General features: G+C 50.4%; 189 protein-coding genes, 2 pseudogenes and 1 riboswitch. Of the genes and pseudogenes, 104 read left to right on the forward strand and 87 right to left on the reverse strand.

All coding sequences use genetic code 11. The features are described from left to right. Positions 1-81: 81 nt before the first annotated feature. The 4 genes from Q397_RS0101375 to Q397_RS0101390 form a co-directional block, all read right to left on the reverse strand. Positions 82-969 carry an NAD-dependent epimerase/dehydratase family protein gene (locus Q397_RS0101375; RefSeq protein ID WP_028877891.1) on the reverse strand — a complete coding sequence of 296 codons (888 nt, stop codon included), beginning with the start codon at positions 967-969 and terminating at the stop codon, positions 82-84. Further along, positions 966-1,340, reverse strand: a complete 375-nt coding sequence (locus tag Q397_RS0101380) for a hypothetical protein (RefSeq protein ID WP_028877892.1) — start codon at positions 1,338-1,340, stop codon at positions 966-968. The genes Q397_RS0101375 and Q397_RS0101380 overlap by 4 nt, the downstream gene beginning before the upstream one ends. An 89-nt stretch (positions 1,341-1,429) precedes the next feature. Continuing rightward, positions 1,430-1,957 (reverse strand): GbsR/MarR family transcriptional regulator, encoded by a 528-nt coding sequence (locus Q397_RS0101385; RefSeq protein ID WP_028877893.1) that lies wholly within the window; start codon positions 1,955-1,957, stop codon positions 1,430-1,432. 189 nt (positions 1,958-2,146) lie between these two features. Continuing rightward, on the reverse strand, positions 2,147-3,691 hold the full coding sequence (locus Q397_RS0101390; RefSeq protein ID WP_205618781.1) for an MFS transporter: 1,545 nt from the start codon (positions 3,689-3,691) through the stop codon (positions 2,147-2,149). A gap of 302 nt (positions 3,692-3,993) precedes the next feature. Here Q397_RS0101390 and gmk point away from each other — a divergent pair, with 302 nt between their 5' ends. Further along, positions 3,994-4,626, forward strand: coding sequence for a guanylate kinase (gmk, locus tag Q397_RS0101395; RefSeq protein ID WP_028877895.1), 633 nt, complete (start codon positions 3,994-3,996; stop codon positions 4,624-4,626). Between the two features lie 64 nt (positions 4,627-4,690). On the opposite strand, the gene Q397_RS0101400 is transcribed toward gmk, so the two are convergent. From Q397_RS0101400 to Q397_RS0101415, 4 genes are all read right to left on the reverse strand, one after another. Next, positions 4,691-5,191, reverse strand: coding sequence for a copper chaperone PCu(A)C (locus Q397_RS0101400; RefSeq protein ID WP_028877896.1), 501 nt, complete (start codon positions 5,189-5,191; stop codon positions 4,691-4,693). Between the two features lie 71 nt (positions 5,192-5,262). Further along, positions 5,263-7,074 carry a M1 family metallopeptidase gene (locus Q397_RS20500; protein WP_051609594.1) on the reverse strand — a complete coding sequence of 604 codons (1,812 nt, stop codon included), beginning with the start codon at positions 7,072-7,074 and terminating at the stop codon, positions 5,263-5,265. 3 nt (positions 7,075-7,077) lie between these two features. After that, positions 7,078-8,274, reverse strand: a complete 1,197-nt coding sequence (locus tag Q397_RS0101410; RefSeq protein WP_038012592.1) for a ChaN family lipoprotein — start codon at positions 8,272-8,274, stop codon at positions 7,078-7,080. Between the two features lie 68 nt (positions 8,275-8,342). Continuing rightward, entirely contained in the window at positions 8,343-9,149 is an 807-nt protein-coding gene (locus tag Q397_RS0101415; protein ID WP_156950606.1) for an SH3 domain-containing protein, read from the reverse strand. A 126-nt stretch (positions 9,150-9,275) separates the two neighbouring features. On the opposite strand from Q397_RS0101415, the gene ruvX reads away from it, so the two are divergent. The 13 genes from ruvX (at position 9,276) to rpmG (ending at position 25,872) form a co-directional block, all read left to right on the forward strand. Further along, positions 9,276-9,749 (forward strand): Holliday junction resolvase RuvX, encoded by a 474-nt coding sequence (ruvX, locus tag Q397_RS0101420; RefSeq protein WP_028877899.1) that lies wholly within the window; start codon positions 9,276-9,278, stop codon positions 9,747-9,749. Then, positions 9,742-10,407: a class I SAM-dependent methyltransferase gene (locus tag Q397_RS0101425; protein ID WP_028877900.1), complete on the forward strand. Its 666-nt coding sequence runs from the start codon at positions 9,742-9,744 to the stop codon at positions 10,405-10,407. Before ruvX ends, Q397_RS0101425 begins: the two co-directional genes overlap by 8 nt. A 78-nt stretch (positions 10,408-10,485) precedes the next feature. Then, complete coding sequence (locus Q397_RS0101430; RefSeq protein ID WP_028877901.1) at positions 10,486-11,421, forward strand: AEC family transporter; 936 nt, start codon at positions 10,486-10,488, stop codon at positions 11,419-11,421. Positions 11,422-11,492: 71 nt separating this feature from the next. After that, on the forward strand, positions 11,493-12,464 hold the full coding sequence (locus Q397_RS0101435) for an aspartate carbamoyltransferase catalytic subunit (RefSeq protein ID WP_028877902.1): 972 nt from the start codon (positions 11,493-11,495) through the stop codon (positions 12,462-12,464). Beyond that, complete coding sequence (gene pyrC, locus Q397_RS0101440; RefSeq protein ID WP_028877903.1) at positions 12,461-13,765, forward strand: dihydroorotase; 1,305 nt, start codon at positions 12,461-12,463, stop codon at positions 13,763-13,765. The genes Q397_RS0101435 and pyrC overlap by 4 nt, the downstream gene beginning before the upstream one ends. Before the next feature lie 63 nt (positions 13,766-13,828). After that, positions 13,829-14,398, forward strand: coding sequence for a glycerol-3-phosphate 1-O-acyltransferase PlsY (gene plsY, locus Q397_RS0101445; protein WP_038012595.1), 570 nt, complete (start codon positions 13,829-13,831; stop codon positions 14,396-14,398). Beyond that, positions 14,398-15,339 carry a GGDEF domain-containing protein gene (locus tag Q397_RS0101450; RefSeq protein WP_028877905.1) on the forward strand — a complete coding sequence of 314 codons (942 nt, stop codon included), beginning with the start codon at positions 14,398-14,400 and terminating at the stop codon, positions 15,337-15,339. Before plsY ends, Q397_RS0101450 begins: the two co-directional genes overlap by 1 nt. A gap of 55 nt (positions 15,340-15,394) precedes the next feature. After that, positions 15,395-16,513, forward strand: coding sequence for a DNA-processing protein DprA (gene dprA / locus Q397_RS0101455; RefSeq protein WP_028877906.1), 1,119 nt, complete (start codon positions 15,395-15,397; stop codon positions 16,511-16,513). Between the two features lie 53 nt (positions 16,514-16,566). Beyond that, positions 16,567-19,200 (forward strand): type I DNA topoisomerase, encoded by a 2,634-nt coding sequence (gene topA, locus Q397_RS0101460; protein WP_028877907.1) that lies wholly within the window; start codon positions 16,567-16,569, stop codon positions 19,198-19,200. A 90-nt stretch (positions 19,201-19,290) separates the two neighbouring features. Beyond that, the gene (locus tag Q397_RS20505; RefSeq protein ID WP_028877908.1) at positions 19,291-21,624 is read left to right on the forward strand and encodes a methyl-accepting chemotaxis protein; all 2,334 of its coding nucleotides are present in this window, start codon (positions 19,291-19,293) and stop codon (positions 21,622-21,624) included. 76 nt (positions 21,625-21,700) lie between these two features. Beyond that, the gene (rnr, locus tag Q397_RS20510; RefSeq protein ID WP_051609595.1) at positions 21,701-23,959 is read left to right on the forward strand and encodes a ribonuclease R; all 2,259 of its coding nucleotides are present in this window, start codon (positions 21,701-21,703) and stop codon (positions 23,957-23,959) included. 55 nt (positions 23,960-24,014) lie between these two features. Next, on the forward strand, positions 24,015-25,592 hold the full coding sequence (locus Q397_RS20515) for a S41 family peptidase (protein WP_051609596.1): 1,578 nt from the start codon (positions 24,015-24,017) through the stop codon (positions 25,590-25,592). A gap of 112 nt (positions 25,593-25,704) precedes the next feature. Further along, positions 25,705-25,872, forward strand: a complete 168-nt coding sequence (gene rpmG / locus Q397_RS0101480; RefSeq protein ID WP_028877909.1) for a 50S ribosomal protein L33 — start codon at positions 25,705-25,707, stop codon at positions 25,870-25,872. 83 nt (positions 25,873-25,955) lie between these two features. Here the strand turns inward: rpmG and Q397_RS0101485 are convergent, their stop codons facing one another. From Q397_RS0101485 to Q397_RS20520, 5 genes are all read right to left on the reverse strand, one after another. Further along, positions 25,956-26,324, reverse strand: a complete 369-nt coding sequence (locus Q397_RS0101485; RefSeq protein ID WP_028877910.1) for a response regulator — start codon at positions 26,322-26,324, stop codon at positions 25,956-25,958. Between the two features lie 161 nt (positions 26,325-26,485). Next, positions 26,486-27,844 (reverse strand): hypothetical protein, encoded by a 1,359-nt coding sequence (locus tag Q397_RS0101490; protein ID WP_028877911.1) that lies wholly within the window; start codon positions 27,842-27,844, stop codon positions 26,486-26,488. A 41-nt stretch (positions 27,845-27,885) separates the two neighbouring features. Continuing rightward, entirely contained in the window at positions 27,886-28,872 is a 987-nt protein-coding gene (locus tag Q397_RS0101495) for a response regulator (RefSeq protein ID WP_028877912.1), read from the reverse strand. Further along, positions 28,869-30,005 carry an ABC transporter substrate-binding protein gene (locus Q397_RS0101500; RefSeq protein WP_028877913.1) on the reverse strand — a complete coding sequence of 379 codons (1,137 nt, stop codon included), beginning with the start codon at positions 30,003-30,005 and terminating at the stop codon, positions 28,869-28,871. Before Q397_RS0101500 ends, Q397_RS0101495 begins: the two co-directional genes overlap by 4 nt. Next, positions 29,995-33,006 carry an MHYT domain-containing protein gene (locus Q397_RS20520; protein ID WP_051609597.1) on the reverse strand — a complete coding sequence of 1,004 codons (3,012 nt, stop codon included), beginning with the start codon at positions 33,004-33,006 and terminating at the stop codon, positions 29,995-29,997. Before Q397_RS20520 ends, Q397_RS0101500 begins: the two co-directional genes overlap by 11 nt. Positions 33,007-33,330: 324 nt before the next feature. Here Q397_RS20520 and Q397_RS0101510 point away from each other — a divergent pair, with 324 nt between their 5' ends. Beyond that, positions 33,331-34,593: a hypothetical protein gene (locus tag Q397_RS0101510; RefSeq protein ID WP_028877914.1), complete on the forward strand. Its 1,263-nt coding sequence runs from the start codon at positions 33,331-33,333 to the stop codon at positions 34,591-34,593. Between the two features lie 161 nt (positions 34,594-34,754). On the opposite strand, the gene Q397_RS0101515 is transcribed toward Q397_RS0101510, so the two are convergent. Beyond that, a complete protein-coding gene (locus tag Q397_RS0101515; protein ID WP_051609598.1) occupies positions 34,755-36,548 on the reverse strand; it encodes a TRAP transporter permease in 1,794 nt (597 codons plus the stop codon). A gap of 44 nt (positions 36,549-36,592) precedes the next feature. Beyond that, positions 36,593-37,549, reverse strand: a complete 957-nt coding sequence (locus Q397_RS0101520) for a TAXI family TRAP transporter solute-binding subunit (RefSeq protein WP_028877916.1) — start codon at positions 37,547-37,549, stop codon at positions 36,593-36,595. A gap of 359 nt (positions 37,550-37,908) precedes the next feature. Between Q397_RS0101520 and Q397_RS0101525 the strand changes: the two genes are divergently transcribed. The 20 genes from Q397_RS0101525 (at position 37,909) to hypF (ending at position 57,298) form a co-directional block, all read left to right on the forward strand. After that, entirely contained in the window at positions 37,909-38,985 is a 1,077-nt protein-coding gene (locus tag Q397_RS0101525; protein ID WP_028877917.1) for a hydrogenase small subunit, read from the forward strand. Then, positions 38,985-40,775 carry a nickel-dependent hydrogenase large subunit gene (locus tag Q397_RS0101530; protein WP_028877918.1) on the forward strand — a complete coding sequence of 597 codons (1,791 nt, stop codon included), beginning with the start codon at positions 38,985-38,987 and terminating at the stop codon, positions 40,773-40,775. Before Q397_RS0101525 ends, Q397_RS0101530 begins: the two co-directional genes overlap by 1 nt. An 11-nt stretch (positions 40,776-40,786) precedes the next feature. Then, positions 40,787-41,488, forward strand: coding sequence for a Ni/Fe-hydrogenase, b-type cytochrome subunit (gene cybH, locus Q397_RS0101535; protein ID WP_028877919.1), 702 nt, complete (start codon positions 40,787-40,789; stop codon positions 41,486-41,488). 210 nt (positions 41,489-41,698) lie between these two features. Next, positions 41,699-42,415, forward strand: a complete 717-nt coding sequence (locus tag Q397_RS0101540; RefSeq protein WP_028877920.1) for a HyaD/HybD family hydrogenase maturation endopeptidase — start codon at positions 41,699-41,701, stop codon at positions 42,413-42,415. Continuing rightward, positions 42,415-42,681 (forward strand): HypC/HybG/HupF family hydrogenase formation chaperone, encoded by a 267-nt coding sequence (hypC, locus tag Q397_RS0101545; RefSeq protein ID WP_028877921.1) that lies wholly within the window; start codon positions 42,415-42,417, stop codon positions 42,679-42,681. The genes Q397_RS0101540 and hypC overlap by 1 nt, the downstream gene beginning before the upstream one ends. Positions 42,682-42,698: 17 nt before the next feature. Then, positions 42,699-43,088: a thioredoxin domain-containing protein gene (locus Q397_RS20525; protein ID WP_051609599.1), complete on the forward strand. Its 390-nt coding sequence runs from the start codon at positions 42,699-42,701 to the stop codon at positions 43,086-43,088. 30 nt (positions 43,089-43,118) lie between these two features. Beyond that, positions 43,119-43,964 (forward strand): hydrogenase expression/formation protein, encoded by an 846-nt coding sequence (locus Q397_RS0101555; protein ID WP_028877922.1) that lies wholly within the window; start codon positions 43,119-43,121, stop codon positions 43,962-43,964. Beyond that, on the forward strand, positions 43,961-44,182 hold the full coding sequence (locus Q397_RS0101560) for a rubredoxin (RefSeq protein WP_028877923.1): 222 nt from the start codon (positions 43,961-43,963) through the stop codon (positions 44,180-44,182). The genes Q397_RS0101555 and Q397_RS0101560 overlap by 4 nt, the downstream gene beginning before the upstream one ends. Continuing rightward, on the forward strand, positions 44,179-44,793 hold the full coding sequence (gene hybE / locus Q397_RS23735) for a [NiFe]-hydrogenase assembly chaperone HybE (protein WP_051609600.1): 615 nt from the start codon (positions 44,179-44,181) through the stop codon (positions 44,791-44,793). The genes Q397_RS0101560 and hybE overlap by 4 nt, the downstream gene beginning before the upstream one ends. Next, positions 44,793-45,953, forward strand: a complete 1,161-nt coding sequence (locus Q397_RS0101570; RefSeq protein ID WP_028877924.1) for a nickel-dependent hydrogenase large subunit — start codon at positions 44,793-44,795, stop codon at positions 45,951-45,953. The genes hybE and Q397_RS0101570 overlap by 1 nt, the downstream gene beginning before the upstream one ends. Then, positions 45,953-46,294 carry a hydrogenase maturation nickel metallochaperone HypA gene (gene hypA, locus Q397_RS0101575; protein ID WP_028877925.1) on the forward strand — a complete coding sequence of 114 codons (342 nt, stop codon included), beginning with the start codon at positions 45,953-45,955 and terminating at the stop codon, positions 46,292-46,294. The genes Q397_RS0101570 and hypA overlap by 1 nt, the downstream gene beginning before the upstream one ends. After that, positions 46,294-47,190, forward strand: coding sequence for a hydrogenase nickel incorporation protein HypB (gene hypB, locus Q397_RS20535; RefSeq protein ID WP_051609601.1), 897 nt, complete (start codon positions 46,294-46,296; stop codon positions 47,188-47,190). Before hypA ends, hypB begins: the two co-directional genes overlap by 1 nt. Positions 47,191-47,193: 3 nt before the next feature. Then, positions 47,194-47,442 carry a HypC/HybG/HupF family hydrogenase formation chaperone gene (locus Q397_RS0101585; RefSeq protein WP_028877926.1) on the forward strand — a complete coding sequence of 83 codons (249 nt, stop codon included), beginning with the start codon at positions 47,194-47,196 and terminating at the stop codon, positions 47,440-47,442. After that, positions 47,439-48,587 carry a hydrogenase formation protein HypD gene (hypD, locus tag Q397_RS0101590; RefSeq protein WP_028877927.1) on the forward strand — a complete coding sequence of 383 codons (1,149 nt, stop codon included), beginning with the start codon at positions 47,439-47,441 and terminating at the stop codon, positions 48,585-48,587. Before Q397_RS0101585 ends, hypD begins: the two co-directional genes overlap by 4 nt. Beyond that, a complete protein-coding gene (hypE, locus tag Q397_RS0101595; RefSeq protein WP_038012600.1) occupies positions 48,584-49,639 on the forward strand; it encodes a hydrogenase expression/formation protein HypE in 1,056 nt (351 codons plus the stop codon). Before hypD ends, hypE begins: the two co-directional genes overlap by 4 nt. A gap of 15 nt (positions 49,640-49,654) precedes the next feature. After that, positions 49,655-51,139: a sigma-54-dependent transcriptional regulator gene (locus tag Q397_RS0101600; protein WP_028877929.1), complete on the forward strand. Its 1,485-nt coding sequence runs from the start codon at positions 49,655-49,657 to the stop codon at positions 51,137-51,139. A gap of 20 nt (positions 51,140-51,159) precedes the next feature. Next, positions 51,160-52,530: a PAS domain-containing sensor histidine kinase gene (locus Q397_RS20540; RefSeq protein WP_051609602.1), complete on the forward strand. Its 1,371-nt coding sequence runs from the start codon at positions 51,160-51,162 to the stop codon at positions 52,528-52,530. Next, positions 52,531-53,553, forward strand: coding sequence for an NADH-quinone oxidoreductase subunit B family protein (locus Q397_RS0101610; protein ID WP_028877930.1), 1,023 nt, complete (start codon positions 52,531-52,533; stop codon positions 53,551-53,553). Then, positions 53,553-54,998 carry a nickel-dependent hydrogenase large subunit gene (locus Q397_RS0101615; protein WP_028877931.1) on the forward strand — a complete coding sequence of 482 codons (1,446 nt, stop codon included), beginning with the start codon at positions 53,553-53,555 and terminating at the stop codon, positions 54,996-54,998. Before Q397_RS0101610 ends, Q397_RS0101615 begins: the two co-directional genes overlap by 1 nt. Positions 54,999-55,000: 2 nt before the next feature. Further along, positions 55,001-57,298 carry a carbamoyltransferase HypF gene (hypF, locus tag Q397_RS0101620; RefSeq protein WP_028877932.1) on the forward strand — a complete coding sequence of 766 codons (2,298 nt, stop codon included), beginning with the start codon at positions 55,001-55,003 and terminating at the stop codon, positions 57,296-57,298. Between the two features lie 191 nt (positions 57,299-57,489). Here the strand turns inward: hypF and Q397_RS0101625 are convergent, their stop codons facing one another. From Q397_RS0101625 to dctP, 3 genes are read right to left on the reverse strand one after another with little or no spacing between them, the layout of a single operon-like run. Next, entirely contained in the window at positions 57,490-58,812 is a 1,323-nt protein-coding gene (locus Q397_RS0101625) for a TRAP transporter large permease (protein WP_028877933.1), read from the reverse strand. Between the two features lie 14 nt (positions 58,813-58,826). Continuing rightward, positions 58,827-59,357, reverse strand: a complete 531-nt coding sequence (locus Q397_RS20545) for a TRAP transporter small permease subunit (protein WP_038012603.1) — start codon at positions 59,355-59,357, stop codon at positions 58,827-58,829. Positions 59,358-59,359: 2 nt separating this feature from the next. Continuing rightward, entirely contained in the window at positions 59,360-60,397 is a 1,038-nt protein-coding gene (dctP, locus tag Q397_RS0101635; protein WP_205618782.1) for a TRAP transporter substrate-binding protein DctP, read from the reverse strand. Positions 60,398-60,581: 184 nt separating this feature from the next. Between dctP and Q397_RS0101640 the strand changes: the two genes are divergently transcribed. The 3 genes from Q397_RS0101640 to Q397_RS0101650 all read left to right on the forward strand — a co-directional run bounded on the left by Q397_RS0101640 (position 60,582) and on the right by Q397_RS0101650 (position 63,835). After that, the gene (locus Q397_RS0101640) at positions 60,582-61,268 is read left to right on the forward strand and encodes a helix-turn-helix domain-containing protein (RefSeq protein WP_156950608.1); all 687 of its coding nucleotides are present in this window, start codon (positions 60,582-60,584) and stop codon (positions 61,266-61,268) included. A 201-nt stretch (positions 61,269-61,469) separates the two neighbouring features. Continuing rightward, positions 61,470-61,877, forward strand: a complete 408-nt coding sequence (locus Q397_RS20550) for a cupin domain-containing protein (protein WP_051609605.1) — start codon at positions 61,470-61,472, stop codon at positions 61,875-61,877. After that, on the forward strand, positions 61,874-63,835 hold the full coding sequence (locus Q397_RS0101650) for an oxidoreductase (RefSeq protein WP_028877936.1): 1,962 nt from the start codon (positions 61,874-61,876) through the stop codon (positions 63,833-63,835). The genes Q397_RS20550 and Q397_RS0101650 overlap by 4 nt, the downstream gene beginning before the upstream one ends. 136 nt (positions 63,836-63,971) lie before the next feature. On the opposite strand, the gene Q397_RS0101655 is transcribed toward Q397_RS0101650, so the two are convergent. Further along, positions 63,972-64,994 (reverse strand): LacI family DNA-binding transcriptional regulator, encoded by a 1,023-nt coding sequence (locus tag Q397_RS0101655; protein WP_028877937.1) that lies wholly within the window; start codon positions 64,992-64,994, stop codon positions 63,972-63,974. A 220-nt stretch (positions 64,995-65,214) separates the two neighbouring features. Between Q397_RS0101655 and Q397_RS0101660 the strand changes: the two genes are divergently transcribed. The 10 genes from Q397_RS0101660 to Q397_RS0101705 all read left to right on the forward strand — a co-directional run bounded on the left by Q397_RS0101660 (position 65,215) and on the right by Q397_RS0101705 (position 76,122). Then, positions 65,215-66,420, forward strand: coding sequence for an ABC transporter substrate-binding protein (locus Q397_RS0101660; RefSeq protein WP_240475006.1), 1,206 nt, complete (start codon positions 65,215-65,217; stop codon positions 66,418-66,420). 74 nt (positions 66,421-66,494) lie between these two features. Then, entirely contained in the window at positions 66,495-67,376 is an 882-nt protein-coding gene (locus Q397_RS0101665) for a branched-chain amino acid ABC transporter permease (protein WP_028877939.1), read from the forward strand. A 10-nt stretch (positions 67,377-67,386) separates the two neighbouring features. Next, positions 67,387-69,162, forward strand: a complete 1,776-nt coding sequence (locus tag Q397_RS0101670) for a branched-chain amino acid ABC transporter ATP-binding protein/permease (RefSeq protein WP_028877940.1) — start codon at positions 67,387-67,389, stop codon at positions 69,160-69,162. Continuing rightward, the gene (locus Q397_RS0101675) at positions 69,155-69,859 is read left to right on the forward strand and encodes an ABC transporter ATP-binding protein (RefSeq protein ID WP_028877941.1); all 705 of its coding nucleotides are present in this window, start codon (positions 69,155-69,157) and stop codon (positions 69,857-69,859) included. The genes Q397_RS0101670 and Q397_RS0101675 overlap by 8 nt, the downstream gene beginning before the upstream one ends. Positions 69,860-69,874: 15 nt before the next feature. After that, positions 69,875-70,858 carry an NAD(P)H-quinone oxidoreductase gene (locus Q397_RS0101680; protein WP_028877942.1) on the forward strand — a complete coding sequence of 328 codons (984 nt, stop codon included), beginning with the start codon at positions 69,875-69,877 and terminating at the stop codon, positions 70,856-70,858. Beyond that, a complete protein-coding gene (locus Q397_RS0101685) occupies positions 70,855-71,625 on the forward strand; it encodes an SDR family oxidoreductase (protein ID WP_028877943.1) in 771 nt (256 codons plus the stop codon). The genes Q397_RS0101680 and Q397_RS0101685 overlap by 4 nt, the downstream gene beginning before the upstream one ends. Positions 71,626-71,678: 53 nt before the next feature. Next, complete coding sequence (locus tag Q397_RS0101690; RefSeq protein ID WP_028877944.1) at positions 71,679-72,467, forward strand: shikimate dehydrogenase family protein; 789 nt, start codon at positions 71,679-71,681, stop codon at positions 72,465-72,467. A gap of 21 nt (positions 72,468-72,488) precedes the next feature. Further along, complete coding sequence (locus Q397_RS0101695; protein WP_028877945.1) at positions 72,489-73,928, forward strand: NAD-dependent succinate-semialdehyde dehydrogenase; 1,440 nt, start codon at positions 72,489-72,491, stop codon at positions 73,926-73,928. A gap of 98 nt (positions 73,929-74,026) precedes the next feature. Further along, entirely contained in the window at positions 74,027-75,613 is a 1,587-nt protein-coding gene (locus tag Q397_RS0101700; RefSeq protein WP_028877946.1) for a GMC family oxidoreductase, read from the forward strand. A 26-nt stretch (positions 75,614-75,639) separates the two neighbouring features. Beyond that, on the forward strand, positions 75,640-76,122 hold the full coding sequence (locus tag Q397_RS0101705; protein ID WP_028877947.1) for an FAD-binding oxidoreductase: 483 nt from the start codon (positions 75,640-75,642) through the stop codon (positions 76,120-76,122). A gap of 160 nt (positions 76,123-76,282) precedes the next feature. On the opposite strand, the gene Q397_RS20555 is transcribed toward Q397_RS0101705, so the two are convergent. Then, complete coding sequence (locus Q397_RS20555; RefSeq protein WP_169737950.1) at positions 76,283-77,038, reverse strand: substrate-binding periplasmic protein; 756 nt, start codon at positions 77,036-77,038, stop codon at positions 76,283-76,285. A gap of 224 nt (positions 77,039-77,262) precedes the next feature. Beyond that, on the reverse strand, positions 77,263-77,808 hold the full coding sequence (locus Q397_RS0101715) for a hypothetical protein (RefSeq protein WP_028877948.1): 546 nt from the start codon (positions 77,806-77,808) through the stop codon (positions 77,263-77,265). A gap of 276 nt (positions 77,809-78,084) precedes the next feature. On the opposite strand from Q397_RS0101715, the pseudogene Q397_RS25540 reads away from it, so the two are divergent. The 6 genes and pseudogenes from Q397_RS25540 to galE all read left to right on the forward strand — a co-directional run. After that, a pseudogene (locus Q397_RS25540) lies at positions 78,085-78,171 on the forward strand (IS5/IS1182 family transposase); the annotation flags it as partial. A gap of 457 nt (positions 78,172-78,628) precedes the next feature. Beyond that, positions 78,629-79,372, forward strand: coding sequence for an SGNH/GDSL hydrolase family protein (locus tag Q397_RS0101720; RefSeq protein ID WP_169737951.1), 744 nt, complete (start codon positions 78,629-78,631; stop codon positions 79,370-79,372). A gap of 303 nt (positions 79,373-79,675) precedes the next feature. Then, positions 79,676-80,077, forward strand: coding sequence for a phosphoribosyl-AMP cyclohydrolase (gene hisI / locus Q397_RS0101730; RefSeq protein WP_028877951.1), 402 nt, complete (start codon positions 79,676-79,678; stop codon positions 80,075-80,077). Between the two features lie 20 nt (positions 80,078-80,097). After that, positions 80,098-80,728 (forward strand): annotated as a pseudogene (locus Q397_RS25340) (DUF1826 domain-containing protein). 90 nt (positions 80,729-80,818) lie between these two features. After that, positions 80,819-81,415: a class I SAM-dependent methyltransferase gene (locus Q397_RS20565; protein WP_051609607.1), complete on the forward strand. Its 597-nt coding sequence runs from the start codon at positions 80,819-80,821 to the stop codon at positions 81,413-81,415. Between the two features lie 5 nt (positions 81,416-81,420). Next, positions 81,421-82,404 (forward strand): UDP-glucose 4-epimerase GalE, encoded by a 984-nt coding sequence (gene galE, locus Q397_RS0101745; protein ID WP_038012609.1) that lies wholly within the window; start codon positions 81,421-81,423, stop codon positions 82,402-82,404. Positions 82,405-82,419: 15 nt separating this feature from the next. Here the strand turns inward: galE and Q397_RS0101750 are convergent, their stop codons facing one another. Together Q397_RS0101750 and Q397_RS0101755 are read right to left on the reverse strand one after the other, a co-directional pair. Then, positions 82,420-83,604, reverse strand: a complete 1,185-nt coding sequence (locus Q397_RS0101750; RefSeq protein ID WP_038012610.1) for a class I SAM-dependent methyltransferase — start codon at positions 83,602-83,604, stop codon at positions 82,420-82,422. Continuing rightward, complete coding sequence (locus Q397_RS0101755; RefSeq protein ID WP_028877954.1) at positions 83,601-84,461, reverse strand: fatty acid desaturase family protein; 861 nt, start codon at positions 84,459-84,461, stop codon at positions 83,601-83,603. Before Q397_RS0101755 ends, Q397_RS0101750 begins: the two co-directional genes overlap by 4 nt. 276 nt (positions 84,462-84,737) lie before the next feature. Between Q397_RS0101755 and Q397_RS0101760 the strand changes: the two genes are divergently transcribed. Then, entirely contained in the window at positions 84,738-85,901 is a 1,164-nt protein-coding gene (locus tag Q397_RS0101760; protein ID WP_169737952.1) for a glycosyltransferase, read from the forward strand. Between the two features lie 34 nt (positions 85,902-85,935). Then, a complete protein-coding gene (locus Q397_RS0101765; RefSeq protein WP_028877956.1) occupies positions 85,936-87,102 on the forward strand; it encodes a glycosyltransferase in 1,167 nt (388 codons plus the stop codon). Here Q397_RS0101765 and Q397_RS0101770 read toward each other — a convergent pair. The 10 genes from Q397_RS0101770 to Q397_RS0101815 all read right to left on the reverse strand — a co-directional run bounded on the left by Q397_RS0101770 (position 87,099) and on the right by Q397_RS0101815 (position 96,558). Next, complete coding sequence (locus tag Q397_RS0101770) at positions 87,099-88,229, reverse strand: CPBP family glutamic-type intramembrane protease (RefSeq protein ID WP_028877957.1); 1,131 nt, start codon at positions 88,227-88,229, stop codon at positions 87,099-87,101. The two genes, Q397_RS0101765 and Q397_RS0101770, sit on opposite strands and share 4 nt — an antisense overlap. Positions 88,230-88,253: 24 nt before the next feature. Further along, on the reverse strand, positions 88,254-88,895 hold the full coding sequence (locus Q397_RS0101775) for a DUF6962 family protein (protein ID WP_038012612.1): 642 nt from the start codon (positions 88,893-88,895) through the stop codon (positions 88,254-88,256). Between the two features lie 110 nt (positions 88,896-89,005). Continuing rightward, positions 89,006-89,881 carry a diacylglycerol/lipid kinase family protein gene (locus tag Q397_RS23745; RefSeq protein WP_028877959.1) on the reverse strand — a complete coding sequence of 292 codons (876 nt, stop codon included), beginning with the start codon at positions 89,879-89,881 and terminating at the stop codon, positions 89,006-89,008. A 151-nt stretch (positions 89,882-90,032) separates the two neighbouring features. Beyond that, a complete protein-coding gene (locus Q397_RS0101785; protein ID WP_028877960.1) occupies positions 90,033-90,719 on the reverse strand; it encodes an adenosylcobinamide amidohydrolase in 687 nt (228 codons plus the stop codon). Between the two features lie 8 nt (positions 90,720-90,727). Next, positions 90,728-91,540 (reverse strand): energy transducer TonB, encoded by an 813-nt coding sequence (locus Q397_RS23750; RefSeq protein WP_156950611.1) that lies wholly within the window; start codon positions 91,538-91,540, stop codon positions 90,728-90,730. Next, positions 91,540-92,316, reverse strand: coding sequence for an ABC transporter ATP-binding protein (locus Q397_RS0101795; RefSeq protein WP_028877962.1), 777 nt, complete (start codon positions 92,314-92,316; stop codon positions 91,540-91,542). Before Q397_RS0101795 ends, Q397_RS23750 begins: the two co-directional genes overlap by 1 nt. Continuing rightward, complete coding sequence (locus Q397_RS0101800) at positions 92,316-93,299, reverse strand: FecCD family ABC transporter permease (RefSeq protein ID WP_028877963.1); 984 nt, start codon at positions 93,297-93,299, stop codon at positions 92,316-92,318. Before Q397_RS0101800 ends, Q397_RS0101795 begins: the two co-directional genes overlap by 1 nt. Continuing rightward, positions 93,296-94,120, reverse strand: a complete 825-nt coding sequence (locus Q397_RS20580; RefSeq protein WP_051609608.1) for an ABC transporter substrate-binding protein — start codon at positions 94,118-94,120, stop codon at positions 93,296-93,298. Before Q397_RS20580 ends, Q397_RS0101800 begins: the two co-directional genes overlap by 4 nt. Continuing rightward, on the reverse strand, positions 94,121-94,693 hold the full coding sequence (locus tag Q397_RS0101810; RefSeq protein ID WP_028877964.1) for a DUF7676 family protein: 573 nt from the start codon (positions 94,691-94,693) through the stop codon (positions 94,121-94,123). Between the two features lie 8 nt (positions 94,694-94,701). Continuing rightward, a complete protein-coding gene (locus Q397_RS0101815; protein ID WP_028877965.1) occupies positions 94,702-96,558 on the reverse strand; it encodes a TonB-dependent receptor plug domain-containing protein in 1,857 nt (618 codons plus the stop codon). Positions 96,559-96,862: 304 nt separating this feature from the next. Beyond that, positions 96,863-97,062: riboswitch (cobalamin riboswitch) on the reverse strand. Between the two features lie 35 nt (positions 97,063-97,097). Between Q397_RS0101815 and Q397_RS24925 the strand changes: the two genes are divergently transcribed. After that, positions 97,098-97,271: a hypothetical protein gene (locus Q397_RS24925; protein ID WP_156950612.1), complete on the forward strand. Its 174-nt coding sequence runs from the start codon at positions 97,098-97,100 to the stop codon at positions 97,269-97,271. A gap of 164 nt (positions 97,272-97,435) precedes the next feature. On the opposite strand, the gene Q397_RS0101825 is transcribed toward Q397_RS24925, so the two are convergent. From Q397_RS0101825 to Q397_RS0101835, 3 genes are read right to left on the reverse strand one after another with little or no spacing between them, the layout of a single operon-like run. Then, positions 97,436-98,764 carry a sensor histidine kinase gene (locus tag Q397_RS0101825; RefSeq protein WP_028877966.1) on the reverse strand — a complete coding sequence of 443 codons (1,329 nt, stop codon included), beginning with the start codon at positions 98,762-98,764 and terminating at the stop codon, positions 97,436-97,438. Beyond that, positions 98,764-99,426, reverse strand: coding sequence for a response regulator transcription factor (locus Q397_RS0101830; protein WP_028877967.1), 663 nt, complete (start codon positions 99,424-99,426; stop codon positions 98,764-98,766). Before Q397_RS0101830 ends, Q397_RS0101825 begins: the two co-directional genes overlap by 1 nt. A gap of 18 nt (positions 99,427-99,444) precedes the next feature. Further along, positions 99,445-99,780, reverse strand: a complete 336-nt coding sequence (locus Q397_RS0101835) for a PepSY domain-containing protein (RefSeq protein WP_028877968.1) — start codon at positions 99,778-99,780, stop codon at positions 99,445-99,447. A 188-nt stretch (positions 99,781-99,968) separates the two neighbouring features. Between Q397_RS0101835 and Q397_RS20585 the strand changes: the two genes are divergently transcribed. Further along, entirely contained in the window at positions 99,969-100,472 is a 504-nt protein-coding gene (locus tag Q397_RS20585) for a PepSY domain-containing protein (protein WP_038012622.1), read from the forward strand. Positions 100,473-100,538: 66 nt separating this feature from the next. After that, positions 100,539-101,117 carry a cytochrome b/b6 domain-containing protein gene (locus Q397_RS0101845; protein WP_028877969.1) on the forward strand — a complete coding sequence of 193 codons (579 nt, stop codon included), beginning with the start codon at positions 100,539-100,541 and terminating at the stop codon, positions 101,115-101,117. A 25-nt stretch (positions 101,118-101,142) separates the two neighbouring features. On the opposite strand, the gene Q397_RS0101850 is transcribed toward Q397_RS0101845, so the two are convergent. Beyond that, positions 101,143-102,111, reverse strand: coding sequence for a hypothetical protein (locus Q397_RS0101850; protein ID WP_028877970.1), 969 nt, complete (start codon positions 102,109-102,111; stop codon positions 101,143-101,145). 173 nt (positions 102,112-102,284) lie between these two features. Here Q397_RS0101850 and Q397_RS0101855 point away from each other — a divergent pair, with 173 nt between their 5' ends. The 11 genes from Q397_RS0101855 (at position 102,285) to Q397_RS20610 (ending at position 119,490) form a co-directional block, all read left to right on the forward strand. Next, positions 102,285-104,090, forward strand: a complete 1,806-nt coding sequence (locus Q397_RS0101855) for a VWA domain-containing protein (protein WP_028877971.1) — start codon at positions 102,285-102,287, stop codon at positions 104,088-104,090. Positions 104,091-104,275: 185 nt separating this feature from the next. Beyond that, on the forward strand, positions 104,276-105,595 hold the full coding sequence (locus Q397_RS0101860) for an SrfA family protein (protein ID WP_028877972.1): 1,320 nt from the start codon (positions 104,276-104,278) through the stop codon (positions 105,593-105,595). Between the two features lie 42 nt (positions 105,596-105,637). Continuing rightward, positions 105,638-108,715: a virulence factor SrfB gene (locus tag Q397_RS20590; RefSeq protein ID WP_051609609.1), complete on the forward strand. Its 3,078-nt coding sequence runs from the start codon at positions 105,638-105,640 to the stop codon at positions 108,713-108,715. Then, the gene (locus tag Q397_RS20595; RefSeq protein ID WP_051609610.1) at positions 108,712-111,444 is read left to right on the forward strand and encodes a virulence factor SrfC family protein; all 2,733 of its coding nucleotides are present in this window, start codon (positions 108,712-108,714) and stop codon (positions 111,442-111,444) included. The genes Q397_RS20590 and Q397_RS20595 overlap by 4 nt, the downstream gene beginning before the upstream one ends. Before the next feature lie 2 nt (positions 111,445-111,446). After that, complete coding sequence (locus tag Q397_RS0101875; protein WP_028877973.1) at positions 111,447-112,583, forward strand: tetratricopeptide repeat protein; 1,137 nt, start codon at positions 111,447-111,449, stop codon at positions 112,581-112,583. 22 nt (positions 112,584-112,605) lie between these two features. Beyond that, a complete protein-coding gene (locus Q397_RS0101880) occupies positions 112,606-114,621 on the forward strand; it encodes a vWA domain-containing protein (protein ID WP_240475008.1) in 2,016 nt (671 codons plus the stop codon). Next, positions 114,618-115,373 (forward strand): ABC transporter ATP-binding protein, encoded by a 756-nt coding sequence (locus tag Q397_RS0101885; RefSeq protein ID WP_038012625.1) that lies wholly within the window; start codon positions 114,618-114,620, stop codon positions 115,371-115,373. Before Q397_RS0101880 ends, Q397_RS0101885 begins: the two co-directional genes overlap by 4 nt. Beyond that, positions 115,366-116,601, forward strand: coding sequence for an ABC transporter permease (locus Q397_RS0101890; RefSeq protein ID WP_038012628.1), 1,236 nt, complete (start codon positions 115,366-115,368; stop codon positions 116,599-116,601). Before Q397_RS0101885 ends, Q397_RS0101890 begins: the two co-directional genes overlap by 8 nt. A gap of 26 nt (positions 116,602-116,627) precedes the next feature. Beyond that, the gene (locus Q397_RS20600; protein WP_051609611.1) at positions 116,628-118,235 is read left to right on the forward strand and encodes a formylglycine-generating enzyme family protein; all 1,608 of its coding nucleotides are present in this window, start codon (positions 116,628-116,630) and stop codon (positions 118,233-118,235) included. A 29-nt stretch (positions 118,236-118,264) separates the two neighbouring features. Then, positions 118,265-118,990, forward strand: a complete 726-nt coding sequence (locus Q397_RS23755) for a coiled-coil domain-containing protein (protein WP_028877977.1) — start codon at positions 118,265-118,267, stop codon at positions 118,988-118,990. A 5-nt stretch (positions 118,991-118,995) separates the two neighbouring features. Next, positions 118,996-119,490, forward strand: a complete 495-nt coding sequence (locus Q397_RS20610) for a hypothetical protein (RefSeq protein ID WP_038012630.1) — start codon at positions 118,996-118,998, stop codon at positions 119,488-119,490. Between the two features lie 62 nt (positions 119,491-119,552). Here Q397_RS20610 and Q397_RS0101910 read toward each other — a convergent pair whose 3' ends face one another. Next, positions 119,553-120,614, reverse strand: a complete 1,062-nt coding sequence (locus tag Q397_RS0101910) for a S1 family peptidase (protein ID WP_205618784.1) — start codon at positions 120,612-120,614, stop codon at positions 119,553-119,555. 208 nt (positions 120,615-120,822) lie between these two features. Further along, complete coding sequence (locus Q397_RS0101915; protein WP_028877979.1) at positions 120,823-121,455, reverse strand: hypothetical protein; 633 nt, start codon at positions 121,453-121,455, stop codon at positions 120,823-120,825. 217 nt (positions 121,456-121,672) lie between these two features. On the opposite strand from Q397_RS0101915, the gene Q397_RS0101920 reads away from it, so the two are divergent. From Q397_RS0101920 to Q397_RS0101945, 6 genes are all read left to right on the forward strand, one after another. After that, on the forward strand, positions 121,673-122,125 hold the full coding sequence (locus Q397_RS0101920; RefSeq protein ID WP_028877980.1) for a c-type cytochrome: 453 nt from the start codon (positions 121,673-121,675) through the stop codon (positions 122,123-122,125). A 26-nt stretch (positions 122,126-122,151) separates the two neighbouring features. Then, entirely contained in the window at positions 122,152-123,492 is a 1,341-nt protein-coding gene (locus Q397_RS0101925) for a cbb3-type cytochrome c oxidase subunit I (protein ID WP_028877981.1), read from the forward strand. A 97-nt stretch (positions 123,493-123,589) separates the two neighbouring features. After that, positions 123,590-124,372 carry a CbbQ/NirQ/NorQ/GpvN family protein gene (locus tag Q397_RS0101930; protein ID WP_038012636.1) on the forward strand — a complete coding sequence of 261 codons (783 nt, stop codon included), beginning with the start codon at positions 123,590-123,592 and terminating at the stop codon, positions 124,370-124,372. Positions 124,373-124,375: 3 nt separating this feature from the next. Continuing rightward, positions 124,376-126,316, forward strand: a complete 1,941-nt coding sequence (locus tag Q397_RS0101935) for a nitric oxide reductase activation protein NorD (protein WP_028877983.1) — start codon at positions 124,376-124,378, stop codon at positions 126,314-126,316. Then, positions 126,313-126,885 (forward strand): cytochrome c oxidase subunit 3 family protein, encoded by a 573-nt coding sequence (locus Q397_RS0101940; RefSeq protein ID WP_028877984.1) that lies wholly within the window; start codon positions 126,313-126,315, stop codon positions 126,883-126,885. The genes Q397_RS0101935 and Q397_RS0101940 overlap by 4 nt, the downstream gene beginning before the upstream one ends. A gap of 2 nt (positions 126,886-126,887) precedes the next feature. Continuing rightward, positions 126,888-127,169 carry a cytochrome C oxidase subunit IV family protein gene (locus tag Q397_RS0101945; RefSeq protein WP_028877985.1) on the forward strand — a complete coding sequence of 94 codons (282 nt, stop codon included), beginning with the start codon at positions 126,888-126,890 and terminating at the stop codon, positions 127,167-127,169. A 9-nt stretch (positions 127,170-127,178) separates the two neighbouring features. Here Q397_RS0101945 and Q397_RS0101950 read toward each other — a convergent pair whose 3' ends face one another. After that, on the reverse strand, positions 127,179-127,619 hold the full coding sequence (locus Q397_RS0101950; protein WP_028877986.1) for an Rrf2 family transcriptional regulator: 441 nt from the start codon (positions 127,617-127,619) through the stop codon (positions 127,179-127,181). A gap of 59 nt (positions 127,620-127,678) precedes the next feature. Beyond that, positions 127,679-128,587: a ferritin-like domain-containing protein gene (locus tag Q397_RS23760; protein WP_051609612.1), complete on the reverse strand. Its 909-nt coding sequence runs from the start codon at positions 128,585-128,587 to the stop codon at positions 127,679-127,681. Positions 128,588-128,960: 373 nt separating this feature from the next. Here Q397_RS23760 and Q397_RS20620 point away from each other — a divergent pair, with 373 nt between their 5' ends. The 13 genes from Q397_RS20620 (at position 128,961) to Q397_RS0102025 (ending at position 144,647) form a co-directional block, all read left to right on the forward strand. After that, positions 128,961-131,075, forward strand: coding sequence for a NosR/NirI family protein (locus Q397_RS20620; RefSeq protein WP_240475009.1), 2,115 nt, complete (start codon positions 128,961-128,963; stop codon positions 131,073-131,075). Between the two features lie 76 nt (positions 131,076-131,151). Beyond that, positions 131,152-133,080 (forward strand): TAT-dependent nitrous-oxide reductase, encoded by a 1,929-nt coding sequence (gene nosZ / locus Q397_RS0101965; protein ID WP_028877987.1) that lies wholly within the window; start codon positions 131,152-131,154, stop codon positions 133,078-133,080. 65 nt (positions 133,081-133,145) lie between these two features. Then, positions 133,146-134,441, forward strand: a complete 1,296-nt coding sequence (locus Q397_RS20625; protein ID WP_084148897.1) for a nitrous oxide reductase family maturation protein NosD — start codon at positions 133,146-133,148, stop codon at positions 134,439-134,441. Further along, complete coding sequence (locus Q397_RS20630) at positions 134,438-135,367, forward strand: ABC transporter ATP-binding protein (RefSeq protein WP_038012638.1); 930 nt, start codon at positions 134,438-134,440, stop codon at positions 135,365-135,367. The genes Q397_RS20625 and Q397_RS20630 overlap by 4 nt, the downstream gene beginning before the upstream one ends. Further along, positions 135,364-136,194, forward strand: a complete 831-nt coding sequence (locus Q397_RS0101980) for an ABC transporter permease subunit (RefSeq protein ID WP_028877988.1) — start codon at positions 135,364-135,366, stop codon at positions 136,192-136,194. Before Q397_RS20630 ends, Q397_RS0101980 begins: the two co-directional genes overlap by 4 nt. After that, a complete protein-coding gene (locus tag Q397_RS0101985; protein WP_028877989.1) occupies positions 136,191-136,736 on the forward strand; it encodes a nitrous oxide reductase accessory protein NosL in 546 nt (181 codons plus the stop codon). Before Q397_RS0101980 ends, Q397_RS0101985 begins: the two co-directional genes overlap by 4 nt. 196 nt (positions 136,737-136,932) lie before the next feature. Further along, a complete protein-coding gene (locus Q397_RS0101990; RefSeq protein ID WP_028877990.1) occupies positions 136,933-137,448 on the forward strand; it encodes an RNA polymerase sigma factor in 516 nt (171 codons plus the stop codon). A gap of 83 nt (positions 137,449-137,531) precedes the next feature. Then, the gene (locus Q397_RS23765; RefSeq protein ID WP_051609614.1) at positions 137,532-138,530 is read left to right on the forward strand and encodes a FecR family protein; all 999 of its coding nucleotides are present in this window, start codon (positions 137,532-137,534) and stop codon (positions 138,528-138,530) included. Between the two features lie 87 nt (positions 138,531-138,617). Then, a complete protein-coding gene (locus Q397_RS20640; protein WP_051609615.1) occupies positions 138,618-141,032 on the forward strand; it encodes a TonB-dependent receptor in 2,415 nt (804 codons plus the stop codon). Next, a complete protein-coding gene (locus Q397_RS0102005; protein ID WP_028877991.1) occupies positions 141,033-141,425 on the forward strand; it encodes a hypothetical protein in 393 nt (130 codons plus the stop codon). Next, positions 141,422-142,690, forward strand: coding sequence for an MFS transporter (locus tag Q397_RS0102010; protein ID WP_051609616.1), 1,269 nt, complete (start codon positions 141,422-141,424; stop codon positions 142,688-142,690). Before Q397_RS0102005 ends, Q397_RS0102010 begins: the two co-directional genes overlap by 4 nt. Beyond that, entirely contained in the window at positions 142,683-143,843 is a 1,161-nt protein-coding gene (locus Q397_RS0102015) for an MFS transporter (protein ID WP_028877993.1), read from the forward strand. The genes Q397_RS0102010 and Q397_RS0102015 overlap by 8 nt, the downstream gene beginning before the upstream one ends. A gap of 189 nt (positions 143,844-144,032) precedes the next feature. Continuing rightward, complete coding sequence (locus Q397_RS0102025) at positions 144,033-144,647, forward strand: LysE family translocator (protein WP_028877994.1); 615 nt, start codon at positions 144,033-144,035, stop codon at positions 144,645-144,647. A gap of 13 nt (positions 144,648-144,660) precedes the next feature. On the opposite strand, the gene Q397_RS0102030 is transcribed toward Q397_RS0102025, so the two are convergent. The 8 genes from Q397_RS0102030 to Q397_RS0102065 form a co-directional block, all read right to left on the reverse strand. After that, a complete protein-coding gene (locus tag Q397_RS0102030) occupies positions 144,661-145,590 on the reverse strand; it encodes a helix-turn-helix domain-containing protein (RefSeq protein WP_028877995.1) in 930 nt (309 codons plus the stop codon). A gap of 92 nt (positions 145,591-145,682) precedes the next feature. Then, the gene (locus tag Q397_RS20645) at positions 145,683-146,666 is read right to left on the reverse strand and encodes an XdhC family protein (protein ID WP_051609617.1); all 984 of its coding nucleotides are present in this window, start codon (positions 146,664-146,666) and stop codon (positions 145,683-145,685) included. A 57-nt stretch (positions 146,667-146,723) separates the two neighbouring features. Further along, on the reverse strand, positions 146,724-148,886 hold the full coding sequence (locus tag Q397_RS0102040; protein WP_028877996.1) for a xanthine dehydrogenase family protein molybdopterin-binding subunit: 2,163 nt from the start codon (positions 148,884-148,886) through the stop codon (positions 146,724-146,726). Between the two features lie 3 nt (positions 148,887-148,889). After that, positions 148,890-149,351: a (2Fe-2S)-binding protein gene (locus Q397_RS0102045; RefSeq protein ID WP_028877997.1), complete on the reverse strand. Its 462-nt coding sequence runs from the start codon at positions 149,349-149,351 to the stop codon at positions 148,890-148,892. 219 nt (positions 149,352-149,570) lie between these two features. Continuing rightward, entirely contained in the window at positions 149,571-150,785 is a 1,215-nt protein-coding gene (locus tag Q397_RS20650) for a PepSY-associated TM helix domain-containing protein (protein ID WP_051609618.1), read from the reverse strand. Position 150,786: 1 nt separating this feature from the next. Further along, entirely contained in the window at positions 150,787-153,150 is a 2,364-nt protein-coding gene (locus Q397_RS0102055) for a TonB-dependent siderophore receptor (RefSeq protein ID WP_084148890.1), read from the reverse strand. A gap of 91 nt (positions 153,151-153,241) precedes the next feature. Then, the gene (locus Q397_RS0102060; RefSeq protein ID WP_051609619.1) at positions 153,242-154,219 is read right to left on the reverse strand and encodes a FecR domain-containing protein; all 978 of its coding nucleotides are present in this window, start codon (positions 154,217-154,219) and stop codon (positions 153,242-153,244) included. Further along, positions 154,198-154,698 carry a sigma-70 family RNA polymerase sigma factor gene (locus Q397_RS0102065; protein WP_038012640.1) on the reverse strand — a complete coding sequence of 167 codons (501 nt, stop codon included), beginning with the start codon at positions 154,696-154,698 and terminating at the stop codon, positions 154,198-154,200. The genes Q397_RS0102060 and Q397_RS0102065 overlap by 22 nt, the downstream gene beginning before the upstream one ends. Positions 154,699-155,128: 430 nt before the next feature. Here Q397_RS0102065 and Q397_RS20655 point away from each other — a divergent pair, with 430 nt between their 5' ends. Beyond that, entirely contained in the window at positions 155,129-155,437 is a 309-nt protein-coding gene (locus Q397_RS20655; RefSeq protein WP_038012643.1) for a hypothetical protein, read from the forward strand. A gap of 14 nt (positions 155,438-155,451) precedes the next feature. Then, positions 155,452-156,942 carry a methyl-accepting chemotaxis protein gene (locus tag Q397_RS0102075; RefSeq protein ID WP_028878001.1) on the forward strand — a complete coding sequence of 497 codons (1,491 nt, stop codon included), beginning with the start codon at positions 155,452-155,454 and terminating at the stop codon, positions 156,940-156,942. Between the two features lie 42 nt (positions 156,943-156,984). Here Q397_RS0102075 and Q397_RS0102080 read toward each other — a convergent pair whose 3' ends face one another. The 26 genes from Q397_RS0102080 to Q397_RS0102205 form a co-directional block, all read right to left on the reverse strand. Further along, complete coding sequence (locus tag Q397_RS0102080) at positions 156,985-157,947, reverse strand: alpha/beta hydrolase family protein (RefSeq protein WP_205618785.1); 963 nt, start codon at positions 157,945-157,947, stop codon at positions 156,985-156,987. 38 nt (positions 157,948-157,985) lie between these two features. Next, complete coding sequence (locus Q397_RS0102085; protein ID WP_028878003.1) at positions 157,986-158,774, reverse strand: alpha/beta fold hydrolase; 789 nt, start codon at positions 158,772-158,774, stop codon at positions 157,986-157,988. 107 nt (positions 158,775-158,881) lie between these two features. After that, entirely contained in the window at positions 158,882-158,998 is a 117-nt protein-coding gene (locus Q397_RS24595) for a hypothetical protein (protein WP_084148891.1), read from the reverse strand. A 197-nt stretch (positions 158,999-159,195) separates the two neighbouring features. After that, entirely contained in the window at positions 159,196-159,969 is a 774-nt protein-coding gene (gene fdhD / locus Q397_RS20660; RefSeq protein WP_169737954.1) for a formate dehydrogenase accessory sulfurtransferase FdhD, read from the reverse strand. A 7-nt stretch (positions 159,970-159,976) separates the two neighbouring features. Next, on the reverse strand, positions 159,977-162,793 hold the full coding sequence (fdhF, locus tag Q397_RS0102100) for a formate dehydrogenase subunit alpha (protein WP_028878004.1): 2,817 nt from the start codon (positions 162,791-162,793) through the stop codon (positions 159,977-159,979). A 9-nt stretch (positions 162,794-162,802) separates the two neighbouring features. Then, positions 162,803-164,356, reverse strand: coding sequence for a formate dehydrogenase beta subunit (locus Q397_RS0102105; RefSeq protein WP_028878005.1), 1,554 nt, complete (start codon positions 164,354-164,356; stop codon positions 162,803-162,805). Further along, positions 164,353-164,823, reverse strand: a complete 471-nt coding sequence (locus Q397_RS0102110) for an NAD(P)H-dependent oxidoreductase subunit E (protein WP_028878006.1) — start codon at positions 164,821-164,823, stop codon at positions 164,353-164,355. The genes Q397_RS0102105 and Q397_RS0102110 overlap by 4 nt, the downstream gene beginning before the upstream one ends. Before the next feature lie 115 nt (positions 164,824-164,938). Then, positions 164,939-165,832, reverse strand: a complete 894-nt coding sequence (locus Q397_RS20665) for a LysR family transcriptional regulator (RefSeq protein WP_038012649.1) — start codon at positions 165,830-165,832, stop codon at positions 164,939-164,941. A 21-nt stretch (positions 165,833-165,853) separates the two neighbouring features. Beyond that, a complete protein-coding gene (locus Q397_RS20670) occupies positions 165,854-166,765 on the reverse strand; it encodes a helix-turn-helix transcriptional regulator (RefSeq protein WP_169737955.1) in 912 nt (303 codons plus the stop codon). Between the two features lie 95 nt (positions 166,766-166,860). After that, on the reverse strand, positions 166,861-167,433 hold the full coding sequence (locus tag Q397_RS0102125) for a hemerythrin domain-containing protein (protein ID WP_028878007.1): 573 nt from the start codon (positions 167,431-167,433) through the stop codon (positions 166,861-166,863). A 12-nt stretch (positions 167,434-167,445) separates the two neighbouring features. Next, positions 167,446-168,162: an ABC transporter ATP-binding protein gene (locus Q397_RS0102130; protein WP_038012651.1), complete on the reverse strand. Its 717-nt coding sequence runs from the start codon at positions 168,160-168,162 to the stop codon at positions 167,446-167,448. 1 nt (position 168,163) lies between these two features. Further along, a complete protein-coding gene (locus Q397_RS0102135) occupies positions 168,164-168,919 on the reverse strand; it encodes an ABC transporter ATP-binding protein (RefSeq protein WP_028878009.1) in 756 nt (251 codons plus the stop codon). Continuing rightward, complete coding sequence (locus Q397_RS0102140; RefSeq protein WP_240475010.1) at positions 168,912-169,778, reverse strand: branched-chain amino acid ABC transporter permease; 867 nt, start codon at positions 169,776-169,778, stop codon at positions 168,912-168,914. The genes Q397_RS0102135 and Q397_RS0102140 overlap by 8 nt, the downstream gene beginning before the upstream one ends. A 169-nt stretch (positions 169,779-169,947) precedes the next feature. Beyond that, on the reverse strand, positions 169,948-170,808 hold the full coding sequence (locus Q397_RS0102145; protein ID WP_028878011.1) for a branched-chain amino acid ABC transporter permease: 861 nt from the start codon (positions 170,806-170,808) through the stop codon (positions 169,948-169,950). A gap of 67 nt (positions 170,809-170,875) precedes the next feature. Then, complete coding sequence (locus Q397_RS0102150) at positions 170,876-172,072, reverse strand: ABC transporter substrate-binding protein (protein ID WP_028878012.1); 1,197 nt, start codon at positions 172,070-172,072, stop codon at positions 170,876-170,878. A 48-nt stretch (positions 172,073-172,120) separates the two neighbouring features. Next, a complete protein-coding gene (locus Q397_RS20675) occupies positions 172,121-172,570 on the reverse strand; it encodes an acyl-CoA thioesterase (protein ID WP_051609622.1) in 450 nt (149 codons plus the stop codon). 12 nt (positions 172,571-172,582) lie between these two features. Beyond that, positions 172,583-173,809, reverse strand: coding sequence for a benzoyl-CoA 2,3-epoxidase subunit BoxA (gene boxA, locus Q397_RS0102160; protein WP_028878013.1), 1,227 nt, complete (start codon positions 173,807-173,809; stop codon positions 172,583-172,585). An 89-nt stretch (positions 173,810-173,898) separates the two neighbouring features. Beyond that, positions 173,899-175,371 carry a benzoyl-CoA 2,3-epoxidase subunit BoxB gene (gene boxB, locus Q397_RS0102165; protein ID WP_028878014.1) on the reverse strand — a complete coding sequence of 491 codons (1,473 nt, stop codon included), beginning with the start codon at positions 175,369-175,371 and terminating at the stop codon, positions 173,899-173,901. Between the two features lie 36 nt (positions 175,372-175,407). Continuing rightward, on the reverse strand, positions 175,408-177,057 hold the full coding sequence (gene boxC, locus Q397_RS0102170) for a 2,3-epoxybenzoyl-CoA dihydrolase (RefSeq protein WP_028878015.1): 1,650 nt from the start codon (positions 177,055-177,057) through the stop codon (positions 175,408-175,410). A 322-nt stretch (positions 177,058-177,379) separates the two neighbouring features. Further along, on the reverse strand, positions 177,380-178,585 hold the full coding sequence (gene pcaF, locus Q397_RS0102175) for a 3-oxoadipyl-CoA thiolase (protein WP_028878016.1): 1,206 nt from the start codon (positions 178,583-178,585) through the stop codon (positions 177,380-177,382). Between the two features lie 4 nt (positions 178,586-178,589). Beyond that, positions 178,590-180,137 (reverse strand): 3-hydroxyacyl-CoA dehydrogenase PaaH, encoded by a 1,548-nt coding sequence (gene paaH, locus Q397_RS0102180; RefSeq protein ID WP_028878017.1) that lies wholly within the window; start codon positions 180,135-180,137, stop codon positions 178,590-178,592. A 4-nt stretch (positions 180,138-180,141) separates the two neighbouring features. Beyond that, positions 180,142-180,918, reverse strand: coding sequence for an enoyl-CoA hydratase-related protein (locus Q397_RS0102185; protein WP_028878018.1), 777 nt, complete (start codon positions 180,916-180,918; stop codon positions 180,142-180,144). Between the two features lie 10 nt (positions 180,919-180,928). Beyond that, positions 180,929-182,488 (reverse strand): 3,4-dehydroadipyl-CoA semialdehyde dehydrogenase, encoded by a 1,560-nt coding sequence (locus Q397_RS0102190; RefSeq protein WP_028878019.1) that lies wholly within the window; start codon positions 182,486-182,488, stop codon positions 180,929-180,931. Between the two features lie 96 nt (positions 182,489-182,584). Beyond that, positions 182,585-183,076 carry a hemerythrin domain-containing protein gene (locus tag Q397_RS20680; protein WP_051609623.1) on the reverse strand — a complete coding sequence of 164 codons (492 nt, stop codon included), beginning with the start codon at positions 183,074-183,076 and terminating at the stop codon, positions 182,585-182,587. A 28-nt stretch (positions 183,077-183,104) separates the two neighbouring features. Further along, on the reverse strand, positions 183,105-184,682 hold the full coding sequence (locus Q397_RS0102200) for a benzoate-CoA ligase family protein (RefSeq protein WP_028878020.1): 1,578 nt from the start codon (positions 184,680-184,682) through the stop codon (positions 183,105-183,107). 102 nt (positions 184,683-184,784) lie between these two features. After that, the gene (locus tag Q397_RS0102205; RefSeq protein WP_028878021.1) at positions 184,785-185,261 is read right to left on the reverse strand and encodes a 4-hydroxylaminobenzoate lyase; all 477 of its coding nucleotides are present in this window, start codon (positions 185,259-185,261) and stop codon (positions 184,785-184,787) included. 170 nt (positions 185,262-185,431) lie between these two features. Here Q397_RS0102205 and Q397_RS0102210 point away from each other — a divergent pair, with 170 nt between their 5' ends. Further along, positions 185,432-186,220, forward strand: a complete 789-nt coding sequence (locus Q397_RS0102210) for an enoyl-CoA hydratase/isomerase family protein (RefSeq protein ID WP_028878022.1) — start codon at positions 185,432-185,434, stop codon at positions 186,218-186,220. Positions 186,221-186,235: 15 nt separating this feature from the next. Beyond that, the gene (locus tag Q397_RS0102215) at positions 186,236-187,267 is read left to right on the forward strand and encodes a zinc-binding dehydrogenase (protein WP_028878023.1); all 1,032 of its coding nucleotides are present in this window, start codon (positions 186,236-186,238) and stop codon (positions 187,265-187,267) included. A 44-nt stretch (positions 187,268-187,311) separates the two neighbouring features. On the opposite strand, the gene Q397_RS0102220 is transcribed toward Q397_RS0102215, so the two are convergent. Both Q397_RS0102220 and Q397_RS0102225 read right to left on the reverse strand, forming a co-directional pair. Continuing rightward, entirely contained in the window at positions 187,312-188,103 is a 792-nt protein-coding gene (locus tag Q397_RS0102220; RefSeq protein ID WP_051609624.1) for an enoyl-CoA hydratase-related protein, read from the reverse strand. 90 nt (positions 188,104-188,193) lie between these two features. Continuing rightward, positions 188,194-189,123 carry a LysR family transcriptional regulator gene (locus Q397_RS0102225; RefSeq protein WP_028878025.1) on the reverse strand — a complete coding sequence of 310 codons (930 nt, stop codon included), beginning with the start codon at positions 189,121-189,123 and terminating at the stop codon, positions 188,194-188,196. Positions 189,124-189,240: 117 nt separating this feature from the next. Here Q397_RS0102225 and Q397_RS0102230 point away from each other — a divergent pair, with 117 nt between their 5' ends. From Q397_RS0102230 to Q397_RS0102260, 7 genes are all read left to right on the forward strand, one after another. Beyond that, positions 189,241-190,194: a TAXI family TRAP transporter solute-binding subunit gene (locus Q397_RS0102230; RefSeq protein ID WP_028878026.1), complete on the forward strand. Its 954-nt coding sequence runs from the start codon at positions 189,241-189,243 to the stop codon at positions 190,192-190,194. A gap of 2 nt (positions 190,195-190,196) precedes the next feature. Beyond that, positions 190,197-192,074, forward strand: a complete 1,878-nt coding sequence (locus Q397_RS20685; RefSeq protein WP_038012658.1) for a TRAP transporter permease — start codon at positions 190,197-190,199, stop codon at positions 192,072-192,074. Continuing rightward, positions 192,071-193,408, forward strand: a complete 1,338-nt coding sequence (locus Q397_RS0102240) for an acyclic terpene utilization AtuA family protein (protein ID WP_028878027.1) — start codon at positions 192,071-192,073, stop codon at positions 193,406-193,408. Before Q397_RS20685 ends, Q397_RS0102240 begins: the two co-directional genes overlap by 4 nt. A 2-nt stretch (positions 193,409-193,410) precedes the next feature. Next, on the forward strand, positions 193,411-193,710 hold the full coding sequence (locus Q397_RS0102245; RefSeq protein ID WP_028878028.1) for an AtuA-related protein: 300 nt from the start codon (positions 193,411-193,413) through the stop codon (positions 193,708-193,710). A 126-nt stretch (positions 193,711-193,836) separates the two neighbouring features. Beyond that, positions 193,837-194,211 (forward strand): hypothetical protein, encoded by a 375-nt coding sequence (locus Q397_RS0102250; RefSeq protein WP_156950614.1) that lies wholly within the window; start codon positions 193,837-193,839, stop codon positions 194,209-194,211. Further along, a complete protein-coding gene (locus Q397_RS0102255; protein ID WP_028878030.1) occupies positions 194,175-194,903 on the forward strand; it encodes a helix-turn-helix domain-containing protein in 729 nt (242 codons plus the stop codon). The genes Q397_RS0102250 and Q397_RS0102255 overlap by 37 nt, the downstream gene beginning before the upstream one ends. Before the next feature lie 120 nt (positions 194,904-195,023). Further along, the gene (locus Q397_RS0102260) at positions 195,024-195,308 is read left to right on the forward strand and encodes a hypothetical protein (protein ID WP_028878031.1); all 285 of its coding nucleotides are present in this window, start codon (positions 195,024-195,026) and stop codon (positions 195,306-195,308) included. A gap of 112 nt (positions 195,309-195,420) precedes the next feature. Here Q397_RS0102260 and Q397_RS0102265 read toward each other — a convergent pair whose 3' ends face one another. Next, positions 195,421-197,307, reverse strand: a complete 1,887-nt coding sequence (locus Q397_RS0102265; protein ID WP_169737956.1) for an autotransporter outer membrane beta-barrel domain-containing protein — start codon at positions 197,305-197,307, stop codon at positions 195,421-195,423. A 531-nt stretch (positions 197,308-197,838) separates the two neighbouring features. On the opposite strand from Q397_RS0102265, the gene Q397_RS0102270 reads away from it, so the two are divergent. The 4 genes from Q397_RS0102270 (at position 197,839) to Q397_RS0102285 (ending at position 204,090) form a co-directional block, all read left to right on the forward strand. Beyond that, positions 197,839-198,117: a Nif11-like leader peptide family RiPP precursor gene (locus Q397_RS0102270; RefSeq protein WP_028878033.1), complete on the forward strand. Its 279-nt coding sequence runs from the start codon at positions 197,839-197,841 to the stop codon at positions 198,115-198,117. A gap of 221 nt (positions 198,118-198,338) precedes the next feature. Further along, positions 198,339-201,665 carry an AMP-binding protein gene (locus Q397_RS23770; protein ID WP_051609626.1) on the forward strand — a complete coding sequence of 1,109 codons (3,327 nt, stop codon included), beginning with the start codon at positions 198,339-198,341 and terminating at the stop codon, positions 201,663-201,665. Between the two features lie 187 nt (positions 201,666-201,852). Further along, the gene (locus Q397_RS0102280) at positions 201,853-203,448 is read left to right on the forward strand and encodes a tetrathionate reductase family octaheme c-type cytochrome (protein ID WP_028878034.1); all 1,596 of its coding nucleotides are present in this window, start codon (positions 201,853-201,855) and stop codon (positions 203,446-203,448) included. A gap of 3 nt (positions 203,449-203,451) precedes the next feature. Next, a complete protein-coding gene (locus tag Q397_RS0102285) occupies positions 203,452-204,090 on the forward strand; it encodes a cytochrome b/b6 domain-containing protein (RefSeq protein ID WP_028878035.1) in 639 nt (212 codons plus the stop codon). Positions 204,091-204,165: 75 nt separating this feature from the next. On the opposite strand, the gene Q397_RS0102290 is transcribed toward Q397_RS0102285, so the two are convergent. From Q397_RS0102290 to Q397_RS24605, 9 genes are all read right to left on the reverse strand, one after another. Beyond that, a complete protein-coding gene (locus tag Q397_RS0102290) occupies positions 204,166-204,792 on the reverse strand; it encodes a class I SAM-dependent DNA methyltransferase (RefSeq protein WP_028878036.1) in 627 nt (208 codons plus the stop codon). Positions 204,793-204,806: 14 nt separating this feature from the next. Next, positions 204,807-206,438, reverse strand: coding sequence for a thiol reductant ABC exporter subunit CydC (cydC, locus tag Q397_RS0102295; protein WP_028878037.1), 1,632 nt, complete (start codon positions 206,436-206,438; stop codon positions 204,807-204,809). After that, positions 206,435-208,108, reverse strand: coding sequence for a thiol reductant ABC exporter subunit CydD (cydD, locus tag Q397_RS20695; protein WP_051609627.1), 1,674 nt, complete (start codon positions 208,106-208,108; stop codon positions 206,435-206,437). Before cydD ends, cydC begins: the two co-directional genes overlap by 4 nt. Before the next feature lie 80 nt (positions 208,109-208,188). Continuing rightward, positions 208,189-208,299 (reverse strand): cytochrome bd-I oxidase subunit CydX, encoded by a 111-nt coding sequence (cydX, locus tag Q397_RS24600; protein ID WP_084148895.1) that lies wholly within the window; start codon positions 208,297-208,299, stop codon positions 208,189-208,191. Positions 208,300-208,316: 17 nt separating this feature from the next. Further along, entirely contained in the window at positions 208,317-209,471 is a 1,155-nt protein-coding gene (gene cydB, locus Q397_RS0102310) for a cytochrome d ubiquinol oxidase subunit II (RefSeq protein WP_028878038.1), read from the reverse strand. 14 nt (positions 209,472-209,485) lie between these two features. Further along, a complete protein-coding gene (locus Q397_RS20700) occupies positions 209,486-211,051 on the reverse strand; it encodes a cytochrome ubiquinol oxidase subunit I (protein ID WP_038012660.1) in 1,566 nt (521 codons plus the stop codon). Positions 211,052-211,099: 48 nt separating this feature from the next. Beyond that, the gene (locus Q397_RS0102320) at positions 211,100-211,513 is read right to left on the reverse strand and encodes a hypothetical protein (protein WP_028878039.1); all 414 of its coding nucleotides are present in this window, start codon (positions 211,511-211,513) and stop codon (positions 211,100-211,102) included. A 15-nt stretch (positions 211,514-211,528) separates the two neighbouring features. Further along, positions 211,529-211,852, reverse strand: coding sequence for a NifB/NifX family molybdenum-iron cluster-binding protein (locus Q397_RS20705; RefSeq protein ID WP_038012663.1), 324 nt, complete (start codon positions 211,850-211,852; stop codon positions 211,529-211,531). Positions 211,853-212,156: 304 nt separating this feature from the next. Beyond that, positions 212,157-212,394, reverse strand: a 238-nt coding sequence (locus Q397_RS24605) for an integrase core domain-containing protein (protein WP_156950615.1), incomplete at its 5' end; no start/stop codon positions are given.

Raw genomic sequence — 212,394 nt, forward strand, 5'->3', positions numbered from 1 at the left:
GCAAACATGCTAGGAACAAAATGCTGTCACCGAATGACTTCGAACGACAGCAGAAAGTGAGAGAACAAGGCGTCTAGGAAACTAGGGGCTATTCAGATGGAGGGTTGAAAGATCGCTCAAGTTATGTGGCGTGTGACCTAAATGATGAGAGAAGGCTTTCGGGTCAGCGGTATTTCCCTCGTGCATCATGCGGACCGTATCACGATTTAAAATATCGTTGGTGAGACTGCCGCTAAAGTAACTGGAAATCTCCAGAATTTTAGCGGGCATCTTCAGCGTTAACCATGATTTTGCCTGCAAATGTTGACGCAAAATATTCATCATCTCGTCAATTTGCATGGCTTTAGGGCCAACAACATCCAGATGTTTAGGAAGAGGTTCTTTCCTTTGAACCAATCGAACCACGAGATCGCATATGTCATCGATCAAGACAGGTTGCACTTTACCGAGCTTATCCCCAAAGCCAACAGCAACAGGTAAAGACGCAAGGGCTCCAAACAGGGGGCTGCTCCCACCACCGGGGCCAACGACCAGTGAAGGTTTTAGAATGCAGAAGTCAAAATGACCTTGTGCAAACTTGGCTAACTGTTCTTCCGCTTGCCCTTTCGTGCGCTGGTATTCGGTCGGTTTATCTGTGCTGGCACCGAGTGCAGAAAAGTGAATAACCCGTTTTACAGAACTGTTTTGACAGGCTTTGAATAATCGCGTTGCCCCCTCAAGGTGAACGGAGTGCAAGCTGTTTCCTGAACGGCTTTTGATGGCACCTGTGCAGTTGATCACTGTATCTATGCCTTTGACGGCTTGGTCCCAAACGCTTTGATCCGTTTCCTGACTGTTGAGAGTGATATAAGATGTATCCAAGTGAGGCTTCTGGCGTCCTGCTTTGACAACAGATATGCCGGCTTTTGTAAGGGCAACGGATAAGTTGCGCCCAATGAAACCATCTGCACCAAAAATCAATACACTCATGATTTTCCTCCATTTTGGAGGTGTTCTCGCATTTCCGTGCGGTAATCTTGTTGGGAGATGTGGGATTGTATTGTGTATCCAATAAAGATTAACGCGGCGATTAGGGACGCAAAAATTACAAAAAAGGTGCGTTGAACCACATTCAGCATGGCAAGCTCATTAGGGTTAAAGATGGAAATGCCGCTTACTGCAGTGAGAGGCACGGCAAAGATCAACACAATGACGTAGAGCATCCAAAAATTCGCACGCTCATCCGTACCGCACACATCGCCCAGTAATCGACGTAGCGGCTTTGCCATCACGGCACTGATCGCAGCGCTAATTAAAAGGCTATACAAAACAGGGATGATAAAAGGCAAAAATGCAGTCATGTTATTTTCTCCATAACTGTAATTTCAGGAATTTCTGAAATTAAATGTTAAAAAAAAGGGAGGCACCCGTTTTGAGCCTCCCTGCTTGATTAAGCTTTGCCCAAAAGTTTGGCAACTTTTCCGCCCAGTTTGAGGATTTTGAGTTGTAGAGGGCGTGGCACCCTGCGCACATCTTCATACCAAGACGTCAAGAGCTCTAGAAACTCCAAAGTTTCTTCAATTCGTTTAGCGGACTCTTTTGAGAGGCCTTTGTCATCGGGCGACGCTTCAACACATTGTCGTAGAGTTGTCAGCGTCGGATCAATCTCGCGCTGTTTACGTCCTTCAACAATCAGCATGAAAGCTTCCCAAGGATCCGAGATGGCAGAGAAATGATCTCTGCGGTCCCCCATAACGTGGTGGGTTTGAATCAGGTTCCAACTTTGAAGTTCTTTGATACTAGCGCTCACGTTAGAGCGAGCGATAGAGAGTGTTGAAACGATTTCATCTGCAGTCAGAGGTTTGGGGGAGAGATACAGCAGGCCATGAACTTGCGCGACAGACCGACTGACGCCCCAACGCGTCCCCATTTCGCCCCAGTGAAGAACAAAGCGTTCCATTGTTGGTGACAATTCCATACGTCTGACCTTTATGTAATTTCAGAAATTTCTGAAATTAAAGCATTGGAAAGTGCTTATGTCAAGGATCGATTATAATTTGTCGTATGCTGTTAAACTGGCATACGCTGATTATACAGCAAAGAAAATGACCTTTGTTTTGTGATTTTTGTTCCCGTTTTTGCGTTCGCAAATCTGTATTCTAGGCAGTTAGGGGTTTGCTACCTTGCGTACGCCTGCCAATAGGAAGAACACCAGAACGGCCAATCCTGCGATCAAGGCGGCTGCCGTTAGAAGCAGCACTGAATGTGTTGTCGAAAAAGCTGCCTTGCCCGCTGTGATTAAAGCGGCGGCCTTTTCATCGGAAAGCTGTTGTGCGACCAGATAGGTATCGCCCATAGAGACGGCAGCCTGATCTGCGAGGTGAAGGGGCAGGTCAACAGGTGCACTGAGGTTATGCCCGAAAATTACGGACATGAACACACCGAAGAGGGTGATCCCGAGGGCCGTGCCCAGTTCATAGCCTGTCGCTTCCAGCGAACCTGCGGCACCGCCCTTGCTGGCATCGACCGCGCCCATGATCGCGATGGAGGATGCGGTCAAGCCAATGCTGAGAGCTAAACCAAGCAGGGCCAGCAACACCGGCACGATCAGTCCGGGGGTATGGAAATCCTGCACGGCAAGCCAGCCTAGCGACAGTGCTGCGATGATCATTGACAGGCTGGCCACGGGGCGCAGCCCATACCGGGCAGAGAGCCAACCCGCAACCGGACCGCCCGCTGCCGCCGCTGCCATGATGGGGATCATGAATATGCCGGCCTGAAGCGGTGTTTTGTCCAGGACGTATTGCAGTTCTTGGGCAAGAGTGAGTTCGACCCCGGCCAATGCGCCGCTTGCGACCACCGCCATGATGATGCCTGCGAGAATGGCGGGATGTGCAAATAAGGACAGATCCAACATGGGCGTAGCTGCGTTTAACTGCTTACGTGCAAACAGCACCAGCATTGCCAACCCGAAGGTCAACGTTAGTAACACCACGGCAAGGGGGTGTTTGCCTGCAAAACCGGTCTTGGCGGAATAGACCACCGCAATCATGCCCAGTATCAGCAGAAAGGCCTGACCAATGGGCCAAGGACCAGATGTGGTCTGCTCCTGACGGGGCAGCAGCAGCCAGCAGGCCGGGGCTACGATGAGCATCACCGGTACGTTAATCAGGAAAACCGATCCCCACCAGAAATGCCCCAGTAGCGCACCTCCTATCAGGGGGCCAACCGCAGCACCGGCAGCACCGACTGTCCCCCATAGCCCCAGCGCGAGTCCTCGCTCTGATTCATCCTCGAAAGTACGGCGGATAATGCCCAGCACGCACGGCATGATCATTGATCCTCCCAACGCCAGCAGAACGCGCGTGCCAATCAGTATTTCTGCCGTCGGCGCAAAGGCAGCCGCGGCTGAGGCAACCCCAAAGATTACCAAGCCGGTCAGCAAGATGCGTCGGTTTCCAATCTTATCGGCTAAAGTTCCCATGGGCACCAGCAAACCTGCCATCAACAGCGGATATATGTCGATGACCCACAGTACGTGGTTGTTGGACGCGCCCAACGCCTGGGTCAACGTGGGGACCGCGACATGCAGGATGGTCATGTCGAGAACGACGGGTAGGAATGCCAGCATGACTGCCAGCAGAATCAGCCAGCGCCTGGGGTTCTGGGAGCCGTAAGACACAAGTTCACCTGTGATTTGCCCATTCTTCAATATTTAAATACTGTTGTATTTAAATAAGATGACTGTGGGGTTAAAAAAGAAAGACAACGGGCGGAAAACTAACCGCTTCCGTCAGGTCCGGGGTCAGCCCAGACATTGTCTTTTTAAGCTTTTCATGGCACACTGTAAACGCTCATTTGAAGGTTTTATCACTCGTGCATCCAACTTTATGCCCTTCATTTTCGCGAGAGGATAAATTGAAAAAATTGATTTCACGCGGGGTTGAATTTATGTCTGTGAATGAGTATTGATCACCTAGCTCTCAGGGCTATTCACAGATGAGGTGCAGAACAGTGAAGAATATAGACGAAACGATCAAACGCCGTGGCCTTTTGCTGGTGCTGACCGCACCTAGTGGATGTGGCAAAAGTACGATTACCCGCAAGATTATGGGGGATGACCCGTCTATCGTGGTTTCTGTGTCGGCGACAACCCGTGATCCACGCCCCGGTGAAACCGATGGGGAAGATTATTTCTTCATGAAAACTGAGGAATTTCGCCAAAAGGTGAATGCCGGTGAGTTTCTGGAATGGGCGGAAGTTTTTGGTCGCCATTACGGGACGCCTAAATCTGCTGTGGAAGCGGCCCTTGTGTCGGGTAAGGACGTGTTTTTTGATATCGATTGGCAGGGCGCAGAACAATTGCGCAAAAACGCCCCGGACGATCTGGTGTGGATTTGCATTTTGCCCCCGACTATTGAATCCCTTGAAAACCGCTTACGTGCCCGTGGGCAGGATAGTGATGAAGTGATTGCCCGACGTATGCTGGAAGCTGAAAGTGAAGCCAGCCATTGGGCGGATGCGGATTATGTGGTCGTCAATGATGATCTGGATAAAGCAACCCGACAGGTGCGCGCGATTCTGGATGCAGAGCGCATCAAAAGGGTTCGACGGACGGGCTTGGCGGAGTTTGTGAAGAAGATGTGAGCCATTCACAAAAAAAGGCACCCTGTTGGATCAAGGTGCCTTTTTGATTGGGATTGAGGGCCGGTTATTCGGACTTCATGTTGCCTTTGCCGTGACCCATTTTATTCATGTTATGTTGCATGCCTTTTTGCATGTTGCCCATAGCACCAGCGCTTTTAATCTGAACATCGACGTTGATTTCGCCGGCCTTTTCAAAGATCAGTGTTAAAGGGAAGCTTTCGCCTTCCTTAAATGGGGCGTCAAGACCCATAAACATCACGTGGTCGCCGCCCGGTTTCAGCATGGTCATGCCTTTGTTGACGGCAACGCTTTCAACTTGGCGCATTTTCATGACGCCGTCCTGATGCAGGTGAGTATGCAATTCGACGCGTTTGGACACACCGGCTTTAGCTGCGATCAATTTATCGGCATCCCCGGTGTTTTTGATGATCATAAAAGCCGCACCTGCACGGGCCATACCCGCAGACGCGCGCGCCCAAGCCCCTTCGACACTGATGTCAGCCGCAAAGGATTGTGTGGACATCGCCAACACCATGGCAGAAGTGATTGCAAAACGTTTGAACATGGAAAGCTCCAATAAAATAGATAAGAAGGCCACCTCTTATGAGCGTATTAGCGCACAGGAGAGGCAGGCTGTCAATTGATTGAGACCGAGAGTGGGCGGCTTTGCCCAATGGATTTAAAGATCGCTTTGGCCCCCTGGAAGAGAACCATATTCTGTCGCCCGTAATGGGGGAGCGGTCGTTGCAAGGCCCGCAGGCTTTCTGCATCCTGATAGGTGATGACCAGATAAGGGACCTGATCGCGGGTTTTACCTGCCCAGACTTGGGCGGTGGTGGCAATGCGTGGCATCCTGACAGGCGCAAGGTTCAGGGATCGTAAGTGTGGATAGAGGGGGGCTGACGACCCCATCAGGATAAAGGGAGCTGACGGATCAAGGTTTGATACCTCGCGCACGTCATGTTCCATCATGCGCTGGACAAGGGTTATGGCCTCATCGCGCATGTCTGTGTCCGTTAGGTAAAGAGCAACATCTTTCGCCAGCATTATATCACGTAAAGTCGCAGGTGCTTCGTTTATGCCCAGTTGTCTGAAAAGGTGAAAATCAGGATCAAGGCTGACCCGCGTAGGGCGTACATGAAGCTGAGTCGTGGTCCTGTTTTCGCTCGCCGTAAGGGTGAATGTCTCGCCTTCGGTTGTGATCTCAAGCGGGACGGGAACTCGAAAAGCAGAATTCGTTTGCGTCAGTTGTGTTGTGAGCAACCAACGAGCGTTTGCCTGCGGGCTGGATTCTGCGCGCAGGTCCGTGAAGGCAGGTGCCCCTTTCCCATAGACCCATTGTTGGAAAAAGTCCGCGAGGTCCTGCCCTGATGTTTGCCCGAAGGTGGCTTCAAGGTCGCGCCAGCTTGCGGTTTTAAAGGCGTAGTTCTGCCAAAACTGTTGGAGAGAGGCAAAGAACAGGTCATCACCTATTTCACGGCGCAACATATGAAAAATGAAAGCAACCTTGTTGTATCCGATAACTTGTGAGGATTGTCCGTGCTTGCTGACAAAGGTGGTGACAGGTTTATCCATGTCTACAGGCAGGGCGGCATAGTCTCGCAGCCACGATAGACGCATGTTGCGCGCTTTGTCCTCTGAAGCGGCTTCGGCGCTCATATAATCCGCCATATAGGTGGTCAGCCCTTCCGCCCAGTTGCCGGTTTTATAGTCGGGGAAAACGCCATTGCCCCAATAATTATGCAGTATTTCATGTCCGAGCGAGCTGTCTTTGATAAACGGCAGGGCAAGGACGCGCGCGCCCATGTAGGTTAGGCCCGCAAAACCATATCCGGCAGATACAGGGGCGGCGACTATATGAAAATTGTCAAAAGGGTAGGGGCCAATCTGGTCGGTAAACCGCGTAATATAGTCGGCTGTGCGATCAAGGTAGTCGTCACTGAGGGGATCCATCCCCGCATAAAAATAGGTGCGCAGCCGTACCTTGCCCAGCTGTTTTTCTTTGATGTGATAAGGGCCGGAAAAAATCGGGATGGCATCTGTCGGGCGATCCATGGTGAAGGTGGCCTGATACTGCCCGTCGTGCTGAACTTCGTCACTGATGGTGCCGGTGCTGAGGATTGGTTGTGGCGCTTGCAGTGTCAGGGTGAAGGTGACAGGTTCATCGGTTTGCGGGTGCCAGCCGCTTGGCAGGTACAGATTTTTGTCATCAGTAAAGCCACCGCCTTGCCAGCTTTGCGAGGCCTGCGGGGCTGGCAGCGCGATTTGATAGGCAAAGCTGGTGGCTTTTTCTGCCTTAAGGGGATGGGTGGTTGGCTTATCGGATGTGGCGCTGACATGCAGGATGCGTTTGTTGAGATCCAGTTTAACGTTCAGGTCCATATGCACATCGGCCATCGCCCAAGTGGGAAACAGAAGGGCGATCGCAGCCGTTGCGAGAGCTTTCATGGGTTATTGTCCGAGTTGAGGAAACTTGGCAACGACCGTAAGCGGGCGTCCATTGCGCTGAATTTCAAGGGGAAGCCACGTGCCGTGGGCTTGCTGTTGAATAATACGGATCAGGTCTTTCGGCTCATTGGTGGCAAGATCAGCGGCCGTGAGGATCAGATCACCCTTTTTCAGGCCGGCTCTTTCGGCGACGCTATCTTCCACGATTTCTTCGATCAGGACGCCTTTTTTGTCTGCGCTGGCTTCAATGCGCACTCCGAGTATAGGCTTTTTATCCTGACCTTTGGGTTCCATTTCTTCAAGGCCAAAGACGGCATCTGCGTAGCCATCGACCAGTTCCGTGCAATCCCAGCCCAAGGTCCAGGGCAAAAGGACGGTTGCGTTCAGGCCCAGCCCTTTCAGTTGATGAGGGACGCCGTAGCCGTTGGTCAAATGTCCGCTGCCCATGATACCAACAACCAGCGGATTACCCCCTGCTTTTTGGGTTTTGGCGATCATTTGGGCCATGGCGCCGTCCCAGGTCAGTTGGGATTGGACAAAGTTGTTAAAGCGATCTTCCGACTCTTTTTCTTCCTCATCCATATGGGAATGTTGGGAGAAAACTTCTTTTAAAGATTTGATGTAGTCGGGATGGGCGGCACGTGGTGTCTCGATGCCTTCGCGTTGATAGTCAGGAATCACGTCCCAGCCGTCTTGGGCAACTTTACGGATCAGGTCGCGATGGACGTTCAAGGCGATCATGGGCAGACGGTTGGTGCGCGCAAAATGGAACAGCGGCAGGTACATATCCGCGTCATACTTCCAGCTTGTGTCCCAATTGGTTTGTTTGAGAAACTCTTTTTCGCTGAGTTCCCCCCGCACCCACCGATCCAGAATTGGCTGGGTCCAGCGGGGGAACATCTCAAAGCCAAGGACCATGTTGGAGTTATGGGCATAAAGCTGGGTCAGGGTTTGCAACTGCCATCTGTGATGCACTTCATCGGGATGGAATTCCCCCAGCAATACCACCTTTTGGGCGGCCGCTTTTTTAAGCAGGGCTGTCGGGGAAAGGAGGCTTAAATCTTTGGGGGAAACCCACTGCGCGCGCTGGATGCAGCTTGTCTTGGTCGTCTCTTCCTCTGGTGAGGAAGCGTTGGCAGTTTGTGCCAGAAGCAGAAGGCCGAGGGCGGCTGTGCAAAGTAGGCGCGATTTAAGAAGCATGGACTTAACTTTCTAACCAATGGAGGGTGCAACCTGTATAGAAGGGGAAGATGCCCAAAATATGGCGCTTATTGGGGCGATTTATCCCCCGGATTGGGCAACTTACCGGCGATGATTTTCCATGCTTTTTTGCTAAAAGCATTGAGTTGGAGTTCAAGGGCGTTATGGAGGGCCTGTTTGACGTTTTTCGCAGGTTTTTTCTTTTTGAAGTCTTTTGCCTGTAGTGTTTCAAGCGAAACAGAATCCATGGCGACTTCTTTTCTGGTGACGTTATAGAGAGCGGTTGCGGAGAGAAACTCTTCATATCCGGTGGCAATTTCCGGCAGGTTTAAGGTGATCTGATAGATCGGCTTGTTGCCCAGATCAACCGGTACTTCCGACATGAACATCATGGCGTTGAAGGTGAAGACATCAAATCCTTGTTGGCACTTAAATTCTACGAGGTAATCCGCGGAGATAAAGACGATTTCATCTTCTTCTGCCCGTCCGGCGAAATTGATTTCGTAAGAGCAGTCGGGTTTGTCGTTTTCGCTCAGACTGATTTTGCCCGTCAGGGGCGCGCTGAGGGACGCATCAATCATCGGGGTAAGGGAGGGGGCGTAAACAAAGCCTAGATCCTTGCCATCTTTGCGCACGGCATACCATTGCGTGCCCTTGACGAGACCAAGAACTTCCACACGATCGCGTTTGTCAAGCTGGCCGACTTTTGTGCCTGAATTATCAGGGGTTTGGCGGACGTTGATCGTGGTGTTGGTGACCAGATGCGGACCTTTTAGCCCGTCCAGATCAACATCCTTGAAAAGGTCTTTGGCCTGCACGGGCAGTGCCATCAACGCCCCGCATATCGTCAGGGTGAAAAGAGAACGCAAATTCACCTAAACCTCCGAATTGAAAACAATTTTCTGCATCATAGCCTAATGGTCACGGCCTGACAATGCGATCTAGCCTCGACATTTCTTTGGGTTTGCGTCATAAGCAGGAAAATTTTTATTGAGGATGATATGGCTGTTCTTGAACTGGCAGACTTTGCAAAGATGATTAAGCAGCATGATCGCTTACTGGGGATTGATCTGGGCACGAAAACCATCGGGCTTGCGATCTCAGATGTGATGCGCATGGTTGCCAGTCCGGTAGAAACCTTGGCGAAGGGTAAATTTTCCAAGGATGTCGTCAAGATCAAGGCGTTGATTGAGAAAGAAGAAGTCGGTGGCATTGTTCTTGGCCTGCCGGTGGAAATGGACGGCACGCAAGGCAAGCGCGCGCAGGCGACCAAGGCTTTTGCTTCTAATCTATTGCGTGAAATTGACCTGCCCATCCTGTTATGGGATGAACGTTTGTCCACTGTGGCGGTTGAACGCATGCTGATCGGTGAAGCTGATATGACCCGCAAACGCCGGGCCGAGGTTGTGGATCGGGCGGCAGCCGCTTTCATTCTGCAAGGTGTATTGGAGGCATTGGAACATCAAAATGGCTGACCACGCAATCAGATTAAATGACGGGCTTGATGCCTATATCCGCACGGTTGGTATGCGCGAAAGCGAGCATTTACGGGCCTTGCGCGAAAAGTCAAAAGCGACACTGGTGAATGCCCAGTTGGCGATCATGCCGGAAGAAGCTTGCTTTCTAGACCTGCTGGTGCGTCTGAGCGGGGCAAAACGGATCGTCGAAATCGGGGTCTATGCCGGATATTCCACACTGGCTTTGGCCCAAGCCTTGCCGGAGGATGGCTATATTGTTGCGCTGGAACGTGATGAGCGTTTCCCGCCTGTGGGACAACCTTTCTGGAAAGAGGCGGGCGTGGATCATAAAGTGGATCTGCGTTATTGCGATGCCAATGAAGGGATCGAGGTCGTCTTGCAGGAAAACGGGCCGGAAAGCTTTGATTTTGCCTTCATTGATGCCGATAAAGCCAGCTACATGAATTATTATGAAAAATGTCTGGAACTGGTCAAACCCGGCGGGTTGATCTGTGTGGACAATGTTTTATGGTACGGACGGGTGATCGACGACGCCGACACCACTCATCAGACCGAAGCTATTCGTCGTATCAATGAACATATCGTAGCAGATGACCGTGTGGATATGTCCATGCTGACCATCGGTGATGGGCTGACGGTCGTGCGTAAACGCTAAATATCTGATTTTACGGCCTGACTTTACGGGATAAAGGCGCTAATCTAACGGACCTTGTTAACCTGAGGGTATGTGGACATGATCAGTATACTTTATGCATTGGGACCGATTTTTCTCCTGATTATTATTGGATTCGCTGTTAAACGCAAAGAACTGATCGCCCCGACTTTTTGGGAACCTGCGGAAGCACTGACCTATTACATCTTCTTTCCGGCCCTGTTGTTGCAAACAACGGCGAATGCCGATATCGGGGAGCTGGAAGTCGGCCCCATGGCCTTTGCGATTGTATCGTCCATGTTGCTTGTCTGTGCCCTAGTGGTTAAAGCCAAGTCCGCACTGGGGGTCGATGGGCCAAGCTTTACATCTGTTTTTCAAGGCTCGGTGCGTTTTAATACCTATGTGGGGATTGCGGCGATTTCGTCCCTCTGGGGGGAGCCGGGTCTGACTTTGATTGCCATTGCGATCTCCTTTGCCGTGCCGTTGGTGAATGTCTTGTGCGTGATTGTTATGGAAACGTATGGGGACAGCCCTCACCGTAAAGACGGGCCACCGGAACTCGTTAAACTGTCAAAGGCCGTCTTTAAGAATCCGTTGATTTTGGCCTGTCTTTTGGGACTGTTACTCAATGGGCTGGATCTGACCTTGCCGCCCATCCTCAAGCCGTTGATCGAGATTTTGGCGCGCGCTTCCTTACCTGTTGGTTTGTTGTGTGTGGGCGCTGGCCTTCATTTGCGCGCGATTAAACAGGCGGGGCAAGTGGTGGTAATGACCAATATGGTCAAGCTTGTGGGCTTACCGCTGATCTGCCTCGCTGTTTGTTATGGTGTCGGTGTGGAAGGTCTGACGCGGGATATGGCGGTGTTTTTCTGTGGATTGCCAACGGCAACTTCATCTTACATCCTTGCGCGCAAGATGGGGGGCAACGCCGAAGTCATGTCCGGTATCATCACCATGACGACTCTAGGGGCAATGGTGACGCTGCCGCTGATTTTGTTGCTCTTGAACTTGCTTTGAAAGGCGCAGAAAAGCTTATCTTCCAACAGGGGCTTGCTTGGGGGCGCAGCATATGCTTATAGTCCGCGCTTATGAGCACCAAAGATAGAGAATTACGCTTTACGCACCGGCACCTGCTTGGGATCGAAGGACTATATCCCTTTGAAATCACCGACATTTTGGACCGGGCGGAAAGATACGCCGCGCTAAACCGTCAACGGACTGCTGTTGAGCCTTTGCTAAAGGGGCGCACTGTCATTAATCTCTTCTTTGAGAATTCCACACGAACGAGGACATCGTTTGAGCGCGCGGCAAAACGCCTTGGCGCCGATGTTATTAATATGAGTGTGGCGACTTCTTCCATCAAAAAGGGGGAAACGCTGATCGATACGGCTGTGACCCTAAATGCCATGCACCCTGATGTGCTGGTCGTGCGCCACGGGGATTCCGGCGCGGTGGAACTCTTGTCTCAAAAAGTAAACTGTGCGGTCCTGAACGCAGGCGATGGAACCCACGAACATCCGACGCAGGCACTGTTGGACGCACTGACCATTCGTCGCCGTAAAGGCAGTATCACAGGACTGGTTGTCGCGATTTGTGGGGACGTCCTGCATTCCCGCGTGGCCCGATCCAACATTCATTTGCTGAGTGCCATGGGGGCGCAAGTGCGCTTGGTTGCGCCAAATACGTTATTGCCGTCCAGCATGTCGGTTTTAGGCGCCGAAGTGTATCATGATATGCGCGAAGGGCTAAAAGATGTGGATGTGGTCATGATGCTGCGTTTGCAGAAAGAACGAATGGAAGGCGCCTATGTGCCGTCCCAGCGAGAATATTTCCATTTCTACGGGCTGGATTACGACAAATTGTCCCACGCTAAATCCGATGCGCTGATCATGCATCCGGGGCCGATGAACCGCGGCGTGGAAATTGACTCGGATGTTGCGGATGATTTTGAACGGTCTGCCATTCAGGAACAGGTCGAGATGGGCGTTGCTGCGCGCATGGCCTGCCTTGAAGTGGTGACGGCAAATCTGGAAGACTGGCGCAAGGAGAACGGGCTATGAGTTTGAAACCGCAAGGGCGTGTTGTCTATGCCAACGCCCGTCTGCTTGATCCGGCAACCGGTCTGGATGTGATTGGCGGCGTGCTGACCGATGGCGAGAAAATTGCTGACTTTGGTGTGGAATTTGCCAGCCCGTCTGGTGCGTATGGGGACGCAACGATTGTGGATTGCGACGGGGCTTGTTTGTGTCCCGGTCTGGTCGATATCCGCGTGCAACTGCGTGAACCGGGTGATGAACATAAAAGTACCCTGAAAACAGCAGGGGAGTCCGCCACGTCTGGTGGCGTGACGTCTATGGTATGCCTGCCGAACACCAACCCTGTGATTGACGATATGAGTGTGGTTGAGTTTGTGGCTCGGCGCGCCCGTCTCTTGGGGCTGAGCAAAGTTTACCCTTACGGTGCTGTCACCCGTGGACTGGAAGGCCGCGACATGGCGGAAATGGGCATGTTGGCAGAGTCCGGTGCGGTGGCTTTTACGGATGGGACACGGGCGGTTGCCTCGGCCAAAGTAATGCGCAAAGCCCTGACCTACGCGCGCAATTTTGATCTGTTGATCGTCCAACATCCGGAAGAACCGAGCCTTGCCGATGGCGGGGCCATGAACTCCGGTGATCTGGCGATCCGCATGGGCTTGCCCGGCATTCCGGCTGTGGCGGAAACCATCATGGTTGCACGTGACGTACGTCTGGCAGAAGATACCGGCGGACGTTTGCATTTTGGTCATATCTCAACAGCAGAAAGTATTGATATTATCCGTCGCGCAAAAGAACGTGGGGTGAAAGTCACCTGTGATACGGCCCCGCCTTATTTTTCTTTGAATGAACTGGCGGTTGGGGAATATCGGACCTTTGCCAAGCTGTCGCCGCCGTTGCGCAGTGAAGAAGACCGGCAGGCGATCATCGAAGGGATCAAGGACGGGGTAATTGATGTTGTCGCATCCGACCACGCGCCGGAAGATGAAGATTCAAAACGACTGCCGTTTGCGCAAGCTGCCTTTGGCGGGGTTGGTCTGGAAACCCTGTTGGCGATTACGCTGGAACTTTATCATAATGGGCACATGAGCCTGCTGGACTGTTTAAAGACCATTACCTGTAATCCGGCAGACCTGATCGGGTTGCCTGCGGGGAAACTGGAAAAGGGCGCGGCTGCGGATTTGTGTCTTTTTGATCCGGTCCGTGGCTGGAAAATTGATGCGGACCAATTGTCCTCAAAATCTAAAAACTCTCCATTTGATGGACGTTTGGCACAGGGGCGCTGCTTGCGCACCGTTGTCGATGGGCGTACTGTCTTTGAACTATAAAAATAATTTGTAAGGAGCAATCCCTTGGGAACTTTACCCGTAATCGTTACACATGAATGGCAAATGGCAGCTTTGATGGGCTATTTGCTGGGATCGATCCCCTTCGGGTTGCTTCTGACAAAACTCTTTCAGGCCGGGGACCTGCGTTCCATCGGGTCGGGTAACATTGGCGCGACCAATGTGTTGCGCACGGGCCGTAAAGGTCTGGCCTTGGCCACTTTGTTGCTGGACGGTGGCAAAGGGGCTGTGGCGGTTTTGCTGGCAGGGTACTGGTTTGCACCGGATGCAGCGATTGTCGCAGGCTTGATGGTGGTGATCGGGCATAATTTCCCCATGTGGCTGCGCTTTCAGGGCGGTAAAGGGGTAGCAACGACTCTGGGGGTCTTGTTGGCGATGTCTTGGCAGGCCGGCTTGGCAACGGCAGGGGTGTGGTTGCTGGTTGCTGTTGCCTTTAGGTATTCTTCTTTGGCGGCTATAATCGCATTTATTGCATCGCCGGTGCTTATATTCTATTTTGGTGATGAAAATAAGACTGTTTTGGCAGTTCTACTTGCAGTTTTGGGTATTGTACGCCACCATGAAAACATCTCACGTCTGTTAAAGGGTGAAGAATCCAAGATAGGCCAAAAATAATGAACCGGGAGGCTACAGTGGTCTCAAACGCCAAGATATCAGAAACAGTCCAGGGCATCGAGGAAGCTAGCCTTCTTCAAGCGGTTATAAATGCCGTGCCGACGCCGATTTTTTATAAAGATGATAACGGGTGTTATCTGGGCTGCAATCAAGCCTTTGAGGAATTTATTGGCCTGACAAAACACCAACTTGTCGGCAAAAATGTTTTCGAACTTTTTGATTGTGAATTGGCCGAGATTTACCAAAAAGCGGATTTGGCCTTGATCGAGGCAGGCGGCAAGCAAATTTATGAAGCGCAGGTAAAGTATGCAGATGGCAGTCTGCATGACGTGATGTTTCATAAGGCCTGTTTTCATGCCATAAATGAAGAGATTACAGGGGTGGTCGGTGCTATCCTTGATATTACGGATCGTAAAAAAATGGAACGCGAGCTGCAACGCCGCGCCATGACAGACAGTCTCACCGGGTTAAACAACCGCGCTGCCCTCATGCATGAACTGGATCAGGCGATCCGTGTGTCCAAACGTCATAAAAAACGGGTGGTTTTTCTTATGCTTGATCTGGATGACTTCAAGCAGGTGAATGATACCTATGGGCACCAAGCGGGGGATGCTTTGTTGATTGAAGCCTGTCAGCGCCTAAAAGGTTGTGTGCGTGAAAGTGATATCCTTGCGCGCTTTGGCGGGGATGAATTTGGCATTGTATTAGAACGCACCCAAGGCAAAGAAGGCGCGATTGTTGTTGCTGAAAAGATCATTGCCGCGTTGACGAAGCCGTTCATTGTTGAAGGTCAAGAGGCCCGCGTGGGGGTGAGTATCGGTATTGCACGTTCGCCCGCCGACGGGATCACCTCGCAAGATTTGATGAAGATGGCGGATATTGCCATGTATGCGGCAAAGGCCAAGGGGAAAGGCCAGTATATATTCTATTCCGACGAATAGAAAAAACAGCCCAAAAGCTTTCATAGCGGCTTCATATATAGATGAGGCGACAGGTATGACAGAAGTGACACTTCCCTTAAAAGAACGTTTGGCGTGGCTGCGTTTGATCCGCAGTGAAAATGTCGGGCCGATTACGTTTTATCGACTGTTGGATCAGTTTGGCACAGCGCAAAAAGCGTTGGAAGCTTTGCCCGAGCTTGCAAAAAAAGGCGGGCGGAGCAAAAAAATCCGCATTTGCCCGAAAAATGAGGCCGAGCGGGAGTTAGAAGCGCTTGACGGTTTGGGGGCGCAGATGATCCTGCGCGACGAAGCGGCCTATCCCCCCTTGCTTGCGCAAACCGAAGATGCACCGCCCGTGTTGAGCGTGCGTGGCCATTCCCATCTCTTACGTAAAAAAAGCATCGCCATTGTCGGGGCGCGCAATGCATCGATCAATGGCTGCAAATTTGCAGGTCAGTTGGCGCGGGATTTGGGCGAAGGCGGTTTGTTGGTGGTGTCCGGTCTGGCACGCGGTGTCGATGGGGCAGCCCATGCGGCTTCACTTGCGAGCGGCACTGTCGGGGTGCAAGGCGGTGGCGTGGATGTGATTTATCCCAAAGAAAATGAGTCTTTATATAATGAGATGATCGCACGAGGGTGTGTGGTGGCGGAACCCCGTGTCGGCACTCAGCCTCAGGCGCGGCATTTTCCGCGTAGAAACCGGATTATCTCGGGGATGGCGCGTGCGATTGTGGTGGTTGAAGCCTCTCCCCGTTCCGGCTCTTTGATCACAGCCCGGCTTGCGCTGGAGCAGGGGCGCGAAGTTTTTGCTGTGCCGGGATCACCACTTGATGCGCGATCGAAAGGGACAAATGGCCTGATTCGTGAAGGGGCAACCTTAATTGAAAATGCCGAGGATATTTTATCTCAGCTCAATTCTACCCGAAATATGACCTTGGAAGAACGGAAAACCCCTTATGATAAAAGGGGTTATTCAATGCCGCCGTGTGAGGACCAGTTGCGTGATGCGCGGGGAATAATTTTAAAAAGTTTGTCTCCAACACCAGTTTCGGTTGACGAAATCATTCGTCAATGCCAAATCTCTGCTTCGATTGTACAGACTGTTCTACTTGAACTGGAGCTTGCAGGGAAGCTGGAGCGCTCTCCTGGGAATGCGGTTTCTTTAATAATTTGAACAGGTTATGTGCAATTCGTGATATTGAAAACAGATTTTAAGAAGTTTTACTGATGCACGTTGTTGTCGTCGAATCGCCCGCAAAAGCCAAAACGATCAATAAATATTTGGGGAAGGACTATAAGGTTCTGGCCTCCTATGGTCATATTCGTGACCTGCCGGCAAAAGACGGATCGGTGCGCCCGGATGATAATTTCTCCATGGATTGGGAGATGGACGCGCGTTCAAAGAAGCAGTTTAAAGAAATCACGGACGCCATGAAGGGCGCGGATAAACTGTATCTCGCGACTGACCCGGATCGTGAAGGGGAAGCCATTTCGTGGCACGTGCAAGAAGTTTTGGAAAAACGCAAACTTCTTAAAGGTGTGGATGTCAAGCGCGTGGTCTTCCACGAAATTACCAAGCAAGCGGTCTTGGATGCGGTTGCCAGCCCGCGCGAAATTAATCAGGAATTGGTCGAAGCCTATCTGGCGCGTCGGGCGCTGGATTATCTGGTGGGCTTTAACCTGTCTCCGGTCTTGTGGCGTAAATTGCCGGGCTCGCGTTCGGCAGGGCGTGTGCAGTCTGTGGCTCTGCGCCTGATCTGTGAGCGTGAAGCCGAGATCGAAGCGTTTAAACCGATTGAATATTGGTCGGTTGCTGCAAACTTTACGACACCCAAGCGCAAAGTCGTTGCGGCCAATCTGACCCATTTGAAAGGCGAAAAGCTCGCCAAGCATGATATTGGGAATGAAGCACTAGCCAACGATGCGGTTGCGCAAGTCGAAGCGGGGCGCTTTACGGTCGCAGATGTGGAACGCAAAAAGACCAAGCGTCATCCCGCGCCGCCCTTTACGACGTCGACACTGCAGCAGGAAGCCTCGCGTAAGTTGGGCTTTGGCGCCAAACGCACCATGCAGGTCGCCCAGAAGCTTTATGAAGGGATTAATCTGGGCGGGGAAACTGTCGGTTTGATCTCATACATGCGTACCGATGCGGTGAACCTGTCTAATGAAGCGATCTTTGCTGCGCGCGACCTGATTGGTCAGCAGTATGGCGAGCGTTACGTGCCGGAAAGCCCGCGCACCTATAAGACAAAAGCCAAAAACGCACAGGAAGCCCACGAGGCCATCCGACCCACAGGTATTTCGCGCCGTCCGGAAGATATGGCGAAGTATCTGGATGCGGACCAGCTGAAACTCTACACCCTGATCTGGAAACGGACTGTCGCCTGTCAAATGGCAAGTGCCGAGCTGGATCAAGTTGGCGTTGTGATCCAAAGTGAAGATAAGCAGACATGGTTACGTGCCAGTGGTTCCGTTGTCACGTTTGACGGCTTCCTGACGCTGTATCAGGAAGGCACGGACGATGCGTCGGATGATGAAAATGCCGATAAGCTGTTGCCGGATGTGCAAACGGGTGATGTCCTGAATCTTGGCCCTGTGACAGCGGATCAACACTTTACACAACCGCCACCGCGTTATTCGGAAGCATCCTTGGTCAAGCGTATGGAAGAATTGGGCATTGGTCGCCCATCTACCTACGCAAGCATTATTTCTGTATTGCAGGACCGTGATTATGTGCGTTTGGATAAACGCCGCTTCGTGCCGGAAGATCGCGGTCGTCTGGTCACGGCCTTCCTTGCGAACTTCTTTAAGCGCTATGTGGAATATGATTTCACCGCCAACCTTGAAGACCAGTTGGACGAAATTTCCAATGGGGATGAAGATTGGCAGAAAGTCCTGCGTGAATTCTGGCAGGCCTTTAGCGGTGCAATCGACGAAACCAAAGAATTGCGCGTTCGTGATGTGCTGGATGCGCTGAATGAAGATTTGGCCGATCACTTCTTCCACGAAACGGAAGAAGGAAAGGACCCTCGCAGTTGCCCGACCTGTGACGATGGTAAACTGAGCCTGAAGCTGGGTAAGTTTGGTGCCTTTATCGGCTGTTCCAACTATCCGGATTGCCGCTATACCCGTCCGTTGATCAAGGCAGAAGATGGCGACGAAAACCTGCCGGATCTGGAAACTGGCCCGAAAGAACTGGGCATTGACCCGGAAAGTGGCGAGATGGTGACGTTGCGTCGTGGACCGTATGGTCTGTACGTGCAGATCGGTGACCTTGATCCGGAAGATAAAAAGAAAAAGCCGAAACGGGCGTCTTTGACATCCGACATGAAGGCGGCTGAAATGGATTTGCAAGCGGCATTGAAGCTGCTGTCCTTGCCGCGTAATGTCGGTATCTTCCCCGAAACAGGGGAGATCATCAAGGCGGGTATTGGTCGCTTTGGCCCCTATGTCAGTGTCGGCAAGATTTTTGTGTCTATTAAGGAAGACAGCCCCTACACCATCGGTGAAAACCGCGCGATCGATCTGATCCATGAAAAAATGGAAAAGACACAGATGGTGGTCTTGGGCCAGCACCCGGATGAGAAAAAAGATATCATCCTGCAAAACGGGCGTTGGGGTCCGTTTGTGAAAGTCGGTCGTATCAATGCCCGATTGCCAAAAGATATGGAACGTGAAGACGTGACTTTGGAAATCGCTATTGAGATGCTGAACAAAAAAGGCGCTGGCGCAAAGAAGAAAGCACCCGCCAAAAAAGCGGCAGCCAAGAAAACCACAGCAGCAAAAAAGACGACAACCGCGAAAAAGAAAGCACCGGCAAAGAAGAAGACGCCTGCGAAAAAAGCAGCTGATACGGAATAAACGCACAAAGAAAATGTAAAGTTTGAGATTTCGCAATCACAATTTTAGTTTTTTCTGATACAGTTCCTCCTAATATAAATGGAGGGTGGAATGAGTTTCTTTCACAATATCAGGCTGGCCTATAAGATCGGTTTTGGTGTGGTCTTTGTGGCGTTGGCGTCAATTTTGATTATCGTGTTTTCTATGACGCGATCCTTTGAAGGAATGATCGAAGAGTCGGAAAACCGCGAGCTTGGCAATCACTATCTATCGATCTTGAGTGCGATTGAGGCTGAGGCCTATCGTGCAGAATCGTTAGCCCAAATGTCGGCACATATCCCGCAAGCGGCAGAAGCGTTCGCCAATCAGGACCGCGAGGCTTTGTTTGGCCTGTTTTTACCTGTGTTTGCGGAACTCAAGCAGAATTACGCAGTGCGCCAATTCCAGTATCATTTGCCACCGGCGACATCGTTTGCCCGTATCCATAAGCCGGAAAAGTTTGGCGATGACCTGTCAGGGTTTCGCAAAACGGTGATCGAAACCAATGCGACGAAGAAAACCATTGTTGGTATTGAAAAAGGCGTTGCAGGTTTAGGGGTGCGCGGCGTGGTCCCGGTCTTTAAAGGGCAGACACATCTGGGGTCGGTTGAGTTTGGCATGTCTTTTGGTCCGGCTTTCTTTGAACGGTATAAAGAAAATTACGGCATTGATCTCGCCCTCCATATCGAAGGGGAGAAAGGCTTTAAGACGTTTGCTTCCACCATTGGGGACAGCGCAATGGCAGCGGATGTTGATCTTGCGTCGGTCCTTGGCGGGGAACGGGTGATCACACAGATCGATCACGCGGGCGGGCATTATGCGGTCTTGTACGATGTGGTGCGCGATTTCTCCAACAAACCCATCGGGGTGCTGGAAGTGGCGATGGACACCACCGGCTATTTTACGATGCTGAACGGGGCGCGTAACAATGCACTGATTTTTGGCGCAGGTGCGCTTGCATTGTCCGTTTTGCTGTCGATCTTTTTGTCGAAATCCATTTCAAATCCGATTATCCGTATGACCAAAGCTTTGAATCTATTGGCAAACAAACAGTTTGACGTGGACATTCCTGCGCGGGAACGTAGCGATGAAGTCGGCACCATGGCCCAAGCGGTGCGGGATCTGCGGGAACGTGCCATGAAGATGGATGAATTTGAAAAACAACGCGAAGCCCATGTCGCGCGTCTGGAAACGTGGGAAGGGGAAGTGAAAGCCCAATCCAAAAACCAGCTGCATGGGGTGGTGGAAGCCGCGATCCAGAGCAATGAAGCCATCGTGGTGATGGCAGCGATGCGCAACGATATCGCCAATGTTAACCAAGCCAGTGAAACCATGGCTTCGGCTGTGGAAGAACTCGTGGCCTCCGTCAACGAGATTGCCCAGAACGGGGAAGCCATCGCCGTTGATGCCCGCAGTGCGGAAGAAGCGTCGGGACAAGGGATGTTGGAAGCTGAAAATGCGACCAAAGCCATGACGGATATTTTCGATGCGGTTAATCAGGCGGTTGAGAAGACGTCGATGTTGGCAAAATCATCCGAACAAATTGGCGATATCGTCAGCCAAATTGAAGCGATTGCGGAACAGACCAACCTGCTGGCCCTGAACGCCACCATTGAAGCTGCGCGCGCAGGCGAGGCGGGTAAAGGGTTTGCCGTGGTGGCAAGCGAGGTGAAAAATCTTGCCAACCAGACTTCCCGTGCGACCGAAGATATCAATGCCCGTATCAACACCTTGTTGAACGAGATGGACGAAATCACCAGCTCCATGAGTGCGGGGAACGAAGCGGTCCATACGGGGCAAAAGGTGATCGGTGATCTTTATAGCCGTTTGGGGCAGATGAATTCGCAGGTCAATAACGTAACAGGCAAAGTCGAGGAAATTGCTGGTATCCTGTCGCAGCAGACCGCTGCGGCCAATGAGGTTGCGGATGGCACGACCAACATTGCGCGTCTTGCTAAACAGAATAATGTTGAGATCGACAAGGTGTTAACCGCGATTGATAACAGTAACCTTGAACTGGACAAACGGGTGGATGAATTCGCCAAAGGTGGCGATGCCTACAGCATCGTTCATGTGGCGAAAAACGATCACATGAGTTTCAAACGCCGTGTGGTGAATACGGTTATGGGGCGTCGTGATCATAAATCGTCGGAGATGCCGGATCATCATACGTGCCGCTTGGGCCGTTGGTATGATCATGTGGAGGATGAGCGTCTGCTGTCCCATCCGGCTTTCCAGAAACTTGTGCAACCGCATGAGCAGGTTCACAGCCATGGGGTCGCTGCTTTGAAAGCGCATGAAGCACATGATTTTGAACGCGCAATCGAGGAACTTAATTTGCTGGATCGATATTCCAAAGAGGTTCTGGACATTCTGGATGAATTGTCTCAGGCCGTGGAAGATTAAAATTCGGGGTAGCCTTTGTGAGTGCCAGCCTATACAACAGTAGGATTATAGGATTTTCTCACAAAGGCACACCAGCTTGAACGATACCCCCAAAAAACCGGTTCCGTTTCCAACGAAAGAACAAATTCTCGAATTTATCAACGAGTCCCCCTCAACGGTGGGAAAGCGGGAAATTGCGCGTGCTTTTGGCCTGCGCGGACCGGATAAAATCCAGCTTAAAAAAATCCTCAAGCAGATGGAAAATGACGGCAAGGTCGGACGGGGGCGTCAACGCCGTTTCGCCACACCCGGTTCCATGCCCGATGTGGCTGTGCTGGAAGTCAGCGGTATTGATGAAGATGGCGAACTGTTGGCAAAACCAGTGTCGTGGCAGGGTGATGACCGTCCGCCAAAAATCTATGTCTCACAATCCAGCGGGCGCACTGCTTATGGCATGCGTGATCGCTTGTTGTGCCGGATGCGTAAAGTCTCTGCCAAGGAATATGAGGCGCAGGTCATTCGCCAAATCTCCGAAGCGCCGTCGCGTATTTTGGGAATTTATCAGGGGGATGGCAGTCAAGGCCGCTTGATCCCGACGGATCGTCGTGCCAAAAGCGAATTTGTCATCGCCAAAGAAAATACGATGGATGCGGAAAACGGCGAACTGGTCCTGTGTGAACCTTTGCCTGGTCGTATTTATGGTTTGAAACCCGCGCGCGTTGTTGAGCGTCTGGGCGATAGCAACCAGCCCAAGGCCGTGTCCCTTGTGTGTATTCATGCCCACGATATCCCGAACGAATTCCCCGCCGCAGCGGTAGAACAGGCGGAGAATGCCAAGGCTGTCCCACTGGGGAAAAGGGTTGATTTGCGCGAAATCCCGTTGGTGACCATCGACGGGGCTGATGCGCGTGACTATGATGACGCGGTCTTTGCAGAACCGGATACGGACCCTAAAAACGAGGGGGGCTGGCATATCATCGTCGCGATCGCAGATGTTGCCCATTATGTCCGCACCAACGACGAATTGGACCGCAGCGCTTATGAACGGGGCAATTCGGTCTATTTCCCCGATCGGGTGGTGCCCATGTTACCGGAGGCGTTATCAAACGGCTGGTGTTCCTTGGTGCCGAATGAAGATCGCGGCTGTCTGGCAGCGCATATGTGGATTGATGCGGATGGGCATTTGTTGCGCCATAAATTTGTGCGTGGCCTGATGCGATCTCATGCGCGCTTGACTTATGAGCAAGCACAGGCCGCCCGCGATGGACAGACCGATGAGATCACCGCACCTTTGATGGAACAGGTGATCAATCCGCTGTATGGCGCTTACGAAAGCTTTTTGAAATACCGCGAAGAACGTAATGTTCTGGAACTGGATGTACCGGAACGCAAAATGGCGTTTGATGACGAAGGCAAGGTGGCGTCCATTGATAAACGCCAACGTCTGGATAGCCATAAGCTGATCGAAGAATTTATGATCACCGCAAACGTTGCCGCAGCCGAAGCGTTGGAGCAAAAGTCTCAACCTTGCATGTATCGTATCCACGATGCGCCGGGGCTGGAAAAGATGGAAGCCCTGCGTCAGTTCTTGGGCTCGCTGGATATTAAGATTGCAAAGGGTCAAACGCCGAACCCGAAAATCTTTAACCGGATTTTGGCACAGGCTGCGGAAACAGATCAAAGCCATATGATCAATACCATCGTGTTGCGCTCACAGGCACAGGCAGAATATAACCCCGAAAATATCGGGCATTTTGGTCTGGCACTGCATCGTTATGCCCACTTTACGTCCCCGATCCGTCGATATTCCGATCTGCTGGTCCATCGTGCCTTGATCAAAGGCTATGGTCTGGGGGAAGGCGGTCTGGAAGATGGCGGCAAAGACTTTAGCGATATGGGGGAACACCTGTCGAAAACGGAACGTCGCGCTGCCGCAGCGGAACGGGACGCGATGGATCGCTATACGACCCTATTTATGGCGGATCGTGTCGGGGCCAGCTTTGGCGCACGCATCAATGGGGTGACACGTTTTGGCCTGTTTATCACGCTGGATGAAACCGGCGCTGATGGCCTGATCCCGATCCGAAGCCTGCCCGGTGATTTTTATGATCATGATGAAGATTTGCATTTGTTGCGTGGGAAACGCACAGGACTTGTCTTCCGTCTGGGAGAACGGGTGGAAGCAAAATTGATCGAAGCCGATGTGATTACAGGCGGGATGGTCTTTAATCTTGTTTTAAAGCCGGAAGACGTGGCGAAGGCTGCAAAATCGGGAAGTGGTGAGCGCAGGACAAAGAAAGGCCACCGTAAGGGCTTTAAAAAGGGACCTAAAAGCAGACCGCGACAGCGATCCTGATCGACTGTCGTTTAGTCTGCGTGACAAAAGCGGACTTATTTGTCATGATCATCACATGAAACAGATGAATAACGCATTTTGCTCTTCAATCATGGCGATTTTGCTGCTGTCGGCCTGTGGGACGGCACCGTCGGACGACGCCCATCTGTCGGGACAATCGACGTTTGTGGATATGGGCGAAAAATTGCCCCGCGACGAGATTTCATCTGTTTTGGCCTCTGGTTTTTACAGTATCTCCGAACGCGCCTTGACGCCGGTTGATGTGCGCTCCTTGGGGTTGGAAGGCTTGCGTGGGCTCGCCACCATTGATCCTGCAATCGGAATACAGGAAGTCAACGGCACGGTGGAAATCTGGTATGGCGACCAACGGGTCAGCACATTGGTGGAGCCGATGGCCCACGACAGCGAAAGCTGGTCGGATGTGGTCTATGATACGTTAAGTGTACTCTGGTCCCATTCTTCCGACCTTGCACAGACAAATGCCGAACGGATCTATGAGGCGGTCTTTGATGCGGCGCTGGCTAATCTGGATATTTTTTCCAGATATGCAGGCAAGCGTGAAGCTGAAGAACATCGCGATAATCGCGAAGGTCATGGCGGGGTCAATCTGACGTTAGACAAGATAGATCAGCGCTTCTTTATCAAGCAGGTGGATCGGGAAAGCCCGGCCTATGAAGCGGGTGTGCGCAAAGGCGATATGTTGATCAGCGTCGATGGACAAGCCGTGGTCGGCAAAAGTTTGCACGACGTAGACACGATGTTGCGCGGTAAAATCCAGACCGAACTGGTGTTGGAAATTGAACGCATTTCAACCGGCGTGTCGCAAAAACTGTTTGTCTGGCGCGAGTTGGTGATCCCGCAAACGATGTGGACGACGTTTGAGGACGGGGTGTTGGATGTGCGTATCACCAGCTTTAATGAACGCACGGCCCGTCGTCTGTCCCAACAGGTGCAGGATATTGCCTTGATGCATGGCAACCGCTTTAAAGGTGTTATACTGGATTTGCGCGGCAATCCCGGTGGTTTATTGCGAAAAGCGGTGCAGGTCGCCGATTTGTTTTTGGCAGGCGGGCGAATTATCTCCACCAAGGGACGACACCCCGATAGTTTGGAAGTATATGAGGCAGATCCTGTGGATGTGGCCCAAGGCCGTCCCATCGTGATCTTAATGGATGGCAAAAGCGCCTCAGCATCGGAAATCGTCGCGGCTTCCTTACAGGATCGTAAGCGCGCGGTTGTGGTTGGTAGTTCGTCTTATGGCAAAGGGACTGTGCAGTCTGTCCAGCGTCTGCCCAATAACGGTGAAATCACAGTTACCTGGTCGCGTTTGATCGCACCTAGCGGATATGCCTTCCACGGGCTTGGTGTGCGCCCTTCGGTCTGTACAAGCGGTGTCGAGGGGCAGGGGCGCTTTGGTGCCGCCCTGTGGGAAGATGACGGACGTGCGTTGATGAAAAACTGGCGTAGCGTTGCTATTGAGGACCGGACGGGACGTAAAAAACTGCGCCTGACCTGTCCGCCGGATCGTCAGGAGAAAGGAATCGATATGGTGGTTGCCCGCAATATTATCCTTGATCCGGACATCTATCGACGTTTCAAGGGGTTTACGACCATCGCAACCATCGCACAATAGCTGGGAATTTAACAGATTGTCATAAAAACGCATAAAGCGGGTTGACATAGATTGTTTTGCCTGTATTGTCCGGGCCTCGAAGCGCAATATTTTTGCAACAGGATTTGATAAGATGGCTAAGCCAACCACCATTCAGGTCAGACTGGTAAGCACCGCTGACACGGGTTATTTTTACGTAACTAAGAAAAACCCGCGCAACATCACCGAGAAGCTGGAATTCCGCAAATACGACCCGGTGGTACGCAAGCACGTGCTGTTTAAAGAAGCGAAGATTAAATAATCTTGTTTCTTACCAGACGTATACCTTATTAAAAAAGGCTTTCGTGTTATACGAAAGCCTTTTTTATTGCCTGAACGCTCGGGTCATTTACCGATAAAACCTTGAACCTCGCCGATAAAGTCCGCTATGGAAATGGGCTTGGACATATAAGCATCGCAGCCGGATTGCATAATTCTTTCCTCATCGCCCTTCATGGCGAAGGCGGTAACGGCGATGATCGGGATCTCGCTGAGGTCGTCATGGGCTTTGATGTCTTTTGTTGCCTCTGCCCCTGAAATATCGGGCAGTTGTATATCCATGATAATCAGGTTGGGAGAGTGCTGGAGGGCCAGTTCTTTCGCCTGTGTCCCTGTGGCGGTCTGTATGGTGTTATAGCCGTGGGCCTGTAAAAGATCGTTGAACAGTTTCATGTTCATTTCGTTATCTTCAACGATCAGAATCGTTTTTGTCATTATAAAGCCTGTAGTTTCTCAAGAGTGCTGTTGAGTATTTTTTTTAGTGGCATTTACAATGAATTTTCATAAAAAACCTGTCAATCTAAACCAGCCCCAGGGTGTAGATTAAATCAATGAATTACACTTAAGGTGTGATTTATCACGTTCGTTGCCACTCTTTAGTTCAGGAGGGCGAGAAGCAGGTTCAGAACCACTATCAGGATCACCGTGGCATAGAGGGAAAAACCGCTGTGCCAATCCCACGCAATTTTAAAGTTGGATTTGCCCGTGACGCTGGACAGATAGATCACGGTCGCCGATAGGGGCGACACGTTGGTGCCCTGTCCCCACATGGTAATCAAGGCCAGTGCAAAGACAAGCGGAGGAATGCCGGTATTTTCCGGCGTTAAGATGGACGAGAGCACGATTACAAAGATTACCGGATGCAAACCGATGGCGCTGATCAGTAAAAACGCCAGCATGATCAGGCTGAGGATCAGATGGGGAGACAAGCCCGCAAGCAGGGACTGCACATCAAGGGGTGTTTGTTGGATGAAATCTGAAAAGCAGGCGCCAAAGATATTGGCGCTGGTAAACAGAAAGGTCTCGCCGCGCAAGGATCGGAAGCTCTTGAAAATATCGTTATAGAGAATGGAAGGCAGGTTGCTTTCCTGTTTGCGGGTGATGGTGTACAGCCAGATGATGGAAAAGAGGGGCGCAACCACCGCCAGTGAAATCGAGATGGTCCAGACAAACAGTTCAGAAACCGCGATGACACAGGCAAACAGGCTGATCAGCACCAGTAAGGTGCGGATGAACTTGGCGGCATCAAAGACAGGGGCCGGGGCGGTTGAGGGTGTTTCAGCTTGTCCGCGTTTGAAATAGAGCCGATCAAGCGCCCAGCCGAGCAGCAGAAGCCCTAAGGCCATGGAAAAGCCATAGGGGGCCACATCAATCCAGTCTGCCCCGTCCGTGAGGCTTAAAACGATCATGGTGCCGACAAAAAACGGGGACCAACAGGTCGCGGTGCCAAATCCAAAGGAAATGGCGCGGACAAGGCGTGATTGCAGCAGAGTGTCCGACACATTGCGGACCATGGGGCTGAGCAGGGAAAAGCTGGCAAGGTTAAAGGCCGCCCCCAACAGGTGGGAGGCAAAGGATAGAAAGAAAAACCGTCGTCCCGCTGGTTGCTGAACCACATATTGACGCACGGACAACAGGGCGGGGCTATAATTGGACGGCGCTTGCAACCATGTGACGGAGGCAAAGAGCAACAAAAACGGCAGGGTCTTGCGCACCCCCGTGTACAGCAGGTGGCCCAGATTGTCGTCAATGATCGCAAAGACAACCCCGATGAGAAACAGAATACCCCCGATGATCTTTGCCAGCTGTTTGATATGCCTGAACTCAATTGCGAGATAGAGGACTGCACAGGCAACTGCGATATTTGCGAGATCTTCCTTGCCCAGAACTTCCGCAAGGACAGTCAGGACGGAGATGATAAAAAACAGACTACAGGAAAGACGTTCAAGGGACATGGGGTTCACAAAGTAACGGGGGGAAAGGGGAGGAAAGGTGATTATTCCTCTTTCCAGCGTTCACGTACATCTAGAATTTCGGGCAAGCAGTGAAGGAACAGGTTGACCAGAGCGGGATCAAAATGGCTACCGGCATTTTCTTCGATTAGCGCGATTGCTTTTTCTACGGGCCAAGCTTCTTTGTACGGGCGCTGGGTGGTCAGGGCATCAAAGACGTCTGCAATGGCGACGATACGTCCTGCCAGCGGGATTTCTTCACCCTTTAGTCCTTTTGGATAGCCGGAACCATCCCATTTTTCATGATGGGTCAGGGCAATTTGGGACGCGAGCTTGAGCAGCGGGGATTTATGCTCTCCGATAATGCGGGCGCCAAACTCAGGGTGCTTTTGCATGGTTTCCCATTCGTCTTTATCCAGTTTGCCGGGTTTGAGCAGGATATGGTCAGGGATACCGATTTTACCGATGTCGTGCATGGGGGCGGCGTTTAACAGGCGTTCGGCTTCTTCATCGTCCATCCCTGCAGCACGACCAAGGATCATGGAATAATGGCTCATGCGGATAACATGCAAGCCGGTTTCATTATCTTTAAATTCGGCCGCATGGCCCAGACGGCGGATAATTTCCAGCCGGGTGTCGTGCAGTTCTTCCACGCGTACAAGGGAGAGATGGGTGCGCACACGCGCCTGTACGATCGGGGCACTGACAGGTTTGGAGATATAATCTACAGCCCCCACATCAAAGCCCAGTTTTTCATCTTCCACATCGACCATCGCGGTGACGAAAATGACCGGAATACCTTTTGTCGCCTCATCTTGCTTGAGCCGTCGCACGGTTTCATAACCGTTCATATCCGGCATCATGATATCCATCAGGATCAGGTCAGGGGACTGTTTTTGCGCAAACTCAATAGCTTTCTGGCCGTTTTTTGCAAAGACCAACTGATAGCTGTCTTGCAGGATCTGCTTGAGAACCTGCAAGTTGACCGGTTCGTCATCAACGATAAGGATTTTCTTTTGCGGGGATGTCATTCGTATTTTTCTCCCATATTGATGACAAGTAAAAAGACGGTAAAGAGGAACAGGCCGCTTATCAGGACGCAAAGGCTCAGTAAAAGGGATTTATGACGCTCAAAAAAACTGGGGATGGGCTCGGTAATTTTGGCTTGTCCCTTGAGGGTGGGCGGAATGTCGAGCCCGATTGCTTGCATGGCCGTTTCGTTAAAGAGGTATTCGTTCGGGCTTTTTTGTAAAGGCGGGACCAAATCCAACGAGCCGAATTGCACCCATTGAATGAGCAACTGAGCAGCAGCCCGTCCCTGCCGTAAGCCACTTGTGACATAGCCAGCCTGCACGCCTTCGATATGGGCAGCATCACTTAAGGTCAGGATTAACCCCTTTGTGGTTTCTCTGAGGGCGCGAATGCTGGTCTTTAGTTGCAGCAGGCGGCTGTCTTTATCATGTAAAGCGCCTAAGGATGTCAGTAGAATTGGTGTATCCGGGTACTTTTTAAGAAAGTTGAGAAGGTCATTCAGATAAGCCGTTTGTTTGAAAATCAAGGTAATGCCGGTCGCTTTGTCGGCAAGTTGGCGTTTGACCTCTTTTTCAATCAAGCCAGCCGTGCGGGTGGTATCCCCGATCACCAGCAATTGGCGGGCGTTGGGTTGCAAGGTTTGAAGGAGCATCAGGTTTTCGACAACATCGATCTGCTGGATCACGCCGGTGATGTTTGATCCGGGGTCTTGCTTTAGTGCTGATGTATCATTCACCCCTGAAAAGAAGATGGGGACGTCTGCTAAATGGGGGTGCAGATAGGTCTTGGCAAAAACATAGGCATTGTCGTCGGTGACATACAGGGCATCCGGCGTGCGGTTGCCATATTTACGCAGAATGAAATCGGCGTAATCCTGTGCATATTCGTCATCGAGTATCTGGAATTTTGTATCCAGATACTCGCTTGAGATATGAGTGGTCAGGGGGAGGTGCTCCTGCAAATGGGCAATAAACCCATCATGCTGGTTGCGTGTCCAAGGATATTCCGAACTATAGGAATGGATGCTGAGGATATGAAGGGGCCATGTGTCTTCTTGTGCTTTTAAAGGTGTGCTGCCAACACAAAACCACGTGAATAAAAGCGCCAGGGACAAGAGGGTTTTATGCATCATGATTAAAGACCCCTTCTTCAAATTCTTGCGGGCAGACCGATTGGGCAAGCGCCATCAGATGTTCAATCGCCGGGTCGAAGTCAAAGTTATTGATGGCTTCTTCCAGATCGATGAACGGTTTTTCTTTGGCATCGGACCCAATGCCCTCTCGTAACTGTTTGAGCAGGCCTTCCTCAAACGAGCCTTGAAGCAGGTTGTCTTGAAGCGCCTTGATTAAGTGCGCGAGGGTATCGCTGGCTAATCGTTCAGATTGAGGGCTTGCTTGGCAAATCGGTTTCTGGGTTTCCAGATGCTCGTTCAGCAGGCCAATATCTGCAAGGGCTGTTCTAAGACCTGTGGTGAGGGCTTTTAACAGGTCATCCAGATCGGTTTCACCCTGATGCAGGGAGGTTTCAATCTCCATCGCACATTGGGTCAGATTGGTGATGGCCAAATTGCCTGCCGCCCCTTTGAGGCGATGGGCAAGGTGTTGGGCATCTTCTGTCTGACCGGCGCAGAGTGCTTCTGCGATCTGTTGGTCAAAATCGCGGAACTGTTGGGCGAAGCTCAGCAGGTTGTCACGATACGCTTTGGCATTCCCCCAACGTGCCAGACCTTCCGTCACATTGATATCGCTCAGGTTCTGGAGGCCCGAGAGTAAATCTTCAACAGGTGTTGCGGCTGGAATGGAGGTCACTTCTTCATTGAGGACACGTGCGATTTCGGCAAACAGCATATCAAACTGAATGGGTTTGGTGACGAAGCCGTCCATCCCGGCATCATCGGCCGCCTTGCGGTCTTCCTGAAACGCACCGGCGGTCAGGGCGATGATAGGTAGGTGGCCTGCGTTGTTTTTTTGTTCCCATTTACGGATCAAGCGGGTGGCGGTCAAGCCGTCCGTTCCCGGCATTTGCACATCCATCAGCACCAGATCAAAATGGCCGTTCTGGACCGCGTCAAAGGCGAGTTGACCATTTTGGACCCAAACGACGGAATGACCGTTTTCTTTGAGGCGGAGGGTTAAAAGCTCGGCATTGGCGCTGACATCTTCTGCAATGAGGATTTTACGCGGGGTGATTTGATAGCGTGTGCTGTCGTCCCCCGTGTAGGTAAAGCTGACCGGACATTCCGAGATTTCTAAAGGCAGTTTGACTCGGAAAAGGCTGCCAAGGTTCTCAACACTTTCCACTTCGATCTTTCCGCCCATCAGTTCGGTCAATTGACGCGCGATCGAGGTCCCAAGGCCGGTTCCGCCAAAACGTCGGGTAATGGAGGCATCGGTTTGGGCGAAAGGGGTGAAAATTTCTTCGATCTTATCTTGCGGGATACCGATACCGGTGTCGCTGACTTCAAAGATCACATGGTCGTCCACACGTTTTGCCGTGAGTTTGACCTGACCTTTTTCGGTGAATTTGATGGCGTTGCCGATCAGATTGATCAAAATTTGACGGATACGGGTCAAGTCCCCAAGGTAACAAGGGGGCATGTTTTCGTCCCATTCAACATGCCAGTTCAGGCCTTTGTTGCGGGCGTTATTGTTAAAGACAGACAGCATCTCATCTAGAAACAGCGGCAGGTCAAACGGTTGCAGTTCCAGTTCCACGGCATGTTGGTTAAGCTTGGCCGTATCTAAAATGTCATTCAGCAGACGCAGCAGGGAGCGCGCGGAATGATGCACGATATCAAGCTGGCGACGTTGTTCGTCATCCAGTTTTTTAGACAGCACAACTTCGACAAAGCCGATGATGGCGTTCATGGGGGTGCGGATTTCGTGGCTCATGTTGGTCAAGAAAGCGGTTTTGGATTCAACGGCCTGCTGGGCTTCGTTGATGGCGCTGAGGAGCTGTTCTTCCATTTGTTTGCGCTCTGTAATATCGCGCAAGATACCGATATACATGCTGCCGCTGGGGTCTGCGGCTTCCCCGACGGAGAGTTCCAACGGGAACTGGCTGCCATCTTTGCGCAGGCCCATGACCTCACGACCGATGCCGATGATCTTCTTCTCACCGGTTTCTTGATAATGGTTCAGGTAACCGTCATGATTGCGGCTGTGATTTTCCGGCATCAACATCTTGACGTTTTTGCCCAGTACTTCTTCGCGCTTGTAGCCGAACATCTTTTCACAAGCCGGGTTATATTCCAGCATATTGCCGCGGTGATCGATCTGGATAATACCGTCCACAGCCGTATTGTAGATGGCGGCTTGGCGGTTTTGTTCGCGTTGCAGGTTCTGATTAAAGTTGCGATGGCGCACAAACAGGTTCAGGCCCAAGGTTGTAAAGGCAATGAAGATGGTGACGGTGGCAATGGCAACCGCAAGGAAGGTCCAATATTCAACGCTGTAGGTTTCACATTCTGCCGCATCACCGATAAAGACAGCGGCTTTCATGCCCGTATAATGCATCCCGGAGACGGCGAGGCCGAGCACAAATCCACCGGCAAGGGCGATTTTGGAATGGGAGAGATTGGGGAAATAGTGTTTCAGGCCAAAGCGCACCCAGACACCGAGGACGGAAAGGGCAATCACGACGATGATGGATAGCCCAAAGATGACAGGGTCGTAATAGAGGCTGGAGGAAATCTCCATTGCTGCCATACCGCTATAATGCATGGTCCCGATCCCGGCCCCCATCAGCGTGCCGCCGCCGAGCATCCGTTTGAAGGACAGGCTGTCTGCACTCAACATCACAAGGGCAAGGGCGCTGGCAAGGACACTCGGGATCATGGATAAGAGGGTGATTGGCACGTTGTAGCCCGTGTTGCCACAAATCTGAAAAGCGAGCATGCCAATAAAATGCATGGCCCAAACCCCGCCGCCCATGGCAAAGGAGCCGACCAGCAGCAACAGGCTTTGCATTTGTTTGGAGCCAGCGTGCTTGATCTGTGTTGCAGTTTCTAAGGCGACGCTAGAAGTGAAGACAGCAACCAGCAGGGACAAAATGACAAGCCAAGGTTCATATTGGCCTAAAAGAACGACGCCGTTTTCTGGTTTTTCTAGTAAAAATTGTAGTTGAGCATTCATTTGCTACGTGCAACCTTAGTGTGATTTCTCAGAGTAAATTATGTTTTTTGAATGAATATCAAAAGATACATAAATTTGTGTAACATTTTTAATTTTAACGCAATTCCGGTCAAGAAAACGTAAAATGGTGTGACAAGTGTGGCTTAGAAATCACGTTCAGTTGCTAAACGCGTTATATAGTAAGGGGGGCTTTCAATTTCTAGGTTTGAAGGGGGCGACTCCGGCAAAAAATATCCAAAGAACTGTGTTTTTTTTATCTTAATGTAGAGAATGGCGTGTGGTAGACAATTCTTGGATGGATTTTGCCTTAAGGGATTGTTTTACATGAAATTTAAAGTTTCAATTTTAAATGCTGTTTTTATGTGGTCTGTCTTGACTGCATTGGCAGTTTTAACGGTTAGTTTGATTAAAACGGGAACAAATCAGTCATTTTTTGATCATCTGATCGAATTTGGTGCCTATTCTGCGATTGTCGTCGTTTTATTCTATCTTTCTGTTGCCCCATTTGCATTTTGGTCGATTCGAAAGAAGGGGCACATTGTTTTACCTGTATATGTGCCGAGCCTTTTGCTTGTTGGTCTGGTCGTGGTTATAAGCTTAATTCTGGGCTTTACGGTGTCCAGGGTTTTCGTTCTTATTGTTTGTTTCGGTTTTCTTGAGGTTCTGAGCCTCGGATTTATGCATTATTCCGCACATAAAGCCGGATGTATTCAGCCTGTTAAGGTGCTGAAAATTGTCATTCCGGTTTGGCTGGTTGTGATGCTGGCGGCTTGGGGGTTTAGCACTGCTATCCTCTATTTTGCAGCAGCTGAGGAGCGCGTGATTGCAGAGTCTGTCGTGAAGCCTGACACTCAAGCTACAGTGCAAAATTCTGCAAAAAACGATGTGCAAATGGCATCTAACACTGTTGTGGCAAAAGCCAACGTAGGGTTGGTGGCATGGGATGCTTATGTTGTGGACGTCAATAATGGATTGCTTTGGATGCGGTGTCCGGTGGGAATGCGTTATGAAAAAGGGACATGCACAGGTCAGCCGCGTCGCTTGGATTTTGCGACTTTTCGAAAGGAAGCAAATGAAATCACCCGAGAGCTTACTTATTCACCGATGAGTTATTGGCACTTACCTACATTAGCGGAGCAAAAATCCGTCTCAGCTTGCCTAGAGGCAAAGCCATTTCGCCCAGCAGAGCCTACTGCAGACATTGGACTGTTTGGGGTGGGAAAGTCTGCGTCTGATCTGGCAAAGCAGCACAGTTTAAATTGCCAGAAAATACCAAAGCTGAATGCTAAAGAGCCTTTTTTCCCCAATGCACCGCAAGGGCGTTTTATGGTTCATAACAGTGATAGGCTTGGGAAGAACGAAGGATATGGCACCGTTGTAACGGTAGGTTTGAAGCCGGGGAATTTGTTGTCAAGCGATCAGGTCGGCGCAGAAAAGAAGGGTTACATACGTTTGGTGCGCAAGGCGACCTTTCAGGAGCTAAAACGTGTTAAGCAGGTTGCGCAACAGGGGGGAACAAGTCGTTCTCCCCAAAAGGTCACGTCGGTGATTGCAGACAGGAGTACGCGCCGGCCCTATACAATGTAGGGGATGTTGTAATTGATGGAGATAGGTTTTCCGGCCTTGAGTTCTATAACTCCCTCGATAAAGAGCATGTCCTGCTTCAGGTACTTTAACTGTGTGGGAAAGTACTAAGTCGGCAAGTTATCTTCTGGTTAGAGATGTCCCCTAACCAGAAGAAGGGCATTTTATAAAAGCGGGAGGCCGAAGAGGATAAGGCCCCCTGCAAGAATGAGAAAGAGCCTGAGAAGAGCGGCTTTTTTAGAGATGACACCGTAGGAAATGGCAAAGAGACCAAGGCCGACTTGTGCGAAGCTGAGAAGGGCATCGCCTGGGGTATCTTCCAGGCCGACAAGGGCAGGGTTGGCAATCATGGCAAGCGGGACAAGGTAAAGTCCGATCCCCAGCGACATGGCGTACAGTGCCACCTTCAGCCAATTTTCCTGCACCAGTCCGGCAGCGATAAAGACTGCGCCACAAACAGGCGGGGTGATGGTGCTGAGGAGCGCAAACCAGAAAACAAATAAATGGGCTTGTAACAGCGGCACGCCCAGTTGGTTAAGCGCTGGACCCGCAACCGAAATACAAATCACATAAGCCGCGGTTGTCGGGACTTCCATCCCCAAGATCAGGCAGGCAATGGCGGTCAGCAACAAGGCCGGCCATAACATACCGTTTGATCCGGCAAGGATGAAGGAGGTTAGCTTGATGCCCAGACCCGTCATCCCCAACACCCCGATAATGAGGGAGGCACAGAGGATGATGGCGGCAATCATCGCGATTTGCTTGCCTGCGGTTACACAGACGGTTTCAAAACGCAGGAGCGTGCGTTTCCAGTCAAAACTGAGTTTGCCGTCAATAAACAACAAGACAGCCCCTGCGAGGATAGACAGGCTCGCGGCATATTGCGGTGTATATCCCGCCCAAAACATGCCGACCAGCAACACTGTAAAGGGGATGAGGAAGAAGGCAGAGGTAATGGCGACGGTGTGCAGGGTAGGGGTGTCGGCGCTATTTAAACCGGACAGATTGTGACGTCCGGCAAAGGCATTGATCCCGCACCAGACAGTTGCGAAATAAAGGATGGCGGGTAAAAGTGCTGCTAGGATAATGGAGGTATAAGGCACGCCCGTCAGTTCCACCATTACAAAAGCACCGGCCCCCATCAGTGGGGGCATAATCTGTCCACCAGATGAGGCCACGGCCTCAACGGCACCCGCAAAGGCACGCGGGTAGCCCAGCCGGGTCATGGCGGGTAAGGTAATTGCCCCTGTGGACGCGACGTTGGCAGAAGCTGAGCCAGAGATCGAGCCAAACAGCGCCGACGACAGGACAGAGACTTTCGCTGCCCCACCTTTAAGCCGTCCGGCGGCGGCGGTTGCGACGTTCATGAAGCCTTGGCCTGCTTCCCCGGAATTGAGGACCGCGCCAAAGATGACGAAAATCGCGACAATATTGACAGAAACACCGGTCAGTTTGCCCCAAAGCCCGCCTTCGGTGATGGTCAGGGTGCCGAGGAAACTTTCCAGCGGCATGCCCGGATGACCAAACTCGCCGGGCAGGTGACTCCCCCAGAGCCCGTAGGCCAAGGCAATCAGCGCCACCAGTGGCATGGGCCAGCCGATGGCGCGCCGTGTCATTTCAAGCACAATCAGAATGAGGACGACCGAGACAATAATTTGCAGGTTCCCTTCCAGATACCCGTACTGGTCCCCCAAAACGTCTTGATAGACGACGATATAAAGGGTTGCCGCCAGCCCCAGCAGACTAAGGATGATCCCGATCAACCGTTCTGTTGGGTTTTTGGCGACCATGACCAAGGCCCAAGGCAGGGCAAGGGCCAGATGCAACGGGCGGCTGACAAGATTGGGGATCAGGCCCGAAAAGATCAGACCGAGATGGAAGAGAATTGAAACGGCCCCCAAGCCTGTCCAGATCAGACGACTGGCAAGCTTGGGTGTGTCATTTTGTGCTGACAACATAATGTCCTGCTGTAACTGTGCTTATAAGGCGTGATTATGGGAACTTATTTTTGGGCGTCAGACAGTGTGACACCTTGTTCCGCATAATATTTAGCCGCACCCGGGTGGATTTTACCTGTGATATTTTGCAGGAAATCCTGAGAAACACCGTTCCACCAAGCCGCATTTGCGCCCATTTTTTCTTTCTGCTGCCAGTATGTTTTGGTCAACAGGTAAGCGGTTTCATCATCCATCGCTGTTGTTGTATAGGCAACAACCGGCAGGGATGTTGTGGCAACGTCTGCATCCTGACCTGTGTAGGTATGGGCAGGGATCATCAGTTTGGTGCGTTTGGTTTGTGCGATTTGTTCGTCGCTGAGGGACAGAAGTTTAACGTCTGCACTTGCTGCTGCTTCAATGACGTTTGGTGCCGGGAAGGACCCTGAGGTAACAAAGCCATCGATCTGTTTGTTTTTAAGGGCGGCAACGGCGTTGGACAGTTCAACGTTTGCCAACTCGACTTTGCCTTCAAGGCCAAACAGTTGCAGGTATTTTGCGCCTTCACGGGCACCAAAAGACCCTTTACCGATCAGAATGTTTTTGCCTTCCATATCTGCAAAGCTGTTGATGCCGCTATCGGCGCGGACAACAAAGTGCATGGTCAAAGACGGGATCGGGAACAGGGCGCGGATGTCTGCAAATTTCGGGTTAGCGCGTTTTTCAAACATCGCCTTGCCTTGTTGCGCAAGGTTGACAAGCGCGGGCGGTGTGGTGAAGACATAGTTGTTGTCACGGCGCACGGCCTCCATCACGTTTTGAACGGAACCTTGACTTTCTTCTACAGTGACAATGATCTCACCGTTTGAGCCTTCTTTGAGGGCTTCGGCAATCTGAACACCCATTTGGAAGTAGGATGAAGAGGTTTTTGCTGATTTATAGGTGATGCGGGTTTCAGCTTGTGCAGATGTAGAAAAAGCCGCCGCGACCATCAGGCCGGCCCCAAGAATTGATTTGAACTTCATGTAAGACTCCCAAAGGTTTTAATAAACTTATGTTTTTTCAATAACATAAGTAATTTCATCAATGATTTCTGCCGGAGTTTAGAATATTTTTCTGTTGAAGGGAAAGTGATAAATCTAAACACCTCCAAGGGTTGATATGACGGGGTATGTCACTACCGTTTTATTGTTTCAATGTGACGGGGTCGGGACTGGAAAGAAAGTTTTCAATCTGCTGTCCACCTTGGTAGGTGGGTTGGGGTGTTGAGCTGTTGCATCTTAAATTATATTTTTAATATCAATGCCTTATTAAATGGCATTATAATTGCTAATTGCTTCCTTATCGCCCAAGCAGGCGCATAGATTTTTAGGGAGGCATGAAGATGCATGAAACGTTTTACGAGGTGATGCGTAGGCAAGGTATTACGCGTCGCAGTTTTTTAAAATATTGCAGTCTGGCGGCTGCGGCTTTGGGCTTAGGTCCAAGCTTTGCGCCGAAAATTGCACATGCGATGGAGACCAAGCCGCGTATCCCCGTCTTATGGTTGCATGGTCTGGAATGTACCTGTTGTTCTGAATCTTTTATCCGTTCTGCACACCCGTTGGCAAAAGATGTGATCCTGTCCATGATCTCGTTGGATTATGACGATACCATCATGGCAGCGGCGGGCGATCAGGCTGAAGCCATCATTCAGGAAACCATCGAGAAATATGACGGCAACTTCATTCTGGCCGTGGAAGGCAACCCGCCGCTGAACGAAGATGGCATGTACTGTATCATCAACGGCAAACCGTTTGTTGAGCAACTCAAGCATACTGCCGAACATGCCAAGGCGATTATTTCGTGGGGATCTTGTGCGTCATGGGGCTGTGTACAGGCGGCCCGTCCTAACCCGACACGGGCAACACCGGTTCATAAAGTACCGGGTCTGGCAAACAAGCCGATCATCAAGGTGCCGGGCTGTCCGCCGATTTCCGAAGTGATGACGGCGGTGATTACGTACATTCTGACCTTTGAAAAGCTACCCGCGCTGGACTCGCAGGGGCGTCCGAAAATGTTCTATTCCCAGCGTATCCATGACAAATGTTATCGCCGTCCGCACTTTGATGCGGGTCAGTTTGTGGAAGAATTTGACGATGAAGGCGCGCGCAAAGGCTACTGTCTTTATAAAGTCGGCTGTAAAGGCCCGACCACATATAACGCCTGTGCCAGCACCCGCTGGAACGGTGGTTTGTCCTTCCCGATCCAAGCAGGTCACCCTTGTATCGGCTGTTCTGAAGACGGTTTCTGGGATAAGGGCAGCTTTTATGAGCGCCTGTCCAACGTACATGGTTTTGGCATTGAAGCGGATGCGGACGAAATCGGCGGGACAGCGGCTGCTGTCGTCGGCGGGGCGGCAGCGATCCATGCTGCTGCAAGTACAGTTAAACGCATAGCGCAAAAAGGAGATGACGCGTAATGTCTACCGTAACAACACCAAATGGTTTTTCGCTGGACACGTCAGGTCAACGCGTTGTTATCGATCCGGTGACACGGATTGAAGGTCACATGCGTTGTGAAGTGAACATCGATTCCGACAATATTATCCGCAACGCGGTGTCTACAGGCACCATGTGGCGCGGTCTGGAAGTGATCCTGAAAGGGCGCGACCCGCGTGATGCGTGGGCCTTTACCCAGCGGATCTGTGGGGTGTGCACAGGGACGCACGCCTTGACTTCTGTGCGTGCGGTGGAAGATGCGTTGAAGATTGAAATCCCGGATAACGCCAACTCCATCCGTAACATCATGCAGCTTTCCCTGCAAATTCATGATCACTTGGTGCACTTCTATCACCTGCATGCGCTGGATTGGGTGAACCCGGTCAATGCGCTGAAGGCGGACCCGAAGGCAACCTCTGAGTTGCAGATGAAAGTGTCGCCCAGCCACGCAAAATCCTCACCGGGTTATTTCCGCGATGTGCAGACACGTATCCGCAAGTTTGTGGAAAGTGGTCAGTTGGGACCATTTAAAAACGGCTATTGGACAAATCCGGCTTACCTGTTGCCGCCAGAAGCGGATTTGATGGCGGTCACGCACTATCTGGAAGCCTTGGACTTCCAGAAAGAGATTATGACCGTTCGTACCATCTTCGGCGGGAAAGACACGCACCCGAACTGGTTGGTCGGCGGTGTGCCGTGTGCCATCAATATGGACGGTGCGGGCGCCCCGATTAATATGGAGCGTCTGAACTATGTCCGTTCCATTTGCGAGCGCACGAAAAAGTTCATCAAAGACGTTTACATCCCTGACCTGATCGCGATTGGCGGCTTTTATAAACATTGGCTGTACGGCGGCGGTATCTCTAACCAAAGCGTGCTGTCTTACGGGGATATCCCGGATCGTGCCAATGATTATTCCCCAGCCAACCTGATGATGCCGCGCGGTGCAATCATCAACGGCAAGCTGGAAGAAGTCCATGAGGTTGATCTGCGTGACCCGAACGAAATTCAGGAATTCGTGCCGCATTCTTGGTATTCCTACCCTGATGAAGCCAAAGGCTTGCACCCTTGGGATGGATTGACGGAACCGAACTTTGAACTGGGGGCTAACTTTAAAGGGACCAAAACCAATATTAAGGAGCTGGATGAAAGCGCGAAATATTCGTGGATCAAAGCACCGCGTTGGAAAGGTCATGCGATGGAAGTCGGGCCGCTTGCACGTTACATCATCGGTTATTCCCAAGGTCATGAGGTCATCACGGAACAGGTCAATGGTCTGCTTAAGACACTGGATGTGCCGGTGGATGCCTTGTTCTCCACATTGGGTCGAACAGCAGCCCGTGCGCTTGAGTCTGAATGGTGCGCGGATATGCAGCTGTACTTCCTGGATAAGTTGATCAACAACATCAAAAACGGTGATACGGCGACAGCAAATACACAAAGCTTCGATCCCAGCACATGGCCGAGCGAAGTGAAGGGTGTGGGCTTTACCGAAGCGCCGCGCGGGGCGTTGGGTCACTGGATCCGCATTAAAGATACAAAGATTGAAAACTATCAATGTATCGTCCCGACCACATGGAACGGCTCGCCGCGTGATAACCAAGGCAATATCGGCGCGTTTGAAGCGGCGTTGTTGAACACAAAGGTTGAACGTGCGGAAGAACCTGTGGAAATTCTGCGTAACCTGCATAGCTTTGATCCGTGCCTTGCGTGTTCCACACACGTTATGTCCGAAGATGGTGACGAGCTGGCAGTGGTCAAAGTCCGCTAGGGAGGTGCGATATGAGTACCAAAATAACGGCACATAAAGAAGAAGCGCATTATATTTACGAAGCGCCCGTGCGTCTTTGGCACTGGGTCAATGCGTTTGCGATTGTGGCTTTGTGCATCACAGGCTATCTGATCGGCAAGCCGTTCCCGTCTGTGCAGGGGGAAGCGAGCGATCATTACATCATGGGCTATGTGCGCTGGATACATTTTGCCTCGGCCTACATCTTGATGGTCGGTTTTGCCGGCCGTGTGTATTGGGCGTTTGTGGGCAATAAGCATGCGCGCCAAATCTTCCTGCCGCCGATCCATAAGCTCGGTTTTTGGCAAGGGGTGGTGCATGAATTGCTCTGGTATGCCTTTATTGTACCGGAACCTAAAAAGTATGAAGGCCACAACCCGCTTGCAGCGTTGATCATGTATTTTGTCTTCCTGTGGGGGATGGTGTTTATGATCCTGACCGGCCTTGCACTTTATGGCGAAGGCACGGGCATGGATTCATGGCAGTTTGACTATTTCTCAAGCTGGATTATTCCGCTGTTTGGGCAAAGTCAGGATGTCCATACATGGCATAGGCTGGTGATGTGGATTTTGATCTGTTTTGCGATCACCCACATTTATGCGGCTTTGCGTGAAGATATCATGTCCCGCCAATCCTTGATCGGCACCATGATTTCCGGCTGGCGCACCTTTAAGGACTCTCGCAAGGACGACTGATCCACTGTTCGGCACTCCTTTACAATCTAAGTGAAAAGAAACCTTCCAGTTTTTAAGTTTAACTGGAAGGTTTCTTTTATTTTGGCGTCTTTTTTAGGGCGCCTTTTTTATAAATATTTTAAATAACAAAGGGTTAGGTAAATTGGCCTGCTCTTTGCTTTACGGTGGATAGAAAAATCGTAAAGTTAATTTACAGGGAGACGGCGTGCGATGACAGAAGACAGCGCCCAAAAAAATGTCCTGATCTTGGGGATTGGCAATTTGCTGTGGGCGGATGAAGGGTTTGGCGTACGTGCCGTGGAAGAACTGCACCGCCGCTATGAATTTGATGACACTGTCAAGCTGATGGATGGCGGCACTCAAGGGATTTACCTTGTGCAGCATGTGCGCGACAGTGACGTGCTGGTGGTGTTTGATGCGGTGGATTACGGGCTGGCACCGGGCACGCTAAAATTGGTGGAAGGCGCGGAAGTGCCGCGCTTTTTGGGGGCAAAAAAAGTCAGCCTGCACCAGACCGGCTTTCAGGAAGTGCTGGCGATGGCAGAAATGTTTGATGAAGCGCCGGAGCATCTTTACCTGATCGGTGTCCAGCCGGAAGAGTTGGAAGATTATGGCGGCAGTCTGCGCGACGTGGTCAAACAACAGATCGACCCGTCGATTGAGGCTGCTTTGTCCTATCTGGAAAAGCTGGGCATCACGGCGCGCAAACGTCCGGTCCCGTTAAGTGAACAGCACACCCTTGGCTGTCAGGTCATGCAGATTGAACGGTATGAAAATGAACGTCCTGCCGAAGAAGCGGCCTGTCGTGTGGGCGATGAACGCCTGATCGTGGATGAGCGCTGGAAAGCCCCTGAAAATTTTGATCGTGAACTGGAAGCTGTCCTTGCAGAGACGCCGGACGGACGCATCTTTGGGGTGAAAGTCTGATGTGCATCGGTGTCCCTATGAAGGTCGTTGAAAGCGGCCTGTTTCAATCCATCTGCGAAGATGCGAAAGGCGCGCGTCACACCATTGACACCATGTTGACGGGGGAACAACCCGAAGGCACGTGGGTGCTGACCTTTTTAGGGGCTGCGCGCGAGGTGCTGGACGAAACCACCGCCAAACAAATTAGTGATGCGCTGGCAGCCTTAGAAGAAGCCATGACAGGAAATGTGCAGGTCGAAAAATACTTTCCCGACCTTGTGAAATAAATAGAGGTAGTAAAAATATGTTTTCCCCCCTTCTTGAATCCGTGATTGAACGCGAAAAAATGCCCGTCGTTGACGAGGCTGCATTGGAAGCGTTCTGCGCAGAAAACGATATGGTCGCCCTGTTGGTTGCGGGTGACTACAAACGGGTCAGCACGGTCAATGACCTTGCCGTGATCCTGCCGGAACTGGTGAAAGAATTTAAAGGCGCGTTTGCCCCTTGCGTTGCATCGCGCGACCAAGAAGCCTTGTTTCAGGGGAAGTATGGCTTTGTCCTGCTGCCGACCCTTGTGTTTTTAAAAGGTAATGAGGTGCTGGGCACTTTGTCCGGTGTCCACGATTGGACCGATTTTATCAACCAGATTAAAGAGATCATCACGCCTGCGCAAAAAACAGATGCCGCTGAATAAGCGCTCCCCCAGATAGAAGGTTTTAAGAATATGACAAACGCAATTCCCGGCTTGGTCGGTCCTGGCACTCAAGCAGATAGCATAGACGGCACCACCCTTGATTATATGGAAATGCCGCGCGATATGGCGACCTTTGCCTTACCCATGGCCCCGGAACCGGAAGATACGATCGGCATGGACGAAGGCAAAGCGGTCTTGAACAAACTCGCAGACGACCTGGATGACTATAAAGTCGGCACACCTTCGTTGACGTATGCCCTCAACGCCTTGGCCCCGTTGGACCTTGGTTTGGTCAATCAGATTTTGGGTGAAGGCGAAGTCTCCATCGTGTGCGGCACTAAGTTTCAAGCCCAAGAGTCTGTGCTGGCGGGCGTCTGGCGGGTGATTGAGGCGCAGGAAGACAGCACCCAGATCAAAGATAAAATCGAAGTCGCGGCCTATCCCGACACCATCATGGCAGAGACGTTCAAGCAGGCAAAAGACACGCTGACACTGGATGACGACTGTCCGGCAGGGGTGATGAACGCGCGCCCTGTCTTAGCCGAGATCAAAGACCGCATGGCAAACTATAAAGTCGGTGATCCGGCCCATGCCATCAACCTGACGCTCCTGCCACAAACTGATGAAGATGTGGCCTATCTGGCTGATAAGCTGGGGGTGGGCAATACCATCATCCTGTCGCGCGGCTATGGCAACTGTCGTGTGTCGTCCACGCAGACGAAAAATGTCTGGTGGGTGCAGTATTTTAACTCCCAAGACGCAACGATCCTCAACTCCATCGAAATTGTGGATTTGCCTGACGTGGTCCGTGCCGCCCAAGAAGATATCGAAGACAGCGCAGAACGCCTGCACGAGATTATGGAGGTTTATACATGAACCTGTCCTTTTCCGGCGGATCCTATGGCGGCGATAATTCCAAAATCGAAGATGATGCGGTTTTGGAATGTAAAATCTGCTGGCATGTCTATGACCCGAAAGAAGGGGATGACTATTGGCAAATCCCGGCAGGCACACCGTTTTCAAAACTGCCGGACCATTGGAGCTGCCCAAACTGTGATGGGCGGCGCGAAGACTTTATGGTGGTGGCCGAATGATCACACCGGCATCAAAAATCGAACTGAAACTTGAAACAGCTTATCGCCTGATTGAGCGCGAACGCATGGACGGCGTGCCGATCCTGAACGCGTGCCTTGAGGTGCAGGCGGTGGATTTTCGATTGTATCAGGGCATGTGGCTGGGCGTGGTCATTACGCCCTGGTTCATGAACCTGATGTTGGTGCCGGATCAGGTGGAAGATCCAAGTGTGTGGGACAAAGAGATCGGCGATAAACGCTCCTTTGATTTTCCCGCCGGACAGTTTGAGTTCATTTTCGGTGAAGACAGTCTGATCGGGAAATATTATAGCTGTTCGCTCTATTCCCCCATGTTTGATTTTGGTGATCAGGAAACCGCTGTGTTGACCGCGCGCGGCGTTTTGGAAATTGCCATGAAACCTGCCGAGATTGACGAGCTGGATGTGGAGCGCGAAAACAGCAAACGCATGGAAGAGATTTGGTCACGCGATGAAGACGTTGAAGAAGCGCAGCAGCCACCTGTCGAGGGATCGTTAGCCAAAGGCGAAGAACCCGACCTGTCACGCCGATCTTTCTTAGGGATGAAGAAGACACAACCCGTGCCTGCTGTGGATGAAGGGACGCAAGCGTGATGGAACAGCGCCTGAGTTTTGATATCACCCGCACGACAGGGGAGGTGCAGTTAAAAGCCCAACTGCCCGGTGACTTGGCGAGTAACTTTGTCGGGCAGGATATTACCGATGTCGTGCAAAAAATTCCGTTGCTGTTTAGTGTCTGTGGGGCGGCGCAAGGGTACGTGGCGACCCAGACGGCGGAAACGATTTTACGAGCTGATGCGGCGTTTGATCGACAGCGCGCATCGGCGCGGGCGTTGCTGGTATTGGCGGAAAAAGGTCGGGAATATGTCCTGCGTTTGTTGATGGAAGCCGCAACCTTGTGCGGTGACAAACCCGGCTTGTCCCGGTTTGCCGCAACTCAGGACTGGCGAGCACGGTTGAGTGAGGCCGGATTTGGGGAGGGCAACCCCTTTGATCTGTTTGTCTCCGTCGATTTGGATCAGGATAGGCTCAATGAACTTATCAACGAAATTGAGGGCTATCTGGTGCACACCGTGTTTGATCGCTTGCTCATGGATTGGCAAAACATCAGCGATGTTGCGACTTTACAGAATTGGACGCAGACATCCGTAAGTGGGGTGGCACGTTTGCTGACCCATTTGTGGTCCCTTGAAAAAGGTGCACCAGACGATAACCAGATTGTCGCTTTAGGTGCTCTGTCCGGTGCGTTGATGTTTGAAAGGGTGAATAAAGCTTCCTTTCGGGCCTCGCCTTTGATTGATGGGCAAGCGGTGGAGACAGGCGCGTTGGCGCGCCAGAAAGACCATCCGTTGATTAAAGCCTTGTTCGCCCATTATGGGCGCGGTGTCTTGGTGCGCTATGTGGCGCGATTGATCGAACTTGCGATGCTCCCCCAACAAATGCGTGCGCTTTTGGACGGGCAGGGGAGAACGCATGAGGGTTTGTGTCAGACGACATGCATGGGCGAGGGGCAGGCGATTTCAAGTCTGGAAACGGCGCGCGGGCGGCTTTATCATGTGATCACGCTGGCAGGACAAAAGGTTTGCGATTATAAAATCCTGTCACCGACACATTGGAATTTCCACGCAAGCTCCATCGCCGTGGAAAAGTTGAAAGAGATAACAGCGCAAAATGCTGACGAGATGAAAGAAAAAGCAGGTATCCTCATTCGCGCGATTGATCCCTGCGTCCAGTATGATGTGAGGGTCCACTGATGCACGAAATGTCCATTTGCGAAAGTATCCTGCAGATCATGGAAGATCAGGCACAGGCACAAAACTTTACCAAGATCGAAAAAGTGCGCCTTGAAATCGGCCCCTTTAGTGGTGTGGAACTGGAAGCCTTGCGCTTTGGTTTTGAGGTCGTCACCCGCAACACACTGGCCGAGAACTGCGTGCTGGAAATTATCGAAACCAAAGGGCAGGCATGGTGCATGGAATGTGCCGACACCGTCCAGATTAATGAACGATATGAAGCGTGCCCCAAATGTGGCGGGCACCAATTACAAGTCAGCTCTGGGGATGAACTCAGGATCAAAGACATGGAGGTCAACTAATGTGTACAGTTTGCGGGTGTGCCCCCGGTGAGGCAAAGATCGACGGTCAGGACCTCATCCATGACCATGACCATCATGACCACGATCATCACCACCATGATCATGCGCACGATCATCATCACGGCGATGACCATTCCCATGTGCATGTGGACGGGCATACCCATCATTATGGTCATGGGCCTGCTCACGCCCACGCCCCCGGCTTGTCCCAAAGCCGCATGGTGGAGATTGAACAAAACATTCTGTCTAAAAACGACAGGTACGCCGATAAAAACCGTGCGCAGTTTGCGGCTCAGTCGATCTTTACACTCAACCTCGTCTCCTCACCCGGGTCCGGCAAAACCACCTTGCTGACCCGCACCTTGACGGATATGAAAAACGATCACAGTCTGTATGTCATCGAAGGCGATCAACAAACCGCCAATGATGCGGAACGTATCCGCGCAACCGAAGTCCCCGCCTTGCAAATCAATACGGGCAAAGGCTGTCATCTGGATGCCCATATGGTCGGGCATGGGCTGGAAAGTCTAGGCGTTGCTGACAATTCCATCCTGTTTATCGAAAATGTTGGCAATTTGGTGTGCCCTGCCGGGTTTGATCTGGGGGAAGCCCATAAGGTCGTGATCCTGTCGGTGACGGAAGGGGAGGATAAGCCCCTTAAATATCCCGATATGTTCCATGCCGCCGATATCATGATCCTGACCAAGACGGATCTGTTACCTTATCTGGATTTTGATGTGGAGGCCTGTCTTGAAAATGCGCGCAAGATCAATCCGAAGATCAAGGTCTTCCAGCTTTCCTCCAAAACGGGGGAAGGGATGAAGGATTGGTATGACTGGATCGAAGCTCAAAAAAATCAGACGGCTGCCACAACTGCCAACGTTTTGGGGGAATAAATCATGTGCCTTGCCATACCTGTTGAAATTGTCAGCATCAAAGCCGACGATGAAACTGCGCTGGTGTCCCTAAATGGGATTAAAAAAGAAATCTCCATTGCTTTGGTTGATGATGTGGAAGTCGGTGATTTTGTGCTTTTGCATGTGGGCTACGCGCTCAACAAAATCAGCCCGGAAGAGGCCGAACGCACCCTTGCCATCATGGCGGAAAGTGGCGTGATTGAACAAACCGTGCGGGAGAACCTGTCATGAAATATGTAAACGAATTTCGCCAGAAAGACCTCGCCCGCACCATCGCGCAAAATATCGCCGCCGAAGTGCGCCCGGGTCGGGACTATCACATCATGGAATTTTGCGGCGGCCACACCCATGCGATCTTTCGCTATGGGGTGCAGGATTTGATGCCGGATAATGTGCATTTTGTCCATGGGCCGGGCTGTCCTGTCTGTGTGCTGCCCATCCCGCGCATTGATAATGCGATCGAGCTTTGCGAAAAACATAATGTGATCCTCTGTACCTATGGGGATATGATGCGGGTGCCGGCGAGCAAGAAAAAAAGCCTGATTAAAGCGAAGGCCGAAGGCGCGGATGTGCGCATGGTTTATTCCACGCAGGATGCTTTAGAGATCGCGCGCAAAAACCCGGACCGCGAAGTCGTCTTTTTCGCCATTGGGTTTGAAACCACAACCCCGCCGACCGCCCTTGCCTTGCGCCAAGCAAAAAAGGAAGGGTTGATGAACTTTTCCGTCTTTTGCAACCATGTGCTGACCCCGTCTGCCATCGGGCATATTCTGGACAGTGAGGATGCGGTGGCTGATCCGGCGGTCAAACTTGATGGCTTCCTCGGCCCGTCCCATGTGAGTTCGGTGATCGGCAGCCAGCCTTATGAGGCGGCGGTTGCCAAATACAAAAAGCCCGTTGTGATCGCTGGCTTTGAACCGTTGGACGTGATGCAAGCAAGTCTGATGCTGATCCGCCAGATCAATGACGGGCGTTGCGAGGTGGAGAATGAATATAACCGCGTTGTCACCCGTGAAGGCAACTTGAAAGCCCAAAAGCTGGTCGCAGAAACGTTCGAGCTGCGCGACGGCTTTGAATGGCGTGGTCTGGGGTGGATGGAAAAAAGTGCGCTCAAGATCAAGCCCGCCTTTGCCGATTGGGATGCTGAAAGGCGTTTTGAGTTAAGTGAAAGTAAGGGCAAAGACGTCAAAGGCTGTGCGTGTCCTGAAATTCTGCGTGGCCTAAAAAAACCGCTGGACTGTAAACTGTTTGGCACCATCTGCACGCCGGAAAATCCGCAAGGGTCTTGTATGGTATCCTCAGAAGGATCTTGCGCGGCCTATTGGTCCTACGGGCGTTTTCGGGGCGGCGATGAAGGTAAGGAGACAGCGGCATGAACCAGATCACAAAGCGTTTTCAAAACAAGCTGAACATTGCTTCTGGTCGTGTGGATATGACCCACGGCGCAGGCGGTCGCGCCATGAACGATCTGATCGAACAGTTGTTCCATAAACATTTGCACAATGACTATCTGGATCAAAAAAACGATCAGGCGATCTTGCCGGCCCCGGCTGCCCATGAACGTCTGGTCATCAGCACCGACAGCCATGTTGTCTCGCCGGTCTTTTTCCCCGGTGGGGATATCGGATCGTTGTCGGTTCATGGCACGGTAAACGATGTCGCCATGTCTGGGGCGCGCCCGCTTTATCTGTCTGCCGGATTTATTTTGGAAGAAGGCTTTCCCTTAGCCGACCTTGAAAAGATCGTGATCTCTATGGCAAAGGCCGCCCGCGATGCAGGTGTTGCGATTGTCACAGGCGATACAAAGGTGGTTGAAAAAGGTAAAGGCGATGGCGTCTTTATCAGCACAACAGGGGTGGGCGTGGTGCCCAATGACCTTGATATCTCAGGGGCAAACGCAAAGGCTGGGGATGCAGTATTGGTAAATGGGACCATTGGGGATCACGGTGTTGCCATCATGTCCCACCGCGAAAATCTGGCCTTTGAAACCGAGATTGTATCTGATAGCGCGGCCCTAAACGGGCTGATTGCCGATATGGTCGCGGCTGTGCCGGATATCCATGTGTTGCGTGACCCGACCCGGGGCGGGCTGGCGTCCACGTTAAATGAAATTGCCCAACAGTCCCAAGTCGGTATAAAACTGCGCGAAGATGATATCCCCGTGCGCGCGGATGTGCAGGCGGCCTGTGAATTTTTGGGGCTGGATGCACTGTATGTCGCCAATGAAGGCAAGGTGATTGTGATTTGCCCGCAAGAACAGGCCGACGCAGCCTTAAAGGTGATGCGCGCGCACCCGTTGGGGAAAGAGGCCGCGCAGATCGGGGTGGTCCATGACGATAAAGACCATTTTGTCACCATGGAAACCGTCTTTGGCGGCGGGCGCATTGTAGATTGGCTCAACGGTGAACAACTGCCGCGGATTTGCTGAGGATTTGGAAGAAAGATGACAGAGACAGTCGCAAACATCCTGATTATTGATGATGAAGTTCGCTCGCTTGAAACGTTGGAGCGAACCCTGTCATTTGATTTCAACATCTATACCGCGTCTAGCATTGATCAGGCCCGACAAATTCTGGCGGATGAATGGGTGCAAATTATCCTGTGTGACCAGTTGATGCCGGAAATGACAGGCGTGGAATTTTTGCAGGAAGTGCGCGAAAAATGGCCCGAAACCATTCGGATTATCATATCGGGCTATACCGAAGCTGAAGATATCATCACCGGGATCAACCAAGCGGGCATCTATCAATATATCACCAAGCCGTGGCAGCCGGACAATCTGATCCTGACCTTGCAAAATGCGGTCAACCTGTTTGAACTGCAACGCCAGAACGAACTGTTGGCGATTGAGCTGAAAATGACCGCTGATAGTGCTCAGCGGATCATCAACGCCAGACGCAACCGCCTGAAAGATGCCTATAAAGATGACAACGGGATCATACGGGCGGAAAACAGTCCGATGGATCATGTGTGTGATCAGATCAGACAAATCGCTGGCTATGATGTATCCGTCTTGTTGTGTGGTGAATCTGGGACGGGCAAAGAGCTGGCGGCACGTGCGCTCCATTATAATTCGCTGCGGTGGGACAAAGCTTTTGTGGTGGAAAATTGCGGCGCCTTGCCCGATGAACTGCTGGAAAGTGAGCTGTTCGGTCATAAAAAAGGCGCCTTTACAGGGGCGGTGAACGACCATACGGGGTTGTTTGAACGTGCAGACGGCGGGACCGTCTTTTTGGATGAAATCGGCGAGGTGTCCCAAGCCTTTCAGGTGAAGTTGCTGCGCGTCTTGCAGGAAGGGGAGATCCGACCCGTGGGCGCGACACGCACGCGCAAAATCGATGTGCGGGTGATTGCAGCGACTAATCGGGACTTGGAACAGGAAGTGCGCGAGGGGCGTTTTCGAAAAGATTTGTATTTCCGCCTTGCTGCGATGACCATCCAGTTGCCGCCGTTGGGGGAACGGCGCGACGATATCCCTGTGCTGGCAACTTACCTGCTGGAACAGGCCATGAAAAACCTGAATAAAAAAGTCACCGGGATCAGCAGCGAAGCGATGGAATGCCTGAAGACCTATCACTGGTCCGGTAATGTGCGTGAACTGCAAAATGAAGTGCAGCGCATGTTGGTGATGGGTAAGGAAAATGAGGTCTTGGGCGCGGATTTACTGTCGCCGCGCGTTCTGATGTCCGTCACACCGGATGAGCAGCAGGGAATGTCGCTGCTGAGTTCCTTTGACGGGACGTTGAAAGAACGTATCGAAAATATCGAAGTTAAAATTCTATATGAGACATTGGTGCGCCATCGCTGGAACAAAACCAAGGCGGCGGAAGAATTGGGGCTGTCGCGGGTCGGTTTGCGTGGTAAGCTGGAACGCTATGGACTTGAAAAGGTTGAGCAACTGCCCGCCGCTGAGGCAGGCAATCGCTAACGTCGAACGAAGGGCAAATCATGGAACCGGCAGATAAATTTGCAGCGTCCCTGTCTCTTCTCGCTCCACATGCCGACGGGGGGCTTGACGGGGGTGATGACAATTCAGATGAAGTCTGGATTGACGTCATCCAGAAGATGGACGGGATTTATGCCGACCTGTTGACGTCCCAAGTTCAGCTGGAAGATAAAAACGAGGAACTGGAGGAAGCCCACCAGTTTATCGACAGTATCTTAAGTTCCATGACTGACGTGCTGGTGGTGTGTGATCTGGATTGCAATATCAAACAGGTCAATGCCGCACTGGTCAGCCTAACCGGGCGCGACAAGGATGATTTGCTGAAAAGACAGTTTGGTGATCTGGTCCATGAAAGTGATGTGGCGGGCTATCACCGTTTTTGTGACAGTATCCTTGATCACCGCGAATTAGCCGATTTTGAACTGTCCCTGACGGATGCAAACGCGCGGGCGGTGCCCTTGTCCTTTAACTGTTCGTGGATGCGCGATCGGCGCAATCGGGTGGTGGGGCTGGTCATCATCGGGCGGTCCGTTGGGGAATTGAAGGCAGCGTACAGCAAACTGGATAAAGCCCACCAGAGCTTGCGTGAAACCCAGCAGCAGTTGATTTTTACCGAAAAGATGGCGGCCCTTGGTCGCTTGGTCGCTGGTGTTGCCCATGAACTGAATAACCCGATCAGCTTTATATCGGGCAATGCCTATGTGCTGAAACGCTACGGGCAAGTGCTGACCCAATATATTGATGCGCTGGAAAGCCGCGCTGATTTGTCCGATTTGCAGGACACCCGCGAGCGCTTGAAGGTGGATAAGGTGCTGCATGACCTTGGCTCCCTCATCGAAGGCACGGTGGAAGGGGTGGAACGGGTCAGCGATATCGTCCATGACCTGAAACGTTTTTCCTCCAAACAGTCAGAACCCAAAAGTGAGTTTGATCTGGTGCCTGTGGTTAATACCGCCAGCAATTGGGTGATCCGATCTGCCAAGGTAAAGCCTAAACTGTTTCATAATGTTGAAGGGCCGGTGCTTGCCATTGCCTTGAAAGGCTATGTCCATCAGATCGTGGTGAACCTGATCCAAAACTCGGTCGACATCTTGGATACGGTGGAAGACGGGGAAATCCATATCGGGTATCGCCGCGAAAACGGCTTTATCTGCGTAGAGGTACGCGATAACGGCCCCGGCATTGATGAAGATATTTTACCCCATATTTTTGAGCCGTTTTTTACCACCAAACCCATTGGCAAAGGCACGGGGCTTGGCCTGTCTGTCAGTTTCAATATGGCGGAAGAATTGGGTGGCAAGTTACTCTGTGCCAATCGTGCTGAGCGCGGGGCGCTTTTTACCCTGATGATCCCGATGAAGGAAGAAGGCTAGATGGCAAAAGCGATGATGCAAAAAAATATGCTCTGGCTACAGTCGGGCGGATGTGGCGGGTGCACCCTATCTTTGATGTGCGCGGAATCACCGGATTTATTAACCGCGCTGGAACTTGCCAATATCCGTCTGGTGTCGCATCCCTCGCTTAATCAAGCCAGCGGGACGGAGACGATCAAGATCCTGCAAGATGTGCTGGATGGCAAGTTGCGCATTGATATCTTTTGCGTGGAAGGATCGATCCTGTTTGGCCCCAATGGGACAGGGCGCTTTCATATGGCAAGCGGATTTGACAATAAATCCATGAAGACCCTGATCGCGGAGATCTCTCAAGTCAGTGAATATGTGGTCGCGGTGGGCAGCTGTGCCGCCTTTGGCGGGATCACCGCAGGTGGGGCGAATGAGGTGGAAGCCCGCGGCATGGCCTTTGATGACGATATCGCAGGCGGCCTGTTGGGGAAAAAGTTTTTAAGCCGCGCAGGATTGCCGGTCATCAATATTTCCGGCTGTCCCATCCATCCCGATTGGGTGATGGAAACGCTCTATCAAATCGCCGCAGACAGTCTAACCCCTGCCGATCTGGATCATTTGGGGCGCCCGCGTTTTATCAGCAATAAGCTGGTGCATCACGGCTGTTCACGCAACGAATATTACGAGTTTAAAGCCAGTGCGGAAAAGCTCTGTGATCTGGGCTGTATGATGGAAAACCTTGGCTGCAAGGGCACGCAAGCGGCAGGTGACTGTAACATTCGCCCATGGAATGGCAGCGGGTCATGTATTTCTGGCGGCTATCCCTGCATTGCCTGTACGGAACCGGGCTTTGAAGAACCGGGCCATTCCTTTGTGGAGACGCCCAAGATTGCGGGCATTCCGGTGGGGTTGCCGACAGATATGCCCAAAGCGTGGTTTGTCGCGCTGGCCTCCCTTGCCAAGGCGGCGACCCCTAAACGCCTGAGTGTAAATGCCACATCAGATAAAATCGCGATTGCGCCGATCAGTAAAAAACATAAAGGGAAGAGCTGATGAGTAAGCTGGTTGTCGGCCCGTTTAACCGCGTTGAAGGGGATTTAAAAGTCAATCTGGATATTGCCGATGGGGTGGTGACGTCTGCGCAAGTGGTGTCCCCGTTGTATCGTGGGTTTGAACAAATCTTACAAGGGCGTGACCCACGCGATGCGCTTGTGTATGTGCCGCGCATCTGCGGGATATGTTCTGTCAGTCAGTCCGTGGCTTCGGCGCGTGCTTTGGCTGCGGTACTGGGGGTGCAGCCGCCGCACAATGGATTGTTGACGCAAAACCTGATCTTGGGCGCGGAAAATGCCGCAGATCATCTGACCCATTTTTACCTGTTTTTCATGCCCGACTTCGCCCGCGAGGTCTATGCGAACGAGCCTTGGCATCCGGAAACCCTAAAACGTTTTCGCGCCATCAGTGGGGAAGCATCCAAAGATTTTTTAAAGGCCCGTGCGGAATTTTTGCATCTGGTTGGGATCATCGGTGGCAAATGGCCCCATACCCTTGCCCTGCAACCGGGTGGCATCACCAAGACCATAGAAAAGCAGGAACAGTTTAAATTGCGCGCGATCTTAAATGCCAAGCGCCGTTTTTTAGAACGCACCTTGTTTGGTTGCCCCCTAGAAGAATTTGCGGCGCTGAAAAGTGAAAGTGATCTGCAAGCCTTAGTGCAGGCCCAAGACACTGATTTCGCGCGGTTTTATCGCATTTCTCAGACCTTGAACCTACAAGACCTCGGCAAAGCCTATGATCGCTTTATGAGCTATGGCGTGGAAAATGGCTGTCAGGCGCAGTTTTTTAAAGCGGGACTGTATCAAGGCGGGCATATTGAACAGCTCAACACCGCGCTGATCACCGAAGATGTGTCCCACAGTTGGATGCGCCACACCACAAAACCATTGCATCCGTTTGATGGACAGACCTTGCCCGCCACCGATGACAATGGCGGTTATAGCTGGTGTAAAGCCCCGCGCATGGATGGACAACCCGTAGAGGTCGGGGCGCTATCCAGACAATTGATCAACCGTCATCCGTTGATTGAAGATTTGGTCAAAAAATATGGGGGCAATGTGCAAAACCGCGTGATCGCGCGCTTGTTGGAAGTTGCCTTGCTGATCCGCCAGATGGAAGACTGGGTGGAAAAACTGATGCCGAGTGAGACGTTTTGCCATCACCATGACGGTAATTTCCCCGATGGCGAAGGCTTTGGTCTTGTGGAAGCCGCGCGCGGGTCCTTGGGCCATTGGCTCAAGGTTAAAGGCGGTAAGATTGAAAACTATCAGATCGTCGCCCCGACCACCTGGAACTTTTCACCGCGCGATCGCGACAATGTTATGGGACCGTTGGAAAAAGCCTTGGTCAACGCGCCGGTGCGCGCAGGCGAAACGGAACCTGTGGCGGTCCAGCATATCGTGCGCTCGTTTGATCCCTGTATGGTCTGTACTGTGCATTAATCATGGGGCAGGGCTGGGCAATACGGGTGACGGGCTTTGTGCAAGGGGTCGGCTTTCGCCCCCACGTCTGGCGCGTGGCCCATGACTTGGGTGTCCGCGGTCAAGTGTTGAACGATGGGCAAGGTGTGCTGATCCGGCTGTGGTGTGACGCGGCGATGCGTGATCGGCTGATGGCAGAACTGCGTGCCAAAGCCCCGCCCTTGGCCCGTATTGAGACGATGACAGTTGCCGCGTTGGCCTTGGATGAAAAGGACTTGGCGGACGGGTTTGAGATCATTACCTCTGCATCAACAGAGATCAAGACGGGCATTGTGCCGGATGCGGCGACGTGCCCCTTGTGTGTGGCAGAGACACTGGATGAACATAATCGACGTTATCTCTATCCCTTTACCAACTGCACCCATTGCGGGCCACGTTTTACCATCATTAAAAAACTACCCTATGATCGCAGCGCAACGACCATGGCGCTTTTTACCATGTGCCCCGATTGTCAATCCGAATATGATGATCCCGCAGATCGACGCTTCCATGCCCAGCCGAATGCGTGTCCCACTTGCGGCCCAACTGTCTGGCTGGAAGGGCAAGACGGGGAACGCTTGGCAGGGGACGGCACGGTCTTAGCGCAAGCGGCAGAGTTGTTAACACAGGGCCATATCCTTGCGATCAAGGGGGTTGGGGGCTTTCATCTGGCCTGTGATGCGACCAACCAACAGGCGGTTGCCACCTTGCGCCATCGCAAAAGACGCCCGACAAAGCCGCTGGCGGTTATGGTTAAAGACATGGCAATGGCCCGCACATTTGCAGAGGTAAATGAGCAAGAAGCAGCGGCCTTGTCACAGGTCGCAGCACCCATTGTTTTATTGGATAAAAAAGCCAGTGCGCTTGCTCCGAACATCGCACAAGGGAACCAAAAAGTCGGCTTGATGCTGGCTTATAGCCCGTTGCATCATGTGTTGTTTCATCATCTGGATATCCCTTTGGTGATGACCTCAGCAAACCGTAGTCATGAACCCCAAGTGATCGACAATCAGGTGGCGCGTGAGACTTTGGGCGACATCGTTGAGTATTATGTGATGCATGATCGGGCCATTGAAAACCGTATTGATGACAGTGTGGTGCGGGTGAATAAAGGGCGTCAGCAGGTGATGCGCCGTGCGCGTGGATTTGCACCTTTGTCCGTGGCGGTGCCCGATGGGTTTAAGACGGATGTATCCGTTTTGGCGGCGGGGCCGGATTTAAAAAATACCTTTAGTCTGTGCACGGGCGAGCAGGTGATCGTGTCGCAGCATATGGGGGATCAGGATAATCTGTTGGCCCATGAGGACTATCGCAAAAACATCACGCTTTATACTAGTTTATATGACTGCCAACCCGATGTGATCGCCCATGATGCCCACCCCGATTATCAACCAACTAAATGGGCGCAGACCAAAAGTGTTGAGACGGGCGCTGAGTTGGTCGCGGTCCAGCATCACCATGCCCATGTGGCAGCGGTGATGGGGGAACATGGCATGGCGCTGGATCACCCCAAGGTCTTGGGCATCGTGCTGGATGGCATGGGCCTGTCCTTAGAAGGCGAAATTTGGGGCGGTGAGTTTCTATATGCCGATTATCACGGCTTTGAACGGCTCGCCCATATCCCCGCGATCCCTTTAATCGGGGGGGATCAGGCCATGAAGCAGCCGTGGCGCAATCTGTATGCTCATCTGGTCCATGCCCTTGGCTGGGATCAGGTGACTGGGAGATTTGGGGGGCTGGAGGTCATACCGCAGTTGGCGGCAAAACAGCTTCGTTTGTGTGATCAGATGATGGAAAAAGACTTAAACAGCCCGTTTGCCAGCAGTGCGGGGCGGTTGTTTGATAGTGTGGCGGCGGCGTTGGGGATTTGTTTTGATCAGATCACCTTTGAGGGGGAAGCCGCGATCGTGCTGGAACAATTGGCGATGCAATCCCCGACAGATGCGATCCTTTATGACATTGCGGGACTCGAAAACTGGTCGGGCCTGTGGTCCGGTATCTTAGCTGATTTGGCTGCGGGGGTGGCGGCAAGCCGGATTGCCGGGCGCTTCCATCGATCCTTGGCGGCGGTTTTATGTGCTGAAGTTGCTGCCTTAGCCTTTGATCATCCCTTTCAGCATGTGGTGTTGACGGGCGGGGTCTTTCAAAACAGCTTGTTGTTGAACGAGGTCAGGGCGGCGTTGAGTGTACGTGGTTTCGAGGTTTGTGTGCCACATGATTTCCCTGCCAATGATGGTGGTCTTTCCCTTGGGCAGACGTTGGTTGCGCTGGCAGGCCGATAGGGTGTCTATTTCAGAATTTTTAAGACCAATTATTCTCTTTAATAGATTAAAAGGATCAATCAAATGTATCAGCCAACCGCAGAAAGGAAGTCAGTTTGTGATTTCGTTTAAGGCAGATGTGGGCTAGCGGTTCAGCCGAAAAAAAACGGTACGCTGTTTAAACGTACCGTCAAGTTAGGCAATTGTGGAGGTTAGTTAAAGATGACGTTGGGGAGCCAGAGCGCGATTTGCGGGAAGGCGACGATCAAGGCCAGACCAATGATTTGTAAAATGACAAATGGAATGGTCGCTTTGTAGAGGTCATAGATCGTGATCTCTGGCGGTGCCACCGAGCGCATATAAAACAGGTTATAGCCAAAGGGCGGGGTCAGATAGGCCGTTTGCATGCTGAGGATAAACAGGACCGCAAACCAGACTGTATCGAACCCAAGGTCGCGCACGATCGGGACAAACAGCGGGATGGTGATAAACACAATCGCAAAATCATCCAGAAACATACCAAGGACAAAATAGCACGCCAGCATGGAGATAATGATCCAGTAAGGCGACAGGTTTGAATCCTCGATCAATTCTCCGATCAAGGCGCCCGCACCCAGCCCGATGTAGATTTTGCTGAAGAACACAGCCGCCAGTGCAATCCACAACAACATCCCCATAATCTGCGTGGTGGAGACCAGCACATCTTTCAGCATGGACATATTAAAGGTGCGATAAACGATGGCGAGTGCGATGGAGCCCGCCGCCCCGATGGCAGAGGCTTCAGACGGGGTCGTCACGCCAAAGACGATACAGCCAAGGACCAGCATAATCAGGATCGCGGGCAGGATCATCGCTTTCATGGAAGCAAGTTTGTCGCGCCAGCCGAGGCGTTCTTCTTCAGCGACGGGGGGGCCGAGTTTGGGGTTGATGCCACAGCGAATGGAGATGTAGAGGACGTAAATCCCTGCCAGCATCAAGCCCGGCATCAGGCCTGCGGCAAAGAGTTTACCGATAGATTCCCGCGCTAAAAAGGCATAGACAATCATCAAGACACTGGGTGGAATAAGGAACCCAAGCGCCCCGCCTGCCATGATGGTGCCACTGACCAGCTTTTTGTCATAGCCGCGTTTGAGCATGGACGGCAGGGCAATGACGCCCAGACTGACGGTTGCTGCACCGGACACGCCGGCCATGGCTGCAAGGATGGCACAGATGAAGACCGTGCCGATGCCCAATCCACCGGGGATGCCGCCCATGAGTTTATGAACCATGCTAAACAGATCATCGGTGATACCGCTTCGTTGTAGCATTAAGCCCATAAAGATAAACATGGGCAGGGCGACGAGGATAAAGTTATCCATGGAGGAAAAAGTACTGGTTGCCAGCATATGCAACCCGTCGGTGCCCCACAAAAGATAGGCGGAACCCGTACCGACGATAAGAAGGCACCATGTTAACGGCGCGCCCATAACGAGCAGCACCAACATGGAGATAAACATGCCCAGAGTGACGAGCAAGGGATCAAGGTCAAGCACAACAGGCTCCTGATTTAAATGAGTTTCTCTTCGTCGCTAGATTTGACGGAGATATCAAGTAACGTGCAGACGTCACGCACAAGCTGCGCTGTTGCCTGTAAAATCATCAGGGCAACGGCAAGCGGCATCATGGCTTTGAAGGGGTATAAGGGCGGTGCCCAAGCACTTTTGGAAGAAAGCTCCCGTATGGCCCAGAATTCTTTTGCAAAATCAAAAACAACGGTAAAGAAAATACAGAACACAACCAGCCCCAACAGGCCGGTCACCACATCAAGGAAAGCGCGCCCGCGTTTGGGGAACAGCCCGTAAATGGCTTCGCTGCGCACATGACCTTGGTGCTTATGTGTATAGACACCCGCTAAAATACAAAAGGTTCCATATAGCATTGTGCTGAGTTCGTGCGCCCAGTTCGTTGGCGCGTCGAAAAAGTATCTGGAGGTGACCTCAAAAACAAGAACACCGATGAGGGCAAGGCACATCCAGCTGACGGCCTTGCCCACAAATTCAGATACCCCATCTTGAAAAGAAAGATATCTTTGTAACATGATTACAGACGTCCGGTGGCAACAGCGACATTCTTGATGATATCAATGGCTTTTTTGTTGCGTTCGGATTTGTCTGCTTCTTCTTTCCACGCATTTTGCGCCGCAGCCGTCAGGGCTTTGGAGTCCGCTTCCGGCAGGCTTGCGATCTCGAAGATGCCTTCACTGATCACGTCCAGCGTGCCGCCCAGGCTCCAGTGATGCTGGTCGTGGGCGAGTTTACGACAGGCTAGTTCCAGCCCCAGTTGCTGTGCTTCACTCAGGGCCTTCCATTTGTCCATATTGATCATCAGACCGTCAACGGAACCCGGATCAACAAGGTTCAGGCGGGTGTAGTATTTTGCAACTTCGTTGAGTTTTAACGTCTTATATTCAAGTGGACCGCCGTAGACGACACCATCAATTACACCACTGGACAAGCTGACATAAAGTTCTTCTGCGGGGACATAAGTCGTTGGAATATCAAATTGCTTGAAAATAGACGCCATTGTGGAAGTCGCGCGGATTTTCATGGATTTGAGGTCTTCAAGGGACTTGACCGGCTTTGTGGTCAGCAATTCGTACGGGCCGTTGAAGATTGGCATCAGGTAATGGACGTTATGTTCGGCGTAGGCTTCACGGACCAGTTCCAGAAGGCCTTTGCGTTCCCAGATGTAGACGGCTTCGTCAAAGTTGGTCCAAGCACCGGGGAAGGCGCTTTCGATTTTGCCGATATCGATCTGACCCGGCCAATAGCCGCCGTACCCCTGCGCCATATCCAATGTGCCTTTTTTAACAGCGGCAAACATTTGATCGTTCGGCACCAGTTCCCCGCCACGGAAATGGGTGATGCGCACGGACCCGTCGGTCATGGTTTTCACCTCATCGGCAAACCCTTTGTGCAGAAAGTCGGTTTCTGTACCCCAGTAGCGTTGCATCCGAAAACGAACCTTCTCGGAAGCGTCGGCGGAGGTGGAAGACAGGATAAACGGGGCAGCTACCGCGCCGCCAACCGATGCCTTAAGAAAATTTCTGCGTTGCATGTCTGTCTGTTTTTTAGACATTTGGGTCTCCTTGTTAAAACTTTTTTTAGGTCTGGCGCATGGCTCAGACAACTTTTGATTGGCATAAATCATGCGCTTGTTTTTATCTGTCAGTAAAAAAATCAACATAAATTTTTACTACAGTCAACACTAAACTAAAACTATTTCACTTTTGCGCTTTTATATCGGGGGGTGTCTATGTATATTGGGGATAGAAAAACAAGGACTTAAATATTGGAAAGAAAGTATCCGACGGGTGAAAATGCGTCTGTTGGATGCGTGGCTCTACAAAATGACAACAAAAAAATCAAATAAGAAAGATCAGGCGGCAAGTGATCTTGAAAATGGATTCTATGGCGACCGTGTCCGTTTGTTACGTAAAACCAAGGGAAAGACCCTGACCCAGCTGGCGAATGAGACAAATCTGTCTTCGGGCTATATCAGCCAAATCGAACGGGGGCTGGCTTTTCCATCCGTTGCGGCGCTGGTCTCCATTGCAAAAGTTCTCGGGGTAAATGCCCAGCACTTTTTTGCCGATGCACCGGAGGTCGACGAAACCGAGATTGACTATGTGGTGCGCAGTGATAAGCGGTTGGAGATCAAATATGAAAATGGGGTTCTGGATCAGCTTTTAACTCCCAAATCCAATAAAAATCTGCAACTGATCCGCTGTAAATTCCCACCGGGAGGGGGCAGCGATACCTACACACATAAAGGGCACGAAGTGTTGTTGGTGGAGCAGGGCTCGATGGAGTTTTGGGTGGATGGCCGCCATTTTGTATTGAACGCGGGGGACACCCTGAGCTTTGAAAGCAACAAGCCTCATCGCTATATCAACAATGGTGACAGCGTTGCCATTGTGTATTGGTTTATCACGCCAGCATCTTTCTAAAACATCGTCCTTGTCTGGTTAAATCCCTCGTTTTCGGGGGATTTTTTTTGTCTTCTGTTTGGCTTGCCTTGCATAAAAGTAAATTAATTTGATTATTTTTATTGCTTAAATAAAATTTTTATATATTTTTTTTACTCATAGAAAATTATAAGCCAACATTCTTCCGTTAAACAATGGAAGCTCTTTCTTACAGGAGGCCATATGAGCACACAGACCCCCAATGCCCCGACGCGTCTTTATAAAAAAAGTGATTTGACCTTTGACCCTTATGGCAGCGAGCCGGGCAAAGCGTCGCTTGCCCGTATCATCGGGCCGGAAACCAGCCAGACCATCGGCGCGGGTATCGCGACCTTTGATGATACATCGGTTGAATGGACGGTGCTTTATGACGAGATCATCATTTGCTTGTCCGGCGTTTTTCACCTGACTGTGGATGGCGAAACTTTTGAGGCCCATCCGGGGGATGTGTTGTGGGTGCCGGAATATACGCCGGTTGTTTATTCAGGGCAAAAGGCAGAGGTGTTCTACACGCTCTATCCCGTAAACTGGACGGAGACCCGCTATCAGGCTGAATCTTTCAACCGTAACATGACAGGTGAAAACCTATGAGCAGCGCGTTGTTTCCAAATTTGTTTGAACCGATTCAGGTCGGGTTCAAGACGATTAAAAACCGGATTATGTCTACAGGCCATGATACGTCACTGTCTGTTGATGGCAGCATCAACAAAGAATATGTCGCCTATCAGGAATCCCGTGCCAGAGGTGGGGCGGGTCTTGTGGTACTGCAGGTGTCTGCGGTTCATGAATCGGCGCGTTATTCTTCCCATGTCTTGATGGCAACTGATGACAAATTCCTTCCCGGCTATCAAGAGATGGCGGAGACTTGTCATAAATACGGATGTACCGTCTTTGCCCAAATTTTCCATCCGGGCCGTGAAATTATGGAGACGGCGGATGGGTTGGAGCCTGTCGCTTATTCCGCATCGGCAATCCCACAGGAACGTTTTCATGTGATGCCGCGTCCGCTGACGAAAGACATTATCGAGGAGATCGTCGAAGGCTATGCCCAATCAGCTTTGCGCTTGAAAAAAGCAGGAATCGACGGGGCTGAAATCGTGGCAAGTCATGGCTATCTGCCCGCCCAGTTCCTGAACCCGAACATCAATAAACGCGATGACGAGTATGGCGGGAGTGCGGAAAATCGACTGCGTTTCCTAAGGGACGTGATAGCCCGTACCCGTGAGGTTGTCGGCGACGACTTTGTCGTGGGCTTACGTATTTCCAGTCGGGAAATGGACGATCAGGGCCTGGATATGCAGGAAACGATTGCGGCTTGTAAAGAAGTCTCGTCCCAGTTGGACTATGTCAACGTGATTGCAGGGACGTCCGCCTCGTTGGGGGGATCGGTCCATATTGTTCCGCCCATGACAGTGGAAAATGCCTATGTGGCCCCGGATTCCAAACTGTTTAAAGAAGCCTTGGATATCCCGGTCTTTGTCGGTGGGCGGATCAACCAACCCCAAGAAGCCGAAACCGTTTTGGCGAAAGGCGAAGCCGATGTGGTCGGGATGACGCGGGCCTTGATTTGCGATCCGTTGATGCCGACTAAGGCGATGGAAGGGCGCTTTGATGATATCCGTGCCTGTATCGCATGTAATCAGGCCTGTATCGGTCACTTCCATCGCGGGCTGCCGATCTCTTGCATTCAACATCCGGAAACCGGTCGTGAGTTACAGTTTGGCTTTGATGAAGTACCAAAGACGCAAAACCCTAAAAAGGTGATGATCGTCGGGGCCGGACCTGGTGGTCTAAAGGCTGCGAGTATCGCGGCGTTAGCCGGCCATGATGTGACCTTGCATGAAGCCACAAGCCAAATCGGCGGACAGGTCTTGCTTGCGCAAAAACTCCCGCAGCGAGAAGAGTTTGGCGGTCTTGCGACAAACCTGTTGCGCGAAGTGGAACTGGCGGGTGCTAAAGTCATCAAAAACAGCCGTGTCACCCGCGAGATGGTGGCAGAGGAAAAACCTGATGCGGTTATTATTGCAACCGGTGCCCGCCCTTATGTGCCTGAGTTTGAAAATATGGGCGACATGCAGGTGGTGACGGCATGGGATGTCTTGAACGATACGGTCAAAATTGGCGGCAATGTCGTGGTTGCGGACTGGAAGTGTGACTGGATCGGCATGGGCGTTTCCGAGCTACTTGCCAGCAAAGGCCATACGGTGAAGCTGTGTGCCAACGGTCTGTTTATGGGCGAAAAGCTGCAATCCTATGTGCGCACTGAAATGGTGGCGGCGTTGCACAGGCTGGGGGTGGAAACTCATCCGTATATGCGCCTGTTTGGCTGTGATGATGATACGGTCTATATGCAGCACACGGCCAGTAATGAAGCGGTTCTGTTTGAAGGGATCGACACGTTGGTCCTTTCTCAAGGGCATTTACCCAATGATGACCTGAAAGACCAGATTGCTGATTTGTGCGAGGTGCATCTGATTGGCGATGCGCTTGTTGCCCGTACCGCAGAAGAGGCCGTCTTTGAAGGCTTGAAGACGGCGTGGGCGCTATAAAAGAGGTTAGATAGAGAAGAAGACCCTAGCTTCTGTGTCTAACACCTGAGGCTATAACGATCATTCTCTGATCCGTTAGAGATAGAACTGGTCCCCGTGAAGTTACTTTTGCGGGGATTTTTTTATGGGGTGAGGATTAATCTTTCGGGGCGGGGCCGCTGCTGTCGCGGATGAGGAGTTGCAGGGACACTTCTTCGAGGCGGGGCGGTTTTTTGCCTTCTATGAGGGCGATGATATGTTGGGCGCTTTTTCTGCCGATGTCGTTTGCGGGGGTTTCAAGGGTGGTAATCGCGGGGATTGCGACGGAGGAGTAGGTGTTGTTATCAATGCTGGCGATGGAAATTTCTTTGGGGATAAGGACGTTTTGTTCCTTGGCTTCGGCATTGACCCCCATGGCGAGGATATCGCTGAGGGTGATCAGGGCGGTCGGTCGGGTCTTCAGTTCCAAGGCGTTGATCAGGCCTGCGCGTCCACCTTCCAATGTTAAGGGATGTTCAATGACCTGATCGTCAGGAAGGTCGATGCCCTGCTTGGCGAGTGTGTCGCGAATCCCTTTTATACGCAGGCGCATCCGGTCATTTTTAAAGATCGGGCCACTGATGACGGCAAATTTTTCATGACCCAGCCCCAAAAGATGTTCTGTAATCATCTGTCCGGCCTGCTGGTTGTAAAAGCCGACTCCGTAGTTGGTATCACATTCATCCAGCGACCACATGAGGATGTAAGGACGATTACCGCTTTTCAAGGTCTCAAAAATCTCTGGTTCATGGTCGGTGCCGACAAAGAGCATGCCTTCCACACCGCGTTCCAGCAGGTTTTTGACACTGGCAAGTTCGCTTGCAACACTATATTCCGTGGAGGCAATGAAAAGCTGGTATCCCAGCTTGCTGGCCTCAATCTGGATGGCCTGCATGGTGTCTGCAAAAATCGGGTTTGTGATACTGGGAAAGACCGCACCGATACTGTAACTGCGGTTTGAGGCAAGGGCGCGCGCGGCGGCATTTCGGACATATCCCAATTTGCGCACGGCCTCTTCGACCTTTCTGAGAGTAGCTGGTTTAACCGACTGGGGAGATGATAGGGCGTTGGAAGCGCTACCTAAAGATACACCGGCAAGCTTTGCGACATCTTCTAATCTTGGTTTGGTCGATTTGCTCATAAAATTTCCAGAAAGGACATTGACATGTAATTTTTGCGATGATAGAAGCGAAAAATGCATATTTCAATATTTATGTGCAGAAAAAATGAAGCGCTTCAAGTTTAGGTGGTTTTAAAAGCTGGGGCGGTTCAGGTAGTTCACCGGTAACGGTGTTTTTTTATAGCGCAAAAATGAAGCGCTTCAAATTTAACAGGCTAGAGGCTTTTTTATGAAAAAATATGTGAGCAAGATTAAGGGTGGTGCCGTTGCGGCGGTTGCCCTGACGATGTCGTTCTCTGCAATGGCTGACATTAATGTCGGTGCGTTATATCCGTTCAGTGGTGGGCTGGCGCTGTTGGGGAATGAAAGTTTCCGTGGTCTTGAAATCGCAATCGAAGAACGCAACGCCAACGGTGGCTTGCGTGGTGAACAGATCAAGCTGGTCAAATCTGACGCGGTTGATGCTGGTCAGGCTGTAGGCGCGGCGCGTAAATTGACATCCATCGAAGGTGTGGACGTGATTTTCGGCAGCTTCTCTTCCTCCATCTCCTTTGCAGCGACACAAGTTGCAGAACTGGCGGCTGTCCCTTACTTCGAGCTGGGCGCGATCTCTGACAACATCACAGATCGTAACATGAAGTACGTTTTCCGTAGCAACCCGACAGCGAAGAACTTTGCTGAAGGTACGATCGATGCGATCTTCAAGGTTGTTGCCCCGACATACGGTGTGGATGCGAAAGACCTGAAAGTAGCGATCATTCACGAAGATGCGTTGTATGGGACAACTGTGTCTCAGTTCCAGAAAGATATCGCCAAAGAAAAAGGCCTGAACGTGGTTCAGACATTGCCTTATTCTGCCAAAGCGGTTGACCTGTCTTCACTGGTACTGCGTTTGAAAGGTGCAGGCGCTGATGTAGTTCTGCAAACGTCTTATCAGAACGACACAACCCTGTTCTTCCGCCAAATGCGCGAAGCTGGCTTTAAGCCGAAAGCCCTGATCGGTGCCGGTGGTGGTTATTCCATGAAAGACACGGTTAAAGTTGTTGGCGAGAAAAACATGGAAGGCGTTCTGGACGTTGACTTTGCACAGTACCTGATGAACGAAGCCGGCGCGCCGGGCATCAAAGAATTTCAGGCGACATACAAAGAACGTTACGGTGAAGAGCCGCGTTCCGGTCACAGCCTGATCAACTATTCCGGTGCGAAAATCTTCCTTGATGCGTTGGAAAAAGCAGCTTCCTTGAAAGCGGACGACGTTCGTGAAGCGGTTATGGCGATTGATCTTCCGATTGGTTCGACTGCGGCAGGTATTGGCGCAAAAATGAACGAAAACGGTCAGAATATCCGTGCGAACGCTGCGATCATGCAATGGCAAGACGGTGAGTTGAAAACTGTCTACCCAGAAGCAGCTGCTGTTGCAGCACCTAAATTCCCGCAGCATCCTTAATCGATGCCTGAAGTTCACGGAACCTTTGTCACGAAGGTTCCGTGATCCCCTCCAATCTATCAGGTGACAGACTTATGGAAATCTTTCTCCAGTTACTTATAAACGGGCTTATGCTTGGTGGTACGTTTGCCATCATCAGTATCGGCTTGACGTTAATTTTCGGTATTGTCCGCGTTGTCAACTTTGCCCACGGTGAATTTTTGATGATTGCGATGTACGGCGTCTATTTGATGAACCTGCAATTCGGGTTGCATCCTTATGTCGCGATGCTGCCGATGTTCTTTCTCATGTTCGCGCTTGGTGCTGTGATGCAGCGCTACATTATCCAGCCTTTGTTGAGCGCGTCTGATGAAATTCAAATTTTCGCAACGGTTGGCGTTTCAACGGCTTTGATGAATGCAGGCCTGATGGTCTTTGGTGCAGACGTGTATTCGGTTGATATGTCCTCGGCCGTCGTTGGTACCGGAATGACTTCTATCGGGTCCCTGACGATCAATAACGGGCAGTTGATGACCTTTATCGTTTCCATTCTGTTGATCGGTGCGCTGGATTGGTTCTTGAAATACACCTTCCTTGGGCGTGCGATCCGCGCAACGGCGCAGCATCGTGATGCAGCTTTGCTGATGGGGGTGGATGTAAAGAAAATTTATATCATCGCCTTTGGTCTGGGTGCTGGGTGTCTTGGTCTTGCCGGTGGTTTGATGGCGCCGCAATATCCGGTCTTTCCGACCGTTGGGACTTTCTTTGTATTGACGGCCTTTATCATCGTTGTTCTGGGTGGTCTGGGTAGCTTGCACGGGGCTTTTCTTGGTGCGCTGATTATCGGTGTTGTCGATAGTCTGGCTGGCTACTACATCGCGCCTGACCTCAAAGAGGTCGTTTACTTCTCGATATTTATTGCGATTTTGATTTTCCGCCCAACAGGTTTGTTTGGTGCCGGTCGCGGTTCAGAGTAAGGGATAAGTCATGAACATTACACAACCGCAAAACTATGTAAGTCTTCTCTTACTTCTTTTAATGCTGGTTTTCCCGGTCGTCGCCGGATCACCCTTCGTCTATCACATCTTTATCCTTGTCTTTAGTTACGCTGCCTTGGCAAGTGCGTGGAACGTGGTCGGTGGTTTTGCCGGTCAGCTTTCCCTTGGTCACGCCGTTTATTATGGGGTGGGGTCTTACACAGCGACCCTGTTGATGATCAACTTCGGGATCTCCCCGTGGATCGGCATGGTTGCCGGTGCGTTGCTGGCGTCTGTTATCTCTGTGTTTGTCAGCTGGCCTTGCTTCCGTCTGCGTGGTCCGTTCTTTGCGCTGGCCTCCATCGCTGTTTTGGAAGTTGTGCGTCTGTTGGTCATCAACCAGCATGGCCTGACAGGCGGGTCTGCGGGCTTGGCTGTTCCGTTGCAGCAAGGTGTTGAATGGATGGTCTTCCGGGAGCGTTGGCCGTACCTTGTGATCTCCTTCGGTTTGTTGTCGGCGGCGCTGTTCGTGTCGTGGAAGATCAAAAACTCCCGCCTTGGCTACTATTTGATTGCGGTACGTGAACGTGAAGATGCAGCCTTGGCTGTGGGCGTAAATGCCGTGCGTGTGAAGTTGGCTGCGGTGATTATCTCCGCTTTCCTGACCAGTACGGTCGGTAGCTTCCATGCCATGTACTTTACCTTCATTGAACCGGGTGCCGTTTTCTCGCTGGAACTGTCTATTCAGATCGCCATGTTTGCTTTGATCGGTGGTCTGGGGACAATCTCCGGTCCGGTGATCGGGACGGTTCTTGTCCTGCCGTTGGCTGAATTGGCCCGTGGCTGGTTGGGTGACTTTGCAGATGGGTTCCACGGTTTTGTTTATGGTGTGGTTCTGGTCATCGTGGTTCTGACGATCCCGCGTGGTCTGGTCGGTCAGTTTGGCGCCCGTGTAGGGGCTTTGATCAACCGCCTGCCGGGATATAAAGAGCCGGAAACGGTCCAGCCCAGTACTTCGACTCTGACGCATGTTCAAAGTGAAACCTTGGGTCAACCGATCCTGGTTGCAGAACATCTGCACAAATATTTTGGCGGTGTTCATGCGACAAACGATGTCTCCCTGACCTTGAAAGAAGGCGAGATCATCGGGGTTATCGGCCCGAACGGTGCAGGTAAAACAACGGTCTTCAACCAACTGTCCGGTTTCTTGAAGCCGACCAGCGGGTCCGTACGTATCCGTACATCCTACGGGGAATGGGTAACGCCCAAGTCACCAGCGGAATTTGCCAAAGCAGGCATTGGTCGCACGTTCCAGATTGTTCAGCCGTTTGCGGATTTGTCCGTGCGTGAAAACATCATGATCGGTGCCTTTATGAACACCGATGATCATGTGGAAGCCCGCGCCATCGCTGCCGAAGTGGCCCAATTGACCGATTTGACGGACCAATTGGACAAGGTTGCACGTGATCTGACCGTTGGCGGCATGAAGCGTCTGGAAATGGCGCGTGCCTTGGCAACCCGCCCGCGTATCTTGTTGCTGGATGAAGTGTTGGCTGGTCTTAACCCGTCTGACATTACCAAAGCGATTGAGATTATCCGTCGTATCCGTGACACAGGCGTCAGCATCTTGATGATTGAACATATCATGCAAGCAACCATGAGCCTGTCTGACCATGTGGCTGTGATCAACTCCGGCTCTTTGTTGATCGAAGGTGAACCGGAAAAAGTCGTCAAGGACCCTCAGGTGATCGAGGCTTATCTTGGGAAGGAGTACAGCCATGCTTAAGTTTAACAATGTGTCAGCCGGCTATGGTGGTGCAGAAATCCTGCGCAATGTCTCCCTTGAAGTCAAAGAAGGTGAAGTGGTCACCATCGTTGGGGCAAACGGGGCCGGTAAAACGACCTCTTTGCGCAGCCTGTGTGGGTTGATCCCGTTGACAAGTGGGTCCATCGAGTTTCAGGGGCAGCAGATCAACGGTCTGCAACCCCATGAAATCGTAGACCGTGGCATTACCTTGGTGCCGGAAGGGCGTCAGCTTTTCCCGTTCATCACGGTGCGCGATAACCTGTTGATGGGCGCCTATAAAAAGACGGCCCGTAAAGATGCGGAAAAACGACTGGAAGAAGTTCTGGAACTGTTCCCGCGGGTGCGCGAACGTCTGGGGCAATATGCCAGCCAGCTTTCCGGTGGGGAGCAACAGATGGTTGCCATCGGTCGTGGCCTGATGTCCCAGCCGAAACTGTTGATGTTTGATGAGCCGTCTTTGGGCTTGTCCCCGCTGTTGGTGTCGCAAGTCTTCGACATCATCCGCAGCATCGTGCAATCCGGCACAACCGTCTTGATCGTGGAACAAAACATCGGTCACACCCTGCGCTTGGCGGACCGTGGCTATGTGTTGGAAAACGGCGAAGTCGTGGTTGATGGCACGGGCGAGCAATTGCTGGATGATCCGCATGTCAAGCGCGCTTATCTGGGCCTTTAAAGGAAGGAAAGTTTTATGCGTTATATTGATTATGGGACTGGGGGCGGTGCAGACTGCCTCCGGATCAAAGAGACCGACAAGCCGGTCTTGCGTGCTGGTGAAGTTCTGATCGAAGTGGCTTATGCTGGCGTGAACCGCCCCGACATTTTACAACGCAGCGGCAGTTATCCGCCGCCGCCAAACGCCAGCCCCTATCTGGGACTGGAAGTATCGGGCACCGTGGTTGCTGTTGAAGGTCCGGTTACAAATGTGAAGGTCGGCGATCAGGTCTGTGCCTTGACGCCGGGGGGTGGCTATGCGGAATTTGTCGCTGTGCCTGCGGGGCATTGCTTGCCCATTCCCGCTGGCCTGTCCTTGCTGGAAGCCGCAGCCGTGCCGGAAAACTATTTCACCGTATGGACCAACGTTTTTGAAAGAGGGCGTCTGCAAAAAGGCGAAACCATCCTGATCCATGGCGGGTCCAGCGGCATTGGTTTGACAGCGATCCAGCTTGCCAAACAGTTTGGCGCAACCGTCTATACAACAGTCGGCAACGACGAAAAGGCGGCGGCTTGTAAAAAGTATGGCGCTGATTTGGCCATCAATTACAAGACGCAGGATTTCCAAGAGGTTATTGCCCAAGAAACCGATGGCAAAGGCGTCAACCTGATCCTTGATATGGTCGGGGCGCTGTATCTGCAAAAGAACATTGCTTCCCTTGCCCTTGAAGGTCGCCTTGTGCAAATTGCCTTCCTGCATGGCAGTGTCACGGAAATTGATGCCACACCGATTATGTTGAAGCGGTTGACCTTTACGGGCTCCACGCTGCGGGCACGACCGGATGGGGAAAAGCAGCAGATTGCAGAAACCTTGCAAGAACAGGTCTTCCCGTTATTGCAGGCAGGGAAAGCAAAGCCGGTCATTTATAAATCCTTTGAGTTTGATGACGTGATTGCCGCCCATGAATTGATGGAAAGCAGCACCCATATCGGCAAAATTATGCTGAAGGTAAAGCCATGAGCCAATTGACACATAAGGGCCGTGTGGTCCTTGTCAGTGGCGCAGGTAACGGCATCGGCGCGGCAATTACCGAAAGGTTTTGCCAAGCCGGTGCCACCGTCGCCCTGCTGGATATCAACGAAGCCCAAGTCAAAAGCAAAGCCGAAGAGCTGCGCGCCAAAGGCTATAGCGTTGCCTGGGCAACGGCAAATGTCGCGGATTTTGACCAATGTGAACAAGCCTATAACGCCTTGGTCGCTGAAGTCGGGCCGATTGATACCTTGATCAACAATGCGGGCATTTCGCCCAAAACGGACGGTCTGCCCATGCCGATCTGGAAGATGGACCCGAAAGAATGGACGGGTGTGGTGGATGTCAACTTAAACGGTGCATTTAACCTCGCGCGTTTGGCAAGTCCGTCCATGGTTGAAAACAAGTTTGGCCGCATCATCAATATGTCTTCCGTTGCCGCCAAAGCCTATCTGCCGCTTGTTGCTGCCCATTATAGTGCAACCAAGGCCGCCTTGATCGGCTTTACCCGCCATTTGGCAGGGGAGCTGGGCCAGTACGGCATCACGGTCAATGCCTTGGCACCGGGACGTATTGAAACCCCGATGCTGAAAATGGTTGCCCCGGAAGTTAATCAGCAAGCCGTGGATAACACCGCCCTTGGCAGACTGGGTGCCCCGGAAGAAGTGGCCCACATGGCGTGCTATCTGACCAGTGATGAAAGTGCCTTTATTACGGGTCAGGTCGTGGATGTGGCTGGCGGTTGGTTGATGACCTAACGGCACCAGCCCGACATCGCCAAGCTTTAGACATTTAAATTTGTGAGTCTTTTATGATTACAGGAAATACAAAGATCGCCGCCATTATTGCGGACCCGATCAAACAGGTGAAGACCCCGCAAATGGTCAATCCTATTTTTGAAGAATTGGGCAGCGACACCTTGATGGTCCCCGTCCATGTCAGCGCGGACGATCTGTCCGGTGTCTGGTCCAGCCTGAAAGCGATTAAAAACTTTGAAGGCATGGTGGTGACGGTCCCGCACAAAACGACGGTCGCCGGATTGTGTGACGAGATCAGCGAAGCCGCCCAGATCGTCGGTGCGGTCAATGTGGTGACCAAGACAGCCAACGGTACCTTTAAGGGCGATATCCTTGATGGTGAAGGGTTTCTGGCTGGATTGCTCAGCCAAGGCATTGATCCCAAAGACATGTCTGTGTTGTTGGTCGGGGCAGGCGGGGCAGGATCTGCCATTGCTTATGCTTTTGCAAAATATGGCATCAAGCATCTGACCATCGCCAACCGCACCATCAGCAAACCGCAGGATTTGATCAACCGCCTGCAAGCCAGCTTCCCGGATTTGAAGGCAGAGGCTGTGTCTAGGCCAGAAGGGCAGTTTGATCTGCTGGTGAACGCGACATCTTTGGGGATGGATGAAAATGATCCACTACCCGTTGAAGAAAGCGTGATTGCAAACTGTGACACAGTGGCGGAGATCATCATGAAACCGCAAATGACCCGCCTGTTGCAAACCGCACAGGATCAGGGCCGCAAAATCCATTTCGGGGAACATATGTTGAAGTGCCAGTGCAAGCAAATGGCTGACTTCATTCTCTCAAATTAAATAAAAAACAGGACAAAATTCATGTATAAAAATTATGGCTTACTTATCGATGGTGTCTGGGCGCAAAGTGCAAGTGGTGAAACACTGGATGTGATCAGCCCGGCAACCGAACAAGTCATCGGCCAATTGCCAAAAGCCAATCAGGCAGAAGTTGATGCCGCCCTTAATAGTGCCCAAGCGGCCTTTAAAATCTGGCGTCATGAAAACCCGTGGGTGCGGTCCCAGAAACTGCGCAAAGCAGGTGATCTGTTGCGCGAACGTGCTCAAGAAATCGGTTTGATGATGTCTCACGAAACAGGCAAGCCGCTGGCTGAGTCTGTTGCAGAAATGAACGCGGCGGCTGATCAGTTTGAATGGTATAGCGGCGAAACCATGCGCATCTATGGTCAGACGATCGAAGGACGTGACCAAAACACCCGCATGAAAGTCATCTATCAGCCGGTTGGTGTGGTTGCGGCCTTTTCTGCATGGAACTTCCCGGCTTTGTTGCCTGCGCGTAAAATTGCGGCAGCCTTGGCAGCAGGTTGTTCCATCGTCATTAAACCAGCCAGTGAAGCGCCGGGGTCTTGCCTTGCGATTGCGCAAGCTTGTTTGGATGCGGGCGTGGATAAGGGCGCGGTCAATGTTTTGACAGGTCAATCCAGCTTCCTGTCCGAAGCCTTGGTGAAGTCCGATATTACCAAAAAAGTGTCCCTGACCGGTTCAACCAACGTTGGTAAACTCTTGTTGCATATGGCAGCAGACGGCATCAAAAAAGTGTCCATGGAACTGGGTGGTCATGCCCCCGTGGTGGTCTTTGCGGATGCTGATGGTGCTGAAGCAGCCAAGACGGTTGCGGCGTCCAAGTTTAGAAACTGCGGTCAGGTCTGCGTGTCCCCGACACGTTTTTATGTCCATGAAAGCCAGTATGATGCCTTTACCAAAGCCTTTGCCGACTATGCAAACAGCCTTGTGCTGGGCAATGGGGCCGAAGGGGTCGCAAACATTGGCCCGATGGTGAATAAACGCGGTCTGGAAAGTGCGTTGTCTTTGATCGAAGATGCGGTATCGAAAGGCGCACGTGTCTTGGCAGGCGGCAAGCGCCCAGCAGATAAAGACACAGGTTTTTATCTGGAACCAACAGTGTTGGCAGATGTACCGGATGACGCGCGCATTATGACGGAAGAACCGTTCGCCCCGATCGCACCGATCACTAAGTTTAGTGACTATGACGAGGTGATGGAACGTGCCAATGGCCTGCCTTATGGCTTGGCGGCGTATCTGTTCTCCGACGATCTCAGCACCTCCACACGTGCGGCAGAAGATCTTGAAGCCGGTATGGTCGGCGTCAACGAAGTCTTGTTGGCCTCAGCGGAAATGCCGTTTGGCGGCGTGAAGGAAAGTGGTTTTGGTCGTGAAGGCGGTAGTCTGGGTATCCTTGAATATCTGGAAGCCAAGTTTATTAAGACCAAGTTGAAATAGTCTGACATGTCCCCCCTTTACCTCATGATTGGGGAGGTGAAGGGGGGATCAGGGACTGTTTTTATAAGAAATACAACCTTTAAGGTTTTGAGTTTAAAATGAACACTTATGATTATGTTATTGTCGGGGGCGGGACGGCGGGATGTATCCTCGCAAACCGACTAACAGCCTGTGGTAAATATAAGGTCCTGTTGCTGGAAGCGGGTGGGGAACCGCGCAGCATGTGGATTTCCATTCCGGCTGGATTTAGCAAGCTATTGACCAATAAAAAGTACAATTGGAACTTTAAGGTCGCACCGGAAGAAAACACCAAAAACCGTGAAATTGCGGTCCCCAGAGGTAAAGGTCTGGGCGGCTCTACACTGATCAACGGCATGATTTACGCGTGGGGGCAACGCGAAGATTATGACGCTTGGCAGGATATGGGCGCAGTGGGCTGGGGGTTTAAAGACGTTGAACCATATTTCCAAAAGCTGGAAACTTTCAGCGATGGCGCGCAGGGTCGTGGCAAAAAAGGCCCGATGAACATTGATCTGGTCCATGAACGCTTCCCGGTATCTTCTGCCTTTTTAGAGGCTGCGAAAGAACGCGGGCATCCGATTAATCCTGATTACAATAACGGCGATCAAAGCGGTTTCGGCTATTATCAAACCGCCATGAAAGGCGGCAAGCGTTGGAGCGTGGTTGATGGTTACCTGAAACCTGCGCGTAAACGGACAAACCTGCGTGTGGAAACCCATGCACTTGTGCAAGACCTTGATATTGAAGGTAAAAAATGCGTCGGCGTGACCTATCTGCAAAATGGTCAGCGTAAATCGGTTAAAGCCAACAAAGAAGTGATCATGGCCGCGGGCGCTATCCAGACCCCGCAGTTGTTGGAACTGTCAGGCATCGGTTCGCCTGACTTGCTAAAATCCCACGGGATTGAGGTCAAACATGATCTGGCCCGCGTTGGTGAAAACTATATCGACCATTTTGCCACCCGTATGAACTGGCGTGTCAAAAATACGGTGACGTTAAACGAAATGGCGCGTGGCTGGCGTCTGGGCCTTGAAGTTGCCAAATACTATACCCAGAAGAAAGGGATTTTGACACTGGGCACAGGATTGGTGCATGGGTTTGTGAAAACCAAGCCCGTATTTAAGACACCGGATGTGCAGTACTTTTTTGTCCATGCAAGTTACGCCAATGCCGCAGAGCGCAAATTGGATAAAGCACCGGGCATGACCATTGGGGTGACCCAATTGCGCCCTGAATCGCAAGGCAGTATCCACATTCAATCCCCACGCCCTGACATGATGCCGGCGATTAAGCCGAACTTTTTGTCTGTGGAAGAAGATCGTCGCTCCATAGTGGAGGGTATGAAAATGGCGCGTGACATCGTCCGGGCGTCCAAAATGTCGCATTTTGTGGACTATGAACTTTGCCCCGGTAAAAACGTGCAAAGTGATGACGAATGGTTGGACTTTGCCCGCGGCAATGGTCAGACGATTTATCACCCGATTGCCACCTGTCGTATGGGCACGGATGATCAAGCGGTTGTAGATACTAAGCTGAAGGTCAAAGGGTTGGACGGCTTGCGCATCGTTGATGCCTCCGTCATGCCAAAGATGGTATCGGGTAACACGCAAGCAGCGGTGATGATGGTGGCGGAAAAAGCCTCTGACCTGATCCTCAACGACTAACCAACATCCAAGGATGGGGAAAGACAATGATCCCAAGGATTGCTGAGGCACCAAGTCTGGAACAGGCTTATGTGGACTTTCTCAAGGGGCTGAAACACAGCGGGTTTGAAGGACAGATCCACACAGACTATGCAGATCGGGTGGTGTTAAGTACGGACAATAGTATTTATCAGCGCCAACCGCAGGCCGTTGTCTATCCCCGTCATCGTGATGATGTGGTCAAGCTCTGTACCCTGTTGGGAGACCCGCGCTTTCGTCGCGTGGTCGTGGCCCCGCGTGGGGGCGGCACGGGGACAAACGGGCAATCCTTAAGTGACGGGATCATTGTTGACCTGTCACGCCACATGAACCAAATCCTGGAATTCAACCCCGATGAACGCTGGGTTCGGGTGCAAAGCGGGGTGGTGAAAGATCAGCTCAACGCGTTTGTGAAATCCCATGGGTTATTTTTCGCACCGGAACTATCCACCAGCAACCGCGCGACCATCGGCGGCATGATGACCACTTGAATTGTTTCGGTGCGAAAAAGTTTTCTCCGATGATTTATAAAGAGCTTTTGACGTTGAAGGCTCGATAAGAATAAGGAGGGAGTGTAGCTCCCGCATTGTGCGGCGTGGACCGTCTTCACCTATCTATTTCAGACATGAACTCCCGTTGCCTCAAAGACTGTCAGGGTATCGCCTGCTGCCCCAGTATTTCTTGCAGACGCCCGCTTTCTTTGAGGGTTTTTAGCCCCTGATCCAGCTTTTCGCAAAAATAAGGCGCGTCCTTATGCCGTTTGCTAAAGGCGACATAAATATCGCTATGTTCCCCGTCAAAAGCGCGCTTGATTTTATGGCTGCCGGGAATGGTGGGAAGTGTGTATTGGGCAATGGCGTCAAACATGATGATGGTATCTAGCCGCCCGACCAGCAACATTCTGATCAAGGCGGTTTGGTTGGAGACGGCGTATTTTTCAACACCAAGGTTTGACAGGATATAGGGGCCATATTCATAGCCAATAATAAGGCCAACCCTTTCACCAGAATTTAGGTTTTTGAAGTTTTGTGCCGTTAAGGGCTTATCTTCATGGATGTAATAGGCCGTGGTGGCTTTGAACAGGCGTTCTTTACAAAAGAGAAAATTGCGTTCTGTCGAAGGTTGTTTGGTTACGTTAAAGACACCAACGTAGGTACCGTTTTGCGTGGCAATTAATTGACGGGCGTAAGGGGCAACAACGTATTTTACCTCGATCCCTTGGCTTTTATATGCCTCCCGCACGATTTGGTTGGACAGGCCGGTTCCGTCTGCTTTTGAAAAAGGCGGCCAGCTGTTTTCAGCAGCGAGTGTCACTTCTGTCAGATCATTAGCGGCAGTCGCAGGCAAAGAGACGGCGCACAGGACCAAAGCCAAAGCGTAGGTGGTGGCTACGCAAGCCTTGTTCAAAAAACACTTCAGGCTGATATGTTTTCGTAGAGGTGCGAAAAGTAAAGGCATGTTTCAGTACAAACAAATAAAATGCTGCGCGTGCGAAGAAGATACCACATGCAAGCGCTTATCGGAATAACTGAAAAACATAATATGCATTTTTTCGCAGTGTTTTACCCCAGATGTCACCGATTTCAGGGCAATGAGGGCGGGTTCTCAGGAGAGGTCCGCCCTGCGTGACTTTAATATGTCGGTTGTGCGACGTTGATCCCTTGCTTTTTCAAGTTCTCAGTGAGGACAGCGTTGTAAGCGGCCAAACGATCCAGTGTGCCTTGCTCCTGCAGCTTTTTTGTTTCGCGTTTTACAACAGCCATGACGTTGGCGGGTGATGCCATGTTGCTATCATAATACGCCTGAATGGCATTGCCCACGGCAAAGTAAAATGTGGAGATCTGCGACAGTAAAGTGGGGTCGATCTCAAAAACCGAGTCCGTATATTTGGAAGCTTGAAAGACATAGTCATTCAACTTAATGCCTGCCAAATGTTCCTTGTAAACGTAAGGCTTCCCCTCGACTTTATCGATGTATTTTTGCATGTTTGCGGCGTTGAATTCCAGCTCCTGATGCATCGATTCAGCGAGGTAGTATGTCCCGCGATCAGATTCCACCAACGTCAGTTTGACAGCTACATCAAAACCGACCACAGCCGCCAGATAGACCCCAACAACAGTGGAGGCAACCGCCAAAAAATGCCCGACCCAATAGGGAAGCGAACGAATATCACTCATATATTTTATCTCCTGCAGGGGATTTAGAAAGAACAGGCCATAAGAGGAGGGGGGAGGGGTGTTTTTGACCAACTAGATGCACTACTTTAGAGGAGGCGGTAGGGTGTTATCAAGTAAAAAGACTAGCCTCAGGGCCCTTTAATTTTTTGGCATACATAGCCTTAGTTGTTATTCATTTCTCTCAGGAGGACCTGTTGATGAATGATCATTTTTGACTGAGTGACGCGTAACTCAAACGTATTCAGTCCTATCTTTCTTTAATCCCACAGTGTTCCTCGTTTGGCTGATCAACGTGTGATCTCTGGAATTATTCATGTATTGAAACGTGGCCTTCAATGTCGGGATGCTCCTAAAGAATATGGTTTGGGAAGCTCAAGGATGTCGATGTGTAACGACCCGATATGACCGTTGTACTCAGACGTTCTTTGCAACAATCTGCATAGCTGTATCTATGATCTTTTAACTTGATCAATATGCTTTAATTATCAATTAAAGATTGCAAATGGAAGGGCGCAATCAATGCTTTGTTTAAGCTTTGTAAAGTGTTATAGCGGTTACTCAAATTGTATCTTTTTTGATTAAAAAATAAATGTGGTCCGTTCTATGAATTGGGTTAATCTCAAAAACGCTATTTTATATGTAATATGCAGCATTATAGTTGCTCTTGTTATTGTTGAAATTATTTTACGTTTGATCCCCCCCCTTTTCAACGAGTAACGGGGCAGGGATAGGGACAGCCTGGCATGCTGAATATTGGCATCCTGTTAATCAGCAAGGTTACCGCGACGACAATGTAGCTATTGATCCCAGTAAAAAACTTTTGGTTTCGTTAGGGGATTCATTTACTGCAGGACACGGAGTCCATTTCGAGGAAACTTATACATACCGCCTCAGAAAAACTTTAGGGGATAGGTATAATGTGATTAATTTGGGGCAGAACGGTGCGTCCACCTCTCGCGAGAAGCAAAATTATATGCGATTTATTGATAGCTTCGGGCAACAGCCTGACGTCCTCATTTTTCAATATTTTGGCAATGACATAGAAGATTTCTTAGATACAAGCCATTGTCGTTTCAGTCGAACGTCCGTGAGTAATTTTATTATCAAGTTTAGTTATATCTATAGCTTGGTGGATACGATATTTTTGCAGAAAGAGTTTGGCTCTTGTTACAGAGAGGCGTTGAGGAACGCTTATATGGATGATGGTCTATTTGAGAAACATAAACGTCAGATCAAAGACCTTATGAGGGTCATTCAGTCGCACAATAGTAAAGTGATCTTTGTTGTTTTTCCTTTCCTCCACAATGAAACAGAGATTTTGAATTCGGCCAAGTTGTATGTAGAGAAATTAGATGGGCTTTATCAAACGTTTTGTCAAAAAGGAGATTGGTTCTACGATGTATCTCATGCCGCGCTGTCTCTAAAGACAAGTGAACGTGTCGCTAATTTTATGGATGCGCATCCGTCCTCTAAACTTCATAGGCTTGTAGCTAATGAACTAGAGAAAATGGTGGCTTCTGCTGAGGCGGGCGGTGACGTAGATGGTGCTTACACTTGTAAATAAGTTCATGTGTTCTTCTTAAAACCGACTTGCACCAAGCTGGCTGATGTCGATCCGGTTTTCTTCACCGCACAAGATGTTTGCCACGACTTCCCCACGAAGCCTTGATGGTTGAAATCATCATTACGGCAGCTTGTGACTAAGGTTTCAAAACCTTTTTCAAGTTTCAGAAAAGGTCTTGCTTTGGCGAGGCTTTTTTTGTGCGCAGGGACCAAATTTCTAAGGTTCATTCTTGCATTTTATTGATATGTTATAATATAACAATGCTTAGCGAGCTAATCTTTAAAGTAGGATTTTAGTATGAATATGTCGTCTGAAGGATCGCCGGACTTTCTTTCATCCCTTCGTTTTAACAGTGAGGGATTGATCCCTGCGATTGCGCAGCAACATGATACGGGAGAAGTTTTGATGGTCGCCTGGATGAATGAGGAGGCGGTGGCAGAGACGATCGAGACGGGGCGGGTGTGCTATTTCTCGCGTTCGCGGCAGAAACTGTGGCGCAAGGGAGAAAGTTCCGGTCAACAGCAGCAAGTGATTGATCTGCGCACGGACTGTGATGCTGATGTGATCCTTGTGAAAGTCGATCAAACGGGTGTGGCCTGTCACACAGGGCGGCGCAGTTGTTTTTCCTGGGCGGAACGTGAGGGGAAGATGGACGTGGTTGAAGACGTCGTGATCTCCCCAGAAAAACTCTACAGCAACGTATAAGAAGGTTGATCATGGTCTATATGGGAAAAGAGAGGGCCTGTTCTGTCCCTTGCGTTCATATCACCGATCGTTTGGACGGGTTTGCTGAGATTAAGGCGCCGGACTGTCCCGCAGTCATCTGGCAACGTGCACTGGACCCAGCGGTGCAAAACTGGCTTGATCAGTTAAGCACAGCGCACTTGCCAAAAGCGCGCGTGATTATCCGGCCCGACGATATCCGGCCAACCGTGGAAGAGGTTTGCGACGCGTCCGGCACACCAGGGCTGCCCGCAAAGACAGAGGTGGATAGAGGATGTGGTTGGCCTTGCGGGCACCTTTGTTGCGCTGACATCTGCGCCATACCTGCGTCTCCGCTTGGATGTGGTGACAACAAATGCCTGTAAAAAATTCCATATTGATTATCTGACAGCGCGGATGATCTGTACTTATCGCGGGCGGGGAACCCAGTATGGATATGCCCATGAGGGCGCGGCACCTGAGGAGACATTTCATGTGCCGACCGGGGCCCCTTTGCTGATGCGGGGGAGACATTGGCCCAATACGCCAACCTCCACCTTAAAGCACCGATCCCCACCCATCGAAGGGACGGGAGAGACGCGGCTTGTCTTGGTGTTTGACCCGGTTGATCAACTGCCACAAGAAAAACCTTGAGGGGCATCTTTCTAAGAAGTCCCTAGAAATCAAAACACAATTTAGTATAGTATCCGGCAAAGATGTTTTTCGTTGAAAAGTTGAGGCCGCATGCTGAGATACTTGATTTCCAAAACAGACGCTTTGCGGCAAAATGGGATCGTCGAGGCGATTAAAGGTGTCTTGGACGATCCCGCTTTATCCATTTTAGATGTGGGCTGTGGTCATGGGCTGTTGGCCGAGCGTCTGATGGCGGATAATCCCTTGTGGAAGATCCAAGGCGTCGATGTGGTTGTTCAGCCGGAATGTCCGATCTCTGTGACCCCGTATGATGGAGAGCAATTACCTTTTCCCGATAAGTCGTTTGATGCGGTCTTTTGTGTGGATATGTTGCACCATACGGACGATCCGAGATGTCTTTTGATGGAAGCCTGTCGGGTGGCAAAAAAATGGGTGATTGTGAAAGATCATATCGCCGATAGCCGATGGGATCATGGGGTTCTCACCTTTTTGGATTGGACCGGGAACGCGGGGACCGGGGTTCCTATGCCCTATAATTTTCTATCGTCGCAGCAATGGAAATCTTTGTATGACGAGGTCGGGTTGATTGAGGTTGAAAAACGCCACCCCATCCGATATTGGCCGGGGATCATAGGCCATGCGCTTGATCGTCAGTTTCATTTTACATCAAAGCTCAAAGTAAGTTGAAAAATATGGGTTTATCAAAAAAAGTTCTCGTAACAGGTGGTGCCGGTTATATCGGTAGTCATGTTTGTAAGGCCTTGGATCAAGCCGGGCATATCCCCGTTACGTTTGACAATCTGAGTACAGGGCATCGCGACTTCGTCAAATGGGGACCGTTGTGTGAAGGCGATATTACCAATCCCGATGATCTTGATCGCGCGTTTGCGACCTATGAGCCTGACTGTGTCATGCATTTTGCAGCAAGTTCGTATGTGCGGGAATCTGTTGTGGATCCGATGAAATATTATACCAATAACTGCATTGGGTCTTTGCGTCTTTTAGAAGCCATGCAGCGTCATGGGGTGACGCAGATCGTCTTTTCATCGACTTGTGCGGTTTATGGCGACTGTCCGACCCTCCCCATTGATGAGAGCGCACCACAATTGCCTGCTTCTCCTTATGGGCGATCCAAACAGTTTGTGGAAACAGCGATTAAAGATTTAGCGGCGGTTACGGGGTTGAAGTGGGTTGCGCTGCGTTATTTTAATGCAGCAGGTGCTGATCCTGAAGGGGAGGTGGGGGAAAGCCATGATCCGGAAACCCATATTATTCCCCGCACTATTCAAGCTGCCCTCGGCCTTGGTCCGGCCTTAGAAGTTTATGGCTCTGATTTTGAGACAGCGGATGGCACAGCGATTAGAGATTATATCCATGTAAAAGATTTGGCCGCAGCCCATATCGCCGCGATGACCTACCTTGACCAGGAGGGGGCGTCCGGCGTTTATAATCTGGGGACCGGGAAGGGGACGTCTGTTCTTGAGATCCTTCGGGCCGTGGAAAAATATACCGGCACAGCTGTCCCCCATGCGTTTGTGGCAAAAAGCGACGGTGACGTGCCTGCGCTTTTTGCATCACCGGTACGGGCGCAAACCGACCTGAAATGGGAGGCGCGTTATAGTTCGGTTGACCAAATTATCGAGACGGCGCTCGCTTGGCATAAAAAATCCCTATAACGCGTCAGCCTGTGGTTAGTCGTACATATATTCTCGTGTCAGCGGCATATCGTTGTTGAGTCCGTTTGAAAACAGAATGTGGAACAGTCTGTTGTCGCCATATCGGAAAGAGGCGGCACTGACGTGGAAGTATAGATAATAGCTGCGCGCCAGTTCTTCCCCATAATGTTCGGTGATCCAGTCGATATTGGCGGTGAAGTTATCCAGCCAATGGAAAATGGTCTGTTCGTAGTTGAGGCGCAGGTTGTCAACGTCGATGACATTCATTTTCTCGTTACAAATTCCGGCAATCATGTTGGTGAGATCAAGGATTTGACCGCCGGGGAACATGTATTTCTCGGTCCAGGGGTCGGCGTCATGAAGTTCGTCATTGCCCATCATATGGATCATGGCAAGTGATCCGGGTTTGAGAATTTGCTTCACCTTTTTAAAGAAGACGGGCAGGAACTTTAAGCCTACATGCTCCAACATGCCGACAGAGACAACTTTGTCAAATTGCTCTTCCACATCGCGGTAGTCTTTAAGCTCGACGCGAATACGGTCCTGCAGGCCCAAACGTTCGATTTTACTTTTGCCATATTCATATTGTTCTTTGGATAAGGTGACCCCGACACCGTGGATGCCGTAGTTTTGCGCGGCATAAATCAACAGGCTGGCCCAGCCGCAGCCGATATCAATCAGGCTTTCACCTTCTTGCAGTCTGAGTTTACGGCAGATGAGATCGAACTTGTTATTTTGCGCTTCTTCCAGTGTGTTGTCGTCTTTTTTGTAATAGGCGCAGGTATAGGCCATGGTCGGGCCGAGGATCCGTTCGTAAAAATCGTTGCCCACATCATAGTGGTGGCTGATGTTTTTGCGTGACCCTGTCAGGGTATTCTGGTTCAGGAAATAGTTGATCAGAATACGTGCTTTGGCCCCAAGGGACATTTTATGTTTTGTATACCCAACCAGAAAACCGAGCTTGAAGAGCAATTGTAAATCGCCTTCAACTTCAATGCCTTTGGTGGTGTAGCCTTCGCCAAAGCCGAGAAAACCATCGGCTAGTGTACGTGAAGCGGCCTCTTTTTCCTTAAACCATAAGGTAAAGGCAGGGGTGTCACCGATCTGATAGAGGGCATCATCCCAAAAACGAACGGCAAAGCTGCTTTCGGGGTCGGCCTTATGCATGGCCTGTGCGATTTCCTTAATGGCATTTTTCATTGAGTTTCCTCTTGTGTCTCTTCTGTTTGTTTTTGGGTGAGGTCATTTGGTTTTTGATAGCCGGGGCCTTTAATCAGGTCCCAATAGCTGACAATTGAATTGCTATAGGCGGGGATGGTTGCTTTTAAATGCTGATGCAGACCGGGCAGATTATGGTAGGGCACACCCGGATACATGTGATGGGCGGTATGATAGCGAAAGCCGATGGGTTGGATGATTGCGGCAAAGGGTGTTTCCACACTAAAGCTGTCATACATTTGATCGGCTTGGTTGGAGCTTTCGGCATGTCTTTCCAACTCATGTTCTAACGGGATGCGCAACACGATCAAAAACCAAGCCCCGACAAGCACGGCATAGTAAAACACGACGAATTGCGGCAGAAAGATCACCAGTGCGCAAAAGTAGAGAAAGGATAAGCGTGATAGCCAAACGACCTCTTCGCGCATTTTTTCGGGGATCGGTGTTCCTGTGGAAAAATTGAGCTTCTCGCGTGAGAATTTATCGACAGCGTCTTCCAGTTTCATGCCGCCAATACTGGCGACAATGGTTTGGAACAATCCAAACAAGGGGGTGATGAAGGGCAGGACGATCTGGACAAAAAAGGCGACCTTACCATCACTACGCACCAGCAGATATTGCGGGTCATCTTTCGTTCTGAAGGTGCCGTTTTTATGGTGGATTTTGTGCGGTTGAAAAAAACGGGCGGACGGCACCATGATCATACAGCCAATGGTCATGTTCCAGAACCAATAAAAAGGGCGCATGGTTTTATCATTGGGTCTGTGGGTCAACTCATGCCCAAAGACACCGGCGCGATGAAGTCCGATCACGCAGACAAAATAGCAGGCAATAGACAATCCCCCTGTGGTGTGTGCAGCACCGACAAAACCTGTAAGAAAGAGGAGGAGGGAGATGAATAAATCACGGAAATACGTGTATGGGTCAGCTCTAAAAAAGCTCTTATCTATCATAATGGCCTATGGTTATAAAAGTTATCAACTTTTAGTGTGTTCGGCGTAGTTTTAAATTATTCAATAGATTTAAATTATTGCAGAGGAAGATAAAATAGATTTAAGGTCGAGTACAACCGTTTGTTTAAATTTTTTATGGTCAGTGGAAAATGGGGTTCTTGTATGACAGGGTCTGAGGTATCGAGCCAGTCTCAGGCGTATGACTATGACATTACGGTTTTATCGACGGCGGCCTTGCCATGGCGTACGGGGCCGTCGATGTTTTGTGTGTGGCATGCCGGTGGTTTTGCACGCCTAGGTCATAAGACAGCGTTGGGGCTACCATGGCTGGATCGTACCTCGCAGATCCGGTTGTGGGGGGAGGAACGCTTTAAAACCCCACAAGAACAGGAAGACTGGATCAGGCAGGAGGCCCTACATATGGGGGTGCCGCCTCTGCCGGATATTTTCTTTTTCCGCGGCGTGTTTTCAAAGACGACCTTTAGCATTTTTGTGACAAGTGATCCGTATAAGGCCGCCCCAAAATCGCGCTATTATGTGGTGGAAGAGCCAGAACATATGGCGTGGATTCCGTGCATAACCCCTAGGCGCAAGCTTGAAACGGAAAAGATTTTGGGCATTGTGATGACCAATTTCGGCTTTTATATTCGCAAACCCAAACGACCGGATCGCGCGGCGTTCGCGGCGATTGTCGAATGGCGGCATAAAAAATTGATGCGTAAATATAGTGATGTGATTGCCCCCCTTTCACCGGCCATTGATCTGGAGGGGCTGAACCATCCGGTCATTCGCCAACAGGTCACGGGCGTGCTGGATAGTTTCAAATCGGTTCCGGCAGTCCTGCCAACCCAGCATGGGGTATATTTTATGGGGCGTCTGGTCTGGGATAAAGCGGTTGATGTGGTGATTGATTGCGCGCATCAATTAGACGTACCCATTGATATTTTTGGGGAAGGTCCGGACCAGAAGGCGATGGAAGACAGAGCGCATGCCCTGAAGGCGCCCGTTACCTTTAAAGGGCCGTCTTATAGCCCATGGCTGGATATTGAGCCTTATCGGGTGTTCTTTAACCCCTCGCTTTCGGAAGTGTTATGTACTACAACAGCCGAAGCGTTGGTTGCGGGGCGTCATGTGGTGATCCCCGATTGTCCGGCGAACACGCCTTTTTATGATTTGCCAAACGTGCATGTCTATCAGAATGACAGCGGCATTGAACATGCCCTGAAGACAGCACTGGCAACTTTGCCTGAAGACCCGCATAAAGCCCGTCAGCGTTTTGACTGGGCAAATGTGTGTAAATCTATTGTCGACGTGTTACAGGCTTAACCCTCCCCCAAAAAAAGCAAAACAAGGTATCTTGATGACAAAGCGCAAGCATATTACCGTAATCTACACGATGGCAGGCGGAGGCCACCTTAAGGCCGCGGAGTCTTTGAAAGAGGTCTTGGAAGAAACGGGACGTTATCGCGTGACCATGGTCAATCCGTATATCGAACTGATGCCGCATTTAGATTTATGGCAACGCCTGACCAAGATGACGTCAGAAGATATCTATAATAAAAAGGTCATTGGCGAGGGAAAAACAGGCTTGTATTGCCTGACCTATTACGCGGGTATTTTGCTCAACTTTAAACTGGCTTATCGACAAGGGCGCAAGCTCTTGGGGGACTATTTTAAAGATCAGAAACCGGATTTGGTGATCAGTGTCCTCCCCATGCTCAATCGCGTGATCTTTGATGCCGTAAAAGATTATCAGCAGGCGGTGAAAGATGAAAAATCCGTTGAAAAAGCCGTTTTGATCACCGATTGGACCGAATATGGTCGCCATATCTGGTTCCCAAAGGGGGATGACTATTATGCGATTTGTGGGACAGAGGATGCGTTTAAGCGGGCTTCGTCCTATAAAAACCTGAAAGGGCGGGTTGTTTCCACGGAGGGTCTTTTGCTGGTGCCATCGTTTCAGGAGGCCGGAAAGCAAGATAAACGAGCCGTTAAGGAAGGGTTGGGGCTGAACCCCGATCTGCCCGTGGTGTGCGTGTTGTACGGTGGGCAAGGGAGCTGGCGTATGAAGGCGCTTGCGGAGGCTATGGTGCAGCAGTCACCTGATGTGCAGGTGTTATTTTTATGTGGTCGCAACGAAGCCCTTGCGCGTGACCTGCAAGAAATGGACATGCCGTTTCCTCATAAGGTCGTGGGTTTTACAAGTGAGGTGCCGCGTTATTTGGCGGCGACGGATATTTTCGTCGGTAAACCTGGGCCGGGCAGTGTGAGTGAGGCATTGCATTTTGGGCAGCATCTGCTGCTGGATAAAACAATGGCCTTGCCTCAGGAAGTCCCCGTGTTGAAATGGGTTGTGCGCAGTGGGGCAGGGGCCGCTTTTAAAAACGAGCGTGATTTTATGGCAGGGTTATTAGGATTGCTGGATAAAATCGCTGATGGGGGGCAATCCCCGCAAGCGCGCCCGAATATCGCCTCACGGCAAATCCCTGCGATTATAGATAAGATTGTTGAGGGTGGCACTGCTTAAAGCAGGCCACTCCAAAACGCGGCCCCGCCCGCAAAAAAGTGAACGAGGGTCGGACCCACCAGATTGCGGTGGCGTAAGTACAGCATGCCAAACAGGATGCCGGAGATCGCTGTCATCACAACCGCCATCACGCCGAAGTGCAAATGGAAGACCCCAAACAGAACCGAGGCGAGGACAACGGAGCGCATGCCGCCCTTGTCGTCGAGAAAGCGCTGGAAGGACGTTTGCAAAAAGCCCCGCGCAATCATTTCCTGCAAGAGGCTATGGAAAAAGTACGAGAAGGTGGGGCCGAGGAGAAACGGCGCTGGATTGGTCTCTTTGATCCCTAGTTTTTCCATAGCCCAGGCAAGGGCGAAAACAATCGCCATCGCAAGGACCGAAAACGCAAGCCCTTCCCACAGGGACTTTCTAAAGCCTTTCCGGGTGAATCCGAGTTCTGAAAACGGAATTTTCATTTTACGGATAACGAAAAAGCTCGGCACCAAAATGATGAGAAGATATTGCCAGGCAAATGTCTGTGTATAGATATTCACCTTTAAAATATGCTTGGATAAAATATCGTTAGCGATCATGCCAATGGCCATGACCGCCATGGTGTAGAGGAAGAATTGCCCAAACTGTTGGCGTTCTTTAATCGCGATCATTTCGCGTTCCATCGCCGCGATATATTTATCGTTTTGGTCGCGCATTCTGCTTGTGACAGCGGCTGCCAGACTACCCCGGAGGTCGGCAAGGAGTTCGTGTCCTTTCGGCAGGTTCAGAATATCTTGTGGGTTGAATTCAATAAGTTCGGTTTCTTCCACAACCTTGGCCGACGCGGATCGGGGTTTGCCATCCAGTAAAGAAATTTCACCAAGGACCAACCCGCTGTTTAAACCAGCAAGTTGACGTTCTTCCAGCCCGTCGTGGGCTTCGCGATAGACAACCACATGGCCGTCGCGGATGTAAAAGAGCGACGCGGTCATATCCCCTTCGGTAATAAGCTGTGTCCCGCTTGGGCATTTGTACACACGGATAATGGAATAGAGCTGGGCGAGGGTTTCAGGTCGAACGTCGGGGAGAATTCGTCTGACTTCCTCTAGGCTGACACCGTGATCTTTGGGTGTTGGTATATTATTCTGTGTCATGTTTTCCCTTAGCGATGACGCGTGTTATTTTACGAGTGTGGGGCCTTGGCGGTCCAGTTTTAACCCTCCAAGGTAGAAGCAGAGAACTGCCGGCATCAGGACAACGTGATAGGTTGCGTAAATACCGAAGCCGGAAAAGAGTTCAAACCCGACAATGGGGAGAGAGGACGCAACGAACGTGATGACAATCCCCCCGGCCAGTGCAAGCGATCCTGTGCCTTTTTTTAGACCTAAAATGCTTAAGGTCAATAAAAACAGCATTGCAGCGCTATAAGTCCCCATGACGATAAAGAAATTGTCGGTGAGAAAGAGCGAGAGAATGACAGCAGCATTTACAGCGGCGCTGACGATGTAGACGAGCTTTCTGTGATGCGCTTGCAAAAATTGTAAAGCAGCGGTGACGCAAATGAAAAATGAGGTCACGGCCGCTAAGGCACGCGTCGTAATTTTTAAGGGCTCATGTAACCAATGGGCGACGGGCTCGAAGAAGCCATGATCAATTGCGCCTAACATGAAAGTGAAGGCGATGAGGGACATGGAGAGCGCCCAAACCCCGGCGGCTGAGGTTTTAACGACATCAGGACGAATGAGGCAACCGGCGGCAAAGGCTTGTAAGCAGGCCAGAATGACATCGGTCAGGGCAGAATAGGAAAGTTCACTTAGCATTTTTGTGTCCGGGTGAAAGTTGCCCACCTTAAATAGATCAAAGGAAATAGGACGATCAAAACCTTAGCAACATGAATATGTATGTCAAATGCTTACTCAATTTATGATGTTTATGGAATGAGAAGCTGATAGGGGTGGTCATGTGTCCTGATTTGGATGGGGAGCCTTAATGCAACGTCCCCATCGGCCTGAACGGGAGAGTTAGCCTCTTGTGATTTTACAACGACACTGGAAGTCTGAAGGACTTTAATATCGGCGCATTTGTGCAAGCGTTGGAATGCCATGTTCAGGCAAAAGCGTAAGACGGAGAAAAAGTCATTTTTGCCGAAAAGGTACACTTGAAAGTTCGGTTGATCTATTCCCGTTTCATACCCTAAACAATAGGAACCTGCATAATATTTTCCGTTCATGATAATGACGGATTTTGCCTGATGGTTTTGTCGGTCACAGGTGACATCGTAACAATCTGTGCGGCAGGATTTAAGCGTTTTGAGTAAAGCGGCAACATAGGCGAGGGCGCCAATTTTCCGTTTTAAAGAGACATCTAGCGCCGCGACGGATTTTGCGTCAAAGCCTACGCTCGCCGTCATGATGAAGCGTATGTCATTTAGGGTGGCAAGATATATTCGTTTTGTTTTGAGTTGCTTAAAGGGGTGATCAAAATTCTGTTGGGTGACGCCAATTTCGCGGGACAGTAAATTTACCGTTCCAAAGGGGATAATGCCAAAGGGGATGGTTAGATGGTTACCCAACCCGTTGACAACATTGCTGATTGTGCCATCACCCCCTGCAATTAAAACCGCCTCTTGTCCGTGCAGGCATTTGACATAGTCTTGGCAGATCCCTTCTTTGCGACTTCTTGGTTGAGTCGGCTGTAAGGATACTTCAAAGCCATTTGAGCGCAGTCGTTCAATTGCATGATCAACCTTTTCTGCAGTGATCTTCCCCGCTCCGGGATTCCAGAAAACCAATATTTTTTTTATCATTCTAACTCTTTAGTGTGGCAAGACATCCAGAACGTTTTGTCCTTATAAAAACAAGCACGTACACTGGCAAGAGTATGAATATGTCTGGTCGGTTGTCAAATGTCTTTAAACATCTCTTACAAATTGAAGAGAAGAGGGCGTTTTATATGGCTTAGTTGTTTTTGTCCGATGTGTTCCAGCTTCTTTTGGTTTTGTGCCAGACGGTGCAGGTTTCCCGTGAAGCGGTATAGACTGCTTCGCCCAATGCTTTGCCCACGTTCGTGTGCAGGCCGGCAAACATGGTGTTGCTGGCTTCTTTTGGGCACGCAATGACAATGCAATCGGTGCCTGTTCCGGTAATCGCCTGCACCTGCGGTAAATGGGTTTGGTAATAGTCCATTAGGGCGGCGGTGCGCGCTTGCGTGGCGATGGAGGACGCTTCGATCATCGCGCCATCGCTTAACGGTACATTCACCGCACAGAGGGAATTGATGGTGCCGACTTTTTCAAATGACTTCTCATGATCCGGAAAGCCGATATGCGCCCCATTACTCAGCCCCAAAGTAATCAGGCATTGGGCCTTTACAAAACCTTGCGTGCGTTCAGCAAAATGATGATGTTCGATATGGCGCGATGTCATCAGGCCCAAGGCGCCGCGCAATTTGTTTTTATCCAAGAGGGATTGCATATATTCCTGCGCATCAATATTGGGGCTTAAGTCCGAATTGCGGACTTCAAGCCAAGCCACCCGTTTATTTTCACAAAACCCCGGATGGGTAATGGACCAACTGAGCATGCGTTGTTCTGTCTCAAATTCTGCCACAAGCCATGGCGCAGCATATGAAAAGGAAAAACTCATTTTAACACCTAACTGTTCATGAGGTCGAAACGAATGGGGATATTAAGACGGCTGGCAATCCGCATGCCGGCTTTTCGGGCGGGTTGAAATGTCCATTTTTGCAAAGCTTTCAATGCAGCACGATCCAAAATTTTATGACCGCTGGATTGTTTGATCTGGATATCGACGGGCTGACCTTCCGAATTAATATGGACACTTAAAATGACGCGCCCTTGCCAACCGCGTTTACGCGCAAGCTTGGGGTATTTGGGTTTTGGATTGCTGGCGCTTCCCATGACATAGCGCGCCGATTTAATCTCACCAGCCAGGCCAATCTGCTGAACCCCTGCCATTTGTGTGCTTCCACGGGTCGTTTGGCCTTGATCCTGCCCCTTGATGTTCTCCAACGCGGGTTGAAGCTGTTGTTTCGTGTGCGTCAAGACTGCAGGTGAGGTCGATGCGTCTTTTACAGGCTGTTTTGCCCGTACCGGCGGTTTGGGTTTTTGTTGCAGGACAAATTCAGCCTGTTTTGAAACAGGGGCATCATGAATAATCTCTGCCTCGTTGATGATCTCTTCTTTGTGGTCTTCAATGGGGGCTTGGGCGGGAACTCTTTCTTCTTCAGGGGTCGGTTGCACAGGTTCTTCCTGCTTTATCAACTGTTGCTGCATCCCGTCTGCACCGCCGGGCGACGGGCTTTCCATAATGATTTCCACAGCCATCAGGTCTGCGCCGACAACGGGCGGCGTTACCTTGTCCCAAACAAGCAAACACCCGATAACCACCCCTGCATGCAACAGGAGGGAACATGCCAGACCTGCGGAAAGAGGGACGCGACGCATCAGGAAATCAACCTCCACGGCACAATATAGTTTTCATCCTGATGCAGACCCAACAGCGCTTCGATCCCATAGGCCTGTTTCAGATGTGTCGGTTTCAACACATCCGCGACGGGGCCAGCTGCTTTCAGTCGCCCGTTTTGTAATAAGTACAATCGATCACAAAAACGACTGGCAAGGTTCAGGTCATGCAAGACAACCACACAAGCCATCCCCGCACGGGCTTGCGCTTGAAGGACGTTCATGACCTGCAACTGATGGCCCGGATCAAGGTCTGCCGTGGGTTCATCGGCAAACAGGATGTGCGGGGTGCCTGCATGGGCACGCGCCAGCATGACCCGCGCACGTTCTCCACCGGATAGGGTAGAGACCAGACGATCTTTGAGATGGGTAATGTCGAAAGTCTCAAGCGCTGCATTTATCGCGGCGATATCCGCAGCCTTTTTTTGACGAAACAGGCGCTGATAGGGGAGGCGTCCCATCTCCACCACTTTCTGCACGTTCATGGGCCAATGGCAGATACTGCCTTGGGCAACATAGCCGATTTGCCGCCCGCGCGCCGCCATGGGTAAGTCGGCTAGGGGGTGTCCTTTAAATATGACGCGCCCCGATGTTGGTTCTGTGAGCCCGATGAGTGTTTTCAATAATGTGGATTTGCCAGCCCCATTGGGGCCGATCAAGCCAATCAGCTCGCCTTGTTCAACATGAAAAGAAACATCTTCCAATAATTGTTTATCATCAATGGTTACAGATAGTTGCTCCGCAGAGATCAGTGACATTATCTCATCTCCCGTCTTGTTTTTAGAATGAGGTACAGAAAAAATGGGGCGCCGATCAGTGCTGTTAAAACGCCGAGGTTAATTTCCGGCTTGGACGGGATCAGGCGCACAGCGATATCCGCCAAGATTAACAAAACAGAGCCACCCAACCCGCTGACGATCAACAGCTTACTCGGTTGATAGGACACCAGTGGACGTAACAGATGTGGCACCACCAGTCCGATAAAACCGATACTGCCCGCTGCGGACACAGAGGCACCGACGCACATCGCGGTTCCAACAATCAAGCGCAAATTGACGCTTTTAAGGTTTACCCCCATGGAACGCGCCGTTTCCTCCCCCAAGGTCAGCGCATCAAGGGCGCGTGCTGAAGACAGGATCAACGCCCATCCCATCACCATAAACGGAAAGGTCAGGGTCACATCCGTCATACTGCGATCCTTAAGCGAGCCCATCACCCAAAACAGCATCTCCGTCACTGCCCACGGGGTCGGTGCAAGGCTCATGGTTAGGGAGGTCAAGGCGACGGCAAGACTGCTGATGGCAACGCCTGCAAGGATAATCGTCAGGACCGACGCATCGCGTCCCGTCAGCATAAAGATCAACCCAACAGCCACTCCCGCCCCCGTCATGCTGGCAATCGGCAAGGACCAGGCAAAACTGCTGGCAAGTCCGAAATAAATTGTGATGACACCGCCTAATCCAGCCGTTGCCGAAACACCGACAACGCCCGGTTCAGCCAATGGGTTTCTGAGTAAGCCTTGCATGGCGGCCCCACTTAAGCCGAGCGAAAAGCCGATCACAGCACCGAGTAAAACACGCGGCAAGCGGATTTCCTGCATGACGATTTGATATCCGCGCTCAGCTTCCCCCACAAGGCCGCCCCATAGGATATCTATGGGCAAGGGGGTGTAGCCGATGTAAAGGCCCAGCCCCATTGCTAAAAGCAGGGCTAACGTCAAACTGCTGGAAAGCCTGATCATGAGGTTCTCTTTCCTTTGAGGTAGTTAATCGCTTCAAATAAAAACCAGCCGCCACAGGCCCAGTATTTATCCGGTACATCGATGACGGGGGTTGTCTTCATCATTTCCCGCAGCGCACTGTGTTTACGCAATCGGGTGGACAAGCTGAATTTTCCCCCTTTAAAAAAGCTCATAATCAAGATGTCCGGCTTTTGTAAAACCAGTTCTTCCAAAGCTAGGGAGGACCAGCCGCGCAAGCCCATCTCGCTGGCGAGATTGCGATAGCCGGCTGAATGTAAAACGGTTTCAACAAACGTATTTTGGCCCGCGCTGTACCCGCCCGGCATAAAATAGGCCGCGCGTGGTCCCTCTGGTTGAGCTGATGAGGACATGGCGGCTTTCAACTCCCCCAACAGGGCTTCGCCTTTTTCTGCTTCGCCAAGGGCTCTTGCTACTTTATGGGTTTCTGCCTCAATTTCTTCCAAAGTGACAGGCAGAGAGAGCATAAGGACAGGAATGCCTGATTGCTTCAGGATTTCTACGGTCTTGGCCCCACGCCAGCGGTTGGCAATGACCAGATCGGGTTTGAGCAGCAGAATTTCTTCTGCATTGCCGCGTGTTATGGGCAGGTCTTGCGCCTTTTCATGTTGCAAAGATATACGCGGATCTCTTGCATCTTCAGACAGGGCGGCAATACGGGATCGTTCCGCCAATCCCATAACGTACTGGTCGCCACAAACGCTCAGGCTGACAATACGCTGGGGCTTGTCCGCCTGTGCCTGTACGGTGAAAAGGGAAACTGCGACGGATAAAAACCCGCCGCAGATAACGCTGCGCACCACTTAGTGCCCCCCGCACCTGAACCGGGTGCCGGCCTGATCCAGTGGTTCTGGCTCCATGCTCAGATATTTTCGGCGGAATTCGTCCCACATGGCCAGACGTGTCCAGTCCGGGTTTTTCAAAATCCGTTCTTCATCGCTGATAAACGGGTTGGGGAAAAAGACCGTCATCATCTGTTCATTCTTGCCGTTATAAAAACGCATCCCCCAGCTCCGCGGGCTGCCGTCACTGTTGAGAATGCGATACATTTCTGCCCGCTGACAACGGCGGTGATGGGCCAGTTCCGGTGATGTCGGGTTGGTGCGGTTGCCTTTATGGTGACCGATGCACATGTGAAAATGCCAACTGCCAAAATTAACCGTCAGATATCCATCCAGCATATTGATGCGGGTGGGCGCATTGGGCGCGTGAATTTCAAAAACCGCCCCTTGAACAAGGGGGCCGAAGACCACCTTGTCCCAATAGTTTTCAAACACATTCGTCAGGATATCCAGTAAGGTTTCTTCACTGGTATCAAGGGGGAAGATTTCAAGTTTCCCCATGCCTTCTTCTTCAACAATTTGAGAATTTGTCATAAATCACCTTAAAAACTGGCCCGCACACCGACGTAGGCAGCGCGCCCGCCCGTGCCGTAGCTGGAGGCTTCGTGGTAGTCTTTGTCAAAGATATTTTCGACGCGGCCAAAGACCGTTGCCACGTCATTGATTTTGTAAGATGTCTTGAAGTCATAAACCGCAAAACCACCCATATAGCTGGACGTCGCGCTATCAAAGGTGCGCCCTTTTGCCCGTACGGACAGATCGGTTGTCAGATCGTCCATGGGTTCGTAAGCAAGGCTCAACGTCCCTTCATGTTTCGGACGACGCGCAAGGGTGCCGCCTGTGCTTTTATTTTCTGCTAATGTGTAGGTATAGGTCCCGGCCAGGGATAGGTTGTCCAATAGGTCAACAGAGAGGCCGGTTTCAACGCCGCGTGCTTCTGCTTCGTTGATATTTACGTAACCTGAGCCAACCCAATTGATCAGGTTTTTGGTCGTGTTTTCAAAGTAGGTCACATCAAGGACAATTCGGTCCTCCCACAACGGTTGTTCAACACCGAAGTCCCAGCCGCGGCTTTCTTCCGGCTTCAGGTTCGGGTTGCCGCCCCCCCAAACACTTTCATAGAGTTCGTAAAGGCTTGGGGCGCGAAAACCCGTACCAAGACTGCTGTGAAAGCGGGTTTGTGTGCTGTCCAGCGTATAAGAACCCGTCAAACGATAGGTGTCGTGATTGCCATATTTTTCATGGTCATCCAGACGAGCCCCGGCAGATAGGACCAAGTTTTCGACCGCTTCAATCTGATAGGTCGCAAAATACCCGTTGTTGCGGACCTTCTGATCAATACCGGCCTGTTCTGTATGTTCCTGTTCAGTTTCAGCGCCAAAAACGATATTCTGCGCGTCCGTGATTTTAAAATTTCCCTGATATTCAAACTTGTTTTTGTCGCCATCAAAATATGAATTTCGGGCATCCCCCAGATAGGTGTCACGCTCGCTACTGATGTAACTGACGCCAAACTTATTGGTCAGACGGTTGTCAAACAGGGCCAGGTTTGCGCCCAGATAGGCGGTGCTTTCGCGCTTTCGCATATTGTCGTTGCGATCGACGGCACGACCGCCGGACCAGTTGTCATATTCGATCTCAGAGCGCATATGGCGCAGCTTGGTTTCAACCGAGAAATTGTCTGTAAACTGGACACCAAAATTGGCATTAATCGTCAGGTTCTCTGCCCCATCGTCCTCATCATTGCCGTTGCGTTCATCCGCAGATGAGAAGCCTTGCGTGTCCAGATAGCTGGCGCTGACGGCATAGGACAGTTTCTGATGGGCACCGGATAGGGACGCTTTCAGGTTTTTGGTATTGTAACTGCCATATTCCGCCGATACGGATGAGCGTGGCGCGCCTTTGCCTTTTTTTGTAATGATATTGATGACCCCGCCCATGGCATCACCGCCATAAAGCGTACTTTGCGGACCACGTACGATCTCGATCCGTTCGATATCGGTGACCATAAGATGCCCAAAGTCATAAGAAGGTTGGGCGGCACTGGGGTCTGCCATTTCGACGCCATCAATCAACAATTGAGTGTGATAGGCGCTCATGCCCCGCATGAAAATAGAGGTGCTTGCGCCAAAGCTTCCTGTCTGTGTAATGGACAGACCGGGAACTTTACGTAAGACATCAATGACTTCGCGGGCTTGGTCGCGCTCAATTTCTTCAGCGGTGATAACGGTTGTCGAGCTACCGACTTTAGAAATCGGTGTTTCCATCCGAGTGGCTGTCACCACCACTTCTTCGGTTTCCGCGTCCTGTGCTTGGGCCGTGGAAATCGACAGTGCTACTATACCTGCACAAATGCCGAGGCATTTGACAGGGCGAACGAGTTCGTTCAGAGTGCGCATTGCAGACTCCGTCTGTGTGAATTTATCCAAGTTCACGAAGCCTCCGAGTGATCCGCCAAGATTTTCGGGGGCTTCATGCGTTTAAGCTACTGCGGATTGAACAACCCAACCCGTCAGTAACCATGCCCCATAAAGGACACGGCAAAAGGCAGCGATTTTCTACAAAAGACACAAAGATCCTTTGAGCAAATCGAAGATATGTTCTGGATGGAAACAATTTGGAAAAATGAGATTCCCACCACAGCGACACTTTATGCGTCACCACAATGGGTAGCCATGCCTTCAAACCTTCCCGTATGAAGGACGGGTAACGCTAACGTGGGCAGGTCTCCTGACTCACGGGTCTATGCTAATCGGTTCGACCTTCCCGGCTGTGTGCACTTGCCAGTGATCCTTCTTAGAACCGACGCTTACCGTTTACAGTTGCGGGGGCAGTGCTGGATTTACACCAGCTTCCCATTTTCACCCCAAAATGTTCGGGGCACCAACGTCTGCGATTTTTATATTCGATTTAAATATAAGAGTCAAATAATCGAAACATGCATAACGGCTATATTCTTTTCCTCAAAGAAATGGGGGCATGGGGATTACATCGGCAAGGGGGCAAAGCTCAAGCGCTGATCAGTTACTCAATAGGGGCTACTCGCCTTGAGGATGAGGAACGCAAGCTGGTTCTCAACTTCCTGATGGAAAATGCCAAAGATGCGCCTTAATATTGGTTGAATATGAGGATATGGGTATGAATTGCTGTCACAACTTCACCTATATTTATTTTTTGGGGCTTCGGGTGGTTTCAACGACACACTGACCGTCGAAGATTAATCAGTTTACCCTCCGGTTCAAATGGTATGTGGATCGGAGGGTAAACAGTTTTTTCCTACAAGACTTGCGGCAGTGTGAGTTTAATCCCCAAGCCGCCCAGTGGGGAGGTGAAGAAATCAAGCTGGCCACCGTAAAGCTCTGCGATTTCTGAGGCGATATGTAACCCAAGCCCTGTGCCGGGTTTTGTTTCATCTAGCCGCAGGCCTCTTTTTACAAGGTCATTCATATGTTCAAGAGGCACACCGGGGCCGTCGTCCTCAATTTGTATAAGGACCTGACCAGCCTGAGAGCTGCCGGAAATGGCAATCTGATTTTTCGCCCATTTGCAGGCATTTTCCATAAGGTTGCCAAACAGTTCTTCCATATCCTGCGGGTCGGCACGCACCATCAGCCCCTCCATACCGGATAGGCTAATCTCCAGCCTTGACTGGTCAAACAATTTGTCCAGTGAGAACTTAATGTCCGCCGCAACATCTCCAAGGTCGGTTTTTGTACCTAACAGACGGGAGGAACCTGCAATGCGCGCCTTATTCAGGTAACGTGTGATGCTATCCGTTGCATTGTTGAGGTGCTGGCGGATGAGGATGCCTTTCTCGCCGGGAACATCTTTGGCCTCGTTCATTAAAACGGCGATTGGACTTTTCAAGGAATGGGCAAGATTGCCAACTTGGGTTCGGGCACGTTCCAGCAAAGTAAAATTATATTCTAGCAACGTGTTCAGCTCTGTAGCGAGCGGTTGCACTTCCAAAGGAAAGTCAGTGGGCATTTTTTCCAAATCACCCGAACGGATTTGAGATAATGATTGAGTAAGACGTTTTAACGGCAATAGCCCATACTTAATTTGTAATACAATCATGCTCAGCAAGACACAGCTTAAAACTGATAGAACGAGGATAATATTCCCGGAGAAAGTATGGATATCGTCTTCCATGTCGCTGACCGGTCCGGCCACAATAAAAACAAATCTGTCCGCACTTCTTGGAAAGGCGATTTGACGGCTATAAAGTCGAATTTCCTCGCCGGATGGCCCGTTCGTCTGAAAAAAACGATCGGTTTGTTGCCCCATGGGGAAAACAGTTGCCATTAATAATGAATTTGACTGGTGAATCACTGATCCATTTTCTAGGATTTCCCAGTACCATCCAGAATGTGGCCTGTTAAAGCGGGGATCTGACGGCGACCATGTTAAATCCAGTTGTCCGTTGGGAGAAATTTCACTCGCGGCGACAAGTTCTTCAAGGTGATCATTCAATTGGCCATCAAAGCGCTTTTCAATATGCCCCTGAAAAAGAGACACGATCAGCACCCCGGTCAGAACCAGACTGGCGATCATCCAGATCAGGGAAGAAAGAATGAGACGTAGCTGTAAGGACGATTTAAACATCACACATTCGCCGTCAATTGATAGCCTCTGCCACGGTATGTCCGAATACAGCTGGCCCCCAGCTTGTTTCGAAGTTTGTTGATCAAAACCTCAATGGTGTTTGAATCCTTGTCCGCATCGTATTCATACAAATGCTCGCTCAATTCTGTTTTAGAAATCACGGCTTCAGGGTGATGCATGAAATAGGAGAGCAGTCGGTATTCCATAGATGTCAGGGATAAGGTTTCATTCTTAAGGTAGGCTTTCTGCGTTGTCGTATCCAGCTTGATATCCCCGCAGACTAAAACCGGATTGCTTTGTCCAGCACCTCGGCGCACGAGGGCTTCAACCCGCGCCAGCATCTCTTCCATTTCAAATGGTTTGGCGAGATAATCGTCTGCTCCTGTCCTCAGGCCGGTTACTTTTTCCCGCCAGGTATCCCGGGCGGATAAAATAAGGACAGGCATTATTCGACCATCTTTGCGCCAGCTTTCAAGAACGCTAAGGCCGCTTCTCACGGGTAAGCCCAGATCAAGAATGATGGCGTCATAAGATTCCGTATCGCCCAGAAAATGTCCTTCTTCCCCATCATAGGCGGTGTCGACGGCATAGCCGACATCGCGCAGGGCCGAACTGACCTGTCGCGCGATTTCCTGATCATCTTCGATCACAAGAATTTTCATCATTTCCCCCTTGGTGACTTACTTATGATGATCTTTTTTTCGTTTTCCCTTTTCGACTTTTACAATGTCGAGGGACTTCGCATCATATTCTATTTCCATGACCACGCCATCTTCACGCAAAATCTTGGTTTCATACACCCATCCCGATTGCGCATCGTCTTCATCATCCAGTTTTATTTTAAGAATATGACCGGGAAATTCAGTTTGCACTTTTTTAAGGAGGGCATCGATGGAAACGATTTGTCCAGATTGCAACAATTCTCTTGCCGTTTGTCGGTCATTGTCTGCTTGCGCAACAGATAAGGCGGCAAAAAAAACTAAGATACCAAGTGGATAAAGTAAAACTTTCATCATCTTCTCAACTTTGCAATTCAGACTAAAAAGTTTCTTACCATACAGTTTTGAACCTTAACGCCAGCTTAAAATGTGCTTCAGTCTAGCACAAGCTAAGATCAGGTAGAGTGCCTTCATCGACATTGATCACTTCAAACATGGCCACGACAAGACTGGCCCTGTTTACAAGAAACTGAAGGAAACACACTATGAAACCGATGATCCGCAATTCCATGATCGCTGCTCTTGCTGTGGCAGCTCTGAGCACTCAGGCATATTCGTCCGACACAGTCATGACAGATAGAAAAGAGAGCCTGACATCTTTCAAGACTGTCATCGAGCTTGTTCAGAAAGAAGGATATGGCGACATTTATGAAATTGAAAACGAGTATGGCTTCTTTAAAGCCAAGGTTCGTGATGCGAACGGGGACCGCCTTAAGCTTGCCATTATCCCGGAAACCCAAGCCGTGAAAGTTCTTGAAAAGAAAAGCAAGAAATATAACACCGACGATGCAAGCGCGGCCCCGAAGGTCACTTTGGATCAGGCGTTAAATATTTTGGCGGCACAAGGGTATACCTCCATCGAGGAAATCGAATTGGAGAAAGGCTATTACGAGGCCGACATCAGAGATCAGGACGGCCACAAAAAAGAAATGATGATTGACGCACAAACCGGCGAAGTCCTGTCGCAATGGAAAGCCTTCTTTCGCTAATCATTCATCGATCAGGCCGTAAAGGGCTTGCGGCCTGATCCTGACTTTCTGACCGGAGATTTAAAAATGCAATACGATCGATTGACGCGCCTCTTCCATATGTTGATTGCCTTTGGCATCACGACACAAATGCTGTTAACGCTGGTTATGGTTCATCCCAAACCCGGCAGGGATGCCAACATTTTTTATAATGCGCATGAATATTTGGGCGCTTTTCTGTTAGGCATCTTAATTTTAAACTGGGCTTGGACCTTTATTCGCAAAGGACCCGTCTCACCGGGACATCTGTTTCCGTGGTTTTCGAAAGCGCGCCTGTTGGCGTTGAAGGCTGATATCGCCAAATATATTTCCCATCTGTTTCGCTTTAAACTGCCGACGACGGAGGAACCGTCACCACTTGCAGGTTCGATACAGGGATTGGGGATGAGTGCAGGCACGCTCCTCGCTCTGTCAGGTACGTTGATCCTTCTCTATGCCGACCCAAGCCAAAAAATGACCGGCTGGCTTCACGACGTAAAAGAAATTCATGAAGCTCTTGGTCCTGTGATGTGGGGGTACTTGGCAGTGCATGCCGGGGCAGGCATGTTGCACCAACTGGCAGGGCACCACATTATTCAGTCAATGTTTAGGCTCAGGGCCCAGTGAGCCGCTCAGGATAAACTGTGAGGTTTTATATGGAGAATGAGACGACATGTTGGGTTTCATTCTCCTTAAGTTGCCCGTTGTGGAAAGTCGTCTTTCCTGCCTTTTGAAGGCGCACATCAAAGGTGGAGGGGGCGGACTTTCCGTCAAACCTTCTATAGTAGTGGACATAGACCTCGTAGGTTCCTTTGACGGTGGGGGAGCGTGTCCAGACGATATTTTCCACAGGATCAGCAACGAGGGAGTTTGCTTGCGCGTTTCTATCGATATCTAGCATCCCCCCGCAGGCAAACTTATTTGTGAAATTGATGGTTTCACCGTTTGGGCAGGCAATATGGAGATCAAGATCGTTGATGTCATTCCATACCAGGCTGACGGTGATATTCCCGATTTTTGCACCAGCTCTGGTTAAGCGGCCCATAAATGTTTCTGCGCGTTTGGCATTTTCAGCCGCTTCTTGCGCCATTCTTCGTTTATGGTTTAACCGTTCTTGCCAGCTTTCCAGAAACGGGCCTAATGTGTCTTGAGAGCTTGTTGCAATTGACTTATTGGCCCCCCAATGGGTGCAGGTCGGCTGGTTGTTTTTGAGGAAAAGATGGTACTCAACAGGTTCCGGGAAATTGAGCAGCAGGGGCAGCATGCGGGCGTAAGCCATGACGTTTGGGTCGGATGACGCTTTTATATGTTCCTCTATCGCTTTGATGGATTGATAGGTGCTTTTTAACTTTAAGAGAACATCTTGTTGAATGTCGTCCGGTTGTTCCCAAAAGGGCTGGTGGGCACCCGTGTGATGAGAAAACCAGGAAATATGGCGCCGGTTATCATCAAAGCGGGGGATTGCGAACAGGCTTGCGACATCGGGGCCCCCCAATTCGTGTCGTAAAATCATATTGAGTAACTTATCCGCATGATCAATGACGCGTTGGCCGCTGTGACCGACGAACGTGTATTCGTCTAAATTGTTGGTTTCAATTTTTTCCCCAAGTCGGAAGGCCATCTTTCATTCCCCAGTGTCGTGTGATTAAGACAATATTTCAATTGATCGCAATGTTATAGTCTGAATTTTAATGCTCACTAAAGTCGATTAAAAATTGAATTTTACTATTTTTGTGGTTGATTTCATACCGCAAGGCTTTCAATAATGCGACTTAAGATAAGGGGGTGGGAAGTATGTCTCGTCGATATTTTGTCGCGCAACAAATTAATTCAGATGTTATTGGCGAAAATGAGATTTGGGCTGATGCTCCTTTATCTTCGCGGCTGAGAGAGGTGTTACGCACACACTTGTCTGACGCTCATGCCAACCTGTTCGCCGAACCTGAGCCATCGCCTTCTGGACGCGAGACAAACTGGAATGTTGAGTTTCCGGGGATGGTTGAGCCTGTGTCGTCACTCCCCCTTGATCAACAAGAAACCTTGCGCCGTGACGCGGCGATGAAACTTGCGGATATTGAAAATCTGTCTGCCCGACTGCCCGACGTCGATTCGGCAAATGCGGACCTGGCCCCCGCCCTAGAACGGGCCTGCCGGTATAAGGGCGACCCGTGTTTATTTAGTGTCGGCGGGCAGCCCGTCCTGACCTATTGGGGCTATGGGGATGTGACCGCAGCAGCTTTGCCGCTGGCGCCAGCGGTTCAACCTTTAACGACGGACGCCATGCCGCAACAGCCGGTGCAAGAAGACCTGCCTTGGTATCGAAGACTGCCAGTCTGGTTGAGGTGGGGGCTTTTGGCTCTCCTCATTTTGCTGTTTTTGTTGTTATTGTGGTGGTTGGTGACCTGGTTTTTAAAGGATGATCCTGTTCAAGAGACGCTACAGCCACCAATAGAGACGCCAGCGTCCCCCGTTACGGAACCAACCCCGGACTTGCCGGCTGCACAGCCGGAGCGACCGTTCCCGACGCAGCCGTTGCAACCGCCGCCTGAAAATGTGGTGCCGCCGGTGACGCCGCCGTCTACGGTTTCGCCTCAGGGGGTTCCAAATACGCTGGAAGAAAGAGCTGCAATTCAGCGATCGGAAAATTTGTCGCGTCAGGTTGATCAGCTTGAGGAGCAACTGCGTTTGGCGCTTGCCGCTTGTCAAATGCCGACAGATGGATCTGTACCTGATTTAACACCGATTATCCCACAAGGCCCAGAAACTGTTGAAAAGCCGATTGTAGCTGAACCTGACTTGACAAATGAACCTGTCACGCCGCCACCGCCACCACCAGCGGAGGTGCCGTCGGAACCTGTCGAGGAAGCCAAGCCAGAACCGTCAGCACCAGAGCCAGAGCAGGCAGAACCGGTAGTTCAGCAGGCAGAATGCCCGGATACGCGTGAGCCATGGGAAGCACCGGAGGTGGTTGTCGTCTTTGATGTCTCAGGGTCTATGGCGTTTGGGGTCAATGAAGACCCGCAGTACATTAATACGTTGACGCAAAGAGCGAATAAAGGCGACACAGCGGCTTTGATGGAGCTTTCCAAGTTGTCACGTGCATCAGGTCCGACCCGTTTGGATTATGCAAAGAATGCGGTAAATCAGATGGTTGGTAATTTGCCTAAGGATGTGGCCGCAGGCTTGATTTTGTTCGGGTCTTGTGGTGGGACGGTGAATAATGATTTTTACGAGGCTGCCCGTCGCCCTGAAATGATGGCGACGATAAATGGTTTGAAACCACAGGACGGGACACCTTTGGCCCGAGCGATTGAACGGGCTGGCAATATCATTACGGGGGATGTCAAAGAGAGTGTCATCCTGGTGATTTCGGATGGTCAGGATAGCTGTGGCGGAGACCCGTGTCAGGCAGCGCAAGCCATAGCCCGCGCCAAGCCGGGCGTCGTTATTAATGTGGTTGATATCGGTGGTGTCGGTGCAGGAAGCTGTCTTGCACAGGCAACAGGCGGGAAAATCATAAACGTTGATGATATGTCCCAGATCTCCGGTATTGTTGAACAAGCGGCAGGACAGGTTGCGCCTGCGCATTGTACGCGCTAGATGGGGTGGGCCAGTGTATTGCTGAGGCAACGGGCGGCCGGGTGATTGTAGCCAATAAAACGGACGACTTAACCCAAATGTTTCTTCAGGCAGCGAACCGGGGGTCTCCCTCACAAAAATGTAATTGAGGAAGTGTTAAGCTATGGATATACTTACTTTTATTAGAGGGCGGGGGAAGTCTTAAAATGCGAGGAGAGCTGCTGCGGCAGGGGAAACTAGAAGAGTTTCAGGCGCTGGGTGTAGATGGAAATCAGGTCTATGTCTCCGCAACGCAATTGCGTAATGTGTTGGCACGAAAGGCCGGCGCGGATGTTGCCGATGTGCTGGCTATTCCCGTTCGCAATGATCAAGGTAATACGTTTGACTGGTATTCCACACATCCGGGGGAGGTTGTTGCCTGGTCTGCGGCGACAGCGGAGCAACAGTCAAAGGGGCGTGAGAAGATTGCCGCGTTTCAGCAGGCGGTTGCGGATCTGGCCGATACATATAGCGCGTCAGGTGCTGGCTCCGACCAAAAGCTTTTTGGCAGTTTGCTCAATCACGCCTTAAGATATCCCGGCTCGGATCATGTGTATCTTGTGGATGGACAACCCGTTATTACGTTTTGGGGCTTCTCGCTGCATGGGGCAGGCGTGGAAGAACATGTATCTTTGCCGCCACAAACAGCGCTTGCGGTGACGCCCGTCGCCGCAGAAGAACCCGCAGTGAGGGACAAGCGGGTCTGGTGGCTGCGGTTGCCGTGGTGGCTTTTGCTCCTGCTGTTGATCCCTTTGTTACTTTTGTTTTTATGGTGGCTCCTAAGCCTCTTGGGCGGATTGCCTTTGGGGGTGCCGAGCATGCCGGGGTTTGAGCGTCCCGCCCTTTCCGCGCCGAGCCTCTCCCCCCCAGAGATTGAGGTGCCCACCTTAACGATGCCGGAGGTGCCGTCAGCACCCGCTTTACCGGGGGTGCCGGATTTGGCGGCCGGTGGATCTGGTGCGGTTGGCAACAGTGAAGCGGGGTTGCCTGCTGAAAGTGTGTCGCCTGCTGTTGAAACACCTGTGCCTGCGCCCGCCCCCGTCTCTGAGCCGGCACCTGAACCAATGCCCACACCGCTACCTGAAAATGGCGCGAGTGAGCCGGGCGGGGAGAGTAATCTGCCGCTGCAAATTCCAGACGGGGCGGTGCAGTCTGGCGATCTCAGTTTTTTGGACGGTCGGTGGCGTTCTATTACCAGTTTGATTGATAGTCAGACAGGTAAACCGACTGAAGTGATATATGACTTCAAAAATGGTCAAGGGACGGCAACCATTCATCGCAGTAACGGGGATGTGTGTCAGGGACCCGCATCTGCAACGATTGATCAGGCAAATTTAAATATTGCCCAGAACGGTGCATTGGTGTGCTCTGACGGACAAAAATTCGCGCCCTCCACAACAAACTGTTCTTTAAATGAGCAAAAAGACGGTGTGTGTCAGGGGCAGTATCCAAATGGTGAGTCGTTTACAGTAGAAATTGTGCGTTAATCAGCTCAGAAAAAAATCAGATTAGACAAAAGGTATAAAGCTATGCTCGCTGACATTATTAATTTGGGACGAAACGTCACTCTTGTGTCGAAAAGCGGTATCCAGTTTATGGATTTCGCGTCTCGACTTGAGTTTAAAAAAGAGCAACCGGGACTGTTTCTGAAGGCGGATACGCCCTTGGGTCTTGTGCGTTTGGTCCCGGATCAGTCTGGCGAAAATTATGCTTTGCCGGGACAGCCGCGGGAATTCGTGACGTCCGGTTGGGAAGATGTGTATCTGAATGAAACGATAGATTTGCTGGAAAAGGTCTGGTTGCCTATCCCGTATTTGCGCACGAAAGATGCGACGGATGGCACCATTGAAGCCACCGAAGGGCCGACCAACTGGGCGCGGGCAAATATCAGAAAAATGCAGGATGATGAAGATCCGGACGGGTATACACTTCGGGTGTGTCTGGCATTTGATACTAAAATTCTGGATGATAATGATCAGCGTAAATATCTCGCCCCGACGGTTTCGGATGTCAATAATGGGGAACAATTCGCCCTGTTTGCCCAGACGCATCAGATTGGCTGGTTTTTGAATGAATCTTGGCTGCAAGAGTGGTTGGAGGAAGTATACCGCGACAATGCGTTGGGACGTGCGCGCATGACGCTGGAAGATGTGCAGGATGAATTAGCGAAAAAAACACATCTTGCCCATTACATGAATTTTTTGGCGATTTTACGTGATTATATTGAACCGCCGACCATCCAGATGCGCATGAATGATGCCAAACGTTCGGATAAAGTTCCTGTTAATGTTGATCTGGTTCTGGATATCGGTAACTCGCGGACCTGCGGGATATTGATTGAAGATTACGATAGCGGTGCCAGTGTCGATGAAATGAAGAAGCGCTATGAGCTTGCGCTGCGGGACGTTTCTCAACCCTTCTTTGTGTATAACGAACCGTTTGAGAGCCGCGTCGAATTTGTCAAAGCGAATTTCGGCAAAGAAAACTTTTCTGCGGCGAGTGGACGAAATGACGCCTTTTTATGGCCAACGATTTCTCGGGTTGGGCCAGAGGCCACACGCTTTACGTCGCAAAGACGGGGGACGGAAGGAAATACAGGGGTTTCCAGCCCCAAAAGATATTTGTGGGATCAAGCGCCTAGTCTTCATGGGTGGAACCTGCATAAAAACCGACCTGATGAGCGCGCAATGCCTGCGACTGTCTCGCCGTTCACCGATTACATCAATGATTATGGCAATGCCCTATACACGATTGTGTCAGAAGATGCGGGCAGCGTGGAACTTTATGGGAGTTCAATGCCGGTCTTTGAACCTAAATATTGCCGGAGTTCTTTGATGACCTTTATGGTCGCCGAAGTGATCGTGCAGGCGTTGACGCAGATCAACAGCCTGTCGCAACGGATGTCTATGCAGTTTTCTGATGTACCGCGTCGTTTGCGTCATTTGGTGATGACGCTGCCGCCTTCCATGCCCATTCAGGAACGCAATATCTTTAAAGATCGGGTAGAGCAAGCTTTGGCGCTGGTCTGGAAATCGCTAGGCTGGCACGAAGATGATGCGGGTATGGATGAGGAAGGCAAAAGGCTGGCGAACCCGGATTTCCCGGACATCAGTATGCAATGGGATGAGGCGACGTGTGCGCAGGTCGTTTACCTCTATAGCGAAATTCAGAACCATTTCAACGGGAATGCAAACGAATTTTTTGAGTGTATCCGTCGACCTGACTCGGCTGCGTTGGATGGCACAAAACAAAAAATTCGCGTGGCCTCTATCGATGTGGGGGGCGGCACATCTGACGTGGTGATTACGGACTTTGAACTGGAAGGGCACAGTGGTGGCAATGTGTCTATCATCCCGGAACATATTTTTATGGACGGCTTTAAAATTGCCGGGGATGATATTTTGTTAGAAGTCCTGCAGCACACCATTATCCCGGACATTGCACGTGGATTGATGGACTGCGGTATCCTGGCGCCGGATGTATTGTTGTCTCGATTGATCGGTCATGAGGCGGGCGATGTTCATGTGTCGCGCCTGCGCGAACAGGTTGCTTTACAAGTTCTGCAACCCCTTGGTCATCACGTGTTAAGCCAGTACGAAAAATTTGTACCGTTTGAAGATAATGACATTGAACAATTTACAATTTCAGAATTCTTTGAACGTGCTTCAGATGACATAGATCCGCCTTCTGAAAGACTGTATGACGAATTTAATGAGGCCGTTCGGGACGAACTGGGCGGTGATAAGACCTTTGATTTACGCAATGTCGAAATCCGTTTGAACCTGGATTATCTTCACAAGGTTTTCACGGGTTTCAATGTGGAAATTGCTAAGCCGTTGAAGGCAATGTGCGAAATTGTGCACCTTCACAATTGTGATGTCTTGTTGTTGAGTGGTCGCCCTTCTCGTTTACCGGGGGTGAAGGGGATCGTTCGTTCTCTTCTGCCGCTTCCGCCAGATCGCATTATTCCACTGCATGATTATGAAGCTGGAAACTGGTACCCATTCCATAAAGGCGGGCGGATTGATGACCCGAAAACAACGGCTGCGGTCGGGGCCATGTTATGCGTGCTGAGTAAGGGGCGTATCCCGCGTTTCTATTTTAGAGCCAATGCGTTTAAGCCTTATTCGACGGTGCGCTACCTTGGCACGATGGGACAAAGTAACGTCATCAAGGAAGATGAAGTCATTTATGCGAATTTGGATTTGTTGGATGACAGCTCTGAACTGGAAGAAAAATCCTTTGAAATGCATGGGTTAACGCGTTTGGGCTTCCGTCAATTAAAGGCGGAAAGATGGACAGCGAGCCAGCTTTATACATTGGATTATAACGGGGAAGAAGCGCGCCAGAAGTACGGGGATAAAACGCTGGAAGTGACGCTTAAACTCGGAAACATGTCAGGTCAGAAGCGAGATGCAATACGCATGAAAGAGTTTGCTATTCAAAATATTTCGGTGAAGGGCACGGGGAATACGGTGAGTTCCCGGAGTTTGAAAATGAAGTTGAATACGCTGCAAGGAAGTGGTGGTGACCAGTCTTACTGGTTGGATAATGGGAGTGTGGTCGATGGTCGCGCTGTTGCCTTTTTGAAGGGAGTTCTGAAATGACATATTCGCGCATGGACCTCACAGAGCGCTGCCAAGGTATTCGTGGTGGCAGCGGACAGGCGATTGATTGGGTCAAGGATGTTCGTCGCACAGCCGAGTCTGTAGACGGGGCGGCAGATACCATGATTGAAGAGTTGCGTCGATACCGATACAAAACACGTCAGTTGGGCAATGCGTTGTCCAAGCCGTTGTCAGTTGGGGTCTTTGGTGTATCTCAGGCCGGAAAGTCCTTTTTGATTTCGACGCTGGCGATGAATGAAAATGGGGAACTTGAGACGAAAATGGGGAATGATCGTCTTAACTTCATCAGCCATATTAACCCAAGCGGGGGTGGTGGCGAAGCGACGGGGCTGGTTACCCGCTTTACCTGTACGCAAAGTAAGGCACCGGATGCGTTTCCGGTGGATGTAAAGCTGCTCTCAGAAAGCGATATCATCAAAATTTTTGCCAATAGCTATGCATTTGATTTTGACGCGAAGTTTAAAGAACCTGTGGATGTTGCGGAATTAAACGCAAGGATCGCGTCTTTGTCTTCTCGTCGTCAACCTACTTTGACGGGGGGGATTGATGAAGATGACATGGTCGACATTATGGATTACTGCAACAACCTGCCCGGTGGCCGGTTGGAATCTTTTTGGAACCAAGCTGTAGATTTGGCACCCTATTTGACCCTTGAGGATCGTTCGCGCTTGCTTGGGATTTTGTGGGGGGATATCGACGATTTGTCCAAGGCCTATCGCTCGATGTGTGAAACATTGACGACGCTTGGTCATGCAAGTCAGGCCTTTTTGTCACTGGATGCTTTGGTGACGCGATCGGATGATCCGGGGGCAAAAGGGTTTTCGCAGCGCAATGGTATTGTGAATGTCGATATTTTGTCACGCTTGGGTAAAGATGCGGAGGATCAGGTTAAAGTGCTGCCTGTGACCGATGACGGCGGTTTCGGCGCGGAAACGAGTGTCGCGCGGTCTGGTCTGGCTGCGCTGGTTGCAGAATTAAAAATTGTTCTGGCAGATCAACCTAAAGCCAATGTTATGGACAAGATGGACCTGTTGGATTTCCCAGGATACCGCGGGCGCTTGAAAGTGCCGGATTATGGCAGCGTGAAAGAGGCTGTTCGTAGCGAGGGAGATGCTGATCCCGTTGCGGCGTTGCTGTTGCGGGGTAAGGTTGCTTATTTGTTTGAGCGCTATATCAGTCAGCAAGAAATGAGCTTTTTGCTGCTTTGTACCCGATCCAATGCACAAATCGAGATTAATGAGCTGGCGGATGCGGTCGATAGTTGGGTGACACGGACCCAAGGTGAAGATGCGAGCAAGCGGGGCAAGCGTCGCCCCGGATTGATCTGGGCCTTTACCCAGCTCGATTTGAAAATGAGCTATAAAGGGTCTGAGTCTCTGGAAATGAGACGGGGGGAATGGAACTCGATGGTTGAAAAGATCGGCTTGGAACGGTTTGATCGTTGCGAGTGGGTCAACCATTGGTCCGATGATAAGCCGTTTGACAATATGTTTCTGGTCCGAAAACCGGGCTTAGCGGGTGATCTTTTTGTAACGGATAAAGAAACCCGTGTTGAAAGCGGCATCCGTGAAGATATGCAGGATCATATGGACCTTCTGAAGCAATCCTTTATGGAAGCTGATGCTGTAAATCGTCATTTTTCCGACCCAAAGGCGGCTTGGGAGGCCATGATTGCGCCCAATGACGGGGGGATGAGCCGCATTGCTGCATATCTGAGCGATGTCGCAAATTATCAGGACAAAATCGATCGTATTGGCGAGCAAGTGTCCTCGATCACTGAAAATATTGTCGAAGATATGTTTGGGAATATGTTTTCCAGTGAGGGACCTGAAGAAGTCACTAAAAAACAGAGAATTGCAGATGAGGTCCGGGATGATCTCGGGGCCTCCGCGAGTTACTTTGCTGAGTTTTTGTCGGTGATGCAGCCCAAGCAAAAGGATCTGAAGGAGCTTTATTTGCAGGTTGAACAACCCGATGGTGACGAAGGGGCGCAATCTGTTGACGATGGATCGTCTGGGATGGGCGGATCAAACTCTCCCTTTGGTGGCTTGAATGATATTTTCGGTGATCTTGCCGGGGGAAGCACTGAGACGGCGAAAAACGATGGAGACGCCGGCATGCATGCTTCTGGCAGTGTTCATAATAAATTTGCAAAAGCCGTTGTGCAGGATTGGCAACGCAACCTGTCACGCCTGAGCACGGACAAAAAAGTTCAGTCCTACATGAAAATCAGTTCGGAAACGGTGAGCAAGATTGCGACAGAATTATCTGTCGGCGCGAGCCGTCTGAAACTGATTGAGCAAATGTCAACGGCATTGGAAAAAGTAGAACGTCGAAGCGGTCTTACGCGCTACGCTCTGGCAGGGCAGCAAGTGAAGATTGCGTCGCGTGAATTGAATAACTTTATTGATTATTTGGGCTTATCCGCAACAAATTTAGCTGATCGCCCTGACGCTTTATCTTCGGGACAAAGAAAGACGTTTGAACGTCGGAAAGAGCCCTTTACCGAACTACCGGAGGATCCAGTGCTGTATTCGCGGGAGTATGTTCTGGATTGGTTTGTCGGATTTAGAAAACTTGCTGTAGACAATATCGGACATAGCAGTGGGCGGGATATCACCCCAGATCAAAACTATCGACTAGGGCAGATTATTGCTCAAATTCAAGGCAAAAATGGTGTGGAAAATACGCCAAATCATGAGGGATAATCATGTCTATTAAACCAAAGTTTGTCTCAAACGAGACGCCGGGCTTCGCTGAAATTCGCATTCCGGACTATACTGCAACGGGTGATCAGGTTGAGATCGCGATCAAACGAAGCGGGGACGGTAGCTATTTGGGCGATAGCGGTTGGTTGACAAATGAAAATTGGCTGAGTGTCAATATTCAGGATGACAATGGGGAGTGTGTGATCCCCATTGGGCCTAGTCAGGTGGACCCGCTTGCGTCTTGTCTCTCCTCCTTTATGTTTCAATTGTTTTTGAAAGATGGGGGGGCAACGGTTGCCGGTGTTATCAAAAAAACATCGGTTACGCTGTTGTCGTCACAAGCTGGTGGCGCTGGCATGACGTCAACGGTTGGCTCTATAGCGGCGGGAACAACCACACCCGCGCCAGAGCCGGAGCCTGTTGAGGAGCCTGCCTGCGTGGAGGAGCCGGTTTCCATACCAGAGCCAGAACCTCAGCCTGAGCCACAACCGTCACCAACTGTTGAGGCACCTGCCGAGAGCAGCAGCAAAAAGGGGCTGTTTATTGCTTTGGCTGTGATTGCACTTCTTTTAGTTGGGGGGGCGATCGCGTTCTATTCAGGCCTGTTTGACAGTAAAACGGAAGATCCGGCGACAGCCACACCGGCAACACCTACCCCAGAGGTTAGCAGCACGCAAACACCTGCACAAAGCTTGCCGCCAGCCGCACCGACGGCACCAACGTTGACGACACGCCAAATTGTTCAAGACTTCCTTGCGACCAATCCTGATGCGCCTGCCTTGCTTGCGAAAGCTGAAGAAATGAAGGCTGAAGGCCGATTGGATGGGGCGATGCTTTTGTACCGTCAAGCTGCGGGCAAAGGGGATGCAAAGGCAGCGTTGCTGTTGGCGCGTATGTATGATCCTAAATATTTTTCAAAAGAAACCAGCCCGTTGCCAAATGCAGATGCGGAAACAGCGGCATATTGGTATGAAGGTCCGGCGAAAAACGGCGATGTGGAAGCCCAACGCGAGCTTGGGCGTGTTTTGATTGAGCAAAACCCGTCAGGTTTCCAAAAAGAAAAAGCCGTGGAATGGTTGACGAAAGCGGCAGAAGGCGGCGACGCTGAAGCGCAGTCATTGTTGTCTCAATACCAGTAACTTAAGTTTGAAGGATTAGAATATGCAGCGGGTCAGTTGTTTTGTCGCAAGGTTCAAATGTCGCTTTCTATTGGTGTTGATGCTGGCGGTGGCCGCAAATATCATGCTGCCGCAGGTCGGGGCGGCACAAAGCAGGACGCCTTTGTTGATGGATGGCAAGAAGACACTCTATCAGCGCGTATTGACCCGCCCCGGTGCCAAGGTTTCGTTTAAAACGGAGCGTGGCGCGGGGATTGATCAAGCGGCAATGACTGTCCTTTATGTGTATGGTCGCAAAACCGTGGATGGCGAAGAATGGTTGGAAGTCGGCAGCAATACGCGAGGGCAGGTTGAGGGATGGATCCCGAGCGTGGACACGCTTATGTGGAAACAGCAACTGACCTTGGCCTTTACCAACCCGGCAGGGCGGGAGCGCGCTTTGATGTTTGCCTCGCGCGATGATTTGTTAGGTGTTGTACAGGATTTCGATCCGGCGCAGGCCGTAAAACCCTTGTTGGAGGCAGCAAAGGCAGGCCAGCAAAACGATAGAATTGTGTCGATTGAACCTGAGAATTTTATCGATATTTCAAAGCAGTTTTATCTATTGCCAATTTTGGATGTTGAAGAAACCTATACGGGGTCCGGTTATTCTGTGCGGGCTTTAAATATCGCTTCTGTCACCAAGGGAAATACGGGATTAGCGGGGCAAAAGACGGAGGAAAAACCTGAAAATAACGAGATGATGCTCCGTAACTTTAAAGCGTCTGTTGTTTTTGTGGTTGATTCAACCATCTCGATGGGCCCCTATATTGAGCGAACCCGCGAGGCCGTCAAAAAAGTCTATCAGGTGATCGAACGTGAAGGCATGGCGGATCATGTTCGTTTTGGTCTGGTGGCCTATCGCTCCAGTCTGGAGGCCTCCCCGGGGTTGGAATATGTCAGTCGTGTTTTTGTGGACCCAAGCGACGTCAAAGGTGGGGATGACTTTTTAAACAAGGTCAAAGACCTTAAGCCTGCGACGGTGTCTTCCAAGAGATTTGATGAAGATGCGTATACCGGTGTGATGTCGGCGCTGGAAACGGTCAAATGGAATGAGTTTGGCGGTCGCTATCTCGTGTTAATTACGGATGCGGGTGCTTTGAAAGGGGGGGACGAACTCTCCGGCACCGGACTGGATGCCAGTCAAGTGCGCCTTGAAGCCCAGGAACGTGGCGTGGCTTTGTATGCGTTGCACTTAAAGACACCACAAGGCAAAAAAAATCATGCCTCAGCACAGGCCCAGTATGAAGATTTGTCCACATTCCAAGGTATCCCGAAACCCTTGTATTATGGGGTGGAAACGGGTGATGTGAAACAATTTGGCGATATCATAGATCAGTTGGGCATGTCTATTGTCGCAAACGTGCGTGGCGCCATGTCAGGGGAAGAGGTTGTGGGCAGCGCCCGTTCTGCCCCTGATGAGAAAAAGGTCAGCGAAACGCAGGCCGAAAAAGCCGCCCAGTCGGCAGAAGCGGTTGGGCACGCGATGCGCCTTGCCTATTTGGGCCGCATACAGGGGACGCAGGCACCCGATTTATTTAGTGCATGGGTTTCTGACCGGGATTTGATTAAGCCAGATCTCGCGACCACGGATGTTCGTATCCTTCTGACAAAAAACCAGCTCTCCGATATGCAGCAGGTTATGAAAGAAATTTTGACAGCAGGTCAAATGTCTCAGTTATCACCCGAAGGCTTTTTTGACAGCATGCGATCTGCAGCAGCCGTGATGGGGCGGGATCCCTCGCAAGTCAATAATCCCGATGCGACGAAGTTGGTCGAACTTGGATTGATGGGGGAATATCTTGATGATCTTCCCTATAAATCCAAGGTGATGAGCATGGATCAGGAACTGTGGGCAAGCTGGTCTATTGGTGAACAGCAGGCCTTTTTAGATGAGGTCGAACGTAAAATCCGATTATATCAACGCTATCACGATGATGTGGCGCGCTGGGTCTTTTTGGATCAAGGGGCTGATCCTGGGGATGCTGTTTATCCGGTGCCGCTGGAAGCGTTGCCATGACGGGGCAGGACACCACACATGGACCTGTTTTGTGTTTAAGTGGTGTCCGACGTATCCGCGGGCAGGGCGAGAACCGGTTTGTTTTGGATGTACGAAACCTGCGTGTCCCGCAATCACAGGCCATTTGTGTAACAGGGCCAAGTGGGTGCGGTAAATCAACATTGCTTGACCTGATTGGGCTTGTGCTGAAACCCGATCAAGGGGCAGAGTTTGTGTTTACCCCGAATGATGGTCGGAAAACTGATTTGCAGGCTGCGTGGAATAATCGCCAAGAAGCTGACTTAAGCGCTATTCGAGCGCAGTATCTTGGTTATATTTTGCAAACGGGGGGGATTTTCCCTTTTTTATCCGTAGATGAAAATATTCGGGTCTCCCAAAGGTTGCTGGGGCAAGGCAATGAAGAGGTGGTTCAACACCTCATTGAACGGTTGAATATTTCCCACCTTTTAAAGAAAAAGCCAAAAGCTTTATCAATTGGGGAGCGTCAACGAGTGTGTATCGCGCGTGCGTTGGCCCATCAGCCCAGTTTAATTCTGGCGGACGAACCCACGGCCTCATTGGATCGCAAAAATGCGGATCGTGTCATGGATTTATTTATGACCCTTGTGCAGGATTTCGGGACGAGTGCGATTATTGTCTCGCATGAGAAAGGGCTTGCGCGTCATTTCGGGTTGAGGGAAGTGCCGATTGAGGTGAAATCACTAAAATCAGGCAAAGGGACCGTATCTGTTCTGGAGATGTCGGATGGGTAAGGATCGCGTTACGTCACCTAAATGCCAAGGACGAACAGTTGTGGTGTTGGCCTTGAAGGATTTTCTGTTTGAATGGAAAATTTCGATCTGTTTGATTTTAGCTTTGGCGGCAGTGTTGACCCCTTTGCTTGTTTTATTCGGGTTAAAGACCGGTATTGTCACGACCATGACGGATCGCTTGAAATCGGACCCGTACACCTTGGAAGTTAAAATTGTGGGGAATGGCCATTTTAAGGAAGAAGATATTACGGGTCTGAGAAATAGATCCGATGTCTTGTTTGCCATTGCAAAAACCCGCACATTGGGCGCGACATTTGTTGTTTTTAAACGTGATATGAGCGCTGTTTCCGGGATTGAACTTGTCCCGACAGCAACAGATGATCCCCTTTTAGAAGGGGCGGTGCCACCGCTTGACGACCAGAGCGTCTACGTAAGCCACACATTGGCGAAGAAGCTGGCGGTGTCGGCTGGCGACCCTTTACCAGTGATGGTCACGCGCCGACTGGATGGGCAACAGCAGGCAGTTCGACTGACGATGAAGGTGCAAGGGGTCTTGAGCGAAGCGGCGTATCAACGTGATGCGGCCTTTGTGACTTTGGCGTTTTTACTGGCGGTCGAAGAATATAAAGATGGTTTCTCCGTCCCGGCCTTTGGCTGGGAAGGGAATGGGGCACGAAGCAACGAAAGAGATTATGCGGGCATCCGGCTTTATGCAAAAGGTCTTGAGGATGTACAGGTCTTAGCGGATGAATTGAGACGGCAGGGGTTGGAAGTGAGAACCCGTGCCAAAGAAATTGAAACCGTAAGATCGATTGATCGTGTTTTAAGCCGCTTGTTTTTGATCATCGCCAGTATTGGGATTACGGGATATGCATTGTCTTTGGCAGCAAGCCTATGGGCAAGTGTCGAGCGTAAACGTAAGGATTTATCATTGATGCGTTTGTTGGGGTATAGCGCCAAGGCGATCGTGATTTTTCCCATCATACAAGCGGCGTTGGTGGCTTTTTTGGGGGCGGTGTTGTCCATTGGTCTTTACAAAATTATTGAATATTATTTAAACACCACTTTGTCGGAAAGTTTGGTCGCAGATGAGCTGGCAAGCCGCTTGACTCTCGAAACTTATGGTTACACAATTATACTTACTTTAGGTTTATCTTTGTTTTCTGCATTTGTCGGTGCTGTGCGTGCTACGCATATTGATCCTGCGGAAAGTTTGCGTGAAGTATGATGGTGTTTATAAGGGGATAACATCATATGGAATTGTTACATTTCAAATCTATGGCTCGGTCTCTGTCGGGTCTTGCCACGCTATTGGTATTTTTGGGCACATCTGTGGCTCAGGCAGAAGATGTAAAGCCGTGGAATGAAAAGCTTTATAATCCGCAAACCAGTGAGGGGGATGTTGTCCTTCCCATGCCGTGCGGGGGGGCGATGGTTTTTCGCAAGGTTGTTATCCCCCAACAGAGCGTGGTGGATGATTATAAAATTACCCTTGGCGGCTCTGATGAGAATGTGGGCTATGCCGAAAGCCCTTATGTAACTTACATCGCGGGGGCCTTTTCTGGTCAAGCCGATGAGTGGTATTATCTGATTAGTAAATATGAGGTCATGTCTGCGCAGTATGATGCGTTAAGTGACAAATGCCCCAAACCTGTGATGCCCGGACGTTTACCGAAGGTGAATATTTCCTGGATGCAAGCGATGAGCTTTGCTGAAAATTATTCAGATTGGTTAGTTAAAAATGCACCGGATAAATTACCGAAAGAAGATGGATCTTACGGGTATTTAAGACTGCCAAGTGACATTGAATGGGAGTTCGCAGCACGCGGTGGTATTAATGTTGAGAAAGCAGACTTTCAAGAACGCCTCTTCCCGATGGAAGAAGGATTGGCGCGGTATGCTTGGTTTCAGGGGACCAAATCTGCGAACGGTAAGTTGCAACTTGCCGGTCTGTTGAAGCCTAACCCCCTCGGATTGCATGATGTGTTGGGGAATGCAGACGAGATGACCGTCAACTTGTTCCAGTTAAACAAACTTGACCGTCCGCATGGTCAGGCCGGTGGCTATTCTGTTCGCGGTGGAAACTATTTTACGTCACAGGAAAGTATGCGGACTTCCTATCGTGTTGAGCAGTCCTTTATGACGGATAAGGGGGCGCGTAAAAGTAAGACAACAGGTTTTCGCTTGGTCCTGACTGGCCCTGTTGTAACCTCAAAAGAACGTTTGGCTGAAATCCAGAAAGAGTGGGAGAGATTGGGCTCGGCACAACCGGCAGCGCCTGTCGCCAAGGCGGTGAGTATCGGGGAGAAGGTGTCGGATGATCCAATAGTCGAACTGGGGGCAATCATCAAAGAAATTACGGATGACAACGCCAAGAAACGGCTAAATGATGTTCGTCTGGCCATGCGTTCGTCTATTCAGGCGCGTGATCTGCAACGCTCCGAAGCGGCGAAAGCAGCGCTTAGGCTTGGGGCGTTCCTGGGGGGGAAGATCAAAGGAGATGCAATCGCGGTTCAGACGTTGGGCGACTTTATCAAAGAGCGTAAAAAACGTCAGGAGGAAAGCGGGCAGAAAGATCGCTACTTGGCGGCGAGAGAAGAAAAGTTAAATGAAGAACGCCGCATTCTGGACGAAAATTTGAGTTTTTACGCGTATAACGTCATTACCACAGCAGATAACTATGAACAAAGCCTGTTGGAGAAGCAGTTGAAATCTGTATCTGTCGAGGCAAAAGGTCGGGGGGCGGATACGACCATACCGAAGGCGGCTCTGTTTTTGCAGCATGCTCTGTTTTACCAACGCACGATGCAGGTTAAAAAAGGGCCGTGGCTGGACGATTGGGTGAAGTTAGAAATTGAATAAAAATTTATTTTGAGATTTGGAGTGAAACAATGCTTATCAACCTAAAAGAAAATTGCAGACGTGGGGTTGCTGCTGTTTTGATCAGTGCCTTTATGGTGACGGGGTGTGTGACCACGGGCGGGACAAGCAATGCTAACCTGAGCCCCGCAGAACAGAAGTTGCGTGAGCAAAATAGCCAGATGACGTCGAATGTGGCGACCGGGGCGGCTTTGGGGGCGTTGGCTGGAGGACTGCTTGCGCTTGTATCGGGAAATCGTAAAAACGCCATCGGCTATGCAGCAGCAGGGGCCGTGATGGGCGGTGCCAGTGGCTATTATGTGACCAAGCGCCAGCAACAATACGCATCTGAAGAACAACGGCTTGATTCTATGATTGCAGACGCGCAGACGTCCAATGCACAAGCAAAAGAAATGGCTGATACGGCCCGCGCGGTTATCAAAGAAGATATGAGCCGCATTGATCAAATTGAAAAAGAACTGGCTTCGGGTAAGATTACACAGCAAACAGCAACGCAGCGATTGGCGTTGGTCGATGACAATGCAAAACTGCTGGAAAGCAATATTGCGGCGCTTAAAAAGCAACATGAACAATATCAGGTCGCCTCACAAGAACTTGCCAAACGCAATGATGTAAGCCCACAGACCCTGAGTTCCTATAATGTTGAAGTCGCCCGTATTCAGGATCAAATTGCAATGATGGAAGAGGAACTGGATGTCCTTATGGATCGCCGCGGCGGTATGCAAGGGTTAGGTTGATAAAGATGAAAAAATCACTTTCACACGTCACGGGCATGGCCGTGTTATCTATAGGCTTGGCAGCCTGTCAGACGTCGTCGGATCCGGCGAAAGGAAACTTGTTTGACGGCATTGCCGGTTTGACTTCCGGTAGCTATGACAGACGGATTGAGGAGCGTGAAACCTCTTTGCAGGATGAACAAGATAAATCGATTGCTTTGCGTCGAGAAAACGAACGTTTGTCTGCACAGAAGACTGCAACGTCCGCACGATTAAATAAGCTGGAGCAGGACTATGTGGTCCTGCAAAATGATCTGAAGGTCATGGCGCAGAAAATAGCGGCGGCAGAAGGGGATAATCAGTTACTTGAAGACCGTTTGAAACAATTGCAGCAGCAGATGAAGCTGGCAAAAAGTGATACGTTTTCAGATGAAGCAACACGCGAAAAGAAGCTTGAGGCGCTGTTAAAGCGTAGAGAGCAACTTGAACAGGATATTGATATGATGGTGCAAGGGCGCTAGGTCATACAAATCACAACTAAGAAAAAGGCTTTTGGTATGGATCCAAAAGCCTTTTTTTATAGCTAACTTTCACAGGAGGTTTGCTGTGTGGTGGGTTGAATGTTGTGTTTTCTTAGAAATTCCAAGAGGTGCTTTGTGGAGAGGGCGTATTTGGCACCGCCACCGCTTCCCGCACCGAAAGTGTTGACGCCCACAACACGCCCGCAATTGTCAATCAAAGGACCACCGCTGTTGCCGGGTGAAATTTCGGCGGAATGCGCGATGGTATTGGTGCCGCCAATGTCTTGGGGCAGTGACATAACTTCACCTTTGGAGAAGACAATAGACGGCATGGCGGAGAGATCACCGCTTAACAAGCGCTTGAAATTGTTATCCCGTCCCAAAAACTGGCCGGGAAATCCAGCGGCGATGATGGGCTGAAGTTCCTGAACCTGTGTCGTAATGGGCAAAATCGTTTGAGATTTATAATTGCTGATTTTAACCAGGGCAAAGTCTGCTTGACCGATGGCATGTGACTTTGTTGCGGCGATAACTTGACCGGAATAGAGTGTCCCAAGCGCTTTACCAACGATCCCGACTTTGCCATCACTATCGTTGGCGACAACATGGCGATTGGTGACAATGATGTCAGGCGTTACAAAAAAACCTGATCCGGTTCCGTCACCAGATAAAATGATAACGGTTGTTTGATTGAGGGTTGTGGCAATATCCTGGCGCGACAGTGTCTTATTGGATTGTTCTTTATGTTCCGTCAGCTGGGCCGGTTCCTCTGTCTTGGCAGGGGGTGGCGCTGTGTTTTGTGCGGTGTTTGTGGCTGCCGATTCTGCGGGCAGTTCTTGCAATGTGGTTGTAGTATGTTCACTTGGCAAGGCACCGGGGGGCTGGGGGCGAGGTTCAGCCAAGAGGGCAGCGGCTGCTTGAGGATCCTGACAGACGTCGCCCATGAGCAGGGCACGTATCTTCTGGGCTCTTGCTTCCATAGCTTGATTGTAAGAGATATTTTCGGAATGCGAGGAGATATCTTGGGCGAGACCATGGGATGCAGTGAGCAAGCTGCTTCCAAGTACGGCGCTGATAAACAGGAGGCGTTTCTTTTTTATGAGTGTTCTTTGCATTTCTGCCATGATCATTGCTCGCATAGGTGAAACTATATCAGAAAAACTATCCTGATATATCTAGCAACTTTTAGGACACTAAAGAAGCCTCAATTGAGCGAGAGGGCATTGATTTTTATCTGATATCAGAAGTTTGGTTCTTCTTTTTTTATGATCCGGCTTATCGGCCGGTTGTGTCGGTGGTGCACACGGGTAGGGTCCAGTAATCCGCTTTCCGTTACTTAGAGAGAAACCCTTGGACCTTGGTCGTTACGTCTTTGATGATTTGGTTGGCTTCGGGAAGGTGTTTTTCGTGCATTTCAATTTTTAGAGTTAAGCCGGGACGGATAGAGAGGGTGGTTGAGCACATGGGGGAGCGCTGGGTGCCTATCTTTGGGCAAATGAAAGTCAGCTTGTGCGCTTGATGAATGAGAACTTCCAATCTTTGAGGCTGCTGCGGATGGGAGCAGACCTTGAAATCTTGCCAGTTTTTAAGACAGGAGGTCAGCCCTTCTTCCCCGAAGGCGGTCTGGATAGGCGCGGTGGTGTTTAGAATATCGAACGACACTTTGTATTTCAGGCCCGGCCCGCCTTCGTAAAAGATTTTGGTTTCCTCGCTATAAGGCGCCAGATCGGGGAGGGTGGCGACCATGTGGATGGCTTGGTCAACCTGTCCCGTCCAGTTTGGCTTGTACCAGAGATAGGCTTTGGGGATGTCAAAATGATGGTCCCCTATAGTCAGGGGCACAGGCGTCAGGTCCGTTGTGTTGCCAATGTCATCTAGATCAGGCAGCAGAAACGGGGTGATAAGGGCCAGCATTAACAACAGGCTCATGGTGCCCAAGGCGTATAATATCCGATTTTTTGACATAGCTATTCTCATCTTCGAAACAGGACGGTTGAGAGACTATATGGCGTCTTTGCCGGAAAATACTTGGCTTCGGTCAAGTGTGGGTCATGCCAAAGTATGATTTTTCACACCCATTGACCAACCTCAATTATCTTATCAAATCACTCAGGTAATTTTCAGGAATACATCGTATCGGGTTTCCTTTTGGGGGCGATACCGAATTTTTTTGGAGATTATCATGCAAGAGCGCTTAACGATCAGCGCCGCTCGAAATATCTTTTTTGGGGGCACAATTTTCTTCTTTGCTGTCTTTGCGTTGTTGGTGGTGCAATCTGTCTATTTTGTCACAGATACATCTTCCAACCCGGAAGGGATCAGCGAAGAAGTCGCCTTGGGCAAAGAAGTCTGGGAGCGGCATTCCTGTATTAACTGCCACACGTTGCTGGGGGAAGGGGCGTATTATGCGCCGGAACTGGGCAATGTTTGGGTCCGTCGCGGCGGGAGAGACGATGCCGAAGGGGCATCTGATTTCATTAAAGAATGGATCAAGTCACAGCCGACGGGCATCGAAGGCCGTCGCCAGATGCCGCATTACGACCTCACTGAAGAAGAGTTGGAAGGTCTCGTTCAATTTTTCAAATGGACCAGTGAAATCAATACCCAGAACTGGCCGCCAAACGATGCCGGTTAAGTCCCAGCTTGGGTGAGGAGTAGAGTATGAAATATCAATCTCAAAAAGTCGCTATATATTATTTTTATGGCGCAATGGCCCTGTTTATCGCGCAGGTTTTAGGCGGTCTTTTAGCCGGTACGGTTTATGTGATGCCGAACCTTCTGTCGGAACTGGTGCCGTTTAATGTCATTCGTATGATCCACACAAATGCGTTGATCGTCTGGTTGTTGATGGGCTTTATGGGGGCAGCTTATTATCTGGTCCCGGAAGAGTCGGAAACGGAACTTTATAGTACCAAGCTTGCGATCATCCAGTTTTGGCTGTTTTTAATCGGGGCGGCGGCGGCTGTGATCGGCTATTTGTTTGGCATTCATGGCGGTCGGGAATTTTTGGAACAACCTCTGTGGATCAAGGTTGCGATTGTCATTGTCGCCTTGATGTTCCTGTTCAACCTGTCCATGACGATCCTGAAGGGGCGCAAGACTGCCGTCTCCTTGGTGCTGATTGTGGCGCTGTGGGGGGTGGCCATCTTCTTCCTGTTTGCTTTTTACAATCCGACAAATCTTGTGCTGGATAAAATGTTCTGGTGGTGGGTTGTCCATTTGTGGGTCGAAGGTGTGTGGGAATTGGTCATGGCGTCTATTCTGGCCTTCCTGATGATCAAACTGACCGGTGTGGACCGCGAAATTGTTGAAAAATGGCTTTACCTGATTGTATCCCTGACGCTGTTTACCGGCATCTTGGGGACGGGGCACCATTATTACTGGATCGGGACACCGGGATACTGGCAATGGATCGGGTCCATCTTCTCCACGCTGGAAGTTGTGCCGTTCTTCGCCATGGTCGTCTTTACGTTCTACATGGTGTGGAAGGGCGGTCGCTCTCACCCTAATAAAGCAGCCTTGCTGTGGTCTTTGGGCTGCGCTGTCTTTGCCTTTTTCGGGGCGGGTGTATGGGGCTTTTTGCACACCTTGTCGTCGATCAACTACTACACCCACGGGACACAAATTACCGCTGCCCATGGTCACTTGGCGTTCTATGGGGCCTATGTGATGGTCAATATCGCGATCATGACCTATGCGCTGCCAAACCTGTTGGGACGTGCGCCTTATAAGCAGACGCTCAATATGTGGGGCTTCTGGATTGCCTCCAGCGGCATGGCCTTTATGACCTTTGTGTTGACCTTTGCCGGTGTTGTTCAAACTCATCTGCAACGGGTGCTGGGGCAGGACTTCATGGAAGTTCAGGAACAAGTCGATCTGTTTTATTGGATGCGGTTAGGCTCCGGTGTTGTGGTTGTCCTTGGCGTCTTGATTATTGTGGTTTCTCTTGCACTTCCCGGTAAAGAGAAAAGCCCAAGTGCTGTAGCTCAAGCAGCCGAATAGATAAAAGCCGACTCTACGGGCCGGGGTGGACGATTGATCCCGGCCTTTTTTTTCAAAATCTCATTTATCCATTTTCTCAAAAATAAAGTTTAAAGCCATGACACATTCCCTTCCACATTACGTGCCGTCAGGTAATGAATGCGCCCTGTTTGAACATGCGTTTAACAATAAGTTACCGCTGTTGTTAAAAGGTCCGACGGGCTGCGGCAAAACCCGATTTGTGGCCCATATGGCAGCAAAGCTGGGACTGCCTTTACATACGGTGTCCTGCCACGATGACTTAAGTGCGGCGGATTTGACGGGCAGGTATCTGTTGACAGGGGGCGATACGGTTTGGACCGATGGGCCGCTGACCCGTTCTGTGCGCCACGGCGGTATTTGCTATCTGGATGAGGTGGTGGAGGCCCGAAAGGATGTGACGGTTGTGCTGCATCCTTTGACCGATGACCGCCGGGTCTTGCCGCTGGACCGCACAGGCGAAGAGTTGGTTGCGCCGGATAACTTTATGTTGGTTGTGTCCTATAACCCCGGTTATCAAAATATCATGAAGACGTTGAAACCTTCCACGCGGCAGCGCTTTTTAGGGATTGAATTTGACTTTCCCGCCCCTGATCTGGAAGCCGAGATTGTGGCGACAGAGGCCGGGTTGGAGATTGATCGGGTCAAGCCGTTGGTGCGATTAGCCACACAGTTGCGCGCCTTGAAAGGGCAGGATTTGGAGGAAGGTGTCTCTACCCGTCTGTTGGTTTATTGCGCAAGTTTGATGAAGTCCGGCGTTAAGGTGGATGAAGCCGTCCTGCATGCCATGATCGAACCTCTGACGGACGAGCCGGATGTCAAAGAAGGTTTGTTGGAAGTTGTTCAAGTCACCATGGGGTAGGCGATGTCACTCTTAGACGTTATCGAAGTAGAAGAGTTTGTGGGCCACCAATGGGATAAACTCATTGGCGATGCCAACAGCTATCCCACCTTCCCGGAGGCAGCGGTGGCGCTGGAGGGGGTGCGCGGCCCATTGGCGGTTTTTTTTCGCGGCTTGGGCGGAGAAAAAGGGGTGGAGATCGCCGCAAGTAAGGCTGAAACATCCGAACATCGCTTGTCTTTTCGCCAAAAATTAGGGATGGCGCGGGAAAAAACGATGCGCCCGACCTTGGATGGGCAGACATTGATGCTGCCCCAAACCATTGCGGTCTTCCCCGATCAAGGTCTCAACAGGGCGCTTTATTTCTGGCTGTCGGCTTATTTTGCAATAGCAGATGACGCAATGGCGCAGACCTCGTCTGATCCGGTGGTGCAAGACCTTACGTTTTTAAGACAGGCGTATGAAAGGCAACAACGGACCTTGTCGCATTTTTCGGGGATGGTCCCTGTCTGGCAAAAATTGTCGGAAGGGATAAAAGGGATGCGCCCGAAACGCCCTTTGCCCAAACAGGAAGAGGCATTGGAACAGGTGGTCCTTCATTTATTGGGAGGGGAACGCCCAACCCAGCCTGACGCTTTAAGGTATCTGGCCTATGTCCAGCATGGCGGGGCAGTGCCCGCACTGGCACCCGTGAAAAGTTATCGCCCGATTTTACCCGTCCCCTTATGGGGGGAGGTGATCGCGCTGGAAATGGGGGCGGGCAAAAAGGGACAGGAAGATCGCTCCGCACAGTCTTCCTTGCAAAAGGCGGATCAGAAAAAGCAACGCGCAGAGCGTCGGCAACTGGATCAGGCCAATCGCGACGATGGGTTTTTTCTGCATATCTATGACAAGATCATGTCGGTTGCCGATATGTTGAACGTCAACCGCAATACACAGGATGATGAAGAGGATGAAGCCATTAAAACGGCTGATGATCTGGAGCGGATCACCGTGTCGGAACATGATCAAAAGGCAGCGACCAAGATCAAGATGGATCTTGATTTACCCGCCGATGAAGTTGAAACCGATCGCCTGATTGCAGAACGACTGGTGCCGGAATGGCACTATCGCAAGCAAACCTATCTGCCGGATCATTGTGCTGTCCAACTGCGCACCGCGTCCGAAGAAGGCGAAGACTGGACGCCGGATGCGCCGACAAAAAGGCGGATCAGACGTGTAAAACGTCAGTTTGAGGCACTTCAGTCCAAGCGGGAGGTTTTACGCGCACAACCGGATGGGGATGAACTGGATATGGAAGCGGTGGTACGCGCCAAAGCTGACTTTAAAGCCAGTGGGATTTCGTCCAATCGTTTGTATATGGCGAGCCGGGTGCAGAGCCGCGATCTGGCGGTTTCCATTCTAGCGGATGTGTCGTTATCAACGGATAGCTGGCTGGAAAACCGCCGTGTGATTGATGTGGAAAAAGAAGCCCTGACGATTTTAGGAGGGGGATTGGCGGCGTGCGGAGATGATTTTGCCATCCATACCTTCACCTCGCGCAAACGCGATTATGTGCGCCTTGATCAGATCAAGGGGTTTGAGGAAGCTTTCAATGAGGTGTCCTTGCGTCGGATCTCTGCCCTGAAACCAGGATATTACACCCGTATCGGGGCGGCGGTGCGTACCATGAGTGAGGAGTTGAGTAAGCGCGCCAACAGGCAAAAATTATTGTTGGTGATTACCGATGGTAAACCCAACGATGTGGACCATTACGAAGGCCGCTACGGGATCGAAGACAGCCGAAAAGCGGTGCAGGAATGTAAGCAAAAAGGCATTACGGTTTTTGGCGTCACGGTGGACCATAAAGCACAAGACTATTTCCCTTACATCTTTGGGCGCGGATCGTACCAGATTGTCAGCCATGTGGCGAAGCTGTCAACGGCGCTGCCCAAAATCTATCGACAATTGGTGCGTGAGACATGAACGAACAGGTAAAAGAACAACCTGCCGGTTGGGGTGCCCTGGATGATTTACCGGGCAACCCGATTATGTGGGTGTTGATCGTGAGCGAATTGCTGGTCTTTGGCGCGTTCTTTATCAGTTTTGCGATCACTCGTTTTTTGGAACCGGAGATGTTTTTCCAGTCTCAGGGGATGCTGGATCAGATGACGGGCGGGATAAATACCATTGTGCTTGTCACCAGCGGCTATTGTGCCGCATTGGCAACGTCGGCAGTAAAAGTGGGCGCATCTCAGAAATGTCGGCTTTTTCTGATCGCGGCGATTGGCTTGGGGGGTGTTTTTTGTGTCCTGAAGTTAAGGGAATATGGCGCAAAGGCAGATCAAGGCATCCACATTGAAACAAATGACTTTTTCACCCTGTTTTATTTGATGACGGGCTTTCATTTTTTACATGTGATTTTTGGCGTGGTGTTGCTGGGGATTGCAGCTTTCAAGCCCAAGGTGGATAGCGTTGTGACGGTGTGTGCCTTTTGGCATATGGTCGATCTTGTCTGGGTGTTGCTTTTTCCGCTGGTCTATTTGGTGCGCTAACGATGCTAAATTTTACAACTGATAAACATCGCTTGTTTATGGTCTGGGTCTTCCTGATCTTCGTGACGCTGCTGAGTTTGGGGAGTGCACGATCTGAGATGTTGCAGACGCAGGCGTTGGGGGTCGCATCGCGGGGCTTGGTCTTCTTGCTCAGCTTTGTGAAAGCCGATCTGATCTTGATGTATTTCCTTGAATTACATCATTCCTCCCGCGCTTGGCGGGTGGGGTTTCGCCTGTCCCTGTTCCTGCTCATCGTCATTTTGTATGGACTGGGGGAAGTCTGAGGGGTGAACTTAATCGTCTTCGATTGAGAAGAGAGACATCAAGCGCTGTCGTGGCTCAAGGAAGTCGGCGAGGGTGTATTTGTCCAGTGTGGCGAAAAAAGCGTCCTGCGCGCTTTCCAAGGCGGAAATGAGCCTGCAAGCGGGAAGGATGACGCAAGGATCGCCCTTGCCTCTATTGCAGGGTAAAGGGTTTGTCTCGTTTTCGGTCTGGCGAACGACGCGTCCGATGGTGATCAGTTCAGGGCGCATGGCAAGCCGAATACCGCCCCCTTTGCCACGGATTGTTTCTAAGTAACCCAGCTGGTTTAAGCGTGTAATGACTTTTGTAACATGGTGGCGCGATATTTTGTTGGAGTCCGCAATTTTATCAATCGTGACCAATTTGTCTTTACTTAACGCAACATAGATCAAGGAACGTAGCGCATAATCAGTGAAGGTGGTTAATTTCATTATTGTTTTCTCACGGGGACCTAAGTCTCACGTCGCAATGTATATCTAGAATTGAAATTTCAGTCCAGTCGTTCCTGTTGAAAGGCCAATCGTGAAAGATGAGAAATCGCCTGTTCTAAGACGGACTGAGCGCGAAGAAGGATATCTTCGCAAGGTGTTTTCTCGATCACAAATTCACAAAATTCGATAAAATTTTCAAGCGGTGCTTGCGCGTGCAGGAGTAGATCTCTGGCTGTTTTGTGTGTTAAATCTGGCGTTGGTTCTTCTGGCTCGTGTGGTCTAGCGGCGGGGCTGAGTTCATTGGCTAAACGGGTCAGAAGCTCGGCGCTTGATGCCTCGTTTAGAATGTGCAGCTGTTTCACAACCGCCTGATATCTATCCTGACAGTGTTGATGCATTGTCCCGACCTGTTGTTCAAACTCTTCAAGGCGTGCAGGCAGTGTATGGGGAATGTGGTGTTGGTGCTTTTTCATGAGGTGAAATTCATGCCGTCTGAGTTTACGCAAGTGCATGGCATGTTCCAGCTCCTCATGAGCCATTTTTTCCGCCGCCTCTCTGATGTCTGGGGTTTGGGCATGTGCAGAGATATAGGTGTAAAATGCAAAAGCGCGTTCTTCATTTTGGACGGCGATGGCAAGGGCTTTGTAGGGTGTCAGTAAAGTGCTGTTGACGACCTCTTGCCACGACTCGTTAAACTCCGCTGGCAGCTTCCAAGAAAAGCCCTCGGCAACGGGGAGGGTGTAGTGGTGTTTCTCAGCCCAGACTTTTACATCTTCAACATGCTGTACCTCTTGCTGCATAAGGTTTTGGAAGGTTTTCGCTATGTCTAGGGAACCTCTTTTTTTCATTTCATTTTCGAGAAATTCATACCGTGTGACCGCTTCGGTTTCAATCGCATAGGCTATGCAAATTAAGTCGTAAAAACTGGATACGGCAAACTCTGTTGATGATGAAAAAGATATTTTCATGGCGAGGCTCCTTTTATTTTTTGCTTAAGCTGAGAATTAGAGTTTTTCCAAGCAGTGATATAGTGAATTGTTTTGCTGTTAAACTTAGTTAAGCATCATATAAAGTACTCTTTTTAATAAAAAGTTTCAATAAAATACTATTTATTTTCAAATAGATATAACTTGACGATTTTATAAGTAGCATTTATTTTACTTCTTATAAAGACATGACACATCCTTCTTTTCAAGATGAGCGAGTCGTCCGGTGCAGTGTATTTTCCTTTCTAATTTTCCTAACAGCATGAAGCTCAGTCGCTTCGCTCAACTCCTTTGTGTGGGCGTCTGTCTCCTGTTTTTTTCATCGGTTCTGCATCAGGCGTTGGCTGATGGTGCTTTGAGTGAATATGTCCAAGACCTTGATCCGGCTGAGCTGGTGCCCGGTGCCGATCGGGTGGGGACGCCTGCGGGGGCACCGCCGATCGCGCCCGTCTATAAGTCAGACGATTTGATCGGATATATTTATCTGAATACCGACTTTGTGGATGCCACGGGATATTCAGGTAAGCCCATCCATATCCTTGTCGGATTGGGACCGGACGGGACGATTCTGGGCTCCAAATTGGTTGAGCATCACGAGCCGATCGTCTTAATCGGTATTCCTCAGCGTAAAATTGAAGGTTTCTTGGGCGGGTATAACGGGGTCAACGCCTTTTATTCGGCAACAAAGGACACGGATAAAAAAGCACCTGACTATGACATCGTCAGTGGGGCGACCGTGACGGTTATGGTCATGGGGGACAGCCTCATGAGGTCAGCGTTGCGCGCGTACCGCCAGATCACCGGAGAAACAGCACAGACGCAAGAAGCCCGCGAACAGCGCGTGGTTGATGGGGAAGCCGGCGAGGTCACAGATTGGCAGACCTTACTGGGCAACGGCGCGATCCGGCGCATGCACTTGCATACCGGCGAAATAAACAGCGTCTTTGCCGATGATCCCAAAGCGGCAAAATGGCCGCTTAAAGAAGCGGATGAAGACACTTTTATCGACCTTTATATGGCGGTGGTAAGCCAGCCGGCGATTGGCAAAAGCCTTTTGGGGGAAGAAGAATTTGCACAACTCCAACAGGATTTAAAGCCGGGCTATGATGCGGTCCTGATCACGGCAGGCGGTCCTTATTCCTTTAAAGGGTCGGGCTATGTGCGCGGCGGCATCTTTGATCGTATCGAATTAATTCAACGCAGCGAAACGGTCCGCTTTCATGATCGCCAACATCGTCGCCTGGGACGGATTGCGGCAGAAGGCGCACCAGAGTTTAAAGATGTGGATGTGTTCATTGTACCAGATACATTTGAATTTAATGCCGCTGAAAACTGGTCTTTAAAATTATTGGTCCAACGCCAAACCGGGGCGCTGAGTAAAGCTTTTCGATCTTTCACATTGGATTACCGGCTGCCGGATCAATATGTTCAGGTGATCAAACCCGTTCAAGCACAGCCGGAACAGGCCGTGACTGTCGAGGTCCGCACAGTTCCTCAGCCGCAGGACGGGCAAAGTCTAGAGAATATCTGGCAGAGTTTGATCGGTGCGCCGAATGCAGACAGTCCTTTATGGATGCGTATCTGGCAGAGCAAGCTGGTGTCAATCTCCATACTGGGGTTGATGCTGGTGGTGGTGACAGCGATCTTCTTCTTTCAGGACTTTTTAGTGAAGCGTCCTGTGCTGTTTGATCGCATTCGTGTGTCCTATCTGGTGGTGACGTTGGTCTGGTTAGGCTGGGTAGCTCATGCGCAGTTATCGGTTGTCAATATTCTGGCGTTTTTTGGCGCGGTTCGAAGCGGTTTTCAGTGGTCCACCTTCCTTGTTGATCCATTGATCTTCATCTTGTGGTTTTCAGTCGCAGCGGCCCTTTTATTTTGGGGACGCGGCCCTTTTTGCGGATGGTTGTGCCCCTTTGGTGCTTTGCAGGAGTTAAGCAATCGCCTTGGGCGTTTGGTTAAACTGCCGCAGATTAAAGTGCCGTGGTATGTGCACGAACGTCTATGGCCCCTGAAATATATCATCTTTATGGTGTTGTTCGGCGTGTCGCTGACTTCCCTCAGTCTGGCTGAAAAACTGTCTGAAATTGAACCCTTTAAAACAGCAATCATCCTTCAGTTTATGCGGGAGTGGTGGTTCGTCTTGTTCGCTGTCTCTTTGATCCTTGCGGGCTTGTTTATTGAACGTTTCTTCTGTCGTTATCTCTGTCCTTTAGGGGCGGCGTTGGCCATCCCCGGTCGTCTGCGGATGTTTGAATGGCTAAAGCGCTATCGTGACTGCGGCAACCCGTGCATGCGTTGTTACAACGACTGTCCTGTGCAGGCCATTCACCCTGAAGGGCACATTAACCCGAATGAATGCATCTCCTGTCTGAATTGCCAGGTTTTGTACCATGATGACCGGAAATGTCCGGTCGTTATCCAGCGTCGTCTGAAACGAGAACGACGTGAAGCCCTTAGCTCATCGGGCTAAGCGCCGGACTTCCGGCAACACCGCAGATCTTCATGACACGGTGGACTTAAATCTCTTTTTATCCATGGAGGAAAAGATGACAAATGAAAATGATGGCCCTAAAGGCTTTGACCGACGCGAACTGCTGAGCCGAAGTGCTAAATTCGCGACGATGGCGGGTCTTATGGGGGGCTCAGGTGTTGCTGGCGGTGTCGGATTGGTTGCGGCCTCCAGCTCGGCGCAGGCGGCTTCATCACACAATAAAGCAGAAGTCGGGCCGGGTGAGCTGGATGAATATTATGGCTTCTTCTCAAGTGGTCAAACCGGGGAAGTCCGTATTCTGGGTATGCCGTCCATGCGTGAATTGATGCGCATTCCGGTCTTTAACCGTTGTAGCGCAACCGGCTGGGGGTCGACCAATGAAAGCCGGAAAGTCCTGACAGAAGGGCTGACGCCTCGCACCAAAAAGTTTTTGGAAAATCGCGGGGATATTTACCTCAATGGCGATTTGCACCACCCGCATATGTCTTTCACGGACGGGACCTACGATGGCCGCTATGTTTTTGTAAATGACAAGGCAAATAGCCGCGTTGCACGTATCCGTTGCGATGTCATGAAGTGCGATAAAATCATTGAAATTCCAAATATGCTCTCCGTTCATGGTTTGCGCCCGCAAAAATATCCGCGTACCGGTTATGTTTTTGCCAATGGTGAAGACCGCGTGCCGCTGGTGAATGATGGCAGCATTCTGGATGAACCGGATAAATACCACGGCATGTTCACGGCTGTAGATGGCGATACTATGAAGGTTGCTTGGCAGGTCATGGTTGATGGTAACCTTGATAACGTGGATACGGATTATCAGGGCAAATACGCCTTTTCTACCTGTTACAACTCTGAAGGGGCCGTGACGTTGGAAGGGATGACATCTGCCGAACAGGATTGGATGGTCATTTTTGACATTGAACGTATCGAACAAGCCGTCAAAAACGGTGATTTCAAAGAATATAATGGCGTGCCGGTGATTGATGGACGCCATGGGTCGCGTTACACCCGTTATGTGCCGGTCCCGCAAAGCCCGCATGGTATCAACACGGCCCCCGATGGTATTCACGTTGTCGCAAACGGCAAGCTGTCACCGACCTGTACGGTGTTTGATGTGCGTCTCTTCCCCGATTTGTTTAATGACAAAATCAAACCTCGTGACACCGTTGTTGCAGAACCGGAATTGGGGCTTGGCCCGCTTCATACGGCATTTGATGGTCGGGGCAATGCGTATACGACGCTGTTTATTGATAGCCAGATGTGTAAATGGGATATCAAAAAAGCGATTGCGAAATTTAAAGGTGAAGATGTTGAGCCGATTTTGCAAAAGCTGGATGTGCACTATCAACCGGGCCATAACCATACCTCTATGGGGGAAACGGCTGAGGCAGACGGCAAATGGTTGCTGACGCTTAATAAATTCTCAAAAGACCGTTTCTTGAATGTGGGTCCGTTGAAACCTGAATGTGATCAGTTGATTGACATTTCCGGTGATGAAATGAAGCTGGTTCATGATGGGCCGAGCTTTGCAGAACCGCACGATGCCATCATCGTGCATCGCTCCAAAGTTAATCCGCGCCAGACGTGGAAACGTGACGACCCGATGTTTGCCGATGCGGTAAAACAGGCGGAAAAAGACGGCGTCGATCTGGAAGATGCAGAGCACGTCATCCGCGATGGCAATAAAGTCAGAGTTTACATGTCGTCCTATGCACCAAACTTCAGCCTTCCGAAATTTACAGTGCGTGAAGGTGATGAAGTCACGGTCTATGTCACCAATATTGATGACGTGGATGATTTGACGCACGGCTTTACGATCGCAAACTACGGTGTTGCGATGGAGGTTGCGCCCCAAGCCACAGCCTCGATCACGTTCACAGCCGATCGTCCGGGCGTTTATTGGTATTACTGCCAATGGTTCTGCCATGCGCTTCATATGGAAATGAAAGGCCGAATGCTGGTTGAGCCCAAATCAGCATAAGGAAAGGGGGTGGAGTGGCGCTCTTGCTGCTCCACTTTTTTCGCCATGAGGACGGGAAGAAAAAAATGTCTATCAAATTAACGGCGTCACGCGTGTTCAGGTTTGTTTCTCTGATCTTGCTTTACGGGGCTTTCTCCATTTCAGTTCTAGAAGCGGCAGAAAGGCAGGTTGACGCAGGGCAAGCCTTGCAAGACAGCGTCGATCAGGCGAAACCCGGTGATGTGTTGCGTTTAAGCAAGGGACATTTTCAAGGTCCGGTCTTGATTTCAAAGCCGCTATCCCTCATCGGTCAGGCGGGAACCGTGATTGAGGGCACAGGGCAGGGCAGTGTCATTGAGATAACGGCACCGGATGTCCGCATTGAAGGGATGACAATTCGCGGGTCCGGGCTTGACCTGCCGAAAATGAACTCAGCCGTTTTGGTACGTCAGACGGGCGAACGTGCGATCATTATCGCTAACCGATTGGAAGAAAATTTGTTCGGGGTCTATCTGCATGGGGCCGCCGGATCTTTGGTCAAAGACAACATCATCGTCGGGCGCGCAAATATGCGGATGTCGGAGGCTGGAAATGGGGTGTCGATCTGGAATGCGCCCGGTGCCCAAATCATTGGAAATGATATTCGCTATGGCCGTGATGGTATCTTTGTGACCACCAGCAAGAAAAATGTTTTCAAGAATAACAGGTTTGAAGATTTACGTTTCGCCATTCATTACATGTATACAAACGACAGTCAGGTCATCGGCAATTTGTCGCGTAATAACCATATCGGCTGGGCCATCATGTATTCAAATAAGCTGGATATCCGCGACAATGTGAGCCTGCAGGATAGAGATCATGGGCTGATGCTTAATTTTGCAAACAGCTCAACCATTACAAATAACGTCGTGCGAAACGGCAAGAAGAAATGCGTTTTTATCTATAATGCTAACAAGAATATGATTGCACAGAATGTGTTTGAAGGATGCCCGATCGGGATACATTTCACGGCGGGGTCTGCGAATAACCAGTTTCTGAAAAATGCGTTTATCAATAATCGAACTCAGGTCAAATATGTGGGGACCCGTTTGCTGGATTGGGGCGAAAATGGCGCGGGGAATTATTGGAGCGACAATCCCGCTTTTGATCTGGATGGGGACGGGATCGCGGATCGACCGTATCGGCCCAATGGGGCAATGGACCAGATTTTGTGGCGCTACCCACAAGCCAAAATCCTGTCGAATAGCCCCGCGGTCAAACTGATCCGTTGGGCGCAAGAACGGTTTCCCTCAATTTTGCCGGGCGGTGTTGTCGATACCTCCCCCTTGATGGCCCCGCCCAAGACAGTCCTGAAAATAGAACAGAAAAGGGGTGCAAAATGACCTCTGTTGTAAACGTAAAAAATGTCAGCAAGCAATACAAAGGCTTCAGCGCCCTGAGCGATATCTCGTTCCAGTTAAAACGAGGGGAGATTGTTGCACTGGTTGGCCATAACGGGGCCGGTAAAACCACTTTGATGAAATTAATGCTGGGATTGATCCAGCCGTCACAGGGGGAAGTCTGTATCAATGGCCAGAATCCAAGTGGCGCAAGGGGCGCAGATGTGCGCCGCGAAATTGGCTTTTTACCCGAAAATATAGCGTTTTCAGGCGCGATGACCGGGCTTGAAGTCATGGCTTTTTATAGCCGGATCAAAGGGGAGCCAGCCAAAAAAAGTGCAAACCTTCTGGAAAGAGTGGGACTGGCAGATGCGGGCACCCGTCGTGTGTCCACTTATTCCAAAGGGATGCGCCAACGGCTAGGCTTAGCGCAAGCGTTGATTGGACATCCTCAATTGTTGCTGCTTGATGAACCGACCACAGGGCTTGATCCGGCGCTTCGGCGGGAATTTTATACCATGCTGGAAGAGCTGCGTTCACAAGGTGTCGCGGTGATTTTGTCCAGTCATGCGCTGGATGAAATTGAAAGTAAAGCAGACCGTTTTGTCTTGATCAGCAAAGGCCGCCTGTTGGCGTGTGACCATCTGGCCGACTTACTGGTAAAAACCGGGCTGCCCGTTCAAATTTCTGTGCAGGTTGCCACCTGTACAACCCAACAAGTGATCACGGCGGTTGAGGGGTGTGCCGATGTGGATCACCGCACAGAGGATCGTTTGCGCTTAAATTGCCCTCAGCGGGACAAGGTGACTTTGCTTCGCAAGATTGTTGATCTTGGTGACTTGGTGAGGGATGTGGAAATCAATCAACCGGGGCTGGAGGCCATTTACCGTAGTTTGCAAGCTCATCAAGGACGGGAGGAGTTGTCATGAATGCGATTTTCATTATTGCGCTACAAGAAGTTCTCACAGGTTTGCGCAATAAGTGGGTTCTCTCAACCACGCTTCTGTTAGGGGCGTTGGCGTTGAGTTTGACCTTATTGGGCAGCACACCAACCGGCGGCGTGGGCGCTGATTCCCTGTCGGTGGTTGTGGTGAGCTTGTCCAGCCTCAGTATTTTTTTAATCCCCCTTATCGCTCTGATGTTGTCTTTTGATTCAATTGTCGGGGAAGCCGAACGCGGCACGTTACTGTTGCTTATGGCTTATCCGTTGGCACGGTGGCATCTGATTGTGGGTAAGTTTCTCGGTCATATTTTTATCTTACTTCTTGCTATCGTTATTGGCTATGGGATGGCCGCCCTAGCGCTCGCCTTGGAAAGCGAAGCTGCCGTTGAGCTGGATTGGTCAGTGTTTGGCGGATTGATCCTGAGCTCTATTTTGTTAGGGGGCGCCTTCCTTGCAGTAGGGACTTTAATCAGCACTCTGACGGTGGAACGGGCGACCGCTGCGGGTTTGGCTGTTGCGTCCTGGTTTGTGCTGGTCCTGATATATGATGCAGCCTTGTTGGGCCTGCTAGTCAGCGCGCAGGACGGCGGGATGAATAGTGACCTTCTTAATCTGTTTTTACTTGCAAACCCGGCAGACGCATTTCGTCTTTTAAATTTAACAAGCACAGAAACTGTGCGCACACTGTCTGGTATGGCAGGGGTGGGGGCAAATAGTGCCCTTTCGTCCGGGGTTTTGTTTGCCTCTTTGGTGGTGTGGATCTGTGTGCCTTTGTGCATAGCAATCGGTGTTTTTCTGAGGAGAGAGCCATGAGACGACTTTCAGCGACCCTGCTTGTCCTGGGGGGAGTGTTCTTGTCAGGATGTTTTGAGCAGGCGAAGACGGAAACTCCGGGGCCGCAGGAATTTACATCCGAAGATGCGGGACAGATTTGTGGCATGTTGTTAAGCGATCATGCGGGCCCTAAGGGGCAAATCCACATTCCAGCTCAACAGCAGCCCATGTGGTTTACGACGGTGCGCGATACGCTTGCGTATTTGCGTATGCCGGACAGTGCAAATCAGATTTCTGTCGCCTATGTCAGTGACATGGGAAAAGCCCAAACTTGGGCCGTCCCCGGTCCGGGGGCATGGGTGAAACTTCAAGATGCCTTTTTTGTGATCGATAGTGAACGCCAAGGCGGCATGGGCGCACCCGAAGCCATACCTTTTAGCCAGCGTAAAGATGCAGAGACATTCGTTTTGGAACATGGCGGCGTTATTGTGCGTCACCATGATATTCCCCATGCATATCTCTTTGAGTTGCCACACGGGAGCGAGGTTTCAGAGGGTGATCCAGCCGCTCTCCATGGTTAAGGATGTACTAAGCGGCGCTGTTTAAGGGCGTAAGGCGCACGCCCTGTTTTCAGACACGCCCGATCGGAGCTGTTGTAATATTAATTGACAATGAGTTTCATTATTAATAGGAAAGAGGGCAAGAGTATTTAAATTTAAATGGGCGCGTCTATGGCTGAACATTCAATTTGGCAGCAGAATCTGAGAAAGGTTTTGAATGTCTGCGTGTGAGCCACAGGATTGGGCGTCGCATTTTTTTGAAAATCAGGACGACCTGTTTCGCCTGTTGACCAAAATGGTGGGGGACCCGGATATTGCCAAGGATTTGGTGCAGGATACCTATATCCGCGTGTCTCAAGGCAATAGTGTCAGCGGTGTCAAAAACCCCAGAGCCTATCTCATCACCATTGCCTCCAACTTGGCGCGCGATTTTTTGCGCAAACGTACAGTACGTGCGGAAGTGGGGGATGAAGATGGTCGCATTGAAAGTATCCCCTCACAAGTTGTCAGCCATGAACGGCGGATCTATGACCGTCAACGCTTAGCGATGGTAGAACAAGCGATTAAAGAGCTACCCGCCAAATGTCGCGAGGCCTTTATCTTGCGTAAAATCGAGGGGTTAAGCACTGAGGAGATTGCGCTACGTATGGGGGTGAGCCGCAATATGGTTGAGAAAAATTTACGAAAAGCGCTGAACCTTACCCGTGAGTATATGAAAAAAAATGACCATTGATGTAAATTTATGTTCCTCTTTTCCTCGGGTAAAACGTCTTATAATCAGGCAGCTATCTGCAAAACGTGGTAACTGAAAGCGCAATGAACACACAAAATCATAAGATGTCGGGATACGACCCAAGCTGGTCTGCGGAGGAGCAGGCGCAGTGGTGGGTTGTTCAGATGGACCTATATGGTGATGATGTAGAGCTGCACGCCCGCTTTGAAGACTGGATTGCCCAAGATATCGCCCATTCCGTCGCCTATCATCAAAACGACAGTTTGTGGGAAGATATGGCGTTTGCGATCACGCCAAGCCCTACACCAACAGTCCAGCTAAACGATCAGCAAAAATATGATGGAAGGATGCGGGTTGCGCGGGCATCCAAGCGCACAGGTCGCTGGATCGGTGCCGGGTTGATTGCATGTTTGGCAGTGCTGACGGTTTGGCTGATGCCACAGCTGCGTCTGTATGGCGCAGATTATGCGAATTTGTCCAATGAGGTTGAGCGTTTGGTCCTTGAGGATAAAACGATTGTGTTCCTCGATAGTCAAAGTGCCATTGATGTGCGTTATCACCCAGATCGTCGCGAGATTAACCTGCTTTCCGGTCGTGCTTTCTTTGAGGTAACGCCCAATAAAACGCGCCCGTTTATCGTCCATGCGGCGGAAACTCAGGCCCGTGCGTTAGGCACCGCTTATGGTGTACGCCTTGAGGATGAGGTGGTTCAGGTCAAGGTGCGTGAAGGGCTGGTTGGTGTTTCGCGTGATCAAGGTGACGAGCTGGTCCGTTTACAGGCGGGGCAGGGCGTACGTCTGGCCGGACAGAACGATCATGTGGAAAAAACGATCTTGCCACAAACCGATTTTGGCTGGCTGACAGGGCAGTTGACGGCGGAGAATTTGCGCGTTCCTGACCTGTTGACGGCGTTGGAACGCTATGTCCCCGGTCGTGTTGTCCTGATTGGACAGGCAGTGCGCGAAAAAACTTTGTCCGGTCGGTTTGATACTGAAAATGCAGCACAAGCTATTGATGATGTTGCGCTTTTGCTGAACCTGGATGTGGTGCGTGTCACGCCTTATCTCACAATTTTGAAATAATTTTCAAAAAAAGATTCCTCATTTTGTCAGGCTGCTCGTCTTCCTAATAGTGTTATTAATAATTAATATCATAAAAGGAAAGACGTTGTGGATACCGCAAAACTAAAATCAAAATTTTTTGAGAGATTACGAACTTCTACATGCGCAGGTGCCTTGGTTCTTGCTGTTGCTGTGTCACCTGCCTTTGGGGATCAGGTGAAATATGACATTGATATCCCGGCGAGCACGTTGGACAAGGCGTTGAATGCATTTGGCACACAGGCCGGTGTCAACATCATCTATGAAGGCCGTTTGCCCACAGGTTTGTCAGCCCCGCGTTTAAACGGTGCATATGATCTGGAGACGGCATTGCAACACCTGTTGGGCGGCAGTGCGTATACCTATAAGATCCTGTCCGATAAAAGTATCGCGATTATCCGCAGCAAAGCCCAAAGATCGGAACATACACTTGATGCGATGATGGTCACAGCGTCACGTGCAGAAAAACCGGTTTCTGCGGTCCCCGGTTCTGTGGCGATTATTACATCAGAAGAAATTCAGCGGGAACAGGCGCTTGGTGGTGATCCGGCAGCCTTAATCGGTAAATATATTCCGGGGTATGCCTTGAACAACGAGTCATTGTCCGGTGCGTCTGAAAGTTTTCGTGGCCGTAGCGTGCTTGTGATGGTGGATGGGGTAACGCGTAGTACCCCCCTTCGTAACGCAAGTCGCGTTATCTCTACCATTGGTTTGCAAAATATCAAACGTATTGAAGTCGTCAGCGGCGCAAGCAGCATGTATGGGGCGGGGGCGTCTGGCGGGATTATCAACCTGATCACGAAAGAAGCGGCGGAAAAAGGGATGGAAGTGACCGTCTCCGGCTTCTTGACCGCCTTTACCGCAGATATCGGCGATAGCCTGAGTCCTGAGCTGAGTGTGGATATCAGCGGCACGCAGGAAAAGTTTGATTATCTGTTCAACATCAAAGGCAAAATGTCACAAGATACCTTTGATGGCGATGGCAACCTGCAACCGTCCGATCCGTTTTTGGGTCAAGGGGGGCTGGATAATACCAAAAATCTGGATATGACAGCCAAGGTCGGCACCAACTTTAAGGGACAACGTCTGGAACTGACCCATAACACGGTCCTGATGGACCAGAAGCCGGATTATTATGCGGATTATTCCACACCAAGAGTATCGCCGGATCTGGATAACCCCTATGTGGGGGACTCTGTGCGTGAACAATCCCACTATACAACGCTGACCTATACAAACGATGACGTGGGGATCGGTAGTTTGGATCTTCAGGTCTATTATAACGATATCGACAAGCGTTTTGCGTTTGTGCCTCAATCCTCGGCCAACACGTTTGTTTATTACGCAAACGGTCAAATCAGCCCTGATGGTCAAACAACCTTGAAGACCAAACAGATCGGGACGCGGGCAACTGTGGTGACGCCCCTTGATCAATTGGTTGAAGGCGCGGACCTGACCTGGGGGAGCGATTTTTCATTCGATGAAACCACTCAGGTCTTTAATGATGGTGTCAACGCGATTGCCCCGATGGAACAATATGCCTTCTCCGCCTTCGCGCAAGCGTCCACACCTGTTGGGGATCTGGGCAACGTTACGGGCGGTGTGCGTTACGAGCGCTTCTCGCTGGATATTAAAGACTTCCTGCGACCACGATATAATATTCAGGGATTGGGGACATCGACCGCGCGTTTTGTCCATGGGGATGAGAAAACATATAACGCCTTGGTCTGGAGTATTGGCGCGGTCGGTTATGTGACCGATGAGTCAGAGGTCTTTGCCGGTTTCTCTCAAGGCTACACGATCCCGGATATCGGGGCGTTCACCCGTCGTGCGGGTGCTGCAACAACCGCGCAACTTTTGAGTACAGCCGATGTCTATCTGGATGATGTGGTCCCCGATGCACAAATCGTAAATACTTACGAGCTTGGCTATCGGGGGGATTGGGGGAAATATCGCCTGAACACCAGTGCCTATGTCAGCACGTCCAAAAAAGGCGTGACGATTGATTCCAGCAGCCTGACATTGTCCCAGCAGAAAGAACGTATCTGGGGGGCTGAATTTACCGGTGAAACGTCTGTGACTGATGATATCTCGGTCGGGACGGTCTTTTCTTATACGGAAGGGGTTTATGACTCCGATAAAGATGGCAAATTGGATTATCACCTGCCGAACAACCGTATCCCGTCGCCTTATCGTTTGACCCTTTATGGGGATTTTGCGCTGCCTTATGAAGCGGATTTGCGTCTTGAATCTGTCGCTTCATCTGGGCGCAGTGTCTATGATGGCTCCAACACCGTTAAACTGGACCCGTCTATTGTCTTCAACATGGCGGTATCTATGCCGCTGTTGGGCGGGACCGCACAAGTCGGGGTCAAAAACATTCTGGATAATCAATATGATAACCAAACAGCGTCGGCTGTTCGTAACCGCAATGTTGCGGGTATGGGCCGCACCGTCGGCCTTGGCTATACGGTGAAGTTCTAGATGTTTGAGTATCAGGAAAAGCCGGAAAGTCAGTTTGTGCTGACTTTCCATGCCCCCTTCACAGCCGATGATGAGGAGGTCTATCTGGCCTCCCTTCAGGCGTTGTCCGATGTGCGTAAACCCTATGTCGTCATCGCTATTTTTGGCGGCAACACCCACCTGAGTGATGAGGCCCGCAAAGGACAAAATCTATGGTTCAAGGCCCATCGCGAAACTTTGGGCTGTTATTGTCAGGGGCTGGTTCGGGTGTCGGCAAACTATGGGGACGAAGAGCTTGGTCAGGACACCAGCAACTACGGCAAAGCCATGCCGTTTCCAGTCCTGAATGTGCAAGATGTTGATAAGGCCCGCACCTGGGCCACAGCTTTGTTAGCGGGTGAGGCGATCGGATGAGTGTGATGAAAGGGCTCAATCTGCCGAAGCCGGTGCGCGGCGTTCAGTTGGCTTTGATCGGTTTATATATTGCGCAAGCGATCCCGGTCTATCTGTTCGGGGCGGCCCTGCCTGCCATCTTCCGGGAACGGGGGCTGGATTTGGCAACGATTGGATCTTTAGGCGTTCTGATGCTGCCTTGGATTATCAAGTTTTTGTGGGCACCGTGGGTCGATCGGTTTCAACCGAAATTTTTAGGGCCGCGTAAAGGCTGGATTGTGCCGTTACATCTATGTGTCGTGGGGCTGGTGGTTATTTTTGCCTTTCTTGATCCGGCAAAAGATATTCATCTGTTTTTCCCGCTGGCGATGACTTTGGCGTTGATGAGTGCGACGCAGGATATAGCAACAGATGGCTATGCGGTTGAACATTTGACGGCTGATCAATTGGCGTTTGGCAATGCAATTCAGGGCGGCAGTATCGCGGCTGGCGTGTTAATCGGCGGGGCGAGTACGCTTTTTTTCTATGATTATTTTGGCTGGACCGTGGCGGTTTTAATCGCAGCCGGTTTGGCTTTTCTCTCGCTTGTGCCTTTCTTATGTGTGGCAGAAACTGTGGGACGTGTGGATCAATCCACCGACCAGCCCGTGCCGTCCCGTCCGTCTCTGCTGAATTTTTTAAAGCGTAAAGAAGCCCGCAGCCTTTTGTATTTTGCCCTGATCTTTCGATGCAGTGAAGGCTTGGTTAAGGCGATGGAACAGCCCTTTATGGTGGATAAAGGGTTGTCTTTGTCGGCGTTGGGGCTGCTTAGTGGCGGGGCTGCGGCAACTGTGGGGTTAGGGGGCGCGGCCATTGCGGCGTTGCTCATTGCCAATACGGGGCTAAAACGGTTTTTATGGGGGATCGGCCTATCGCGTACCGTCTGTTTTGTCGGCTTTTTTGTGGCGGCGTTTCTGGTGAGTGTCAGCCCGTGGTTTCTTGTCGGTCTATCGTTTTTAAATACGGTCATCCGATATATGGAACTGGTCGGGCTTTATAGCTTGTTTATGAAGGGAAGCTCAAAGGGGCAAGCGGCAACGGACTTTACCTTCCTTGCCTGTGCCAACTTGTTTGTTTATATGCTTGGCAGCATGCTCAGTGGCGTGATCGCGCGCTCTTATGGGTATGAGGTTCTGTTTGGTCTGGCGTCTGTGTTGTCCTTGATCGGGATTGTTTGGGCCATGCAACAGTTGCGCAGCGTGCAAAGCAGTGTCTTACAGTTACAGTCAGCCGCGGAAAATGCCTAAAGTTTTCCTGTGTCTGGCGTTGCTGTTGGGATTGACGCAATCTGCCATCTTGTTACTTGTCCCCGCCATTTTGGAAGCAACGCAAATTGCGTTTTTCGCCATTGGCGGGGCCATTTTCGTCGGGGCGTTCGTGCGTATCCTGTGCGCCCCGCTTTGTGGTCGTTTGTCCGATTGGATGGGGGCAAAGCGTGTGATCGGGGGCGCGTTGATCTTGATCGCGGCAAGTTATCTCTGTCTGATTTTCCTGTTTATGGGCGATGGAGACAGCGCGATGGTCTGGCTGGTGCTCAACCGGGTCTGTGTGGCAGCAGGCAGTGCAGGGGTGATGCCTGTTATGCAAAATGTCCTGTCGGCACGCTATGTTGACAAGGCGCTGTCAACCAAAGTGGCCCTTCTAAACAATGGCTTTTATGGCGGTATCTTGTTCGGGCCGGTGATGATGGTGGCCTTTATGCAGCTAAACACGCTCTTGCCACTTTATCTGCTTCTTGCGTGGTCCATCCTGTCTTTCTGCTGGTTGTTGTTTCCTTGGCAGACGGATCATCTTCACGGGCGATCCACAAACACAGGGCAGGCCCGCCAAATCAAGATATGGGGCCTGTTCCCCATCTTCCTCAGTGAAGGGCTGTTCTGTTGTGTGATCGGTGGTCTGCAAATCATTCTTGGGGTCTATGTTCAGGATAAACTGCAGGTCTCACCCCAGACAGCAACTTTGTATTTAAGCGGGCTTTTAAGCCTGACGTCGGCAAGTATGATTGTGACCCAACTGATCTTCGCACGTGTCGCGAAAGTGCAAGGGGCGGTGCTGATCTTTATCGCCGTGTCAGGGGGCTTGGTGGGGGTTATTTTTTTGCAGGTGGCGTCCTCGCTCTGGTGTTTTTACCTTGCGATGGTCTTTATCGGTTTGGGCACGTCCTGCCTGCACCCGTGGGGCGTCTGGGCGATCAGCAAGCGCCTTGACACACAAAACAAAGGCTGGGCACTTGGGCTTCTCAGTGCAAGTGCGACCGCGGGAAATGCGCTTGGTGCGGGTCTTTTCCCTCTGTTGTTTGAGACCAAAGCCGATGCCGTCTTGGCCCCGATGGCCGTCATCCTGCTTTTTATTGGTGTTTTCCAACTCTGCTATAGATGCCGTTTGCGGGAAAATGGATGAAGTTGGCATCGGTAAAAAAAGCGGTTGAACGAGGTGTTTCAAGAAACGGCCCGAAAATGTGGACAGCTTTTTTAAAAAATGTGTTCTGGTCACTGCATAGCCGTCGCAAAACCATCGTTTTATTAAAGACAAGTTGTCTCATTTCTGGTATCGCGGATGATATGAGAGTTTGATTTTTATGAGTGTAAAATGTCCATCGAAAGCGCGATTTCGTTTTTTATTGCCGTTCTGATCTTTGGTGTCACGCCGGGGCCGGGTGTCTTTGCTATTTTGGCGAAAGCACTTGTTCAGGGCAGTCGTTCCTGCGTTCTGCTGGCGATGGGGATGACCATTAGCGATATCATTTATCTTATTGCGGCTTGTCTCGGGCTTGCGGCGATTGCCACCCATTTTGGGGAAGTGTTTACCGTGATCCGCATCATTGGCGCGCTTTACCTTGCGTATCTGGGCTGGAAAATGTGGTCAGCACCGGTTGATCTAACCCCGAAGGCCAGTAAAGACAGCAAAACGGGCCATGCACTCAGTTTTTTGCAAGGTTTTTTGATTTCCGCGTCAAATCCTAAAGTGATCTTGTTCTATATCGCGTTTTTGCCGACTTTTATGGATTTAACCGTCCTTGATGCGCAAGATATCGTTGTGGCGTCTGGATTGACTTTTGTTGCTTTGATGATCGGCCTTATGGCAATTGCCGTTTTTGCCTCCAAAGCACGCCGCCTGTTCACGTCAGAAAATGCCGTTCGCCGCTTAAACAGAAGCGCCGGGTCCATCATGGTGGGGGCAGGCGCTTATCTTCTGTCGCGTTAGGGTGGATCGGGGCTTAATGCAGGGCGTTTTGGGCGCGATATTCTTTTGGGCTTTGACCAATTTTCTTTTTAAACAATCTGGAAAAATACTGCGGATATTCAAAACCAAGCTGATACGCGACTTCGGCAACCGTTTTATCGGGTTGCAGCAGAAGGTTTTTCGCTTCATCAAGCAGGTACAGGTGAATATGTTCAATCGCGCTTTTACCTGTCTCCGCCTTCAGCATATCGCTTAAATAGCGTGACGACATCTTTAGTTGATCTGCGATGTCTTCGATTTTAGGGCTGCCGGACAGATCAATTTTTCCATCTTCAAAATACTGTTGAATGGCATCATTAAATCTAGAGACGACTTCATGGGACATGGTGGTGCGATTGAGGAACTGGCGCTTGTAGTAACGGTTGGCGTATTTGAGCAACGTATCCAACTGAGAGAGCAAAAGTTCTTTACTGAATTCATCCTGATTGTTTTGATATTCCTGATGGATGTTCATCATCAGTTGACGCATCAGCTTTTCTTCTTTGGGGGAAAGATGGAGGGCTTCATTCACGGCGTAGGAAAAGAAGCTGTATTTTTTCAGGGTATTATGAAGCTCATGCCCTCTCACAAAATCTTCATGAATGAAAATCATAATGGCTTCTTTGGTCACGACAACCTGATGACAGCTGATTTCCTGACGTGGGGCGACAAACATCATGGAGCCGTTGGTGAAGTCATATTTTGTGCGGCCATAATGCATTTCACCAGAGACAATCTGTTTGATGGCAATCATATAAAAATCTGAGGAATAGGTGAAGTCGGGGGTCGTACAGATATCTACGTCCCCGATTGTGCTGGTACTTTCTTTATGACAAACCGCCAGCAGGGGATGTTCCGGTTTTGGCAATTCCATGGCTTCCATAAAATCTGCGATGGTGCTGAAGTGCATTTTGTTTTGTGTCATGATCTCATCTATAAACTCATCGAGGGCGCCGTGGGGAGGCTAACAGCTAGGGTAGATGTTGGGTGTGAGGCCCCTCTGTCAAGCTTTTAGCCTCATTCTGCTGCCAGTCTTATAGTCTGCGGTGTGATTTTTTCATGTAAAACCGCATGGGCCTCTGCCAAAATGGACAGGGCGATGCTTTCGGGGAGTTGTCCGCCAATATCCAGTCCGGCCGGGCCGCTAACCGGGCAGGGCAGATCAAAGTCGGTGATGCCCGCGCGTTCCATCACTTGGTCATAGCGATGACGCGGGCCCAATAAGGCGATGTGCTTTAACGAGGTACCTTGCAGACAGGTCAACCCTTGGGCATCCAGATTGACGCTATGTGACATCAAAACAGCCGCATCCACTTTTTGATCCTTGATGTAATGCGTCAAGCTTGTGTCGAGCTTTCGTAAGATCGCATCAGCTTTCGCGAAATAGTCTGCTCGTGCGTTGGCGGCGCGCGGGTCGACAAGGCTGACACGCCAGCCCAGTTCTTTTGCGATGGTGACAACAGGGCGCGCATCGATCCCGCCGCCGATGACCAGTAGATGGGGCTCGGCAATAATCGGGGTGATCAGCCAGTCGTCTTTCAGGATGGTTTTGGGGCTGTGATCGTTCTCGCCCTGTTTAAAATAGGCCAGTGTGTCGCCAATTTTTTGATGGTAGGTGCCGGATGTGCGTGCTTGCAACGCCTCATAGACTGAAGTGAGCCCCAGATCATTTTCCCGGCTGAGGGGTTGAAGCATGATATACACCTTGCCACCGCATCCGATGCCCAATTGGAAGGAGAGATCATCTTCATCTGTGGCATCATAGCACAGTGTCATGGCACGCCCCGTGCGCATCACCTTGCGGGCGTTACGGATGATATCAGCTTCCAGACAGCCGCCGCTTAGCAAACCGAATTGTTGACCATGCCCGTTGATCATCATCATCGCGCCCGCCTTTCTATAGGCAGACCCTTCGGTTTTATAAACCGTTCCCAAGACCCATTCTGTGTCATGCTTGGCCTTGATCCATTCGGCCAGCAATGAAGACAAATGATTACTCATGTTGGTCTCCTTCTTTTAGGTCGGGTGACAGGCACCCGACCCAAGAATCTGAGGGGATCAGACGAACTCAAAACCGGATTTCGTCAGGGGAAGATGCGTAATGCGCTTGCCCGTTTGGGCAAAAATCGCATTGGCAACCGCTGGCCCTGTCGGTGGTACGCCCGGTTCCCCGACACCACTTGGCGCGTCCGCCGACTGGACGATTGTAACATCGACAGCGGGCATATCGCGCATGCGCAGCGGCTCATAATCCGGGAAGTTTTCCTGAACCACTTCGCCATTTTCCAATGTGATTTCACTGCGCAGGATATGACCAAGCCCGAAGCCTGAGCCGCCTTCCATTTGTGCTTTAATCACATCCGGGTTGACGGCAACGCCGCAATCAACGGCTATATGCAGCTTGTCCACATGCACTCGATCACCATCGACTGAAATGTCGGCGACCACAGCAACGTAAGTGTTAAAAGAGAAATGAGAGGCAAAACCACGTTGATCTCCTGTTTTCCAGTTTGCGGCATCGCGCACAGCTTCGATCACACCTGCCATGCGTTTTTGTTTGTCATCGGATTTGTCCAGCAGGGACAAACGCAGTTCGACAGGGTCTTGTCCCGTTTCATAGGCAAGCATGTCCATCATGCTTTCCATGGCATAGGCTGTGTGGGTATGACCAACCGAGCGCCACCACAAGACAGGCACCGGTGTTTCAATATTTGTGACACCAACAGACATATTGGGGATGTTGTAAAGGGAATGCTTGACCCCTTCCACGGAGGTTTCATCCACATTGTCTTTGACCATAAAGGCCTCAAACGGGGTGCCGATCAAAATTGATTTACCGGCAAGACCGTGGTTCCAGCCCGTGACCTTGCCGTCCCCATCAATGCCAATGGCGACGTTATGGGCATACATCGGGCGATAATAGCCCCCACGAATATCGTCTTCGCGGCTCCACACCAGTTTGACAGGGACTTTGCGGCCCAGCAGATCAAAGGCCATGGCGGCTTCCATTTGATAGTCAGCCGCTGCGGTCGCCCGTCGCCCGAATGATCCGCCCGCATAGTAGGTTGTGACTTCGACCTGTTCAGGTTTGATCCCTAACAGATGGGCGAGGTTGCCTTGGATCATTGTTGGCATTTGGGCGCCATCGTGGACGCGCACACCGGATGTGGTGGGTTCGATTACACAGTTTAATGTCTCCATCGGGGAGTGAGACAGGAACGGGAAGGTGAAGTCCGCCTCAATCACACGTTCGGACTTTTCGATCAGGGCCTTTGCGTCTTCACGTGGGATGCCCCATGCATGGACCGCAGGTTCTTTCGCGGCGTTGCTGTGAAAATTGATAAGTTCTTTATCACTGCGATTTTCGGCTGCTGAAAAATCCCATTCAGCGCTCACGGCATTGCGGGCTTGAAAGGCGGCCCAGGTATTTTCTGCATAGACGGCAATGCCCGCTTTGTTTGGCAATGGTTTTGCGTCGATAAAGCCGCTGATTTCTTTGGCTTTGCTGATATCAAAACTGCTCAGTGTGCCGCCAAAACGCGGCGCGCGTTTGATCGCGACATAAACCATGCCGGGCAGCTTCACATCCATGGCAAAGATGGCCGACCCATTGGTTTTGTCAGAAGAGTCTTTGCGCGGCAGGTCCATCTTGCCGATCAAGGTAAATTGATCCGGTGTTTTTAACTGTGGTTCCGGCGTGGCTTTTAAGGTGGAGGCCAGATGCACGAATTTGCCAAAATGGGCGCTTCGGTTGCCGACACTTAAAACGCCGTTTGATACTTTGATCAAGCTTTCGTCAACGCCCCATTTTTGTGAGGCGGCGCGGACTAGAAGTTCGCGGGCGGTGGCGCCTGCTTTACGATATTGTAAAAAGGAGTTGGCGATGGCCGTTGACCCGCCTGTACCTTGCAGCTTGCCAAAAAACAGGTTGTTATAGGTGTTGGCGTCTGCCGGGGCGAAATCGGTCTTGATCTGATCCCAGCTGGCATCCAGTTCTTCGGCAACCAGTGTGGTCAGGCCGGTGGTTGTGCCTTGGCCCATTTCAAAGTGTTTGATAATGACGGTTACTGTGCCGTCAGCATCAATTTTGACAAAAGGGTTTAAAACGACATCTTCTTGACCTGCGGCCAGAACACCGCTTGCTGTGGTCCCGATAAACAGGGCCGCGCCTGCTGTGGCTGTCCCTTTTAAAAATCCGCGTCGTGATACATTCATGGTCATGATCTATGCCTCCAACTTGCGTGCAGCCAGTTTGATGGCATCTTTAATTCTTACGTAGGTCGCGCAACGACAAGCATTGCCGGACATGTAGTCATCAATCTCTTCATCTGAGGGATTGGCGTTCTCGCTGAGCAAACCGACGGCGGACATGATTTGGCCGGACTGACAGAAACCGCATTGGACGACATCCTTTTCGACCCACGCCTGTTGAACGGCCTTGGCGACGGGATCGCTTGCCCCTTCGATGGTGATGACGCGTGCGCCAACCGCATCTTCAACGGTTGTTTGGCAGGACCGCACAGGGGTACCGTTTAAATGGATGGTACAGGCCCCGCACGAGGCGACACCGCAGCCAAACTTTGTTCCTGTGAGATTAAGTTCGTCGCGCAACACCCACAAAAGCGGGGTATCCGCGGCGACATCCACTGAGCGTTCCTGCCCATTGATGTTTAACTGAAACTGCATTGCCTCATTTCTCCAATATTAAAAGGGGGGATTGGTTAACTGTATTGTGCCCCAAGAGGCCTTAAATGCGGAATGCACAGAATCACGAAAGATGAACACTTTTTAACGAAAGTGTCCTGATGACGTGCAACGACAGAGTGACAGGGGGGAGCCGATCAGATGAATGCAGTTAAACAGACGGGGCAATTGTTTGCGCACATTCCCTTGGTTTTTCGTTTTTTACTTTTTGATCGAACGCTGTTGTTTGGCTTTATGTTTGCGCCACCAAATCATCAGCCCTGTAAGGGTGACGACAGTGAGGAAAAGGCCTGTCAGTGTTACAAGAATCCGATAGGGCAGACCCCAGATCCGCGCGATATGTAGGGTTGTGAGCCAATATGTGAACGTATCACCCGCCGCGACCCCTGTCGGCAGGGAATAGGTTTTGAGCAGGCCGGTGGACGCATCCACAAAGACCCATGTTTGCCCAAAGGTATCGTTGGCATCAAGGCTGGTCCGCGCCATGAGCTTTAAGGTGTTTTGATCCGGGTAATAGGCAAACCGTTCATGCTCAATTACCGTGAAGTCATATGTTTGGCTGAGTTGGGCCAAGAGCTCGCGCGCAATCGCATAGCCGTTTTGCCAGCCAATCTCCGGCCTGTCTTTCAGCTCGCCTGGCGGGACAGGCAGTGCTGTTTTTGGGGCGGAGAAGGTGAGGATGTTTGAGACGACCGGGCGATAGACTTCTGAATAGAGGGTCATTGAAAGGCTGCTGAGTGCAAACATTGCTAGAAGCAACCATGCCCAAAGGCTCAGGGCCGTATGCAAATCGAAGGTGATCTTGTATGAGGTTGCAGCCCACCTGACTTTCCAGAAGCCTGTCCATTTTTTCAGTCTGGATTTGTCTTTATTTTTGGAGTGGGGAAAGGTCAGCATCAGGCCGGTGAAGCAATCGATGAGCCATAAAAGAGAGATCGCCCCCAATATATAGGTGCCGGTTTGCCCCAAAGTTAAGGATTGATGTAATCGGTAGACAAAAGGCATGAAGTTGGTCCAGCCTTGCGTGATATCGCCCCAGTTTCTTTTCCCGACGATTTCTCCGGTATATCGATTTACAAAGACCTCGTTAAACGCCGATTGTGTAGCTTTGTTCGCCCCTGTTGTTTTGGGTTCGACAAAAAACAAAGTCAGGTTGGTGTCGGGTAAGCTTTTTAGCAACATCCAGTTGACCTGCATGTCAGGGAGCGCATGTTCCACACGATCACGTAAATCAAACGGGCTGAGGGGGGAGAGGGCAAGGTCTGCTTCTGGGGTGGGCTCAGCTTGATTGATCCAGAGATCAATTTCCTGATACCAGACAAGCAGAGAACCCGTTAGGCCGGTTATGATCAGGAAACCCGCCATAACCAGCCCAAAGTAGCGATGCAGAAGAACGAGTTTCTGTCTGATCTTCATTCTAGAAAGTGTACCCGACATTGAGTTTGAAAGTACGACCTTCTTCTCGAACGATGCCGTTGATGGAACCGGGCGAGAAGATTTCTTCATCCAAGGCATTGTTGATCAGGAAATCAATCTGCAGATTGTCATTGAGCGCGTAGTAGGCGCCAAGGTCGGTCTGTACATGACTTGGTATTTTATTGGTATTTGCATCTTCGGCAAATCGGCTGCTGATGTAAGAAATGGTGCCGCCCAAACTTAAACCGGGGGCGCTGTCCACATCATAGCGCCCTTGAAGCGACGCCGTGTGGGTCGGGACATTTGCGAACGTGTTGCCAATAAGCTTGGCATCGTCGCTTTTGCGGATGCTGGTTTTGGTATAGCCATAGTTTGTGGCGAGGAACAGGTTTGGCGTCACGTTGCCTGCGAGGGAGAGTTCCAGACCTTTTGAGCGCGATTGCCCTTCGGCAACTGAGAAATTAGGGTCTGCCGGATCATCAATGGCAATGTTGTCTTTGGTCAGGATGAAGGCGGCGACGTTCGCTTGAATGTTGCCAAAGTCAAACTTTGTCCCGATCTCGTACTGTGTGCTTTCTTCGGCTTCTAGCGGACTTGCCCCGGACGTGGTGCCTTGTTGGGGCACGAACGATTCACTGCGGCTGGCATAGATCGAAGTTTCTTTGCTTATGTCATAGATCAGGCCAAACTGCGTTGTCCAATCGCGTTGGCTGATTTCTTCAGAGGTGACAGCCGATGTTGTATTGTTAATGGTTTTTTGTGTCTGCTTGGAATCAATGTAGCGCAGCCCGCCAAGGATGTGGAAGGTGTCGTTCCATGTAATCCGGTCTTGCAGGAAGGCGGAAAGAACCGTGCTTTCTTGAAGGGTCGTTCGATCGCGCACCTGATTGGCGGTTGTTAGTGTGGCGTTTTTATAGGCGGGGCTATACAGGTCGAGACTATCCACATTGTAAATTTTTGTAGGACGATCATTTTCGGAATATCGGTAATTTGCCCCGACAATGAATTTATGTTTGAAGTCGCCTGTCTGAACTTCACCGGCTAAATCTGTGATGATTTCATGATCGGTGCGCAGCGTGTCTTCGCCAATAAAGACCCGACGGTTGACAGTTCGTTTGTCGGCATTTAGCCCTTGCGAATAATATTCCATAAAGTCGGATGTGTTTTGGGTGTAGGTATAGCTGAAACGGGCATCGAGCGCGTCGTTTATTGCATGGGTCAACCGGGTGTTGACGTTGAATGAGTCGCGATCCGTATAGCCGTCGCTAGACGCAATGTTTACGGACTTGTTATAGTCACCGTTTGGGTTGCCAAGGATGGTGCCTTCGTAAGGGGTGCCGGTGTTAATGGCGCTCCAGGAGTTTTCGGAATAACTGCCTTCAATGGTGAGGTTGGTGTCTTCAGTCAGGTCCATGGTGATGTTGGGGGCAAAGAATTTGCGATTGAAATCCCAGTTATCCAGCGAGGATCCTTTTTCTTCATAAGCGCCGTTTAAACGAACACGGACGCGATCATTAATCGGGCCGGTGATATCAAAGCTACCGCGATAGCTGTCGTAACTGCCTGCTTCCACCTTGGTATCCGCATAAAAATAAGGAAGCGGTTGTTTTGTGACAACGTTGATGGTTCCGCCCGGTTCCATTTGCCCAAAAAGGACAGAGGAAGGACCGGTCAATACTTCAATGCGTTCCACATTGGCAAGGTCGGTGGGGTGATCCGCGCGGCTAAATCCCAAACCATTTGACGTTTCTGCCGTATCATACCCACGAAGACGGAAGTTATCGGCAAACATATCTTGTGCGGAACCGGAGCGAGACGCGCTGGGGATAAGGCGAACCACCTCGCCAACGGTATTGGCCTGCGCAAGCTCCACGGTTTCCGTATCCATCAGGTGGATTGTTTGCGGAATGTTTTTGGCGCTGTCTGTTTTTTGACGACCATAGACGTTGATCGGATCGACTTCAAAAGTGGTCAGTTCCGGGGCTTTTTTGATCTTGAAGGCACCGTTTTGCTGCTCAAAGCTGAGGGTTGAGTTTGCAAGCAGTTGTCGCAGGGCCGTTTCTACATCATAAGTGCCTGATAGGGCGGGCGCGACCTTTCCGGCAACCAGATCAGGGGCAAAGGTGAGGGTGATTTGCGCCGTACTTGCAAAGCTTGTGAGGGAGCTGCTTAAGGGACCGCTGGGAATATTGTGGCTTTTTTGACTGGTGATCTGGGTTTGCGCATGGGCGCTGTTGGATGCGCCGAGTGTCAGGGGGGCGGTAAAGCCTAAAATGCCAGCACTTAAAATCGTTGTTAAGCGTTTATGCTTGAGGGGGAGGATACGGTTTCTCAGGACGTGAGAACCGGCGTTACGTGTTTTCATTTTCCTATAATGTCCTTCGATGTAGATTTATTTTTTGGTTCTATTGGACATGCCGTGCGAGAGGCGAAAAGGGGACACAGAAAATAAAAGTTTATTTTTCGACGATGGAAACCCAGTAGGGGCTGATGCGCAAGAGACGCACAGGCAAAGTGCTTGCGATCACATCAAGGGCAACATCCGTCTTGGAAAGCTGGAAAACACCTGAAATACGATGATGGGCAACAGCCGGATCACAGCGCAAAATACCAACACGATAGCGCGACATTTCATCAATTAGGTCCCCCAGCGTCATGTTGTCACTGATGAGTTGTCCGCTCACCCAAGGGGCATCCGCTTGGGTAAGCTTATGGGCCTTGCTGGTTTTTTGGGAGGTGAAGGTCAGGGTTTCGCCTTTATGTAAGCGTGTTTCTGCCAGACCTGACGCTGGTGTGATTGCAACGCCATGTTCATAGACATTGACGCGAACTTCTTGGCGGTCTTCAAATTGCCGCATGGAGAAACGCGTCCCCAATGCGCGAATACGACCGCTTTTCGTTTGCACGACAAACGGTGGTAGTTTTTGTCCTGCGCCGGCTTTGCCTGTTTCAATCAAAACTTCACCTTCGACCAAATGGACAAGTCTTTCTGTCGCGCTAAAGTGGATGTTTATGCTGCTGGCTGTATTGAGATGCACACGGCTGCCATCGGCGAGGGTGACTTTCTGTGTCTCCCCGACGCTGGTTTTATAGTCAGCGGATAAAGAGGGCCATTCATCCCACAGCAGTTTTGCACAAGGCGCGATGAAAAGAAGGGACGTGAGGGCCTTAAGCGCACTGCGGCGATCCAGTCGTTTCCGCCCCCAGATGGTTTTACCGATTTCTGCGGGTACGGCGTCAATCATCCCCATTAAATCCTGGGCGGTCAACCAGGCTTGCGCATGTTGCGGGCTAAGCGTGCGCCATCGGTTGAAGGCGGTTTGTTCAGAAGCGCTTAAGGGCGTGTCTTGCATAAGGGTGAGCCATTCTGCGGCTTCTTCCATAATTTTGCGCGAGGGTTTTTGCATAACCGTTACGCCAGTGCCAGCAGGCATTGGCTGAAGCCTTTTTGCATGTAGCGTTTGACGGTACGTGTTGAAATATTGATGAGATCCGCGATTTCCTGATAACTTGCGCCCTCCAATTGGGATAGGAGAAAAGCTTGGCGCACAGGGGCGGGCAGACGGTCTAAGGCATAATCAATCTGCTGAAGTGTTTCGAGCAGGATTTTTTGGGCTTCCGGTGAGATAACTTCCGGCTGGGGTAGGTGTGACAAGGCTTCTAAAAATGTTCGCTCTACGTCTTTGCGTCGAAAGTGATCTACAAGCAAACCTTTTGCAATGACCCTCAGATAGGCTTGCGGTTTGCGCAACTGGGTCATATTCAGTTCATCGCGTCGCATCAAAACCCGCACAAAAGTATCTTGCGCCAAATCAGCAGCTTGGTAGCTGCAATTCAGCTTTGTCCGCAACCAGCTTTTTAGCCAGATGTTGTGCTCATTATATAAATACTCAACGTTAGAATTTTGTATCATTATAATTTCGACGCTCAATTTACCGCATAGAAATTGTTTTAATAATGATTATTAATATCATTGTCAATCCGCAAGAATCGATAACGTGATAGAGAAGGCATGGCCTGTCTTGAGGTTATATCTTTGTGACTTTAGCATCCCACGATGATGTCGAGGTGAATTCGTGATTAGCTCAAAAGTCCCGACTTTTTAGATAGTTAGGGGAGATTTAACAGCGAAGGATGGGACTACGGAAAACTACATATAATTGAAAACTATATTGAAGTTTGTCAATCCTAGGTTAAATTAGACGGGCTTGTAAGTACAAAAGTGGTTACCGTTCAATTAGAGAGAATTTGTGAATTTGGGAGACTGAAATATGTCTGTTGGGCAAACGTGCAGGGCTGGAACATTCGTAGACCTTATTCCTGCAATATGCATTGGAACATTCATGATTATTTCCGTTGCCTTTTTGACCATTTTTAACGTCCCCAAACATTCTTTAGTTGCCGTGGTGTTTCCTCCTTGGGTTTCTGAAGAACGCGCCTTTCAACTGGTTGTCGAGGCTGATGCATCTGTTGTTCGTCTCGGGTTAAGTGGTCAGATCGTCGTCGCAAAGCCTCATTCGGTCGAATTTGAAAATAAAATAAAACATGTTGGCGCTTGGGCCGTTGTAAATCCACTGGCTTTTGGTGGATGTGGTTCAGGTAAAAGAGAAACGAAGGACCTTCCACAAGGGCCTTTGGTGGCATTGAAGTAAGCTGGGAGAATGAAATGACACAAGACAAAATGGATACTTTAGCAAATACGACGGTGGTCTCTCCGGAGCTTATTAAAATCCGGCTGATTGCGAGTAGGTTGTTTATTGGGTACTTGTGGGTGCTGCTCGGCGTTGTCGCCGGGGTTGGTTACATTTCTCAAAATGCCTTGAGTGAAAGTGTTACCTTAGCACTGGTGTTGGCGGTTTGCGGAACGATCCCCTTTGTTCGAAACCCAGTTTCCAATGTGACGCGTTATACAATATCCGCCTGTCTAACGGGCATGTGGACTTTATTGGTCTTTAATGCCTCAGGCCTACCCGATGGGTTTGTCCTGGATGCTCATATGCTCTTTTTTGTGTTGAATGCACAGCTGATTGCTTACTTTTGCTGGAGAAGTATTGCAATTATTAATATCATTGCGACGGTCCATCACGTCATCTTCTCCTTCCTCTTCTCCCTTCTTGTTTGGCCATCGGCTGAGTATGCCCATCTGCATTTTTTCATTCATGCAGGATATGTGGTGTTGGTGGGCGGTCCGATCCTTCTTTTGGCTTGGAAACTCTTCGACTTATTTAATGCATCTCACAATGCGCTGGTTGATGTCAAAAAGGCACAGAGTGAAAAACAAAAAATGGAAGAGGAAAAAGCCATTCTCGAAGCGAAGAGAGAAGAAGAGAAAAAACAAGAACGTGATGCCTTGGCTAAATCATTTGAAAAAGAAGTCGGGAGTGTTGTATCTGCCGTCGGGGAAGCTTCAACTGAACTTCAGGAACTTGCGAATATCATGTCACAAGCCGCAGAGGGAGTGGGGCAAAATGCAAGTCAGGCTTCTGATGCAGCCTCAAATATTTCAGGTAACGTAGAAGCTGTTGCTGCAGGATCTGAAGAATTGTCTTCATCAGTCGATGAAATTTCCAGACAAGTGAACAGATCAAGCGAAGAAGCGATGAATGCAGGCAGATTAAGCGCCAATGCAACAGGAGGCGTAAAAAGCCTTTCTGATCGGGTATCTGATATTTCAGATATTGCAAATCAAACAAATCTACTGGCTTTGAATGCGACGATTGAGGCGGCCCGAGCCGGCGAAGCTGGCAAAGGCTTTGCAGTTGTCGCCAGTGAAGTGAAAAATCTTGCCAGTCAAACGGCAAACGCAACCGAGCAAATTGAGAAACAAATTAATGCGGTTGTGGGCGCAACGGATGAAACCGTTAGAGATATTCAGAGCATTAATGTCGCGATTGAACGCGTACAAGGAACCTCTTCTGCGATAGCTGCAGCTATTGAAGAGCAAGGCGCAGCAACACGAGAAATAGCTAAAAATGCATCTCAAACAGCACGAGATGTGAACATCGTGTCTTCAACAGTTTCTGAAGTGAGAGATGGTGCGCAAAGCAATATTGAGCGCTCAAAACTGGTCTTGAGTGCGTCAAATGGATTAATGGAGCAGTCAAAACGTTTGAATCTTCAACTCAAAAGCTTTCTCGATCAACTCTCAGGGAGCTGATTACGCTATGTGATCGTTTCGGATCTTTGCAAGAGGTATGAATTAAGGTTGAGGAGCGATCGCTAAGTTTTTGCGGAAAAAAGAAATGATGTTCGCGTTGAATTTTTGATGAAACGCAGCGCGATCAAAATTAGGGCTATCTTTACACAGCGCCGGTGCTCTCTCGGCTAATGGGGGAGGGCACAGGGTTAAAAAAGAAAAATGGCCCGCATTTGGCACAATATGCAACGTCGGAGAGACAGGCAAATTCTGTGCGAGCGTCAAAATATCCGTCGCTGAAACGCCATCCCCTCCGTGTTGCGAGCCCCACAGGTCGATTGGGGCTGTTATATGCTTGAGGCTCGTAGGGTCGGCAAAAACAGTGCTGAGTGGATCTGCAAGAACAAAGGCCTTGATCCGCGGATCACGACTGGGCGGCAGAAGGGGGATTTTCTGTGTGTTGGCGTCACCACAGGTCGCGCTGGCCTCATTTTCGCAAGGGATGTGCAGTTTCTTAAAGTCGGGTTGGGCACCCGCAAGAATAAGACCGGTATATCCACCGCGTGAAAAACCAAAAAAGCCAATTGAGTTTGGATTGATTATTGCTGAGTCTGGCGATGACGTCAGCATATAGTCAAGAAGGCGTTTAACATCCGTTGCACGGGTCAACAAAGCCTGACGGTTGTGAAATCTCTCTGTATTTGACAGGGTGTCATCTGGGTGATTGAGTGCCACGACGATAAAGCCAGCGTCGGAGAGGGCCTCTGCCGTATCATGATGGCTTAAACTTGCGCCACCGAACCCATGTGAGATGAGGATGAGTGGCAGGTTTTTTCCGGCAACCGGGCAATCGCGTACACCTGAAATGACGAAGGGGCCGGCCTGTATGTCTTTAGCGGGACGTGCACAAGGGGCCCATTGTGTTGCTGTGATCGCTTGGCCTGTATGATCAGCAGGCACTTCAATTTTTTTGAGGCCAGCAGCTTGCACAACAGGTGCCGCTATGAGCAGAAAGGCAAAGGTCACAGCTCTAAAGAACATGATTTTTTCCTGATGAGAGGGGCTTAGGCTAAAAATTCTTCGATCAGTGTCAGGACAAAGTCTTCGCTTTCGCGGTGGGGCATGTGGTGACCACCTTGCAGGATTTCGACCGTGACCGGACCTGAGGTTTTTTGGGAAATAATGTCTGTATGAATGGTTGAACCATATTCATCATCGCTGCCGTGGATGACAAGGGCTGGGCAGATGATTTTGGGCAGGGCGTCATTCAGGGTCCATTGTTGGAATTCATCTGAGAGCCACGTGTCGATCCACGCGCTGACAACCCATTCTGTGCGCGGGCCGTGATATTTTTCCAGTCGTTGTAATTGCGCGGGGTCGGCAAATAGTTTTTTTGCCTCGCGAATACCGTTGAGTGTCACATCTTCAGCAAATGTCTGGGCGGCAATGGTGACAAGGCTTGCGCAGTCGTTGGGGAATTGGGCCGCGGCTTCAATTGCCATCGCCCCGCCAACGCTATGGCCCATCGCAATGAAGTTGGAAAAGCCGAATTCTTCTTTCAAGATGGGAAGAACGAGGGCAGGTTCTTGGGCGACGAAATCGGCGCTGAGTTTATCTGTGCGGATGGCAGATTTACCAAACCCAAAGCGATCATAAGCAATGACGCGTCTGCCTGTTTTAAGGGCGAGCAGTGCGGGAAACTGTCGCCACAGGCTGATTGCCCCCAAGGAGTCATGAAACATAATAAGGGGCGATTTTTGGGACTGGACCTCTGGGTCCCAGTAGGTAACAGCAAGGGGGCCGTGCACAGTTTCTATTGAAAGTTCTTTGGCAATGACATTCTGTGCATTCATCTGATTTGGTCCTTTTGTGAAGTTCGCCTGTTCGGGATTTTCTGCATTTTAATGCATGTTAAAGTTAGTACATTTATAGGTGTGAGACTTATAATGTGCAATATCTCTTATTCATCGTCTTCTTCTGGGTCCCAAGCGTGGCCGCACATATCACAGACAAACAGGTCGCCTTCAGGATGTGTGTGTTCGGATTGGCAAATCGGGCAGGTTGGTGTTTCTGACATTTGATTTCTTCTTCTCAAAAGTGAATATAAGCAAGGGTTTATTTTAGAGGAAGAAGACTGCAGATGCTCATTTGAATATTGAATTTAGATATTTTGGATTTCTATTATCGCGCGCGAATTTAAAAAAAATCCCTTACCCGGCGATGCAGGGGTAAGGGACTAAGTCATGATATCCATAGGGAAACAAGATATCATATTTAAAAAAAGGTGAGGCGCTCCGGCCCATCCTGACATGCAAGGAAGAGGTTGCTTTTTTTCGCGATCTCCAAGGCCAGACTTGTCGGGGCTGATATGGTGACAAGGCCGCATAATCCGAAGGCGACGGCCTTTTTAACCAACTCAAAACTGCATCGGCTACTCATGACCACATAGCCTTGTGGGGCAGGGGAACGTAGCGCAAGTGCCCCAAGCAATTTATCAAGTGCATTATGTCGCCCGACATCTTCACGTATGAGAAGGAGTTCACCGTCCATCGTGTAAAAAGCAGCGCCATGAACGGAGTAGTTTACTTTGTGAATATGCTGTGCTTGGTGAAAGGATTGAAGGCTTTTTACCAAGACCTCCGGCGCTGGGGCGGTGACGTGGGCATGTTTGTTTGGTGATACCCGAACGGCGGCTTCCAGTTCCGCAACCCCGCACAGGCCACAACTGGTGCGCCCGGCGATCGTGCGTTTTTGTTGGTATCCGGGGCCGGTTTTTGTCTCGTCGATACTGAGAAAGACCCGAAAGGCCTCTTCATCCTGTTCAATGTAGATGTCTTCAATTGCTCCGCGTTCTGTTACAACTTCTTCGCTTAAAGAAAAGCCGATGGCAAAATCTTCAAGGTCTTGGGGCGTTGCCATCATCACGGCATGGGGATGGCCGTTGTAAATGAAGGCAACGGGCACTTCGCGCGCGAGGTGCCACTGTTGGCTCTTGTCTTTTTCAACGGGAAAATCAACCGATGTCGGGACGCTTATGGAAGGCGCCATCAAAGTCTCATTCATCGAGGGGGCGTTCCTCAATCGGGGCATGCATGCGTTCCCAGTTGTGAAGGCGATGGGTGGGTTCAACCTGCACAGCCGTCACTTTATATTCCGGGCAATTGGTCGCCCAGTCGGAATTGTTTGTGGTGACAATGTTGGTCCCGCTGACCGCATGGTGGAAGGTTGTATAGACCGTTCCCGGCTGCATACGATGAGAGACTTTGGCACGAAGAGAGGTCGTCCCCGCACGCGACTGGATACTAATCATATCCCCATCCTGAATGTTTCTTTCATCCGCATCGTGTGGATGGATTTCCAGTAAATCTTCACTGTGCCATTTGTGGTTTTCGGTCCGTCTGGTTTGTGCCCCCACATTATATTGGGTTAAAATCCGCCCTGTGGTGAGCAACAGCGGGTACTTGCGCGAGGTGCGTTCCGGTGTCGGGATATATTCGGTCGGGATAAAGCGTCCTTTCCCGTGGGTGAAGCCCGTTTCATGCATGACCGGTGTCCCGAGGTCGGCTTGGTCAAAACAGGGCCATTGCAGGCTGCCGACCTGATCCAGCTTTTCAAAGCTAACGCCGCTAAAGGTCGGGGTCAGGGCAGCAATTTCCGCCATGATTTCAGAGGCATTGTTGTAGGACATGTCATAGCCCAAAGCTTGAGCAAGCTCACAGACGATTTCCCATTCCTGTTTGCCTGTCTTGCTTGTCATGACGGGACGTACACGGTTGATGCGTCTTTCGGCATTGGTGAAGGTGCCGTCTTTTTCCAAGAACGAGGTACCGGGTAAAAAGACATGGGCAAAGGAGGCGGTTTCGTTGAGGAAGAGATCCTGAACGATCAGCAGGTCTAAGTTATGAAGCGCTTTGTGGACATGGTTTGTGTTGGGATCGGAATGGGCAATGTCTTCGCCCTGTACAAACATGCCTCTGTACTGCCCATTGATGGCACCATCAAACATATGGGGAATACGCAAACCCGGTTCGGGGCTGAGAGGACGTTTCCAGGCATCCTCAAACAACAGGCGCGTGGGTTCGTCGGAGACATGACGATAGCCGCTATATTCGTGGGGGAACGACCCCATGTCACAGGACCCTTGAACGTTGTTTTGACCCCGCAACGGGTTGACGCCGACGCCATCGCGTCCGATGTTGCCACAAAGCATGGCAAGGTTCGCCATCGCCATAACAGTGGTGGACCCTTGGGTATGTTCGGTGACCCCAAGACCGTAGTAAATCGCCCCGTTGTGGGACGTGGCATAAAGGCGGGCGGCTTCAATGATGTCCTGTGGCTCTACACCGCAGACTTTTGCGACGATTTGCGGGTCGTTTTGGGGATGGACAATGGCGTCTTTCCATTTTTGGAACATGTCAAGATCACAGCGTTCCTGAATGAAGGCGTCGTCATATAGTCCTTCTTTGACAATCGTATAGGAAAAGGCATTGAGCAGTGCCACATTGGTCCCCGGCGTGAGCGGCAGGTGGTAGGCGGCTTCCACATGAGGTGTTTTCACCAGATCAATGCGCCGTGGGTCCATGACAATCAGTTTGGCCCCTTCGCGTAGACGTTTTTTTAAACGCGAGCCAAAAACGGGGTGCCCATCAGTGGGGTTGGCACCGATGACCAACACCACATCGGCCTGTTCGACACTTTTAAAATCCTGTGTACCGGCAGAGGTGCCGTATGTTTCCTTGAGGCCGTATCCGGTGGGGGAATGACAGACGCGCGCGCAGGTATCCACGTTGTTATTGCCAAAGGCGGCGCGGATCATCTTTTGGACCAGAAAGACTTCTTCGTTCGTACAGCGCGATGACGTGATACCGCCAATGGATTTAGGGCCATATTTTGCCTGAATTGCTTTCAGCTTAGTTGCGCTGAAAGCAATGGCTTCTTCCCATGAAACCTCTTTCCACGGGGCTTCGATATGGTCGCGGATCATGGGCTTTGTGATGCGGTCCTGATGGGTGGCGTATCCCCATGCAAAGCGTCCTTTTACACAGGCATGACCTTCGTTTGCGCCGCCTGTTTTTGACGGTACCATGCGCACCACTTCTTCGCCGCGCATTTCTGCACGTAAGGAACAGCCAACACCACAATAGGCACAGGTTGTTTCCACAACATGTTCGGCTTGGCCTTTTTCAATGACGGATTTTTCCATCAAGGTGGCGGTGGGGCAGGCTTCCACGCAGGCCCCGCAGGACACACAATCACTGTCAAAGAAGTTTGTGTTATGACCAACCGAAATGCGTGAGTCAAAACCGCGCCCTTCGATGGTTAAGGCAAATGTCCCCTGAACATCTTCACAGGTACGCACACAGCGCGAACAGACGATGCACTTTGACGGATCGTAGGTGAAGTAGGGGTTGCTTTCGTCCTTTTGGTTGTCCAGATGGTTTTTGCCTTGCGGGTTATAGCGGACCTCGCGCAGCCCGACTTCACCTGCGGCATCTTGTAATTCACAGTTCCCGTTTGCTGAACAGGTCAGACAATCAAGCGGATGATCGGAGATATAAAGTTCCATCACCCCTTTGCGCAGTTTGGCCAAGTGATCATTTTGAGTTTGAATGATCATCCCGTCTTCTGCGGGGGTGGAGCAAGAAGCCGGGGTGCCGCGTCGTCCTTCAATTTTGACCAGACAGAGACGACAAGACCCAAAAGCATCCAGTTTATCTGTGGCGCACAATTTGGGGATGGAGATCCCAGCCAATTTGGCGGCCCGCATCACTGACGTCCCTTGTTCCACGCTTACGGAACGCCCGTCGATGGACAGAGTAACAAGTTGTTTGCTGTGGACTTTGGGTGTCCCGTAATCAATTTCTTTCAACATGTGACCCTCTTACGACCGACAGTCGGTTTTTGAATAAAAATCATTTGGAAAATTCTGGATGGCACTTTCGACGGGAAGCGGGGTTAACCCGCCCATGGCGCACAAGGACCCGTCTTTCATCAACTCACATAAGTCTTCTAAAAGGTCGAGGTTGGTTGCGACATTGTCACCGGCAATTACCCGGTCCATCGTTTCCAGTCCGCGCTGGGCACCGATCCGGCACGGCGTGCATTTACCACAGCTTTCAATGGTGCAGAATTCGAAGGCAAATCGGGCTTGTTGTGCCATATCGACACTGTCATCGAAAATGACAACGCCGCCATGCCCTAAAAGGGCACCGCCTTCTGACATTTCTTCATAGCCCAACGCGAGATCAAATTGGTTGTCGCCAAGGTAGGCGCCCAAGGGGCCACCGACTTGGACAGTACGCACGTCGCGACCGCTTCTTGTGCCTTGTCCATAATCATAAATCAGTTCGCGTAACGTCAGGCCAAAGGCTTTTTCAATAAGGCCACCCTGTTTGACGTTGCCACTCAGTTGAAAGGGCTGTGTGCCGCGTGAACGTCCAATGCCGAAGCTTTCATAATAAGCGGCCCCTTTGGCAAGGATGATGGGCACGGTTGTCAGGGAAAGAACATTGTTAATGACAGTGGGTTTGCCAAAAAAGCCGCTGAGCGCGGGGATGGGCGGTTTGGCACGGACAAGACCGCGTTTGCCTTCCATACTTTCCAGCATGGATGTTTCTTCTCCGCAGATGTAGGCTCCGGCCCCTTTGCGCACTTCTAGTGAAAAAGAGAAATCGGCCCCCTGAATATTATCGCCGAGCCAATTGTTGTCATAGGCGATCTGGATCGCTTTTTCCAGCATGCGATGGGCGTGGGGATATTCTGATCTTAGATAAATGTATCCTTCCTGTGCGCCGACGGCGTAGCCTGCAATGGCCATGCCTTCGATCAGGCTGAAGGGGTCGCCTTCCATGATCATACGGTCGGCGAACGTACCGCTATCGCCCTCATCGGCATTACAGCAGATATACTTAACATCACTTTCGGCACCAAGGACGGTTTGCCACTTTATGCCGGTTGGGAAGCCTGCCCCGCCACGTCCGCGTAATCCACTGTCACGCACGGTCTGGCACACATCGGCAGGCGACATTTTCAAGGCATTTTCTAGGCCATTAAAGCCGTCGTACGCTCTATAATCTGTAAGGCTAAGCGGGTCTGTGAGGCCACAGCGGGCAAAAGTGAGGCGTTCCTGCTTTTTAAAAAACGGAATTTCTTCGGTTAAACCGTGACAGAGGGGGTGGTCGTGTTTTTCCCAGAACTTTTCTTCAAACAGAGAGGGGACATCTTCACATCCAACAGGCCCATAGGCGATACGTCCGTTCGGGGTTTCTACCTCAACCAACGGCTCCAGCCACAGCATGCCGCGTGAGCCATTGCGAATAATCTCGATGGGGAGATTGTGTGTTTCAGCCTGTGTTTGCACCAACGCGGCAACCTCATCAGCCCCGACAGACAGGGCGGCGGCATCTTGCGGAATGAAAATTTTTACTGACGTCATGCGTGGGGTGTCCGCTCTAGCGTGAGGAGGTGATCAAAACGCTTAGGCGTTACACGACCATAAAGCTTTTCCTTCATCATAACAGAAGGTGAAAGCGCGCAGTTGCCAAGGCAATAGACGGCTTCGATATGAAACTCAGTGTCTGTGCCGTCTTGGGTCAGGCGCTTTTGAATATGCGAGACTAGTTCTTCTGATCCGGAAGACTGACAGGCTTCTGCACGACAGACTTTGATGGAAAAGCGACCATCATGTTCTTTCTTAAAGTCGTGATAAAAGGAAATGACGCCGTCGACTTCTGCTTTTGATAGGTTTAGGCTATCACATATATGGTCGATTGCCGCAGGGGGAATATGGCCCAAAGCGTCTTGTATGTCGTGCAGGAACGGCAGGAGCGCGCCTTTTTTGTCTTTGAACTTCTGGTGAAGATGTTCTGCGAAAAGATCTGACCATTCTGTGAAACGAGTCATTTTTTGGGAAGCCTTATAGCCTAGTTTTAAACTTCCAAAATTTAACCAAAAGGAACAGATCTGACAAATTTAAATGTTGGATAGTGTGATAGGTTTTGTCTATCACTTTTTGGATTTAGTCTTGATCGTTGAAAAGACCTTGGCGTGCAAGTTTGACAACGGCTTGGGATAGATGGGTCGATGGTTCCCCCTCAAGCGCGAGCAAGCCCACAGAATGTGAGACAACCGGATCAATGAGTTTTAGGGAGACAATGTCGGTTGCATGATCGCTGACATCGAAAAACTGTGACGGGATGATAGAGGCACCCAGCCCGTTTTTAACGTTGTGAACCAGGTTGCTGAGGGAGTTGCTTTCGATCATCGGGCGGATGTTTATACCGGCCTCAATGAAAGCAGCATCTGCAAGCTTGCGGTTTTGCATGTTGGGAGTCAGCAGTCCCAGTGGATATTTTGCCGCATCCGCCCATGAAATATGGGACAGCCCCGGTGCGATGTCATTGCGATGGACAAGGCAATGATATTCTTCCTGATATAAGTTGATGGTTTGTAAGGTGTTGGAAAGGGGCGTATCCACGTAGGAAATCCCTAAGTCCAGTTCAAAATCAAGCAGGCTGCGGGTCAGGTCCGGTGCGCTCATGCTTTCGATTGTGAATCTGAGTTCAGGATATTTTTTGTTGAGTTTTTTTATGAAGTGGGACGCGTAGGTCAGGGCGGTGGGAATGACGCCCAATCTAAGTCTGCCGCTGAGCTTTTCGTTCTCTGCTTTGAGAGACGCTTTCAGGTTTTCATGTTCTGCCAGTATGCGTTTGGCATATTCCAAAACGGTGTAGCCATCGGGGCTTAAACCAATAAACTTTTGTTTACGGTCAATCAGCTTGACGTTTAGATGTTCTTCTAACTGGCGCAGGCCATTGGACAGGGTGGGCTGAGAGACATTGCAAGACTCTGCTGCCCGGCCAAAATGCTTTTCTTTGGCAAGGGCGCACAGATATCTGTATTTCTGGATCATGGGTTTTGCGCAACGCACATCTTATGTGCTGCTTTCAAGGTAAGGGCGCGTGGTTTCGACCAGTTCAGACAGGCAATGGGTGATGTTGCGATCGGAGGTATCCAAGGTATAGTTCGCCAATTTATATTCAGCTTCCCTCTCTCCCAAGATTAAGCGCAGGTCTTCCAAGGCTTCTTTATTGCCTGCCATCGGACGCATATCGCCCTGATCGATGACGCGTTGCATATGTTCTTCCGGTGAGGCCTTGAGCCAAACGGAATAAAAACTATCCAGCAACAGGTTGAATGTGTCTGATTGGGAAACAAGACTGCCGCCGACTTCTAGGACCATTGTGGGATGGTCTTGGATCACTTTTTCAAGGGCTTGCATTTCATAGCGGCGAAAGGCGCTTTGGCCCCGCAAAGAGATCAACTCACCGATATTCATTTGTGCCAGTTCTTCAATTACTTCCCCTAAGCGAATGAACGGGACACGGAATTCGTCTGCCAGCAAGCTGCCAAGGTGGGTTTTGCCTGCGCCGCGCAACCCGATCAAGGCGACGCCATGACCGCGTTCGATCTTCTCGCCAAAATGATCTTTCAGGACGGCAAAAGCTGATTTTTGATCCTCAAGATCGAGGTTGCGCATAAAGTTGAGCAGGGTCGTATTGATGGAACGTGCAGACGATTCCGGCAAAAGATCGGAAATTTCCACATCCAAGGCATGGGCAATGCGCCACAGCAAAGCAATGGAAATATTGGCTTTACCTGTTTCGGCCTGAGCAAGATAGCGTTCGGAAACATCGGAATGCCGCGATAAGTCTTTTCTAATCATTCCTCTGCGCGATCGAATGACTTTAATCTGCTCACCGATACGTGCAATATATTTCTCTAATTCCGTGTCTTCAGAGGCCAGAGAGGTTTCTTTTTTAGATTTGCTGTGAGACTGTGTCATTGGCATATCAATCGTTTCTGTTCTTTACTGCACTATACTTCCCATGCTTACTTCAGGTGAGCGTTCTTTTGCAAGATTTTCGTCAAAGAATTTACCTAGCCTAACCCATGGGGGGAGGGGGCACGGTTGACAATCTGGCTGAGCAAATTTTCGTACATGCTTTGTGGCGCATCCCCAAAGACCGGATCGTCATGGTCTGAAAAGATTTTATCTAATTCTTCCCATGTTTCGACGGAGAGGCTTTTTTGTGCCTGAGGAAGGATTTCTTTTTCTTCGGTTGCCATATGTTTCCACTCGAAATCTCGATAGGCTTGTGCGATCTGCAGATAGACGTCCAGATGTTTCTTTGGGTCTTCTTTGTAAGCAAGAAGAGCTTTGTCCATTTCATCCAGCAAATCTACCCCTTTTTGATGTTCACTTTCAAGTTTTTCAATTATAGGGGAGAGGTCAGGACGGGCTTTTAAAAGGGCGGGGAACAGGTGTCCGTCTTCTTTGGGGTGATGGAACTGGTAGAGGAAGGATCGGCAATAGGTGTGGACCTGATCCAGCAATTCCAAGTCAGGGTTTGTAGGGTCATTTTTCAAATCCGTGAGAACGCCCACAAAACAATTGATGATCGCGGCAAGGCGACGGTGTTCTGTGCGAATGATGGTGATCGTTTTTTGCATATTTTTACCCCCTTATACACCGATGTGCGTTGCAAGAATTTCAGGATTTTCACGCAATTCATCGCTGGTTCCCTCAAAAACGATATTGCCTTTGACAAGGATGATGTTTCGGTCTGCCATGTCCAGAATGGGGCCGATATTTTTATCGACGATGATAGTTGAAATTCCATCGTTTTTAATGATTTGGATAATGCGCCAGATTTCTTCGCGAATGAGAGGGGCGAGCCCTTCTGTCGCTTCATCGAGGATCAAAAGCTCCGGGTTTGTCATGAGGGCGCGCCCGATGGCGAGCATCTGTTGCTCCCCACCGGAAAGCTGTCCGCCCATATTCGTTAAACGTTCAGACAGACGTGGGAAGGTTTCCATTACCCGCTCAAAGGTCCAGCGGCTTGTACCATCCATCCCCGGGCGGGCGGGCATTTCCAGATGTTCACGCACACTCAGGTTATGAAACATCCCACGACCTTCCGGGACATAGGCGAGATGTCGTTTGATGATGTTGAACGGCCGCGCGCCGGTCACATCCTGACCAAACACTTCCACGCGGCCTTCTTTGGGGGGGACGAACCCTAAGATGGAGCGCAGGGTGGTTGTTTTACCCATGCCATTGCGTCCCATCAAGCTGACGGTTTCGCCTTTTTTAACGTTAAAATCGACCCCATGGAGGACGTGCGAGGCCCCATAGTAAACCTGAAGGCCTTCTGCTTTGACAATGTAATCTGTGTCCATCTTAAAATCCTCCTTCACTACCAAGGTAGGCTTCTTGCACTTGTTGGCTGGAACGTATTTGATCGGGTGTGCCTGTTTCTAAAACCCGACCATTGACCATGACGGTGAGACGGTTTGCGACAGCAAAAACCGCATCCATGTCGTGTTCGATCAGGAGGAGGGTATAGTCTTTCGCCAAATCCTTGATGAGCTGGACCAGCATTTCTGACTCTTCTTTCCCCATACCAGCCATTGGCTCGTCCATCAGGAGAAGACGGGGTTGAGTGGCAAGCATCATGCCGATTTCAAGTTGGCGCTGTTCGCCATAGCTCATGGAAGACGCAATGACATCTTTTTGTGCTAAAAGACCGCATTTTTCCAGACTGGACAGGGTGAGTTGCTCGACCTCTTTCATGCGGCGTGCGGGTCTGAAAAAACGCATGGACGTTTTTTGACGCGATTGAGCCGCAAGCCAGACATTCTCAAAACAGCTGAGTTTGGGGAAGATATTGGTTTTCTGAAAGCTTCTGCCCAGACCGTAATGGGAAATGACATAAGGCGGCAGGCCGGTTAAATCCTTTCCTTCAAACGTGATGGTCCCTTCTGTGGAGGTCATGTCACCAGACAGCAGGTTTACAAGGGTACTTTTACCCGCACCGTTGGGGCCGAGGATGGCGTGGACTTCGCCTTTGACAAGCTCAAGGTTAACTTTATCGACCGCGACCAGACCGCCAAATCGTTTGGTGAGGTTTTCAGTTTTTAAAATCGTTTCAGCCATTGTCGTTGTCTCCGGTCTGGATGTGTTTGTTTTTCTTTTCAAATCTTTCCACCAACTTCAGTAAAGCGCCGCCGATCCCGTTGGGTAAAAACAGCACAACACAGATCATTACGGTGCCCATCAGCATCAGCCAATGGTCCGTAAAGCTTTCAAAGAAGGAATGGAGAATTTCAAAAACAAAGGCACCGAGTGCAGGACCAAAGATGGTACCTGCGCCGCCCATGATAACCATCATCAACGCATAGCCGGAGGTATGCCATCCAAGTTGAGACGGGTTGACGAAGCCATATTGGGTGGCGGCGAGAAAACCGGCAAGACCAGCCAGTGTTGCAGCAATGACAAAGCTTACGATTTTGTAGCGTGTGGTGTTGTACCCAATGGCTTTTACGCGGTGCTCATTTGCATGAATACCGACAAGCACCTGCCCAAAAGGGGATCTTAGCAGCATCCGCAAAATCAGATAGACCAACGCCATACAGGCCAGACAGACATAGAAAAGGGTGTGTTTGTCTTCGAGGTTGAGCAGTTGCAGATCCCCCAACATCACGGCGGGTTTCATCATGATGTAAAGACCGTCAGACCCGCCTGCAAAGTCTGAATCGTTGAAGAAATAGTATGCCATTTGACCAAAGGCCAAGGTGACCATAATGAAATAGATGCCTGAGGTTTTTATGGTTAAAAATGCAACGATAAGACCCAAGACGGCGCAACTGGCAAGGACGGCAGGAAGCACAATCCAAATGTTTGCCGCGTCATATTCTGGTGAAATAAGCGCGAGTACATAGCCAGCCAAGCCAAAAAACAAGGCATGGCCCATACTGACAAGGCCACTTACACCGACAAGGAGGTCGAGGCTCATTGCTAAAATTGCTAAAATAATGATGGAGGTCAGCTTTTGCATGTAAAAGCTGGATTTAGATCCGAAAATTAAGTCGCCGTATAAAGGGTAGCATAGCATCAGAACAAAGAGGATTCCTAGGAATAAGGAGATCGAACGGGGAGTGTTATACATAAAGAACCTCTTATTTCTAAGCGAACAGACCGCGTGGTTTTACAAGAAGGACAATAGCCATCACGAGGTAGACCATCACGCTGGCAAGAGACGGGATCAAAATCGGACCAAAGGTGCTGACCAGACCGACCAGCATAGCGCCCCAAAATGCGCCTTTAATGGAACCGATGCCGCCAATGACAACCACCACAAGGCAGATGATCAGGACACTATCGCCCATACCGGGGTAGACGGAGCTTAAAGGGGCAGAGATCATTCCCCCAAAACCGGCGAGCGCAACGCCTGCCGCAAAGATGATGGTAAAGAGGGTGCGCACGTTGATGCCCAGCGATTCAACCATTTCGCGGTTGCTGGCCCCGGCACGAATAGTCATGCCAAGGCGGGTCTTTTGAATGACCCAGTACATCGCCACAGCCAACACCAGACAGATGGCGGAGACACTTAGACGGTAGATCGGGTATTGCATGGTATCTGTTAGCGTGATCGAGCCGGATAGCAGATCCGGTATGGGAACGCCATGGGTGTCATTTCCCCAGATCAGGCTTTGCAGATCGTTTAGGATCAAGATCAGACCAAAGGTCAAGAGAACTTGAAACAGGTGATCTTTTTTATACAGGTGATCAATCAGAAAACGTTCAATAATAATCCCTACAACCAACATTACGGGAAGACCAAGAAGTAGCGCGAGACCGAAACTGCCTGTCCAGTCGACGAATGCATACGTCAAATAGGCGCCGATCATATACATCGCACCATGCGCAAGGTTGATGACCCCCATAATCCCGAAGACCAGTGTTAAGCCACTTGATATCAGGAAAAGTAATAAGCCGTACTGCACGCTGTTGAGCAGTTGAATAAGGATGGTTGTGAAGTCCATGTTCCCCTCCAAAGATTAGAAAAATACGGGAAGACCAAAGACGTGATCTTCCCGTAAAGCCGCGGGCTTATTGTGCCATTGTGCAGCCGGTGGCCGGGTCATCTACTGCTTCGGCAGCAATTTTGACGACCACGTTTTCACCATTCTTCACTTCGCGGAGGTACATGTTTTGCACAGGGTTATGTGCTTTTGAGAAATGCCAAGGGCCACGGGGACTGTCGATCTTCACAGCCGCCAGTGCCTTGATGAAAGCGTCCTTGTCGCTTGTGTCACCTTTGAGGGAGGCAAGGGCCTGCACAAGCATTTGACCGGCATCATATCCTTGTACGGAATAGATATCGGCTGTCGCGCCATAGGCATCTTGATAGGCTTGTTGGAAGGCTTTGTTTTTCGCGTTGTCCAATGTCTCTGTGTAATGCAGCGTCGTCATAACGCCTTCCGCAGATTGACCTTGGGCAGTAAGGGTGCCGTCTGTCATGAAGCCGGAGCCTAACAGTGGAATGCTCTTTTTAATCCCGGCAGCGTCATAGTCTTTGACGAATTTTACCGCACCGCCGCCAGCATAAAAGGCAAAGACCGCATCTGGTTTAAGCGACGCAATTTCCGTCAGGTAAGCTTGGAATTCGACTTTCGGGAAGGGGGTCAGAAACTGTTTGACGATTTCACCGCCTGCCGCTTTGAACCCTTCTTCAAAGGCTTCCAGTGACTCTTTACCAAAGCTGTAGTTCCAGGCAATGGTTGCGATTTTGCGATAGCCTTTCTCATAGGCCATTTTGCCCATGGGATAAGCAGTCTGCCAGGCACTAAAGGATGTGCGGAAGATGTTTGGGGCACAGAATTGGCGTGTCGCCGCATTCAGGCCTGCATTTGGAATAATCATAATGGCGCCTTCTTGACGTGCCATTTTGAGCATCCCCATAGCGACACCGGAATGGACAGGGCCGATCACCACATCCGCCCCTTCGCCATTGATGAGACGGTTCATGTTTTGAGGCGCCTTACCGGGGTTGGCTTCCGAGTCAATGGTGACGAACTCGACATCTCGGCCGCCCAATTTACCGCCATTTTCGTTGATCGCCAGTTCCAGACCTTTTGTGATGGCATCACCAAGGGCCGCATAGGTTCCTGTGTAAGGGAGCATCACGCCCAATTTCACAGGTTCCGCTGCAAATGCACCGCCAGACACAAGTGCGCCCGCAATCCCTGCAAGCGCGATCTGTCGGAATTTACGAGTAAAGCCTTTGTAGTTAAGTGTATTTTTCATACGTAAAGTACCTCCTTGTTAAAAATAAGCTCGCACGATTTATCGTTATTATTGCGAACCAGCAGCCTGAACGGTGCCGCCAGCTTCAATGTAGCTTTCTATGTTTTGGCGAAAATCGTCAGGAATGGGGATGGATGTCATTTCTTTATTGTTGACAAAACAACAGGTTAATTGCGCCTCAAAAGACACAACATCATCGTCACGCAGACCGCGTAAGTGAAAGGTGATGGATGCCGTACCCAGTCTTTTGATCAAAACTTGGGTATGCAGTTTATTTCTGGGGGTCAGCGGTGCTTTAAAGTCGATATTGGCATTGACAAAAGGGGTGCCGGTTGAGTGGTCCATGTTGAGGACGTACCAATCGGTTTTGCACACGCCCTTAAACCATTCTTCAATGGCTTCTAGGCAATAGTCGAGAAAACGAACGGTGTAGGCAATATTTGCGGCATCTGTGTCGCCCCAAAGGATGGGACGGCTGTGGGTAAAGGGCACTGTCATGTTTTTTCTCTGTTAGTATGTTTCGACATGGTAGCGACCGTTTTCCCGCATGGCGGTGCGCAGCGTGTCCCAGTTCAGCCCGTTGCCTTCGCAAATTTTTGAAAAGGCTGCTTCAACGCCGATTTCCATGCCTTTTAAACCGCATAGATAAATGAAGGTGTTGTCATCTTTCAGCCATTCCGCCACGTCGGACCCGCACTTTAAAATGCGATCCTGCACATATTCTTTTTCCTGATCCGGCTCGCGTGAGAAACAGAGTTCTTTGCGGATGAGGCTGTTTGGCAGTTTTTGCAAGGGGCCGAAGTAAGGTAGGTCGCCTTTGGTTCTTGCGCCAAAGAACAGCATCATTTTGCCGGGATCACCGGGGGAGCGTTTGCGTCTGCGGCGTTCTGTCATCGCGCGGAAGGGCGCGGACCCTGTGCCTGTACAGATCATCATGATGTTGGCTTCCGGATGGTTCGGCATCAGGAAGGTGGAGCCAAAAGCACCCGTCACTTGCACTTCGTCCCCTTTTTGCAGGTCACAGACATAGTTGGACCCAACGCCTTTTTGCAGTTCGCCATCTTCTTCAAACAACACGCGTTTTACCGTTAAAGACAGGTTGTTGTGGTTGGGGCGTTCGCCGTCCCGGGGACTGGCGACAGAATAAAGGCGCATGTTGTGAGGTTTGCCGCGTCCATCCACACCGGGGGGGATGATGCCAATGCTTTGACCTTCCAAAACCGGAAAGGCGGTTGAGCCGAAATCCAGTACAATGTGATGAATGTCTGAATCGCTGTTTTCAGACGTAATTCGATAATTGCCAGCGACTTTTGCGATTGCCGGATTTTCGCGCGTGTAGATATTGATGAAGGGGTGAGCGGCGGAGAAAGGCGGTTTTACCTTACCTTGTTGACCCTGATGGGCGACATCCAGAATGGCTGTGGCTTCATCTTCAAGGGCTTCGTGGTCGGCATTTGTTCTTGTCTCAGCATTTGCTGCAGGTTCGGCGTCATCTGGAAGCTCGTCCCAGCTAAATTGTTCTTCCAGTGAATAGGGGGTCGTTACCATGCGCCAATGATCGATTGCACCAGTGGGGCACGGGGCAATACAGCTCATACAGTAATTACACTTTTCGACATCAACCACATAATTGTCTGCATTATGCGTGATCGCACCATCAATAGGGCAATTCTCTTCGCATGTGTTGCAGCGAATACAAACCTCTGGATCAATCAAGTGTTGGCGAATAGCGCTCATTGTCCACTCCTGGAGTTGGGATTATTAAAAGTTAGTGGCGACAGGAGAGCCCTCATTGGGAGAAAGCGCTCTCCTGTCACAGGGAGACGTTAGTTGGAGGAGCCGTAAATTTTGACGTACTCAAAATCACCGGGCTTGGAGTTGATGCCGACCTTTGGTGCCGCAATCCAGGTTGCGTATTCCCCTTGGCGGTATTCCGGTTGCATCAATTCTTTCAGGAACAAAAGGTCAGCTTCGTTTGGCAGGTAGTCAAATTCCTTGGCTGTCCATGTTGCTTCGTCAACAATTTCACCTTCCGGTGTGATGAAGCTTTCTGCAAATTCACCAATTCGGCGGTTGAAGCCCATGTGCGGCATCTTCAGATCGAAGTCGATCCCCATCTTTTTGATCAATTTGTTCCAGCGTTTCACACCACCAGCAGCGTCATTGATGTAATCGTAAACCAGACGGGCGTTTACAGCGTTCAATGCAGGTTCTGTTTCCTGAACGATCTGCCCGTCCACCACGCGCCAGACATCAAATGTGGCATCGTGCAGTTGGTGGTCATCGTCAATTTTGGTTTCTTCAAAGCGCCCTTTTAGACCCGCTTCAAAGGCAGAGGCACCGTTTGTGGACACTTCAGCGCCAAACAGATCTTCTGTGACGGAAACGTGGAAGTTCAGTTTCTTTTGAATTGTCGGCAGGTCAATCACGCCCAGTTTACGAACGGCTTCAATGTCGTACGGATCAGTGATCCCGGCATCGTTCATGGCCTGACAGGTTTTTTCAACAACCCGCGAGACACCGCTTTCGCCCACAAACATATGGTGTGCTTCTTCGGTCAGCATGAAGCGGCAAGTGCGTGACAGCGGATCAAAGCCACTTTCTGCCAGCGCCGCCAACTGCATCTTGCCATCACGATCTGTAAAGTAGGTAAACATGAAGAAAGACAGCCAATCCGGTGTTTCTTCGTTAAAGGCCCCCAGCAGGCGCGGGCGGTCTTCGTCACCGGAGCGACGTTGCAGCAGGTCTTCCGCATCCTGACGGCCTTCTTTACCGAAATATTTTTGCAGCAGATACACCATTGCCCACAGGTGGCGTCCTTCTTCCACGTTCACCTGAAACAGGTTGCGCATGTCATAAAGAGAAGGGGCGGTTTTACCCAGATAGCGCTGTTGTTCAACCGAGGCTGGCTCAGTATCGCCCTGAATAACGATCAGGCGACGCAGCAGGGAGCGATATTCGGCAGGGACTTCTTGCCACGCCGGTTCCCCTTTATGTTTGCCGAAGTTGATTTTTCGACCTTCTTCTTTCGGGGCGAGCAGAATGCCCCAGCGGTATTCCGGCATTTTGACGTGGTCAAAGACAGCCCAGCCCTGCGGGTCAACGCCAACGGCGGTCCGCAGGTAAACTTCTGACTCTTGGAAGCCTTCCGGTCCCATGTCTTTCCACCAGTCAATATAGTTGGGCTGCCATTCTTCCAGTGCCTTTTTCAGGCGGCGGTCATTGGAAAGATCAACGTTGTTCGGGATAAGGTCGTCGTAGTTAACCTCAACGAGGTCCGCACGGATAGATTCACTCATAAGTGCACTCCTAAACTTTTTAAGTAACTGTAAAAATTAGACCCGATTAAAATCGTAAGAAGGGCGCGTTCCTGTGCCGTACAATTTCAAAGCGCCGTCGTCTGCAACGGCATTCGGTCGTTGGAAGATCCAGTTTTGCCAAGCGGTCAAACGCCCGAAAATCTTGGTTTCCATGGTTTCTGGACCTGCAAAGCGCAGGTTTGCTTCCATGCCGGTCAAGGCATCCGGGGAATATCCGACGCGTTCCTCGAGGAACAGGCGGACGTCTTCTTCCCAATCGATATCATCATAGGCATCGGTCACCAGCCCGAGCTTATTTGCTTCGGCACCATTGATCTCCTGACCGATCATGGCTTTGACGCGTTCCACGGTTTCCGGCTCCCCAAGGAAGCGGGTTTCCAGGCGGGTGAGGTCGTTGCTCATGGGCATCATGGCAAAATTAAAGGCGCTGAGTTTGATTTTCGCTTCCGGTGTGTCGTCGCCTTCAATTTGACCGTCCAGCATATAGCTGCGATCGGCTGCGAAAATCAGTTCGGCCAAAATGCCGACAAAGCAGCTTCCCGGTTCGATCAGGGTCACAAGAGTACGTGAGGTCATGTCAACGCGTTTCAGCGTACGTTTCCAATAGAGGATGATTTCACGCATCAGCCAGTCATCGGCGTTGTCTTCTAAAAGCTTTTCATAAGCTTCGATCAAAGAGCCGTTTCCAGATGTTTTAAAGATGACGGTGCCAATTTCTGTTTCATTGGTGCGCAGGTGAAGCAGTGCATCATCGAACTGGCGGCAAAGCGCCAACGGCCAGAAGTCTGCGCCTTGTGCATGGGCGCCAGCAAGGTCGGCTGGTGCGGCGTCTGTTGGGGCTTTTAAGGTCACTGTTGCGACACGGCCAGAACGGTTGATTTCGATATCAATCAGGTCGTACTGGACGCGATCGCCATCAATTTTGCGGTTTAACGGCGTGAAAGTAACGCCTTTTGCATCGGACGGGCGATCAGAGTCTGCGGCAAAGGCATGGGCGCGTTTTGCAACTTCTTCTTCGAAGATAGACCCTTTGATGCTTTCATCAACCAAGCGCCAATCGACGGCACGTTGACCGCGCGCGCCTTCTTCGATGCTGCAGAAGATATCTGCGCGATCCCGGCGCACTTTACGTTTATCGACCACGCGTGTCAGGCCACCTGTGCCGGGCAAGACGGCAAGCAAGGGCACTTCGGGCAGGGAAACGGTTGCGCTGCCATCATCAATCAACATGATGTAATCTGTCGCGAGCGCTAGTTCGTAGCCACCGCCAGCAGCGGTGCCGTTGACCGCAGAGATATAGCGCTGATGGGAATGTTCAGACGCATCTTCGATGGAGTTGCGGGTTTCGTTTGTGAATTTACAGAAGTTTACTTTATGGGCGTGTGAGGACTTGCCAAGCATACGGATGTTGGCACCGGCGCAGAAAATACGGTCTTTGCCAGAACGCATAACGACGCTTTTGATTTCAGGGTGTTCAAAGCGCAAGCGCTGGACAGCGTCATAAAGTTCAATGTCGACACCAAGGTCATATGAATTCATTTTCAATTCATAGCCCGGTTTTAATGTGGCTTCAGCGTTGACATCCATCGTGAGGTAAGCGACGGGGCCGTCAAAGTCCAGTTTCCAATGTTTGTAGTCCTGGGGGGATGTTTGAAAGTCGATCAACGGGAAACTCCTTGTTAAATATGTCTCTTAATCTTCATGAAATATAATGCATTATATTTACCGTAACAATACATAAAATGCATTTTAATGCATTTTGAAGTTCGTTTGAAAATTATCATTTAAAATCAGGGCTTTGACTTCTCTTTAAATTCCAAAAAAACTGTGGAGGAGCAAGGGGAATAAAAAATAAAAGCTTTTTAAAAGAGATTTTTTATCCTTGTTTTTGTTCAGATTCTTCAGAATTTCGGGGTGCGGTTGGAGGATTCTTAAAAAAAAGCTGCGCAGGGGTGCGCAGCTTGAAATATAATGCATATTGAGAGAGCTAGACCCGTTCAATGATCATGGCGATACCTTGGCCGACCCCAATGCACATGGTGCACAGGGCGTAGCGTTTTTGTTGGCGGTGCAGTTGATAGGTTGCGGTTGTGACAAGACGCGCGCCACTCATGCCCAGCGGATGGCCAAGCGCGATTGCGCCTCCTTGGGGGTTTATGCGTGGATCGTTATCGTCCAGCCCTAGATCCCGCAACACCGCAAGGGCTTGGGAGGCAAAGGCCTCATTGAGTTCAATAATATCCATATCGTCTAGGGACAGACCGCATTGGGCAAGGACTTTACGGGTGGCGGGTGCTGGCCCGATCCCCATGATCCGCGGGGCAACGCCCGCGGTTGCCATCCCGAGAATACGGGCCTTTGGTGTCAGGCCATGTTGGGTTGCTGCGTTTTCCGAGGCCACAAGCAGCGCACATGCCCCATCGTTGACGCCGGACGCATTGCCCGCGGTGACGGTTTTATCTGCACCATTTATCCCTTTTAGGGTCGCCAGTTTGTCAAGGGTGGTGTCCGCTCTGGGGTGTTCGTCGCGGCTAAAGCGTATCGGATCGCCCTTGCGTTGCGGCAAGGTGACGGGGATTAGTTCTTCTTCAAACAGGTTTTGTGCGTCGGCTTGCTGCCATTTTTTTTGACTGTTGAGGGCAAAGAGGTCTTGATCTGTGCGGTTGATCTTATAGTCTTCAGCCACATTGTCAGCAGTTTGCGGCATGGTGTCCACGCCGTATTTTTCTTTCATCAGCTTGTTGATGAAACGCCAGCCGATGGTGGTATCTTCAATCTGTGCGGTGCGGCTGAAGGCTGTATCGGCTTTGCCCATGACAAAGGGCGCGCGCGACATAGATTCAACACCGCCTGCGATACCCAGTTCAATTTCATCAGCTTTGATGGCGCGGGCGATGACGCCAAGCGCATCCATACCTGAACCGCATAATCGGTTGATGGTACTGCCGGGGACAGTGTCTGGCAGACCCGCGAGTAACGCCGACATGCGCGCGATATTGCGGTTATCCTCGCCAGCTTGGTTTGCGCAGCCAAAAACGACTTCCTCCAGTTTCGACCAATCGACATCTGGATTACGGGCCATCAGGGCTTTCAGCGGGATTGCCCCAAGATCGTCTGTGCGAACGCTTGATAACGTGCCGCCATATCGACCGATAGGTGTGCGAATGGCATCACAAATATAGGCTTGTTTCATCGTTTTAGTCTTTCTCTGCTAAGGTGTCGAGTTCGCGGCCTGCGGCAACCATTTTCAAAATCAGGGGGGAGAGACGGTAGCGGTCTTCCCCATAACTTTGGCCTAACCCTTTCAGGGTTTCATAAACGGTTGAAAGGCCGATCCGTTTGGTCCATTGCAACGGGCCGATGGGGTAATTGACGCCATTTTTCATGGCAATATCCACATCCTGAGGGCTGCAAACCTGCTGGTGCACCGCATCTGCGCCTTCATTTGCCAGCATGGCAACGGTACGCATGACGATCAGGCCGGGCAGGTCTTCGATCACATTCACCTGTTTTCCCAATCGCTGGAAAAAGGCAACCGCCTCAAGCAGGGCATCGTCTGTCGCTTGCAGTGATTTGGCAATGGCAATGCGCGGGGTTGTGGCATAGTCGAGGGCAAGATCAAAATGGATCAGGTTCTCAATGCCTTCTTCATGGCTGCGCACAGATGCAAAACGCCCATCGCATAGTTTTAAGACGGCGGAGCCAACTTTTATTTCTGCTGGTTTTGCCCGATTTTCGTCAATTTGAAGGTCCACACCCTCAAGGGTCTTGAGCATAGCAATAAGACTAGCGATCGCAGAACAATCACCGACCACGTCTATGCGCTCAACTGATCTATTCACGGATGGGTGGTCGTTGATTTTTATTGGTTGGGCAGTGTCGTGATAGTCATAAAAACCCGCGTTGGTTTTTCGCCCCAATCGTCCCGCATTGACCAGTTCTTTTTGGACAAGGGAGGGGAGGAAGCGGGGGTCACCGTAATAGGCGTCAAAAACTGAATTGGTGACAGCATAGTTCACATCATGGCCGATTAGGTCCATCAGTTCAAAAGGCCCCATTCGAAAGCCGCCGCAATCGCGCATGACGGCATCAAGGGTCGCAAAATCGCTGCCGCCTTCTTGCACTATTCTCAGGGCTTCCGCATAAAAGGGACGCGCGACCCGATTGACAATAAAGCCCGGTGTGGATTTGGCGTAAACGGCCTTTTTGCCCCATGCGGTTGCGGTGTCGTAAATGGTGGTTGCAACGTCTTGAGAAGTGGCAAGGCCGCTGACAACCTCAACCAATTTCATGATCGGGGCTGGATTAAAGAAATGCATCCCGACCAATCGCTCCGGATGTGTGAGGCCTGCCGCGATCGAAGTGATGGAAATGGACGATGTGTTACTGGCCAGAATGGTGTCGCTTGGGCAGATGTCTTCCAGTTTTTTAAAGAGGTCCTGTTTGACGTCCAGCTTTTCGACGATGACTTCAACAACCAAGGCAGCGTTGGCCAATTGGGCAAGGTCTTTTGCAGGCTTGAGGCGGCCCATCACAGCGTCTTTATGGTCTGACGTCATTTTCCCGCGGGCAACCAATTTGTCCAAACCTGTAGAAATGTGATGAAGGCCTGCGTCAACGGCGGCGGCGGAAAGGTCATAAAGCCAGACCTCATGCCCAGCCTGTGCGGCAACTTGTGCAATCCCGGCACCCATCGTGCCAGCACCGATTACACCGATGGTTTGAGTGGGGGGGAGGGCAGTCATGGGCTTAGCCTCCTTTTCTATTTAAAAAGGCAAGGACGCGTTGTTTGTAATCGGGGTGTGCGCCGGCTGTGCGCTGCAGGCTGCTTTCCAGTGCCAATTGTTGGGTGATGTCGTTGGATAGGCTGTGATTGAGCGCTTGTTTGGCAAGGGCCATGCCCAAGCTTGGTTGAGATATGAGCTTTTGGGCAAGTCCGTTGATGGTGTTATTTAGCTCGTCCGGTTCGACAACATCCCAAATCAGCCCCCATTCTTTGGCGTTGGCAGCAGGAATGGGGTCGCACAGTAAAATGCTGGCTGAGGCACGGGCAAACCCGGCCAGACGCGGCAGGGACCATGTTAGGCCGGAATCGGGGATCAACCCCAAGCGATTGAACGGAAAAATAAGGGACGCTGTTTTTGCCGCAACGACGACGTCACAGGCAAGCGCGATCCCCGCACCTGCCCCAACCGCAGGCCCGTTTAACGCACAGAGGACAGGGAAGGGAAAGTTGCGAATGGCGGTGATAATCGGGTTATAGCGCTGGGCGAGGGAGTCCCCTAAATCGGGCATGTCTTGGCCGTCCGGTACCCGTCGTTCTTCCAGATCCTGCCCGGTACAAAAGCCGCGTCCATTGCCTTGGATGATCAGGCATTTAACCGTGTCGTCATTTTCAAGTGCTGCAAAGGCGGTTGCAATTTCCCCCAACATGTCTTTGTTGAGGGCGTTCATGACGTCCGGGCGATTGAGATGTAGACGCGCGATATGGTCATCGCGCGTCAACTGAATATATGAGAAATCCATGTCTGTGACCTCAGGCTAGGGATAGCCCTTGATCAAGAAGCATCTGCGCCCGATCCGTGGTGGTTTGAATGGCACTGCGACGATGATAGAAATAGAGGCCACGAAGACCGCCCATTTCTTCCCCGCCGCCGGCACGACCGGGGCCGCCGTGGATGCATTGGGGCATCACGACACCGTGACCGGAATGTCCTTTGGCGATCAGCTCGTTGACGATCAAAACGCGCCCATGGCTGGCGGATAGGTCAAGGGCGGCTTGATGGGCAAAGGCATCATCGCGCGTAAAGACGGAACAGGCAAGCGAGCCGCCACCCATAGCGCCCAAGGTCAGGGCATCGTCCGCTGTTTCGTAGCCCATAACCGTTGCGACGGGACCAAAGACTTCAACTTCATGGACCTTCTGGGCGTGTAGCGGGTTTTCGCAGCGTAAAATCCGCGGGGCGAAAAAGGCCCCTTGGGCAGGATCCACGCTGAAGTTTGCATTGTCTTCACCAACCACGACTTCCGCTTCAGTTTGCAGTACTTTTAGACCTTCCTCTGCCGCTTTGAGTTGGGCCGCATTTACCAATGGTCCCATGCGGACATTTTCATCGCGCGGATCGCCAATGGTGGTTTTGGCCAAACGATCTTTCAAAGCCGAAATGACATCTTGTTCTCTGGTCTTCGGGACAATGATGCGGCGAATGGCGGTGCATTTTTGCCCGGCTTTTACGGTCAGTTCGCGCACAATTTCTTTGATGAAGAACTCAAATTCAGCATCTTCAGGTGTAACATCTGGGCCAAGGATGCAGGCATTTAAGCTGTCTGCCTCAACCGCGAAGCGCAGGTTGGAAGCGATGACATTTTTATGTTGGCGCAGCATATTTGCCGTGTCTGCTGAGCCTGTAAAGGCAACAAGGTCGTCACTTCCCAGATGATCCATAAGGTCGCGACCACCGCCACAGAGTAAGGATAGGGCACCTGCGGGCAGGATGTTTGCCTCTACCACATCTTTGACCATTTCATAGGACAGAAGGCAGGTCGCTGTCGCTGGTTTGACAAAGCTGGGCACACCGGCAAGGAGAGCGACGGCGACTTTTTCCCACATCCCCCAAGACGGGAAGTTAAAGGCGTTGATATGGACAGCAACCCCTTTCAACGGTGTTAAGATATGCAGGGCTTTAAAGTTTTCGTCGCGGGTGAGTTGTTCTGCCGGGCCTTCAACAAGGTAGGTTTGCTCACCAAGTTTTTTGCCCAAGGACGCATAATATTTGAGTGTGCCAATGCCGCCATCCACATCGAAACCAGCATCGCCGACCGTATTGCCGGAATTTTCTTGGGCGATTTGGTTATAACGATCGCGATTTTCTACCAAAATATCTGCGATTTGTCGCAGGAGCTGGGCGCGTTTCCCATACCCCAAGGCGCGCAAGGCCGGGCCGCCTGTTTTGCGTGAAAAGTCTAATGCAGACTTGAGGTCCAATCTCTGTCCGCACACAGTGGCAATGGGTTGATTGTTCACGGGATTGGTCAACTCGGTTTCGGGGCCTGTGCCCGTTAACCACTGGCCACAAAGGTAGCTTTTAATCTGCATTTTTATTTCCTATCTTTAAATTTTGGCGCAAATCCCCCTGATCACATGCTGGGCAATGACAGTATGTGTCGGGGTTTTCAGGGGATTTGACGGCGGTTAAAGCAAGTCGTTTTTCATATTCAGCTGGAAGGCTGCGTGAATTTCATGCCAATCTTCAGCGGTTAAATGTTCAACCGCCAAGGGGATGATTTCTTTTTCCTCTTTGCGCATATGGGCAAAATGGAAACGGGCATATTCGCGAATGGCATTTTCCAAGGCAGGCAGGTCGCCTTCCTTTTTAAAAGTCTTTAAGGACAGGCGCATATTTTTCAACAAGCCCGGTGTTTTTTTGTGTTCTTCTTCCAGTTCGGCCAACGCCTGGTCGGCGGCATGGGTGCGTTTGCGCAATAGGCGAAAGAGATATTGATCTTCCTTCGGGTGGTGTACTTTTTCGGGAATGGTTTCCACATAATCGAGCATTGCTGCTAGCAAAAACGGGTCGGCCTCGCGCTCGCCAGCCATGGCTTGTTCGATATGCTCCACCATGCCTTTTAATACCGAGCTGATGGAGATATGCTCATCTTTGATGATCGAGATTGCATCCTGCATTTTTCTATTCCAATAGTGTAATCAATGGTCAACGGAGTTTGAAACGTTGAATTTTTCCGGTTGCGGTCTTGGGAAGTTCCTCCATAAACTCAAACCAACGCGGATATTTGTAGGGGGCTAACAGGGACTTAACGTGCGCCTTCAGTTCATCTGCCAATTCTTGATCCCCGTTGTAACCATTCTTTAAGACAATAAACGCCTTGGGTTTGACCAGATCGTCATCATCTTGATGCCCGACCACGGCGGCTTCTAAAACGGCCGTGTGTTTGATGAGGGCGGCTTCAACTTCGATGGGGGAAACGTAGATGCCGCTGACTTTCAGCATGTCGTCCGTACGACCGGAATAGGTGTAGTAGCCGTCTTCGTCTTTTGTGTATTTATCGCCACTGCGGGTCCATTCGCCTTGGAAAGTCGCGCGGCTTTTGGTGCGGTTATTCCAATAAAATGCCGCACTGGTCGGGCCTTTGATGACAAGCTCGCCGGTTTCACCGACGGGGACTTCTTGTCCCTCATCATCCAGCAGTTTTAACTCATAGCCGGGGACGGGTTTGCCGGTTGTCCCATAGCGCACATTCTCAAGGCTGTTGGATAGAAAAACGTGAAGCATTTCTGTGGAACCAATGCCGTCAAGAATATGGATGCCGAAACGCTCAAACCAGCGTTTGCCCAAGTCTTCCGGGAGAGCTTCGCCGGCGGAGGTGCAAATTCTGAAGTTAAACTCTTCGACAGCAGGGAGGTCAGGGCTGGCAAGAATAAAGGCGTACAAAGTCGGTACGCCGTAAAAGATTGTCGGTTTATGAGTGATCAGACGTTCGCAGACCGACTCTGGCGTTGGTCGCTCAGCCATCAAAATCGTTGTGGCACCGACACTCATGGGGAAGGTTAAGCCATTGCCCAACCCATAGGCAAAAAACAGTTTTGCGGCGGAGAAAACCACATCTTGTTCGGTGATTTTCAAGATCGGACGTGCAAAATATTCCGCTGTTTGGATAAGGCTGGAATGAACATGCGCTGTCCCTTTGGGGGCGCCAGTTGATCCTGATGAATAAAGCCAAAAACAAACATCGTCGCACGTTGTCGGGGCGATAATGCAATCAGGGTCGGCTTGGTCGATCAGTTTGGCGATGGCATCAGGATGAATGTTGTTCGGGTCTGCAACAAGAAGGCGCTCCAATGTGGGGATGCGATCAAGAAGGGGCAGAAACAAAGGGTATAGCGCTTCTGAAACAACGGCAACCCGTGCGCGACTGTCCGTCAGCATATATTCATAGTCTTTTTGCGTCAGCAGCGTGTTGACGGCCACAGGCACGACACCCGCTTTGATGGCTCCCAAAAATGTGATGGGAAATTCAACGGTATCATGGACGCACATTAAGAGGCGGTCTTCCATGCGCAAGCCAAGGCCCTTTAGGGCATTTGCAAAGCGTGAGGTTTTGTCCTCCAACTCGCCATATGTGCAAGAACAGTAGTCATCCTTAAAGGCAACTTTGTCGGCGCGCCCAGCCTGTATATTTCGATAAAGCAGGTCATATGCTGCGTTGTATTGGCGGGGTATCTCAAGAGTTGGAATATTTCCATCATGATTAGCCGTACTCAAAGAAGGCATTCGCTCATTCTCCCAGTAATAAATATTGAAACCATTTCCCTATTATTTAAATGCCGAGTTTCCCGGTCATTTTTTTAGTCACCTTGATTTTAAGGCTTATTTTTAGTTTGGTTTGGTGAAGTCAATTTCACCATTTGGTAAAAGATATAGAACGATTGCTTCACCGTTTCGTACGGTTGGATAGTGTCCGCTGCCGGGGCTGTAGACTTTCCATCCCAAGCCTTGGCCGTCAAAATTAGCGGTTTCATCAAGGGGGAAGACCATATCGATTTCGCCTGTGGGATGGACATGATACGGGCCTTTAACATCTTTCATCAGAACCACATCGACGCTAAAGTCATGTGTTTCTGGTGACCGTTTGATCACGCGGCCATACCGCAAGCCTCCGGCTTCATATTTTCCCAACCATCCTTCGCTCATGCCCGTTTTACAGAGGGTTTGGATATCTTGAAAAAGCTCACCCTCAGGTGGGAAGGTGGTGGTCAAGGTTTCGGATAATTCTTTGGTGATAGGCGTGTTGCTCAGTTCTAGGGTGATCTGAGAAATCAATTTTTGCAATTTGCTGATCTGATCGGGCAAGTCACTCTCCTAGGGTCAAGTGTTGATTTCGACCAGTCTATTTAAACGAATTCTAAACAGCAAGCAAAAAAATGCATAATAATTCCTATTATTTTCATTTTTCATGCATTATATTGCCTGTTGGCGCTTTGATGCCCCTTCGTTGAAGTTCAGATTTAAAGGAAATGATAATGACACCGTCACTCGTCACCTACAGCACACAGAATGGTATTGCACTTATCGAGTTGAATAATCCGCCCGTGAACGGCTACTCCTATGAAATGTTCAAGCAGTTGGATGCTGCGGTCATTGATGCCCGTTTCGATAAAGACGTGCATGTTATTGTGATCAAAGGGGCGGGTGAAAAGTTTTTTTGTGCCGGTGCAGATATCGAAATGTTGAAAGGGGCGGACCCGCATTTTAAGTATAATTTCTGTTTGCATGCAAATGAAACCCTCTTGCGCTTGGAACATACACCAAAATTGGTGATCGCTGCGATTAACGGACATTGTGTCGGGGGCGGGCTGGAAATTGCGATGGCTGCCGATATTCGGATCGTGCGCGCAGGGGCGGTTAAAATGGGCTTGCCGGAAGTGGCACTTGGGGTGCTTGCCGGAACGGGGGGAACCCAACGCCTTGGCCGTATTCTGGGGAAATCAAAAGCGATTGAACTTATGATCAGCGGTGATATCTTTGATGAACATAAAGCTTTGGAACTGGGCATTGTGAACGCCATTTACGACAGTGAAACCTTTATGGAAGATGTGATGGCATATGCCGAGCAGTTCTGCCCGCCTAACAAGGCGGCAATGGCTGTCGGTCATATTAAAAGATCAGTCCAAAGTGGCGTAGATCTGCCACTGGAAAGCGGCTTGGCGCTGGAACGGGAATTGCAGCAAAGGCTCTTTACATCCGCAGACGCGAAAGAGGGGATTTCATCCTTTTTGGCGAAGAAGAAACCAGAATTTTCCGGTCACTGATTTTCGGAGATCCAGATGAAAGCTATTTTATTGCAGCAAAGGGGGCGAGAGGGCGTTGCCTATACATCATGCGACACCCCCGTCCTGTCGCAAGGCGAGGCCTTGGTGCGTATGGAAGCTGCCTCCCTTAACCGCGTCGATGTGTATATGAGGGAGAGTGGGGCCGGGATTACCCATGATTTACCCCAGATCATGGGGGTGGACGGTATCGGAAGGATTGAAAAAATCAGCGGTCCCTCTTCCCTGAAAGTCGGGCAGCGGGTGATCCTTTACCCCTATCGTTTTTGCGGAACATGTGAATTTTGCACCCAAGGGGATCAGCCTTTATGTGTGAACGCCAAAATTTTTGGGGAACATTGTGACGGCACGTTTGCGACCTATATTGCCGCGCCCACTCAAAGTCTGCTCCCGATCCCAGATCATTGCGATGGCGCTCAGGCGGCATCACTCGGGGTGGCCTATTTGACGGCATGGCGCATGGTTTTTACCAAAGCAGAAGCATCGGCGGGTAAAACCGCTCTGATTGTCGGGGCTGGGGGCGGGGTTGCTTGTGCCAGTGTACAACTGGCAAAACTTGCAGGCTGTCACGTGATCGCCACCACAACAGGGGCAGATAAAATAGACAAAACCCTAAAAGCCGGTGCAGATCATGTGATTGATTATCAAAAAGAAAATGTGGTCGAGCGAGTTTTGGCCTTGAGCGATGGACAAGGCGTGGATTTTGCTATCGATAATGTCGGGGAGGCAACATGGGGCAGTACGTTGCGGGCGCTGAAACGGGGCGGCAAGGTCGTGACGTGCGGGGCGACGACGGGCAGTCATCCGTCGGCTGATCTGCAACGGTTGTTTATCCGTCAACTCTCCATACTTGGCTCCACGATGGGCAGCTTGCAGGAGTTTGACCGTCTGGTGCGCGTTTTTACGTCGGGTCAATTGCAGCCCGTTATTGACTCCGTCTATCCACTGTCAAAAGCCAGCGAGGCGTTTGATCGGCTGGAAGACCCGCAGCGTTTCGGTAAAGTCGTCTTAACGATGACGGATCACTGATAAGTTTAGGCTGCCTGTAGGATCTCAGGCAGCCTAACCACGGCTTATGATCCCTTATAGACAGGGGGGCGTTTGTTGATAAAGGCGTCTGCCCCTTCTTTTTGATCGCTGGTGGAAAATAAGACAGCGAAGGCTTTTCGCTCAAACGCCAGTCCCGACTCCAAGAGGCTATCGCTTGCTTTCAACACGGCCTCTTTTGCCAGTTCAACGGCGATTGGGGCTTTTTGGGCGATTTTTTTCGCGATGTTGATGGCTTGATCCAGGGTTTCTTCCGGTGCGAAGATTTCCGCCACCAGACCGGCTTCATAGGCTTGTTTTGCAGACATGAAATCGCCGGTCAGTACATATCGCATGGCCTTTGATTTTCCCAGTAAGGAGGTAAAGCGCTGGGTTCCGCCCGCACCGGGGATAATTCCCAAGTTTATTTCGGGTTGTCCGAACTTTGCGTTCTCCCCAGCGACAATAATATCGCAATGCATGGCAAGTTCATTACCACCGCCCAAGCAATAGCCATTGACCGCGGCGATTAAGGGCTTTTTGAAATTCCGGATGACTTTCCAGGAGGCGGCGCGGGGGTCACGTAAGACATCTGCGGGTGATTTGGTCGCCATTTCCTTGATGTCCGCACCGGCTGCAAAGGCTTTTTGGTTTCCGGTTAGCACGACGCATCTGACATTTTCATCTTCTTCTGCTCTGACGAGGACCTGCGCAATTTCATCCAGAAGCTTGGTTCTGAGTGCGTTAAATTCGTTGGGTCTATTGAGTTGAATAACGAGGACACCGTCTTTTAGCGGATTTGTAATGATGTCATCAAAGAGTTGAAGTGAATATGTCATTTTAGTTCCCTGTTTTTTTATGAAAGTGAATTATATTTCATTTTGGGGGGGTATCCAACAGTCATGACATTTTTAAAAGGATCGAGGGAGCTATGTTTCAATCCCCATCTTTTTAAAGATGGAGGGGGCATGTTCGCTGGCAAATTCCAAAAAGGCCTGTGCTGCGGGTGATAACGTCACGCCGGATGGCCAGACAATGCCGATATCACGCGTGACCACCACATCGGTCAGCGGCTTTGTTTGTAAAGGTGATGTGCCAAGGGAAGGGATCGTCAGTTTGGGTAAGATGGAGATGCCAAGACCTTGCGCAATCAAGGCGCCCGCCGTTGCGAGGTGAGACACCTCATAGCGGATGGCCAGTCGGGTATTGCGCAAGGTGCAGACAGAGTCGACGATTTCACGAACCGTGGAGCCTTTGCTGATGGCGATAATGGGCAGACGCGAGATATCTTCCCAATTGTATGCTTCTTTGTCGGCGAGAAAAAGATGGGGGCTGGAGACGGCGACAAAAGGGTCGTTTGCGAGCTTACGAAAAGATAATTGCTTTCGTGTCGTATCTGTCCCTGCGGTAAAGGCCAGATCGGCCTCGCCACTTTCTAGGAGAGAGATGATTTGATGGTTCAAGCCATCGTGGATTGTGATATCCAGATTGGAATATTTTATTGCAAACGCTTCCAATAATTTGGGAAGCAAGCCGGATGTGATGGAGGGCAGGCCGGCAATGGCCAATTGTCCCCGTCCCTTTTGCAGGTAGGTTTGAAAATCTCTCTCGGCCTTTTCAACGGACTGAAGAAAGCGATGGGCCAATTCAATAAGGACTTTACCCTGATGGGTCGGGCGCACGCTGCGCGTATCACGGTCGAATAAGCGCACGCCTAAACGCACTTCAATTTTATTAATCTGTCGAGAGAGCTGCGAAGCGGACATGCCCAGTCGCTCCGCTGCCGGGCGAAAACCGTTTTCCTCGGCAATGGCGATAACCGCTTGATAATCCTCGATGCTCATACTGTTGCGTTTCATGCAACAATTATTGCTAATTAATAACTTTATCGCAATCTATTTTCCTGTTTAGATTTTTCCATCTATAAAAAACATTGCATCTGAAAATCAGGGCATTTTCGAAACTTGGAGGTTTCAATGAAGAAAATTATGGGCGTTCTGCTCAGCTCTCTGCTTGTCACAACTGCCGCGCAGGCAGCTGACACAAAATTACTCATCGGGTCCACGTCTGCATCATCTAGCCACTACGGTTATTTTGTTGCTGTCGGTCAATTGATTAACGAAAAAGTACCAGGGGTTCAGACCACTGTTGTGGAAACTGGCGCGACCATGGACAACATTCGTCGCATGTCACGCAATCAAGTTGACCTTGGCCTTGTGACAACAAATGTGGCACAACATGCTGTTTCCGGCACCAAAGCTTTTGAAGGAAAACCGCAAGACCTCGCCTTGTTGTGGGTTTATACGGGCGCCCCTCAAAATGTGATCGTGCGCAAAGATTCAGGCGTTACAAAGCTGGAAGACTTGAAAGAGGTACGTTTCAATCCGGGCATTAAAGGGTCTGCAACCGAGGCAACAACCGAAGCGGTGTTCAAAAGCCTTGATCTCAGCGCAGACTATGTCCGTGGCTCGACAACGGATATTGTCGGGGCGATCAAGGACAACCGTGTTGCAGGCTATGTTAAATCCGGTTCGGGCAACCGCCTTGATAGTTCGACAATGGATATTGCGACCACTGTAGAGATTGACGTTCTGGGCCTGAATGACGCGCAGGCTGCGACATTGCGTGATAAAATGCCTGATATCTCCGTTATTGATGTAACACCGACAGAGGGTAAGCCCTACAAAACATGGAGCTTTGGTGTCGGCGTTGCGGCGACATCCGCGATGTCTGAAGATGTTGCGTACCAGATTGTGAAAGCGGTCATGGAAGACAAATCCGTTCAGGCAAATGCAATGGCTGCGTTGAAAGATGCGAATATTGCACAGCGCACAACGACGTTTGGCACTTTCCCTTTACATAAAGGGGCTGCGCGCTGGTTTAAAGAACAAGGGATCGACATTCCTGCAGTCCTGCAACCCGGTAAGTAACAATGACTTTAAAATTAGCACATGTACAAAGGGCGTTTGCCGTCCTTGTGGGCCTGTTTGTCTTTTATACGGCGGCGACGGGACCCTTTGAAGGCTTAATCCAACGAGCTGTTTTTCTGGCGCTTGTTTGTCTTTTAGGCTTTTCCCTTTATCCACTGGGGGCCAAAAAAACGTGGTATCGCATCGGTCTTATGATCGATGCCGTCTTAAGCTCGGTTGCTGTCGCTGCATGTGCTTATATTGTCGTTAATTATGATCGTATCATGACCGAGTTGCCGTGGGCGACGACGTTTGACCTTGCCTTAAATGCTGGATTGGTCGTCGTCATTTTGGAACTCGGTCGGCGTACGGTTGGGTTGATCTTTCCCTTACTGGTCGTCACCTCCTTACTCTATGCCTATTTTGGCAACTATATCCCCGGAGATTTAGGGCATCGGGGATTTGATATCCTTTTTATGACGGAAACTCTTTATTTGGGTGATCTCGGCATTTGGGGGATGTTGACCGGCGTTGCTGCAACGATTATTGCGGCCTTTGTCCTCTTTGGTGCGGTTTTGCTGCATACCGGGGGCGGGCAATCCTTTATGGATATCGCCATGCGCCTAGGCGGACGTCAACCGGGTGGGGCTGCAAAAATTGCGACCATTGCCAGTGGTATGTTCGGGATGATTTCCGGCTCGGCTGTGGCAAATGTTGCGACGACAGGTAACTTTACCATCCCAATGATGGTGCGTCTTGGCTATCCACGGCCTTTTGCTGCGGCGGTAGAAGCGGTTGCTTCCACCGGTGGGCAAATTGCGCCGCCGATTATGGGGGCCGCCGCTTTTGTCATGGCGGAGATTGTCGGGGTGCCTTACGTCACCATTTTGTTTGCGGCAATTATTCCGGCTATTTTATTTTATGGCTCGGTCTTTATGACGGTGCATTTTGTTGCCATTCGTCGGGAACTTGCCGTCGTACCTGAAGACGAACTGCCACGATGGTCTACGATTTTACAGCCCCGAAAATTGTTGCCGATCGTCTGTGCGCTTGGTGGCTTGGGTGTCGGCATTTTCCTTGGGCGTTCGGTTGCAACATCAGCCTTTTATGGGATTTGCAGCTTGCTCGTGATTTTTGTTGTCACCTCTTGGGGGCAGATCAGCCTGAAGGAAATGTGTTCCAAAATCGTTGCAGGACTGGAAGATGCCGGGCGTGGCATGGTGATTATCGGTGTCCTGTTGGCTGGGGCTCAAATTCTCGTTTCTATGATCAATATGACGGGGGTTGGTGTCACGCTTTCTTCTATGATTGTGGCGATCTCCGGGGATCAGGTTGCGATTGTGTCCATCATTGTTGCACTGGTCTGTCTTGTGATGGGGATGGGATTGCCGACAACTGCGGCTTATGTCTTGGTGGCTGCGGTTCTTGCGCCAGCCATGACGGCTGTGGGCGTTGACCCGCTTGTTGCCCATCTTTTTGTTTTTTACTATGCGACCGTGTCCGTCATTACCCCGCCTGTCTGTGTTGCTGTCTTTGTCGGGGCGGGGATTGCGGGGACAAACTGGTTGCCTGCAGCTATTGAAGCCATGCGTTTTGGGGCCGTCACATATCTTGTCCCGTTTTTGTTGGTCATTTATCCCGGTATGACGATGCAAGGCGGTGGGCTGTCCATTTTAAATGCAGTCCTGAGCGGTGGTGTTTTAATCATCACGATCCCATGGCTGCTGTCTCGGGCGCGCTTTTTTACCTATCCTCATGCTGATAAAGCCTTTGCCATAGTGATAACGGGATTGGCCTTGTGGCCGCATTTTGCAGGTCCTGTCTGTGCCATTCTGTTGCTGTTAATCCTATGGAATATTCAAAAAAGGCAGGCAAATAAATCTGCTTCGGAGGGCGCATGAAGAACGTAAGAATTGGTGTTGGTGCTGGGTTTTCCGGTGATCGCATCGAGCCAGCGGCAGACCTTGCGCGCCATGGTGCACTTGATTATCTGGTTTTTGAATGTCTGGCGGAAAGAACCATTGCCTTAGCGCAAGGCGAAAAAGCCAAAGATCCGGCAAAAGGGTATGATAATCTGCTCGCGCGTCGTATGCAGGCCGTCCTTCCTGATTGCGTGAAAAACGGCACACGGATCATTACAAATATGGGGGCTGCCAATCCAGCGGCGGCCGCTGGTGTTGTCCGCGAGGTTGCGCGCACTCTTGGGATCAGCGGGCTTAAGATTGCGGCCGTTCTTGGGGATGACGTTTTGGACCTCGTCCTTAAACAGAGCGACAAAAATATCCTCGCTTGTCAGGAAAATGATATTCCAACGCAAACGATCATATCTGCGAACGCCTATCTTGGGGCAAAGCCTATTGTTGAAGCACTGGCTGCGGGCGCTGATGTCATCATCACCGGACGCGCGGCTGATCCTGCTATGTTTTTAGCGCCCCTCGTTCACGAGTTGGGTTGGTCTTTTGAAGATTGGTCATCCCTTGGAAAGGGGACGCTGTATGGTCATTTGATGGAATGTTCCGCGCAGATTTCTGGCGGATATTTTGCCGATGGCCTTCATAAGATCGTGCCGAATTTAAGCAAAGTCGGTTTTCCCTTTATTGATGTGTGTGAAGATGGGACGGCCGTTATCTCGAAACTCCCCCATAGTGGCGGCTTGATTTCTAAAGCGACCTGTACCGAACAGCTTCTTTATGAAATCCATGATCCGCAGGAATATTTCCAGCCGGATGTGATTGCTGATTTTTCTGATGTCGGCTTTCAAGAACTGGGTGAAAATAAGGTTCAGGTTTCTGGGGGCAGTGGCAAACCCAAGACCGGAAAAATCAAAGTGTCTGTTGGATATTCTGATTGCTGGATCGGTGAAGGGCAGATTTCATATGCCGGTCCCCTTGCCTTAGAACGGTCCAAGCTGGCACTCGAAATTTTAGAGGATAGATTGGTTGAGATTGCGCTCCCTGTTCAAGAGAAAAGGGCGGATTTGATCGGTATAGATTCCATTTGTGAAGGATCGTTTGATGGTCAGGCCATCCCAAACGAGATTAGAGTGAGATTTGCCGCACGGTGCCAAAACCAAGAGGATGCGGCGCGCATTGGCGAGGAAGTGGATGCACTTTACCTCAATGGACCATCAGGTGGGGGCGGCGTCACCAAACAAGTTCGCAAGGTTGTTTCAATCGCATCTTGTTATTTAGATGAAGATGCCATTGAAACCTCGATCGAATTTCTGGAGGTTTAAGCATGAAATTACTTGATCTAGCGCATGCACGCACGGGCGATAAAGGCAATACATCCAATATTTCGATCATCGCCTATCGTGAGGAAGATTGGCCTTTGCTGAAAGACTATCTAACCTGCGAGCGGGTAAAAGAACACTTTAAAGGGCTGGTGAAAGGTGAGATCGTGAGATACGAACTCCCTCAACTCCATGCGTTGAACTTTGTCATGCAAGATGCATTGCGCGGCGGCGTGACCCGTTCCCTTGCTATGGATGCTCACGGCAAATGCCTTGGTTCGGTCTTACTTTCGATGGAACTATGATGTCGCTTGATACAGTGCTGAGTTCATGCGGTGTTTTTTCTTTGTATAGTATATAAAGAATGGTGTAACTTAATAGTTTATAACGTAGTCTTTTCTTTTATTTAAGGTGGTGTTACGCGTTCATAAATGACAGAAGAAACGCCTACGCTACCTATTCCTACTGTGCATTTCGACACTTCGGCACTCGCCCCGAAGGAGCGTTTTGACGCGTGGCATCAGAATATGTCGGTTTTTTTTGATTTAGCGGCATTTGATGGTGGAAAGCCGAAAGTCGATATGAACGGGAAAATCACCGCCTGCAATTTGGGTGAGGCTGTTTTTGGTGTGACCCGCTCTGATGCGCAACTGTTTGAACGTCAGTCTGTAAAGATTGCACGCGACCATATGGATCATATATTGGTGCAGGTTTTCCTTGAAGGGGGGGGGGCATTACCGACAGGGATGAAAAGATTTCTGCGGGTGATATGTTTGTCATTGATCTGGATAAAGCCCACGCCATGAAGACAACCGCATTCAAGAACCTGACTTTGGTTTTACCCAGAGTCAGCATACCGGATTTATCAGAGCTTCTTTCCTCCCTTCATGGTCAACGGCTGTCAGCTCAAAACCCGATGGTTAGATTTATGGGCGAGCATTTAAAAGCTCTATGGCAGAATGTACCGGATATGAGCGCGAGTGAAGCCGCGGGTATGCTTAACGGTTCCCTCGGTCTCATGGAAAGCTGGCTGTCGCATGATGGGCGTTTGGTGGCGGACAGTACACCGGATGTCTCGGTCGCCCTTGGGAAATCAATTAAGCAACATATTGAACGCCATTTATCCGAACCAATGACACCACAAAAACTGGTTAAACAGTTTCGTATCTCCCGATCCCAAATCTATAGAATATTTGCGCCGTACGGTGGCGTTGCGCGCTATATTTGGGAAAGACGGATGATCCGTAGTCGGTATATGCTGACAAAATCTGCCTTTAACCACATAACGGTTGGCAGTGTCGGTTATGCATGTGGTTTTTTAAGTGAATCTCATTTTAGCCGAACTTTTAAATCCCGTTTTGGGGTTTCCCCGAGCGAAGTTCGCTTAACAGAGCAAGATGCAAATGTGATGGAGCGGGACCTGTGCGATAGGGGGCCTCTCTTTCCGTCTTGGATCTCTGAATTGCCTAAAAACTCATCCATTTCTATTCAACCTTAAACGGTTGTGCTGGAATATTCAGGCCAAAAAATCTGGACGAGTAGGCAAAGCTATTTTTCTTCAAATAGGTCAAACTTTCTTTAACGGACTATTCAGCCTTAAGTTTTGGGAGAAAATGATATGAGCGATGGAAAAATAAATAGCCCTGCGGCAAATGTTTGTGAATTTCGTAAACGTGTTGCCAGTGATGAAAAATTGCAAAAAGAAGTGTCTAAAGCAGTTGGGGACGGTACATGGGACCCCGCAGCGTTAATTAAAATTGGCGAGGCCAATGACCTGTCTTTCACATCTGATGATCTTGTAAATAACCTATTTTCAGAAGATGATGAATTGTCTGACTTCGAACTGGAAATGGTTGCAGCGGGTTGTGTTATCGGTGAGGCACATAACAAGGGAACGATATAAGTATTTATTAAAATAGGCAGTTAGGGAAAGTGTCTTTCACAGCCCTGCCTATTGCGGGCTTAGTAAATGATACTAAGTAGGCTTTCGCCTGTTTAAAATCATCGCTTGATGGTTAAAACTTGTATTCTAGGCCGATATAGCCACCCACTGATTTCTCGTCATTTCTCGCAAAGCTGGTTTCTATATCACCGACCAGTGTAATTTTTTCGTCGAGTGCGTAGCGGAAGTTGCCACCGATATAGCCGCCGATGGTGGAAGGATCACCGCCAGTTTGATAGCGGGTGTAGGAGGAGGCCTCATTTGCCAGTCCGATAACCACACCTTCGCGGCCAAAATAGCTATATTTTGCGCCCGTGCGCATTTCCAGCTCGCTCTGCCCGTTTGAAAGTTGCTGTTTTAGCGCCAACTGAACCCGCCCATTGATCGCATCTGCACCATGTCCTTTGACAGACAGGTTTGAGGATGTCGTACCTGTTTCGTCGTAAGCACCGTAATATCCGTATGTGTAATTAAGCGAGGCAGAGGGCAGGAGCTGGACACCATGTCTAATGTCAATGGTGCGGGTCAGGCCAATGGATGGACTGATATAGAGACTATTATAGTCAGACAGGGCCGTCTCTTCCCCAGCTAGATTATCGACGACGAAGCGCTTGTCGTGGTGGCGTTGATAGCCCGCGATCAGGGCAGAGTCAAATGCCCATTTTCCAAGAACATATTGGCCGTATCCGCCGATAAATGCGCCTTTAACCTCGCTATCAACCGAGGTTATATCTGTTTCCATCTGGGAGAATGCGCCCCCGCCAAAAAAAACGATACTATGTCCCTCAAGGGGGGGCTCATAGCCGGCAACGACACCCCCTGTTTTACTTCTATAGGCTAAAAGCCCGCCATTATCGCCGCGTTTGTTATATTCGCCCAAAAATTGCCCCCAAGCGAAAGACTTTTTTTGCGTAGGGAGCATCCCCGGTTCCAGCTCCGCAGAAGCGACAAGGACCGGGCGGCTTTTTTGGGAACGCGCCAATTGCTGGGTTACCGTGCGATGAATGCCCTTTGTCGTGGTCGCTAAAGAATTTTGTTTCGCCGATAGGGCGGTGGGATCGACTGTCAAAATGGTATTACCTGCTTTAAGGACAATTGATTTATTGTCTGAAGGCAGGTTGATCGTCCCAGGGTCGATTACGGTAAGTGCCATGGACCGAGCGCCTTTTTCCGCCTCGATATTAAGGACATTATCGGTGCGTCCGTTCATATCAATAGCCCCGATGATGGTCGCGCCGGATTTGATAGTGACAACGTCACCTGCCTTGAATTCTATCGCCTTAGCGTTTGACCCAAGGGCAATGACCGTACCGCCAATGGTGGCTGATGCGTCTTGTGCTATTACGTGGCTAAAATTTATACCAATAGCATTATCACCTGTTACCCTGATCAGACCTGTATTGTGAAAATGGTTTGACGCCGAAATGTTTACGCCTTTTCCGTCGTCTCCGTTAACGATAATTGATCCGTTATTCGTTGCCGTGGCATTTGCTGCCCACAAAGCTATCCCAATTTTTTCGCCATTAACGAGGATTACTCCATTATTTATTATAGTGGAATTCGTTGCATCCGTTAGGGCATAAATACCTCCTGCAGCTGATTCTATGAGTCCATTATTTGTCATAACGTTGTTCTGGCCCCTGAGCAGGACAGGAGTGTTAAGTGTAGCTGAACTGCGGATTGATCCGTAATTTATGAGTACTGCATCTGTCGCTGAGACATCTGTATAAAAACCGACCCCCCATTTCGCAATAATATCGCCATTGTTCACAACCTTTGCGCCGACCCCCTCCAATGAAACACCTCTCGCAGAGGTGGCGTTGGGAGGGTTTGAGACATCAAGGGTAGCGCCTTTTTTAATCACCCCGCTTTCTCCCGCCGACAAGGTTTGCGTGGTTTGCTCGGTTGTGCCGTTTAAGATGGTAAAGTTGGCAGCCTGCGCCCCTGTTGCGGATAACATGACGAAGGCCAATGCAGTACTAACGCGCAGGGACGTGTACATGCGTACGGGAGATGTGGGGGTTTTTCCACTGGCCTTAAGATGCGTGGAAAGGGAAAGCGGAAGAGCGCTGATCATGTCTGTATCTATTGCCTTTGGGTTAGAGGGAACTAAGGTTGTCTAATTACCTTTTGGAAGTTGTTCGGCGCATTTTATAATTTTTAGTTGCATTCGGTTTGCTGAAGTCAGTATCTCTGTGTTCAGCACCTCATTCATTCAAAGTGCAAAAAAGATATCAGAAAGCCTGACGAAACGCCTTGCCCCACCATTCAAGAACTATTGACTCTCTATTCCTAACCCTGTCCCTGATGAAACGGCTTACGGCTGACTTCTATTATTGTGCGATGGAAATTGCGCATCAGTTAGCGATATAGCTGCCTTATGAAACATCTGGGCACGAGATTTTGGATATCTGGGCAAAGCTATTTTTCTAAAAATAATCCAGACTGGATTTAACGGACGATTTAACCTGAAATCTTGGGAGTATGAGAGATGAGTGACCGTAAAATAAGCGCCCCGACTGCAAACGTGTTGGAATTTCGTAAACTTGTTGCGAGTGATGAAAACCTTCAAAACGAAGTGTCTAACGCAGTCGGTAATGGCAAATGGGATCCTGAGGCATTAATTAAATTAGGTGAGGCCAATGGCCTGTCTTTCACGGCGGAGGATATTACAAGCAATCTGTTTGAAGAGAACGATGAATTATCCGATTTTGAGTTGGAAATGGTGGCTGCCGGGGGCAGCACCAGCTGTATAAAGAATGATGTTTAAGTCTTGATCTGAGTTTCGAACTCCTCACAAAACACTAACGCTTTTGTGTGATTTTCAAAATGTCTCCTTCTGTTTCCGACTAGCTTGCGCGAGACGACTGATAGGGGCGCATACTCCGTTTGCGGCGTGTGCGTTCTCTCCCTCGCGCATTCCCCTTGTAGATGCTGGCCTGTAAGTGTGGGTTGCAGGCGAAGGATTTCCCCCGTCAGGGAAGGCGAAAAATGAATCCGGCCCCCCTTGTGCGCGTCTTGGCGCAGCATGCCAAAGAAAAAACCCAAGAAATCGCGTTCATTTTTTTACGTGACGGGGAACGTGATGCGGTCACGATAACTTACGCAGAATTGGACAAGCGTGCCAAAATCATTGCCTCCTCCATCCTGACAAAAATGCCGGAGGCCAAACGCGCCTTGCTGATGCACCCGCCTGGTGTTGAATTTGTTGCCGCTTTATGCGGATGCTTTTATGCGGGGGTTGCGGCTGTTCCGTGTTATCCGCCCACACTGAAAATGAACTCTCGGGCAAATGATCGGCTCTTGCGCATGGCTGAGGATGCTCAAGCTTCCCTTGGGCTGATGGACACAACGAACGCTGCAAAAGTGACGGCTTATTTGACCAATGCGCCCATTCGCCTGATGGAAACCAATGTTTTAACCGAAGAAACAACATCACAGTGGCCTGTTGTTGATGCGTCTGAGACGGCTCTCATTCAATATACTTCTGGCTCAACAGGGGTGCCCAAAGGGGTTGTGATCAGTCATGCGAATTTAATGGCCAATCTGAGTTCCATCCAACAAGCGTTTGACCTGACAGCACAGTCCCGTGTGGTCAGCTGGCTTCCGCCCTATCATGATATGGGGTTGATCGGGGGGATTTTATCGGCGTTATATTCCGGATATGTCCTGATTATGATGGAGCCAAAGCACTTCTTACAAAAACCGATCAGGTGGTTGTGGGCCATTGAACGCTATAAGGCAGACACCAGCGGTGCCCCTAGTTTCGCCTATGATCTATGTGTGGAAAAAACCACGTCGCAAGAGATTGAGGCTTTAAACTTATCAAGCTGGAAATTGGCTTTTTGCGGCGCGGAAACTGTGCGGGCCAACAGTCTGCGAGATTTCTCCACAACATTCGCGCCCGCCAATTTTTCGAAAACCGCATTATTTGCCACTTATGGCTTGGCAGAAATCACTTTGATGGCAACCGCCCCCGGCAAAGGTCAAGGGACGCATGTTGTCTCTTTTGATCCCGCTTTGCTTGAGCAGGGCTATGGTGTACCGGCTCGCGACCCGTCTTCTGGCCGTGATCTAACCAGTTGTGGCGCAGCGGGTGAAGGAACTTCTTTGTGCATTATAGACCCACAGCGCAACGTGCGCTGCGAAGAAGGACAGATTGGTGAAATCTGGCTGGCAGGCCCCAGTGTAGCGCAAGGATATTGGGGACAAGAGAAATCCAGTCAGGACGTCTTTCAAATCCCCCTTGAAGGTTCAAAGGAAAAATGGTTGCGGACCGGAGACCTCGGTTTTTTATGGAAAGGGGAATTGTTTGTGAGTGGGCGCCAGAAAGACCTTCTGATTATTCGCGGCAAAAACTTCTTTCCGCCAGACTTGGAAGAGGTGGTCAGCACTTGCCATCCAGCTTTGGCATTGAATGGATGCGCGGCCTTTGCCGTTGATACCGGTGAGGAAGAACGCTTCATTCTCGCCGCAGAAGTGCGCCGTGAGGCCCGCCGTACGGTGGACGTTGCACGCGTGACCCAAGCCATTCGCTCAACACTTTCTGAGATGTTTGATATCAGTGCCCATGACATTGTGTTCTTGCGACCACATGCTTTGCCCCGCACCACCAGCGGTAAAATCAGCCGCACCAAATGTCGCGAAGACTATCTTCATCAAAAATGGATCGCCCTGAAGCATGTTATCAAGCCGGGGGAGACAAAGTTTTCAGCCGATAGGGATGCTTTCACCATACAGGTCTTTACCTGCTTGGCCCGCTTGTTAGGCGTTGAGGAATATACACTTGATGAGCAGCAAACATTGGGTGACTTGGGGATAGATTCTTTAAAACGGGTCGAGTTGTCGCTCACCCTTGAAAGCCTCCTCGACTGCCCCCTAAACCCGGAACTGTTTGACACCGGATTGCGTCTTGATGAATTGGTTGCCCGCCTACGCGCTTGCCAAGGTGATGCAAAACCCGTAACGCCCCTGTCTTTGAAAGAGGCCGGGGACCTTCCCCTGAGTTTTCCTTTAACACCCTTACAACATGGTTTTCTCAATGCCAACCTAACAGAGGCAGATCAATTTGCGGAAACCATCTATTTACGGACACCACGTGGCGTGGATGTGCAGGTGTTGCAGGATATTTTAGACGATTTGGATCATCGGTTTGACGGTTTACGGATGCGCTTCGGGTTGGAGAAGGGGCGATGGCGGCAAACTTATGGCGCACTCGGCACGGCTTTCTCTTTCGAGCGGTTAGACGTATCCGGTTTAACGCCACAGGACATGCGCGCAAAACGGCAAGACATGGTTGACCTCTTAAAGTCGGGTATTGATATCGCAAAAGGTCCGATCGCCAAAGCCGTTTTGTTTGATCGTGGCCCCTTTGAAACCGGTATTCTTGGGTTGAGTATCCACCATCTGGTTGTCGATGCAATTTCCATATCGATTATCGTCACGACACTGGCTGAATTTTACGAGCAGGCTGTCTCTGGTAAATATCTTGCAGCTGTTTCAAAACCTGTTTTTGGACCGTGGTTAAATCAAATGGGGCGATATGCCAACCAGATGGGCCATCAAGAACTTGGGTATTGGCAAAAAGTGTGCGCGCCAGCAGGCAAGGGCGCAACAGATCAAAGGAGACCTGCCGACGAGGAGCCAAAATGGAAGATTGCTCTTCCTAAAAGCTTGTCGCTTGAAGAAACAAGGCGTTTCTTCACACGTTATCCAGATGCGGGTCAACGACAGGATGTCTTGGTCGCGGCGCTCGCCTCTGTCTGGTGTGAGGTCACGCAAGATGATCATGCCTTGATCGCATTGGAACATCATGGGCGACGCGGCTTTGATGACGGTGGCGCAGCACCTTGGAACGGTGTCGGTTGGTTTGTCTATCGCTATCCTGTGCGCATTTCCGCAACAACAAATGCACTTCCCTCAGCATGGTTGCAGGCAACGCAAGAGGCCATTGCAAAAACGCCTCGACATGGCATGGGATACGGTCTTCTGGCTTATGTTTGCCAAGATAATACTATTCAAAGTGCCATGAAAAAACTACGCCGTCCTCGCCTGAAAGTGACTTATCGCGGCAATGTGGACGCAGGTTTTCGCAAAGGCGCCGTGTTTTCCTATATCGGACGGGAAGGCGACACAACATGCTACTTAAAAGCCTTGGAAAAAGTCGATGAACACTATGATCTGGAACTTCAAGGCACACAAAATAAAGGACGTCTGAACCTCACCTTCCAATACGCCTCTCACGCAATGGACGAAGACTTGTTAAATGAAATGAAGGAAAAACTCATAATTTATCTAAAGGGTTTGACCTCAAAATAAAATCATTGAGAGGCTGTGATTAAATAGATAATCAGGTTTGAGTCTCTATTTATAGATTTCTGCAACTTGCTTAATTAAACTTTTTGGTTCGTCAGCTAATTTCTAGTGATTGAGATTTATCAATGTGTGTTTGCATCCTATCGTATTAGTATTATATAATATTAAAAAGTCTGATCTGGAGGGTGTCATGTATGGGATAGGGAGGCGGAGAACCGCTGTTTTTGCAAGTTTTGTCGCGCTGTTGCTGATCTGCTTCGGGAATGCACAGGCAGAGGTGAAGAACAGTACGGCAGATCATTCAAAATTCAAAGAACTGCAACAAGACTTTAAAACCGGACCTGAAGTGACGGAGGCCTGTCTCTCTTGTCATACCGAGGCTTCGAAGCAATTGATGCAGACCACGCACTGGACATGGGAGTTTGATCATCCGAAAACCGGTGAAAAACTGGGCAAGCGAAATGTCTTGAATTCATTCTGCGGCAATGTTGTCTCCAACGAGCCGCGTTGTACCAGCTGCCATATTGGATATGGCTGGCAGGATATGAATGTTTCCAGTTCCGAGGCCTTAGGCGAACAGCAGGTTGACTGTCTTGTCTGTCACGACAAGACCGGGACCTATTCCAAATTTCCAACCAAGGCAGGCCATCCCCTTTACGAACCCACAAACGTAAACGGCAAGGTGCAAATGCCACCGGATTTAACAAAAATCGCGCAACATGTCGGGCAAACAAGTCGTGAGAATTGTGGTGCCTGCCATTTTTATGGCGGTGGTGGAGATGGCGTTAAACATGGTGATCTTGACAGCTCACTGACGAACCCGCCCAAATCCCTGGATGTGCATATGTCCAAAGAGGGCGCGAATATGACGTGTGCGACCTGTCATAATCCTGATGCGCACAATGTGCCGGGCAGCCGGTATGCAACCAAGGTCATTGATAAAGAAGGCGTGGACATTCCGACCAGCCATTATAAAGATCACGCCTCTTGTGACTCTTGTCATGGGGACAAGCCCCATAAGACAAAAGAAAAATTGAATGACCATACAGATAAAGTCGCTTGTCAGACGTGTCATATCCCAGAATTCGCGCGCGGTGGTGTGGCGACCAAAACGTGGTGGGACTGGTCAACAGCCGGCAAAATGGATGAAAATGGCAACCCCTTAAATATTAAAGATGATCACGGTCATATCACCTATATGGCGACAAAAGGTGATTTTAAATATGCCGAAAACGTTGTGCCAACCTATGCCTGGTTTGACGGTCAGATGAATTACACATTGCGCGATGAAGAGATCAACGATCAGGGTGTCGTGGCGATGAACACATTTGGTGGGAGTGCAAATGACCCCCAGAGTCGGATCTGGCCTTTTAAGCTGATGCGCGGCAAACAGCCTTATGATACCAAAGAAAAACACCTGCTGATCAACCATGTCTTCGGCAAGGATGATGCATCCTTCTGGAGCAACTTCAGCTGGGAAAAAGCCCTCAAGTTTGCCACACAAAAAGCTGGGCAATCCTATTCCGGTGAATTCGGCTTTGTTGAAACCACCATGCATTGGCCCATTACCCATATGGTCGCGCCTAAAGAAGACGCTTTATCCTGTCAGGACTGTCACACCCGTACCAACAGCAGACTTGCGGCTATTACGGATGTTTATATGCCGGGGAGGGATCATTTTCCCTTGCTGTCTTCGATCGGTTGGGGACTGGCTTTGCTGACTCTTGTTGGGTCAATCGGACACGGTCTTATTCGTCTTATTTCTACAAAACGCGGGGGGCGCTAAACCATGGCAAATGGAAAAATAAAAACATTGGTGTTCACCCGCTTTGAACGTTTTTGGCATTGGTGTCAGGCTTTGTTGATTGTGGGGATGATGTTCACAGGTTTCGGCATTAACGGTGCCCATGACCTGATCGCTTATGAACAGGCGGCCTTTTTACATCGTATGGCGGCTTGGACGCTGATGGGGCTTTGGGTGTTTGCGATTTTCTGGATGTTCACAACGGGAGAATGGAAACAATTCATTCCAACCGTTCATAAATTAAGGGAAGTTGTTCGTTACTACAGTATCGATATCTTTAACCCCGAGGCGGTCCATCCTTATCGAAAAACCCGTAAATTCAAACACAACCCTTTGCAGCGCCTTGCTTATTTGGCCTTTATGCTGGTGATTATGCCCGCCATATGGGGGTCGGGATTGCTGTATCTGTTTTATAATGACTGGCCTGCGTTGGGGCTACAAAACTGGTCTTTAGAGCCTGTTGCCTTTGTCCATGTTGCGGCGGCCTTCGGGATGCTGCTCTTCTTTATCGGCCACGTCTATATGGTCTTTACCGCAACCCCTGTGACTAAATATCTCCATGCCATGTTGACGGGGTATGAGGAGGTTTATCCGGATGACAGTGAAACGGGTGTAAAAAAATAATGAAACCAGCGGAACGGAACCATAGCCTGCTTTATTTTGGGGCTGGGTTAGATAAAAAGCACTTTTGAAGGAGAATTAGTTTGCGGGTTTGCGGGCGATGATAAACAGACCTGCTCTGGCACTTGGATGGTGGGAAACATCAATCTCAAAGCCCGCCTGTTTGATCTCTTCCAGAATAACTTCAGGGGAGATAAAGTGAATATGAGGCAACAGTCCCAGAAGACGTCCAAGGTTGAGAAGAGTTTTAACCCAAAGGGCAATGTGGTTCAGACAAATCGTTGAGCTGACGAACACCCCGCCGGGCTTTAGCATCTGGAAAGCTGCTGAAATTGCGGATGTACGATCACCAAGCAGATGGAGAAGGCTATGGGCCAATACCATGTCGTATTGATTGAGTTGATGTGAAAAATCCAGAATCTCGCCTTGTTGAAAGGTGATGTTCGTCAGATCTTTTGCCTCTGCGCGCTGTTTGGCAATCTCCAGCATCTTTGCAGAAATATCCGTGGCCAGAATGTGCTTGGCGCAAGGGCTGTGCAGACAGGCAATTGTGCCCGTCCCACAGCCAAACTCAAAAATCTGGCTCTCAGGCGTTAAATAGGCTTGCGTCTGAGTAACCTTTTTTTGAAAAGCATCTTCGTTCGAAATTTTGCGCTCGGCATATTTCTTTGCAAATCTATCCCATATCTTCGCTTGATCGGCCATTTGTCTCTCTACTCTTAGAATTCTAAAGTTTGATCAAAATAATCTTCATTTATCGGATGGTGTGAGATGACTATCAAGGATCTGCTTTCAAGATGATCCATAATGTTAGCCATCATGCGTTGGGCAGTTTCAGTGTCCAGACCTTCTGTGGGTTCATCCAGTATCAGGATGGCAGATGGTTTAAGCAAAGCCCGTGCAACACCCAGTCTGCGGATTTGACCACCTGAGAGGTTATACCCTTGTTCGCCGATATAGGTACTGACACCATCGGGTAATCTTTTAACGACACTGTTAAGTTCGCATATATCTAGGACTTTTTCGATATCGTCCAAATTACAGTCTGGGCATCCAATATTCAGGTTGCTGAGAAAAGAGCCTGAGAATATCTGTGTCTGTTGAGCTGCAATGCTAAAGGTGTCAGCGAGACAGGCCTCAGACAGCATTTTGATTGAATGTCCGTTGAGATAAATATCCCCCTTTTTGGGTGTGCGCTGGGCTACAAGCAGGTCAATCAACGTGCTTTTACCACTACCGGAAGGGCCTTTGATCAGTAATTTCTGTCCAAGCGGTAAGTCAAAGTCAAATCGGATCGGATTGATTTGAAAGTCGTGGAATTTAAACTCAACCTTCTGGACAGTCAGGTCGCAGTAGTGGGTTTTATCTGCCAAAGGGTTGGGTGGGGTCTGCGCGTCGGACCCGATGGCAAAGACGCGTTCACAAGCCGCTTTGTTTTGGGGAAGCTGCATCAAAGCAGGTGCCATCTGTGCGACACTCTCAAAACAGGCAAGAGAAAACATGGTGATCATAACAAAATCAGCTTGCGACAGCTGTTGCGTTTGCATCAGATCAGCCGCCAGAACCAAGGTGACAAGGAAGGTTAGTTGCGAGACAAGCCAGATGGCATTCTTTGTGACAATGGCAATCGTTTCGTCGTGCTCAAGGATGTGAAGGCGTTTTTCTGCACGATCCATAAAATCAGATTGGGCCACTTTCAATCCATTGAAGAATGACAGTTCACCCAATCCATCCCGCAGATCGACTGTTTTTTGCTTCAGGCATTGCGCAGTGGTGAAAATACCGGCGGCATTTTTGTTGACGCCGAGATAGGCAAGGCCGGGGAGAAACAGGCCTGCGATCACGATCCCTGCGGTAATCGTTAGCGCGAGATGGTTTTCAAAACTAAATAGAAAAAAGATGCAGACGAGGGCACTCAACACGCTGGCCGTTAAGGGGACAAGGACGCGGACATAAAAGCCTTGCAAAGCTTCCAGGTCATATTGAACGCGGCTTGTTAAATCCGTACTATGAATACGTTCAATCTGTTCAAGGGGAGCTTGGGTATAGTTGGCAAAAACACCGACGCGCAATTCTGTTAAAAACCGGAAAGTCGCTTCATGGGTGACAAGGCGTTCAATGTAGCGCCCGGCGGTTCGAATGATGGCGGCACCCCGGATAATCGCGGCGGGGGTGAAATAGTTCATACTGACACCGGCCAGACCGGCCACGCCCATTGCGGTGATAAACCAGGCCGATGTTGTCAACAAGGCGATGTTTGCAAGCGTTGTCACCAGACTGAGGAAGATGCCCAAGAGGGCCCAGCCCCAAAAGGGACGAAACAAACGTAAGAGATGAAAAATCTGTTTCATGCGACACCTGCGTGTTTATAAGGCGTTGAAAGTCGCGCGCCATCAAGATGAAGGATACGATCCGCGATCCCGATGGTTTGCGCACGATGGGCAACGATCAAAAGCGTCGTCTTGTTTTTCTTGAGTTCTTTCAGGCTTTCAAGGATGAGGTCTTCTGTCTTGGGGTCAAGGTTTGCAGAAGGTTCGTCCATGACAAGGACGGGCGCCCCTTTCATCAGAACCCGTGCTAAGGCAAGTCTGCGTCCCTCCCCGCCGGACATCAAGCGGCCCTGTTCGCCGGCTTTTTGCAATAAATGATCTGGAAAGCCCTCGATGGTTTTGTCCAGGTCCACTTTTCGTAAAATATCTTTAACGGCGCTTTCGTTTTGAAGGTCAGGGTCCAGGGCGACGTTGCGCGCAACTGTGGTGTCAAACAGGTGGGGGTGTTGGGATAACCAGGCAATTTCGCGTTGCCATTGATGCTGTGTCGCGGGCGTTAAGGTTTGTCCGTTCAGGTATATGTTTCCCGTATCAGGTGTCAGGAACCCTAAAAGTAAATTGAGCAAGGTGCTTTTGCCCGTCCCGCTGGGGCCGGTCAGCACAACGCATTCCCCCGGCGCAATTTCGAAATTGACATCAGATAGAACGGGCGCACTTTTTTCATAGGCGAAGGAGACATTTTCAAAAACGATTTTGGCGGGGGTCGAGAGAGTTCTGATCTCTTGCGACAGTTGAGGCTCTTTCATGTTGAGAATTTTGACAATTTCATCGGCTGCGGCCATTGCCTCCATCTTCACATGGTAGTTGGCCCCGAGGTTGCGTAACGGTTGATAAAATTCCGGCGCCAGCAGAAGAATAAGGAAACCATCCTGAAACGCCATTTCACCCGCCAAGAGCCGAAAGCCGATAAAGACCGCAATCAGGGCAATTGAAAGAGTTGAAAAAAACTCAAGGGTAACAGAGGAGAGGAACGCAATACGCAACACCTGCATGACCTTGGATTTATAGGTCTCTGAAATCTCGCGGATATTTTGGGTTTCGCGGTTTGTCGCACCGAAAAATTTAAGTGTTTGTAACCCGCGCAAGCTTTCTTGCAGGCGCGAGGCCAATCGGCTTAGGGCACGCCAATGGTTTTGGTTGACCTGCTCTGCACCTTTGCCAATTAAGATCATAAACAGGGGGATCAGAGGGGCTGTCAGCATAAAGACAAGAGCGGAGATTAAATCAAGGGGCAGGACAAGAACGAGCACGCAAATGGGGATAAGTGCGACCTGTGACAAGGCGGGCAGGAAGGCTGAAAAAAAGGTCGAGAATTTTTCAACGCCTTCTACCATCAGGGTGCTCAATTGTCCGCGTTTTATGGGCGCGCCAGCACAGGGACCGAGGCGTTCAATTTTTAATAAGAGTTCTTTTTGGACGCCAGTGGTGACCGATTGCCCAAGTTTGATGGCGTCGCGCCCCGCAAAGGTATTTAGGATAAAACGGCAAAAAACAAGAAAAACGATTATATATATATCTTGTGTAAAAAGGGACACAGACTGGCCTTCAAAGGCGATGGCGTTCATGACTTTTGCGATCAGCCACATTTGAAGGACAAGCAGCATGGCATTCAGGCCGCTGGTGAGTGTTATGCGCCGTAACAGGGCCTTAATAGGCTGTTTCTGTTGTTGGATATAATCTTTGGTCTGCATGATGTCCCCCCTCGCTGCTGTGCAGATGGAGAAAAGGGTGCCTATTCTTAGATCTAAGGGTAGGCACCCTCGTCTTTTTACTATTTACGACTGTCTTTATCGAAGGCGTGTTCGGCTTCATACCAAAGGGCATTAATAATCCCGATTGATAAGGCCGCTGTCAGCCCCAGTATCCAGGCGAAGTACCACATTGTAAGTTCCTTTCAGATTAATAGGCAGAATGACTGCGGGCTTGAATTTCCTCGACGGTGACCTTTCCCCACATGCGGTAATAACACCACACGGTATATGACAAAACGAGGGGCAGAAAGATCGCGGTCGCCCAGAACATGACCGTCAGGGTCAGATGGCTTGAGGCCGCATCCCATATGGTTAAGCTGGAACTCGGTTGCGTGCTGGAAGGCATGATAAAGGGGAACATGGATAAACCGGCGGTCCCGATGATGCCTGTCATGCCCAGACCACTGGTGACAAAACCAAATCCGGGGCGTTTCAGTTTGGAAAACAGGATCGTTAGTCCAATCCCGACAAAACCGACGACGGGCGCAAGCATGGCGATCGGCTGGCTGTCGTATATGTTTAGCCAGGCTCCCGCCTCACGCACGACTTCCTTCGCCAACGGGTTTGGAAGGGCATTGATAGGGGGTTGTTGAACGATGACATAGCCATCAATCCCATAGGCGACCCAAACGCCACCTAAGGCAAAGGCAACGGCGGCAATCGATCCCATAATCGTGACCGCCTTGGCCGCGCGAGAGGCAATCGGATCCTCTGTTCTCATTTGCAGCCAAATGCCACCATGCATGGTCAACATGGAAAAGCTGATGACACCGGCGAGTAATGCAAAAGGATTGAGCAAGGGGAGTAAAGCGCTCAGCAATGCCCCTTCGTAATGGGCGCGCAACAACTCATCCAAGTGAAAGGGAACGCCTTGTAAAAGGTTGCCGAACGCAACACCAAAGATCAGCGATGGTATGGCACCACCGGCGAAAAGGCCCCAATCCCACGCTTTGCGCCACCGGGAGTCGCCCAGTTTTGATCTATAGTCAAAGCCGACGGGACGGAAGAACAGAGCAAATAAAACCAGCATCATCGCCATGTAGAAACCCGAAAAGGCCGCTGCATAAACCGATGGCCAAGCCGCAAAAATTGCGCCCCCTGCGGTAATAAACCACACTTGGTTGCCGTCCCAGTGTGGGCCGACTGTGTTAATCATCACGCGGCGTTCTTCATCCGTTTTGCCAATAAAGGGCAACAGATTCCCAACGCCCATGTCCATCCCATCAGTGACGGCAAATCCAATAAGCAATGCGCCAACAAGGATCCACCAGATCAGTTTTAAAACTTCATAATCAAATATCATAATCTGATCTCCCTCTACTCAGCAGCAGGTGCTGTTGTTTCGCCGAAATATTTGCCGGTGTGTAAGGAAGCCGGGCCTTTTCGCGCGAATTTAAACATCAGGTACATTTCCACACACAGTAAAAAGGTATAGAAAGTGATAAAGCCAACCAGCGAGAAAATGAGATCACCGGTGGTTAGGGTAGACGTGGCCAAAGAGGTGGGAAGGATTTCACCAATCGCCCAGGGTTGGCGGCCATACTCTGCGACGAACCATCCCATTTCACAGGCGATCCATGGCATGGGGATGGACCACAACAAAGCTTTCAAGAGCCAGCGTTGCTGTTCAATGTTGCGTTTGGCGGTGAAATAGAAGGTTGCGGCAAACAAAAACAGCATGGCAAAACCCAAGGCGACCATCACGCGGAAGGACCAAAACAAGGGCGCAACCGCGGGGATTGTATCCTTGACGGCCAGCGCAATTTGTTCCTCTGTCGCGTCTGTCACGTTTGGGGTATAGAGCTTGAGCAACAGGCCATAGCCGAGATCGACTTTGTGCTTTTCAAACTTGGCCATGACGTCGGCAGACTTGTCCCCGCTTCGGATTTTTTGCAATTCACCGTAAGCAATCATCCCAGATCGAATTCGGGTTTCATGCTGTTTCATCAAATCCTTAATGCCTGTCACCTCTTTATCTATTGAGCGTGTTGCAATGAGACCGAGGGCGTAGGGAATTTTAATGGCATAATCAGTTTCCATGGTTTCATCATTTGGAAAACCAAAGGCAGTGAAGGCCGCCGGCGCGGGTTCTGTTTCATATTCTGCTTCAATGGCTGCCAGTTTGACTTTTTGGACATCGCCTAATTCATACCCACTTTCATCCCCAAGAACGATGACGGAGAGAGAAGCAGCCAGACCAAAGCCACAGGCGATGGCGATTGAGCGTTTGGCAAAGCCTACATCCCGCCCTTTGAGGAGATAAAAGGCGCTGATGCCCATGACAAACATGGCCGCTGTCACATATCCAGCAGCGACGGTATGGACGAATTTGACCTGTGCAACCGGATTAAGCACCACGTCAAAGAAGTTGGTCATTTCCATACGCATCGTTTCGGGGGAAAATTCAGATCCGACCGGGTTTTGCATCCAGCCGTTCGCCACTAAAATCCATAAGGCGGACAGGTTCGAACCTAAGGCCGTGAAGAAAGTGACCATGAGGTGCTGACGTTTGGTCAGCTTGTCCCAACCGAGGAAGAATAAGCCGATAAAGGTAGATTCCAGGAAGAAAGCCATCAGGCCTTCAATGGCGAGCGGGGCACCAAACACATCTCCGACATAATGGGAATAATAGGACCAGTTGGTTCCGAATTCGAATTCCATGGTCAGGCCGGTGGTGACGCCTAGGGCAAAGTTAATACCAAAAAGCTTACCCCAGAATTTGGTCATGTCGCGGTAAACTTCGTTTTTGGTCATCACATAACAGGATTCCATTATAAAAAGAATCCAGGATAAACCAAGGGTGAGAGGGACAAAAAGAAAGTGATACATAGCTGTCGCGGCGAACTGCCATCGTGACAGTTCGACAAACGTTTGATCGAGCATTTTCGGGCTCCGTTTTTCTAAACTTAATAAAAGTATTCTGAATAAATGTTAGGCAGATGGTTGCCCGCCGGGCGGTGCCCGGGGAACCTGCTGTGTACAGGTAAACTGCTTTTCCGTGACACGTTTATTTTGATAGGAGCTTGTCAGGTTCCGTGGATAAAACGACACAAAATGAATAATTTCATCTTGTGTGATAAAGGGCATCGCCAATCCAAAGGGGGATGGCAGGCAGTTGGGACAGACAAAATTAGATGAATGGTCATCCGACAGGGAACTGTCTTGCTGGACGCCAAAGCAGATACTTTGTCTTAAGTCATCTGCAAAGGTTGTTTTCTGAATGGAAGGGTCAGATAAGGCAAAGGCCGGAAAGACAATTTGAAAGAACAGCGCAATCAAAACCACCGCGCACACATCAGGCTTGATGGTCGCTAACTTGATTTTATGTCGATTGACGCTGAACATTTCTTCTATCTGCCTTTAAGAAATACGCCGGTGGGTCAGATATTCGTGAATGGCTTCCAGTGGGTCCTCAGTCTCCGTCTGATAGACATCGACGTCATGGGCGGCTAAGCGTACTCGAAAATTATCGCCGCAGCTACCCGTAATCAAAGCATCCATTAAATAAATTGGGTGTGGCGCTTTTCTGTCAATCTCATGAAGGGACTGTTCTTTGGGTAGGTCAATCGGGTCCAAGGAGTGTAGAGACTGGTTCTCCCCAACCTTAAACACCAGAAACCGTCTGGTCTTAGACGCATGTTTTGTCACTGTTTTATGGTTTTGGCTTGTGATTGCGATAAGCATTTTAAAACCCATATGTCATTGTTATATGCATAAAGTAAAATATATGAAATTTCATCACATTGATAATACGCAATCGAAAAAGTTAAATATTAGAGTTAACTCTTCAAACAAGCCCCTGCCTACCGAAGCCTTATCAATTTAAATAGTGTTGTGCGGGGAAGTGGACCCGTTCCCTAAAAGTGGAGAACACCTTCTCCAGAGATGCTCCCCAAAAACTGGACAGGGTGTTAAGGTGGGATAGCCGCTTTTTGAACTTGCCCCAATCTTTGGACCATCGGGTGTAAGAAAATTCCGTTGTTTTGCCTCAAGGGAGGCATGCCTCCCTTGAGGCATTTACCAGCTCAATCGGGGCTTTATTGCCGATTGAGCTATGTGGACGGACTTCATTATATTCCTGATGCCACTTCTCACATTTAGATCGTGCCTCATTCAAGCTTAAAAACCAAGAGGCATTTAAACATTCCATCCGGAAGCTGCCATTGAAAGATTCAATAAAAGCATTATCTGTTGGCTTTCCAGGGCGACTAAAGTCAAGCGTGACA

The sequence above is a fragment of the Terasakiella pusilla DSM 6293 genome, from assembly GCF_000688235.1.
GTDB classification, from domain to species: domain Bacteria; phylum Pseudomonadota; class Alphaproteobacteria; order Rhodospirillales; family Terasakiellaceae; genus Terasakiella; species Terasakiella pusilla.

Coding starts and splice junctions, on each gene's coding strand:
- Q397_RS0101375 (WP_028877891.1), bottom strand. CDS start 969: ATGAGTGTATTGATTTTTGGTGCAGATGGTTTCATTGGGCGCAACTTA.
- Q397_RS0101380 (WP_028877892.1), bottom strand. CDS start 1,340: ATGACTGCATTTTTGCCTTTTATCATCCCTGTTTTGTATAGCCTTTTA.
- Q397_RS0101385 (WP_028877893.1), bottom strand. CDS start 1,957: ATGGAATTGTCACCAACAATGGAACGCTTTGTTCTTCACTGGGGCGAA.
- Q397_RS0101400 (WP_028877896.1), bottom strand. CDS start 5,191: ATGTTCAAACGTTTTGCAATCACTTCTGCCATGGTGTTGGCGATGTCC.
- Q397_RS20500 (WP_051609594.1), bottom strand. CDS start 7,074: ATGAAAGCTCTCGCAACGGCTGCGATCGCCCTTCTGTTTCCCACTTGG.
- Q397_RS0101410 (WP_038012592.1), bottom strand. CDS start 8,274: ATGCTTCTTAAATCGCGCCTACTTTGCACAGCCGCCCTCGGCCTTCTG.
- ruvX (WP_028877899.1), top strand. CDS start 9,276: ATGGCTGTTCTTGAACTGGCAGACTTTGCAAAGATGATTAAGCAGCAT.
- Q397_RS0101425 (WP_028877900.1), top strand. CDS start 9,742: ATGGCTGACCACGCAATCAGATTAAATGACGGGCTTGATGCCTATATC.
- Q397_RS0101430 (WP_028877901.1), top strand. CDS start 10,486: ATGATCAGTATACTTTATGCATTGGGACCGATTTTTCTCCTGATTATT.
- Q397_RS0101435 (WP_028877902.1), top strand. CDS start 11,493: ATGAGCACCAAAGATAGAGAATTACGCTTTACGCACCGGCACCTGCTT.
- pyrC (WP_028877903.1), top strand. CDS start 12,461: ATGAGTTTGAAACCGCAAGGGCGTGTTGTCTATGCCAACGCCCGTCTG.
- plsY (WP_038012595.1), top strand. CDS start 13,829: ATGGCAGCTTTGATGGGCTATTTGCTGGGATCGATCCCCTTCGGGTTG.
- Q397_RS0101450 (WP_028877905.1), top strand. CDS start 14,398: ATGAACCGGGAGGCTACAGTGGTCTCAAACGCCAAGATATCAGAAACA.
- dprA (WP_028877906.1), top strand. CDS start 15,395: ATGACAGAAGTGACACTTCCCTTAAAAGAACGTTTGGCGTGGCTGCGT.
- topA (WP_028877907.1), top strand. CDS start 16,567: ATGCACGTTGTTGTCGTCGAATCGCCCGCAAAAGCCAAAACGATCAAT.
- Q397_RS20505 (WP_028877908.1), top strand. CDS start 19,291: ATGAGTTTCTTTCACAATATCAGGCTGGCCTATAAGATCGGTTTTGGT.
- Q397_RS20515 (WP_051609596.1), top strand. CDS start 24,015: ATGAAACAGATGAATAACGCATTTTGCTCTTCAATCATGGCGATTTTG.
- rpmG (WP_028877909.1), top strand. CDS start 25,705: ATGGCTAAGCCAACCACCATTCAGGTCAGACTGGTAAGCACCGCTGAC.
- Q397_RS0101485 (WP_028877910.1), bottom strand. CDS start 26,324: ATGACAAAAACGATTCTGATCGTTGAAGATAACGAAATGAACATGAAA.
- Q397_RS0101490 (WP_028877911.1), bottom strand. CDS start 27,844: ATGTCCCTTGAACGTCTTTCCTGTAGTCTGTTTTTTATCATCTCCGTC.
- Q397_RS0101495 (WP_028877912.1), bottom strand. CDS start 28,872: ATGACATCCCCGCAAAAGAAAATCCTTATCGTTGATGACGAACCGGTC.
- Q397_RS0101500 (WP_028877913.1), bottom strand. CDS start 30,005: ATGATGCATAAAACCCTCTTGTCCCTGGCGCTTTTATTCACGTGGTTT.
- Q397_RS20520 (WP_051609597.1), bottom strand. CDS start 33,006: ATGAATGCTCAACTACAATTTTTACTAGAAAAACCAGAAAACGGCGTC.
- Q397_RS0101510 (WP_028877914.1), top strand. CDS start 33,331: ATGAAATTTAAAGTTTCAATTTTAAATGCTGTTTTTATGTGGTCTGTC.
- Q397_RS0101515 (WP_051609598.1), bottom strand. CDS start 36,548: ATGTTGTCAGCACAAAATGACACACCCAAGCTTGCCAGTCGTCTGATC.
- Q397_RS0101520 (WP_028877916.1), bottom strand. CDS start 37,549: ATGAAGTTCAAATCAATTCTTGGGGCCGGCCTGATGGTCGCGGCGGCT.
- Q397_RS0101525 (WP_028877917.1), top strand. CDS start 37,909: ATGCATGAAACGTTTTACGAGGTGATGCGTAGGCAAGGTATTACGCGT.
- Q397_RS0101530 (WP_028877918.1), top strand. CDS start 38,985: ATGTCTACCGTAACAACACCAAATGGTTTTTCGCTGGACACGTCAGGT.
- cybH (WP_028877919.1), top strand. CDS start 40,787: ATGAGTACCAAAATAACGGCACATAAAGAAGAAGCGCATTATATTTAC.
- Q397_RS0101540 (WP_028877920.1), top strand. CDS start 41,699: ATGACAGAAGACAGCGCCCAAAAAAATGTCCTGATCTTGGGGATTGGC.
- hypC (WP_028877921.1), top strand. CDS start 42,415: ATGTGCATCGGTGTCCCTATGAAGGTCGTTGAAAGCGGCCTGTTTCAA.
- Q397_RS20525 (WP_051609599.1), top strand. CDS start 42,699: ATGTTTTCCCCCCTTCTTGAATCCGTGATTGAACGCGAAAAAATGCCC.
- Q397_RS0101555 (WP_028877922.1), top strand. CDS start 43,119: ATGACAAACGCAATTCCCGGCTTGGTCGGTCCTGGCACTCAAGCAGAT.
- Q397_RS0101560 (WP_028877923.1), top strand. CDS start 43,961: ATGAACCTGTCCTTTTCCGGCGGATCCTATGGCGGCGATAATTCCAAA.
- hybE (WP_051609600.1), top strand. CDS start 44,179: ATGATCACACCGGCATCAAAAATCGAACTGAAACTTGAAACAGCTTAT.
- Q397_RS0101570 (WP_028877924.1), top strand. CDS start 44,793: ATGGAACAGCGCCTGAGTTTTGATATCACCCGCACGACAGGGGAGGTG.
- hypA (WP_028877925.1), top strand. CDS start 45,953: ATGCACGAAATGTCCATTTGCGAAAGTATCCTGCAGATCATGGAAGAT.
- hypB (WP_051609601.1), top strand. CDS start 46,294: ATGTGTACAGTTTGCGGGTGTGCCCCCGGTGAGGCAAAGATCGACGGT.
- Q397_RS0101585 (WP_028877926.1), top strand. CDS start 47,194: ATGTGCCTTGCCATACCTGTTGAAATTGTCAGCATCAAAGCCGACGAT.
- hypD (WP_028877927.1), top strand. CDS start 47,439: ATGAAATATGTAAACGAATTTCGCCAGAAAGACCTCGCCCGCACCATC.
- hypE (WP_038012600.1), top strand. CDS start 48,584: ATGAACCAGATCACAAAGCGTTTTCAAAACAAGCTGAACATTGCTTCT.
- Q397_RS0101600 (WP_028877929.1), top strand. CDS start 49,655: ATGACAGAGACAGTCGCAAACATCCTGATTATTGATGATGAAGTTCGC.
- Q397_RS20540 (WP_051609602.1), top strand. CDS start 51,160: ATGGAACCGGCAGATAAATTTGCAGCGTCCCTGTCTCTTCTCGCTCCA.
- Q397_RS0101610 (WP_028877930.1), top strand. CDS start 52,531: ATGGCAAAAGCGATGATGCAAAAAAATATGCTCTGGCTACAGTCGGGC.
- Q397_RS0101615 (WP_028877931.1), top strand. CDS start 53,553: ATGAGTAAGCTGGTTGTCGGCCCGTTTAACCGCGTTGAAGGGGATTTA.
- hypF (WP_028877932.1), top strand. CDS start 55,001: ATGGGGCAGGGCTGGGCAATACGGGTGACGGGCTTTGTGCAAGGGGTC.
- Q397_RS20545 (WP_038012603.1), bottom strand. CDS start 59,357: ATGTTACAAAGATATCTTTCTTTTCAAGATGGGGTATCTGAATTTGTG.
- dctP (WP_205618782.1), bottom strand. CDS start 60,397: ATGTCTAAAAAACAGACAGACATGCAACGCAGAAATTTTCTTAAGGCA.
- Q397_RS20550 (WP_051609605.1), top strand. CDS start 61,470: ATGAGCACACAGACCCCCAATGCCCCGACGCGTCTTTATAAAAAAAGT.
- Q397_RS0101650 (WP_028877936.1), top strand. CDS start 61,874: ATGAGCAGCGCGTTGTTTCCAAATTTGTTTGAACCGATTCAGGTCGGG.
- Q397_RS0101655 (WP_028877937.1), bottom strand. CDS start 64,994: ATGAGCAAATCGACCAAACCAAGATTAGAAGATGTCGCAAAGCTTGCC.
- Q397_RS0101665 (WP_028877939.1), top strand. CDS start 66,495: ATGGAAATCTTTCTCCAGTTACTTATAAACGGGCTTATGCTTGGTGGT.
- Q397_RS0101670 (WP_028877940.1), top strand. CDS start 67,387: ATGAACATTACACAACCGCAAAACTATGTAAGTCTTCTCTTACTTCTT.
- Q397_RS0101675 (WP_028877941.1), top strand. CDS start 69,155: ATGCTTAAGTTTAACAATGTGTCAGCCGGCTATGGTGGTGCAGAAATC.
- Q397_RS0101680 (WP_028877942.1), top strand. CDS start 69,875: ATGCGTTATATTGATTATGGGACTGGGGGCGGTGCAGACTGCCTCCGG.
- Q397_RS0101685 (WP_028877943.1), top strand. CDS start 70,855: ATGAGCCAATTGACACATAAGGGCCGTGTGGTCCTTGTCAGTGGCGCA.
- Q397_RS0101690 (WP_028877944.1), top strand. CDS start 71,679: ATGATTACAGGAAATACAAAGATCGCCGCCATTATTGCGGACCCGATC.
- Q397_RS0101695 (WP_028877945.1), top strand. CDS start 72,489: ATGTATAAAAATTATGGCTTACTTATCGATGGTGTCTGGGCGCAAAGT.
- Q397_RS0101700 (WP_028877946.1), top strand. CDS start 74,027: ATGAACACTTATGATTATGTTATTGTCGGGGGCGGGACGGCGGGATGT.
- Q397_RS0101705 (WP_028877947.1), top strand. CDS start 75,640: ATGATCCCAAGGATTGCTGAGGCACCAAGTCTGGAACAGGCTTATGTG.
- Q397_RS0101715 (WP_028877948.1), bottom strand. CDS start 77,808: ATGAGTGATATTCGTTCGCTTCCCTATTGGGTCGGGCATTTTTTGGCG.
- hisI (WP_028877951.1), top strand. CDS start 79,676: ATGTCGTCTGAAGGATCGCCGGACTTTCTTTCATCCCTTCGTTTTAAC.
- Q397_RS20565 (WP_051609607.1), top strand. CDS start 80,819: ATGCTGAGATACTTGATTTCCAAAACAGACGCTTTGCGGCAAAATGGG.
- galE (WP_038012609.1), top strand. CDS start 81,421: ATGGGTTTATCAAAAAAAGTTCTCGTAACAGGTGGTGCCGGTTATATC.
- Q397_RS0101750 (WP_038012610.1), bottom strand. CDS start 83,604: ATGAAAAATGCCATTAAGGAAATCGCACAGGCCATGCATAAGGCCGAC.
- Q397_RS0101760 (WP_169737952.1), top strand. CDS start 84,738: ATGACAGGGTCTGAGGTATCGAGCCAGTCTCAGGCGTATGACTATGAC.
- Q397_RS0101765 (WP_028877956.1), top strand. CDS start 85,936: ATGACAAAGCGCAAGCATATTACCGTAATCTACACGATGGCAGGCGGA.
- Q397_RS0101770 (WP_028877957.1), bottom strand. CDS start 88,229: ATGACACAGAATAATATACCAACACCCAAAGATCACGGTGTCAGCCTA.
- Q397_RS0101775 (WP_038012612.1), bottom strand. CDS start 88,895: ATGCTAAGTGAACTTTCCTATTCTGCCCTGACCGATGTCATTCTGGCC.
- Q397_RS23745 (WP_028877959.1), bottom strand. CDS start 89,881: ATGATAAAAAAAATATTGGTTTTCTGGAATCCCGGAGCGGGGAAGATC.
- Q397_RS0101785 (WP_028877960.1), bottom strand. CDS start 90,719: ATGAGTTTTTCCTTTTCATATGCTGCGCCATGGCTTGTGGCAGAATTT.
- Q397_RS23750 (WP_156950611.1), bottom strand. CDS start 91,540: ATGCGTCGCGTCCCTCTTTCCGCAGGTCTGGCATGTTCCCTCCTGTTG.
- Q397_RS0101795 (WP_028877962.1), bottom strand. CDS start 92,316: ATGTCACTGATCTCTGCGGAGCAACTATCTGTAACCATTGATGATAAA.
- Q397_RS0101800 (WP_028877963.1), bottom strand. CDS start 93,299: ATGATCAGGCTTTCCAGCAGTTTGACGTTAGCCCTGCTTTTAGCAATG.
- Q397_RS0101810 (WP_028877964.1), bottom strand. CDS start 94,693: ATGACAAATTCTCAAATTGTTGAAGAAGAAGGCATGGGGAAACTTGAA.
- Q397_RS0101815 (WP_028877965.1), bottom strand. CDS start 96,558: ATGCGCACTCTGAACGAACTCGTTCGCCCTGTCAAATGCCTCGGCATT.
- Q397_RS24925 (WP_156950612.1), top strand. CDS start 97,098: ATGCATAACGGCTATATTCTTTTCCTCAAAGAAATGGGGGCATGGGGA.
- Q397_RS0101825 (WP_028877966.1), bottom strand. CDS start 98,764: ATGTTTAAATCGTCCTTACAGCTACGTCTCATTCTTTCTTCCCTGATC.
- Q397_RS0101830 (WP_028877967.1), bottom strand. CDS start 99,426: ATGAAAATTCTTGTGATCGAAGATGATCAGGAAATCGCGCGACAGGTC.
- Q397_RS0101835 (WP_028877968.1), bottom strand. CDS start 99,780: ATGATGAAAGTTTTACTTTATCCACTTGGTATCTTAGTTTTTTTTGCC.
- Q397_RS20585 (WP_038012622.1), top strand. CDS start 99,969: ATGAAACCGATGATCCGCAATTCCATGATCGCTGCTCTTGCTGTGGCA.
- Q397_RS0101845 (WP_028877969.1), top strand. CDS start 100,539: ATGCAATACGATCGATTGACGCGCCTCTTCCATATGTTGATTGCCTTT.
- Q397_RS0101850 (WP_028877970.1), bottom strand. CDS start 102,111: ATGGCCTTCCGACTTGGGGAAAAAATTGAAACCAACAATTTAGACGAA.
- Q397_RS0101855 (WP_028877971.1), top strand. CDS start 102,285: ATGTCTCGTCGATATTTTGTCGCGCAACAAATTAATTCAGATGTTATT.
- Q397_RS0101860 (WP_028877972.1), top strand. CDS start 104,276: ATGCGAGGAGAGCTGCTGCGGCAGGGGAAACTAGAAGAGTTTCAGGCG.
- Q397_RS20590 (WP_051609609.1), top strand. CDS start 105,638: ATGCTCGCTGACATTATTAATTTGGGACGAAACGTCACTCTTGTGTCG.
- Q397_RS20595 (WP_051609610.1), top strand. CDS start 108,712: ATGACATATTCGCGCATGGACCTCACAGAGCGCTGCCAAGGTATTCGT.
- Q397_RS0101875 (WP_028877973.1), top strand. CDS start 111,447: ATGTCTATTAAACCAAAGTTTGTCTCAAACGAGACGCCGGGCTTCGCT.
- Q397_RS0101880 (WP_240475008.1), top strand. CDS start 112,606: ATGCAGCGGGTCAGTTGTTTTGTCGCAAGGTTCAAATGTCGCTTTCTA.
- Q397_RS0101885 (WP_038012625.1), top strand. CDS start 114,618: ATGACGGGGCAGGACACCACACATGGACCTGTTTTGTGTTTAAGTGGT.
- Q397_RS0101890 (WP_038012628.1), top strand. CDS start 115,366: ATGGGTAAGGATCGCGTTACGTCACCTAAATGCCAAGGACGAACAGTT.
- Q397_RS20600 (WP_051609611.1), top strand. CDS start 116,628: ATGGAATTGTTACATTTCAAATCTATGGCTCGGTCTCTGTCGGGTCTT.
- Q397_RS23755 (WP_028877977.1), top strand. CDS start 118,265: ATGCTTATCAACCTAAAAGAAAATTGCAGACGTGGGGTTGCTGCTGTT.
- Q397_RS20610 (WP_038012630.1), top strand. CDS start 118,996: ATGAAAAAATCACTTTCACACGTCACGGGCATGGCCGTGTTATCTATA.
- Q397_RS0101910 (WP_205618784.1), bottom strand. CDS start 120,614: ATGGCAGAAATGCAAAGAACACTCATAAAAAAGAAACGCCTCCTGTTT.
- Q397_RS0101915 (WP_028877979.1), bottom strand. CDS start 121,455: ATGTCAAAAAATCGGATATTATACGCCTTGGGCACCATGAGCCTGTTG.
- Q397_RS0101920 (WP_028877980.1), top strand. CDS start 121,673: ATGCAAGAGCGCTTAACGATCAGCGCCGCTCGAAATATCTTTTTTGGG.
- Q397_RS0101925 (WP_028877981.1), top strand. CDS start 122,152: ATGAAATATCAATCTCAAAAAGTCGCTATATATTATTTTTATGGCGCA.
- Q397_RS0101930 (WP_038012636.1), top strand. CDS start 123,590: ATGACACATTCCCTTCCACATTACGTGCCGTCAGGTAATGAATGCGCC.
- Q397_RS0101935 (WP_028877983.1), top strand. CDS start 124,376: ATGTCACTCTTAGACGTTATCGAAGTAGAAGAGTTTGTGGGCCACCAA.
- Q397_RS0101940 (WP_028877984.1), top strand. CDS start 126,313: ATGAACGAACAGGTAAAAGAACAACCTGCCGGTTGGGGTGCCCTGGAT.
- Q397_RS0101945 (WP_028877985.1), top strand. CDS start 126,888: ATGCTAAATTTTACAACTGATAAACATCGCTTGTTTATGGTCTGGGTC.
- Q397_RS0101950 (WP_028877986.1), bottom strand. CDS start 127,619: ATGAAATTAACCACCTTCACTGATTATGCGCTACGTTCCTTGATCTAT.
- Q397_RS23760 (WP_051609612.1), bottom strand. CDS start 128,587: ATGAAAATATCTTTTTCATCATCAACAGAGTTTGCCGTATCCAGTTTT.
- nosZ (WP_028877987.1), top strand. CDS start 131,152: ATGACAAATGAAAATGATGGCCCTAAAGGCTTTGACCGACGCGAACTG.
- Q397_RS20625 (WP_084148897.1), top strand. CDS start 133,146: ATGTCTATCAAATTAACGGCGTCACGCGTGTTCAGGTTTGTTTCTCTG.
- Q397_RS20630 (WP_038012638.1), top strand. CDS start 134,438: ATGACCTCTGTTGTAAACGTAAAAAATGTCAGCAAGCAATACAAAGGC.
- Q397_RS0101980 (WP_028877988.1), top strand. CDS start 135,364: ATGAATGCGATTTTCATTATTGCGCTACAAGAAGTTCTCACAGGTTTG.
- Q397_RS0101985 (WP_028877989.1), top strand. CDS start 136,191: ATGAGACGACTTTCAGCGACCCTGCTTGTCCTGGGGGGAGTGTTCTTG.
- Q397_RS0101990 (WP_028877990.1), top strand. CDS start 136,933: ATGTCTGCGTGTGAGCCACAGGATTGGGCGTCGCATTTTTTTGAAAAT.
- Q397_RS23765 (WP_051609614.1), top strand. CDS start 137,532: ATGAACACACAAAATCATAAGATGTCGGGATACGACCCAAGCTGGTCT.
- Q397_RS0102005 (WP_028877991.1), top strand. CDS start 141,033: ATGTTTGAGTATCAGGAAAAGCCGGAAAGTCAGTTTGTGCTGACTTTC.
- Q397_RS0102010 (WP_051609616.1), top strand. CDS start 141,422: ATGAGTGTGATGAAAGGGCTCAATCTGCCGAAGCCGGTGCGCGGCGTT.
- Q397_RS0102015 (WP_028877993.1), top strand. CDS start 142,683: ATGCCTAAAGTTTTCCTGTGTCTGGCGTTGCTGTTGGGATTGACGCAA.
- Q397_RS0102025 (WP_028877994.1), top strand. CDS start 144,033: ATGTCCATCGAAAGCGCGATTTCGTTTTTTATTGCCGTTCTGATCTTT.
- Q397_RS0102030 (WP_028877995.1), bottom strand. CDS start 145,590: ATGACACAAAACAAAATGCACTTCAGCACCATCGCAGATTTTATGGAA.
- Q397_RS20645 (WP_051609617.1), bottom strand. CDS start 146,666: ATGAGTAATCATTTGTCTTCATTGCTGGCCGAATGGATCAAGGCCAAG.
- Q397_RS0102040 (WP_028877996.1), bottom strand. CDS start 148,886: ATGACCATGAATGTATCACGACGCGGATTTTTAAAAGGGACAGCCACA.
- Q397_RS0102045 (WP_028877997.1), bottom strand. CDS start 149,351: ATGCAGTTTCAGTTAAACATCAATGGGCAGGAACGCTCAGTGGATGTC.
- Q397_RS20650 (WP_051609618.1), bottom strand. CDS start 150,785: ATGAAGATCAGACAGAAACTCGTTCTTCTGCATCGCTACTTTGGGCTG.
- Q397_RS0102055 (WP_084148890.1), bottom strand. CDS start 153,150: ATGAAAACACGTAACGCCGGTTCTCACGTCCTGAGAAACCGTATCCTC.
- Q397_RS0102060 (WP_051609619.1), bottom strand. CDS start 154,219: ATGCCTGCTGGCACTGGCGTAACGGTTATGCAAAAACCCTCGCGCAAA.
- Q397_RS0102065 (WP_038012640.1), bottom strand. CDS start 154,698: ATGATACAAAATTCTAACGTTGAGTATTTATATAATGAGCACAACATC.
- Q397_RS20655 (WP_038012643.1), top strand. CDS start 155,129: ATGATTATTTCCGTTGCCTTTTTGACCATTTTTAACGTCCCCAAACAT.
- Q397_RS0102075 (WP_028878001.1), top strand. CDS start 155,452: ATGACACAAGACAAAATGGATACTTTAGCAAATACGACGGTGGTCTCT.
- Q397_RS0102085 (WP_028878003.1), bottom strand. CDS start 158,774: ATGAATGCACAGAATGTCATTGCCAAAGAACTTTCAATAGAAACTGTG.
- Q397_RS24595 (WP_084148891.1), bottom strand. CDS start 158,998: ATGTCAGAAACACCAACCTGCCCGATTTGCCAATCCGAACACACACAT.
- fdhD (WP_169737954.1), bottom strand. CDS start 159,969: ATGGCGCCTTCCATAAGCGTCCCGACATCGGTTGATTTTCCCGTTGAA.
- fdhF (WP_028878004.1), bottom strand. CDS start 162,793: ATGTTGAAAGAAATTGATTACGGGACACCCAAAGTCCACAGCAAACAA.
- Q397_RS0102105 (WP_028878005.1), bottom strand. CDS start 164,356: ATGACGTCAGTAAAAATTTTCATTCCGCAAGATGCCGCCGCCCTGTCT.
- Q397_RS0102110 (WP_028878006.1), bottom strand. CDS start 164,823: ATGACTCGTTTCACAGAATGGTCAGATCTTTTCGCAGAACATCTTCAC.
- Q397_RS20665 (WP_038012649.1), bottom strand. CDS start 165,832: ATGATCCAGAAATACAGATATCTGTGCGCCCTTGCCAAAGAAAAGCAT.
- Q397_RS20670 (WP_169737955.1), bottom strand. CDS start 166,765: ATGACACAGTCTCACAGCAAATCTAAAAAAGAAACCTCTCTGGCCTCT.
- Q397_RS0102125 (WP_028878007.1), bottom strand. CDS start 167,433: ATGCAAAAAACGATCACCATCATTCGCACAGAACACCGTCGCCTTGCC.
- Q397_RS0102130 (WP_038012651.1), bottom strand. CDS start 168,162: ATGGACACAGATTACATTGTCAAAGCAGAAGGCCTTCAGGTTTACTAT.
- Q397_RS0102135 (WP_028878009.1), bottom strand. CDS start 168,919: ATGGCTGAAACGATTTTAAAAACTGAAAACCTCACCAAACGATTTGGC.
- Q397_RS0102140 (WP_240475010.1), bottom strand. CDS start 169,778: ATGAGCCTCGACCTCCTTGTCGGTGTAAGTGGCCTTGTCAGTATGGGC.
- Q397_RS0102145 (WP_028878011.1), bottom strand. CDS start 170,808: ATGGACTTCACAACCATCCTTATTCAACTGCTCAACAGCGTGCAGTAC.
- Q397_RS0102150 (WP_028878012.1), bottom strand. CDS start 172,072: ATGAAAAATACACTTAACTACAAAGGCTTTACTCGTAAATTCCGACAG.
- Q397_RS20675 (WP_051609622.1), bottom strand. CDS start 172,570: ATGACAGTGCCCTTTACCCACAGCCGTCCCATCCTTTGGGGCGACACA.
- boxA (WP_028878013.1), bottom strand. CDS start 173,809: ATGAGCGCTATTCGCCAACACTTGATTGATCCAGAGGTTTGTATTCGC.
- boxB (WP_028878014.1), bottom strand. CDS start 175,371: ATGAGTGAATCTATCCGTGCGGACCTCGTTGAGGTTAACTACGACGAC.
- pcaF (WP_028878016.1), bottom strand. CDS start 178,585: ATGAAACAAGCCTATATTTGTGATGCCATTCGCACACCTATCGGTCGA.
- paaH (WP_028878017.1), bottom strand. CDS start 180,137: ATGACTGCCCTCCCCCCCACTCAAACCATCGGTGTAATCGGTGCTGGC.
- Q397_RS0102185 (WP_028878018.1), bottom strand. CDS start 180,918: ATGGATTTCTCATATATTCAGTTGACGCGCGATGACCATATCGCGCGT.
- Q397_RS0102190 (WP_028878019.1), bottom strand. CDS start 182,488: ATGCAGATTAAAAGCTACCTTTGTGGCCAGTGGTTAACGGGCACAGGC.
- Q397_RS20680 (WP_051609623.1), bottom strand. CDS start 183,076: ATGCAGGATGCAATCTCGATCATCAAAGATGAGCATATCTCCATCAGC.
- Q397_RS0102200 (WP_028878020.1), bottom strand. CDS start 184,682: ATGCCTTCTTTGAGTACGGCTAATCATGATGGAAATATTCCAACTCTT.
- Q397_RS0102210 (WP_028878022.1), top strand. CDS start 185,432: ATGACACCGTCACTCGTCACCTACAGCACACAGAATGGTATTGCACTT.
- Q397_RS0102215 (WP_028878023.1), top strand. CDS start 186,236: ATGAAAGCTATTTTATTGCAGCAAAGGGGGCGAGAGGGCGTTGCCTAT.
- Q397_RS0102220 (WP_051609624.1), bottom strand. CDS start 188,103: ATGACATATTCACTTCAACTCTTTGATGACATCATTACAAATCCGCTA.
- Q397_RS0102225 (WP_028878025.1), bottom strand. CDS start 189,123: ATGAAACGCAACAGTATGAGCATCGAGGATTATCAAGCGGTTATCGCC.
- Q397_RS0102230 (WP_028878026.1), top strand. CDS start 189,241: ATGAAGAAAATTATGGGCGTTCTGCTCAGCTCTCTGCTTGTCACAACT.
- Q397_RS20685 (WP_038012658.1), top strand. CDS start 190,197: ATGACTTTAAAATTAGCACATGTACAAAGGGCGTTTGCCGTCCTTGTG.
- Q397_RS0102240 (WP_028878027.1), top strand. CDS start 192,071: ATGAAGAACGTAAGAATTGGTGTTGGTGCTGGGTTTTCCGGTGATCGC.
- Q397_RS0102245 (WP_028878028.1), top strand. CDS start 193,411: ATGAAATTACTTGATCTAGCGCATGCACGCACGGGCGATAAAGGCAAT.
- Q397_RS0102250 (WP_156950614.1), top strand. CDS start 193,837: ATGACAGAAGAAACGCCTACGCTACCTATTCCTACTGTGCATTTCGAC.
- Q397_RS0102255 (WP_028878030.1), top strand. CDS start 194,175: ATGTTTGTCATTGATCTGGATAAAGCCCACGCCATGAAGACAACCGCA.
- Q397_RS0102260 (WP_028878031.1), top strand. CDS start 195,024: ATGAGCGATGGAAAAATAAATAGCCCTGCGGCAAATGTTTGTGAATTT.
- Q397_RS0102265 (WP_169737956.1), bottom strand. CDS start 197,307: ATGTTATCCGCAACAGGGGCGCAGGCTGCCAACTTTACCATCTTAAAC.
- Q397_RS0102270 (WP_028878033.1), top strand. CDS start 197,839: ATGAGTGACCGTAAAATAAGCGCCCCGACTGCAAACGTGTTGGAATTT.
- Q397_RS23770 (WP_051609626.1), top strand. CDS start 198,339: ATGAATCCGGCCCCCCTTGTGCGCGTCTTGGCGCAGCATGCCAAAGAA.
- Q397_RS0102280 (WP_028878034.1), top strand. CDS start 201,853: ATGTATGGGATAGGGAGGCGGAGAACCGCTGTTTTTGCAAGTTTTGTC.
- Q397_RS0102285 (WP_028878035.1), top strand. CDS start 203,452: ATGGCAAATGGAAAAATAAAAACATTGGTGTTCACCCGCTTTGAACGT.
- Q397_RS0102290 (WP_028878036.1), bottom strand. CDS start 204,792: ATGGCCGATCAAGCGAAGATATGGGATAGATTTGCAAAGAAATATGCC.
- cydC (WP_028878037.1), bottom strand. CDS start 206,438: ATGAAACAGATTTTTCATCTCTTACGTTTGTTTCGTCCCTTTTGGGGC.
- cydD (WP_051609627.1), bottom strand. CDS start 208,108: ATGCAGACCAAAGATTATATCCAACAACAGAAACAGCCTATTAAGGCC.
- cydX (WP_084148895.1), bottom strand. CDS start 208,299: ATGTGGTACTTCGCCTGGATACTGGGGCTGACAGCGGCCTTATCAATC.
- cydB (WP_028878038.1), bottom strand. CDS start 209,471: ATGATATTTGATTATGAAGTTTTAAAACTGATCTGGTGGATCCTTGTT.
- Q397_RS20700 (WP_038012660.1), bottom strand. CDS start 211,051: ATGCTCGATCAAACGTTTGTCGAACTGTCACGATGGCAGTTCGCCGCG.
- Q397_RS0102320 (WP_028878039.1), bottom strand. CDS start 211,513: ATGTTCAGCGTCAATCGACATAAAATCAAGTTAGCGACCATCAAGCCT.
- Q397_RS20705 (WP_038012663.1), bottom strand. CDS start 211,852: ATGCTTATCGCAATCACAAGCCAAAACCATAAAACAGTGACAAAACAT.